The organism is Chryseobacterium piscicola, assembly GCF_900156685.1.
GTDB lineage: Bacteria > Bacteroidota > Bacteroidia > Flavobacteriales > Weeksellaceae > Chryseobacterium > Chryseobacterium piscicola.
The window spans coordinates 346030-576715 of record NZ_FTOJ01000001.1 but is presented as its reverse complement, the minus strand read 5'-3'; the positions used below and the strand labels follow the sequence as shown (position 1 = coordinate 576715).

The following is a 230686-nucleotide window of genomic DNA, read 5'->3' as shown; positions in this document are numbered from 1 at the left end:
AGAAGGTGGAGAAATGGCGAAAATAGGCGTCGTTGATAACTACATCATCATAGAAATTAACGGAAAACCTGTAAACTCTCAGGCTGACGTTGAAAAAATTCTCAACAAATACTCTGGAAACGTACAAGTGAAATTTGTAGACGACTATGGTAGGATTTATACAAAAGGATTTAAAATGCCTTAATCATTAGAATTTAAACAGAAAACCGCCGCAATAATTTGCGGCGGTTTTTTTATGATTTAAGTTTCTTCTTTTTCCTTTCGTAGATTACTTCTACTATTTTTCCGCCCATCCATGCAAAAGGGAAGAAGATAAGAAATATAGAAATCTTATAAAATGTAGGGTGGTAAGGAAGAATAATGACATCCAACATCGCTATAAAAAGCATGATGAAACCAATAAGAATTGCATAAGCTACTTTTGCGTATTTTACAATCATGGCAGTTACAACTCCTCCCACGGTAGTTCCTAATCCTGAAATAAAGAGTAAAAAACCAAAAAATGCATCATTGTTTTTCATGCTCTCCAAAAATCTATGCCAATGCTCAAACGGAGCAAAAGCTTCAAAGGTAACCCACTGAGGAAAAACTCTTATACCAAGAGTGATGATAAGACCTGCAATCACCAGACCTACTAAAACAGCAAATGTATTTCTTATAAAACTCATTAATATTGATGTGCAATCATAGAAATTTCGATATCCACATTTTTTGGCAAACAAGAAACCTGTACAGTCTCTCTCGCTGGATAGCTTTCTGCATCTAGATAAGATGCATAAATATCATTCATCACTGCAAAATCATCCATACTTTTCAAGAAAATGGATGCTTTCACTACATTTTTAAAAGTCATACCTGCCTCAATTAAAATAGCTTCAAGATTTTTCATAACCTGATGCGTTTCTTTTTCAATTCCTTCCACAAGCTTTCCTGTAGAAGGATCTACCGGAATCTGACCAGAGATATACAAAACACCATTAGCCAAATTAGCCTGAGAATAAGGTCCAATTGCTGCGGGAGCATTTTCTGTATTGATAATTTTTTTCATTTATAGATTATTATTAATTTTTGATATGTAAAAATAATTAATGTTTAATTACCCTCATTTCTCCAGATGCAAATATAAAATTTCTAATTCAAATAAAATATGATCTTAGAACGGAGCATTTGGCTGTGTGAAACTTCTATCTTTATATTTCAGAGCATCGCTTAAGATATTCGCTTTAATACCGATGAAGAAATCATACACTTTGTATTGCCCGAAGGGAACCCAATTAAAATTGATGGTAAAACTACGCTGATCTCTTGCAAAACCAATTCTTGTGTATGCTAATTTACCCGTAATCATATCGTAGTGCGTACTACCAGTAACGTTCCAATAAGGTGTGAGCTTCATGTTTCCGTCTAAACCTACGGATGCAATTCTGGTACCTTCCCTCAACAAACCTTTTGTATATTGGTAACTGGCATTTACATTTAAACTCCAACTTTGGTCGAAATGAGCATAATTATCATTATCAAAATAATAATTTTCATTTCGAATTTCTCCTTTTTTATCGTAGAGTTTTTTATAATCTTTCTTTTCTCCTTTTTTTGCAAAAATTTCGCTGCTCAATGGATAAGACATCTGCACATTAAAACCCTGCACGCTAAAAGATCCAAAATCTTCAGTTCTGATACCATCGTTTTGGCCAGGTATAAATAAAATCTTATACGGTTCAATAGCTAAACTTGTGTTTATACTCAATTTACTATCAAAAAGTGAAGTCTGCCCATTTACTGTAATTATTGAAAAAGGATGAGATTTTGCTAAAAAATTGTAGTTACCGTTAATATTGAGAGATTCAAAAATTTTAATTTTTTTCACTCCGGTAGAATCGCTTTTAGATTTAATTTTCATTTCGATATTATTCGCAATACTATAACCTAAAGCACCAACTTCTCCTGCACTTGGACTTCCTACAATTCCGTTATCAAAAATAGAGTAAGGCATGAGAGCTCCTGCAGCATCATAATAATTTCTAAAATATCCAAAACCTGGCGAGCCAAAATCTGGGGCATAAGAAAAACTTAAACTTGGCATTACCATGTGACGAATAGCCTCTACAGCACCCCCTTTTTTAAAATTCAGCATTCCGTACAAAGTAGTTTGCAAAGAAGCACTCGTATTAAATGTAGAATAAGCTGCCACTTTTTTATTAACCTTGTCTACCACTACATTTTCTACAGGATCATAAAATCTGGTAAGCGTTTTAGTAGTTAGGGCATTATCAAAATTGGCTCCTAAAGTAAATGTAAAATATTTTGCTATTGTGGTATTAGTTCCCAACGCAACATTATTTTTCACACCGGTCTGCAGTTTATCCCACATTGCTTTAGTGAATAATTCTCCTTCCCCTGTACTAACAGCGTTGGTAAGGTTAATACCTGTATTTACTGTAATATTTTCTAAAAGACCTTGTCTTACACCTGTTTTAGATTTGAATAAATAAAATTGGTTGATGGCTATATTCATCTGAGGAAGGCGAAGATCTGCCAAACCTGTGGCAAAATTTTGGTTGTAGGATCCTGTAGCAGTAATGGAAACCGGTAGCGTTAGGAATCTTTTTGTAAGTGTAAGTGTAGAATTCTGCTGTGTTCTAAGCACACTTTGATCCATAATATAGTTATTATTAACCGTATTGTTATAAAAAGTCTGGCTTGTTACATCTACAGAAGCCGAAAACGTTAAAAACGGATTAGCCTTGGTATCCTGACTATGTCTCCATGCTATTCTGTAGGTACCTGTTTTGCCGTAATTATCAAGACCTTTGATACCACGAACAGTAGTACCTATGTCTGCAGAGAAATTACCAGTATAGCGGTATTTTTTTACATAATTCATCTCCGGGCGGAGTGTCCAGCTTCCTTTGGTATAAATATCAGCTAAAACTTTCAGGTCAAAATGCTCCCCAATCGGTTGATAATACCCCAAACCATTCAAGAAAAACCCCACATCTTCCCTTTCCCCAAAACTCGGAATCAAAATTCCCGCAGAACGTTTATCAGAAAATGGCAATATTGCAAATGGCATTACCAAAGGCGTGGGAACATCTTCAATATACATTTGGGCAGGGCCAACAATCAGCGTTGAGCTGTTTTTTCCTTTTTGCATCTTGATGTGAGAGGCGAGAAGATGATAATCTGGTCTAGAATCTTTTTTATCAATGTAATATTTATCTGTAGTAAACTCTGCATTTCTCATTACAAAGACAGAATCATTATACTTTTTAGTTTTGATGGCAACAATTAAACCTTCGCTTTCCTCTGTTCTTGCGTTATAGGCAATTGCTTCTCTCGTTTTTGTATTGTAACTGAAACTTTCTACCTCATATTTTTTTCCGGCTTGATCTACTTTTGCTAATTCTGTTACTTTTCCTAGAGAATCTAGTTTTCCTCTTGCAAAAATGATGTTTTTCTCCTCATCAATAGAGATATAATCTGCATCAATTTGCATATCCTGATATTTTACCTGTGCATTTTGAACCAGATAAATCATTTTTTTCGGTACATCTCTTCTTTTAGAATCAGCTTTTGTACGCAAAACATCTTCCAAAGACTCTTTTGGAAGAACTATAGTATCCTTTTTTTTGATGGTATCATTGGCAGCTTTTGCTATCGTATCTTTTACCATCATACTTTTTTGCAATTTCTCTGGCACTTGTTGTGCTAAAAAATTGTTAAAAATTAGGATAATTAGAATTTGTAATATATTTTTGAAGACGGTTTTGTCCAATTTTTGTTTTGATATAATTTGGCTCAAAATTAGTATAATTTTTAAAACTTAAAGATGTACCAATCAAAATTTAAAATAATTTTAGCATTTCTGCTTGTCGTTTTCTCTAGTTTTGCATTTTCTCAGAAGAAATTCACCATAGTTTTGGATGCAGGACATGGCGGAAGCGACCACGGTGCGTATCGTTCTTACGAAGATATTGGCCGTATAGCAGAAAAAGATGTCACACTCGCAATTACTTTGAAAATTGGCGCTAAGCTCGAAAAAAATAAAGATTTCAAAATCATTTATACTAGAAAAATAGATGAATTCCCTTCGCTTTCTGATCGTACTAATCTTGCCAACAGAAGCAAAGCCGATCTTTTCGTGTCTATTCATTGTAATTCTGCAGCAAGGAATACGGCGTATGGTACAGAAACTTTCGTGCAAGGTCCCAACCAAAACGGAGAAAATCTTGAGGTAGCTAAGCGTGAAAATGATGTGATCTATTTGGATGAAAAAGACAAACAAATCTTCGGATCTTATAACCAAAGTTCTCCAGAATCTCTTATTGCACTAAAACTTCAACAAAGTAAATATCTAGAGGCAAGCTCACTTTTGGGAGGTTTGGTAGAAGGAAATTTTGTGAATAGAGATAAAAGATTTTCGCGTGGCGTTTTTCAAAAGAACCTTCACGTTTTGAGGATGAATGCAATGCCATCGGTACTTATAGAAACAGGATTCATCAATCACCCAGAAGAAAGCCATTATTTGGCATCCGAGAAAGGCCAAGAAGAAATTGCCGAAAGTATTTATTTGGCAATTGTCGATTATAAAAAAGCTTACGACAGAAAAACAGGAAATGTATCTTCTAATAAAAAACCAGAGCCAGAAAAGCCAGTTGAAGTTCCTCTAAAAAATGATTTCAGAATATTATTGATGACTACCTCTATTAAATATAACGAAGGTGATCCTGCATTTCATGGTTTAAATTATATATTATCTATGAAAGAAGGCGGCGTTTACAAATACTACTATAGCGTCACCAATATGGCATCTATAAAAGATCAAAACATCAAAACAGCTAAAGATGCAGGCTTCAAAAATGCGTATGCAGTAGGTTTCATGCCAAATCAAAAATTAAATACTGGCTATTATAACATAGAAGTTTATGTAGGAAAAGATAAGTTAAGTGCCAACTCTCACATTCTACAGACTTTAAAAGATGTTGAGAGAAATAAAATGAACGGAGTGTTCTACTATACTTACGGAAAAGTGTATTCTTTGGAAGACGCTGTAAAACTTCAGGCTGATCTTGAAGCAAAGGGTATTAAGAATACAATTATTCAGAAAATGTATAAATAAGAAATATAATTTTGAAGTGTAAATGTTAATCAATACTTTTGCATCCTCAAAATTTGGTCTATTCGTCTAGTGGTAAGGACTCAAGGTTTTCATCCTTGCAACAGGAGTTCGATTCTCCTATAGACTACACCATTAAAAGCAACAAAAGCCCTCCGTTTGGAGGGCTTTTGTTCTATTTTGTTTTTTTTAAATATGTTTTGATTTAAGAATAAAATAAAAAGTACTTCCTACACCAATCTCACTTTCAACCCCAATTGTTCCTCCTTGTGCTTCAATAAATTCTTTACTAATGCTCAATCCTAAGCCGTTACCTTCTGTATTGGTTCCGGGAACACGAAAATATCTCGTGAAAATCTCCTTTAAATACTGTTTTTCAATTCCCAATCCTTTGTCTACAACCGAAAACTTAACCTTATCAGAATCAAGTGTTTTTACTTGAATTTTAATATCAGATTTCTCATTGCTGTACCGAATTGCATTGGATACAAGATTATTAAGAACCCAAAGCGTTTTCTCTTCATCAGCTGAGAGTGTTTTTTGCAGAGAATCTACTTCAGTTATGATGGTTATTTGCTTTTTATCTGTTGCAGATTTATTGGCGCTAATTACCTCTTGAACGAGGGAATTTATATCAACCGGACGAATATGAAATTGCGACACACCTGTCTCTAGTTGGGCAATATTCAATAATTCTCCTGTAATCTTTAGTAATCTTAATGCATCATCATTAATGCCACTCAAAAGATTTTGCTGCTCTTCATTCAGGCTGCCTATCTTTTCATTGTTTAAGAGTTGTAACCCCATTTGAATGGAAGAAATTGGCGTTTTAAATTCATGTGAAACCGTGCCTATGAAACGTGTTTTAGCTAAATCCAATTCTTTAAAAGGAGTAATATTTCTTAACATAATTACCTGGCCTATAAAGCGACTTTCGGTTTCTCCTGTAGGAACTACATTGATATCAACAATATCTTTATCAAAATAATTTTCTTTGCCTTCTACAAATATTTTAAAAAAATCTGAAGCCTCGTTTTTTGATTCCGGATTGATGATTTCTTTAATTAAAGCTCTTACAAGATCGTTTGTAACGGCAACATCCTGAATCTGTTGCCCCACAAAATTGGTTCTTTTAAGACCAGAAATTTTTAATGCTTCATCATTTACGAAAAGAACTTTTCTGTTTTCGTCAATCCCAATTACGGCATCGTGCATATTGTCGATCAAGGTTTCAATTCTTTTTTTTCCTTTTAAAATTTTATCAATTCTGCTTTCAGAATATTCCTGAAGTTTTTCCGCCATGGTATTAAATGACCTTGCCAATTCGCCAAACTCACTATTACTTTCAAACTGTACCCGTTGTCTGTAATTTTGGTTGGCAATCTGATGAATGCTAGAAGTCAATTCACGAATCGGATTTGAAATATTGGCCGGCAAATTAACCATTAAAATAAACGCAATAAGAAAGCAAAAAGTGCCTGCGATGGAAATCACTGCAATTGCATTTTCTGCAGTGGTATTGGCAATTCCGCTTTTGATCTGGATGGCGTTCATATTCAGCTGCATTAGCTCAGCAATATCTTTCCGGATGGCTGAATGTAGGTTTAGATTTCCTGTGTCAATTTTTAAATCAGAAAAATGATCATTAATATTTTGAGTGGCTTCTTTTTCTCCACTTTCTGTAATATTCTTACGTTGAAGGTTAAGGTTTTTTTGAAATTCTGATAACGCAATCGGTTCTTTCCCTATTTCTTCGAGCGACAACAGCATATTTCGAGAGTATTGCAATGTATTGTAGTTGTCTGTAAGGATATTTTGGGTATCTTTTTTCAGCTGATAAATAAACCATCCTCCTAAAGTTGACAGTACAATTATCATAAAAAACAGCAGACCTACTCCTGCATTAAGCTTTGCTTTAATTTTCATTGCGACAAAATTACTAAATCTACGTTTTGTTTTGAAAGTCTTTTCAGTAAGGAATTAAAAGTGTCTGTTGCCAAAATAATCCTCCAAATATCCAAATGGGGTTTGCCGATGCATACCGTTGTAATTTTACGTTCTTCGCACTGCTCCATAATGGTCATTGCAATATTTTTACTTTGAATTTTTATGATTTCTGCGCCCAATTCGGTAGCCAGTTTAAAATTATTAATCAAGTGTCTTTGCTTGTTAAGCGCAATTCTATCAGCCGATTCACGAGGAACCTGAACGTAGAGTAAAAACCACTGGCTATTGTAATAACTTGCCAGTCTCGCCGTTTTTCTGATTACATTTTTAGCCGTCGTTTCATTTGAACTGATACAAGCAAGAAATTTTTCTTTCCTTAACGTTTTTCCGGTTATAATTTCGGTTTCTACTTTTCTGGTAACCTGTGATGCTACCTCTTTCAACGCCAGCTCACGAAGCTGAAGAATATTTTCATTCTTAAAAAAATTGCTCAACGCAGAAGGTATTTTACTTTGTTCGTAAATTTTCCCTTCTTTTAATCTTGTAATCAACTCGTCTGCAGTAAGATCAATATTCACCACCTCATCCGCCGAAGCCAAAACGGTATCAGGAATTCTTTCATTGACTTCAATTCCTGTCACAGCTTTCACCTCATCGTTTAAGCTTTCTAAATGCTGAATATTTACCGCCGTGATTACATTAATTCCGGCATCCAAAATTTCAAAAACATCCTGCCATCTTTTTTTATTTTTGCTTCCTTCTATATTGGTATGGGCAAGCTCATCAATAATCACAATCTCTGGGCGCAGAACAATAGTTGCCGGAACATCCAGCTCATCCAGCTCTTTTCCTTTGTAGAATAATTTTCTTCTCGGGATAATAGGAAGACCTTCAAGGAGTTCGTGGGTTTCTTTACGATTGTGTGTTTCTATATATCCTATTTTCACATCAATCCCGTTTTGAAGAAGCACATGAGCTTCCTGCAGCATTCTGTAAGTTTTCCCCACTCCAGCGCTCATCCCGATGTAAATTTTCAGTTTACCTCGTTTTGAACTGTTGATGAGATGCAGAAACTCTTCTGCGGATTTTCTTGATTCGTTCATTTTAAATAAAATGATTTAATTCTTTTCTAAGACATTTGTAAAATCTTTTAAACCAACGAGAGATTTTTAATTTCATTCAGACATAAATTTCAAGAGAATTTTTCTTTACCTCAGCCCTAAAGGGAGGAAAACTCTCTTGAAATTGACCAAAATCACTCCCTTCAGGGCCTGGGAAATAATTTTGGTCAATTTTATATAGGTAATAAATTTAAACAAAGATCCTATTCATTATTACTAAAATGAAATAGCCAATGCTGTAGTCGCCGTAAAACTTTGTTTATTAAAATCCTCCTCTCTGTTCATAAAAACAGCATCTTTATTGTTTAAATTTCTGATTTCAGTTCGCCAAACAAGGTTGGGTAAAATCTGATAATCTGCATTGAAAGAATACCCTAACGTTTTAAAGCCATTTTCTGTACCTGTAGAAATAATAACACCTTTTTCATCCTGATAATATTCTCCTCTTGCTGTAAAACTCAATTTATCTGTGGCGTTATATTTTGCAATTAAAACAGGTGTATACCAAATATTATACTGGTCGCTTCCTTTTGCTTTCTGTTCGGCTCCTATATCAAAACCTGCAGTAACGCCCAGCTTTTTATTGATTTGATACACCGCATACAGATTATGAAAATATCGCATCTGGCGAATACTGTCTGGTTTATCATTACCAATGAACGAACTGCTGTTTATGGTGAATTTTTCATTCGGTTTAAATGTCAACTGATGTCCGAATGCAGGTGTAGAATTGCCATCAACTCTCTGGATACGCTGCCAACCGTTGAGTACCAAACCGCTTACGAACCATTTACCACTTTCTGAAGTATAAGAAATTTTTGCACCGGTTTCAAAATAAGGCGAATTGTCAGCAAAAAGACTTCGCGTAAGTGTCCAATTGTCTTTTCCTATGGCACTTTCAAATCCTAAATGGGATGGAAAAACTCCGGCATCAATCCATAGATTATGTTTTTTGGAGATTTTCAAACCAGCGTTGGCTTCATAAACATTTTTCATTACGCCTTGTTCTGCTGCGTAATTGGCATTCATGTACGTTCCTACTGCCAAAGCAAGATTGGCCCGTACATTTGCTGTGTTGTAAGCCGCTTTAATGAAGGCCAAATTAACATTGATCTCATTATTTCGATTGTGACTGTAAACAAACGGAGGACGGCTGTTGTTTTTAGGATTATTAAAATCTGCAGTGTAATACACCTCAGCGTATCCGCTTATTGTAAGTGGTTTAACGATTGAATCGTTTTGAGCAGATGCACTGATACCGCATACTGCCAACAAAACAAATAGTATTTTTTTCATTTAATTTAAATTTAAGAAAAAGATGGGATTTTATTTAAAAAAATAAAACTCACGATGATAAATATTGATTTAAAATTTACTTTCCACTTAACTGGTCGAGTGCGATATTCAATTTTAGCACATTGATTTTTTCAGGACCAAACAATCCAATCAGAGGTTTTTCTGTCTGCTGAGCAATTAGATCATTGATTTTTACCTCATCCATATTTCTGATTTTGGCAATTCTTTTTACCTGAATTTTCGCGGCCTGTACAGAAAAATTCGGATCTAATCCGCTTCCGCTGGCCGTCACTAAATCTGCCGGAATATCTGACTTTTTGATTCCAGGATTTTTCAACAAAATCGTATCGACACGAGCCTGAATTTGTTTCAAATACTCTTCATTTGATGGAGCTTTGTTAGTTCCTCCAGAACCAGCCGCATTGTAATCAACCGCTGAAGGACGAGAATTGAAATATTGATCTGTAGTGAAAGACTGTCCTATATTAGAATAGTAGGTTTTATTATGATGTTCAATTAAATCTCCTTTTCCCTTATTAGGTGAAAGCTGAGCAATCGCCCAGATGGATATCGGATAAACAATAGCAAGAAGAACGATGCACAATGCAGTCAGTTTGATTGCTGGTAAAATATGATTTTTCATTTGATGATAATTTTAAAAAGGCAGTTAGCAGGAAGAATTGAGATAGTTAATGGACGAAAAGTTACATGATAAAAGTCTCTTCCTGCCTTGCCTTTGATATATTTAGAAAAATAAGGATACAATGATGTCAATGATTTTAATTCCGATAAAAGGAATAATAACTCCACCCAATCCGAAGATGAATAGATTACGTCTTAGCAAGGCTGATGCGCCGATTGGTTTATAAGCCACTCCTTTCAATGCCAGTGGAATTAATATCGGGATGATAATCGCGTTGAAAATAACTGCCGATAAAATTGCACTTTCCGGACTGTGAAGATTCATGATGTTTAAACCCTGCAGTGCTGGAATTGCGGTGATAAACAATGCCGGAATAATGGCAAAATACTTCGCAACATCATTGGCGATACTGAATGTTGTCAGCGTTCCTCTTGTCATCAGCAATTGTTTACCAATTTCTACAACTTCAATCAGTTTTGTGGGATCGTTATCCAAATCAACCATATTTCCGGCTTCTTTTGCAGCCTGAGTTCCACTGTTCATGGCAACGCCTACATCTGCCTGAGCCAATGCCGGAGCATCATTGGTACCGTCACCCATCATGGCAACCAGACGACCTTCCTGTTGTTCTTTTTTGATATAGTTCATTTTATCTTCCGGTTTTGCTTCGGCAATAAAATCGTCAACACCTGCTTTTTCAGCAATAAATTTTGCTGTAAGTGGATTATCTCCGGTCACCATTACCGTTTTTATCCCCATTTTTCGGAGACGTTCGAAACGTTCGCTGATTCCGGGTTTAATGATATCCTGAAGTTCAATCACTCCCAGAACTTTTTCATTTTCTGAAACTACGAGTGGCGTTCCTCCATTCTGAGAAATTTCTTTAACTTTTAAATCAATTTCTTGTGGAAAAATATTTCCAGCCGCTTCCGATATTTTTCTGATGGCGTCGGTTGCTCCTTTTCGGATGCGGTTTCCGTCATAATCAATCCCTGAACTTCTGGTTTCTGCGGTGAATTTGATAAACTGAGGATTACTGATTTCATAGCTTAAAGGATTGATACCCGCCAGCTCTATGATTGATTTCCCTTCGGGAGTTTCATCTGCCATTGAGCTCAAAACAGCTGCTTTAATCAGTTGTTTTTCATCAACTTGGCTAGCAGGATAAAAACTTGTAGCCTTACGGTTTCCGATGGTGATTGTTCCTGTTTTATCTAAAAGTAAAACATCGATATCTCCGGCTGTCTCCACTGCTCTACCGCTTTTTGTGATGACGTTGGCGCGCAATGCTCTATCCATCCCGGCAATACCAATCGCAGATAATAATCCCCCAATGGTTGTGGGTATCAGACATACAAAAAGTGAGATAAATGATGCAATGGTAATGGTGACATTAGAATAATCTGCGAATGGTTTTAAAGTTACACACACGATGATAAAAACCAATGTAAAACCTGCCAGTAAAATAGTTAATGCAATCTCGTTTGGCGTTTTTTGCCTTGAAGCACCTTCCACTAAAGCTATCATTTTATCTAAAAAGCTTTCGCCGGGTTGCGTTGTCACTTGTACAACAATTTTATCCGACAAAACTTTTGTTCCTCCTGTTACAGAACTTTTATCACCACCCGATTCACGAATTACGGGAGCAGATTCTCCGGTAATCGCACTTTCATCTATGGTAGCGAGTCCTTCAATTATTTCTCCGTCTGAAGGAATAATATCTCCGGCTTCACAAACAAAAACGTCCCCTTTCTGTAATTTAGATGAAGAGATAGTTTCACCATTTTGAAGTTTTGCAGGCGTTTCTTCTCTTGTTTTCCGAAGACTGTCTGCCTGAGCCTTTCCTCTGGCTTCGGCAATTGCTTCAGCAAAGTTTCCAAAAAGAACGGTGAGCAAAAGAATAATGAATACCGTAAAGTTGTAAGCAAAACTTCCCTGAGATTTTTCTCCTGTCAAAGTCCAGACGCTTACAAAAAACATCACCAATGTACCGAGCCATACAAGAAACATGACGGGGTTTTTAAACATTAGTTTCGGATTCAGTTTCACAAAAGACTGTTTCAATGCTTCCTGAACCAATTCTTTTTGAAACAAAGATTTATTTTGAGTCATTTTAATTTCTTTTATTTAAAATTTATTTAATATGTAGATACATATTGTTTTTCATTTGTCATATTGAATCGCGTCATCTTTATTTGTGTTTGGGTATCCAAATCATAGCGATTTCATTGAAAAATATTCTGCAATCGGGCCCAAAGCCAATGCCGGAAAGAATGATAATGCTGCAATAATTGCAATCACTGCAAAAGTCATCAGTCCGAATGTTGAAGTATCGGTTTTCAGCGTTCCTTCCCCTTCGGGAATGTATTTTTTCTTAGCCAATAATCCTGCAATTGCAACAGGGCCTATAATTGGTAAGAAACGACCGAGCAACAAGACAATTCCTGTAGAAATGTTCCAAAAAAGATTATTATCGCCTAACCCTTCGAAACCGCTTCCGTTATTGGCTGCTGAAGATGTATACTCGTACAATACTTCGCTGAAACCATGAAATCCCGGATTATTGAGCGTGGAAGTACCTAGATCAGGAAAATAAGTAGCTATTGCAGTTCCAGCAAGAATAAGAAAAGGATGAAAGAGTGCTACAATCATGGCAATTTTCATTTCACGGGCTTCAATTTTTTTACCCATAAATTCGGGAGTACGACCAACCATCAATCCACTGATGAATACTGCAAGAATAATGTAGATAAATATATTCAGGATACCTGCTCCATCACCTCCATAGAAAGCGTTTACCATCATTGCAAGCATTTGGGTCATTCCTGAAAGTGGCATTGCGCTGTCGTGCATAGAATTAACAGAACCTGTAGAAATTACAGTGGTCACAATACTCCAAAAACCTGAAGCAGCAGAACCGAATCGAACTTCTTTTCCTTCCATTGCGCCGAGTGACTGATCAATGCCCATTTGACTGATTGCGGGGTTACCATTCATTTCCATGATAACTGTTGGTACAGCCAGCAAAAGAAATCCTACCGTCATGACTCCAAAAATCATGTATCCAAATTTCTTTCTGCGTATAAAGTATCCAAATGCAAAAACCATCGCCATAGGAATAATAAGTTGCGCAAACATCTCCACCATATTGGTAAAATAATTCGGATTTTCAAGCGGATGTGATCCATTGGCGCCAAAAAAACCTCCACCATTGGTTCCCACGTGTTTTATGGGAACAAATGCTGCAACGGGGCCTGTAGAAACCTCTACATTTTCACCTTCAAGCGTAATCATTTTATCTTTGCCGTTGAAAGTCATCGGCATTCCCTGAAACACCATTACGGCACCCATCAGGAATGATAGCGGTAATAAAATTCTAGTCGTTGATTTAAGGAAATAGTCATAAAAATTCCCCAGTTTTTCTGTTGATTTTTCTCTGAAAGCTTTAAAAACAACAATTGAAGCGGCAATTCCTGTTGCTGCAGAAACAAATTGCAGAAACATTAACCAAATTTGTCCTAAGTAACTTATTCCGGTTTCGCCTGAGTAATGCTGTAAATTACAGTTGACTAAAAAAGAAATGGTTGTATTGAAAGCTAAATCCGGCGACATATCCGGATTTCCGTCTGGGTTGAGTGGCAGCCAGCTGATATTCATCAAAATCAGCATACTGATGAAAAACCATAAGAAATTGATAGTTAAAAGTGCTGTTAAATGCTGTTTCCAATTCATTTCATAATCAGGATTAATACCTGATATTTTGTAGAAAAATTTTTCTACGGGTTTGAAAACAGGATCAAGAAAGGTTTTTTCTCCTGTGTAAACTTTTGAAATATACTTTCCAAAAGGTATCGCCAATAGCAATGTTATTAAAAACATCGCTACAACGCCTAAGATTTCAGTGTTCATAGTTTGTTTAATGAATTAATGCAAATTCTTTTACGGAAATCACCAAGTACAAAAAAGCAATAACGAAGCTGATCCAAAAAACCAGAATTCCCCACTCTTTCATTTGATGTATTATCTTGCGGTTCATTTGCTTATTAAATTATTTTTAAAATTTTTCTGGTTTTACAAGCACATAGCAGATATAAATGAATATGGCTATTGACAATAAGAATAGTATGGTCATCTTTTTTAATTTAAATTGTGTCGAAATATTCAACGAGACTATAAAACAAAACAAATAACACAACTGCTGTTATTAATAGAATAATTGTTATCATTTTATTTAATTTTAATTAATCTGCAGAATTGCAGCAGCTACAAAAACACCAAGGATTACAGCAATATTGATGGTAATCACATCTAGATTATGCTTTTCACGGGTAGACTTCAGAAGTTTCCAATCTCCTATTTTTCTTATTTTAGATTTCATTATTTTTTTAATTTTAAATTCCAGATTTATAAACTTGGTGCAAGTAATTATTCTGCAGACTCACTGACATTTTATCGAAAATCATTTTTTTATAAGCAGGTTCACTACAAAACGTGAAACTGTCTATGGAATACACGAAAATATTTTCAATTGCTCCTTTCAGTTTGTGATCGCCTCTGTTGTATAATTTATTCATTTTCTGAATGCATTTTTTCAGCATCTTCTGATCATGATTTTTAATCAGCTTTTTAATTTGTTTAGTGAAAGCATTGATTACCATGTAAGGACTGGTTGTTTTGTAAGATTCATTAAATTCTTGTTGCATCTCAGGAATTACTTCTATAATTTCCTTGATTGCTTCTGTATGGTTCATGTAGATTTGTTTTGAATGTATAATGCCAATATTTATACCTTCACACACAAAAACATCGCAAAACACTGAAAACCAAGTTTTTATTGAAAATCAACGTATTTATAGAACATAAAAAACCCTATCAAAATGATAGGGTCGTTATCAAAACGGAAATATTTTTACGAAATTTTGTATTCTTCAACCTTTCGGTACAAGGTTGCAATACCTATTTCGAGCAAACGAGCAGCTTCTGCTTTATTGCCTTTGGTATGAATAAGAACTTTCTGGATTTGCATTTTTTCTGCAGTTGCCATTGAAAATGCAGACATCATTTTTGTTTGAGAAGAATCTATCTCGTTATTGTAAACCGAAATATCCAAAGGAAGACTATCTATTTCTAATTCAGATGAATCTGTAAGAATCACGCTTCGTTCAATTACATTTCTAAATTCGCGAATATTACCCTTCCAAGGATGATTTTTTAATGCTTTTAAATAATCTGAAGATACAGAAGTGATATTTTTACCACTTTTAAGCGAAAAACGTTTCAAGAAAAATTTAACTAACAATTCAATATCAGCTACTCTTTCTCTTAATGAAGGAAGTTTAATCTGGAAAATATTGATTCTGTAATACAAATCTTCACGAAAATTTCCATTCTCTATTTCTGTTTTTAAATTTCTGTTGGTTGCTGCAATAATTCGGACATCGGTTTTAGTTGGTTTGCTATCACCTACTTTCAAAAACTCTCCAGATTCTAACACTCGCAATAACTTTGCCTGTAAATCTAAAGGCATTTCACCAATTTCATCAAGGAAAACCGTTCCCTGATTGGCTTCTTCAAAAATACCCTTACTATCTTTTAGAGCACCGGTAAAAGCGCCTGCTTTATGACCAAACAGTTCATTTTCCAACAAATCTTTTCCAAAAGCTGAACAGTTTATGGCAATAAAATTCCTTTTACATCTTTTACTAGAATGATGGATGGCTTGAGCAAAAACCTCTTTTCCAGTACCCGTTTCTCCGGTAAGAAGAACGGTAGCATCGGTTCCAGATACTTTTTTAGCAGAATCAATGGCAGAAATTAAAACGTCTGATTTTCCTATAATGCTATCGAAAGACTGTTTGTTATTCAACTGTTTTTCAAGATGAATAACCCTCTTATTCAAAGCTACCTTATCAGAAGCTTTATAAATAAGTGGAAGAATTTTGGTGTTGTCATCACCTTTGGTAATATAATCGAAAGCTCCATTTTTTATAGCCATCACACCATCCGGAATATTCCCGAAGGCTGTTAACAGAATGATTTCCACGAAAGGAAATTTTTCTTTAACAATTTTCGAAAACTCCACTCCGTTGCCATCAGGAAGTTTAACATCGCAAATAACGATTTCAATATCCGATAGTTCAAGTCTTTTGAGACCTGCTTTTAGATTACTTGCTTCGAAAACCTGAAACCCTTCCAAGCTGATAATTCTTGAGAGCAGCGATCTTATCTTAGCCTCATCATCGATGATTAATATGGTGTTCAATTCTGTAGAAATATAATGTTCAAAATTAGAATTAAAATTCCATTGGTACTCAATTTGGCAGAAATTATTATTTGCACCAACTTAGAGCCTATTAAAAAAATAAAATTTCAAGACATTTTTCTTTTCTTCAAACCAAAAGACAAATCAATACTTTTTTACAAAATATACTTTTCACAAAGGAAACTACAGCAGTTAAAATTATTGAAATTGCAAAAAACACAACTGCTGTACAACTAAAACACCATTAATTAGGAAAAAAATTAAAAATAATAATTGATAAGCTATTTATTTCGAGCTGATAATTAGCATTTTAACAAAAATTTAGATTAATTTAATATCTCTATTTTGAAAAAAAGAAAAAAATATTACCTTTGCACCAATCTAAAAGGGAGATTAGGCGTTTTTTTACTTTGACGGATGAGGATATTGGTTTTTTAAATAATTTTGTTTTTACAAATCTTTAAGTCTCTAAATATCGTAAATCTAGAATGTATATAACTCTTAGATTACCAAATTTGATATCATGCCGGATTTAAAAATACAGGAAGCAAAATTGCTTTTTAATAAAATCCACTCGAACCCAAAAAGTTACGATTTAAAAATCAATGAAGAAGGGATTACAGGCAGAGATGATAAAATAAGTTTCAGACTCTACAGGAACGGTGAGAGAAGTGCCTTTGAGGTACTGATTGACGGAATAACGTTCACCAACAACACTGGGGAATGGAATAATGCACTGAGCATGCTAACGAGCATAATCAGAAAAATAGAAAAAGAACAACAGAATATAAAATTAGAACAAGCATTAGATAAACTAAAAAAATACCTCTCAGAATAAAGTTTATTTTTTTTTAAAATAAATTTGGCTGGTAAAAAAAAAGTTTATAAATTTGCACTCACATTTGAACGATATGGCAAATCATAAATCAGCACTTAAAAGAATAAGACAAAACGAAGTTAGAAAAGTTCGTAACAGATACTACCACAAGACTGCTAGAACAGCAATCAAAGGGTTAAGAAATGAAGAGGATAAAACTGCAGCAACAGAACAATTGCCAAAAGTTATCGCTTTATTGGATAAATTAGCTAAGAAAAATATTATCCACAAGAACAAAGCGGCTAACTTGAAAAGTAAATTGACTAAGCACGTTAACAAGTTAGCGTAATTAATTATAGTAGGCCCGTTCGTCTATCGGTTAGGACCTCAGGTTTTCATCCTGGTAAGAGGGGTTCGACTCCCCTACGGGCTACTAAAAAGAATTGAAACTTTTAAAAATTCAAAATTACTAACCCGCTATTTATAGTGTGATGGTAGATGGCCCGTTCGTCTATCGGTTAGGACCTCAGGTTTTCATCCTGGTAAGAGGGGTTCGACTCCCCTACGGGCTACAAAAAGAGATTTCAGTTTTGAAATCTCTTTTTTTATTTTTGATAAATTTACAACTATTTTAAAAACAGTATAAAATCATGAAAAATAAATCAAATTTAGTCAATGGAATAATTGGAATGTTATTTATTCTTGGAATTTGTTGGTTAATATATAAATTAACCATATTTGCGTTCGAAAATTTCAGTAAAATTGATATCAATATTTTTATAACAATCATTGGTGGAACAATTACAATAAGTAGCTTTTACATAACGAGATATTTGGAAAGGAAAAAGGCTATCGAACTAGAGATTAGAAATAAAAAAATACCAATTTATGAGGAATTTTTCAATTTTTATTTTAGTGTAATGCTAAAAAATAACACTGATGAAGAAATAACAAATGACGAAATGGTAAAGTTTTTTCGCGAATTTAATCAAAAAGCTATAATATGGTTTCCTGATCATATATTGAAATCTTATATTGATTGGAAAAATAATTTAACGAAGTTTTCAGCAAACCAAGGAATTAGCTTGAGAGAAGTAATTCTTCATCAGGAACAATTCATGAATCAAATTAGAAAAGATATTGGACATAATAATAAAAATTTAATCGAAGGAAGTATAACTTCACTGTATATTAATGATTTTGACAAATTACAATAAACTTAAAAACCGCATGCGTAATAACATGCGGTTTCTTGTTTTAAATTCCAAAATTAAGGAATACATAAAATCTTGATTTCGCTTCAATATCTCCGCCTGCCAGATTGGTGTAAGTCGGAAGCATTAGTTCTGTTCCCAGACTGAATTTTTTGTAAGAAGCTTCAAAACCAAACTTACCGTACAAAGCACTTCCGGAAGTTTTCGGAAGCACTTCTTTATATTGGCGGTTTCGGTCATAGACTTCTCCCTGAAAACCAAATTTTGAAGAAAGAATGCTTTTTTCACTTCCAAAGATTTCATAAAAACCTGTGGCTGAATAATTCCACTGATTACCAAACTGATAGTGTTTTTTGTTTTCAGTTTTAATTGTGTAATCGGTATTGAGAAGCACTGCCAGTTTATTTTTTTGAAATCTGTAATTCAGAACTGCCTGATAATCCCAACTTCCGGTTCCCAACTGAAAACTCGGATTAACTCCGGAAATTCCTTTTTCATCAAACTTTCCGAGCGGAACTTTTACTCCTACTCCACCATTCAGCTGATGACTATTGTCTTTTGAATTGATCAACTGATAAATTCCCATTACATTAAAATCTCCGATTCCATTGATTTTGATGTTGCCCTGCAAAGTTTTCTTTTCATGAAAATGAAACGGTAAACTTGTATAAACACTCAATTTTTGAGTCAAAGGAATTTTTGCCCAAAGCTGAATGGTATTGAAATACTCATCTTGCGTTAAATCTTTAACAAATAAATTCTCTTTCGCTTTATAATGCTGAGCAAAATATTTAATTCCGATAAACTGTGGGTTTAAGAGAGACTCAAAACCAGAAGATCCGTTTCCTGCTGCGCAACCACAGGCATCGCATTCATTGAATAACATCTCATCTTGAAAATTATTTGAAATGTGTAAACTGTCATTCCCTGTTTTTGCCTGAAAACTGTTAAGTGAAATCAGACTTATGATAAAAACTATTTTCTTCATTTCTGTTAAATTATTCAGCGAATTTCGGATTAGAGATAAAATTTTTGTCTGATAATGTTTTCAGAAAAGCAATGATGAATTGTTTTTCCTGAGCATTCATCGCAATTCCGACATGGTTATTCTGTTTTAACTGCGGATCGAGATTAGGATTATCCTCAACATTATCAGAATAAAAATTGAGTACTGCTTCTAAAGTGTAATACCTTCCGTCATGCATGTAAGGCGCCGTATACTCTACATTCCTTAAGCTGGGAACACGGAATTTCATCCAGTCGTTTTGATCCAGCGTCACACGATATCGTCCTGCATCTTTAAATTGGGTATTGTAATACATTCCGGTGTTTTTGAAACTTTCGTCGGTAAACAATTCTCCTTTATGACAGGAAGCACATTTTTGTTGAAACAAAACCCTTCCTTGAGATTCTTGAGAGGATAAATTTACGTTTCCTTGTTTAAACTGATCATACTTAGAATCTGCTGAAATCAAAGTTGCCATAAACTGTGACAATGCTTTCAAGACTCGTTCTCCTGTAATACTTTCGTCTCCGTAAGTCTGCTTAAATAATTTTTTATAAAAATCCTCTTTACTGAGTTTGGCAACTACATCAGGCATCGAACTATCCATTTCCTTTGCATCTGTAATAGGAATAATGGGCTGTTGATTTAAATTATGAATTACGCCGTCCCACATATATCGTTTAAGAAAAATCATGTTTTGGATTGGCGGAGCATTTCTGATTCCTAATTGGTTGTCAATTCCATGACTCACCGTGTGACCGTGATGGGTAAAAGCATGTTCCTGAATATGACAGAAACCGCAGGAAATGGTATTATTTCTTGAAAGTTTGCCTTCATAAAATAATTTCCTGCCCAATTCTACTCCATTTTTTGTGATTGGATTTTCATCTTGATCAAAAGTCATTTCCGGAAAATAAGAGGGAAACTGAAGATTTACTGCTTCATCTTTTTCTAAAGGCTGAGTTACCTCATCGGAACAAGAAACAAAATTCATAAAAGCAAAGATTAATAATCCTGTTTTTAAAATAAGCTTAGTCATTGTGAACGTGATCTACTTTAAACATTTTCGTTAAATTATTCGTCACATTCACTAAATGCTGATTGGAGCCCATCGCCATATTATTAGCCGTTGAAAAGCTTAAAGCAGTTTCTCCACTTAAATATTGGTTGAAATCTGCCAAAATATGAATCGAAGGTTTTACTGTTGCCGAGACTCTTGCGGTTGTTGGAAGATCCAAAGTGACTTCACGATACAAATCTGGAGTATTATTGGCGGCTACATTTCCCATGTTTCCGGTGTGGTTCATAAATTCTGTGTTGGTAGAACTCGCTCCGTATTTCCCTTCGAGTTTTACGAAAATATATCCGGCAGCCCAAGACCAGGTGAGACTTTCTTTCTTGGCTTTTTCCCAAAACTCGGCCTGTCCGTTTTGTCCGAGTAAATAAGCATTCTGACTGATCCCTAATCCGAATTTTATTTTTTTATACTTGTTTTTCGGAATTTCATCTAAGTCTACATAAACAATTCCGGCAACGGCTTTCTCCTGATTGATGATAAAAGCACCTTTGTCGGGGTTATTTTCGTGGTATTTGAACTCATTTCCGTTTTCGTCGATTAGACTGATGTTGCTGATGACATATTTTAAGGTTGAAAACTGATGTTTTTGTCCGCTGGAAGACGTTTGAGTAGTTTGATTGAGCACAATATTTCCGAGATTATTGAATCCGTTTTCAAATTTGAGCTGGAGTTTTCCTTTTGCTTCTGGTGAAGAATCTTCTTCATCGTTGTTACGACACGATGTAAAGGTTAAAAAACTAATGGCAATAAAGAATAATGATAAAAATTTATAAATTTTCATATGTAATTTTCTTATTTTTTTTAATGGTCATATGTAATCACCTACACAAATAGTTATTGCTTTCGAACTTTAGTAAAGGCGATTTCATTCTGATTTTGATTTTTTAGTTGAAATGTTGTTTTATGCTCCATACGCGATAGGGATGGTAGCGGTTATCCTTTTTGTCTTTTCCGAATCGTTGTTTTTATAGACTCACTTGGCAAGACAAAAAGATATGAGCGGACAGCCCGACCCGAGCTAAGGCTTTAGCTTTGGAGAGGGAATCGCCCAAAAAATTGATATGATCAACTAAAAAATGGGTGGTCTGAAAATGTTTTTCAGAAAGAGGAATGTGTAACCTGTTTTGTAAGTAAAATTCAGGTTTGGGAATGAGAAATTGTTCTCGATTGACGTTTTGAAAACCTCTGTAGGAATGTAAAAATCCAGTACTTTTTGAACGGAATTTTTCCCTTTTGAAAGTGGTGAAGAATCGGTATCGGTAGTTTTAGATAACTTTTTAGCCAAATAACATTTCCCGTTACAATGGAGGTCAATATTTTTCTTGTTAACGCAGAGTTCTTCGCTGATGTATTGATAATTCACAGCATACTCCACCAACGGAATCAGAGGCCTGAATACCGTAAAAAAGGTGAGGAATATGCTGCAAATTAAATTCAAAATATTATTTTTTGCTTAAAGCTTCGTCGTATCTTCTGCTGATTTCTTTCCAGTTGGTTACGTTCCAGATGGCAGTTAAATAATCAGCTCTTTTGTTTTGATATTTCAGGTAGTAAGCGTGCTCCCAAACGTCGATTCCGAAGATTGGCGTTCCTTTTTCTTCTACAACATCCATTAACGGATTATCTTGATTTGGTGTTGAAGAAACAAATAATTTCCCACTTTTATCTACAGAAAGCCAAGCCCAACCAGAACCGAAACGGTCTGCTCCAGCTTTAGCCATTTTTTCTTTGAAAGCATCCATACTTCCGAAAGCATCGGTGATTGCTTTTATTAATTTTGCTGATGGCTTTGTGTCTTTTTGTGGTGTAAGAACCGTCCAGAATAACTCATGGTTGTAATGTCCACCAGCATTATTTCTTACCGCCATTGGCAAAGTTCCTGCTTTTGAAAGAATCTGAAACAAAGTTTGCTTTTCCTGTGGCGTTCCCGCAATTGCTTTATTCAAATTAGCAACGTAAGCAGCTGCATGTTTTGAATAGTGAATTTCCATTGTTTGGGCATCAATATTTCCTTCCAAGGCATTGTATGCATAAGGTAAAGCCGTCTGCTTAAACTGTGCAAGCGCAAACTGCGCGGCAAATACTGCAGTAAATGCAGCTACTTTAAAAATCTTCATAACGTTTTGTTTATATGGTTGAATATTTAGTTGGAAACAGTGTTTTTAATGATTGTTAATCAATCATTTAGCTTCCAGTATTTTATCTTATTTCAATAATTTTTTTATATCTTGTATTAGAATTTCTCGGTCTGGGTGAAACTTACCGTTCAATTTAGGGATTTTTCCTTCGGCATCTTCATAATTTAATCCTGAATAATAAAGAATCGGCATATTTTCTTTGTTGTATCTGCAACGAATAGTTCCTTCTTTATCTACTAAAGCAATCATTCCGCTGTGATTGAGGTTTTCGCTTTCATCTTCTTTATCTCCTACGTAAATATCAAACTGATCCGCCAGATGACCAATGTAGGCTCTGTCACCAGTAAGAAAATGCCAGTTTGGAGATTGTACACCTATTCTTTGAGCATGACTTTTCAAAAGCTCTGGTGTGTCATTTTCAGGATCTATGCTGATGGAGATAATTCCAAAATCCGGATTATTGATTTCATCTTCAATGGCTCTCATATTGGAGTTCATCACCGGGCAAATCGTTGGGCATTTACTGAAGAAAAATTCTACTAAATACACTTTTCCAAGCATGTCTTTGTTGGTCATTTTTTTATTATCCTGATTGGTTAGTTCAAAATCCGGAACTTTCATCACGCTATAAAGACTGCTTTTAAAGTAGCTCATTCCAAATCCTATTCCTAAAAACAGTAGAGCAATTATCGCAATAGGAACAACTATCTTCTTTTTTGCACTGTTTTCTGCCATTTTATTTTTGGACATATTTTTCAGGATCTTTATTAAACTCATCCTTGCAATAGCTACTGCAAAAACCGTACGTTTTATTTTTGTAGATTGCCGTATGCTTCATATCAGGTTCCGTTTTCATATCGCAAATTGGGTCAATAGAATTGGCGAATTTTACAGTTTTTGTTTTTGAATTTGAAGCTGTAGTTTTTGTTTTATGTTTTATTTTCGGACTTTCTTGAGCACAAGAAAATAAAGAGAAAGACATTAATACCGTGAAAATTATTTTGAATTTCATTGAATTTAAATTTAAAATGAATGATGATTTTTAATGAAAATAAAGATTGTTTTTTATTGTCCGTTATTAATGATGAAGCCAAGTTCACAAAGTTTTTTTTAGCTACTATCCGTTTTTAAGGCTCGCAGATGAAAATTCACCGATTCCATTACAATTTAAAAAAAAATATCGGTAAGGGCGTAAACTGTGCAAAGGGTTTTCAATGATGACGGAATGTGAACAATCAGTTTGTTATTAAACTAAATTTAATTTTGTTTATCTGAAATTTAAGCTAGTAAAAGATTTGAATGATTACGGTTTTTCTTAGTAAATCTAAAATATTTTTCAGCATATAAGACGCATTTCTAAACCTTAAATAAGTAAATAAATTTAAATGAACGAACAATTTAGTTTAAATAGAATTTATACTAAAGGGGGATGAAATATTTTAGAAAAATAGTCTGAAGTATAGAAATCTGTATTATACGGATTGTACTTTTCTAATTTAATATATGATTGTGAATGATCTGAAAAAGCAAAAACGTCAAGAGATAAAAAAATATCTAATCCTGGAATTTTTATATTCTGACTGTTATTAGATTGCTTTTCTGTTTTTGCTAATTCTTTTTTGACGAAACATTTTCCTTTACAGTCAGACTCCATCAATTTTCTATTCTCACAAAGATTTTTTACAATGTAATCATAATTAACTGCATAGTTAATTAATGGCAAAACCGGACGGATTGCAATGGTAAAAATGATAAAAAAGGATAAGAGAAATTTCAAGTATCAAATCTTTACTACAAATATAGTGTAGAATATTTGGTTTGATTGCATATCATGATGAATGTCATTTTTGCATGATTAGATGTAAACTCAACGCCATATTATTGCAAGCTTTCTAAACAGTTTTCTCAAATTCCTTTGGCAAAAAGCCTGATCTCGTTAATCCTTAAATTTCTTTTATGTGTGAGCAATTATTTTTCCTACTATTTAAAAAATTAATGTTCGTGTTCTCCGGAATTTGTCAGTTTAGCATTAATAAAAAACGCTCCTTTTGTAGCAATTTTCGCACTTTCCGGGATAGATTTTACAGGTGTAATTGCTGTGTAACCCATTTCTGAAGTCCCTTTCACTACTTCTATCCTCTCAAAATTAATCGTTTTTTCATTGTGTTTCTCCTCAGACTTTACATCTTTATGATTTTCTGCCTTTTTATCACTCACGAGAAAAATATAATCTTTTCCGTCAGCACTTGTGATAGCCGTGTTGGGAACTGCAGACATTAATTTATTATCTAGGCTTACCACTGCAGTGGCATTCATTCCATCAATCAGACCATTTTTATTTCCTTTTACTTTGCAATGAATCGGAATAGTTTTACTTTGATTTTCAAAAGCTGTTCCTATGCTGTAGACCTCAGCATCATATTCTACTACTGGATTATTGGTTAATGTAAAATGAATTTTCTGTCCCACTTTTATCAATGGCAAATCTTTTTCAAAAACCTGTAAATCGAGATGCAAAGAACTGTTGTCAACAATTTCTGCTACAGGTGATGAAACATCAATATAACTTCCGATCTGCAGTAAAATAGTACTTATTGTACCACTAATTGGTGCAGTAACGGCAAGTCCTGACCTTAAATTTTTATTGGAAACACTTCCGGGACTAATTCCCATCATCTGAATCTGTCTTTGTAAAGAAGCTCTTTTTGTTCTTAAAGTTTTCAACTCCGCATCGGCATTTTGTAGATTTTTTTTCGCTCCGGCATCGTTATCGAAAAGTTCTCTCTGCCTTTTGTATTCCTGTTCTGCAAAAATAATTCTACTTCCTATTGTTAAATAATCTTCTTGCAATTGAATAAACTCTGGATTGGCAATTGTAGCAATCACTTGTCCTTTTTTTACATAATCACCTACCTGAACATTTAATGTTTTAATTACTCCGCCGTATAGAGAAGTAGCACTGGCTTTGTTATTATTGGGAACACTCAGTGCTCCATTGGCTTTAACGATCGATGTGAGCTCTTTCATTTCAATTTGTCCCAAAGAAATTCCCACTGCATCCATTTGCTCTTGCGTGAGTTCTGCCAACTCAGAACTTTCATGTTCTGATTGTTCTTCAGTTTTTTCCATTGATCTTTCAGATTTTTCAGATTTTTCACAACTGGCAAGAAATAATGTCAGAAGAATAAGTATGATGATATTAAATTTCATTTTATTTGTTGATTAAAGAATTAATATTGATAACAGTTTGGTTTACCTGCTGAATGGATTGCAAATATTTCAGCTCTATATTGGTTGCTGTTTGAAGCGCAAACAAATATTCTACATAAGAGATTTCTCCTGTTTTATAACCCAACTGAGCGGCTTTTACAATACTTTTTGCATTAGGAATCGCTTGATTTAAATAATATTGATATTGCTGAACATCCTGCTGATATTGATTAAACGAATTTTCTAGTTGAGCATCCAATTGTTGCATCTGAAACTTCGCATTCTTTTCCTCCATCTGCTTTTGGTATTCCAGCGATTTCATTCTTGCTTTTGCAGCACCGAAAGTTAATGGAATAGCCACTCCAACGGTCACCGCATTGAATCTATTCTCAGACCCATAATATTTTTCCTGTCCATTTAAGGTGTGGAAACCTATCAAAGACTGATTGGTATATCCAATACTGAAATCTGGTAAACCTTGTGCTTTTTCAACATTTTTATTCTTTTCCAGCACTTCCATATTCTGCTTAAAAATCTGGATCGAAGGATGATTTTCAACTGTTGCACTGTCTAAAAGATATTCAACTTTCAAAGGCTCATATTTTTGAGAATCCGGAATAGAAATATCTTCATCTGTATTTAATAATGTCTTTAAATTTTTATAGGCATTATTCAGATGTACCTTATTTTGCTGAAACAAAAGACTGATCTCTCCTTTCTGAGTTTCCGCGGTGTTGATTTCTATTTTTTTTATATCACCTGCCCTAAATCTCACTGTTGCAATTCTGATGAAATCACCATACAAACTATCGAGATATTGCAATTTTGATTGATTGTACTGCAAATATTCAATTTGATAAAAATAAGACCTTACTTGTTTTATCAATTCATTTTCGGTAACTTGTTTTTCTATCTTTTTGGTTTTAATTTCTTCCTGAATTAATTCTTTTCTCGCTTTAAACAAAGTGGGAAACGGAATGGTTTGAGAAATAGCAAAAGACTGGTCAAATTTCGGGCTGTTGTATTGTCCGAGTTGTGCACTGAAATCCAATTTAGGAATTTCTTTTGCAGTTGGTATTAAAGCTTCAGAAGACTGAATATTGAGATCCTTTGCTTTCATGGAAGGGTTATTTTCCTGTAACAATTCTATCGCCTGATCCAAAGAAATTTCTCTTGAACTTTGGGCTTTCAAATTTTGACTTAAAAATAATGTTCCTATTAGAATGATTACTGTTAAAGGCTTTTTCAACAATTTATCTGTAAGATTTATTTTAGAATTAAAAATGATATACAACATCGGCAATACGAACAAAGTAAGGAAAGTCGCAGTGAGTAATCCTCCAATAACAACGGTTGCTAAAGGTTTCTGAACTTCTGCCCCCGCGCTTGTACTGATTGCCATCGGTAAAAATCCGAAAGAAGCAACGGTTGCTGTCATTAAAACTGGTCTTAATCTGGTTTTTGTTCCTTCAATCACTCTCTTAAATACATCGGTAACGCCATCTTTTTCTAATTGATTGAATGTTCCGATTAATACAATTCCGTTAAGAACTGCCACTCCGAACAATGCGATAAAACCAATTCCTGCACTGATACTGAAAGGCATTCCTCTCAACAAAAGCGCAAAAACACCTCCGATTGCACTCATCGGAATCGCTGTAAATATCAAAGTTGCTTGTTTGAAAGAATGAAATGTAAAATACAGCAACATAAATATCAGGAGAAGCGATACCGGAACGGCAATCATCAGTCGTTGACTGGCTTCTTTTAAATTTTCAAACTGGCCTCCGTAGGTAAAATAATATCCAGATGGAAGTTTTATCTCTTTTCCTAATTTTTGCTGAATATCTTTCACAACACTTTCTATATCTCTTCCTTTCACATTAAAACCAACCACAATTCTTCGTTTTCCCACTTCACGACTGATTTGGGAAGGTCCCAATTTATATTCAATATTCGCTACCTGAGATAATGGGACCTGAGTTCCGGTATTGGTTGGAACCATTAAATTACTCACATCATCAATATCTGTTCGATACAGGCTGTCTAATCTTACCACCAAATCAAAGCGTCTTTCATTTTCAAAGATCTGACCGGCAATTTTTCCTGCAAACGCCGTACTTAAAACATTGTTGACATCTTCTACATTTAATCCGTAATTGGCAATTCTCGTTCTGTCATACGTCACATTGATCTGCGGAAGTCCGCCCACTCTTTCAACCTGCGGAGAAGTTGCTCCCTCAACATTTTGAATAACTTTGCTCACTTTATCGGCATAAATGGAAAGTGTATCCATATTTTCACCGAAGATCTTTACCGCAACATCTTCTCGGATCCCTGTCATTAATTCATTAAAACGCATTTGAATTGGCTGATTCGCTTCAAAGAAAACCCCGGGAATTACCTTCAGCTTTTCTATAATTTCGTCTGATAATTCTGTATATGATTTTTTTGATTTCCATTCTTTTTGAGGTTTTAAAACAATGATTAAATCTGTAGCTTCAGGAGGCATAGGATCTGTAGGAACTTCGGCAGAACCCGTTTTACCGACTACCATTTTCACCTCATCCAATTGTTTAATAACTCTTGAAGCCTGCATCGAGGTTTCTATACTCTGGCTTAATGAACTTCCCTGTGGCAGAATACAATGGAAAGCAAAATCTCCCTCCTGCAACTGTGGAATAAACTCTCCACCCATTCTGCTAAAAATAAATGCTGAAATGGAGAACAACACAACAGTAAGCCCAACAATTATGTATTTAATTTTAATCGCTTTCTGTAATAAGGGTTGATAAATCTTTTGCAGACAAATCATCATTTTATCCGAAAAATTTATTTTGTGAATCGTTTTCTTCGAAAGGAAAAGCGCGCACATCATCGGAATATAAGTGAGTGAAAGAATCAATGCTCCCAAAATTGCAAAACCTACTGTTTTGGCCATTGGTGAGAACATTTTACCTTCAATTCCTACCAATGTAAGAATCGGGATGTAAACAATAAGGATGATAATTTCTCCGAAAGCTGCACTTCCACGGATTTTTGAGGCTGAAAGAAAGACTTCTTCATCCATTTCGCTTTGAGTTAATCTTTGAACCGATTTCCTTAATCCTAAATGGTGTAAAGTAGCTTCAACAATGATTACCGCTCCGTCTACAATTAATCCAAAATCTATTGCTCCAAGGCTCATTAAATTGGCACTTACCCCAAACACATTCATCATTCCCAAAGCAAATAATAAGGATAGAGGAATTGCAGATGCTACAATGAGTCCTGCTCTGAAATTACCCAGAAATACAACTAAAACAAAAATAACGATCAGCGCCCCTTCAATTAAATTCTTTTCAACTGTACTTATGGCTCGATCTACCAAATCGGTTCGGTCTAAAAATGGTTCAATGATAATATCTGCGGGTAACGATTTTTGAATAGTGGGAATTTTTTCTTTAATTTTATTCACAACATCATTGCTATTCGCATCTTTCAACATCATAACTACTCCGCCCACGGCATCTGTTTGGCCGTTGTACGTCATCGCTCCATAGCGTGTTGCATGACCAAAACGTACATCTGCCACATCTTTTACAAAAACAGGAATATTTCCAGAATTTTTAACGGAGATATTTTTTATATCTTCTAGAGAAGTTGCCAAACCAATTCCGCGAATAAAATAAGCGTTCGGCTTTTTATCAATATAAGCCCCACCTGTATTTTGATTGTTTTTTTCGAGCGCTATAAAAATATCGGAAACACTTATGCCCATCGCTTTCAGACGATTAGGATTCACCGCTACTTCATATTGTTTTAACTCTCCTCCGAAACCATTAATTTCTGCAACACCTTCTGTACCATACAATTGCCTAGAAACAATCCAATCTTGCATCGCACGAAGATCTTTTGCATTGTATTTTTTTTCGCTTCCTTTTTTGGGATGCAAAATATATTGGTACACTTCGCCCAAACCTGTACTTACAGGCGCTAGTTCCGGAGTTCCAATTCCTTTGGGGATATTTTCTTCGGCTTGCTTTAATCTTTCGTTGATTAATTGTCTAGCAAAATAGATATCTACTTTATCTTTAAAAACAACAGTAATTACCGACAATCCGAATCTTGAAATACTTCTGGTTTCTTCTATATCGGGAACCGTTGCAATACTTTGTTCAATTGGAAAAGTGACCAATTGCTCTACCTCCTGCCCTGCTAACGTAGGACAAACAGTAATAATCTGCACCTGATTATTGGTAATATCAGGTACAGCATCAATTGGTAATCTGGTGGCGCTCCAACTTCCCCAGATGATCAAAAGCAAAGTCATTATGCTAATAACAATCTTGTTTTGGATACTAAATTTTATGATTTTATCTAACACAAATTGAGATTTAATTTGTGATTGTCTGTATTTTTTAACGCAAAAATGCTTAGTTTTTTTTTGATTACTAAGTGTTTTCAAGATCGCAAGCGCGTTCTACTTAGCAAAGATGCAAAGACATACAATCTGTTAATTTTAATTGAAATGAACACTCCATCATTTAAAAAACGACAGGATGCGAAACTATCATGAATGCCTCTGCAACAATATTGCAAAGCTTCATGAGATACTTAAAATCAATAAATTAAATCTTAGGAGGTTGCCAAATATAGTCGTAAACCTGATAGGCAAAATTGTTTTTCTGAAATAGAATTTTCTTGGAAAAAAAGGTTTGTATCTGCTTAGGAATATTCATTGAAACATCCATTTTAAAAGCTGTAACCGTAATCTGACAGCAATTGCAAACACATAATGGTGAACAGATGTCGCCTTTGTCTTTTGAGTGAGATTCGTCGACATTAAAGGATAGTTCTGTTTTTTTTGAACCTGATTCTTGATGCACATCTTCGCACGGCATTACGGATAATACCACAAAATACATTGCTAAAATCAATCTGAATAGGTTCATTATAACAAAGGTAGAGATTTTTTTGATTATACTAAGTGGGTTTAAATAATTCTTTACTTATTGTCTTAAATTTTAATATTGCATCCCTTACCATTACTGAAAATGATTTAGATAGAAAGATCCGACTTATTGAAAAAACTTTTTAAATTTAACCTATGAAAATTTTAATTGTAAATGGCCCGAATTTAAATCTTTTAGGCAAAAGAGAGCCCGAAATCTACGGAAGAATTTCTATGGTTGATTATTTAGAAAAATTAAAATCTGAATTTCTTTCACATGAATTGAGTTATTACCAATCCAATATTGAAGGAGAATTGATAAACAGGCTTCAGGAAGATGATTTTGATGCGGTTATTATTAATCCCGGAGCTTTCACGCATTATTCTTATGCGATTGCAGACTGTTTAAAAAATATTCAGAAACCGAAAGTGGAAGTTCATATCAGTAATATTTACAAAAGAGAAGAATTTAGGCAGAAATCTGTAACGGCAGCTTGTACTGATGCAGTTTTGTCTGGTTTTGGGATAGAAGGCTATCGATTGGCGATATTGAGTTTGAAATAATCCCTCACCGATTGCACAGATTTTCACAGATGAATGTGTGAATTTTGCTCTCGCAGATCAAACTGATTATACTTATTTTTCTTTAAAATAAAAAAGCCTCATCAATTGATGAGGCTAATCACTATTTCTAAATGGTCTGTTCCTGTAATTGAGGACCAGAGGCAATCAGCTTTTTGGCTTCGTCATTACCGCAGTACTGCTCGAAGTTTTTGATATATTTTGCAGCAAGATCTTTTGCTTTTTCTTCCCATTCTGCCACATCATTGTATGTATCTCTTGGATCTAAAATCCCTTCAGAAACATTTGGCAATGAAGTTGGTATTTTAAGATTCATCACAGGAATAGTAATTTTATCCGCATTTTCAATTGACCCATCAATTATTGAATCAATGATAGCTCTTGTATCTTTTAAAGAAATTCTTTTTCCTGTTCCGTTCCAACCTGTGTTAACTAAATATGCTTTTGCACCATGTTCTTTCATCTTTCCAATCAGTGTTTTAGAGTACATTGTTGGGTGTAATGTTAAGAATGCCTCACCAAATGCAGGAGAAAATGATGGTTCTGGTTCTGTAATTCCTCTTTCTGTTCCTGCTAATTTTGAAGTATAACCGCATAGGAAATGGTATTGAGCCTGATCTTCATCTAAGATTGAAACTGGGGGCAAAACACCAAAAGCATCAGCAGAAAGATAAACAATCTTGCTTGCGTGACCTGCTTTAGATGGTAAAACGATTTTATTGATATGATATATTGGATAAGAAACTCTCGTATTTTCAGTGATTGAACCGTCTTTGTAATCAGCGACTCCGTTGTTGACTACAACGTTTTCTAAAAGAGCATCTCTTTTGATTGCTCTGAAAATATCCGGTTCTTTCTCTTCAGACAAATCGATTACTTTAGCATAACATCCGCCTTCATAATTGAAAACTCCGTTGTTATCCCAACCGTGCTCATCGTCACCAATTAAATATCTTTTAGGATCTGCAGATAAAGTAGTTTTACCTGTTCCAGAAAGACCGAAGAATAAAGCTACATCCCCTTTTTCACCAACGTTTGCAGAACAGTGCATTGATGCCATACCTTTCAATGGAAGATAATAATTCATCATCGCAAACATTCCTTTTTTCATTTCTCCGCCATACCAAGTTCCTCCAATGATCTGAAGCTTCTCTGTAAGGTTGAACATCACAAAGTTCTCAGAGTTTAATTCTTGCTCTTCCCAATTTGGATTAGTTGTTTTAGAACCGTTGATAACCGTAAAATCCGGCTCTCCGTAATTTTCTAGATCATAATGAGAAGGACGAATGAACATGTTTGTAACGAAATGCGCCTGCCAAGCCACTTCAACGATAAATCTTACTTTAAGTCTTGTATCATCATTGGTACCGCAAAATGTATCGACAACATAGATTTTTTTGGCATTAGAAAGTTGAGTTAAAACTAAATCTTTACAAGATTCGAAAATTTCGGGCGTTGTTGGCAAATTTACTTTACCATCCCAGAAAATAGTATCTTTCGTAACATCATCCTGAACAATATACCTGTCTTTAGGCGAGCGACCAGTGAAAATCCCTGTCTGTACAGATACTGCACCAGATCCTGTAAGTTCAGCTTTTTCAAATCCCTGATTTTCAGGTGACATTTCCGCTTGATATAACTCTTCGTACGAAGGATTATAAGTTAATTCATACTCTCCTTTAATCCCTAATTTTTGTAAATCTTGGATGATTTTAGCGTTTTTCATTTTACTTATATTTTCTTTTTGCTTTTTGTTTGTTTAACAATTGATATTAACTAAATGTTAAACTTCGATAAATATAAACATATAAGTGAAAATGACAAATAAAAAAAAAGACTTGTAAATATTTGATTAACAATCTACTAAACTACCCCATTCATAAATTGTTGTAAAACCTTTGCCCCAAAAATAGTCCTCAAAGCCTTCAAATTTCGTGCTCATCACAAAATCGCCACCCCAAGCACCTAAACTTTTAACAAATTTTGCACAATCTGCAAAAAAAATCGATTTAACTGTCGGAATTTCAATGAAATCAGAAATACATTGCTCATGCAACATCATTAACTCCGAAAATTTATCTAATTCATCACACAATAAAATATTTCTTGTGAGATTAGAAAATTCATCAACAAGGTTTTGAGACTTTATTTTGGATTTATAAAGATTAATTCCTTCTCTGCTATCTTGTTTTTGATTTAAATGAATGAAAATCAGTTCATTCTTAAATTTTGGATTAAAATTCACTTTTTCAAATTGTATTTCAGGTTTATTTTGAAATAAAACTGCAGACTTGGCTTTTGCCACGGCAATGTCGTAACCGCTGCCTCCCAAGCTAATAGAATTCAAATAGAAAGGATCAATTTCAGACCACTCCGCAAGATTGTTCATTAAAGTAGAACTACTTCCTAAACCATAATCTGCAGGGAACTGAAGATTAGTTTTTAATTTGTAAGAGTCAGTATTTTTAAATTTAATTTCAGATAGACTCTGAACATTTTTAAGAGTTTTAAGAATAAACTCTGTACTAGAAGTAATATTGGTTTGTAAAATTTGCCAATTTTTGTAATCGATTACCGCCTTTAGCCATAATCTGTTTTGATGGTATGCTTCCCAGAAAATAAGAGATTTTTCGTCTTGTATTTCTTCAAAAAAAAACTCTTGTCCTAGCTTGGTGGGTACCGCTAAGACAAGAGCTCCGTCTACAGCGAAATATTCTGAAGTCAGCATTAGCTTTCCTGGTGAATAAATTTCGCCCATTTTTATTCAAATTAAATTGCGGAAGCCGATGTAACTTCGCTATCAATTTTTTTAATTAATCCTTGTAAAGTTTTCCCAGGACCTACTTCTATAAAGTTTGTAGCACCGTCTTTGATCATATTTTGTACAGACTGCGTCCATTTTACAGGACCCGTTAGCTGAGCAATAAGATTTTGTTTAATCTGTTCGGGATCGGTGATGGCAGTGGTCGTAATATTTTGATAAACAGGAATGGTGGCTTTTCTGAATTTTGTTTTCTCTATTGCTGCAGCCAATCTCTCCTGAGCCGGTTGCATTAAAGGGGAATGGAAAGCTCCGTTCACAGGTAAAAGTAAAGCTCTTTTTGCTCCCGCTTCTTTTAATCTAGCACAAGCTTCTTCTACAGCTGAAGTTTCTCCAGAAATAACAAGCTGCCCAGGGCAATTGTAGTTTGCTGGAACCACTATACCATTGATGGTAGCGCAGATTTCTTCCACTTTAGTATCATCTAATCCTAAAATGGCAGCCATGGAACTTGGATTGGCATCACAAGCCGCCTGCATTGCTTTTGCTCTTTCAGAAACCAATTTTAAGCCGTCATCAAAAGATAAAACCCCATTGGCTACCAATGCTGAAAACTCTCCCAAAGAGTGACCGGCAACCATTTCAGCGCCAAGACCATTTACCGCTTTCAATGCTGCAACTGAATGGATGAAAATTGAAGGTTGTGTAACCTCAGTTTTTTTTAGATCTTCATCTTTACCATTAAACATAATGGAAACAATATCGAATCCTAAGATTTCGTTGGCATACTCCATCAGGTCTTTAATGTCTTTTCGGGAATCGTATAATTCTTTTCCCATCCCGACAAACTGTGAACCCTGCCCAGGAAATACAAGTGCTTTCATGTATTTAATTAAATATTATAAATAGTTTAGTTTCTAGTAATTATGGCATAAGTCTAATGACTCTGTAACCTTTGTTGATGTAGGCTCCATTTGCTTTCGCTCTTTCAAACTCAAATTTTGTCGCAAGCTGTGTCTGCACCTTATTCATCTGTTTAAAGATTTCTCCTTTTTTATTTTCTCTTGTAAGCATATCATTTACAACATCAAATCCTATCACGGCATATTTACCGGGAGATTTGCAGTATTTAGCTTTGTAAGCGGCAAGAATTTCCTTTTCAAAATTTCCGTCTGCGTCTATTTTTCTATCCATCAAATAAACCAAACTTGCCTGGCTCAAATCATCAACTTTCTTTTCGAAACTTGAAACAGAATACATACTAAAGGCTTTCAAGCCCTGCACTTCTTTAGAGAGCGTAATGATTTTATTTGAGAAAACTTCTCCTGCAGCATCGTTATCATTGGCTAAAACAGCGATTACTGGTGCATATTGCCCCGTCATCATGTTTTGATCTAATTGTACTTCTGCTGCAGAATTTACGATGATGATGTTGGGGTTTTTTAAAACTTTTTCAAAACCTGCTTTCAGGTAATTGGCATTTTCTTTTTTGGCATCAGCAACTATATAAATTTTCTGATTAGAATAAACTGCTTTTACTTCATCTACAATTTTATCGGCGTAAATATAATCGCTTGTTTCTAAAATAATCAAATTGCTATAATCGTGTAATTCTGGAGAGTTGGCAAAAGGAGAAACTACAGGGATTTTCTGTGTTTTTGTAAAATCTAAAAGATCGATGACGTTTGATTTGAAGAAAGGCCCAATAACCAAATCTGTATTGTTTGGGTTAATTTGTGTGAGAGAATTTCTAAATGAAGCTTCGTTGCCAGAATCTACAATTTTCACATCTAATTTTTGACCGTTACCCGCATTTCTTTCTATGGCTAATTTAGCACCTGTAAGAAAATCAAGAGCCATGGCTCTGTACTGAGAATCGTTTGAGCTGTACCCGAAAGGCAGCATTAAAACTACATTTAAAGCATCCCCAGTTTTCTTAATATAAGCGGGATCTAGTTTTTTGATTTTCAAAACCATTCCGGTCTTGAGACCTTTAGCCAGATCTGGGTTGATGGCAATAAGCTCATCAATGGTGATTCCGTATTTATTAACGATTGAGAAAACAGTGTCCCCAGACTCTACAGTATAAGTAACATACTCATCATTTTGGGATGAAAAAGCTGAGCTTCTATCGTTCCCAGAATCAATCTTTGTCTTATTATTTGAGGTGGGTGTAGAGGTAGGTTGCTCAGCAATTACAGCTTGTGAACCTCCATATTTTTTGATATTTTCTAAAGGAAGAGTTATCTCATCACCAATTTTTGTGTGCGTATCAAGATCAGGATTTAGTTTTCTGAGGTCTGTTTCAGAAATTTTGTACTGTTTTGTAATACCATAAATGGTTTGTTTCGGTTGTAAAACTATTTTCCCTAATTCTTTTGTTTTTGCCTCACCAGCTTTAGCTTTCGGCAGGGTTGCAGCAGATGAAGATTTCACCGTTAAAATCTGCCCAATTGCAAGAGAACCGTTTTTAGTTTTAGGGTTTAGCCTAAAAAACTCATCTACGCTAATATCGTATTTTTTTGAAATATTGTATGGATTATCGCCTTTTACAACTTTGTGAGTCTTCTGTGCAGAAAGCCCAAAAAATGTAATTAAACTGGATAAAACGAAAAGCTTTTTAATCATTTTGTGATCTTAAATAGTTTACAAAAATACTTCTTTAAAATTAAATGGCAACAATAATTAATTGTGATTGCTCCACATCCATCTCAATGAAACAAGTCTCAAGCCATTCATTGCCATAATCAGCAAAAAAAACGCTGAAATTATAAACCCTTTCCTGCCATGTTTTTGCAGGATTAATTTCCGTGAAAATTGTTTCAAGTCTTTCTAAGAGCTCACCTTGTTTGGTCTTTTCCGCTTTTAATAATCTCTTTTTGAGCCTATTAAAAGATTTCATCTGTCTTACTTCTTCCCCTTTTACCATATTTCCGAAAGACTTTTCGGTTTTTTCGGCAAGCAGTTTAAGGTTCTCGAAATGAGATTTTAAAAGATTTTCTTTTTCTTCTAAATTTTTTAAAATCTCATTATTATCTAAAATTTTATTGTTGGTAACCTTCGTGAAATTTCCAAAAAAATCTTCAATATTTAAATTTAAATTATGCATTTTCTTCAACACTTTTTCTTCAACGAAAAGCATAGAATTTCTCGGAATAAGAATGGGAAACGGTATTTGCAATGATTCAAAATAATCTTTAAGCTCCAGCCAATACATAATTTCAGCATTTCCGCCGATGTAAGCTAGATTGGGAAGTATTTTTTCCTGATAGACAGGTCTCATTAATGCATTTGGGCTAAATTTTTCTGGAAAATTTCTGAGTTCAGCGACGATTTCATCTTTGGAGAAAGAAATTTCGGTATCGTTTAGTAAAAATCTTTCTTGAAAAGCATCAATTCTGTTTCTTTTCTCTGAAAGATAAAAAAGATTAACTTCTCTTGGATTGACTTGTACTTTGCCGTACTTGCTTGTCAAAAATTCTACTCTGTTTTTAGATGCATTGAATAATGAAGAGTTTAAAATTTCGTCTTTGAAAATTTCAGTCATTTGAGCTTTTAATGACGCAGCATCACCATCTATGATAAGCAAGCCATATTCTGAAAAAAGCCTATTGACCAAAATCCTGATAGATTCTGTAAGAGATTTCCCAAACTGATAAGATTCTTTAAGCATTAATATCAGTTCGGTACCAAAAATATTGTCTTTAAATTCTTTTTCAAATTCTGAAATAAAATGAGTGTCTGTTAATTTAATTTTACCAACTGCTCCTCCATTTTTCTCGTTGATTTCGTAATAACCATTTTTCGTTTTAAAATGATTGATTTCTGCAAAATCATGATCTTCTGAAGCCATCCAATAGATGGGTACAAAGTTCTGATTGGGAAATTGCTGTTTCAAATAGAGGCATGTTTTTACTGTTTGTAAAATTTTATAGATAAAAAACGCCGGCCCCGTAAAAAGGTTCAACTGATGCCCAGTTGTTATCGTAAATGTTTGAGAATTTTTAAGATTTTCAAGATTTTCCCGCTGAAGATCTGAAAGTTTTAATTCTGAAAGTTGTGTATTTATTTCATCAAATAAAATTTTTCTTTGCTCATCCGAGAAACATTTTTTCTTTTGAATCTGTTTTTGAAAATTTTCTTTCGAAAAGGTAAACTCTTCAAAACCCTCATTTTTTTTACCAACAAAATCTTTGATGAGTTGAGGAATATTTTCTATGTTTTTGAAATCTATTGTTTTTAAAGTTCTCAACTTTTAAGTTTTTAGTTGAACAAATACCATACGACCCCAAGATTTAACCTGAAATCATACACTGGATAATGTGGAAACGCGTAAGCTGTGTTGGGTGCAACGAGATTGCCAATTTGCTGACCCTCTATGAAGAAAAACATTTTTTTAACTTTCATATTAAAATACACATCGGCAATTGGTTTTCCTCCGATTGAAAAAGAGTTATTCCCTGGAAGAATATATTCATTTACTATTGGGAAATATTCTCTAGATGCAAATTTGGTGAAATAATACACTTTAATGCCTGCCTGAATTTCTGCCGCATTTTTAAATGCTCTCGACTGAAAGTAAAGGTTTCCACGACCTATAAAACTTGGTAATGGCAAAAGATTTCCGTTTGACAAAACATCTTGAAATTGTAATCTTGTATTGAAATGAAATTTACCATAACTGAATGTTGCATCACCACCAATCTGCGAAATATTCACCGAACCTTCACTCTGCATGGGCTGTCCGTCTGAATTAAAGTAAGTGTAGTTGTCTATTCTGTAATAATTGGCGAAGATCTGTGTTTTGAACCATTTCAGATTTACACTTCCTCCAATATCCATCACTGCCTGACTTTTGGCATCCTGAAGATAATAATTGTATTTTCTGTAGATTGAAGTATTTGCCAAATAATTGAAAGAAGGTGTGGAAGTCTGAAAATTAACATGAGCATCCACGAAATAATCTTGCACAGGCTCGAATTTCAATGCGTTTGCTGTTCTGAGGTAACTCCCAAACTGACTTCCGTTGGAGAATTCTAAGAATGATTTTAAAGCAATTTTATCAAAAAGATTGACCTGCAAATTCCCCACTGCTCCGATTCTGCTTTCCTTCATTTCTGCTGGAACAGATAAAGTGGACAGCGCAATTTCGTTTAAACCAAATTTCAACGTTTGGTATTTTACACCTGCATCTAATTTAAATTTAGCATTATCAAAAACCAAACTTACAGTATTACTGAAGTTATCGGAATATTTTTTGGTAGAAGCAGGAAAATCATTGACTATTTGTGCAGGAAGGTCGTACCAATAAGCATCGGCGCCCCCTTGTGTGTAATAATATTTGTTCCCTTGGTGAGACAGCGTATGTCTTATTCTAAATGGAAACTTTTCTGAATTAAAAGGTGAAAACTGATGACTGAGATAATATCTTCGGTAAGAAAACTGTGAACTTGAATTTTCAAGATTAACCTGTGCATTCCATTTATTGCTATAATCTGAATCTCCTGCCTGGAAAAGATCGTCATCTACGATGCCCCCGTTTTCCTGATTGTTGACATTTTGATGTAGGTAGTGTGCAAATAATTCGTAATTACCGCTTTTGGAAACATAGTGACCCGAGAAAATAGTGTTATTATTGGATGCCAAATAGTTTCTGTAAATCCCCTGAGAGCGAAGACCGGCGTATTCTAGAGCAAAATTAAATCTTTTCCCGATGTTCTGAGTGTAGGTAGAACGTAGAGCGGCTCCGTTTCGCATTGCATTGTGATAAATGAAAGATGCGGTTGGGGTTTTGACGTCATAATAAAGTACATCTTCTGCTGCTAAAAGATTGTAACCTTTATTCGATGGAAGCAATGCTAAATTTTGTTCAGCCATCACTTCATAAGATAACGGATTAAAGCCTGCACCTATATTTGAAAATTGTACTTTTCCAAAATTATCTTTGTTGTTGTATTGTGAAAAGATGTAGGTTTTATCAGCAGTCATCACCGTATCAAAGATTTTTTTCTCAGCCCACTGTTTTTGTATGAGGTAATCGTTGATGGTAGGTTTAAAGATCTGCATAGAATCTTTCTTACCAGAGTCTACGATAATGGTATCTGCATCTTTCGCGCTCGTTAATGTATCTTTCACAATTTGTGCGTGTAGATTTGAGCAAAATAATATAATTAAGAGAAATATGTATTTCATTGAATTTAAAATCAAATCTTTTCTGATAAGATTGACGAGACAAAAATAAGAAATAAAGCGCAATAAAAAACCCTGCAAAAATATTGCAGGGCGGTATAAAAAATAATTCAAAAATATGATTCGTTTAGTAACCAGGGTTTTGTTGCGCATTAGGATTTGCTGTTATTTCAGCAAGAGGAATTGGCAACGTATACTTATGGCTTCCATTTGCTAAATTTGAAACCGTAACGATATCATCTGTCTGATTTCTATCCATCGTCACCCCTGCTTTGCTAGCAAGACGTTTTAAATCTATATATCTATGACCTTCTAATGCCAATTCTATTCTTCTTTCTTTCAAAATATCCGCATAAGCAACTTGTGGGCTTGTGTACACTGGAGTTGTAGCTGTTCCAGAATAATTTCTAGCGGCTCTTACTGATTGAACATATCCTGCTGCAGCTGTAAGATCTGAAGGCACTGAGCTTTCTGCCAAGATAAAGTACATTTCAGAAAGTCTAAATAACTTAAGATCATTTCTTGTTGTTGTACTTGTTTTACCTGGATACTTATCTACAACTAAAACGTCAGTATTTCTAGGATCAGCACTAGTCATATAGTTTGGATCTACAACAGAAGTTGGATCTACATAAGCAAATTTTCTTACATCTCCATCAACGTTAAATAAGTTAAAAAGATTTCTACCCCAGTTCCACATATTTACACCGCTAAAATTAGATGCATTTGTATTATAATATGTTCCTACAGAGACACCCACACCATTAGCAAGTCTATTTAAAGAAAAAATTGACTCACCTCTAGCATTATCTGTCCACATATTTCTGTAAGGATTAAATGAAGATGCAGTAGCATAAAAAGCAGAGTTCCATGTTGCCGTACCAATTGCACCGCTAGAACCTGTAGTAATTGGCGTTGCTAATGAAAGACCATATCCACAATTGGTAATTACATCTTGGGCATATTGTTTAGCTAAAACTGTATTTCCTCTATACAAATTAAATCTCGCTGATACAGCATTAACAAATCCTTTATCTACATAATATCTGTCTGTAGTGTAAGTAAGAATACTTCTTGCGTAATCCAAGTCACTATTTATAAGATCATAAATCTGCTGATTGGTAGATCTTGGCTTTTTATCAGTTGACTCTGCTACAGATGTTGATAAAATCACTCCTAAAGCAGAAGGATTAGTCATATCTGTAGAAAAATACGTTTCTAATTGCAAGTAGCTATATGCTCTTATAGCTCTTGCTTGTGCTATAACCCTATTATATAAAGCTGCATCAGCCGCAGGAGGAGTAAAATTTTCAGCTCCTTCTAAAAGTCTGTTTACTCTGTTAATTACTCTATAATTTTGATACCAGATTGATCTTGTGTAAGAATCTGTGTTATCTAAAAAAAATCTGTGAAGCTGAAACTCTTGTCCGCCACTTCCTCTTCCTGGTTTAACCTCGTCACTAATAACTGCTGAAACATACATCTCATAACTTGGTTCCATACTAGCATATACAGCCCCTATCAAATAAGAGTTTAGATTGGAAGCACTTGTAAATACAACCTCATCTGTTATAATACCTGGCTGTTCAACGTCTATAGCATCCTGACAACTGTTAAGCAAAGAAGACGTAGATAATAAACTTAATCCAAGTATTGAACTTAATATTATTCTTTTCATTTTTTTTTAATTTTTAAAATTCAACATTAGCACCTACGGAAATTGTTTTTGAATTTGGATAGATACCCAATGAGTATGTTCTTACAGGTTCTGGATCAAACCCTTTCCAATTCGTCCAAGTGTAGAGATTTTCTGCTTGTGCAAAAATTTTCAATCCTTTTATTGGTAAGTTTTGTAATTGCTGTTTTGTGAAAGCATAACCCACTGATACATTCTTTAATCTTATAAAATCTGTTTTATACAAGAATCTATCAGAAGAACCTGAGCTTCCAATGTTAACCGCTTTCAAATTTGGTATATCTGTATTTGTATTAGTTGGAGTCCAAGAGTTTAATAAATCACTTGAAACATTCAAACCATTAGCTGCATAGTTAGGATTCATCATCCAAGAATACAAGTTGTCATAAGACCAAGCTCCAGCCTGAAATGTAAACATTACATCAGCAAAGAAACCACTATAATTAGCATTTAAACCAAATCCACCTGTATATGGAGCGTAAATAGATTTACCGGTAAGCTTTCTATCGTTTGAAGTAGGCGCCTCAGTAATGTTTCCGTTTACATCTAGGAATTGTTGCTCACCCGTTGCTGAGTTTACTCCCACATAATGATATAAATTCCATTGTGCTGCAACTTGTCCTATCGCATTTACGTTATCTCCACTTAGATCTTGGTTAGACATGTCTATAATCTTATTTCTATTATATGATCCATTTACATATACAGAAAGCTTATAGTCGGGTTTGTTAAATATATTAGCTTTAATTAAAGCTTCAACACCTCTATTTTTCATTTTACCAAAGTTACCTAGCAGTGTTTGCTGACCAGTGGTTCCAGATAGATTTATATTAGTATACATATCAGATGTACTCTTTTCATACAAATCTACAGTACCTTCAATAATATTTTTATAATTATAATCTAAACCGACGTTTGTCTGAGTGATCTGCTCCCATCTAAGACCTGCATTTCCAAGTGCTGAAAGCGTATAACCCGGTAAATTTTGATAACCAGTGTTAGAAGCATCAATCGTTAAAGCCAACGTAGGATTTAAAAATAGTAAATTGGTATTATTGGCTGCTTGTCCTACATTCTGATTTCCTTGCGTACCTCGAGAAACTCTTAATTTTAATAATTTAAAGTTAGAATCTGTCATAAAATCTTCTTGGTCAATATTCCATCTGGCAGCAACTGCGTAGAAATTATCCCATCTATTTTCCGGAGAGAAACGATAAGAGCCATCTCTCCTCAAAGTACCAGTTACCCCATATTTACCATCATAATCATAATCTAAAGTAGCAACATAAGCAAGAGTACCTGCATTAATTTTTAAAGCACCAACTGATGGATTATAAATTGTAGGAGTGGCTTGGTTGAAAGGTATATAACCTGTGCCTGCTCCGAATGACCAGTTGAGTGGATTTAAACCATTTTGTGTAAATGATTTAGACATGTAATGAGCCTTTAAATAATCAAAGAATACAGAAGCAGTAACTGAATGCTTACCAAAGGCTTTGTTAAATGTTAAATCTGTAACTGAGTTAAAAGTAAAATCTTTTATATTACTTTGTGTTTCTGAACCACCGAATTGTATTCCTGCATTAGCGGCAACTACTACTGAAAGATACCCGCGAGGATCTCTCGCAAAAATCCTGTCATTTTCTTTGAATTCAAGACCCGTTCTGTTACCTACAGACAACCATGGTGTTAATTTATACTTTCCATTAATGTTAGAAGTAACACTTGTTTGTGTATATCTATTTCGAACACCTCCTTTTACGTTATCATAAAGTACATAAGGTCTAAATGCAGCACTGTTCCCACCTAATTGATTATACATATCTTGCCCATTACTGAAATAATATGGCTTCATAGAAGGGTCACTCAAAATACCTCCAAATAATACATTTTGTAATGAATTACTACTTATATTTGCTGAGTTTTCTTCTTCATCTAGCTGATTTCTTTTAGAATACCCTAAACCTAAATTAACACCATATTCGAATTTTCCATCTTTGGATTTTCCATTAAGATTATTTCTAAATGTAAATCTTTGAAAATCTGTAGATTTTATAGCCCCCTCGCTATTGAGATATCCTAATGAAGAAAAGAATCTGGAATTTTCACCTCCTACAGTAATACCTACATTATGCTGTTGAGTAACACCCACTCTGAAAAACTCTCTATTCCAATCAGTATCAATTGCATAATTATTAATCTGATCCTGCGTAAGCGTAGTACCTAGACCTCCCGCTCCAAAATTTTTCTGTACCTGTAAAAATTGTTTTGCATTTGCCGGATTATACTTACTATCTGGATAGCTCGAAAATGAAGTTTGAGCATCATAAGAAAATTTTAGTGGGCTTTTATACCTACCAGACTTAGTAGTAATAATAATAACTCCACCCGCAGCTCTACTACCATAAACAGAGGTAGCTGCCGCATCTCTTAGAACACTCGCAGATTCAATATCATTTGCATTCAAGTTTCTAAATTCCGACCCTGATGTTGCTAGACCATCAATAATGTATAATGGATCACTAGAAGCTGATAACGACGATAAACCTCGGATTAGCACAGTTGTTCTACCAGAACCTGGCGAACCTGAAGATTGGTTAATTTGTACACCTGGTGCTGCTCCTTGTAATGAGCTTAAAAATGAAATATTGGGACGATTCTCAAAATTCTCAGCACTTACCGTTGTAGAAGCTACAGTAGCTTTCGCTTTCGTTGTAGTTTTACTGTAACCCAAAATAACCACTTCCTCAATCTTTTGCTCGCTAGACAGAGTATCTCTTTTTCTTTGAGCTTGTAAAGAGTTGGCTATAAAAAAAATTACACCAACACTTAACACTTTTAATTTCACATTCATATTAACAAATTTTAATATTTAACTTTTGCAAATATGTTAAAAATTGCCAACTTACCAAACTTTAGTTATCAACAATATGTGAATAAAATCATTATTTAAACAAACATTTAGTTAATATATTGTTTATAATTTAATATAGATTAAGTATTTGAGTGACTCTTTTAATAATACATTCAATATCATTAACATTAACATAAATTAACTAATATTAAAATTTTTGTTTAGACTTGTTCTAAATTAGAAATATTTACTAAAAAACCCACTTCCGTTGAGAAAGTGGGGTTCAATTATTTATGCATTAAATAGCTTATTTAAGCTTTTTCTTCACTGCTACTTCTTCGTATACTTCTAGAATATCATTCTCTTCAATATCGTTATAACCTTTAAGGTTTAAACCACATTCGTATCCTTTTGTAACTTCTCTTACGTCATCTTTGAAACGTTTCAAACTTTCAAGTTCGCCTTCAAACTTCACAATACCATCTCTCAATAAACGGATCTTAGATTGTCTGGTTACTTTTCCGGTAAGAACCATACAACCTGCAATGGTACCTACTTTTGAAATTTTGAATACCTCACGGATTTCTACGTTACCAATTACCTGCTCCTGAATTTCCGGAGAAAGCATTCCCTCCATCGCTTCTTTTACTTCATCAATTGCTTTGTAGATAATAGAGTAAGTTCTGATCTCGATTTCTTCACGGTCTGCCAATTCTTTTGCATTAGCACCAGCTCTTACATTAAAGCCGATAATAATTGCATCTGAAGCTGCAGCTAAGTTGATATCAGATTCAGTAATCTGTCCTACACCTGAGTGAAGAATGTTGACACTGATTTCTTCTGTTGATAACCTTTGTAATTGATCAGAAAGTGCTTCTACTGAACCATCCACGTCACCTTTCAAGATGATGTTCAATTCTTTGAATTCTCCTAAAGCAATACGTCTACCCAGTTCTTCAAGTGTCGTATGTTTCTTGGTTCTGATAGAAAGTTCTCTTTGTAACTGCTCTCTCTTGTTAGCGATTGCTTTACCTTCACTTTCATCTGCGTAAACTCTGAATTTATCCCCTGCTGTAGGTGCTCCGTCTAATCCTAAGATTGTTGCCGGAATAGAAGGACCTGCTTCTTCAAGATTTTTACCTCTTTCGTCTAGCAAAGCTTTTACTTTACCATGGTTTTTTCCTGCTACTACATAATCTCCAACTTTTAAAGTTCCAGACTGTACCAACATTGTTGCCACATAACCTCTACCTTTATCTAAAGATGCTTCAATTACAACTCCATTGGCAGCACGTTCAGGATTAGCTTTCAATTCTAGCATTTCTGCCTGTAACAATACTTTTTCTAAAAGAAGATCCATATTGTTACCCATTTTAGCTGAAATTTCCTGAGCTTGAACATTTCCACCCCATTCTTCAACAAGAATATTCATTCCCGAAAGTTGTTGACGGATGTTATCTGGGTTTGCATTCGGCTTATCAACCTTATTGATTGCAATAATCATTGGTACACCCGCAGCCTGTGCATGAGAGATTGCTTCTTTTGTTTGAGGCATCACGTCATCATCGGCAGCGATTACGATAATTGCAATATCTGTAACCTGTGCACCTCTCGCTCTCATTGCTGTAAATGCTTCGTGACCAGGTGTATCTAAGAATGTAATTCTTTGACCATTTTCTAGTTTCACATTGTATGCCCCGATGTGCTGGGTAATTCCTCCAGATTCACCAGCGATAACGTTGGTTTTTCTTACGTAATCCAACAATGAAGTTTTACCGTGGTCTACGTGCCCCATTACCGTTACTATTGGTGCTCTTGAAACAAGAGTATCTTCTGTATCTATTTCATCATCAGCTTCTGTATCTTCAAGATCAGCATCTGAGAATTCTATTTTATAACCAAACTCGTCTGTTACTAATAATAAGGTATCAGCTTCTAGTCTTTGGTTCATGGTAACCATTACTCCTAGAGAAAAACAAGCTGAAATAACTTCTGTAGGAGAAACGTTCATTAAACTTGCCAATTCACCAACTGTGATGAACTCGGTTACTTTTAATGTTCTGTCTGCTGCGTCAATTTCTTGCTGACGTTCGTCTTGCTCTCTACGGTAACTTCTCTTATCTTTTCTATGTTTAGCAGATTTAGATTTACCTCCTTTATTGGTTAATTTCTCAAGGGTTTCCTTGATCTGATTTTTAACTTGCTCATCTGTGAGCTCTACAGGCATAGTTCTTTGCCCAGGTCTGTTGTTGTTTCCGAAACGGTTTCCGCCGCCTTGTCCACCCGGACGGTTTTGTCCGCCTTGTCCTGGAGGTCTGTTTCCACCTGGACCACCTGGACGGTTTTGGCCGCCTTGTCCCGGAGGTCTATTTCCTTGAGGACCACCTTGTCCTGGAGGACGGTTTCCTCCTGGGCCATTCTGACCCTGAGGACGGTTTTGTCCACCCTGATTATTTCCACCTTGTTGGTTGTTTCCTGTATTTTGATTAGGGCCACCAGGTTTTTCAATTCTTTTTCTCTTTTTCTTAGCCGCAGCACTTTGCTTCGGAGCAAACTGAGTTAAGTCAATTTTCTCACCTACAATTTTCGGCCCGTCTAATTTTTGATAAACCGTCTCAATTTTTTGAGATTCAGGTTCAGCAGGAGTTTCGGGTTTTGGCTCTTCTACCTTCACTTCAACCGGTTTTGTTTCAACTGGTTTCACTTCTGCTTTCACTTCTGCTTTTACTTCAATTGGTTTTGGAGTTTCTTTTACAGGCTCTGCCGGTTTCTCAGCTACTTTCTTTTCTTCTTGTTTAGGTTGTTCTTTTTTTACGGGTCTGCTTTTAGACTCGATTAGTGAAAGATCAATTTTATCAAGAACTTTAAATTCCTGTTTTTCCGGGGTTGTTTTTTGCACCGGAATTTCTTTAGGCTGCTCTACCTCAACTGGTTTTGGTGCCTCAGGAACTACAGTCTCTGGCTCAGGTTTTTTACCTTCCAGATCTATTTTACCTAAAATTTTAGTTTCAGGTCTGTTTGATTTAGCTCTTATTACTTCAGGGGTTTTCTTTTCCTCTATTTCCAGTTTTTCTTCTGGTACTTTGGTAATCACCACCTCATGGGAAGCTTTTCTCTGCTCGCCATCTTTGGCAAACTCAGCTTCCAATGCAGAATATGCCGCTTCTTCTAATTGAGCGTTAGGATTGGCTTCAACTTCAATACCCTTCGACTGTAAAAACTCTACTAATCTGGATGTTGAAATATTGAATTCCTTTACCGCTTTATTTAATCTAATTTTTGGCATCTAATATTTTTACTGTTTTCTAATTTTTAAAATTAAAGTAATTTCTACTTTTTATAAAGATTTATAAACTATTGTTTAGTCTTCAAATTCTTCCTTAAGAACTTTCTTCACTTCTTCAATTGTTTCTTCTTCAAGATCCACCATATTCAGTAAAGTCTGTGTATCTTTATCTAATACAGATTTCGCTGTGGTAAGACCCACCTTTCTGAATTCTTCCAATACCCATGCTTCGATATCGTCGTCAAATTCTCTCAATTCTACGTCATCATCTTCACTAGCCTCTCTGTAAACATCAATTTCGAAGCCACTCAGCCAAGAAGCCAGCCTGATGTTTTGTCCTTGCTTACCAATCACTTTAGAAATTTCTTCAACTGGAGTATAAACCAATGCATAATTGGTTTCTTCGTTGATGTCTATTTTATTAATGATTACGTTACCTAAAGCTCTTTTTACCAAAAGTTCAGGATTCTTCGCCCATTGGATTACGTCGATATTTTCGTTTCTCAATTCTCTTACAACTCCGTGAATTCTAGAACCTTTCACACCTACACAAGCTCCCACTGGATCTATTCTGTCGTCGTAGGCATCTACGGCGATTTTTGCTTTTTCTCCAGGAATTCTCACTACTTTTTTAAGAATGATTGTTCCATCTTGGATTTCAGGAATTTCAAGCTCAAGCAATTTTTCTAAAAATTTAGGCGCTGTTCTTGAAATAATAATTTGCGGTTTAGAACCTTTAAAATCTACACTTTCTACAATTGCTCTGATGTTTTCTCCTTTTTTAAAGAAGTCGGCAGGGATTTGATTTTCTTTTGGAAGTATGAATTCATTTCCTTCATCATCCAAAAGAATAACGTGTTTGTGACGAATGTGATGAATTTCTCCGATTACTATTTCGCCAATACGATCTCTAAACTGGTCATAAAGCATTGCGTTGTTGTGTTCTTGTAATTTTGTCGCCAAAATTTGCTTTAGGGTAAGAATATTTCTTCTTCCCAATTGCGCAACAGGAATTTCCATTGTAAAATCTTCACCTACTTCAAATGTAGGATCAATCTTTTTTGCTTCAGAAATTTCAATTTCAAGATCATCATCTTCAGACATTTCGTCTTCCACGATTGTTTTATTCAAAAAAATCTGAAAATCTCCTTTATCAGGATTTACAATCACATCAAAATGGTCATCAGAATCAAATCTTTTTCTCAAAAGAGTTTTCAGAGCATCTTCAATAATTGCCATCAGATCAATTTTACTGATCCCTTTTTCGTCTTTAAAATCACCAAATGATTCAATCAACGCTATATTATCCATCTATATTATTTTTATAAAATGTAAAAATGTAAAGCAAATCTTTTAAGTTTTATACAAACCTTTTTCGTTTTGATTTCACTCTTACTTTAGTTAAAATTTAATTACCACCAATGCTTTTTTGATCTCGCTGTACGAAATATCTTTTTCTTCTATAGCATCTACTTTGCCTTTACCAACCTCTTTGGGTTTCCTGTAGCGAAGAACCAATGTTATTTTTTCTTCATCTACTTTAGCCAGCTCGCCCTCAATTTTATCTGAATTCTCAAACATCACTTCAATTTCTCTCCCAATGTTTTTTTGAAACTGTCGCGGTGTAGACAAAGGCTCACTCAATCCTGCAGACATTACCTGAAGGCTAAAATCATGCTCTTCACGATCCATGTTGAATTCTATTGCACGGCTTGCATCAAGGCAATCCTGCACAGACACTCCATTATCGCCATCAAGAATTACCGTGATATCGTCTCCGGCTGAAAATTTTAAATCAATTAAAAAAAGGTCTTCTCTGGTTGAGAGAAACTCGTTTAATAAGTCTTCAATTTTTTTTCTAAACTCCATACGTTATACTAATGGTTTACAGTACGAAAAAAGGCTTTCTTCTCGAAGCCTTCTCATTTTTCCCGTAAATCTTTGGCAAATATAAGACAATTTTTGAGAAAATGCAAATAAGACTCATAATCAGATTGATATGATGTTGATTTTTTACCAACTCCTGTTTTAAGCTCACAAACCTTCAGTTTAAATTGTTTTAAAGATTACAAATTACTGATAATACTACTAAAATAACAATTGCATTATCAGTAATTTATACTTATTTTTACTAAAACTAATACCTCACAAAATGGCACTTAATGCGTATTTAAAACTCAAAGGTCAAAAACAGGGCGAAATTAAAGGCTCTGTAACACATAAAGGTAGAGAAAACAAAATTCTAGTGATTGCCGCAAACCACGACATTACTTCTCCGCGAGACACCACAACCGGATTGGCTACTGGAAAGCGAATACACAAATCTTTAATAATAACGAAAGAACTAGACAAAGCAACCCCTCTTTTGTACAATTCCCTAGTCAACAACGAACTGATTACCGAGTTTGAACTTCAATTTTGGACTCCCCAAAAATCTGCCAATACCGGAATTGATAAAGAAAGACAACATTATACGATAAAATTAACCAATGCCTGTGTAGTAGACATTAAATTCAGGATGCCAAATAATAAAAACCCTGATCTTGTGAACCTTGCAGAATACGAAGAAATAGCGTTCAACTATCAAAAAATTGAATGGTTGTGGACGGATGGCGGAATTACGACAACTGATAATTGGTAGTATAAGACACCTGTTTTATTTACATCTCTCGCCTAAACTATTGAAGCTAAAAGTGATTTTTTTTGTGCTAATGCTTTTTTTTTTACTTTCTGAGCAAAAAGGTGTGAAATTAAATGCAGCTAAATCCAACTTCAAGATAAATTGTGCAACGAAATATAATTGTTAAAATACCATCATTCTATTTTTCATTTCATCAACTTATCATTAATTTAAAAGACAGTGTGAGTATTTTTAGTATTTTTGTCGAAAATTTATTAAAAACATATAATTTTGAATATTACTATTGTAGGAACAGGATACGTAGGCTTGGTTACAGGAACCACACTTGCTGAGCTGGGAAATTCGGTCTATTGTGTGGATATCGACCAAAAAAAGGTAGAAGGCATGAAACAAGGAATTGTTCCTATCTACGAACCCAATCTTGAAGAAATGTTCCTTAGAAATATACAGTCTGAAAGACTTTTTTTCACTACCAATCTTAAGGAAGCTTTAGACAAAAGTGAAGTTATCTATCTTGCACTGCCCACGCCTCCGGGTGAAGACGGCTCTGCAGACCTTTCCTATGTATTAAAAGTAGCCAATGACATTGGCGAAATGATGACAGATTACAAAGTTGTCGTTAATAAAAGCACCGTACCTGTGGGAACGGCAGACAAAGTTTCGGAAGTAATTGCTTCCAAAACTCAAATTCCCTTCGATGTTGTTTCTAATCCTGAATTTTTAAGAGAAGGTTTTGCCGTGGAAGATTCTATGAATCCTGCCAGAGTGGTTGTAGGATCAAGTTCTGATAGAGCAAAAGACATCATGGCGCAAATCTACCAGCCTTTCACTAATACAGGAATTCCTATTATATTTATGGATGAGAAATCATCTGAATTAACGAAATATGCCTCCAACTCATTCTTAGCGGTAAAAATTACCTTCATGAATGAAATCGCCAACTATTGTGAAAAAGTAGGTGCAGATGTAGATAAAGTACGCCTTGGAATGGGAAGTGACGACAGAATAGGACACCGTTTCTTGTTTCCTGGAATAGGATATGGCGGAAGCTGTTTCCCGAAAGACGTGAAAGCTCTAATTAAATCTGGGAAAGATGAAAATTTTAATTTTCAAATTCTTGAAGCTACCGAAAATGTCAACAGTTCTCAAAAAGTAATTTTAGTTTCAGAAATTGAAAAATACTTTGGCGGAAGCTTAGAGGGAAAAACAATTGCCTTTTGGGGCCTTGCCTTCAAAGCTAATACAGACGACATCAGAGAAGCTTCTTCTTTAGATAATATAGAATTACTTCTTCAAAAAGGAGCTAAAGTAGTAGCATACGATCTTATTGCTGAAGCTAATGTAAGAAAAATTCTGGGCGACAAAATCACTTACGCCAAAACGATGTATGATGCAGCAGAAAATGCAGACGCCCTTTTCATTGCTACTGAATGGCCAGAATTTAAAAATCCTAACTTTAAAATTTTAGGTGAAAAACTCAAAAACAAAGCGATTTTTGACGGCAGAAATATGTTCCCTCTGGAAACTCCTGAGCAGAACGGGTTTTTCTATAAGTCGATAGGAAGAAAAACGGTTCTACAATAGCCCAACACAAAGAGCCGGAGTAAAAACTGAAATGCAGAAACCTGTTTATTCTTCAATGTAGACAGTCTCATGCAAAACTTTGGTAAAAAAAACGATTAAACAATCCACAATGTGGTTCAACACAAAGAAGATTTGTGAAAAAGCATAGCAATATGAAAAATATTATCATTACCGGAGGTGCCGGTTTCATTGGTTCACACGTAGTTCGTGAATTTGTAAAAAACAATCCAGGTTCGAAGATCATCAATCTTGATGCTTTAACCTATGCCGGAAATTTAGAAAACCTAAAAGATATCGAAAACGAACCCAATTATGTTTTCGAAAAAGCAGACATTACAAAACCCGAAGAATTAAGAAAAGTTTTTGAAAAATACAATCCGGATGCTGTGGTACATTTAGCCGCAGAAAGCCATGTAGACAGAAGCATTACAGACCCCAATGCTTTCATTAACACCAATGTGAACGGTACTGCCAATCTTTTGAATCTTTGTATTGAATTTTGGACTTTAAACCCCGATCACACTCACGGAAGATTTCCCAATGAGCCGAGACAAAATTTATTTTATCACGTTTCTACAGACGAAGTTTACGGAAGCTTAGGCGAAACAGGATTCTTCTTAGAAACAACGCCATACGATCCGCAATCGCCTTATTCGGCTTCAAAAGCGGCTTCAGACCACTTGGTAAGAGCTTACGGTAATACCTACGGAATGCCGTTCATTCTTTCCAACTGTTCAAACAATTACGGACCTAATCATTTTCCAGAAAAATTAATTCCGCTTTGTATTTCAAACATTATTAATGAAAAGCCCTTACCAATATATGGCGACGGAAAATATACCAGAGACTGGTTATTCGTAATTGATCATGCTAAAGCAATTCACCAAATTTTTAATGAATCAAAAACTGGTGAAACTTATAATATTGGTGGTTTCAACGAATGGCAAAACATTGATTTGGTGAAAGAACTCATCAAACAAATGGATGAAAAACTTGGAAATCCTGCAGGTCATTCAGAAAAACTCATCACTTATGTGAAAGACAGACCGGGCCACGACAAACGCTACGCCATTGATGCTTCCAAACTCAACAAAGATCTGGGCTGGAAACCATCAGTAACTTTCGAACAAGGTTTAGGAAAAACTATTGACTGGTTTTTGGAGAATAAAGACTGGCTGGAGAACGTAACTTCTGGTGATTACCAAAAATACTATGCTTCCCAGTACACCAATGATTTGAATTAAAAACAAATTGCACACAAAAACAAATTTCATGGAGGCAACTCATGAAAAATAAGGCTTACTCATCAATTTTGTTGAAAAAGCTTTAAAACACAAAAGAATAATTAATTTATAACCAAGACGAAAATTCATGTAATTACATAAAATTCGTCTAATTGATAACAAAATGAAGGGCATAATACTAGCTGGAGGATCCGGAACAAGACTTTTCCCTCTTACGATTGCTGTAAGCAAGCAACTAATGCCGGTTTACGACAAACCGATGATTTATTACCCATTGTCTACTTTATTGTTGGCGGGTATAAAAGATATTTTAATCATCACTACACCCCACGATCAAGCAGGATTTATTAAGCTTTTAGGCGACGGTTCACAGATAGGTTGCAATATAGAATATGTGGTTCAGCCCAGCCCAGACGGATTGGCGCAGGCATTTATTCTTGGCAAACAATTTATCGGAAACGATGCTGCGGCACTGGTTTTGGGAGACAACATTTTTTACGGTTCCGAAATGGGAACTCTGCTAAAAAATAAAACCAATCCTGATGGAGGGGTTGTTTTCGCCTATCATGTTGCCGATCCGGAAAGATATGGTGTGGTAGAGTTTGATGACCATCTGAAAGCCGTTTCTATTGAAGAAAAGCCCACCCATCCTAAATCTAATTACGCAGTTCCCGGATTGTATTTTTACGACAATGAAGTGGTAGAAATTGCCAAAAACATTCAGCCTTCCCCTAGAGGAGAACTGGAGATTACCGACATCAACAATGTGTACCTCAGCAAAGGAAAATTAGAAGTAGGTGTACTAGATAGAGGCACTGCATGGCTGGATACCGGAACTTTTGATTCTCTCAATGACGCTTCCGAGTTTGTAAGAGTGATTGAGAAAAGACAAGATTTCAAAATAGGATGTATTGAAGAAATCGCTTTCAGAAACGGATTCATCAACGAAGAAAAACTCCTCGAAACTGCTCTGAAATATGGAAAAAGCGGATATGGTGAGTATCTGAAAAAGCTGATTCGATAAAAAACACAATGCTAATGCCGTATTGCTACAATAGGGCATTAGCACATGATTATCAATTATTTATTTTAAATTTATAACAAAAATTCCCTCTTGAAAACCGTAGTATATACATCTGATAAAAAAACCCATTTTTTCCAAGAGCTGAAAGCTATTTACCAAGACACCAAATCTTCCAATTTTTTGGCGTATCAAATGGCTAAACGAGATTTACAGTCTCAATACCGACAATCGTTTTTAGGATTTTTTTGGGCATTTATGCCAATCATCACCAATTCTTTGGTGTGGATATTTCTAAGCAGCTCAGGAACGGTAAATGTGAATGCTGACCAAAGCATTCCGTACATTGCCTTTGTAGTGATAGGAACAACACTTTGGAGTATTTTTAATGAAACGCTTTTCATACCCATTACTTCTGTAAACGGTGCGAGAGGTTTGCTTTCTAAAATCAATTTCCCTAAAGAAGCTCTTATCATGTCTGGCATTTACAAAATGACCTTCAATCTTATCCTGAAGCTTATTTTGATTGCCGGAATCCTTGTGATTTATGGCATTAATCCCGGAACAGGAATTCTCTACTTTCCCATAATTTTAGCAGTAATTATGATGTTCTCATTAAGCTTAGGCTTACTGTTTACACCCATCGGACTTATTTATACAGACATCAACAAGATTGTTTCTACTGGTGTTTCATTTATGATGTACATTACGCCTGTAGTTTATGCAGTACCGAAGCAAGGGCTTTTTAAAAATCTTTTTGAACTCAACCCGTTGACTTTTCTTTTTAACGACGCCAGAAGCAGCCTTACCAATATGCAGCTTGAAAACATTACCTTTTCATTGGTTTTGGCAGGCATCAGTTTTATCGTGATGCTCGTAGGAATGGTTATTTTCAGAAAATCAATGCCTATTATAATTGAAAAAATCGGAGGATAAGATGAAGAACGAAGAAAAAGAAGTTTTAGTTTCTGTACAGAATGTATCCAAGAAGTTTTCTATGGATTTGAGATCGTCTTTAAAATACGGAGCATTAGATATCATCAAAAGTACACTGGGGATAAAGATCAATAAAGACCTGCGTCCTAAAGAATTTTGGGCAGTAAAAGACATCAGTTTTAAGCTTCGAAGAGGCGAATGTATCGGACTGATTGGTCACAATGGTGCAGGAAAAAGTACGTTGCTAAAAGTATTAAACGGTCTTTATGCTCCTGATAAGGGTCAGATCGTTATGAAAGGAAAGATTGGCGCTCTTATTGAGTTGGGGGCTGGTTTCAACCCTATTCTTACAGGCAGGGAAAACATTTACAACAATGCCTCGATTCTGGGTTTTACTAGGAAAGAAATTGAGGACAAACTAGATTCTATTGTGGAGTTTTCAGAGATTGGGGAGTTCATAGATATGCCCATACAAAATTACTCTTCCGGGATGAAAGTAAGGCTTGGCTTTGCCATTGCCGCACATCTTGAACCGGATGTCTTAATTATTGATGAAGTTTTGGCAGTGGGTGATTTGGGGTTTGTTTTGAAATGCTTCAAAAAAATTGATGAATTACTGCCGAACACAGCCTTAATATTTGTTTCTCACAGTATGCCTATGGTTTCAAGAATTTGTAATGAGATTATATTGATGGATCATGGCGCTGTTACCTATCAAGGACAAGATATAGGGAAAGGCATCGACATGTATTATAACATGTTTAAAACTGATGAGAAAAGCGAAATTGTTTTTGATACTGGTGAAGTTAAACTCCTCAGCTCAAGAATTGTAAGCAAGAACACAGAGGATAACTTTTATACACTTGATTGGAATTCAGATTTTGTAATTGAACTTGAGATAGAAAACGTAAAACTGAAAAAGATACCCTACACATCATTTGCAGTGTATGATAAAGAGCAACGAGGTATAGCTGAGTTATTTCCTGAAAACCAAAATCTTGATGAGGATTTTGGTATTGGAGAAATAAAAAAGCTCTGTTTCGAGATTAAAAATTTTAATTTTTCAAAAGGACTTTACTCCATTACTGCAAGCTTTTCAGAGACTCGACACACTGATATATACTACAAAGAGCATCGAGTTATAAATATTAGAGTAACCAATACTGAACAAATCTGGACACCTATCCTATTAAATTCAAAACTATTATCAAACTATGAAAACACTACTAAGTAACTTAGCAAAAATGATGGGTTACAGAATTATAAAAAATTCAACTCTCATTCAACAATCAACTCAAAATGTTACTGTTGTTGAAAATAAAGCAGATCTACTAACTACTTTCTACAGCAATTTAAAGACAGCTGGCTTTTTTCCCTCTTTTGTTGTTGATATAGGAGCCAACACGGGTACATGGACGAGAGAATTATTAAAAAATTTCCCCGACTCCAAAGTGTTAATGATTGAACCTCAGCAACGATTACAAAGTCATTTTCAAGATCTCTTGAATGAAAACGTTTCTTATCTGCCAGTAGGAGTGGGTAATAAAAACGACATTCTTAAATTTACTATTCATGACAGAGACGACAGTTGCTCATTTATATACTCGGAAGAAGAAGCCAAAGAATTGGGTTATGAACAAGTAAGCATTCCTATAAAGACTTTGAATACCATCATTAAAGAAAATAATTGCCCTACACCGGATCTTATTAAAATTGATGCAGAAGGTCTTGATTTAGAAGTGATAGAAGGAGCATCTGATTTTTATGGCAAAACAGAAGTCTTTTTGGTTGAAGCTACAGTGTGTAATAAAACTTACAACAACACTGTATTTGAAGTAGTTAAACTAATGGACAAATGTGGTTATCAAATGTTTGAAATTACTGACTTAAATAGACCATTTCCGGACAATCAAATTCTATGGTTAATAGAAATAGTTTTTGTGCAAAAAAATGGACAATTACTGAGAAATTCTAATTTGACAGTATGATACCCGTAACCCAACCCTTTCTTCCTCCAAAAGAAGAATACGAAAAATATTTAACCGGTATCTGGAAAAGAAACTGGCTGACCAACATGGGACCATTAGCGAGCCAGCTGGAAATGGAACTTAAAGAACATTTGAAGGTTAATCACCTCTTATTTGTTACGAATGGTACGGTTGCTTTACAAATGGCAATTAAAGCGCTTGATTTAAAAGGAGAAATCATTACTACTCCATTTTCTTTCGTAGCTACCACCAGTAGTGTAGTTTGGGAAGGTTGCAACCCCGTATTTGTAGATATTGATGAACATTCTTTAAATATTGATGCTACAAAAATAGAAGCTGCGATCACCGAAAAAACCTCAGCAATATTGGCAACACATGTTTATGGAAACCCGTGTGATGTAGACGCCATAGAAAAAATCGCAAAAAAGCATAATCTTAAAGTCATTTACGATGCCGCTCACGCATTTGGTGTGGAAGTATACGGAAAATCTATTTTAGAATATGGTGACATTTCTACATGCTCTCTTCATGCCACTAAACTATATCATTCAGTAGAAGGAGGACTTCTTACCACAACAAATTCTGAAGTATTAAAAAAATTAGCGTCAATTAGAAACTTTGGCATATCCGGCTTTGATACATTCTCAGACTTAGGAATTAATGGTAAAAATTCCGAGTTTCATGCTGCTATGGGACTGGCAAATTTAAAATACCTAACCCAAATACATGAAAAAAGAAAAGCACTTGCTAAACTTTATGATGAGAAATTAAAAAATCTTAAAGCAATAAAACCGATTTGGCACAACTCATCACATGAAAATTATTCATACTATCCTGTTGTTCTTGAAAGTGAAGATTTGTTACTTAAACTTAAAAGTGAACTTGATAAAAATGAAATATTTACTAGGAGATACTTTTACCCCAGTTTAGCATCTGCCCTTCCATATCTTCCAAAGCTCGAATTACCAATTACAGAGGACATAGCGAGAAGAGTATTATGTCTCCCATTTTTTTACGATTTAACATTTGAAGAAGTGGAATTGATTGCAAGAACAATGTTGAGAATCCAAAATAATTAGAATATGTATAAAAATGTATTGGTCATCTCTGACAATTTATATCTATGCAAAAGGATTGAAGAAGTTTTAAAACTAAAATTAATTACAGAGTCAGAATTCTCGTTTGCAATAAGCCCATTTTCGAATCTAACTGAATTTGAAGAAAAGATTTCAAATTCAATTTTCGTAGTTAATCTAAAGGATGAAACAGATGTTGCAAAAATAACTAGTCAATACGATTTAGTATTATCAATACACTGCAAACAATTATTTCCTGCTTCAATGGTTAATAAAGTAAAATGTATAAATATACACCCTGGATACAACCCATATAATAGAGGATGGTATCCGCAGGTTTTTTCAATATTGAACGATGAAATTATTGGAGCAACTATTCACGAAATTGATGAAGAAATTGATCATGGAGCAATCATCGATAGAACAATTGTAGAAAAAGATAATATAGATACATCCGGAACCCTTTATGATAAAATATTGGAAGCAGAAATATCACTTTTCACCAAGAACATTTCGTCAATTTTACAGAATACCTATAACACACAAGCACCAGAAACTGAAGGAAAACTACACTTAAAAAAGGATTTCAATGTAATTTGCAAAATTGATCTGAAAGAAGTGAATTCTTTTGAGAATTTTATTAAAAAGATGCGTGCACTAACTCATCACGATTTTAAGAATGCACATTATATAGATCCATTAACTAATGAAAAAATTTACATATCTCTAAATATCAGTAAATGAATGTAATCCCCAAAGTAAGTGTAGTCACTGTTACCTACGGACAGGAAGATTTCATCATAGAAACAATAAAAGGAGTGCTTGGTCAAAGATTCGAAGGTTCAATTGAGTACATAATTGTCAATGATAATTCTCTCGACAATACTGATGAAATTATAAAAAATTATTTATCAAGAACAGCTATTCCATTAAATATAAACGTTAGGTACATTCGGCATGAAAAAAATAAGGGTGCTATTCCTAATTTTTTTTGGGGAATACAACAAGCTAGAGGGAAATACGTTGCATTATGCGAAGGCGACGACTACTGGACAGATCCCCACAAACTCCAAAAACAAGTAGATTTTTTAGAAAACAATCCTGACTATGTTTTATGTTTTCATGATATAAAGATTCTTAAGAGTGACGGAGAAATGGCTGATGATTTTATCACAACATTACCGGAACAGTACGAGGAAAGATTAACACTTGCAAAAAAGCTGAATTATATCCATACTCCTTCGGTAGTATTTAGAAACATTCTTAAGGACGAGCTCAATACAATTGAATTTTACAAAAGCCCGATAGGTGATTACTTTCTTTACATGACACTTACGAAATATGGGAAAATGGGTCATATCCCTGAGACAATGGCTGTCTATCGATATGGAGTTGGTGTTTTTAGCTCTCTCAGTGCTTTAAAAAGTACTAAGGCAAATTTATTGTTATTTACGAATCTTTACTCTTTTGAAAAAGATGCAGAAATTAAAGAAATATTCTTTGAGCATATTCAATCATGTATAGCACAGATTGATAATGAATTTGGAAAATTACAATTTGAAAACTCAAAATTTAATGAAATCCTTTCTTCCAAAAGATATAGGTTTTTAAAAACAACATTATCCTATTTTGGTATTACTATATAAAATCTATTACTCGTTCCTTTCGAATAACAATATATTGCGAAAATGAATTCTTCAAAAATGCTGCTTACTAAATACAAAAATATAATACACTAAAGATGAGTAAACTCGCCATCATTATCCCGTATTACAAAAAAGATTTTTTCGAGAAGACCATTCGGTCTGTGGCAATGCAGACCAACAAAAATTTTGTGCTTTATATTGGTAACGATAAGAGTCCTGCAGATCCGCTTCCCACTATTAAAAAATATTTTTCAGACTCAGATTTTCAATATTTTAATTATCAAGATAATGTTGGTGGAAAAAATCTCGCTTTACAATGGGAAAGAATTTTGGAAAATGTAAAAGAAGACTGGTTTCAGATTTTAGGCGATGATGATGTGATCTCAGAAAACTTTGTTGAACAATGCTACCAGGCGATTGCCTACTGTGAAGAAAAAAACATTAAAGTCATTAAATTTATACATGATTGGATTGATGAAAACGACAATCTGATACAATCTCATAATTATAATGCCGAGAATATTTCCTCTGTTGATTTGATTCTCAATAAACATCAGGGTCTTGTATACAGTAGCCTTTCAGAAAACATTTTTAAAACCAAGCAATTTGAAAAATATAAATTTGAAAAAATTCCGTTAGCTTGGGGAAGTGATGATTTGGCACTACTTAGATTTTCAGACTATGGCACCATTCATTATAATAAAAATGCCAAAGTTTTAGTCAGAGTGTTTTCTGGTAGCATATCCGGATCCGAAAACATGAAGTCTGAAAAAGAACTGGCCTACAACAAATATCTTGAGAAATTAATTATCAATCATTCAAGTCATTTTCCGAAATCCTTTATCAATAGTATTATTGAGAAGTATCTGATGTTTTGCCATCTCAATAAACAATCAGCAAATTACGGTGTCGCTAAAACAGTATTGAAAAATCAGGGTTTTAGCAATTATCTTAAAACACTTCGGAAAATATACTATCTCAATCAATTGAGTACAGACAAAAGACTCTAGATTGTGGGTTCGCAAAATCTTTTCAAAAAAAAATTCGCTTGCGAAAAATGAAAAATAATCTGCATATTTTTTTCAATCTTTAAATCATAATTTAATTACGTAAAAAACGAATCAACATATACACTTTATGCATCCGTAAACACCAACAGCAGTGATACTTAACATAAAATAATACTACCTAAAACATGATGCAAATCATGTTTTTTTTATTAGCTTCGAGGTACAATTAACAACAAAAAAATTAGTGTATGGCACTCAACAATTTATTAAGCGTAACTTTTACACAAGCAGAGCTTACGCAAATCGACGATGCATTAACTGCAATTGAAAACGTTTTACAAGGCAAAACCATTCATCTTACTCCCGAGCAGAGACAAACCTATGGAAGAATTGCCGAGCAAAACAAACTCTTCGTAAACAAAGCCAAAGGCTATATGGAGCAGTACCCACAATACGTCCCCAACTTCATAGACAAAGCAGAGTTTGACAGAGATTACACCACGCGCGGACAGCTGGAAACCCGTTTCCAAAGATTATCTTCGGTAAACGAACAGCTTTCTGATACCAAAATATTGCTAGACCATGATAACTACCACAACTCAATTACCTTCTACCGAAACATCAAATATCTTTCGGGAGAAAATGTTCCCGGAACTACTTTTCTACATCAAGACATGCAGCAATTTTTTATTAATCCTACAACAGGAACTATTACAGAACCCACCAACAAGACAGATGAGAATAAAGATGAAAACCAAAATTAATCTGTTGTAAAACCAAAATTTATTTTCCTACTGCCTCAATACACTGAGGCAGTTTTTTTTGTTAAAAACATCATTTTACACTTACACAAGTCCCTTTACCCAGTTTACAACGGTACCCACCCCATTACTTAAGAGCCCACACCCCCTTGAAGAACTGCCTACCCCCCCTTCCGAAGGGGGGTATCCCTGGTTCAGAACTGCCCTCAACCCCTTATCCAATGGGGTGTTACCCCTTACGAACCCGCTGAAGGCAGTTCCGAACCATCTTACCTCAAACCAGAGCAACTTTTACAGCCTACACTATATTAAAACCTCGTAATAGTCTCTCATAATACCCCTATTTTTAATATATTTGCCTTTGAAAAACACGACATGTCCCAACCTCTTATCTCCATCATCGTTCCCTGCTACAATCAGGCACAGTATCTCGACGAATGTCTGCAGTCTGTACTAGATCAAACCTATGAAAACTGGGAATGCATTATTGTAGATGATGGCTCTTCAGACAACACACAGGCGTTAGTCCATAAATGGATAGCAGAAGATTTAAGATTCTCCTATTATAAAAAAGAAAACGGTGGTGTAGCAACTGCAAGAAACCTTGGTCTTAAAATATCTAAAGGAGATTGGATTCTCCCTTTGGATGGAGATGATAAAATTGAAAATACATATCTTCAGCTTGCTGCAGAAAAAATAGATGAAGGCTATGACCTCGTTTATTGTAGAGCAAAATATTTTGAAGCAGAAACTGAAGAATTTATTTTGCCTGATTATTCGTTTGAAAAACTTTTAAAATCTAACATCATTTTTTGTTCGGCAATTTTTAATAAAAAAAAACTGGGAGTGGTACGATACGATGAGGAGATGAAAGATGGTCTTGAAGATTGGGATTTTTGGATTTCTTATCTATCAAACGATAACATAAATGTAATTAAGCTAAATGAAATTCTCTTTCACTACAGAATAAAATCTTCATCAAGGAATTATATAATTAATAATGATGAAAAAAAGATGAATAAAACCAAAATGTACGTTTTGAATAAACATTATGCTGTATACTTTAAAACTTTCGGTGATCTTTTAGAATTACTTACAAAGCTATCTACTTTAAAAAAAGAAAATGCTCACTATAAAAGGATCGTTTCAAGCAAAAAATATATAATGATTAATAAGATCATGATGTTCCTAAACAAATTCAAACGCTAATAAAATTATTGCTATGAATTTTTCAGTTTCTATCTGCATCCCCACTTACAACGGAGCAAAATATTTACAGGAAACTTTAGAATCTGTAAAATCACAGACCTACAAAAATATTGAGGTCATTATATCTGATGACCAATCAACGGATGAAACTCTGAAAATTTGTGAAGCTTTTAAAGGCGACGTTGATTTTCCGGTATTTATATATTCGCACATCCCAAAGGGAATCGGTGCGAATTGGAATCACTCTATCGAAAAAGCAAACGGAGATTATATTAAAATTTTATTTCAGGATGATATATTAGACCCAGCCTGTATTGAGAAGATGATGATGTATCTTCAAAAAAATCAATTGGATATTGTTATCTCAAAACGAAAAATAATTGATGATGCCTCACAAATAATTTCTAACGGAGGTTGGTATGAAAAATATGGTGATCTTCAGAATCTCGCTAAAATAGAAATGAAAGATTTTTTTATTCTGAAAAAGAAGATGCTGAGACAATTAGATTACTCCATTTATTCCTCAGAAAACATCATCGGAGAACCATGCGTAAGTCTTTTCACGAAAAAGCTTTACTATAAAACAGGGGTATTCAATCCTAAACTGAAACAGATTTTAGATTATGAATATTGGCTTAGAGTTCTGAAAAATTATGACATTGGCATCATCTCTGAAAAACTGGTGAGCTTCAGATATCATGAAAATCAGACATCAACCTCTAATTATAATGATAATGTAAATGAAGCACCCCTCATCAGAGAACTCCTTTTTAAAAAGTTTCTCTTTTATATAGACCGGGAAAAAGCAAAATATTATATAAAACAAAAATATCCTCTTCTGAAAAAACTAATTGCCCTGAGATATAAAATTTTCCCATGAATAAACTCGCCATTGTCATCCCCTACTACAAAATAGATTTCTTTGAAGAAACACTGCAATCTGTTGCTGCACAAAGCAATAGAGATTTTGTGCTGTATATTGGCAATGATGCAAGCCCCGACAATCCGTTACCTCTTATTCAGAAATATCTTAATTCAGATGAATATCAATATTTTGAATACAAAGACAACCTGGGTGGTAAAAACCTGGCTTTGCAATGGGAAAGAATTCTTGAAAACGTAAAAGAGGAATGGTTTCAAATATTAGGTGATGATGATGTTATTTCTGAAAACTTCGTAGCAGAATTTTATAAGAATCTACCCAAAATACAATCTGAAAACATCTCTGCCATTAAGTTTTCGCACAATATTGTAGACGAAAACAAAACCATTTTACATACCATAACAACCGATGAAACTATAATTCCTGCACCAGAATTATTTAAAAGAAAATACAAAGGTTTAATGCCAAGCAGTTTGTCTGAAAACATATTTGCGCTTTCGGCTTATAAAAAACATCATTTTCTAAAAATCCCTTTTGCATGGGGAGCCGATGATTATGCTATTCTTACTTTTTCAGGATTAGACAGCGTCTTTTACCTATCAGATGCAAAAGTTACGGTAAGAATGTCAACATCAAGTATATCAGGTGATTTATCCCTGCAAAGTAAAAAAGATTTAGGTTACCATATCATGCGTGAAAATGTGCTGAATAAGCATTCACAATATTTTGACAAAAGCTTCGTGATCAGAATGCTGAATGACCACCTTAGATTCTGCGAGAAAAACATGCTAAAACCCCATCTCAGACTTTTTAGCATTCTTATGAAAAGAGGCTATCCGAAAAGATTTTTAGACATGACCAAAGCTGTTTGGTCAATCAACAAAAAAATAAAACATTCTAAAGGATGATTACAAAACGTAGACTCATGCTGCATTTAGATACGCTCTATCTCAAATTTCTGATGAAGTTTGATGGTACAGTACGTCACCAGATGCAGGATCACAAAAGTATTCCGGTTATCATCATCAATTTTAATCAGCTTTTTTACCTGAAACAACTTATTGATTTTCTGATTAAAAGAGAATTTAAAAATATCGTGATTATTGATAACGCATCTACCTATCAACCGCTGTTAGATTATTATACAGAAATACAAGACGTGGTAACCGTTGAAAAAATGAACACAAATTCTGGGCATGATGTATTTTTTAAAAACAAAGACCTCCAGCGGAAATACGGAAAAGGATTTTATTTTCTTACCGACTCAGATATTGTTCCCAATGATAATTTGCCGAAAGATTTCGAGACTATTATGCTCAATTATCTGTTTAAATATTATAAGAAAATTAATAAGATAGGATTTGCGATCGATACTCAGGATATTCCTGATTATTATCCGTTAAAAGAAAAAGTGCAGGCTTGGGAAAAACGTTTTTGGCAGGACGAACTTGAAAAAAACGTTTATTTCGCATTCATAGACACTACTTTCGCACTGTATAAACCCAAATATCCTAAAACCATTTTTAATTTATTTAAATTTATGACGGCAATCAGAATGGCGGGAAATTTCACATGTAAACATGGAGGCTGGTATCTCAATCCCAACGCGCTTACAGAAGAAAATCTTTTTTATATAAAAACGGCCAATCAATCTTCTTCATGGAAAATTGATGAAAAAGGCAACCACACATCTGACGAATATGATCACTTGCTAAAATAACAGTATGCTCTCAATCATTATCTCATCCTATCAACCTCACTATTACAATCAGTTGGTGAAAAATATCGCCGAGACTATTGGTGACGGCTTTTCTTATGAGATTATCCAGATATGGAATCCCAATCTCATGAGCATCACCAAAGCATATAACGACGGAGCAGAAAAAGCACAGTTTGATTACCTTTTGTTTTTGCACGAAGATGTGCTTTTTCATACCCAAAATTGGGGGAATGTTTTAGCACAACATCTTTCTGACGATAAAACAGGAATCATCGGTGTGGCAGGATCATCGTATGTACCTCACGCACCGAGCAGCTGGACCGTATCTGAAAAATATAATTTTATTCATCTTTTGCAGGGCAACAAAAACAATAATGAATATGTAAGTGAGTTTAAAACGCTACAAAAAAGAAATACTGTCTTTGCATTAGATGGAGTTTTTCTGGCCATTAAAAAAGAAAATTACACTCCATTTAAATTTAATCAAAATCTCACAGGTTTTCATGGCTATGATTTAGATTTCAGCTTGAGAGTCTCAGAGAAATTTCAAAATTTTGTTGTTGACGATATTCTTATTCAACACTTCTCAAAAGGAAATCAAGATCAAAATTGGCTGGATGCTACCATTAAAGTAAGAGAAAACCTGAAGATCAAATTTAATCAGACCATCGATTCTGAAACAGAAACCAGTGTGTTTGACGGCTTTTTATATCAATATTTCAAATTTCATCCGATTAATTTAGAGAATATTTTATTTTCACTTCAATTTTATCCTTTTAAACATCTTAAATTTGCGCAACACCTATTTTTGATGAAAAAATATTATCAATTGATAAGGTATTCAAAAGACATTAATAAAAAACACAAATGATCATAGGCAACGGACTTATCGCAAAATCCCTGCAGGAAATAGATTCTGAAAATGTATTGTTTTTTGCATCGGGCGTCTCCAATTCACTGGAGACAAGAGATTCTGAATTCGAGAGGGAATATTTTCTGTTAAAAGAAACTATTGAAAATAATCCCCGCAAAACATTTATCTATTTCTCCACCTGCAGTATTTACGATTCTTCTAAGAACAACAGTCACTATGTTCTCCACAAGCTTAAAATGGAACAGATCATCGCAGATTCCTGTGATCAATATTATATTTTAAGGGTTAGTAATGCCGTAGGAAAAGGGGGAAACCCTAATCTTTTGGTGAACTATCTTGTACGGGCTATAGAAAGTGATACAAAAATCACGGTTCATACCAAAGCCACCAGAAACCTCATTGATGTGAGTGATGTGAGTGCGATAACAAAAGATATTATAGAAAATTTCCGTCCCAATCAAATTATTAATCTGGCCTATCTTCAGAATTTCTCTATAATAGAGATAACAGAGACCATTTCTGACGTTTTACAGAATGAACCTATTTTGCATCTGCAGAATGAAGGCTCAGGATATGAAATAGAAGTTTCGAAGATTGAAAATTATTTTAAGAGAAACAACCTCAACGATAAAGAACAATACCTAAGAAACTTAATATCAAAATATTACCAAAAATAAAATATGCCGAAAACCACCGTCATCATCGTTACTTACAATGCCATGAAATGGGCAGAAAGATGTTTCAACAGCTTGAGAGGGTCTTCTGTTCCGCTAGATTGTATAGTAATTGACAATGGCTCTACAGACGGCACCCGAGATTTTATTAAAAACAAGTTTCCCGAAGTAGATTACATCCAGTCGACGAAAAACTTAGGTTTCGGGAAAGCCAACAATATCGGGATTGAAAAAGCATATAAAAACGGCGCCGATTTCTTTTATCTAATGAACCAGGATGCATGGTTGTATGAAGACAGTATTGAGAAACTTTTAGATGTATTTGAGAGCCATGCTAAAAAAGACGAGATGGGTATTCTAAGCCCAATGCACATTGATGGAAGCGAGAAACTGCTGGATATTTTCCTTGATAAATATATCGCCACCAATTTTGAAAAAACAAGATTGATTTCTGATTTGTATTTTCAAAATTTGAAACCCTATTACGAACTTAGCTTCATCAATGCAGCACACTGGCTTTTACCGAGAAATACCATAGAAACCATAGGTGGCTTTAACCCTTATTTTTTTCATTATGGAGAAGATGTAGAGTATGTAAATAGGGTACAATTTCATCAGAAAAAAGTAGTACTGGTTCCATCAAGTAAAGTAGTGCATGACGGCAAACAGATTTTGGGTAAAGTAGACTACACAAAATATGCAGATTTGGGTATTGAAACCAAAATAATGAATCCTAACCTTCCCAATGCCCTGCTTCTAGAGAAAAAATCGCTGAGACAAAGTATGGTAAAAAACATGTTCACCGGGAACCGCAGCCGCTACAAAACACTTCAAGAAAAGTACCGCAAAATTGTGAAAGAAGAAAAAACACTCACCGAATTGCGAAACCAAGTAAAAGAAGTTGGATTAACCTTTTTGAATGTGTAAATTTGGATCTGTAAAAAGTCCCTAAAAAAAATAAAACTCAATATGTCAATAATGAAAAATCGAAATAGCACAATGCGACAATCTCAGGCTGGAACTCAGCATCCTTATACTTCTGGAAGATGATATTCAGAAAGTCCAAAAAAAGACAATTTCTTTTGTAAAAAGTCATCTCTTTACTATTTTTCAATTATTAAAAATTAAACTCCAATGATTAGTATTGTAAGTCCTATATACAGAGCTGAAAAAATTCTGCCAAAATTAGTGGAAGAAATAAGCACTGTGATGCGAAAGCTAAACACAGATTATGAAATTATTCTTGTTGATGACAGAAGCCCGGATAATTCGTGGCAGGTAATGAAGAACTTAGCTGAAGATAATTCCAATTTAAAAATATACCGTCTGAGCAGAAATTTCGGACAGCATCCTACCATAATGGCAGGGCTTTCAAAATCAATTGGTGAATGGGTCGTTGTGATGGATTGCGATCTTCAGGATCAACCCAAAGAAATAGAAAAGTTATACAAAAAAGCTCTTGAAGGATACGAAGTCGTTCAGGCAAGCAGAGTACAAAGAAAGGATGGTAGGTTAAAAAAACTGAGTTCGAGAATGTTTTATAAAATCTTTAATTATCTTGCAGGTATTAAGATTAATAATGAAGTGGCTAATTTCGGGATTTATCACAAAAAGGTTATCAATCAGGTTTTGAACGTGAATGATTACATAAAATTTTTCCCGCTTTTTATCAATTGGGTAGGTTACAGAGCCACAACTGTTGCTGTGGAGCATCAGGAAAGAAGTGAAGGCGAATCTTCCTATAGTTTAGGAAAACTTATATCACTTGCTTTTAATGTGATTGTATCCTTTTCAGATAAACCTTTGAAGTTGTTTGTAAGTTTAGGCGCCATAATATCTGCAACGTCATTTTTAGGAGGAGCCTGGGTATTTATAAAAACTTTAATGGGTAGAATAAGTGAACCAGGATACAGCTCACTCATTTTATCGATATGGTTCCTATTTGGAGTTACTTTTATGTGCCTTGGCGTATTAGGAATATATCTCGGAAAAACTTTTAACCAGACGAAAAACAGACCTGTTTACATTATCGATGAAGAATAATTTAACTAAACTTGAATGGGACAGCAATTTTTTCTCTAAAAATATTGCAGAATTACACATCATGAATGATGATGATTTGAAAAATCCGGAACTTAATAACAATCAATATGATTTGATTGTTTCTAAACAGAATCAAGATTCACACGTCGAAATAGAAGGCCTTGAAGAAACATTCAGAGAGACAAAAGTGGTTTTTTCGAAACATTTAAGTGAAAACATTTGTGAAAATGCTCAGGAAATTTTTGACACTGATTATCTTCCCAAAGAAGATGAATATTTTTTTCAGCTTGCCTATGAAAGTGGAAAACACAGCAGATTTTTGCTTGATCCACGTTTTGGAGAAAAGAAATTCAAAGAACTGTATAAACTTTGGGTAATTAACAGCCTCAACAAAACTTTTGCTGTCAAAATTTTTTATACAAAAGACGAGAATTTGGGAGCAACTGGTTTTGTAACAGTACAGCAAAGCGGAAATACGGCAAAAATAGGGCTTATTGCAACCCACCCTTTATTGCAAGGCAAAGGCATCGGCAGATGTTTGCTACAGAAAGCTGAAAATTACTGTCTGGAAAATGAAATAATCACAATGGATATTCCAACACAGGAACAAAATGTAGGTGCTTGTAATTTTTATCAAAAAATGGGTTATGCTGTGAAGGAGCGTGTCATTTTAAAACATTTCTGGAAAAAATAACATGAGAAACAAGCTGATTTTCGGAGGTGGAATGGTACTCATTCTTATTCTGTATATTCCTTTTTTTATTTTCGGTGAAAACTCCTATTTAGGTTCTCCGGCAGACTATCTGGATTCTAATACGGTTTGGCTAAAAATTCTTTCAGAAAGCGGAATGTCATTTTCATCCAACGGAACACCCCTGCCCAATATAGAAAATCAATACAGAGTCAGCTACGGAAATGAGCTTGATTTTATTTATCTACTGTTTAAAATTCTCACTCCTTTTTATGCTCTGGTTATTAACAGTTTGATAATCTGTATCACTGGATATTTTTCTCTTTTTACATTAGGGAAATATATTGCTCCAAAAATCGACACCTTATTTTTGGTATTAATATCTATTACCTTTTCGGTTCTTAATTTCTGGCAATTTGGAGGTATCAGTACAGCAGGAGCACCTTTAATTGTACTAATATTTTTAAAACTATTATGCAGACAGCGGGTTCATTTTTTATATTATGCATTCGCTACATTTTATATTTTGTACTCCAGTTTTATAGTTTACGGGATGTTTCTCATTTTCCTTTTAGTAATCTGCGCTTTATACAGCAGCATTATTAAAAAGAAGATAGAAGTTTCCGCTTTTGTTTTTGTTTTTCTTTTGGGAGCAGGTTACCTGATGACAAACTACCGGTTTATCCTTGAAACCCTGCATCCAAGTTTCGTGTCCAACAGAAATATTGGCATTGCAGGAGAAATGATTTGGGATACCGGGGTGAAAACAGTTTTTGAAAGATTCTGGACAGAGAATGGATCTCATGCTCCGTCGAGACATCAGTTTATGATTATTTCATTTTTCATTTATTGTCTAGTCTCATTTTTTTTACCTTTAAAAAATATTCGAAAAGTTATTCTTCTTTTTTGTTTGATATTGTTCACATGCATTTTTTCGTATTTTAATATCAATATGATTCCGGAAATCATAAAGGCTCTGAAACTTGATTTTTTATACGGTCTAACGCTTTACAGATTTTACTTTTTCAACGGTTTGCTTTGGTATATCATCATGATTTTTATTCTGGAAGATTTTAGCAAAATGGATAAAAAACCGATTACTATTGTAGCGGCACTTATTATTTTTGCCAATCTTTATACTGTGTTAAGAATCAACATACCTTATCAGAATATAAGACATTCTTTTAGAGAACATTATTTTTCATTTAAGGACTATTACATGAATGAAGAATTTGAGAAAATTTCTAAATTGTTGCCAAAGGACAAGTCTAAATACAGAATAATCAGCTACGGTTTCGATCCTGCTGCTGCCCAATACCATGGGTTTTATACGGCTGATGGTTACTTTCCGTACTATGAAAAATCCTACAAGAAAAAATTCAGAAGTTTAATCTCACCTATCCTATCAAAAAACCCTGATTTAATGGGTAAATACGATGGTTATATGAGCCAAAACTTTGTTTTTGTCGACAATTTTGTTATTGGTCAACAGATTCTTCAAAAATATTCAAAGCAACCAAAGGAATTAATGATTGATAAAAATGCTGCAGAAGAACTCAGTGTAGATTATATTATTTCAAGCATACCTTTAACTAATGATTATTTAGTTCTGGAAAATAGCATAAGCTCAAAGTATTGGGTAAATATTTATGTCTACAAAATAAATACCAAATGAAAAAAAATATAATAATTTTCCTGTTATTGCTACTGTTTTATTTTTTAGCATTACAATATTTTAATGTTATATTTCTTGCTGGTGATGATGGATATATGATGAGAATTGCAAACGGAAGTTTTTTTGGTGTAAATGATTATCATCTTGTATTTATCAATTCTATTTTAGGTAAGTTTTTTGTTTTTCTTTATTCTCACCTACCTTACTACGAGTGGTATTTTGTAATATTCATCTTTCTTCAATTTATTAGCAGTTTTATTATAATTTGTGAGCTTTCAAAAAGAATGGAGTTTTTTAAATTATTCATTTTTTTATTGCCCTTATTTTACTACTTGTGTTTTCTGAATTTTACAACTTTAACTTTTTTATTAACATTTTCAGGTTTCTTACTATTAGATTCTTACATAAACAATAAAAAAAATATATTTCTTATTGGGTCAGCTCTCTCTTTATTTATTGGTTTACTCTATCGTTTAGAAATGGTTCTCCTTTGCGCTGCTCTATTTTTTATTTATCTTTTATTAAAAGAACATCGCAAAAGCTATAAAATTCTGCTGGTCTATTTTTTATTTTTTTGTGCTACTACAATAAGTTTAAATACTTATAATAAAAAGACTTACGCTGAAAGTAAAGATTGGCAATTTTATTTTGATTATAATAAAGAAAGAGGTTCTATTAATGACAATTTTGGTGTTGGTTATTTATTAGGTGAGCTGAAAGAGGAAAATGATCCTCTAGAAAATGACTTAAAACTAGCCGCTAGAAATTTCATTTTTACAGACCAAATGTCTTTAGAAAAATTAAAGGAGATTAATCACAACCTGACGTCAGACAAATCAATTTCATACTATAATATTTTAAAAAACATTAGATTTACTTCATTTTTCTTATTAATATTAATTTGTTTTTTTTCAGTCATCTTATTCATTATCTACAAAAAACAAAAAACAATAGCCGTTGTAGTCGTTTTAATGCTGATGATGTTCTATCTTACATTACATCATACTTTGAAAGATCGAATTATCTTCCCGATGATTTTTTTGACGATTTATTTTATTCTTGATACTGTAAAATTTAAAATTTCTAAAAAGAATAAAATACAATCATCCATTATCTTTGTGCTTTTAGCAATAATGGTGGAAGCTTATTGGTTTTATCCGGAAAAGAAGAAACAATTTGAGAAACTGGATTTGAGTTCTAAAACCATCATGTTAGATGGCAGCAATTATTTTGCGCAAACATCATTCATTAAAATGAATGAAACTACAAATATAATTCCTGGAGGATGGTTTACCAATTTTCCTTTAGTAAAAGAAAAAACAAAAAATAATTATCTCGGATCACATTTGTCATTAATAGATGATAAATATTTGAATGAGAATTTTATGTATTTCATATTTGACAAAAATACTCACAAACTTATTGATACACATCTCAAAAAGAGCAACAGAAAACTAATAACAGTAAAAAATAATTTATACAAAATACAATGATACCTTTTAATAAACCTCACCTTACCGGAAAAGAAACCCAATATATTGAAGAAGCCGTAAAATCCGGAAAGATTTCAGGCAATGGAATTTTTACGCAGAAATGCCAGTCTTTCTTTGAAGAAAAATATAAATTCAAAAAAGCACTTTTGACAACCTCTTGTACTGATGCACTTGAGATGGCGGCTATGCTTGCCAATATTGGGACTGCCGATGAGGTGATTATTCCAAGTTACACTTTCGTATCTACTGCTTTGGCATTTGTAAGGCAGGGAGCTAAAATAATATTTGCCGATTCTTACAAAGATAATCCCAATATTGACGCTGCTAAAATTGAAGGTTTAATTACACCGAAAACAAAAGCCATTGTAGTTGTTCATTATGCAGGAATAGCCTGTGATATGGAAAAAATAATGGACATTGCAGAGCGTCACCAGCTTATTGTAATTGAAGATGCTGCACAGGCAATTGACAGCTTTTACACATTTTCAGATGGTAGAAAAAAAGCATTGGGAAGCATCGGGCATTTTGGAGCATTTTCCTTTCACGAAACCAAAAACATTATTTCAGGTGAAGGTGGTATGTTGACCATCAATGATGAACAGTATATTGACCGCGCAGAAGTAATTTGGGAAAAAGGAACCAATAGAAGTCAGTTCTTCAGAGGAGAAATCAACAAGTACGGATGGGTAGATACCGGATCGTCATTTTTACCAAGCGAAATAATTTCTGCATTTCTTTGGGCGCAGCTGGAAAATTTAGAGAAAATTCAAAAAAGAAGACTGCAAATCTGGAATCAGTATTCTGAGAATCTGAAAAATATTCCATCTGTTAAAACACCTCAAATTTCAGACTACGCAACCAATAATGCGCACATGTTCTATCTGATTTTTGAAAACATTGATGATAGATCCAACATGATAAAATATTTAAAAGATAACGGTGTGTTGTCTGTATTTCATTATCTTTCTCTCCACAAAAGCGATTACTATAGTGACAAACATGACGGAAGAAATTTACAAAATTCAGACAATTTTGAAAATACTTTGTTAAGACTTCCTATGTATTATGATCTGTCAGAATCAGAAATCGACAGGATTGTAAGTTTGATTAAGAATTATTTTAACTAAAGTCTATGTGCGGAATAGCAGGAATTATTACTAAAAACGCCCGAAACTACAACCATGAAATTCAGAACATGACCGATGCTATAGCGCACCGTGGTCCAGATTCTGCTCATCATGAGTTTTACGAAAATGCAGCTTTGGGCCATCGCCGCCTATCCATCATCGACCTGTCGGAAAATGGAAAACAGCCAATGTTCTCGAATACCCAAAAAGAGTGTATTGTTTTGAATGGGGAAATCTACGGCTACCAATCCATCAAAAAACAACATGCCGAATATCCTTACCGTGGAGGTTCTGATACGGAAGTGATTCTGGCAATGTACCAACGCAAAAAGGAAAACCTGATTCACGATCTTCCCGGTATGTTTGCCTTTGCCCTCTGGGACGAAAATAAGCAACAGCTTTTTTGTGCCAGAGACCGTTTTGGCGAAAAACCATTGTACTATACCACCGGAAAAAATGGTGAATTTATTTTTGCAAGCGAAATAAAAGCAATTCTGGCAAGTGGGCTCGCCAATACAGAAATCAATCATGATGCGCTTTCCCATTACCTGCAATATGGCTATGTGAGCACTTATCAAAGTATTTATAAGAACATTCATTCTCTTCCTCCTGCGCATCAGCTGATCTGGAAAGATGGTACAATTGAAGTTTCAAGATATTACAGTCTCCCAAAAAAAGACAGACAAATAAGCCTCTCAGACGCAAAAGAAGAATTTGTTTATCTCTTGAAAAATGCTGTTGAAAAACAACTGATCGCCGATGTGGAAGTAGGAAGCTTTTTAAGTGGTGGTTTAGATTCTTCTTCTATTGTTGCAATGGTGAATGAATTTTTGCCCAACCAAACTACAATAAGTTTTGGCTATGACCACGAAGACAGCGAACTGAAATATGCCAGAGAAATAGCCGAAAAATACCGCACAAAACATGTAGAAATTCATGAAAAGAAGGAAGATCTTGTTTCAGGAATTCTGAAAATTACTCCTTTTTTGGATGAGCCTTTTGCCGACACTTCTACTCTTCCTCAGTTTGAAATCTGTAAAGCAGCAAGAAAAAACCTAACCGTTGTGCTATCGGGTGATGTAGGCGACGAGCTTTTTGGGGGTTACAATTTTTATAAAGTTGAAAATGAGCTTAAAAAACATTTCAGCTATCAGAATATAATCGCCCAGTTTGGGTTAAAACTTTATCAGAATCTAAAGCAGACTTCTTACATCTCACAGAAAAATATTCAGTATAGTTCGATTTTAGATTTTCATCAAAATGACGTACGAAATTTCTTTAATGAAAATGAAAGAAGGCAATTAGGTATTAATGAAAACTATTCTCAACCTTATAGTTTTACTGCAGATGAAAATTCATTGAACGATATTATGCGTACAGATCTTGAGAAATATGTTCCGGGAAATATGCTCGTAAAATCTGATAGAATGGCGATGGCGAATTCTTTGGAAGTGCGAACACCTTTTTTAGATATAGATTTTGCAGAATTTTGTATTCAGCTTCCGGATCAGCTTAAGATCAATTCTGAACAGGACAAAATCATCCTCAGAGAATCTATGAATTCTTACTGGACGGAAACCATCCGCAACCGCTGTAAACAGGGTTTCGGATTAGGAATTGAAAATTGGTTTGAAGAAAAAAACCTAATGAAATTCTCTGACGATCATCTTAAAAATAAAGACCAAAAGATTTTTAAATATATTGATTTTCACGAAACCCAAAAATTTTTAAATAAGGATCGGAAACATTGGAATCTTCTGCAACTTGCGTTGTGGGCTGAAAAAATATAAATTAATGCTGAATATTTCCGTTATCATTCCTGTGTACAATGCGGCCGCCTTCCTCAGAAAAGCGGTGGAGTCTGCGTTACAGTTTACAGAAGTTTCAGAGGTAATATTGGCTGAAGACGCTTCTACTGATGCTTCTTTAGTGCTCTGCAAACAACTTGTACAGGAAAACGAGCGTGTCGTATTATTTCAACATCAAGACAAAGGAAATCATGGCGCTTCAGAAACCCGAAATCTGGGAATTCAAAAAGCTACCTCAGATTTTATTGCCTTTCTGGATGCTGATGATTATTACCTTCCCAACCGTTTTGATGCTGAAAAGACTTCATTCCATAATGAAAAGATTGAAGGTATTTTCGGTGCCTTAGGAACAGAATTTATTACGGAAAAAGGAAAAACCGAGTTTCAGGAAAAATTTAAGAATAACGAATTAACTACTGTGCGGTATGAGGCTGAAGGCAAAGAAGTTTTCGAAGGACTTCTAGGTGTTTCAACTAAAACTTTCGGCTCATTTTTTCATTTGAATACACTTACAGTAAGGCGGTCTTCGCTCATCAAATACAATTTATTTTTCAATAAAGATCTTCGGGTACATCAGGATTCTGATTTTATTATAAAATTGGCTTACCATTGTCATCTGAAAACCGGAATTATTGATAAAGCAATTGCTATACGTGGCGTACATGATGACAACCGCATTACAAAAATTAAGCTGTATTCTAAAAAATACAATGAAAGACAGTTTCTCCTTTGGAAATCACTGTTTGAATGGTCTAAAAATCAAAAACTGGATTCTGATGTGAAGGAAAGAATCTATCTTCAGTATAAAGCTTTTGACCTTTCCTTAAAAAGTAAATTTTACAAAATTATCGCTCTGTTGATTGAGATTTTAAAAAACCCCTCAATTTTAAAAACAAAATATCGTTTCACCTATTTGAATAAGTATGAAGCTTCATAAGCTCCAGATTTTACGTGGAATTTCCGCACTATTAGTTTGCTGCTTTCATTTACGTGAAGGACTTATTTTGGGTGATGTTAAATATGGGGAAATTCTTTTCGGAAGAGGAAGTATCGGAGTTCCTATATTCTTTGTCATAAGTGGATTCATCATGGTTTTTACGACTAAAAAAATCAAATTTGATGAAAATATATCCAAAGAAGTAATTTCATTTTTCAAAAAAAGAATCATCAGAATTGTTCCATTATATTACCTGCTCACATTTGCCTGGATTATCTTGGGAGGAAGTATTTTATACTATTCTGAAGGACTTGGATTAAAAAGACTGATTTATTCTTTACTTTTTTTGCCGCTTGAGGATCAATTCCCAGTACTGTATTTGGGATGGTCTCTCAACTACGAAATTTTTTTCTATCTGATTTTCGGGCTTTCATTCTTATTTAAAACTAAAAGATATTTTTTCATCATTGGTTTTTTTGTAATCTCTTACATCTTAGGAGTGATTTTTAAATTTGAAACCGCCTATCTTAGGATGATTACGAGCGAACTCAACCTGTATTTCATCTCAGGAATTCTTTTAGGACTTTATTTTAATCAATTCTCAGTGTCTAAACAAGTTGCTCTCCCTATTTCTGTTTTTGGCATCTTTTTATTTATTTTAATGTTTTTTAATATTATTCAAATAAAAAATGAGATGATTTTGCTTGTGATTGTTTCTCTATTTGTTTTAGCTTTTTTACTCTTCGATTATACATTTAAAAGTAAAGGAAATAAAATTCTTATTTTTTTGGGAGACATTTCCTACTCATTATATCTATCCCACTCATTTGTTGAAGTTTTTTCAAAAAGAATTATCCCAAATGAAGCCTTTATCGTCCCTTATTTTATTTTAAAGATTATACTTGTTATTGTTTTATCATCAGTTCTTTACCTTTTTATAGAAAAGAAGCTAACAGAGTATTTAAAATTAAAAATCAAAGCTTAAAATCACATCATGAAAATCTCTGTCATTACCCCAGTTTACAACGCCGAAAAGTACATCACGCAATCCGTAGAATCTGCTCTTCAGTTTGAAGAAGTGTATGAAATAATCTTAGTTGAAGATCAATCACCAGACAACGCTCTCGAAGTCTGCAAAAAATTGGCAGAGCAATATGAAAAAGTAAAATTGTATCAACATCCCGATAAAAAAAACCACGGTGCCGGAGCAAGCAGAAACTTGGGTATCGAAAAATCTACGGGAGACTTCATTGCTTTTCTGGATGCCGATGACTACTATCTTCCCAACCGTTTTGATGCTGAAAGAGAATTGTTTAAGGATGATGAAGTTGATGCTGTTTACGGTGCATTGGGTGTGCATTATTATTCCGAAAAAGCCAAAGAACAATATTATTCTTTGTTTGGCGACAGACTAACGACCGTGTATAAAAAACATGCTCCTAAAGATGTATTCGCAGGACAGCTCAATATGCTCGGAAGTTTTGGTCTTTTCAGCATTGATGCCTTAACTATAAGAAAAAATCCACTGATTGAAAAGGTAAAGCCGTTATTTAAAACTCATTTAAGACTGCATCAGGATACTGAGCTTTTGTTCAGAAGTTCATATTACCTCAATTTTTATCCAGGAATCTTAGACCAAGCCGTTGCAATGAGAGGCGTACACGAGAGCAACAGAATTACCCAAGTAGATTCTAATAAAGTAAAGCCTTCCAACACCAGAGTACTATTGTGGAGGGCAGTAAATGAGTGGGCTCAAAGCGAGAAAACGATGTCTGAAGACATACAACTTCACATCAAAAGAACCCACAGAAGCTGGGAAATTGCCCAAGCTCCTCTTTTGAAAAAATGGGGAATGATTGCCAAGTATTTACTTACAGATTTTAAAAGTATAAGATCAGGCCTTTACAATATAAATTTCAGGAATGAGTTATTTTAATTTTTTAATCAAAACAAAGTTTAAATTCTTTTTTTTAGAAATCTGAAGTAAAAAATATAAAAATTATCGGATCGAGACTATCAAGATTATCATTTAACTGAATCAAAGATAGGTGTAGCATCACTACAATTTTTTTCCCTTGTTGTGCTTGCCAATAGGTGAAGAGGTTTTGAGATTTAATTTCACCAATATTTAAAATTGTGTGAAAATCAATTTCATTTTTATTAGAATTAAAATATTTTAGGAGGAATAGTTTGATAATATTAGAAAAACGTGCTGTTATAAGATTGTACTTAAAATATCAGTACTTGCTTGCGAGGAGAATTTCTTTGTTGATACCTCTAGACCATCATAAATTATCTGCATTTGTAATGAGCATGTTATTCAATTTACTTATGAGAAAGGGTTTTTAAATTAAAATGCAAGATAATATTTTTTTCTTCAGCTGTTTTATTTTTCACTTCCTTATCAACATATTCATTTCCACTTTCTAGCAAAACTTTTCTATTGAATGTAGGGAAGTTTTGGTCGAAATAGTTTAATTCTTCATCCAAAATAACATCTTTTGAGATTTTAGCTTTTTGTGAAATCTCATTATAAAAATTATTATAAATCTCATTTGCATTGTAGCATACTATAGTACTAAAAACGAAATAGACCAGCAACCAAACAGAGGACGAGATTTTTAAAACATTTTTATTGAAATCGATACATTTGATCAAATTTTTGAATAAGAAACACACCAGAATAATCAACATTGTCGTTGAGAAAAACATAAGTCTTGTGCCAATAAGTGGTGAATATGATATCACCAATATTGCCAATCCTGCCAACGAAATATAACTAGCGATTAAAATTTTATTTTCTCTATCCAAAACCCTTCTACTCAGCAGGTACAAAGCGATCAAAAAAGAAACAATAACAACGATAATCAATATCAAATTGTAATGATAAAAATACTTAAATATCATTACAAAGGTAGAAGAATAATCTTCCCAACTAAAACCATACTGAGTCTTACCAGCAGTTTTATATTTCACCGCATTCGCCGGAGCAAAAAACAATGCCAAATAACCCGTTGCTACTGAGATATTAATTGCTATAATGTTGAAATCAGGAAGCTTCTTGTTTTTAAAGATAAATACAACACCGCAAACCCCTGAAAAAAGCAAAAGAATAGGTGGTACATGCTCATTGCCCATTCCTGTTACAAATGCTACAAAACAGAGTAAAACAATCTTCAAAGCAGATTTCGGCAATACATTCCGTTGAAAAATAAAGTATTCTGTCATCACAAACAAATACAGCAAATACAGCACATGTGTAAAAGTATAGTTGGTCGCAAACGGGCTGTAATAAAACAATTCCCCAAAATAATTTATTAAAAAAATAAAAGCTGCAGTTAGAATCAAAAATTTCCATGCATCTTCTTTATGAGAAATTTTTGGAAATCGTCTGAAAACATTGGCAAATAAAGCCCACAAAAATCCGTTGAAAAGTAGCAATCCAAATATAACTTTCAATATTTTGCTCCGAGCGACAATATTTAGAAAAAACTGTCCGATTCTTGGGTTTACGTAATTGTAGCTCGTCCAATATTCAGAAAAGACATAAGGCAATTGAGATTTATCAAGATAATAAAATTCATCTCGGGTAACCGGAAACCAATACAGACTTAGTAGAAATCCTATATTGATAAGAACAATTAAAAATAAAGGTAAAAATTTAGTCTTCATTTTTAATAATTTCATTAAAATACAGCGGTCTGTTTTTTACTTCTATATGAATTCTTCCAATATACTCTCCTAAAATTCCTAAAAAAAGCATAATCAAAGAACAGAAAAATATCATTACCGAAAGCAAAGTAAGAAAACCAGTCTTGGGTTCATTATTTACATGGCTTGTATAAATAGAAAATGCCAAAAACAAAACAGATCCAAAACACCCGAAAAATCCCAAAAGAGTTGCTAGCCTCAAAGGTTTTACAGAAAATTGAATCACGCTGTCTATTGCCAACTTATATAGTTTTAAGAAATTATATTTTGAAGTCCCGGCAAATCTTTTGGGAGCTGTAAACTCTAAAATCAAAGCATCCTGAAGACCCACCAAAGAAAGCATTCCTCGGAACATTCTGTCTGTCTCATTCAGCTGGTTGATCCAGATTACATATTTTTTATCTAAAAGCCTGAAATCCGGCATGTTGCGGGGGATTTTAACATCCGAAAGAAAGTTGAGAATTTTATAATATGAATTTCCCAAAATTCTGTATTTCAAACCTTTATCTTCATTATCTGTTCGCTGTGTAAGCACCAACTTGTAGCCTTCGAGCCATTTTTGAATCATTTCTGCGGCCATTGCTGGTGGGTGCTGCAAATCGGCATCCATAAAAAGTATTGCAAATTCTTTTTCTTTATTATGCTGGGCTACATAGTTCAATCCTGCCGTCATTGCCATTTCGTGACCGAAATTTTTAGATTGGTTGATGATGGTAATATGCGAATCACTTTTCTGTAAATTTTTTAAAACCTGAAGGGTCTGGTCTCTAGAACCGTCATTCACAAAAACCAATTCGTAGTCTTCAAAAGAAATTTTATTCAATTCTTCATGAAGACCAGCGTGCAGCACAGCTAGATTTTCTTCTTCATTATAAGCAGATATAATCAGATAAACTTTCTTCATACTAAACAATTTCTTTTTCTAAAATACTTTAAAATATTGGTTTTAAATAAACAAGCAAAGTTTTACTTTACAAAAACCCCCACAAATTTTCCTTCAAATTCCACCACCGTGGGAACTATTTTCTCTTGTTCACAAAAATCCTGAAAAGCAGAATTGTCATTAATGTCGTCAGAAATAAAAACGCCGCCTTTTCTTAATCTGGGATAAAGCGTTTCATAAGCCCACTTCATTCCTTCATAAGATTTGTCTGAATCATAATGTACTACATCTATATCACCACTTTCTTTTAGAATTTTTGGCAAAGATTCACGATCTGCATGACGGAAAAGTTTCCAATAAGACCTTAAATCTTCCGGAACTACACATCCCACATACTGATCACCATTTTGGCCTAAATAAGGCATATCTGAACTGTATAAAGTGCCATTTCTTTTTTGTAAAGAAGTAAGCGTTGCCAAGGAACTCCAACCGTAAGCAACACCGGTTTCTATAACGACCTTTGCTTGGGTAAATTCGCAAGCGTTATATAAAAGCTCCAAAGCTCCTGCTCCACCCATTTTTATAGGGCAAGCATTTTGGGTATCCAGTGCCTTTTTAAATTCTTTAGGATATAGTTCAGAAAATTCCTTAAAATCAATATGAAACAATTTTTTCAAAGCATTTTTCTGGCTAATCGCAATTTCCGAAGCCCAAAGATTGGTTTTCTCTTTTCCCTTAAAGGCGCTATTTCTGTTGAAAATATTTTTGATGATTTTTCTACCTAATTCAGGATATAGATCCGGACGTTTTAGATAGCCTATAAAAGTTTTGAGAATTCGGGTTATTTCGCTCACAGTGTTATTATTAATCCTGCAAAAATAAAGATTTTTATCAGATTGAGCAGAATATTTATCTTTGTGAAAATTTATTAATACAAAGACGCCTCCCTCATCATGAAGTTTTCGATCCTGATTGCCAATTATAACAACGGAAAATTCTTTAAAGATTGTTACCATTCTATTATAGCTCAGTCTTTTACAGAATGGGAAGCCGTAATTTTAGACGATGCTTCAACAGACAATTCTTTAGAGGTAATTTCGGCCTTAATAAAGGATGATATCCGTTTTAAAATTTACAAAAATGATAAAAACTCGGGTGTAGGCATTACAAAAAGCAAACTTATTGAGCTAGCCAATGGTAATATCTGCGGTTTTGTAGATCCCGATGACGCCATTACACCGAATGCGTTGCAATCTGCTATGGATGTTTTTATTAAAGATCAACAGACCGTTCTTACCTATTCAAGCTTTATGAAATGTGATGAATATTTAAAGCCCGTTGAGCAATTCAAATCGGGAATGCAGGTCATCAATAACGACCCCTTTTTCTTCAATTGCCCTGTGCATATCGTTCACTTTGTATGTTTCAGAAAAAACATTTACGAGCAAACCGAAAAGATGAATTCTGAAATGAGAATCGCCGAAGACCAAGACCTTTACCTCAAAATGTATGAAAAAGGGAAAGTAAAATATATTAATGAGCCAAACTATCTTTATAGAGCACATTCCGGAGGGATTTCACAGAATGAAAACCTTCCAAAATCAAGAGAATATTTCGCAAGAGTGATTTTTAACACGATGAAAAGACGGGGCTTAAAAACCATTAACGGTAAAAAAATTCCTTCAGAATACAATAACCCGAAAGAAATCTATTCTCTTTTGGAATATCAAAACTCAATATCATACCGAATTTTGAAGAAACTGAAAATCTTGATGCAATAATTTTTAACATGATGAAAGAAAATAAAAAATTAAAAGTACTTTTCAGACAGCGTTCCATGGAAATGGGTGGTGTAGAAAAAGTGATACTCAGTATGCTGAATGGCCTCGACAGAGAAAAATTTGATATGACGATTTGCCTTAATATCAATCAAGGGGATTTGCGAAATGAGATTCCGCCTCATGTAAAAAAAGTAAGTATTGCAAGTGGGAAAGAAGATTTTTCAAAAAATTCCCTTATTCAAAAATTGCAACTTGCGAAAAGAAAACTTAAACTAGATAAAGCACAAAAAAACCCAAAAATTGCAGATGCTGTCTTAAAAGACCAATTTGATGTAGAGATTGCTCCCACTTACGCCACATTTTCTTCAGTTTTAAATTCATCTAACAAAAATTCTAAGAAAATAGGCTGGTTTCATTCAGATATTACTTTGCCAAAACTTCAGCCACTCGTTCCAGAGATATTGAAGCAAATTCCGCAGTTTGATTATTTCATTTTCGGATCTCAGCAAACGAAAGATATTCTCATTGAAACATATCCCACTATTAAAATTCCTGAAAATCAAGTTATCAGAAATGCTATTCCCATTGAAGAATTAAAGAAAAAATCCAAAGAATTCGTCCCGCAATTTCCAGAAAAACCGATTTTTGTTTCCGTAGGAAGGCTTCACAGCAGAAAAGGCTTTCATAAATTAATGGAAGCCCATGCCCAACTTTTAAAAGCTGGTTTTGATCATCAAATTATCATCATTGGAGATGGCGAAGAAAAAACAAACCTTAAAAAACAAGCTCAAGAATTGGGCGTAACAGATAGTTTTCAGCTTTTAGGATCCTTACTAAACCCCTATCCTTATGTGAAGAATGCAGATTTTTTTATCCTACCATCCGAATCTGAAAGCTGGCCTTTAATCATCGCCGATTCTTTGATTTTACAAAAACCTATTATCTCAACCAACGTTGGAGGAATTCCCGAAATGATTACCCATGACAAAACAGGCTTCCTCGTGAATTATGAGGTTGAAGAAATGTATGATGCGATGAAAAAATTCATGACGGAACCCAAATATGTAGAGAAAATAAAAGAAAATTTAACTGATATTGAAAAACAATTCGACAATCAGAAAATTTTTGATGCCGTTGAAAATATCATTCTTAAATTAGCACAAAAATAACCTTTGATGAATTTATTTTACCGAATTATCCTCAAAATCCATACATTTTGGCAACACCTTTACAGCAAATCCTACATTGAAATTTGTAAAGCCAGAGGCATGAAGGTGGGTAAAAACGTTATATTTATTGAAGCTCCCGCTTTCGGATCTGAACCTTATTTAATAGAAATCGGGGATCGTACGAAAATTACTGCTGGCTGCACATTCATCAACCATGACGGGGCAATGTACGTCATCAGAAACTTAGAAAAATATGAAGACGCACGAAATTTTGGCAGAATTAAATTGGGCGAAAACTGTTTTGTAGGAAATAATTGTACGTTTTTACCGGGTTCTAGTATGGGAAACAATTGTATTCTGGGCGCAGGATCCGTTTTAAATTCATCTATGCCAGACAATTCCGTGTATGCAGGCGTTCCCGCAAAATTCATTTGCACCATTGAAGAATACGGAGACAAAGCCCTGGAAAACAACATAATGTATCCTAGAGAACTAGAACCAACAAGACATAAACTAGACGATTACATCAAAAAAAACTTGCCTCACATTTACAAACCTGTTAAAAAATAAATGGCAAAAAAGAAAAAAATACTCATCAGAATTGGCTCATTGCGACATGGCGGTGCGGAAAAAGTATTGGTAACGTTTCTCAAAAATATTCCACCCGATAGATATGAGATTGACTTGCTTTTAAATTTATATTCCGGTAAATATTTGGCTGAAGTACCTCAATGGATCAACATCATTTATCTAAACAAGGGAGAAATGATTACTACCAACAGAATTCAGGATATTCCCAAAAAGGCTTATAGAGTCGTTTATCAAAACCTTTTATATAAATTCCCAAAATTACTTTATAAAGGAAAACTTCAAAATAAAAAATATGATATTGAGTTTGCCGCAATTCACGGAATGCGAGACGAAATATTAAATTCTCCCTTACAATCATCTAAAAAAATAGTCTGGATCCACAATGACCTTTCCCAAGTAAAAGGTTATTCTGATGAGGAAATTAAAAAGTTTTTTGGTTTCGATAAGATTTTGGTTATTTCAGAAAAAATTGAGAAACTTTTTAAGAGTTTAGCTAAAAACGATAGTCAAAAAAATAAAATAATCCGAATTTATAATCCTTTAGACACGGAAGAAATTTTAACCAAAGCAGAAAAGCCAGTTGAAAGATATGTTTTTGAGGCAAAAATCCCCACTTTTGTTTCTGTAGGAACCGTTTTTCCGCAAAAAGGATTTGATAGACTTTTGAAAGTTCACAAAAAACTGCTGGATGAAGGTTTTCAGCATAAAATTTTAATCGTTGGCGATGGATATGATTTTGAAAACATTAAAAACTTGAAAACCGAATTGGGAGTCGATGAAACAGCGACAATGCTGGGTTTCACAGACAATCCTTATCCTTATTTTAAAAATGCAGATTTTTATATTTTAAGTTCTAGATATGAAGGTTTCCCCACGGTTTTGTTTGAAGCAATTACTTTAAAGAAAAAAATCATCGCTACTGATGTTTCTGGCGTTCGGGAAATGTTAAAAGACGGTGATTTTGGCTTAATTGTAGAAAATTCAGAAGAAGGAATTTACAACGGAATAAAAAAAGCAATTACAGATCAAACTTTTTTCCAGCCTTATAGTTCACAACTTGAAAACGCTGAAATGCCTTTCAGTTTAGAAAAATCAGTAGAAAAAATAATGGCAGTGCTTGATGATCTTTAAAAAATTCTTAAATTTAGAATATAACAGAACTTTTATTTTTGTGTATGGCAGAACGTTATTCTACAATACAGAAAGACTTTTACCGTGAGAGCGGAAAGTGGCTTTCGGTAATCAATATTTGGATGAAATGTGTAAATCCTAATCTTCATTTTATTTATATTTTGAGGAAAACACAACAATATAGAAAAACCCCAATTTTAGGACTTTGGTGGCGTATTGTTTTGAGGCATTTTCAAATTAAATATGGCTTTCAAATTTATCCTGAAACAGAAATTGGCGAAGGTTTATACTTGGGACACTGGGGAAGCTTGGTCATCAACCCAAAAGCAAAAATTGGTAAAAACTGCAATATTGCACAAGGTGTAACCATTGGTCAGCAAAACAGAGGCAAGAACGAAGGCTATCCGGAAATTGGAGATCAAGTTTGGATTGGTCCCAACGCTGTTTTGGTAGGGAATATTAAAATTGGAAACAATGTTTTGGTAGCACCCAATGCTTATGTAAATTTTGATATCCCAGAAAACTCTTTGGTAGTTGGCAATCCTGCAAAAATTTACCCTAATGAAGAGGCAACCTTTGGGTACATTAATAATCTTGTATAATTTAACGAAACGTTTATAATAATTAACCGTTTTTAAGATATACAATGGCGTAAACTTCACCAAGAAATTCAAAATTTCTGCACCGGATTACTCATTGCTACCAGGAAGATAAATATTAAACAATGTTAAAAAAAATTTAGAATTCATCAAAAATTATATTTTTGCATAATTATTGATATAGACTATTGAAATAGAAAATAATTTAAACGAGAAACAATAATTATAACCTTTAAATATTATTTTTATGTCAAATTCGTACGAAGTTATTTTCGAAAACAACAGAAAGTGGGTAGAGTCTAAATTAGGAGACAACCCAGATTTTTTCAGTGAATTAGCAAAAAGTCAGACACCGGAGTATCTTTACATCGGATGTTCAGACAGTAGAGCAACAGCTGAAGAATTGATGGGTGCTAAACCAGGGGAAGTTTTTGTACACAGAAACATTGCCAATGTAGTGAACGCGCTAGATATGAGTGCAGCTTCTGTAGTAGAATACGCTGTATCTCATTTGAAAGTAAAGCACATTGTTGTATGCGGGCATTACAATTGTGGCGGTGTGAAAGCAGCTATGACTCCTCAGGATTTAGGAATCCTTAATCCATGGTTAAGAAACATTCGTGATGTATACAGAATACATCAAGCAGAGCTTGACGGTATCGAGGATGCAGACAAGCGTTATGACAGATTGGTAGAATTGAATGTACTTGAGCAGTGCATTAATGTTATCAAAATGGCATGCGTACAAGAAAGATACATCGCAGAAGAGTATCCTATTGTACATGGATGGGTTTTCGACATGAGAAGCGGAAAAATTATTGATCTTGAAATCGATTTCGAAAAAGAATTGAAAGACATCCAAAAGATTTATAATCTTAGCGAAGACAAATGGACCATGACTAGAAGATAGTCTAAAAGAGATTTGGAAAAATGAAAATCTGGAGCATTATTACTTTATTATTCGTCCTCAACTTTACAGCATTACCTAGTATTGCTACAGTGTTGGGATGGGAATTGGTAAAGACCAATATAGTGCTGAACGAAGAAGAAAATCATTCTCCTTATTCCTCTTTCTTATCTGTTGTAGAAAAGACACTTCCAAAAACTTTGAATGTGTATGACTATTTAAAGTTTTTTGAGCCTGACGTGGAAGCAAGCTCTTTTGTACAGACTGATGACCGTTGTCATCTGTCGCCTTACCTGAACCTATTTTCTCCCCCTCCGGAAGCCTAGATAAATTTGCAGTGTATTATTAAATTAACACACTGCTTTTCCTTTTATACTGCCGTTTTATACTAAATCGGCATTCAACATTTATCAGCATTTTCAAAAAAAATAATTTTTTCGGTCATGAAAAAAAGTAAAACTTTAATGGGAGGGATCAAAGAAAACCTGCCTTCAGGTTTAGTAGTATTCCTCGTTGCTTTGCCTTTATGTTTGGGCATTGCATCAGCATCTGGAGCTCCAGCCCTTTCCGGAGTGATTGCAGGTATCGTAGGCGGTATTGTAATCGGTTTAATGAGTAATTCAAACATATCCGTTTCCGGACCCGCAGCCGGGCTCACCACCATTGTCCTTAATGCAATAACCGATCTTGGCGCTTTTGACCTTTTTCTCTGCGCAGGTATTATTGCAGGTTTAATTCAGCTTGTTTTAGGATTTATAAAAGCTGGAAGTATCTCCAATTATTTCCCCAATAACGTCATTGAAGGAATGCTAGCTGCCATAGGAATTATCATTATACTAAAACAAATTCCTCACGCCGTAGGTTTTGATAAAGATTTTGAAGGAAATGAAACCCTTTTTGATAATGGAATTAATTTTAACTATTTTGTAGAAGCTTTTTCAGCAATACATCTTGGTGCGGTTATCATTACACTTGTTTCAGTAGGACTTTTAATTTTATGGGATAAAATCCCAATGTTGAAAAGATTAAAAATACTTCCCGGTGCATTAGTAGCTGTTACCGTAGGAATTGTTTTGAACGAAATATTTAAAATGACCGGAAGTAATCTTGCAATTCAAAAGCACCATCTGGTTTCTTTGCCAGTTCCGAAAAATATTGACGATTTTAAAAACCTGATTACGTTTCCAAATTTTTCTGGATTCACCAATTATAATGTTTGGCTTGCAGGAGCAACGATTGCCATTGTAGCATCAATAGAAACACTATTATGCATAGAAGCGTCTGATCGTTTGGATAAGCAGAAAAGAATTACCGATACTAATCTGGAGCTAAAAGCACAAGGAATAGGAAATCTTGTAAGCTCATTCATTGGAGGGCTTCCGATGACCTCGGTAGTAGTAAGAAGTTCTGCTAATGCCAATTCTGGAGCTACTTCTAAAATTTCTACCATCATTCATGGTGTTCTTCTTTTGATTTGCGTTTTGTCTATACCTATGATTTTAAACAAAATTCCGTTAGCGACACTTGCGGCAGTGCTTATTATCGTTGGATATCGTTTGGCAAAGCCAGCAACCTTCAAGCATTTCTGGGCATTGGGTAAATTCCAGTTCGTCCCTTTTCTTGCAACCGTTGTAGCTATTGTTTTCACCGATTTATTGAAAGGAGTTGGAATAGGCTTAGCCATATCAATTTTCTATATTCTACAGGGAAATATGAAACGTGCTTATTATTTAAGCAAAGAAAAACTGCATAATGCTGACGAAATTACGATGAAATTGGCAGAAGAAGTATCTTTTTTGAATAAAGCAGCGATTAAAAAGACTTTAAAGAATATTAAACCCAATTCTAAAATCATATTTGACGCAAGGAAAACAGCTTACATTGCAACAGATGTTCTGGAAATGATACAAGAATTTGCTAATGTGAGAGCCATTGAAGAAGATATTGAAGTAGAATTGTTAGGCTTTAAAACCTCTTACAAAGATTATGAAACTGATGAAAATTCGCATATCGTCATTACGCACATGAGAGCGATGTAGGGAAGTTAAATAATTGAGAATAGCCTTACTTAATTAAAATTTAAAAAAAAAGACCGTTTTCGTTAATGAAAATGGTCTTTTTTTTATTTACCATTGAATGCAGACATTGTATTTCCTAATCCAGCAAAAACAAAGGATAGTGATGCTTTCGTAAACTTATCAATTCTTTCGCTAATTTTTTCAGATTCTTCAGTATTCCATATCCCCAACACGTAATCTACCTGTCTACCTTCAGAAAATTCTGCAGAGATCCCGAATCTTAATCTCGCATAGTTCTGCGTTTGAAGAACTTCAATAATGTTTTTTAAACCATTATGACCAGCATCTGAGCCTTTTCCTTTTAATCTCAAAGTTCCAAAAGGAAGAGCAAGGTCGTCTGTTACAACCAATAAATTTTCTAAAGGAATATTTTCTTTTTGCATCCAATATTTTACAGCATTCCCAGAAAGATTCATATAAGTGTCTGGTTTTAAGACAAAAACCTTTCTGCCTTTATGCTTCCCTTCAGCCATCCAGCCAAAATTAGTGGTATTGAAAGTTGATCCTAACGTTTCTGCAATTTTATCTGCAACTTTAAAACCTACATTATGACGTGTATTTTCGTATTCTGCACCTTTATTTCCTAATCCTACGATGAGGTATTTCATTTTAAACTTTTTTGCAAAATTAAATTTTTAAAAATAAAAAAGCCCAATCTTTCTAAAGATTGAGCTGTATCTGTTTGAAACAATATTCTTATTGTGGCTTGTAAATGTAATTGATACCAAATCCTCTCGTCATGTAAGTCTGGAGATCGTATGCATAATTGGTAGTAAATACAATTGGTGTAGGAATAGGAACCATCATGTCTGTAACTGTCAATCTTCTCGGATTATTGATAGAGAGACTTTGGCTCTTCTCATCGTTTACTCTTGTTGCCAGCAAAGAAGAAACTTTGTAAGCAAAAGGCAATAATGTATGAGGATTAATTTGAGAATCAAACGTAAAGTATTCATACTTATACTTTTCCGTAGCTGTACCCATAGTACCTCCAGTCATTGGTCCGTAATTTCTTTCTACTTTAGAGATATTGTCACCTGTATACGTATAATTAGATACCGAATAAGTTGTGTAATCAAAATTTACTCCTGTTATTTCTTCACCATTTTTCATGGTAATTTTGCTCAATTTATCCGTTCCTGTTGCGTATTCAAGATTGTATAATTTCTTATACTTTTTGCTTACAACCCATGGTAAAACAGGAATAGTACTTCCTGGAGGAACAGTTTTCACATAGCTGATTCTGTTTTCTGCGATAATGGTTAATCTACCGCCAGCGCCGTAAGTCAATAATTGGGTATATGCAACACTATCGTTATCTAGAGTACCATTTTTATCTTCATCCAAAAATCCGTAGAAAGTAATTTTACTTATTTTATCACCACTCCACATCAAGTCTGTAACAGATTTTGTTCTTTTTCCTTTTGTAAGTGCTTTTGAGAGTAAAAGACCATTGTAACGGTATTCAGCAATGGTGTCAGAGTTTGTAATTTCTCTAAATAAAGATCTTGGTCCTATAAGACCTGTGTTATCATTGAGATCAAGAAGCGGATTTCCTTCTTCGTCTACCAAATCTTTACAAGAATGTATAGAAGACAAACCTGCAACCAGTAAAATAAAATAGAAAAGTTTTTTCATATTTAAAGAGATTACTTATTTTTTCACAAATATAATTTTTTTTTACATAAGAAACACTTTCTTATTCAGATTGTAACAAAATAATATCAAAAATTTAAAGAATTTTGGATATATGTGTAATAAGTGCTTCAAACCATCCGTAAAAATTCATCTTACCAAAAAAGAGACTGGTTTTTACACAGTCTCTCCAATAATCAATTTATATAAAAGGTTTTTAGTAAGCAGGATTCTGCGGAAAGTTTTTATTTTGATTTAAATCTAATACCGTTTGCGGAATTGGTCTTAGAATTTTCTGATTCCCCCCGTTTCCGTTAAACTGGGACGCATTGGTGATTTTATAATTGTATTGTACCGCTCTTGTAACCAAAGTTCCTGTACGTTTCAAATCAAACCATCTGTTGTATTCGCCAAGCATTTCTCTTCCTCTTTCATCAAGAATATAATTAATATTAAATTCTGCTGAGGTAGCACTAGGAACTCCGGCTCTTGTTCTCACGGTGTTTAATCTTGCAAGACCCACTCCCGGATTTCCTGCTTTCAGATAAGCCTCAGCTGCAATAAGGTAAGTATCTGCCAATCTAGAAACTATGATGTCTCTAGTGCTTACGGGGCCTGTGCTTGATGGTGTAGTTAACGCAGGATCATCAAATTTTTTCACCGGAATCGTTTGATAATCTAAATTTTTCACCAAGGTATAAGCTGCATCATAAGTTCCTTTATCATGATAAATAAAACCTGTTGCTAATTTTGAAGCGTTAGCAGTCATCCAAGCAGTTTTGTCCGCAGCCGTGTACCACGTTGGCTCGTAATAATGTTTAATTTTGAGTGTAGATTTATCTGCTACTCTGAAAAAATCGTAATATCTCTCATAAACAACATTCATAAAAGTAGCTTCCCACCTCAAGTCCCCTTGTTTAAATAATTCAATTGCATATTTTGTAGGACAAAGATTATAACTTCTCAAAGGGGCGTTTCCTTGAGTTTCTGCTCCTCCAAGGTAAGAACTAAAAAAGTAAAATTGTTTGTTTCCTAAAGTCGTAGGAGATGTACTTGTGGACTGTAAATCATACTGCACTGAGAAAATTGTTTCCGGACCTAGTTCATTTGCTGTTCCCGGTGAGGATAGCTGTGCCGGAGTCATGGTAAGTGGCTGACCTGCAATTGCTGCGTCTGCATACGTAGCAGCGGTTGCAAAATCTGTTGATAACCCGAAAGTTTCATATCCTCTTGTAAGATATACTTTGGCTAAAAGATCATTTACCGCTTTTTTATTTACTCTTCCACTGGAAGCATAAGCGCTTGTGTTTACTGCGGCTAAAGAAGCTTCTAATTCCTTTATAATATAGGCATAAACTTCCTGCGCTGTGTTTCTGTTAAACTGTAAAACTGGTATTGTAAAATTTTCTTCTACAATAGGAACTCCACCGTAGGTCTGCACCATTAGAAAATAAGCATTGGCTCTCAAAAATCTCGCCTCACCCACCATTACAGGTACAGAAGGAGTCTGCTCAGTAAGTGTAGAATAATAAACGGTTTTATTAACAGATTGAATTAATTGATAACAAGACATATACAACTGATCTACACCTTCAGAAGCGGGAATAAGTTGTGTGTATTGGCTCAAACCTGCTGGTTCCGGAGTTCTGCCCTCTGCGTACATATCTGTACCAGATACAAAAAGCCACGGGTCACCTCCATAAATTCCTTTCAGCCATGCGTAATTGGAATTTACAAGCAACTGATATCCAGCCGCTGTTTTGAAAGCTTCGTCTGCTGGTGAAAATGCCAAACTTTCTTCTTCAATAAAATCACTGCAAGAATTGAAAAGTGAAGTAGCAAAAACTAAAGTTAATATTATTTTTTTCATGATTTTTTAATTAAAATTTAGCACTTAATCCCAATTGAGTTGTTATAGCAGCAGGTCTGTTGATCCCCATATTGGCAGCTGCCCATTCCGGATCATACCCATCGAATTTTGTAAATACAAACGGATCTAATACGTTAACATAAACTCTCAAGCTGCTCATTTTTATTCTTTTAAGAAATTCTGTATCAAAAGTATATCCTAGTGAGATATTTTTCACTTTTGTAAAAGACACCTCTCTGTAATACCCGAAATTGGTTGTCCAAAATGCACCAGCGCCTGTTGCCACGGGTCCTGGTCTTGGGTTGCTGTTGTTGGCATTTGATGCAACACCTGCACTGTTGGTTGGTACAAAATATTCCATTGCCATTTTTTGGCGACCTCTGTCTGATACGTCAGCAAAGTTTTGGTGAAATGTACTCAGCACTGTTTGTCCTTGGCTTGTAATGATGGAAAAATTAAAATCAAATTTACCAACGGTAAGTCTCGAATAAAAACTTCCCTGCCATTTCGGAACCGAGCTGCCAATTACCGTTCTGTCGTTAGCATTAAATTTCCCGTCACCATTGAGGTCTTTTGGTCTTGCTTGTCCTGGTGCCATTCCGTAAGCAGCTGCTTGAGTCGCTTCACTTTCCTGCCAAACTCCATCATAAACATAGTTGTAATTTGGGTTTAAACTTGATCCTAAAATCAAATTATTACCAATATCACTTACTCTATCCTGATTATAAATTGATTCTAATCTGTTGACGTTTTTAGTGTAGGTAAATGTTGTTTCCCAATTTACAAGGCTACTTTTGATGTTTTTTGTAACTACCAATACTTCAACTCCCTTATTGCTTACAGATCCCACATTGGCATAGGTAATCTTATATCCCATTTCTGCGGGAGGTTGCTGTCTGTAAATCAGATTTTCTGAAAGCCTGTCATACACATCTACAGTACCTGTAATTCTGTTTTTTAGAAATCCGAAATCAATCCCAAAATTTAATTCTCTGGTTTTTTCCCAAGTTAAATTAGGATTAGAAAGACTTGAAGTTTGTAACCCGGGAACCAATGTATTGTTGTTTGCATAAAATGTCTGCTGATCCAGAAGAGCTAATGATTGGTAAGGAGCAACATTATCATTCCCTGTATAACCGATACTTGCTCTTAATTTTAAATCTGAAATGGCACCAATATTTTCCAGGAAAGATTCTTTTTTAATTTTCCAGCCTAATGCTAATGAAGGGAAAACGGTCCATTTATTACCCGTAGATAATACTGACGATCCATCCCATCTTGAAGAAGCCGTTAGCAAATATTTATCTCTGAACCCATAATTTACTCTTACCGCATAAGAATTCAAGGTTCTTTTCATGTACGGAGGAGTAAGTGCAGGATCTCTTAGCTGGAAACTCGTTGGTGTGCCAAATACACCACCATAAATACCCATATCGAAAGGCATTCCGTTTGATGAAGAATAGAAATACTCATCGGTATTAGAGTATAAACTCTGCAATAGTAATACACTTAGGTCATGAGTTTCATTAAATGTATGTTTTACATCGATTTGATTGTCCCAAGTATAATTAAAATTCTCGCTTTTCGCTACAGATGCAGAATTCTTGTAATTGAGAGCTATTCCGGCATTTGTTTGTGCTGAATTGGATATTCCAAAGGTGTTATTTGCAAAACCTCCGGAGAATGTGGTCTTAAATGACAACCATTTTTTTGGCTGATATTGGAAAAATACATTTCCTAAAGCCTGCCATATTCTTTCTGTTTGTCTTGAATTAGCAATTTCAAAAAGTGGGTTTATCGTACTTGTTTTATTGATCGCCCAGCTTCCGTCTGGATAGGTCAGTTTACCTGGAAGTAGAAACAATTGCCCTTCAATATCATTTCCCTGTGCATCAACTGCATAAGGAGAGATCAGCGGACTGAAACTGAATGCAGACCTCATCGCCAGATCACTTCCGTATTCTGTTATCGTTCTTGCAAGCGTAATATTTGCTCCGGTAGAAAATTGGCTGTTGATTTTGTGATTTAAACCTAACTTGAATGTGTATTTATCGTTTGAATCATTATCGATAATTCCATCGTTTCCTTGTGCACCGAAAGAGAGATTGTACCCTAATCCTCCTTCTGATCTTCCAGAGATATTAATGTAATGATTCTGCATTGCACCAGGTTGTAAAACGGCATCGTACCAATCAAAATTATAGCCGTTATTGGCTCTCTGCACCAAAAGCGGACTTTGATTTCCTGCTAAAGTAGCCAATGCTGCGGGAGTCTGAGTATTGGGATTGGCACTCAGGTAAGCTGCCTGATGAAAATTCCACCATTCGGCTCCACTCATCATTTTTGGTAAACGGGCTGCCGCTCTCACACCGTAAGAAGTTTCTAGTGATACATTGATTCCTCCTTTTGCGGTTGCTCCGTTTTTGGTAGTTACCAACACCACACCACTCGCCCCTCTGGAACCGTAAATTGCTGCAGATGAAGCATCTTTCAATACATCCATTCTAGAGATATCCTGTGGATTCAAAAAGTCTATATTATCTGTAGGAACTCCATCTACCACGTAAAGAGGGTTGCCTGATGAAATCAAAGAATTGCTGCCTCTAATTGTCATTTTAAATCCATCTCCTACTCTTCCTGAGTTTGAAGTAATCTGTACACCCGGCATACTTCCTTGGATGGCTTCTAACGGACTTGTTGTATTTCTTTCTACTATTTTATCTGCACTCAGGGTGTTTACCGAGCCGGTAAGATCGGTCTTTTTTACACTACCATATCCTACAATCACTACTTGCTCTATTGTTTTTGTTTTGTCTTCCCTTAGCGGAATTGCAATAAAACTACGGTTATCAACTGGAATAGTTTGAGATTGAAATCCATCGTTGATTACAGAAAGTGATGATTGATCTTTGAGGAGGGTAATGATGAAATTACCTTCTGCGTCTGTAGTTACAGTGTTTTCAGTTCCTTCTTCCTTTACTGTCACATTGGGCATGGCCGCTTGTTTGTCGTTCGTTATTTTTCCGCTTATCTCTTTGCCTTGCTGCGCAAATACTACCGCAGAAGAAAAAAGAAACAAAACAGCAAGCTTTTTGCGAACAAGAAAGCCGGATTCTGTAAGTTTTTCAAATGACATAATTGATTAGAGTTTTTTGTGAGTTAAAATTTGCTATTCCGACAAGTAATTTGAGATTAGCTACTTCACAAATTTCTTATCTAAAAAAGTACTTTAAAATCATTGCGTAATCGATTGCACGTTTGGCTAGATTTTTCGGTTTTCTATATTAACCTTTTTTTAATATAAACTTAATATTTTTTAACGTTAGAGCTGAATTATTTTATAATTTATTGAATTTCAAGTATTTATTTTATAACAAAAACTCTTCTAAAACATGACTTTTGTCAGTTTTTAAATAAAATTATGGTTGAAAATTCCCCGAAATTAATAGTCACTGTTGCATTTCCACAACAATTCTTAAAAATATCTTTTAAAATTTTTGCTCCATTTTTTAAAAAGTAATTAAGAATTACTAGAGAAAAAACCGCAAAATAACCCAGCAAAAAACCGCACAATATAATGCGGTTTTTTTCAATTACAAAGAAGTTATTTTACATTTAAGCTAAAATAGATTTCAATAAAATATTTACCTCATCTACATTTTTCACTTTATCCTTTCGCATCATAAGATTACTTCCCTCTTTACTAGCCTTCTCCTTCAATTGCGCCTGTGAGGGATTTTGGGTTAAATAAGATATAATATTCCTGAATTTCTCGGTTTGATAAAATTTATCTTGCGGATTAGATGGAAAGTAGCCTAAGAAAACCCCATTTTTCATGACTATTTTTTCGAAGCCAATTTCTGCTGCGAGCCATTTCAAAGCAACACTTTTTAATAAATTAACAACTTCATGAGGTAACGTACCAAATCTATCTACCAACTCTGCTTCAAATTTTTGCAAATCATTTTCGTTATCTATTTCTGCTAATTTTTGATAGAGCAAAAGCCGTTCTTCGGTACTAGACACATAAAAATCTGGCAACATCAATTCTAGATCCGTTTCTATATTTACTTCTTTTACAGATTTAAACAATTTCTGGCGGTCTTCTTCATTGTGAAACAAAGTTGCAAATTCATCATCATCTTTCAGTTCCTCCAAAGCTTCCTGCATCATTTTCTGATAGGTTTCGAAGCCCATTTCGTTAATAAAACCACTCTGCTCGCCTCCTAAAAGATCTCCTGCACCACGAATTTCCAAATCTTTCATCGCAATCTGAAAACCACTTCCCAAATCAGAAAATTGCTCAATGGCTTCTAATCTTTTCTTGGCATCAGAAGTAATCATGTCTAAAGGAGGCGTTATTAAATAACAAAATGCTTTTCTATTACTACGTCCTACTCTTCCTCTCATTTGATGCACATCTGCCATCCCAAATCTCTGCGCGTCATTAATGAAGATAGTATTGGCATTCGGTACATCCACTCCACTTTCTATGATGGTGGTAGAAACCAAAACATCATATTTTCCATCCATAAAATCGAGAATATTCTGCTCGAGCTGTTTACCTTCCATTTGCCCATGTCCCGTAATTACTTTTGCATCCGGAACAAGCCTTTGAATTAAACCGGCGATATCTTTCAAATTTTCTATCCTATTGTTGATAAAATAAACCTGCCCATCACGTTGCAGCTCATAAGAAATAGCATCTCGCAAGAGTTCCTCATCAAAACCAACCATGTGTGTTTCTACAGGTTGCCTGTTGGGCGGTGGTGTTTTTATCACAGAAAGATCTCTCGCTGCCATCAGCGAAAACTGCAGTGTTCTCGGGATAGGCGTTGCCGTAAGGGTTAAAGTATCTACATTGGATTTAAAAGTTTTAAGTTTATCTTTTACAGCAACCCCAAATTTATGTTCTTCATCAATAATTAAAAGGCCCAAATCCTTAAATTTCACTTTATCTGAAACCAATTGATGCGTTCCGATAACGATATCTAGTTTTCCTTCTTTAAGGCCAGCTAAAGTTTCAGATTTTTGTTTTGCCGTTCTGAAACGATTCAAATAAGAAACATTAACTGGGAAATCTTTCAATCTTTCTTTGAAACTTCTGTAATGCTGAAATGCCAAAATAGTAGTAGGAACTAAAATAGCAACTTGTTTCCCATCAGTGGCAGCTTTGAAGGCAGCCCGAATGGCAACCTCTGTTTTACCGAAACCTACATCACCACAAATCAAACGATCCATCACAGTTTCAGCTTCCATGTCTTTTTTCACATCGATAGTGGCTTTTTCCTGATCTGGTGTATCTTCATAAACGAAACTAGCTTCCAGCTCATTTTGAAGGTAAGAATCTGGTGAGTAAGAGAAACCTTTGGCCGTTTTCCTTTGAGCGTATAATTTTATTAAATCAAAAGCAATTTGCTTTACCTTCGCTTTTGTTTTTTGTTTTAATGATTTCCAAGCTGGTGAACCGAGTTTACTCAAGACCACTTCTTTACCGTCGGGACCGTTGTATTTTGAAATTTTGTGTAGTGAATGAATACTTACATAAAGAAGATCTCCGTTTTTGTAGGTCAGTTTAAAGCATTCTTGTACTTTTCCGTCGTTATTTACTTTTACAAGCCCCATAAATTTCCCGATGCCATGGTCTATGTGGGCAATATAATCCCCTACTTTTAAAGACATTAAATCCTTTAGAGTCAACTGCTCAGATTTGGCAAAAGAATTTTTTGTTTTGTAGCGCTGATATCGATCAAAAATCTGATGATCTGTATAGATCAAAATTTTGTTGTCGGGATCTACGAAACCTTCGTGAAGTTCAGATTTAAAACTTTTGAATTTAATTTCACGTTTTTCAGATTCGTTTCGTCCGATGTCTTCAAAAATAGATTCTAATCTTTCTTTTTGCTTATCTCCGGAAAAAGAAATCCACATTTCGTAGCCAGCCGCTTCTTTTTCTTCTAAATCTTCAACAAGAAGTTCAAAATTTTTGTGGAAAGAAGGTTGCGAGGTTTGGTTAAATTCTAAAAGTGAGGTTTTCATTCCGCTCAAGATAACAGAAGAAAAATCTATCGTGCGGAACTTTTTATATTCAAAAAAGAAATCTTCATTTGAAATAAATAAATCTTGTGGGGTGCGATGAGAAATATCTTTGCTTAAAGTTTCATATTTCTCTAATGCTTTTTCGTAAAAAGTTTTCAGTTTTAGCTTTGAAGTCTCTAGATTTTTAGAAATAATTAAAGTTTCCTGCGGTAAAATTTCCAGTAAAGACACTTTAGTTCCCGAGGCAGAAAAATTCATATTAGAAACCAACTGAAAACTTTCTACTTTAGAGATAGAAAGCTGAGTTTCTATATCGAAAGTTTTAATGTTTTCTACTTCATTTCCAAAAAAAGTAATTCTATAAGGTCTTTCATTAGAATAGGAGAAAACGTCAACAATTCCTCCACGAACGGAAAATTCGCCTGGTTCTGAGACAAAATCAGTCTGATTAAACTGATAATGATTCAACAATTCATCTACAAAATCAAAATCTAGCTGATCTCCCACTTTAATGTGGTGAGAAATAGCTTTGAAATCTTCTTTTCTCAAAACTTTTTCAGACAAAGCTCCGGCGTAAGCAACAATTACTTTGGGATATTTTCCTGCATTAATTTTATTTAATACCTCTGTACGGAGAACGAGGTTGGCGTTTTGGGTTTTCTCAACCTGATACGGCTCAAGATGTGTTGCCGGAAAATAAAGCACTTTTTCTTTACCCAAAAGGTCTTCCATCTCAGTATTTACATAGAGCGCATCTTCTTTTTCATCAATAATATAAAGAATAGTTTTTTTCTGAACCAAGAAAAGCTCTGCTGTAAATATAGACGTTGCAGAGCCCGCAAAGCCTTTTACAGAAATGTGATTTTCTTTTTCTAAAATCGTAAAAACGTCTTTCCCGAATTCACTTTTTAATAGAGCCGGGAGGAGTACTTGATCTATATTTTTTAGCTGCATAAGTAATTTTAGTATCAACGACAAAAGCGATTTCGGGAGTTTTCCGAAACCGCAGGGTCATTTGCAAAGATAAGATTTATTTGACATCAATGTTTTTCATGAAAACCAAATTACAGACCAAAAAAGCATGAAGAGACAACACTCTAATAAAAAGATGATTTAATAGGGTGATTTATCTAAGAATAGACAACAATACATTAAATCTAGAAAATCTTATAAAGCTAATTGCACAAGATAAATCCACAGATTTATTTAAAAATTAAACTGTCTCCATAGAAAGGTAAGTTTATTTTAAGATTTAATAAGTTTTAGTTAAATTTTAATTTGGAATAAAATATATCTGGTTTTTGATTACATTTGATTATCATTAAAACATATCAACAATGAGAAAATTCATCACCGCACTATCTATAATCATTGGATTAGGATTTGCACAAGCACAGCAAGTAGCACCAGCTACGAAAGCATCCCAAAAAACCACAAAAGTGGTAAAGACTATGGAAGCTAAACCGGCTGCAAAACCAGCTGCAAAAATGAAAAAAGACGGTACTCCGGATAAAAGGTACAAGGAAAACCAAAAATTAAAAAAAGACGGTACGCCCGACAAAAGATTCAAGCAAAACAAATAATATCAACCATAGGTTGTAATTTGATAATCAAATTCTATAGAGCCGGAGAAAAATCTTCGGCTTTTTGTTGAAATAAAATATTCAAAAATTATTGCATTATTTATAAATTTGAGGCATGCTAAATTTCTTGAAGAAAAATATTGCTTTGGCTTGGGCAAAACGTCACGTTTTACAAACTAAAAATTTTAAAAACAAGGCCGAAAGATTGCAGGAAGAATTATTATTAACCCTTGTAAAAACTGCCGAAAAGACGCTTTTCGGGCGCAGCCACGACTTTGAAAACATAAAAACCGTTAAAGATTTTCAGGAAAAAGTAAAGATTAATGATTATGAAGATCTAAAATTTTATATTGAAAAAGTAAAAAAAGGGCAACGAGACATTCTTTGGATAGGCACACCGGAGTATTTTGCTAAAACATCTGGTACTACTTCCGGCTCAAAATACATTCCTATTTCAAAAGAAGCAATGCCTTTTCAGGTAAAAGGTGCGCAGAGTGCTTTATTCCATTATATTGCTAAAAAATATAATGCCGATTTCGTCACTGGTAAAATGATTTTCCTACAGGGAAGCCCAGAATTAGAAGAAGTTTATGGTATTAAAACAGGGCGACTTTCAGGAATTGTTGCTCATCACATCCCCAAATATCTTCAAAAAAACAGATTACCTAGCTGGGAAACGAATTTGATTGACGACTGGGAAACCAAAGTAGATAAAATAGTAAAAGAAACAGAGCATGAAAATATGACTTTGATTTCCGGAATTCCACCGTGGCTAATTATGTATTTCGAAAAACTGACTGAAAAACACGGCAAAAAAATCAAACAACTGTTTCCTAATCTTCAACTCATTGTGACAGGTGGAGTAAACTACGAACCTTATAAAGATAAAATGGAATATCTTCTTGGTGAAAAAGTAGATATCGTGCAGACTTTTCCCGCTTCTGAAGGTTTTTTTGCTTTTCAAGACGACTATACAAAAGAAGGTCTTCTGCTTTTAACCAACCATGGTATTTTCTATGAATTTATTCCATTAGAACAATTTGGAAAGCCAGACGCCGAAAGACTTACTTTAAAAGATGTGGAATTAAATAAAGATTATGCTTTAATTTTAACCACCAACTCTGGCCTTTGGGCTTACTCTATTGGTGATGTAGTGAGGTTTATAGATAAAAATCCTTATCGAGTTTTGGTAAGCGGAAGAACAAAGCATTTCACATCAGCTTTTGGTGAGCACGTTATTGCTTTTGAAGTAGAAGAAGCAATGAAAGCTACGGTTGAGAAATTTCCTGCAAAAATCACCGAATTTCATCTTGCGCCTCAGGTGAATGCGGAAGAAGAACTACCTTATCATGAATGGTTTATAGAATTTGAACAAGAACCACAAGATTTAAATCAATTTAAAGAAGAACTCGATATTCAACTGAGAAATAGAAACACCTATTATGATGATTTAATTTCTGGAAACATTCTTCAAAAATTAAAAATTTCGAGATTGAAAAAAAATGCCTTCAATGAATATGCAAAATCTCAAGGGAAATTGGGAGGCCAAAACAAAACACCAAGACTTGCTAATGACAGAAAATTGGCAGATTTAATTGAAATTTACAAAGTATAGACACATTTTTTTAAATTCCCAAAAGATATATTCAAAAAAAATTATAAATTTGAAAAACTAAAAAATTATAATGAGAGCATCTGTACTATTAAAATCTTCCTTACTGACTTCGTTATTCGTGATTTCGTCTTGCGCTACAACAAATTATTCGGAAGATATTTCTCAAAACAATTACTCAAATCTTCAAGCCGGGAAAATTTATACCGTAAATAAAAAAGATGGTTCTGCAAAAGAAACCATCCTATTCAAGAATATCGTTGGCGAAAATATCATCGGAATGAAAGGTAAAAAAGACAGTACAGAAATTAAAATCCCAAAAAGCAATATAGAATCTGTAAAAGACCGCTCTAAAGCCAGAGTAAGTACGGGCGCAATCGTAATAGGCGCTGCTGCTACTGCCGCAATTGTACTCAGCTCAATGAGAGCAGACAAAAACTAAATTCAAGCTTAATTTTAGCTTAAAATAAAATATAAATAGCTCTAAATAAATTTTTAGAGCTATTTTTGTACATGATTTCACTTTCTCCGCTACAAACCTTGAAAAATGGCGAATTTAGAAATCTTCTTACAGGAAGATTTTTTATCATTTTAGCATTCAGAATGCTTGCAACATTACTAGGATGGTGGGTTTATCAGCTCACAAAAGACCCTTTCTCAATCGGGCTTATCGGACTTTCTGAAGTGATTCCTGCTGTAAGCTGTGCATTGTACGCAGGACATGTAATTGACACCAGAGAGAAGAAAAAACTACTACTTATCTGTACTTACGCCTATGTTTTTTTGATTGGGCTTTTGCTGATTCCTGCATTTTACAATATTGAACTAGATTTTAGCGGTAATCAGATTACCTATTTTATATATGCTGTTATTTTTTTTACGGGTATTGCTAGAGCCTTTATTGGGCCGATTGTTCCATCAATGATCCCAAAAATTGTAAATCAAATTAACCTCCCAAGTGCAATTACGCTTAACCAAGCTACATTCTTGATATCGTCTGTTTGCGGACATGCTGCAGGTGGATTTTTAATAGAATTTTACGGAATAAAATGGACTGTGATGGTAGTGGTTATACTTATTATCATCTCTTCTCTATTTTTTTGGCAACTCAACAAACAGTTTCCTGAGCCTAAAAAAGGAGATATAAAGGTAATAGAAAGTATAAAGGAGGGAGTTTCTTTCATTTATAAAACCAAAGAAATACTGGGTGCTTTATATCTAGATATGTTTGCGGTACTTTTTGGAGGAGCGGTAGCTATGATCCCTGTATTCGCTACAGATATTTTGAAATCTGGTGCTGACGGTTTAGGACTACTTAATGCTGCATCGGATATTGGCTCAATGATTATTATAACAACATTGGCATTGTTTCCTTTAAGAAAAAATCAAGGCAAAATATTATTGGTTGCAGTAGCAGGATTCGGAATTTGTATAATTGGCTTCGGTCTTTCAAATTATTATTGGCTTTCATTCTTGTTTTTAGTCATGAGTGGAATGTTGGATGGCATTTCAGTAGTTATTCGAGGAACTATTGTACAATTGAAAACTCCAGATCACATCAGAGGACGAGTTTTAAGTGTAAACTCTATATTCATCATGTCTAGCAACGAAATGGGGCAGTTTGAGAGCGGAGTTGCTGCAAAATTTCTCGGTGCAGTACGGTCTGTAGTAATTGGCGGAAGTCTTACTGTATTAATTGCCTTAATGGTAGGAAGTACCAATTTTAAGTTGAGAAAAATGCAATATTAATTGTTTTTTCTCGTTTTTAATTAATTATCATCAAATAATCAGTTTCTATTTAATAATTTATTATATTTGTTATAAATTTTTTAGTATGAAAAAAACTCTACTCATTCTCTTCATATTTCTGTCGCATCTGTTTTTTGCGCAATCAGACTGCCCTACAGCAATTGCTTTATGCGGAAATTCAAATATTTCGTACACGCCATCTGGTCCTGGTGATATACTAGAAGATCTTGGTGGCTGTCTTTCTACTGACGAGCACTATTCTGTTTGGTACAGTTTTACCATTGGCACAGCAGGAACTTTAGGATTTACTATAACATCGAATAACTTACCAGATGACTATGATTTTGGAGTTTACGGGCCTAATAAAACATGTGCTAACTTTGGTGCGCCTATTAGATGTAATTACGCAGGATCAAACCCTGCGGGAGTTACCGGTCTGGCGCTCACGCCTCCCTACACTGGTTATTGGAGTCAATATCTAGATGTATTACCAGGTGAAACTTATTATTTAGTAGTAGATAACTTTAGTAAATCTGCTAACGGTTTTAGTTTAACATGGAGTGGAACAGCAACGCTTGCATCGCCTTTTAACTCTACTCTAGTACCCAATCCTTTCATTGCACCTGGACTTACAAGCCCGAATGGTGGACCAAACGAAGTAGTTGTTTGTACAAACCCTGCAGTTTTTAATTTCAGTACATTATCTACAGGAATCATTAATGGCAACCCCAATTTTGCAGTAAAATATTATAAGAATACGAATGATATGCTTAGCAATCAAAATGCTATCACAGCTCCTATTCCTGTAAATACTACAGACACCTATTATTACAGTATACAATACACCAATCCGACTAATCCGAATGACCCAGTCAACAAATGTGCGATAACTGGCAATTTTAAGTTTAAAAACGGTGCTTTTACTCTTACAGATCAAACACTCACACAATGTAATAATAACAATACTGGCACAGCCATATTTAATCTTACAGATGCTGTTGTAACCACAGACACAACTATTACATTGAAATATTATCCTTCAATGTTTGACCTTAACAATAATACAAACCAGATTACAAATATATATCAATACCTATCTGGTGGAGGTTCTGTTTTTGTACTTGGAACTTCGCCTTTTGGATGTACTGATATAGCAGAAATCAAACTCACCTTCTTTCCTGTTGTGGTTGTAAACCAAGCTTCTCTAAGGTCTTGCTTTATCGAAGGAAACTCATCTATGGCAAGTTTTAATCTTACTGCAGCCTTAGTTACTTCCCAAACAGGTGTTACTAAAAAATACTACCCTTCTGAAACTGATGCTATTAACCAGACTAATGAAATTTTAAATACAAACCCTTATATCGCACCAACAGGAGTAGTGTATGTGAGAGTAATGAACGGAAACAATTGCTATGCGGTAGCAAAAGTAACTCTCGAGGTAATTCCTCCCGTATATTCTACAGTATTGGTTGATAAAGTAATCTGTATGGAAGACCGTACTACTCTAGATGCAGGACCAGGATTTAGTGGTTATGAATGGAGTACTGGAGCAACTACACAAACTGTATCTAATATTTCTGTAGGAACGTATTGGGTAAAATTAAAAACTGGAGATTGTTGGGCAAAACAAACCGTAAAAGTTTTCCCTTCAGAACAGCCTGTTGTTTCTAATATTGAAATATCAAACAATACTGTAACAGTTTTCGCAATCGGAGGAACGCCTGCATATAGCTATTCTCTAGATAATATCAACTGGCAAGATTCAAATATATTCTTAAACTTAAATAGAGGTGACCATACCGTTTATGTAAAAGATGCTTATGACTGTGATCCTATTGTTGTGGATATCGTAGTTCCAAACATTATCAACGTGATTACTCCAAACGGAGACGGTGTAAATGATGTAATAGATTATTCTGCTCTTTCTAATAAAAAGAATTTAGTTTTGAATATATTTGATAGATACGGAACGAAAATACATCAGGCTGATAAAAACAACCAGTATAAATGGGACGGAACCATTGCTGGCAAAAAAGTTTCTACAGGCACCTATTGGTATTCCGTAACATGGAACGAAAACAATAAAAACAGTACCCCAATTAAATTCTCCGGGTGGGTAATGGTAAAAAACAGAGAATAATTATATATTCTACTAATAAAAGCTGCATATTTTGTGCAGCTTTTGTTTTATACAATCAATGATATAAATTGACAATTATTTTATTTAACTTTGTTTAAATTAATTTAAAATGAAAAAAATACTACTCCTTTTTATTTTAATATCTTCACAATTACTTTACTCCCAGTCTGATTGTAGTTCTGCAATACCCGTTTGTGGAAATTCAACTCTATCTTATACACCAAGTGGACCAGGCTCAACCCTAGAAGATCTTGGAGGATGCTTAATTAATGACGAACATTTTTCTACTTGGTATAGCTTTACCGCTTCTACAAGTGGAACTTTAGCTTTTACTATTGATGCTGTGAATAACAGTACAGATTACGATTTTGCTGTTTACGCTGCCAATGCGACATGTGCCAATTTGGGAGCTCCTATCAGATGTAACTATGCGGGTGCAAGTCCAACAGGAAATACCGGATTGGAATTATCAGATTCGGGATCAAATTATTTTGAAGCTAATCTCGATGTAATTGCCGGTGAAACATATTATTTAATTGTAGATAATTTTAGCAGTACTGCAAATAGCGGATTCTCTTTAATCTGGGAAGGCACAGCACAGCTTTCATCTCCATTTAACAATCCTGCATTAACTCCTTTTCCATTTATTACTCCTGGAGTGCCAAATGCAACAGACCCTACATTACCAAACGAAATCTTGAAATGTGCATTGCCTATGCAGTTTGATTTCACTACTTTGAGCGCAGGTATTCTAAATGGAAATCAAAATTTTAATGTAACCTATCACAACACCGTAAATGATGCAATTACTGGAGACAACCCACTTACTACAACTTTAGTAAATGGTACAACAATCTATTATTATAGACTAAAATACCAAGATCCCGCAAACCCGAATAACCCTATCAACAGTTGCTTTGTTACGGGTAGATTTAAATTTAAGCAGGGAAATATTGTAGCTTCAGATGCTACTTTAACGGCATGTAATAATAATGGCGCAGGTACAGCAACATTCAATCTTACACTTGCAACAGTATTTAATGATCCTGGATCTATAAAAAAATACTACCCATCTTTGGCAGATATGAATGCCAATACAAACCAAATAATGAATCCTACAGCTTACGTGTCTGCACCAAAAACAGTTTATGTAAAAGTAACTTCTTTTGAAGGCTGTACAGATGATGCTACCATTGCATTGAGTTTCTATCCTGTTGTTATAGTAAACCCAGCTACATTAGAATCTTGCTACATAGAACTTGCACCTACCACTGCTGCTTTTGATTTAACAACAGCTACAGTAACATCACAAACAGGAATCACAAAACTTTTCTACACCACTCTAGCTAATGCTACAGCACAAACAAGTCCGATTCCAAACCCTACAAACTATATCACGACAAGCAGAGAGGTATATGTAAGAGTAACCAACACAAATGAATGTTGGGCAATTGCAAAAATCACTTTAATTGTTCTTCCTCCAGTAAAATCTACTGTCCTTAAAGACAAAACAATTTGCATGGAAGACAGAACTACTTTAGATGCCGGAGCAGGCTTCCTAAGCTATGAATGGAGTACCGGTGCAAAAACACAAATCATCACAGGAGTAGCAGTTGGTACTTATTGGGTAAAACTTCAGACAGGTAAATGTTTTACTATTCAGAATGTAAATGTTTATCCTAGCAATCAGCCTATAATTTCAACCGTTGATATTACTAATAATTCTGTTACCATAACTGCTAACGGTGGAACACCAGGATACCAATACTCCATTAATGGGATCAATTGGCAGGCTTCTAATGTTTTCTCAGGATTACCTAGGGGCGAAAATACAGTTTACGTAAATGACTCTTATGATTGTGATCCTGTACAAGTTACTGTAACGGTACCTAATCTAGTAAATGCCATCACTCCAAATGGTGATAATATGAATGATGCCGTAGACTATTCTGCACTATCATACAAAAAGAATTTAGTCTTTACAGTTTACAATAGATATGGAAATAAAATTTATGTAGGAGACAAAATCCGAAACTATTCATGGGACGGAACTTCAGGAGGTAAAAAAATTCAGACTGGTACATATTGGTACACTATCACATGGACCGAAGACGACAAAAATAAAACCGAGATGAAATACAGCGGTTGGATTCTTGTAAAAAACAGAGAATAAGCTCTATCAAATAAATTCACAAAACACCTTCAAAAAATTGAAGGTGTTTTTTTATTAACAACAAAAACACAGCAACTATCGGCGTTTTCAAAATTATCCCAACAAATTGTTAGTTAGTATTTATTATTTCTTTTTTAAAAAATTTATCTTTGCACTATGGCGCAGAAAGAAACATTATCATCACTTACCCAAGGCAACTTTGCCAGAGAGCTTTCCATTTCAGATGGAAAAATGCCTCCCAATGCAGTAGAATTTGAGCGATTGGTAATCGGTACTTTTCTAATCGATAAAAAAGGTTTAGATCATTCTATTGACCTTTTAACGCCCGAAGTTTTTTACGACCCGAGACATCAAGTCATTTTTAGAATAATACTTAAACTGTATGAAGCTAACCATCCGGTTGATATTATGACCATTATTCAGGAACTTAAAAAAGAAGAAAAACTGAATCTTGCAGGTGGTGATCATTATATTATTGAACTTACGATGGGTGTAAGCTCTAGTGCACATATTGAATATCACGTAAGGGTAATTCTCGAAAAATATATTTTGAGAAGCCTCATCAACGTATCTGCCAATGTAATCGACTCTTCGTACAAAGAATCAACAGACGTTTTTGAACTTTTAGATAAAGCAGAACAGTCATTCTTTGAGATTACCAACGGAACCATAAAAAAAGGTTTCGACACTGCAAACTCTTTGGTAAAACAAGCCATTGAAACCATAAAATCTTTAAAAGATAAAGAGGGGCTTTCTGGTGTGCCGTCGGGCTTCAGAGATATTGATAAAGAAACTGGAGGCTGGCAAAATTCTGACCTCATTATAATTGCTGCTCGTCCAGCAATGGGTAAAACAGCATTCCTTTTATCAATGGCAAGAAATATTGCAGTAGGTCACAAAATCCCAATGGTTCTATTCTCTCTGGAAATGGCATCCGTACAGCTCATCACAAGAATGATTGCCTCGGAAACCAAAATTTCATCTGAAAAATTACGAAAAGGAACTTTAGAAGACGACGAATGGCAAAGACTGTTTTCTAATGTTTCTGAGCTTGAAAATGCACCACTTTTTATTGATGAAACACCTTCACTTTCAATATTCGATTTTCGTGCAAAATGCAGAAGACTGGTAATGCAGCATGGTGTAAGATTAATCATGGTGGATTACCTTCAGTTGATGACTGCTGGCGGTGGAAGCGGAAAAGGTTCTGGAAATCGCGAACAGGAAATCTCCATGATTTCTAGATCTCTAAAAGCAATTGCTAAAGAATTAAACGTTCCGGTAATAGCTCTTTCCCAGCTTTCAAGAAGTGTGGAAACCCGCCCCGGTAAAAGGCCCCAACTCTCGGATCTTAGGGAATCTGGAGCGATTGAGCAAGATGCAGATATCGTTTCCTTTATTTTCAGACCAGAATATTATAAAATTACAACTTGGGATAATGACGAAGAAGGCGCAGAAACATCAACCGAAAATCAGGCAGAGCTTATCATTGCAAAACACAGAAATGGTGCAACTGCCGATGTAAGATTGTCATTCTTAAAGCATTTTGCGAAGTTTGACAATGTGGAAGCTGCATTCGACAACAATTTTGGTGGAGGATTCAAGAGTGAACCAAGTGGTTTTGAAAAAATTAAAACAACCATTCAACCAGGAGCCGCATTTGATTTACCAAACAGTTCTAAACTTTCTGGATCGTCTATGAATGATTTGGATGACGAGGAAGATTTTCCTTTTTAATATCTACGACAGAAATAAAAACTAAGTTTTTTAAAATTCGTAAAAATATAGTCTTGAAAATTAATTTATGTATTTTGATAAATCTTCAGGGTTTCTTTTAACTACACCTTATCATTAACCTTAACTAAAAATGAGAATTGAAATATATACTGACGGTGCATGCAGCGGAAACCCGGGCAAAGGAGGCTATGGAATTCTAATGCGTGTACCTGAGAAGAATTTTCAGAAAACTTTTTCTAAAGGATTCAAAAAAACCACCAACAACAGAATGGAACTTTTGGCAGTAATCGTTGCTTTAGAAAAACTAAAATCTGACCAAAATGATATTCATGTTTTTACAGACAGCAAATATGTATCTGATGCTGTAAACCAAAATTGGATTGCAGGCTGGGTAAAAAGAAGCTGGAAAAACGTGAAAAATCCCGATTTATGGAAAAGATTCATTCCTCTTTTTCAACTTCATAATCCTAAATTCCATTGGATAAAAGGACATGCAGGGCATTTCGAAAATGAACTTTGCGACAAACTCGCTGTAGCAGCTGCAGCTAGTGAAAATCTTGAAGCGGATGGCTATTTTGAGAGCATTCAGAATAATTCTTTGTTTTAAATTTAAACACATTCTTATCATAAAATATGCAGGTAAAAATCTAAATATTCTTATTTCTAATTATTTCAAAACAATCTTAAAATCTTTATTCAATTCGCTATCATTCACACTTTTTATTGAAATATAATCAGTTATTTTTACAATATTAATATAATATTTCCATTACATATCGTTTTTATTTATACCTTTGCCACTTAAATCTAAAGTTCTCTGGTAAATGAATAAAAATCTATTATCTTGTATTGCGCTTTTTCTTTTTTGTTTTAGTGCTTTATTAAAATCCCAGACATATCAGCTAGTTGGAAACCCCGTAGTAACTACAGGCTGGGATATTGTGCCTTCTGCATCTGTAAGTGGAGATTTCATACAGCTAACAGCCAATCAAACAGGTCAAGTAGGAGGAATTAAACTAAACGCTCCCATTAATTTAAAATATTGCGATAAATGGAGAGTTGAATTCGATTTTCGTATTGACGGCACAGGTACTCCTGCTTATGGCAATGGAGACGGCTTTGCTTTTTGGTATTTAAATAATCCTCCAGCTTCTTACACAAGTGGTGGTGGATTGGGAATCCCAGCCAACTCGAATGGTTTGATGGTTGGTTTTGATATCTTCAACAATAGTACAGAAGGTCAAATGAGTAAAATTCACGTTTTATACGGAACAAACAATACCGCGGGAAGCAATATTGAGTTCAATAACACGCCTGGAAGCACATATCACACCCCTGATCTTATTGCTACACAACCTTTTGTAGGTGCTACTTACAAGCATGTAGAGGTGCTGGGCGAAGTAAGTGCAACCAACCCCAACAACTGGGTCATTCAGATCAAACTAGATAATGTAACAGTTGTTAACCAAACTTTCGCACCTTCTGGTGGAGCAATGGGTATGACAACCGGATATTTCGGGTTTTCAGCTTCTACAGGAGCTGCAAGCGCAAGACATTCTATAAAAAATGTGAAAATCTATACTGAAAAAATTCCTATTTTACAGAGCACAATTAATCAATCAACCTGCCCAAATCCATCTACAGGATTAGGCACAGTAAACCTTACCTCTTTCAATAACCAATTTGTAGCAAATCCTGCAAATTATACATTTACATATTACGTACAAGGTAACCCTACCCCAATAGCAAATCCTACCAATTTTCAATATAACGCAAATACAACTATTAATGTATTTGTTAAAGATAATTCTGGACTTCTTTGTGATAATCCGGACGGAAAAATTCAACTTACACTTGGTGCTTTTACAGCCACCAATGTCACGCTTTCTACATGTAATGACAATTATGCCACCACAGCTACATTTAACCTTACTCTAGCAGCGGTGTCTTCAACTCCTGGAGCAACTAAGAAATATTACAAAACCTTAGCAGATCTTACCGCAGGTACAAACGAAATTACTAATCCTACAGCTTATGTTTCAGCCCCAGGAAAGGTTTATGTAAAGGTGACTACACCACAAGGCTGTACCGGTAATGCAGAAATCACATTAAGCTTTTCACCTCTTCCTACAGCTACAGATGCATCTTTGCAATCTTGTTTTATAGAAGAAATAGGAATGACAGGATCATTTAACCTCACCTCAGCAAATGTTTCAAACGATTTAGGAATTACAAAGATTTATTATTCTACATTAGACAATGCTCTTAATAACACAAACCCCATTGCAAACCCTGCAGTTTATGTGTCTCCAAGTGCCATTGTTTATGTGAAAATTACAGGTACAAACGCTTGTTATGTTATTAGAAAAATTACCCTTTCTGTAATACCACCAACAAGATCTTCTGTTTTAAAAGACAAAATTATTTGTATTGAAGATAGAACGACATTAGATGCAGGACCTGGATTTGCAAGCTACGAATGGAGCACAGGCGCAACAACGCAATCTATCACAGGTGTATCCGTAGGCACCTATTGGGTAAGATTAAAAACAGGAAATTGCTTTACTTTACAAACCGTAAGGGTAAGGGCAGCCGGAAACCCGGTTATCTCAAGCTTAGATATTAAAAACAATACAATTACCGTAAATGTATCTGGCGGAACTCCCGCTTATCAATATTCCTTAAATGGGACGACTTGGCAAAACTCTAATGTTTTCACAGGCTTACCAAGGGGCGAAAACAAAATTTATGTAAAAGATTCTTATAACTGCCTGCCAATAGAAGTGCAGGTTACAGTACCAAATATCCTTAACGCAATCACGCCAAACGGAGACAATGTAAATGATGTGATTGACTATACAGCTCTTGCTTACAAGAAAAACTTGATTTTCATTGTTTATGACAGATACGGAAACAAAAAATTTGAGGCAGACAAAATCAGAAACTACAAATGGGACGGAACCTCAGGCAATAAAAAACTCCCTACAGGAACCTATTGGTACACTATCTCTTGGAACGAAAACGATAAAAACAATACAAAAACAGTTTACAACGGCTGGGTATTATTAAAGAATAGAGAATAACCTCTTCATGCAAATCACTCCTTACAGTAAGGAGTGATTTTTATTGGTAGGAAAAACATAAATTAAACAATTAAGATACACATTTGATACTTTAAAGCTATTTTACACACTGCAACACACCTTAAAACTAATACATTTACCTAATCAAAAAATTAATAATTACATGAAAAAAAATCTATTATTATTTTTTAGTATCGCTTTAAGTCTCTTGTTTAATCATTCAAAAGCTCAAACCTATCAACTTACAGGAAACCCTGTAGTTACTACTGGCTGGGATCTTGTATCTGCTGCAACTGTTAGTGGAGATTTCATAAGACTTACACCCGACCAAACGAGCCAATTTGGAGCTATAAAACTTTCAAATGCTATCAATCTAAAATATTGTGACAAATGGAAAGTTGAATTTGATTTTAGAATAGACGGAAACGGAACTACCGCATACGGACGTGGGGATGGTTTAACCTTTTGGTACCTTTCAAACCCTCCAGCCGGATTTACCGCTGGTGGAGGTCTTGGTATTCCCGCTAACGCAAACGGACTTATGGTAGCTTTTGATATTTTTAATAACTCTACAGAAGGACAAATGAGTAAAGTACATGTATTGTACGGAACAAACAATCTTCCTGCAGGAAATCCAAATATAGAATACAACACCACCGCCAACAGCACATTTCATTCTAATGACCTCAACCCCACACTGCCATTTGTAGGCACAAATTACAAACATGTAGTGGTCAATGGCGAGACAGATCCAAGCAATGTAAACAATTGGATAATTCAGATAAGAATTGATGGCGTTTTAATCACCAATCAATCTTTCACTCCTTCTGGAGGTGCAATAGGAATGACAACAGGTTATTTTGGCTTTTCATCTGCCACTGGCGCCGCAAGCGCAAGACAATCTATCAAAGACGTAAAAATTTTTGTGGATAAAGTTCCCATTTTCACAAATACCATCACTCCCTTTGTTTGCTTAAATCCAAGTACAGGAAATGGATCTGTAAATTTAACTGCTTACGCCAACCAATTCGTAAACAACCCAGCAAATTATACAATTACCTATTACATCACAGGAAGTGGTACTCCGATTGCCAATCCTACCAGCTTCCAATATACAGGACCTACAAATATTTCAGTAGTTGTAAGCGATCCGTCGTCTACATTATGTGATAATGGTGATGCTAGAATTATTTTAAATCCGCAACCTTTTGATGCTACAGATGTTACCCTCACAGAGTGCAATAACAATAATGCTGGGGTAGGAATTTTTAATCTAGGAAATGCTGCGGTAACAAACATAGTGGGTGTAACAAAAAATTACTATCCCACATTAGCTGCTTTAAATGCCGGAACCAATGAAATCATGAATTGGCCCGCTTACCCTGCAGCCAACGGTGCTTCCGTTTACGTAAAAGTAACAACACCACAAGGATGTGTAGACGACGCCAAAATAACACTAAATCATCATCCTACAGTAACAGTAACTGATGCATTATTGAGGTCATGCTTTATTCAAACCAATATTTCTACTGGTTTATTTAATTTGACAAACGCAAATGTTACCCAACAAACAAATAGCACCAAAAAATATTATCCATCGTTAACCGATGCCATTAACGGAACCAACGAAATCACTAATCCCACAGCCTATACAGCACCAACGGGAGTAATTTTTATTAAAGTAACAAATTCTAATGGATGCTACAGTATTGCCAAAGTAACTCTAGAAGTTATTCAACCAGTCTATTCAAGCGTTTTACAAGATAAAATAATATGTTTCGGAGACACCACAACTCTAAATGCCGGACCTGGCTTTAACGGATACGAATGGAGCAATGGCCAAACCACCCAATCTATAAGCGGCATAGGAGTAGGAAATTATTGGGTAAAATTAAAAACAGGAGATTGCTGGGCAACTCAAACCGTGAAAATTTTCCCATCAGAGCAGCCAGTGGTAAATTATGTTGAAATTTCAAATTCTTCCATCATCGTAAATATTGTTGGCGGCACTCCTCCATATCAATATTCTTTAGACAATGTAAACTGGCAAAATTCTAACGAATTTAAAAATATTACACGAGGAGAATACACAATTTATGTGAAAGATGCTTATCAGTGCGAGCCAATTCAAATCGTCGTTACCGTTCCGAATCTCATAAACGTGATTACTCCAAACGCAGATGGAATGAATGACTATATAGATTATTCGGCTTTAGGAAACAAGCTAAACCTTATCTTTAATGTATATGACAGATATGGTGCAAAAATTCATCAAGGCGATAAAACCAACCAGTACAAATGGGACGGAACTGCGAACGGAAGAAAAGTTCCTACCGGAAACTATTGGTATTCTGTAACCTGGACAGAAAATAACAAAAACAAAACACCCGTGAAATTCTCAGGATGGATTGTGGTGAAAAACAGAGAATAATTTTTTTTCATACTTAATTAGTGAAGTCGTTCCCTTGAAAAGGAGCGGCTTTTTTGTTTAGATAATTTCTAAATAGATAATTCGTTTAAAAGACAGTTTATTCGCATTCTATTCTTAAATTTGTTTTATGAATTATTTGGAAGCTTTAAGCAGAAGATATTCTGTGAAAAAATTCAATCCAGAATTGCGCATTCCTCAGGATGTGCTTTTAAATATACTTGAAGCAGGAAAACTTGCAGCAAGTTCTCTGGGACTTCAGCCCTACAAAATTTGGGTAGTTGAAAGCGCAGAAATGAAAGAAAAACTTATTCCGGCTTTCTACAACCCTTCCCAAATTTCCACTTGCTCACACTTAATCGTCTTAGTTTCAAAAAAAGCAATGGAAGAAACTTACCTCGATGGATATTTCAACCATATCTCTCGGGTAAGAGAACAACCTGTAGAAGATTTAAGCTTATTTAAAAAAAGCATAACTGCACATTTCGGTAGACTAGAGCATGATGATATTTTGAATTGGGCAGAAAAACAAGCTTACATCGTTTTAGCCAATTTGATGTACGCCGCTGCTATTGAAAATATCGACACCTGCCCAATGGAAGGCTTCAAACAAGAACTTATTGAAAACATTCTAAATATCGATTCTGAAAAAGAAAAAGCAACAGTAACCTTAGCATTAGGCTACAGATCAAATGATGACCAATTTCAAAACATGAAAAAGGTAAGAAAACCAAATGAAAAATTGTTTAAATTTATTTAATTATTTTAGACGATTGTCTTAAAGCAAAAATATGATAAAAGCGGATGTACTAGTAATTGGCTCGGGAATTTCCGGACTTTCTTATGCTATAAAAGTTTCAGAACAATTTCCCGATGCCAAAATAATCATCGTAACTAAATCTGATGAAGACGAAAGCAACACAAAATACGCTCAGGGTGGCTTGGCTGTTGTTACTGATTCTAAAAACGATAATTTCGAAAAACATATAGAAGACACCATGCGTGCCGGAGATGGCGAAAACAAACGTGATGTGGTAGAGATGGTGGTAAGAGAAGCACCTGCAAGATTTAATGAAATCGTGGAATGGGGAGCCAATTTTGATATGAAAAATGGTGAATTTACCTTAGGCAGAGAAGGCGGTCATACCGAAAACAGAATTGTACATCACAAAGACATTACAGGTTTTGAAATTGAAAGAGCCTTGCTGCAAACAGCTAAAAGCAGCTCTAACATAGAAATACTTGACCATCACTATGTTATAGACATCATTACCCAACACCATGTTCCCGGGAAAGAATTAAACGAGGGTGAAATCAATTGTTATGGCGCATATATATTAGATGAAAAATCGAAATCTATTAAAAAAATCACCTCAAAAATCACTTTAGTTGCCACCGGCGGAGCGGGTCATGTTTACAAAAACACCACAAACCCCGTTATTGCAACTGGAGACGGAATCGCTTTCGTTGCCCGTGCAAAAGGAAAAGTGAGCAATATGCAGTACTATCAGTTTCATCCAACTGCGCTATTCAGCAAACTAGACGGAATGTTGTTTTTAATTTCCGAAGCTGTACGTGGAGATGGTGCAAAACTGAGAACAAAAAAAGGTGAAAAATTCATGCACAAATATGATGAGCGTGAAGAATTAGCCTCCAGAGACATCGTTGCAAGAGCAATTGATGCTGAAATGAAAGTTACCGGAGACGAATTCGTAGGTCTTGATTGCAGACAAATGAACCAGAAAAAATTCTTAGAACATTTCCCTAATATCTACAAAAAGTGCAAAGACGAAGGCATTGATCCTTTTACTCAATTAATACCCGTAGTTCCAGCTTGCCATTATCTAATGGGCGGAATTGATATTGATAAAGACGGACAATCTTCCTTAAACAATCTATTTGCAGTTGGAGAATGTACTAATTCTGGACTTCATGGCGCAAACAGATTGGCTTCTAATTCTTTGTTGGAAGGATTGGTTTTCGGTCACAACGCAGCTATCAAAACGATAGAACTATTGAAAGAAAATAATTTTGAATTTGATGATTTAAAAGCCATTCCCGAATGGAACGAGGAAGGCATGAAGATTATCGACGAAATGGTAATCGTATCGTATCTCAGAAAACAGCTTCAGGAAATGATGAGTAACCTTGTAGGAATTGTAAGAAGCAACAGCAGATTAAAAATGGCTCTCCAAAAACATCAGGAAATTGCCGCTGCCGTTGACGAAATTTACCACTACTCTATTTTGTCGCCTCAGCTTTCTGAATTAAGAAATTTAACGACAGTTGCCCATTTAATTATCACTCAGTCGATGGAAATGACGCAAAACAAAGGCGCATTTTACAATAAAGATTTAGTGCAGGCATAATTGATTATTATTTAAAATTCTCAAATTGAAATTTATAATTTTCATCAAATTTTAATTATGCTGCAGAAAAGCAATGAAAAATATCTGCTGGATTTTAGATTTACACACAATTCCCAGAAAATTTCAATTCTCATCTTCCATCAATTGGAAGAGATAGAAAATGAACTAAAAAAATTACAATAATGAAAAGACCAAACTACGCGACCGACAAAGTTTTAAAACAATTCATCAAAAATGCTTTAGAAGAAGACATTCAGGATGGAGACCACTCTACTTTGGCTACAATTCCTAAAGACCTTCATCAAAGTGCCAAACTTTTGGTGAAAGAAAACTGTATTTTGGCAGGTGTTGAGCTGGCCGAAATTATTTTTAAAACTTTTGATAAGAATCTTAAAATAGAAAACTACATCAAAGACGGCGAGTTGGCAAAAGTGGGTGACATTGCATTTATTGTCACAGGAAGTGCAAGATCAATTCTTTCAACAGAAAGACTGGTTCTCAATTGCATGCAAAGAATGAGTGGCATTGCAACATTAGCTCAAGATTGGGATTCAAGGCTTGTAGGGTCAAAAACAAAGCTTTTAGACACAAGAAAAACAACTCCCAATTTCAGAGTATGTGAAAAATGGGCCGTTGCTATCGGTGGAGGAACCAACCACAGATATGGTTTATACGACATGATTATGCTGAAAGATAACCATATCGATTACAACGGAAGCATCACCAACGCCGTGAAAATGGCAAAAGACTATGTGAAAAAATCCAAGAAAAAACTAAAGATTGAAGTAGAAACCAGAAATTTAGACGAAGTACAGGAAGCCATTAACGCAAAAGTGGATAGAATAATGCTTGATAATATGGATGTTATCACAATGAAAAAAGCCGTGAAACTGATCAACGGAGTTTGCGAAAGTGAGGCTTCTGGTGGAATTACAAGAGAACAATTAAAAGAAATTGCATCAACCGGAGTGACTTACATCTCTGCGGGTGCCCTCACACACTCGGCTGCCAATATAGATTTAAGTTTAAAAGCAATTAAATAAAATATTACATTTTTATCAAAAACAATCCTATTTTGTTAAATACTAAATAATATGATTTTTTTCACGTTAAAATCCAAAAAGAGTACACAACATTGAAAAACAATGTTTTACATAGTATTTGGACTGATTAAAAATTAACATTGCGTTAACAATGGTTAGGAATTATTTTATGAATTTTGCATCAAATTAATTCTAACTATTACTACGATTATGAAATTAATCAACAAATCAGCATTAACCGTCCTGATCACGTTATCTACGGCTAGTGTTTATTATGCACAACAGGTACAGGATACCGTAAAAAACGAAAGCTCGAGAGATATCGACGCTGTTGTTATTACTGGTGTTGCCGATCTTGCTAAAGACAGAAAAACTCCGGTTGCTGTTTCAAACATAAAAGCAGCGCAAATAATCGAAAGATTAGGAAATCAAGAGTTACCGGAAATATTAAACACGACGCCTTCAGTATATGTAACCAAAGGTGGTGGTGGTTTCGGAGATGCTAACATTAGAGTTAGAGGTTTTGGTAATTCTAATACCGCTGTAATGATCAATGGTATGCCTGTAAACGACATGGAAAATGGTGCCGTTTATTGGTCAAACTGGGCTGGTCTTGCAGATGTTACTTCAGACATCCAGATTCAGAGAGGTCTTGGATCTTCTAAATTAGCTATTGCGTCAGTAGGAGGTACTCAAAACTTCATTACTAAAGCTGCTGATAAAAAAAGAGAAGGAATCGTGACTTTAGGAATTGCAAACGACGGATACTTAAAAACATCTTTTGCATATAATACAGGAAAATCAAAAAAAGGATGGTCTTCATCTTTCTTATTAGGAAGAACTGCCGGAGCAATGTATATTGATGGTTCAGATTTCGAATCTTACAACTATTATTTTGCATTAGGATATCAGCCCAATGAAAAACACGATTTACAGTTTACATTTACAGGAGCTCCTCAATGGCATAACCAAAACTTTACAAACACTATTGCAACCTATTTAGATATGGGTGATGGTTTACTAAATGGTGTAAAAGCAAACGACCCAAACAGAAAATACAACTCTAACTGGGGAACTTTGAATGGCCAGCAGTTTTCAACCAACACCAATTACTATTCAAAACCAATTGCGTCAATCAACTGGGATTGGAAAATTTCTGAAAAATCGAAATTATCTACCGTAGGTTATGGTTCTTTTGGTAGAGGAGGTGGAACAGGTTTCTTAGGAAGCATTAACGGGAAAACTGTTTTCAACGTAGCAAAAACAGCTGACGGTCAAATGAGATGGGACGATATCGTAAGATGGAATCAAGGCCAAGTAGTTTCAGACTTTACCGTGGGGAATACTACAAATGCTCCAGTAAATGCCACACCTGGTATTGCTACAAGATCTAATGGTCTTGTACAAAGAGCACACGTAAACTCTCATGACTGGTATGGGATTTTATCTAATTTCCAACATAAAATCAACGATAACTTGAATTTCTCTGTAGGAATTGACGGTAGATATTACTTCGGTTACCACCCGGGCGTAATTACAAATTTCTTAGGCAATAAAGAATATCGTGAAAATCAAAACCTAAACCAACAACCGTTCTACACTGTTAATCAATCATACAGCACAGTTCCATCTGCAAATCCTTTTGTAAAGGCAATTAAAGATAATTCTCAGATTGCAAGTAGAAATTACAATGGTGAAGTTTTATGGTACGGAGGTTTCGGACAAGTAGAATATTCGAATGACAAGATATCCGCATTTGCACAAGGTTCTATATCTAATCAATCTTTCCAAAGAATTGAAAACTGGGTTGTAGATGGTGTTACAAAACAACCAAGCGCAACAACAGGACAAATTGTTAATACAAAAACAGGCTTTAAAGATTTAATAGGTTATAATGCAAAAGGAGGTATTAACTATAATATTAATGATCACCATAATGTATTTGGTAATATCGGTTATTATTCAAGACAACCTTTCTTCACTTCAGTTTATCCAAATAACCAACAAGTTGTAAACCCGAACTTGACTAACGAGAAAATCTTCTCAGCAGAATTGGGATATGGTTTCAGAGCTAAAAACCTTAGAGTTAATGTAAACTTATATAGAACTTCTTGGGCAGACAGATTTCAAAGAAGAACTGGTTTAACGATTATAGATGCAAATGGAGTTTCAAATCCTTTTTCATATGCTGAAGTTAACGGTATAACTGAAGTTCATTCAGGAGTTGAATTTGAAGCATCATACAAATTAGGTCAATTCGTAGAGCTAGAAGGTATGGCATCAATTGGAAATTGGGAATATGAAGGTAATGCAAGCAGTACTTCTTATGACCAGAACAACAACCCAATCAATTTGGCTGCAGGTAGTAACATTGCTACGTTAGCTTTAGACGGTGTAAAAGTAGGTGATGCTGCACAAACTACAACTTCATTAACGGTAATTTTAAAACCTGTAAAAGGATTAAGATTTTATGCTAACTGGAGATATGCAGATAGAAACTATGCTGGTTTCAACGTAAATGATTTTGATAACTCAAGAAATACAGCAACTTATACCGCACCAGCTACTCAGTTTGGAGCACTTCGTTTGCCTGATTATCATTTATTTGATTTAGGAGCCAACTATAGATTCAATCTAAAAGGAGGACAAAGTTTAACAATTAGTGCAAATGTGTACAATTTGTTTGATACTACCTACATTACTGAATCTACTACAAATAACCACACAGGTCTTTCTGCAAACAACTTCACTGGAACACCTGCGCAGCAGGCAACAGCGTTAGCTAATTACAATGCAGTAGGAACTTACCAAGGTATTCATCAATCTAACCAAGTATATTTTGGTTTTGGTAGAACATGGTCTACAAGTTTAACTTTCAGATTCTAATAAATTCACTTTTATTACATACAAAACCCAGCCTCACAGCTGGGTTTTTTTGTTATCTTTGTGCTTGAAAAATTAAAAATAAATATACTATGGACTTTTACAAAATTTTACTCAGCGCACACAAAGGTTTTGCCTATCTGGAACTGCTTTTGGTGGCTCTTTTCATTATCGCACTTTTAGCGACTATGTTTGGCTTCAGCGGAAAAGTAAACAAGTTTTTAAAGAAAACGACTTTGTTCACAATGATATTCTTCCACGTTCAGTTTTTGATCGGAATCATTATGCTCGTTATCAATTTCTCTAAAGGCTTAGACATGGGAGGTGTTATGAAAAATGCCGACTTGAGATTCCAATATGTAGAACACCCATTCTCTATGTTGGTAGCAGCAGTTTTGATGACTATCGTCAATAAAAAAGTAAAATCTAGCGACAGAATCACTGTACCGGTTGTGGTAATGGGATTAATAGCTGTAGCACTATTCGGATACGCGTTTCCTTGGGCAAGAGTCTTCGGAGCGTAGAATTCAAAATTTAAGGTTTAAAATTTAAAATTACTTCAGCATGGTAATTAAAAAATTTGAAGATTTAGAAATCTGGCAACTTGCACGAATTTTATGCAATGACATTTATCAAATTTCGCAGGAAACTCTCTTGGGGAAAAATTATCGCCTTAACAATCAAATAGACGGATCTTCAGGATCTATTATGGATAATATCGCAGAAGGATTTGAAAGAAATGGCAATAAAGAATTTGTGCAATTTCTCTCTATAGCTAAAGCTTCATGCGGTGAAACGAGATCTCAGCTTTACAGAGTTTTAGACAGAAAATTCATCGATGATATTACGTTTGAAAAACTGAAAGACCAAACCGAAATTTTAAGCAGACAAATCAGCGGATTTATCACTTATCTTCAAAACAGTGATATCAAAGGGAGTAAATATAAATATTAAATCGAATCTTGAATATTAAATCTTGAATATTAAATTTTAAATTTTTGAATATCATATTATGAAAGTAGCTGTAGTAGGTTCAACAGGAATGGTTGGACAAGTGATGCTTAAAGTTCTCGAAGAGAGAAATTTCCCTGTAACTGAATTAATTCCGGTCGCTTCGGAAAGATCTATTGGTAAACAGGTGAAATATAAACAGGTAGATTACACTATCGTAAGCATCGACGACGCTATAGCTGCCAAACCTGATATCGCCATCTTCTCCGCGGGAGGTTCTACTTCTTTGGAGTACGCTCCAAAATTTGCCGAAGCCGGAATTACCGTAATCGACAATTCTTCAGCCTGGAGAATGGATCCCACTAAGAAATTAGTCGTTCCAGAAATCAATGCTGATGTATTGACAAAAGAAGATAAGATTATTGCCAACCCAAACTGCTCTACCATTCAGTTGGTAATGGTTTTAGGGCCATTGAATAAAAAATATGATTTAAAAAGAGTAATCGTTTCTACCTATCAGTCTGTAACAGGAACAGGGAAAGCTGCCGTAGATCAATTGAATGCAGAGATTGCAGGAGATGATTCTGTTGCCAAAGTGTATCCTTATCAAATCTTCAAAAATGCATTGCCTCATTGTGATGTATTTTCGGATGATGATTACACGAAAGAGGAGATTAAACTGATGAAGGAACCTAAGAAAATTTTAGGCGACGACACATTCAATTTAACAGCCACTGCGGTAAGAGTTCCGGTACAAGGAGGTCATTCTGAAAGCGTCAACATCGAATTTGAAAACGAATTTGAACTAGATGAGGTAAGAAAGATTTTATCTGAAACACCAGGTGTTATCGTAATGGATAACGTAAAAAACAACGAATATCCAATGCCTCTTTATTCCGAAGGAAAAGATGAAGTTTTTGTTGGAAGAATCCGAAGAGATCTCTCGCAACCGAAAACACTGAACCTCTGGATTGTAGCAGACAATCTGAGGAAAGGCGCTGCAACCAACGCAGTACAAATTGCTGAATATCTGGTTGAAAACAACTTAGTATAAGCTAACAAAATAAAAAAGAGTCTCCAAAAGAGATTCTTTTTTTTATCGAAAAAAACTTTTAGCAATAGGCTTATAATTATAGTATGCCTAAATCTTGTTTACCTCAGTCCGAAAGAAAGCACAATTTCTTTGAAAAAACTATCAAAAATTACACTCCTTACGGTAGGGGCAATTAATTTTGAAGAGGTTACAATAATATTATAAGACAAAAAAAATGACAACAATAAACAATATCAAAGACAAAATAGGCTTCCAAAAACTTATAGCTATTTTCGGAATTGTTCTTTTTGTAGGTAAAATAATAGCTTGGAAGCTTACAGACTCAGATTCCGTATTTTCGGACGCCATGGAGAGCATCGTTAATGTCATTAGTGCTTTCATGGGTCTTTATTCTTTGTATTTAGCTTCAAAACCAAAAGACGAAGACCATCCTTATGGCCATGGGAAAGTAGAATTTGTAACATCAGGAATTGAAGGCGCACTCATTGCTATTGCCGGGATTATGATCATCTACGAAGGCATCAACAGTTTAGTGGTTGGAAGAGTACTGAAAGGGCTCGATTGGGGAATTGCCATCATCACCCTTACAGCAATTATAAATTATTTTTTAGGCTACATCTCCATCAAAAAAGGGAAAAAAGAAAATTCATTGGTTCTCATTTCATCTGGAAAACATTTACAGTCTGATACCATCACTACGTTGGGCGTTGTAATCAGTTTAATCATTGTATACTTCACCAAAATTTATTGGATAGACTCTGTGTTTGCACTTATTTTTGGCTTCTACATTATTTTTGTGGGCTACAAGATTGTCCGAAAATCTTTAAGCGGAATTATGGATGAGCAAAATCCTGAGCTTTTGAAAAACATCATAGACCTTCTAGAAGAAAACAGACATACCGAGTGGATTGATATTCACAACATGAAAATTCAGCAGTTTGGCTCCTCACTTCACATCGATGCACACATTACACTACCCTATTATTACAGTCTTCGTGAGGCACATCAGAAAATGGAAAATGTGGTTATTTTATTAGCCAACAATACCGATAGAACGGTGGAATTCAATTTTCACATGGATGATTGCAAAACAATTTCCTGCCCCATTTGCCAGATCATGCATTGCCCTGTGAGAGAAAGAGATTTTGTAAAAAAAGTAATATGGACACCCGAAAACGTAACGAGTGTAGAGAAACATACAATATAGAAAGACACTTTATTCAATTTTTAAAAAAAAATACTTCTTCACACTACCCAATTTTGCTTGCAATTCTTCTACACTGTATCTATAATTATCAATCTCAATATAATCAATAGTAGAATGCCAATTATAATTAGAACCTTGTTCTATTCTACTGGTGGATCGGGCTGGTAAAGTGATAACAATCATAGAATCATAAACTTTTTGCTCAAGCACTTTAAGTTTTTTTTCATTTTTATAATTGAAAAATTTAACAGGCTCTAGGCTGTCTATATATTTTAATTGGTAATGAGAACTTTTGATTCTACTAATTTGCCGAATATATTTTATGGTTACCATCTTCGTTTCATTAGTAAGATTCTGCATATATATATTCGTTTCAATACTGCATCCGAATAAGAGAAACAGCGTCCACAGACCGAAGAATAATTTAATTTTTGAACTGAAATTTTTCATCATTTCTAATAAAAGCTTTACAAATATCTTGTTATTTTTATAAAAAATTCAATAGGTTTAAAACTATATGATTGTCCGCAATCTGCTATCATTGAAAATACTATGTATTTCGTAGCTAAATTTACGCCTTTGTATAACTTAAAAACAATCAGTATTTAAAATCCTTTTTTTACTGTTGCATTAAATAAAGCATTATGATGAACAGCGGAGATACAATAAAATCTATTATTAGACGTTTTATAAAACACTAGAACAAGTATTAAACGCAGAAAAACACTGTTATTACAAATCTTTATGGCCTAAACTGTTCTGTCAAGCATTTGTTTTCTGTAATAAAACAGAGGAATTATCAAAAGTAAAATCAAAGGCTGTATCACAAACCTTCTCATGTAGAAAGAAAAAAGGTAACCTATTTCAAACCTGTCTGAAATGCAATAGAGATAAATGGGCAATGTAATAGCGAAAATTATAATCATCAGCAGAGCGCCCTGGGCTGTCCATTCTTTATTTTTAAATATAAAATGAATGATGATGCAGGAAAAAATAAGGTTTAAAACAAATCTTAAAAAATGGCTGATGATTAATTTTACCCAATCAAACTCAGGAAAACTTGCATTTTTGGTTGCTTCATGAAAGAAATTCAGAAATGGATCGTAGAAGAGTTGATCCTCAAAAATCCTTACAGAAACAATTCCTGCAATTCCTATCACTATATAAAAATGAATTAAAAACCTCATTTCTTCAAAGCAAAAAACTTGATCCAAACTAGCCAAAGCACCACAACAGTGCCGTATATAATTGCCGGAAAAACGTAATCATGCCCTATCTTACTGTATTGCGGATGGTCTCTCACAACGATATTGAGACCTATTATTCTGAGAACATTTATTAAGTAAAGAATAAAAAAACCAATGAATGCAAATACAAAAGTTTTTGCACCTTTGTAAAAAGCAAACACGAATGCTATAAAAAGGATGATAATAGAAATTGCGTTACAACCTTCAACCATTCGGGTAATGTACTTTTGTTTTACATAAAACCAAACTTGCTGATTGGGCACATCGTTGTAAAGTAAAGTAGGATAACCTAATTTGTTTTGCGCCCAAGTTGCCTGATTGGCAATCAGCCTAGAATAAGGATCTAAGCCCGATGTCTCAAAACTGTTCAGGAAAAATTGGTACGCCAAAATAAACACCACATAAATGATGATGAAACGCAGCAAAATCGCAAGTATAGGTTTAAAGTCCTTTAGCATAGCACAAAGATAAAATATTCGGTGGTAAATCATTATATTTGTTACCGTATTATGACTCAGGAACAAGCAATATTTTTTTTCGAAAAACATTTCGGTCAGCCTGCTGACGAATGCATCATTTTAGCTCAAAGTGGCTCATCTAGAGTCAACTTTAAGGCTTCAAACGCTACGTGTGATTACATCATTACTTTCAACGAAAATCTTAGAGAAAACGAATCGTTTCTTTATTTTTCTGAAGTATTTGGGAGTTTAAAACTCAATACACCAAATATTTATGTGGTTTCTGAGGACAGAAAACTATACATTCAGGAGTTTTTAGGAACAAAAACGTTATCAGACGTTATTTCCGAAGAAGGTGTTTCTAAAAGGGTAAAAACTTTGGTAATGCAGACTCTTGAAAAGCTTTTCGCCCTTCAAACCAAAACCGCAGACCGTATAGATTACCATAAAACTTTTGAATACGAAAGTTATGATGAGCTTCCCGTAATGCACGATTTGTATTATTTCAAAAGCTTCATCGCAGATGTTCTCGACTTAGAATATCACAAATCAACTTTGCTGAAAGAATTTAAAGAAATTACAAAACTCATCGAAAGCTTAGTGCCAAAAGGACTAATGCTGCGCGATTTTCAGGCAAGAAACATTATGGTTAATGATGTAGATAAAGTTTCATTTATAGATTACCAATCTGCAATGAAGGGTCCTTTGATGTATGATGTTATTTCTTTTTTGTTTCAGGCAAAAGCCAATTTCACCGAACAATTCAAAACCGAAATGCTCGAATTCTATATTAATTTATTTGAAGATGAGGAAACTAAAGTTCAACTAAAAAACTCGGTACAACCCATTCAGCTGATGAGATTTTTACAGGTTTTAGGCGCTTATGGCTTACGGGGCTTGGTTCAGAGGAAAAAACATTTTATTGCAAGCATAGGAAAAGGCATTGAAAACATTACAGCATTCACAGAAAAATGGGATGAGATGAAAAATTATCCTGAACTGCTGAATGTTATCAGACAATTAAATTCTGATAAGACAAAGATAAAAATTGAAGAAATTTTGAACCACTAAGTTTTATTTTAAGAATGCAACAAAGACCGTTTCTGTCATTTCGGAAGAATCTAATCCAAAAAAAGGAAATTATTAAATTGAGATTCTTATTAAATGATGAACGGAGAACAAATATCAAAGTAACGAATGCTGATTTTTTTTAAATCAATAATCATTCATCAAACATAAATTATAAAATATATGCTACACATAGACATTCACAGTTTTTCTTACAAGAAAGGAGGAATTCCCAAAGACGAAAGCGGTAACGGCGGTGGCTTTACCTTTGATTGTAGAGGAATTCTAAACCCCGGAAGAGTAGAAGAATATAAAATCCAGACAGGAAACGACATCGGCGTACAAGAATATCTCGAATCAAAAACCGAAATGCCACAATTTTTAGAATTAATAAAAAGCATGGTTTCCATCAACATAGATAATTATTTGGGAAGAGGCTTTGAAAATCTTCAAATCAATTTCGGATGTACTGGCGGACAGCACAGATCTGTATATTCTGCGATAAAAATAGCACATTTCATCGAAGAAAAGTATGGCCCACAAGTGGAAATCAGCCTGCATCACGATGAGCAGCACCATCTTAATAATAAATGATGATTGATTATTTATAAATGATTATTTAAAAACAGTTTATTTCTATCAATTATTATTCATCTATTATCAACAATAAAAATGAAGGCACTTATTTTTGCGGCAGGGAAAGGAACCCGTTTGAAACCTTTTACAGATCACCATCCAAAAGCATTGGCAAAGGTAAATGATGTGCCGCTTTTGGAGAGAAACATCAAATACCTTCAAAGCTTTGGCATCAATGATTTTGTGATTAATGTACATCATTTTGGAAGTCAGATTACAGAATTTTTAAAAGCAAATAATAATTTCAATGCTAAAATTGAAATTTCAGACGAATCTGAAGAACTTCTGGAAACAGGAGGTGGTTTGGTTTTTGCGAAAAGATTTTTAGATCATGGCGAAGATTTTATCATTATGAATGCAGATATTCTTACGGAGATTAATATTAATGATCTGGTAGAATATCACAAAAAGATGAAAGATTTTGCTACTTTAGCGGTATCAGACAGAGAAAGCTCCCGAAAACTGCTCTTTAATGATGATTTGATACTCCGCGGTTGGCTTAATATACAAAGCGGAGAGCAAAGACTCGCAGAATTTAATAAAGGTTTTAAAGCATTTGCATTTAGTGGTGTACACTGCATTAATCCTCTAATTTTTAATAAAATAAAAAGAACAGGAAAATTTTCTGTAATGGAAGAATATCTAGATTTGATGCAGACAGAGCACATTCGCGGATTTCTGCACCAAAGCATTTTAATTGATGTGGGCAGACCAGAATCTATACTAGAGGCAGAAAAACATTTTAAATAAACCTCTTTTTTCAACGAATACAAAGTATAGTCTTTTTTAAATAAAAAACATTTGTGGATTCTTTGAAAATAAATTTATTAGCCAATAAAGCTAAATTATCTTAACTATAATTTGAGACCAATAAAAAAAGAATGGGAACTGAAGGAACTAGGGATGAAAGTTTAAAAAATCCGGAATTAAATATCACCGAATCTATATTACACAACAGTTTCAGGCAAAAAACCTGGGACGAAATAGTAACCAAAGACAGCTGGATGGTTTTCAAAATCATGGCAGAATTTGTGGATGGATACGAAAAGATGGCTAAAATAGGGCCCTGTGTTTCTATTTTCGGATCTGCAAGATTAAAGCCTGAAAGTAAATATTACGAAATGGCAGTGGAAATCGCCGAGAAAATCACTAAAATTGGCTTCGGAATCATTACTGGTGGTGGCCCCGGAATAATGGAAGCAGGCAACAAAGGCGCTTTTAATACTAACGGAAAATCTATTGGTTTAAATATTGATTTGCCTTTTGAGCAACACTTCAATCCTTACATCAACAAATTATATTCGTTGAATTTCGATTATTTCTTCGTGAGAAAAGTGATGTTTGTAAAATACTCTCAGGGCTTCATCGTAATGCCAGGAGGTTTCGGTACTTTGGATGAGCTCACAGAAGCAATTACATTAATTCAAACCAATAAAATAGGAAGATTCCCAATAGTTTTGGTAGGATCTGAATTTTGGGGCGGATTATTAGGCTGGTTTAAAGAAACTTTACTTAAAGAAGGTATGATTTCTACCGATGATCTGGATCTTTATCGCATTGTGGATACTGCCGACGAAGCCGTTGAGCATATTAAGGCATTTTATGAAAAATATGCAGTAAATGTGAATTTTTAATTGGCATATTATTTGAGATTTTAAATAGACAAAAAAAATGATTGAAAAATCAACAATTTAAAATGAAAAAATTTTTATACATAACAGGAATATTTGCCTTGCTCTCTATGATGAGTTTTGAAGCCTTCGACTTCTATTCTTCTATGACCAAAGTAGACTACGCAGAAGCTAGTAAAACATTGAAATTTACTTCTAAAATTAATACGGCACACATTTCTGATGCCATCAAGATCAACAGAAATACCGCAGGATTTGAAGCCGAAGTAAAAAAATATATAAATAATAATTTTGATGTTTATGTAAACGATGTACCAAAAACACTTACTTTCACTGGAAGCCAGGTAAGCGGAGAAACGGTTTGGGTATATTTTGAAGCCAATGGTGTTTCAGATATTAACTCGTTAAAAATAAAAAACACGATTTTGCTTGGGGCATTTCCTAAACAAATCAATCTGGTAAACATTGCCTATAAGGGAAGTCAGAAAACAATGAATTTCCAGCGTGGTAAAGAAGTAAACGAAGTTGAATTTTAGAGATTCAGATTCTTTTTAATAGTATAAAAACCATTGATTTATCAGTGGTTTTTTTGTGGATTGATGCGAAACTTCTTATTGAAGTGATTGTAATAATTTGTATATACCCTTTTATTCTTTAATAGATTTCAATTTTTCACAAGATTTTAATAATATAGAAATTTTATAATTATAGATTCTCTGTTAAAATGCATATTATGATTTCCTTAGCAACAATACTCTAATGAGATTAAAAAAAGACCCAGCAGTTCAACTGTAAAAAAAAGGAGCTACTCTTACGAATAACTCCTTAGTGTGTTTATATTAAGCCTTTAATTATAAAGCCTGAATATTATCTAACTGAATAGTAGTAGAAGCAGATGTTGCATTACCTGTATATTCGAAGATGATGAATCCGTTTCCTGTAAGCGCTGCAGGAATATCATACGTTCCGGCAGGTGCCAAAGTACCATAAGAGCCAGAAGGAGCCTGTGGAATTGTGAAACTTGATGTAATATCTGTTTTTGTAGCCGCAGTAATATCACCCAGCGGAGTGTAATTTGTGCTCGTGTAGACTTTCAAAACATTCGCATTCCAGAAACCTACATTTACGTTAAATTTAAACTGGTTTGCCGCAGTAAAATCGATAGGAACAGCAAAATACGTGATATAATTACCAGATCCTCCGTTTGCTCCCAATTGAATATACTTGTTATTGCTGAAAGTTTTTAACTGCCAGTATCTATTTCCTTTCGTAGCATCGTTTACATATTTAGGGTACACTTCTAAGTTGGAAGGAGTAAGCGAGTAGCTTTCAAAATTTTCAAGGAAAGCACCAGAATACGTAATTGTTGTACCTCCTTTTGGTGGCGCAGGATCTACTCTTGTCCCTACAAAATTAAGATCAGCAGTGTTTCTGATCAGCATTTGCCATGTAGAATTGTACTTGCTTACCACGAAAGTAGCAGAACCACTTCCTGTAGGCAACTTTTTAGAACCTTCAGAAAAGAAACCAGAATTTCTGATGGCTACTGTATTCCCGAAAGCATCCTCAATCGTTCTGTCTGTATCTACACCAGCACCGGCTACATAATCGATGAAAGTTTTTACGGTAGGTTCTAGTTCACCGTCAGCAAACTGTGATCCCGGAACTTTTACCAACATATTGATGTACTGATCATTTTTCGCAGCCGCAAGATTTGGCAATTCAAGAGGTTTAAGTGTTGCCACTTCAAGACCGTTTCCGCCACATACTCCTGCAATATATCTGCTTAAAAGTGATGCCGGGATTCTTCCTACTGTGAAACTTGGATCTACAGAACCTATCTTCACGGTTCCTCTGTCCAGAGCAAGTCTAAGGCCTTTGGCATTAATTCTTACATGAGCACCAACAGGAAAATCTGCGTAGTTGCTAGATCTGTCTACCTCCATCTGAATGGCAGCAGTAGGATTCTCGGGTTTATCTTGAATAGAAATAGTTTTGTAGAAATTTCCATTTTCGTCGGAAGAAACTACGTATCCGTCAAAGATTTTATCGTCTGTGATAAGCAAAAATCCTGAAGAAGGAGTTAAAGCTTTAAAGCTTGCTAAAGTAGTATTGGTGGTTGGGAATTTATTTTCACAATTAATTGGTGGCGTTTCCCACTCGTCTTTCTGTGTACAAGAAGTAATAGCGATTGCAGATAATGCAACTCCTGTTACCAGACTTAAGTATTTTTTTATATTCATTGTCGTAATTTTTAAGATAATTTATGTTAGAATCTAAACTGTAAATTTACAAAATATGATCTTCCCTGTGTGTACCAATATTTTGGGGCAAACAAAGTATATTCTCTGCTATAATCTTCCACAAAAGTGTTGTAGCGTGCATTTCTTACTTGTTCAAAACCTCCAGTAATGTATTTTGTATTATCAAATACGTTATTCATAGAGGCAGATATAAGAACATAATATTTACCTATCAACCAAGATTTTCCTGCATTTAAATTAAAGAAATGTGCAGAAGGTAATTTATTGGGTTGTAGTACGTTTCTTACTTGCTCATTTGTTAAACCATAAAAAGGAGTTCCACTAGTACTATTTTGTACGAACGCCTCTGTACGCACCAAAGCCGCAGGGTCAAGATAATTATCATCAAGATAATTCCAGTTGGCACCTACCCACCAATATTTTGGAGAATTATACCTAAACCCTAATGAATATGCCTGCTGAGGAGTTCCTCCTTGTTTATAATTTTTGATATATGCCTTTCCAAGATTGGTATAAGACAATCCGTTTCCGAATGCGCCTACTGCGTCTGAAGAGAAGTAAACTGTAGGATTATTTTGATAGGTATAATCTCCGTAGCTCGCTACCCCTTGTAATGATAGAGTAGGTAAAATCTTAACATCCAAACCAAGTTCCGCACCCATATTTCTTCTTTTTACATCGGTCATTACTTGCGTTACAAATGCACTTTGCACATTGGTTGCTAAACCATCTGCATCTACGCTTGACAATGGAATGCCATCTGCAAAAAATCTTTGTACCGTAGTTTCGTTTTCAGTATTCACCAAGAACCCTGTAAGTCTCATTTTAACGAAAGGCGTTGCAACTACGTAGCTTAAATCATTAGCATTTACTACAGTACTCTTGATATTCGGAGCCACAGAACCATTTACTCTTGGGTTGAAGAATAAATCTTCTAAGAAAGGAGCTTGATTGTACATTGCACCGTTGTATACAAAGAAGTTTCTTCCGTTCATTCTGTAGACTGCCTGAGCCTTTAAACCGAAATTCAAGAAGTTGTAGTTTTTTCCTTTTCCGTATGAATCGTTGTATAAATAATGCTTGAAAAGACCTTCTCTGTTTGAAGAAGAATATCCCGCCAAAGCTGATACAAATACATCAAACTTACCTGTTGAAAATTTAAATCCTGGATTAACTTTAAATTCTTGTCTTCTGAAAATATAATCATAGGTCATTTTATCACCTACTTTTTTCGCAATATTATCATCCAGCTCATTGAATAAACCTGATTTTCCTGGTTGATTAGTTGCCGCAAACGGATCTCTGTTTAAAACAAAATCTGCACCCAATAAATCATTTACCTCTCTGTATTGCTGAGTACGGTAATTTTGATAAGACACATTTAAAATGAGTTTAGATGTATCATTAAAATTATGCGTTAAGTGAGTAGAAGCGTTAAAGATTTTATCATCACTCACATCATTTACCATATAGTATAAAGCTCTCTTACCAACTTGTCCGTAATAGTTTCCTGGAGCCTGAGCCATATTTCTTCTGTAAAGTCTATCCCAGTTAATTTGCGTGATATTAGCGTCTCCATTTTGCCAAGCTGCAAGAGCTGTTTGAAATGCCTGTTGCGCCGTAGTCTGGCTACCATCGGGGTTTACCACTGAAGCATCAGGATTCAAAGAATCATAATAACTTGGAAGATTTCTATAGTACGTTGGTGATGGATTCTGAACATTTTGCCAGTCTAAACGTGAACCTTTGTCTTTTCCGAACTGATAAGATACTGAAGTCCACAAGTTGGTTTTAGGATTAATTTTCCAGAAATCCTGCATCTGAAAAATAGGCTGAAAACCTCTTCTCACTCTTTCACTTCTCTGCTCACCGTTCTGATATCCCCAGTAAGAATTGTAATGAACTCCTCTGTAGTCATAAACTTCCTGAGTGCTTGGGCTAGCTGTAGATCTTCTGTAAGGTGCAGCGATGAAGTTGAAAGTCATTGTATGCTTATCATTAAACTTCTTCTCAATTCCTAGATAAGCTCCGTAAGCATCATAGAAAGTGCCTTCCTGAATTCCTTCTTCTGCCCATCTTCTTGCTCCCATGACAGTAAATGCCCAACCTTTTTTGCTCATTCCAGATGTATATCTTAATGAGAAACGGTTTCTGTAATTTCTGTTGGTAATAGAGTACGTTCCTTGGAAGCCTTTTCTATATTCGCTGGCTTTAGTATTTTTATAAATTACCGAAGAATTTCCACCAAAAGCATATTCTGAAGGTGCGTGATTTTGAGAAATTTCAGGATATCTGGTAATCTCATTAAGACCACCCCAGTTTCCGAAATCTACATTTCCGTTATCAGACTTTACCATAGAAACACCATTCAGCATATTTTCTCCCATCCTACCATCAATTCCTCTTGGTCTAAACCAATAAAAACCTAGATCGAAAGAAGCAATTCTGCTGAAAACATCTTGTGAAGACTGCAAGAGCCCTACGGTAGATGCTTGATTGCTCGAATCTTCATCATCATCACTATCGATGATTGCCAGTCCTTGGTCCGCACCTGTAAGTGCAGAGCCTAAAACCATGACACCTAGGTCTTTCCTTTTTTCGTCGCTGGTAACATCAAAATCCACAACTTTAGTTTCATAGTTGGGTTTTGTGATTACCATCTGATAATGCCCTGGCTTCAAATCTACAAATTGAAAATATCCAATTTTATCTGCCGTTACATCATTTTCGCTCCCTTTAAGATCTACCTCTGCTTTTTCCAATGGCTTACCATCATTATCTTTCAAGTATGCATAGACCGTGGTCTGCGCAAAATAGAAAGATGCAGGAAGTAATGTAAATAAAGAGACTAATGATAGCTTTTTAAACATATATACTTTTTTAATACTTTATAGCTTTACCCTCAACAAGTTAAAAACTTTTGGGACGCAAATTTAATTAAATTATTTATTTAAAAAATATTTTAACGTTACTTTTTCTTAATATTGTTAAATTTTATTAATTTTAGATACCTTTTTATAAATACTGGTGATAAATTTACAAATATTTAAAACAGAGTAATTTAAAATAATTTAAATTTGCACATTAATTAAACGTAATACTCTGAAATGAAAAAATCATTGAGCATACTCTTGCTTATAATTACCACAATCAGTTTTGCACAGCAAGGCAAGCTTAGAAAAGTTGCTACTGTAGGCTTTCTTAATGTAGAAAACCTTTGGGACACCATAAAGTCTGCAGATTATATTGATGGAACAATGGATATAAAAAACCCTGCCTTCCATAGAAGCATCCCGTTAGACAGTGTTAAATTTCTTGAGGCAGAAAAATATGAAGGTGTTTGGAATGACGAATCTCTGAAAGGAAAAAAAGCAGTAAGATACCAAAGCGGATCTGATGAATTCACCCCTTCAAGCGGAAAAAATTACAACACAAAAATTTATAAACAAAAACTAGCAAACGAGGCAAAAGTAATCTCTGAAATGGGAGCTCAATACACCAAAACGGCACCAGCAATTGTAGGGTTGATTGAAGTAGAAAACCGCCAGGTAATAGAAGACCTTATACAACAACCCGCTTTAGCAAAATACAACTACGGTATTGTGCACTATAATTCTTATGACTACAGAGGAATTGATGTAGCGCTAATCTATCAGAAAAAAAGATTTACAGTAACCAATTCAGAAAAAAAGGAACTTAAAGTTTACAACGAAGAAGGAAGAAGAGAATACACCAGAGATATTCTAGTAGTAAGCGGTTTACTAGACAACGAAAAAGTAACTATTTTCATGAATCACTGGCCATCAAGACGAGGAGGGGAAGCGGCATCACTACCAAAAAGAAATGCAGCAGCACAATTACTAAAAAAACAGATGGACAGTGTAAGGACAGCAGATCCCACCGTTAAACTTTTTGCAATGGGCGACTTTAATGATGACCCAGTGAGCTCAAGTTTAAAAAACCATCTAAAAGCACAAGCTAATCCTAAAGATTTAAGCGATACCAATCCTTATCTCAATCTCATGTATCCACTGTACAAAAAAGGTGTTGCTTCATTGGCATATCAAGATGCACCCAACTTATTTGATCAAATTATCGTATCTCAAAACCTTACATCAAAAGAGGTTACCAAAGAATATTCTATTTACAAAACAGAAGTTTTCGCTCCTCCCTACTTAGTAAATAAAGAAGGAAACTATCGCGGTTACCCATTCCGCTCTTGGAACGGCGACCAATTTACTGGCGGCTACAGTGATCACTTCCCTGCCTTTGTAGTACTACAAAAAGAGCCATAAACAGCAAATTAAAATATAGAAAGCACTCCGAGAAGAGTGCTTTTTTCGTTTCAAAAATGAGAATATTGAACCTCATTACATTCTTTCAGAAAAAAGCCAACAAGTACAATCTTCATCTATAAACATATTTTTTCTTAGGAGCTATTTCCTGCTATCCGCTCATACTCCTCGCCCCACATTTCCCACCCCAATTCCCCCAACCCTCCTACGCATACTCCGGGGTAACCGCTACTATCAGGGCTATGACATTCTGTATAAAAGAAAATTTGAAAACAATATAACTTTTTGTAACCTTCATCTTAGCACAACACAAAATCAGGAAAGCATTAAAAATCAAATTTTGAAAAAAGATTAAAAAGACGACTGTTTAAAAAATTCTATATATCGGCCTAAAAGCCAAACACAGAATATTGAGTAAAAAAAATCAATTATACCCAATCAAATTCAAAATCGGAATAGTTTTTTTTCTCAGTTGCATCAAAAGTATTGCTTAGGATTTTCATAACAATTGTTCGTCTAAATAGTTGTAACAAATCCCAAATTCCTGCGTCTAACTCAGTAAATAAAACTTTCAAATGAAGAGAATCGTACTCAGTCTATCAATTTTAGCCTCTACAACTGCTTTTGCACAAGAAAACCCCAAAGAAACTCCCAAAGAAAAGCAAATAGAAGGGGTAACAATTACAAAAACAAAAAAGGCAATTGAGCAGAAAGCCGATCGTACGATTTTTGATTTCTCCGAACAAGCACACCTCAATAACGGCTCTGTAATGGAGGGCGTGAAAAAACTCCCCGGTCTTGTAGCCTCAGAAATGGTAGGAATGATGTACCAAGGAAAACCTTTGGACGTTTATATGGATGGTAGACCTCTGAATATCTCAAGCAACGAACTTACCGCATTTCTTGAAGGAATGCCCGCTAATTCTGTAGACAGAATTGAGGTAATTACACAGCCCGGAGCAGAATTTCCGGCAACATCTGGTGGTGCAATTATGAATATTATTACCAGCAAATCTGCAAAAAATTACTTAACAGCAGTTTACAATGGTGGTTACCGTTTTTCCAATTACGACAAATTCAGAAGCAGATTTAATAATTCTATCGCACTAAACTCAAGAAATAAATGGTTTGGGTGGCAGATCAACTTAGGGCAATATTACCGTGAAAGTCTTTCAGATTCTGAGTTTGATGTGCTTACAAAAAATCACTCTAGTTCCGTGGGACGCACTTATTACATAAATTCTGCCTTCACTTTTGAACTTGGAAAAGACAGATTATTAGTAAATTACGACGTGAGTCACAACAATAACAATTCAGACGTTACTACTGATGTTTTCTTAAATGGGAAAAATACTACAGATTACTTAAGCAACTCTGAAGGTGTAAGACAAGAAGTATCTGCTACATATCAGAAAAAATTTGATGATAAAAACAAAAAACTCGATTTTAAACTTACGTTCAACGACAGCAATTCTAAATTCAGCCAGAAAAACGCAAGTAATTTATCGTTTTTTGATATTGAAAACTCATCTCAGTTTAATCTTTATAATTTTAAAGTAGATTATTCGCAACCTCTCAAAATTTTAGATGACGGAAAAGTGAGCTTTGGAGGGCTTTACGACCAGCAAAATTTTGAAACCCAAAACAGAAACATTGTCAACCTCGATTATACAAGACAAACACTTGCGGGATATTTAGAATTCCAGGCAACGTTGAAAAAATTTGACTTCATCGCCGGCACAAGAGCAGAAAACTACGACATTACGGGACTTACAAAAGCTTCAGACAGCCAAGGAACTTTGGTTCAAAAAGATTTGATTCCTTTCAAAAAATTTAAGATCTTTCCTAATGCAAGCATTCAGTACAACCTGATGAAGCAACTCTTCGTAAATTTGAATTACAACAAAAAAATAACACTACCCAGTATTTCTGTCTTAAATCCAAACAATACAACTCTGGGAACAAGTGTTGTAACATCAAACGGTAACCCAGATTTGAGACCCACAATTTACGATAATGCAGAATTCAAAATCAGCGCATTCGACTATGCATTCGTAAGCTACAACACAAGTTGGGTGAAAAATCAAATCGTACAAAGAATTACCAGAAACAACAATCTAATAAGCAACGAACAAGTACAGGTCAATAATTTGAGAACGCACAATTTCAATTTCGGGTTACCTATTCCGTTTATGCTTTTCAATACTCCATTCAGCGAGTTGATGAAATTTAATATAAATCCTGATAAAATGAATTTACTTTATCTTTATGCAGGATATCAACTTCAAGAAATGCCCGACATTAAGTCTAAAGGTTTCTGGGTTTACAGCATTATGGGACAATTTATCCTTCCGAAAGACATCAGACTCCAAGCAAACTACAACATTCTAACTCCAAATGGTAACTATTATTATTTTGAAATTGAAAAACCATTGAATAATGCCTTAGACATTACGGTTTCTAAGAAATTTATGAGCGACCGCTTCAACCTTTCGTTGTATGCTCGGGATATTTTCAATCAGAATAAAAGCGTCATTCTTGCCCGATCGGTAGGAGGAACTGTTCTTACTTCAAACAAATTTGACAGCAGAAGTTTCGGCATTACAATTAATTATAAAATCCCTACCAAAAATAAACTGGCAAAAGAAGACCCGAATATGATTAAAAACGCTACACCTACCGAAAGCAATGGTGGAGTTATGAATCAAGGACAATAATTTAAACCTAAGCAATAGACACTTTTGCTCTTGGTAATCATTAAAAAAACGGTTTTGAAGATCAAAACCGTTTTTTTTATAAGAGACTGTTCAAATTTCTTAAAATTTATTCACAAGCCCTCCAAATCGAATCATTTTGTGGTACGGGAGCGGTAATTTCTACAGAATCCTTCGTTACCGGATGTATAAATTCTAGTTTCCTTGCATGAAGATTAATACCACCATCTGGATTAGAACGCGGCGCCCCATATTTCAAATCACCTTTAATAGGAACGCCAGTTTTTGATAACTGAGCTCTAATCTGATGATGCCTACCTGTTTCAAGATCTATTTCTAAAAGAAGATAATTATCTAAAGTTTTGATGATGTTATAAGTAAGAATTGCTTCTTTTGCACCCTCTGTAGCCTTTGGAAATACAATTGCCTTATTACTTTTCTCATTTTTTTGCAAATAATGAACCAGTCTTTGGCTTTGAGGAATCACCTCTTTAGCAACAACCGCCCAATATGTTTTCTTAATCTCACGGTTTTTAACCATTTGAGTTAATCTAGACAAAGCTTTTGAGGTTTTAGCATAAATAACCAAACCCGAAGTAGGACGGTCTATACGATGAACCAAACCCAGAAAAACATTCCCTGGTTTATTATCTCTTTTTTTGATAAAGTTTTTAATAGAATCCAGCAATGGTTCGTCGCCTGTTTTGTCGCCTTGAACGAGTTGACCTACTTTCTTATTGATGACTAAAAGATGGTTATCTTCGTAAACAATCTGCTCTTCCATAAATTATCTTCCCTGATAAGACCTGTTTGAAAAACTAATGATAATGCCTGCCAGCAAACCAATTGTTTTAATATAATTATAGAGGGAATCATAAGGCAAAAATGCACCTATTATACACAATGCCGCTGCTGCATACATAGGATAAATAAAGTTTTTGTTGCCTACAAAAGGTGCCTGAAGAATAAAACTAATCCCCACCAAAACGTAAAAAATTCTTTTGGAAAGAAATTGATTTATATTTTCGGGGAAAATATGAAACCAGCCCGCAACAATACATAGCAATGCCACAATAGATAAAACCCCCTGTGCTGCTTGAAGATTATTTTTCATTAATAACTTTCATTTTGGTTAGGAAACTCTGCAGATTTCACGTCTTTCACATACTGCGAAACAGCACCCGTAATTTCTGTATACAGATCTAAATATCTTCTTAAGAATTTCGGTGAAAAATCTTTGTTCATACCCACCATATCATGATAAACCAAAACTTGGCCATCACAATGAGGCCCAGCTCCAATTCCGATGGTTGGGATTGTAATACTTTCTGAAACTCTTTTAGCCAAATCTGCCGGGATTTTTTCAAGCACAACCCCAAAACAACCTAATTCTTCAAGTAATTTCGCATCACTTATTAACTTCTCAGCTTCAGCCTCTTCTTTAGCTCTCACTTTATAGGTTCCGAATTGATAAATTGACTGTGGCGTCAATCCCAAATGTCCCATAATAGGAATTCCTGCATTGATGATTTTTTTAATCGATTTTGAAATCTCTTTTCCACCTTCTATCTTAATAGCGTGTGCACCACCCTCTTTCATCATTCTTACAGCAGATTCCAAAGCCAAATCAGGATTGCTTTGATAAGTTCCGAATGGTAAATCTGCAATAACCAAAGCTCTTGCTACTCCTCTTACAACACTTTGAGTATGATAAATCATATGGTCTAAAGTAATAGGCAGTGTAGTTTCAAAACCCGCCATGACGTTCGCCGCGGAATCTCCGATAAGAATTGTATCTACTCCGCCTGCGTCTACCATTTTTGCGGTGGTAAAATCATAAGCGGTAAGCATTGTAATTTTCTCCTTATCGAATTTCATTTTTCGCAAGGTTTCCGTCGTAACTCTTTTAATTTCAGAATGAACAGACATAATTGATGTGGTTGTTTAAAGTTAAAAAGTCGGCTTAAGCCGACTTGTATATGGTATATTATAAAACTACGTGACCGAGTTTCATGAGTTTATCGTGGTTGAGAATCTTAATGTTTCTGCCGTCTACTTCTATTAGCTGATCTCCTTTAAATTCTGAAATTAATCTAATGGCACTTTCTGTTGCCGTACCGATGATATTCGCGATTTCTTCTCTCGTTAAGGAGATTTTAATAAAACCTTCAGGATCGGTACCCAATTTCTGCTCCAGAAGAATTAAAATTTCCGCCAATCTTTCTCTTACCGTTTTTTGAGCAAGAAACGTGATGGTATTGGATGATTCTCCCAATTCGTAAGAGATTTTTTGCAACATTACGAATGACAATTGTGAATCTACCTCTAATAGATGCATGAAAACTTCAGACGGAAGAAATGTACATTCTATATCAGTCATCGCTTCAGCTTTTGCCTGAAAATTTTCTCCACAAAGCAAAGCCCGATACCCAATGATATCGCCTTCTTTTATAAATCTTAAAATTTGATCTTTACCGAAAGCTCCAGATTTTGAAAGTTTTGCGGCCCCTTTCTCTAAAACAAAAACACCTTTCGGAATTTCTCCATCTTCGAAAATAATTTCATGCTTTTGAAAAGAAAACTTCTTTTTTGCGTTGAAATATTTTTCATAATCCCCCTCAGAGAGCCTTTCTTTGAAAGACTGATCGTTAAAAACTTTTGCAAACTTTTCTTCAATGGCAACTTGTTGTTCCTGCGACATTATAATATGACATTTATCACAAAAATAGAACATTTTAAATCGATAAACAAAAAAAAATGTTATAATTTTGTAAGCCAATATTTTACGAAGTGAGCGAGAACTGTTTTCATTGTGGTCAGGTTATAGAAAAGGAGCGTATTTTATTTGACGAAAAACTCTTTTGCTGTGCAGGATGCAGGTCTGTTTTCGAAATCTTGAATACCAATAATCTCGGTAATTTTTACGAACTCAACAAAAGAGCGGGAATACGACCAGATGAAAACTCGTCACAGTTTGATTATCTAGACACGCCAGAAATCTTCAACAAGATTACAGATTTCTCAGAAGGAAACACCAGTTTAGTTACATTCAGGATTCCGGTAATCCACTGTTCTTCTTGTATTTGGCTACTAGAAAGCTTACACACGCTCCACAAAGACATCCATTATTCTCAGGTCAACTTCACAAGAAAAACCTTACAAGTTTCATTCAATCACAACAATCTAAAACTAAGTGATCTAGCCAAATTCCTAACAAATTTAGGCTACAAACCAGCGATCAATCTCGAAACTGCTGATAAAAACGAAGATCATTTAGACAAATCTTTATTAGTAAAGCTTGCGATAGCAGGATTCGCCTTCGGAAACGGAATGTTCCTGGCCTTTCCTGAATATTATGGTGGTGAAGATTATTGGATGAAGCATTACAAAGGATTATTCAGGGTCTTAATGTTTTTACTGTCAATTCCTGTAGTTTTTTATTCAGCATCAGATTACTACAAATCGGCTTGGTATGGTTTGAAAAACAAAATAGTTAACATTGACGTTCCTATTGTTTTAGGGATTTTCGTTTTGTTTGGACGAAGTATTTACGAAATCACAACAGATTACGGACCGGGTTATTTTGACACACTTTGCGGATTGTTGTTTTTCATGCTTTTGGGTAAAATCTTTCAGAAAAGAACATACAGCTCGCTTTCTTATGACAGAGATTACAAATCCTTTTACCCGATTGCTGTAACTAAGGTTGATTTCAATGGTAAACAAGAGAATATTTTACTTTCAGAAATCAAAATTGGTGATAGAATTCTAGTACGAAATCAAGAAATAATCCCTGTTGATGCCATTTTAATTAGCGGAAACGGAAATATTGACAACAGTTTTATCACAGGAGAAAGTGAAAGTATTTCTAAAATACCAGGAGATAAAATTTTCGCTGGCGGAAAACAAATAGGCTCATCCTTGGAGCTTGAAGTAATTAAAAACGTAGATCAAAGTTACCTTACCCAACTTTGGAACAAAGAAGCGTTCAAAAAACATGAAACCGGACTAGATACTTTAATTAATAATATCAGCAAATATTTCACATTCATCATTTTAGGAATTGCGTTAATTGCGGGCGTGTATTGGTATTTTATCGATTTAGAAACCATGTTTCAGGTAATTTCCGCAGTCTTGATTATTGCTTGCCCTTGTGCTTTGGCTTTATCGTCCCCATTTACTTTTGGTCATATAATGAGGATTTTAGGTAGAAATAAATTCTACGTAAAAGACACATTGACAATTGAAAAAATCGCAAAAGTAAACGCATTGGTTTTTGATAAAACTGGAACAATTACACATAGAAAAAAAACAAACATCAAATACGAAGGCTCTGAAATTTTGGATTTTGATTTATCAAATATTAAAAGTTTAGTTAAAAACTCAAACCATCCACTTTCAAAATCTTTATATGAATACTTAGAAGTTCAGGATAACTATTTTCCGGTTGAAGAATTTGAAGAAATTTCAGGGAAAGGATACGAAGCATCTGTACGTGGAAATAATTACAAAATTGGTTCTGCAAAATACAACAATAAAGAATCTAAAAATCTTGAAACAGCAGTTTATATAAGTAAAAACAACGAGTTTATTGGGAAATTTATTTTCAAAAATGAATACCGTGAAAACCTTCGCACTCTCTTCAAAAAGCTAATCAACTATAAGATTTTCATTCTGAGTGGCGACAACTCTTCAGAAGAAAACCAGCTCAAAGAGATCATTCCAAATTACAGCTCAATGGCGTTTAACCAAAACCCTGAAGACAAACTAAATTATATTAAAAATCTTCAGGACCAAGGCTTAAAAGTAATCATGCTGGGAGACGGACTAAACGACGCGGGAGCATTAAAACAAAGCAATGTGGGAATTGCTATTTCAGACGATAGCAACAGCTTTACACCATCTTCCGATGTCATTATGAACGGAGAAAAAGTATCTCAACTTGATCATTATTTGAATGTTTGCAAAGGCTCGATTACAATTGTGAAAATAACTTTCATAATCAGTTTTCTTTACAATGTAGTTGGTTTATCTTTTGCTGTTACCGGAAATATGAGTCCGCTTTTTGCAGCTTTGATAATGCCAGCCAGTTCAATCACAGTTATTTCATTTACTACAATTTCTACTTGGATTTTAGGCAGGAAACATTTCAAAAACCAGCCTTAAATACGCTTATTTAGATTTGTTTTAAATTAGCCAAACCCTGTATTTCGTGATTAATCTCATTATTTTTCATTAATTTTACACGCCGAAAAAGGGTTAAATTTGTCGCATAATGGATATTCTATATTTAATGATCCTATGCAGTGTTTCTTTGGCTGCTGTTTTCCTGGTAGTTTTTATAATTTTTGCCAGAAAAGGACAATTTGAAGATGATGAATCTCCGGCTGTACGAATACTTTTTGACTCAGATGAAATCAAGGAAAAGAAGGATGAGCAGGGAGATCACCAAAATGAAATAGAGAAAGATAATATTAAAGAAAAAAGTGAATAGTTAAGATATGGAGACACAAAAGTTTAGTTATGACAACGGTATTGTCCGGGCATTCCTGTATGCGACCATAGTTTTCGGAATTATTGGTTTCGTATTTGGATTGACGGCAGCATTGATGCTTTTCTATCCTGAGCTTCCTGAGTTTTTGTTCGGAACTGATGATAAAACCATCAACAGTCTGGCATCAGGAAATTTACAAGGTTTGATTAATAGCCACGGTGCACTAGGATTTGGAAGAATACGAATGCTACACACCACAACGGTAATCTTTGCATTTGTTTGTAACATCGTTTACGTAGGGGTTTATTACTCTACACAAAGACTACTAAAAACAAGAATGTACAGTGATACACTATCATGGATTCATTTCTGGACATGGCAGTTTATGATTGTTGCTACATTTATTACCTTCTTTATGGGGATCAATACCTCAAAAGAATATGCAGAGCACGAGTGGCCAATTGACATCTTGATTGCAATTTCGTGGATTATTTTCGGGGTTAATATGATTTTAACGATCAGAAAAAGAAGAGTAAGACACCTTTATGTAGCAATCTGGTTCTATCTTGGAACTTGGGTTGCGGTAGCAATGCTTCACATTTTCAACAACCTTGAAGTGCCTTTAACTTTCTCTGGTTGGAAATCTTACTCTGCTTACGCAGGAGCAAAAGACGCTATAGTACAATGGTGGTATGGTCACAATGCAGTAGCATTTGTATTGACGACTCCTGTTTTAGGTTTAATGTATTATTTCTTACCTAAAGCAGCAGACAGACCTGTATTCTCATACAAACTGTCAATTATTCATTTCTGGTCATTGATTTTTGTTTATATATGGGCCGGCCCACACCACCTTCAATATACAGCATTACCAGCTTGGGCACAAGCAGTGGGAACTGGTTTCTCTATAATGCTTATTGCACCATCATGGGGAGGAATGCTGAATGGTCTTCTTACACTAAGAGGAGCATGGGATAAAGTAAGAGAAAATCCTATTTTGAAATTCTTCGTCGTTGCTGTTACTTGTTATGGTATGGCTACTTTTGAAGGACCTCTTTTGGCTACAAAAAACATCAATAAAATTGGTCACTTTACAGACTGGGTAATTGGTCACGTTCATTTAGGAGCATTAGGATGGAATGGTTTCATGGCATTCGGTGTTATCTATTATTTGGTACCGATTATGTGGAGAACCAAAATGTGGTCTGTAAAATTAGCTAACTGGCATTTCTGGTTAGGTACTTTAGGAATCATTTTCTATGCAGTACCAATGTATATCGCAGGATTTACACAAGGTCTAATGTGGAAACAATTCAATCCGGACGGAACTTTAGTTTGGAAAAACTGGTTGGATACTGTAACTGCAATTATTCCTTACTTTAAATTGAGATTCTTAGGAGGATTATTCTATTTATCAGGAGGACTTCTAATGGTAGTGAATGTTTACATGACTGTAAGAAAAGGTTCTTTCCAGAAAGAAGTTCCTGCAGAAGCACCACCATTGGCAAACATCAGCAACAAACGTAAAGAAGGAGAAGGTTTCCACCTATGGTTGGAAAGAATGCCTTTGCTTTTAACAATATTATCATTGTGTACAATCTCTATAGGAAGTATGGTAGAAATTATTCCTACCCTATCTCTAAAGAAAAGTGTACCTACGATTTCGGCAGTAAAACCTTATTCACCATTAGAATTAGAAGGTAGAGATTTATACATTCGTGAAGGATGTAACGCTTGTCACTCTCAGATGGTAAGACCTTTTAGAGATGAGATTACTAGATTTAATGGTAAAAACGGACAGTACTCTAAAGCGGGAGAATTTGTTTACGACAGACCTTTCCTTTGGGGATCTAAAAGAACAGGACCAGATTTACATAGAGAAGGAGGTAAAAACCCAAGCTCTTGGCATTACAAACACATGTATAACCCAAGATCTACTTCTGCAGGTTCTATCATGCCACGTTACCCTTGGTTGATTGCTAATAATCTTGATAGATCTCAGATGATTGATAAAATCAAGTTTATGAAGAATACTTATGATGTTCCTTATACAAAAGCGCAAATTGATTCTGCTGATAAATGGGCAGACAACCAAGCTGCAAAAATTGTAAAAGACATCTTCTCTGAAGCACCAGACTTGAAAACAGAATATGCTAAGAGACCAGACGTGAAGCTTGAAAAGAAAGAAATCGTAGCTTTGATTTCTTATCTGCAAAGATTGGGTACAGACATCAAAACGACGGAAGTAAAAACAGCAAGTACAAACTAAAAATTAAATATTAAATGATTCCTCAGAATTTTAAAGACATCTTATCCAATTCGGAAAACGCAGGTTTCTATCAGACCCTTGCCTTGATTATCTTTATTCTGTTTTTCATTGTTCTCGTAATCTATGTTTTCAGCAAACCGAAAAAATTTTACAGAGAAGAAGAGAACGCGCCACTTCAGGATGATGAGGATGATTTTAACTTAAAAAACTAAATAATTTATTATGAAACAAAGAACGCCAGTTTTTGTAAATATTTTTATAATAATCGGACTGCTTACTATTTTTTATTATCTGTTCGTTCAAAGTTATTCTTTCCTTACCTCACCTTACTTTTGGGGTACAGTGATAATTGGAGCGATCATGGCGTATATTCATAGTGCGCTTGGTGATTTAATAGAAAATAATAAGTTTAAAAAACTTTCAGACGAAGAGAAAGCATTATATCTTACAGAAAAAAAAGTTCCTTATTTTCAAAGATTATATGCGGCAGCTTTCAAAAAGCAATCTGATACTCACGAAAAAGACATCTTAATTGATCACGGTTTTGATGGAATCATGGAGCTGGATAACCAACTTCCGAAATGGTGGGTAGGTTTATTCTGGTTTGGCACAGCATTTTGTGTATTGTATATCTCAGCTTATGCTTTCACAGATTTTGCAAGCCCAATTAAAGAGTATGAGAAAGAATATAAAGAACAAGAAGCCAGTATCGCAATCTATATGAAAGAGCAGCCTCCTGTAACTATTGAAACTGCAGAATTTTCTGAAGACAATATTGCTACAGGTGAAGAGGTTTTCAAAACCAATTGTGTATCTTGTCACTCAGACGGAGGTCGTGGTGGAATTGGTCCTAACCTTACCGATAATTTCTGGAACAATCAGCCAGAGAAAACATTATTCAAAAACGTATTCCACGTTGTAGAAAATGGTGTTACAGGTTCTGCAATGCAGGCTTGGGGTAAAAACGGAGTTCTTACAGGTAACGACATCCAAAATGTTGCAGCTTACGTTTATTCTATTAACCAAATGAAAAAGCCAATCACTCCGGCTGAAGGCGGCGCACCACCTTATGGAGATGAAGCTAAATGGGAAAAGAAATAGTATTAATCAACTGAAAAATATAAAATGAAACATAATTTGTTATTAATTTAAAAAGCTTAAATCAAATAACAAATTATGTTTTTTCTTTTTAAAACAACAATAAAATGTCAGATATAGAAGATAATGAACTGCGAGGCGGACAAGGGCAAGTACTCGATCCTGAAAGCTATAGAGATTCTATTGGTACAATGGAACAATCTGGAAAGAGAAAATGGGTATTTCCACGAAAACCAAAAGGCAAATACACCAATTATAGAAATCTTGTAAGCTATACTTTATTACTTATCTACTTTGCAGTTCCGTTTCTAAAAATCAATGGGAATCCTTTTTTTCTTTTTAATGTAATAGACAGAGAATTCTATATTGCCGGTCAACCATTTTTTCCGCAAGATTTCTTTATTCTCACTCTTGGAGCAATTGCTTCACTTATTTTCATTATCATTTTTACAATAGCGTTCGGAAGAATTTTCTGCGGGTGGATTTGCCCTCAGACAATTTTTATGGAATCTGTTTTTCGTAAAATAGAATATTGGATTGAGGGAGACCGAAATAAACAAATGAAGCTTGACAGACAAGAATGGAACAGCGAAAAAATAACAAAAAGAGCTTTAAAATGGTCTGTTTATGTCATTATTTCTTTGATTATTACTCACATTATGTTTATGTACATCGTGGGTTACGAAGAAGTTCTTAACATCATTTCGCAAGGGCCTTTCGAAAATCTAACCAATTTCGTGGTCATGATTTTATTCACAGGAGCTTTCTATTTTGTCTTTGCTTGGTTTAGAGAGCAGGTTTGCACATTGGTTTGCCCTTACGGCAGACTTCAGGGGGTTTTGATTGATAAAGATACCATTAATGTTTTTTACGACTTCAAAAGAGGCGAAAACCGTTCAAAATGGAGAAAAGGCGAAGATAGAAAAGCCGCTGGGAAAGGCGACTGTATAGATTGTCATCAGTGCGTAGTTGTTTGCCCTACAGGAATAGACATTCGTGATGGCCAACAACTTGAATGCGTAAACTGTACAGCATGCATCGATGCATGTGATGAAGTAATGGAAAAAGTAGGACTTCCGAAAGGATTGGTAAGATATGCTTCTGAAAACGAAATTGAAAACCAAATACCATACAAGTTTACTGGAAGAATGAAAGGTTTTGCCTTTGTTTTGATACTTTTGGTAGGATTTTTAGGTTTCTTATTATACAACCGTGGCGAAATGGAGGCAAAATTCATTAAACCCGCTGGAAGTACATTCTTCGTAAGAGATGGTAAAATCAGCAATACTTACAACTATACATTCCTTAATAAAACCAACGATAAAAAAATAGTAACCGTAAAGGTAATTGAGCCAGCTCATTCTGAGATTACGTACAGCATCTCGCACAAAATTACAGTTGATAGAGACAAAATTTCTAAGGGAACCATTAATATCAGTTTCCCAGAAAATGAAATTAAACTTTCTAAACAAAACATTACCATCGGTGTCTACGATATGAAAGGTAAATTGATTGATTCTTACCAAACCTATTTCGAAGGACCTTTTAAATTACAGTTTTAAAAAATTAAAATGAAAAATATAAGTTGGGGACATGGCGTCATAATCGCACTTTTTACATTTATTGTTTTTATACTTTCGATGTTATTTCTATTTCCAAACGGGCAAAAAAACTCTGAAATGGTAACCGAAAATTATTATGAAGAAGAACTGCAATACCAAGACGTAATTGATTCTAAAAAAAGAGCTGATGAACTTGTAAACAAACCGGTTTACAGCCAAAGTACAAAGGGAATCACCATTCAATTTCCTGCTGATTACAATAACGGAAATGCTAAAGTAAAATTTGTTCTTAATCGTACAGATGATGAAAAACTTGACATCAAAAAAGATGTTGGCTTGGATGCTGAAAAATCATTTACAATCCCAGCAAATGTTCTTGTAAAAGGAAATTATACTTTGAGACTAAGTTGGTTAAAAAACAATACCAATTATAGAATTGATTATGATGTAGTATGGAAATAGCATTAATCATATCGGCTTTGGGACTCGGCTTTGCGTCGGGTTTTCACTGCATTGGTATGTGTGGCCCCATTGCGCTATCTATGGGATTAACCAAAAAACAGGCGACTAATTATTATCTTCAAAACCTCACCTATCAGTTCGGTAGAATATTTACTTACTCATTATTGGGTGCAATTTTGGGTGTTGTAGGACAGGGTTTTGAATTGGCAGGTTTTCAGCAATATCTTACCATTGCAGTAGGTATTTTACTTATCATCATGGCATTATTTTCCTTTGGTGGAAAAGATTTTGCCTCAAAAATTCCTTTTATATCTAAATTTTTATTTAAAGTTAAATACAATTTAGGAAAACTTCTACAAAAAGCAGATTACAAATCAAGATTTTCAACAGGTTTACTGAATGGGTTTTTACCTTGCGGGATGGTCTACATGGCACTTACAGCAAGTCTCGCTAGCGGAGGAATTTGGCAAAGCGCCACATTTATGGCTCTTTTCGGTCTTGGCACGCTTCCTTTTATGTTTACAGTAGTATTGGTAGGAAACCTAATGAATCAAGGCTTTAGAATAAAAATTTTAAAATTTATACCTGTCATCATGATTGTTTTGGGCGGATTATTTATTCTAAGAGGGTTAGAGTTGGGTATTCCCTACATATCTCCTCCTTCTGAGGCAATGAAAGTTTCTCCGGATCATGACATTAACTGCCACGATACAGACCCTAATCACAAACATAATCCTGCAACTTGTCATTAAACAAAAACGTCCTCAGAGATTGAATCTGAGGACGTTTTTTAATAATATAAAATTACTTGAATTTCTTAAAAACCAATGTCGCATTGTGCCCTCCAAAACCAAAGGCATTGCTCAGTGCAAAATTAATATCCTTCTCCTTTGCTTCTCCAAAGACAATATTCACATCTGTAGGAATGTTTTCATCTATCTTGTGAAGATTAATAGTCGGTGGAATAATTCCGTTCTCGATTGCTTTAATAGAAAGAATAGCTTCTGCTGCCCCTGCTGCACCCAGCAAATGACCCGTCATAGATTTTGTAGCACTTACATCAAGATTTTTACTTCCTTTAAACAATTTGCTTATTGCTTTTAGTTCCAATAAATCTCCCAACGGAGTTGATGTAGCGTGAGGATTTAAATAATCAATATCTTCAGCATTTGCTCCGGCTTCTTTCAATGCCAATTGCATGGCTTTTATTGCTCCAACACCCTCGGGATGCGGCGCAGTCATGTGATAAGCATCAGCCGTCATTGCAGCTCCTACTAGTTCTGCATAGATTTTAGCGCCTCTGGCTTTTGCGTGTTCGTATTCTTCCAACACCAAAGTACCGGCACCTTCTCCCATCACAAAACCATCTCTATCTGCATCATAAGGTCGGCTAGCGGTTGCAAAATCTTCGTTTCTAGTAGACATTGCTTTCATAATAGAAAAGCCACCCACGGATGCCGGAGTAATTGCTGCTTCGGAACCACCGCTGATGATCACTTTTGCTTTTCCTAAACGGATGTAATTAAAAGCATCCATTATGGCTGTATTTCCGGTAGCACAAGCGGAGATAGTTGTGTAATTAATTCCTTGGAGGCCAAATTTCATAGAAATCATTCCTGAAGCCATGTTTGCAATAAATTTAGGCACGAAAAAAGGGTTGAAGCGGGGTGTTCCGTCACCTTTTGTGAATTCCATCACTTCGCTTTCGAAGGTCCACATTCCTCCTTGTCCGGTTCCCCAAATAACACCGGTATCGAAAGGATCCATTGTTTCCAATAATAAACCAGAATCTTTGATGGCTTCTGCTGAAGAGTACATTGCGTATTGCGAAAACAGATCACTTCTCTTTATTTCGTTGTGATTCAAATAAACTTTTGGATCAAAATTCTTTACTTCGCAAGCAAAATCTAGTTTAAATTTTGTGGTATCAAAATGAGTGATTTTATTAGCACCGCTCACTCCATTGATGCTGTTTTGCCAGAATTCTTCCACATTATTTCCCAAGGGCGTCACCGCGCCCAATCCTGTAATAACAACTCGTTTCATATATGAATGGTAATTTTTATCGTTTTTAGATATTATTTTAATGCTGATATTATAATAACCTATTTTAGTTATTAATTTTAAATAAATTGGAGGTTCCTCTTGCAATTAATTTTGTTTTGTCTACATTCCAAACTTCGCATTGGGCATTTACAAATTGTTTTCCTCTTTTAATAATTTTTGTTTCGGCTACAATAATATCATTTTCTTTTGCTGTTGAAAAATAATCGATACTATTATTTATAGTTACAATAAACGTTTTTTCATTAAGGGAAAACATGGTTGCTCCTATTATATCATCAATAATTGCTGCTGTAATTCCGCCATGCATATTTCCCATGGGATTCAGCCATTCTTCTCTCACTGTATATTGAAATTCTAGCAGACCTTCTTTGGCAGCTACCACTTTAGGGTTTAGCCACCGCATGAAGGGTGAAGGGGATGCTGTAAATTCTTTTCCGATAAATGATTGTAGTACGCCTAGTTTATCCATAATATTTGTAATTTATAAAGGATTTTGTTTAATTTCTTTATTAATGAGTATAAAAATTCTATCAAGAGCTAGATTTAAATGTTTTTCTTCTCCGGTTGTTTTAGATAACAAAATTCCGCCTTCAATAAGAATAATGAAGAGCGATGCGTAATCATCTGGAATAATTTCTTGGTTAAATTCTTTGTTATCTTGTCCGCATTTAATGATTTCAGAGATGGTTTTCGACCAATCCATGAAAGACAGTTGTACTCTTTCTTTTAGTTCGGGAAAAGTATCATCAGATTCTGTTGCAGCATTCATCAAAGGGCATCCACCACTTTCAAAAACAAAACGCCAATTTTTCCTGTAGAAAGATACAAATGCACACAATTTGTCAGAAATAGTAGGATATTCGTTACCAAAAGATTTCAATAAATGATTTTTCTGAATTCCTGAATTGTATTTATAGACTTCAATCGCTACTTCATCTCTATTAGCAAAATTACCATAAACACTTCCTTTAGTAAGACCCGTTGCTTCAGTAATATCAGATAAAGACGTAGAAAGATAACCTTTTGTATTAAATAAAGTTGCTGTTTTCTCGATGATAAACTGTCGGGTTTTGTCTGCTTTTGACATGTTGTAATCAAATTATCAAACAAAAGTAATAAAAAAATACCGATTGGTATATTTTTGCTGGAACTAAAGTTTGAGTTTAGATTTAGTTTACAGGAATTCTTATTTTATTCTGTGAAAAAAGGATGCACTATAACAAAATGTATCATAAAAGAATAAAAAACGCCGAGCAAAACACTACAACAACAGCGAAAAATAAAATAGAAATAATAAGCAGTAATAAAAAGCTTATGATTTGCAAAAAAAATCTAGTGTGCAATAGTAAAAATGTAGTGTGCAATAGCAAAACTTAATAGAATTAAAAGAAAAATATATTGAGTAGCAGTAAAAACTGACTGCCCAAAGGAGACTTTATTCTTTGAAACCTTACAATGTATATGTCTTACTATTACAATGCAGATAAGTGTGAGATAAAACGCGTCTGATGAATCATCAATACTGTAGACAAATATCTACAGTGACTGCGATAAATATCTACAATAAAGCGCTGGTTAGGTACTATTTATAATTTTAACTTCACTATACTAATCGAAAAAAATAAAACATGATGGCAATTCAAAATGAAGAATATGTGCCGATAGCCGACACATTACTAAGAAGTCTTACGAGAGACCTTACGATTTTCGAAGCTGAAAATCATTTATTTAATTCTGATTATCTCGCTGCAATGCAAAGTAAAACGGACGAGGTAAGAATGAAAGAAACTGGAGATATTGCTTTAATACGGCAAAAACAAAGCACACAAGAACTTTATGAAATTGGGAACAATCTAAACAAACCACTTAAACTTGTGAATCTTGTTTTTAGTAAGGCAAAGGTAGAAACTTCGCTGGCAAGTGATGTCTTAAAGAAAATAAGAAACAGAAATTTTGAGGGTGCCTTGCTTTGTCTCAGCTCCCTTCAGCAAATTGTTTCTGCAAACAGTGCTTTGCTTGTCGCCAATGGCATGAAAGAAGATTTTCCGGATACTCTGGAAAATATTTTTAATACAATGACACTTAAAAGCAACGAGCAAACCAGCTTACAGCAACAGAGAAAAGCATTTACCGCTACAAACAAAAACCTTTATAAAGAATTGTATGTCTATATAAGTGAGGTTGCTAAACTGGGCAAAATTATTTTCCAAGGAGAGCAGAAAGCGACAGAATATACATTAGATCATCTTTTAGCTTTTGTACACTCGTCCCGAGGAAACAAAGGAGGTTCTTTGCCTAAAACCAATACTCAATAACAAAACTTAAAAATATTTAGCTTACAGCCTGCAACAATTGAGTATGCAGGCTTTTTAATTTTACACTTCGGATTTTCATACTAAAATTCTCAAAAAAACTACCGTATTTTTACGGTTGTTTTGCAGTTGATTTTTCTTTAAGTTCGCAACATTATTCAGAAAAATAAATATGAAAAAAAATTATGTTGCAGCACTCTTCCTCTGTGCTGTTTTGGGCATTTCTGCACAGGAAGTTCTATGGCAGAAAGACATTAAGTCCTCCACACAGGATTTTCTATCTCAGGTAACCATGACAATCGACCAACAATATCTCATTACAGGAAGTTCCATTCAAGCTCCCAAACCTTCTACTGAAAACAAACAGAATAACGGATACGACTTCCATGTTGTTAAGCTTGACCAGCAGGGAAATGAGGTGTGGGAAAAGTATTTCTCAGGACAGAATCACGATTATTTATCTGCGGCAGTAAATACACAGGAAGGAGGATTTCTTCTTGCCGGAACTTCGTATTCGGGCAAAAGCCATGATAAAAAAGATGCTTCAAAAGGCGGTTCTGATATCTGGCTTATAAGACTGAACGAGTCTGGCGAGGAACTGTGGCAGAAAACCATTGGTACTGCAAGTGATGATGAAGCAAGATCTGTGATCCAAACTACAGACTTTGGGTTTTTCGTTGCGGGCAACGTCCAAAACAACAGCAGTGGCTTCGGATCTAAAGATGTTTTGGTGAGCAGAATGGATAAGGAGGGAAAAGTTTTATCAGAAATCATTTTTGGTGGAAAAGGTCTAGATGAAGTTGAAAAAATTATGCCTACAAAAGACGGCGGAGCAATTATGGCTGTTTACTCTAGGAGCTCAGAGTTCAGGACATCAGGTTCTTCGAAACAAAACACCCAAAACACTCCTACCGATGCTACATCCCGGCTCCCGAAACTTACTGAAAATTATGGCGAGGGAGATTACTGGATTATTAAACTCAGTAAAGAAGGAAAAGTAGAATGGGAGAAGAATTATGGTGGAAAAGCTGATGACCATGTGAAAACCATAGCTTTGACTTCTGCAGGATATATCATCGGAGGAAGTTCAAGATCCGAGAGATCGGGTAACAAGAAGTCAGGTGTTGAAGAAGGTACAGATGTCTGGATACTTTCCCTAAATGAAAGAGGAGAAGATATCTGGCAAAAATCTTATAATTTTAAAAATAGGGATGTACTGATGTCGATGCAGGCAATAAACTCCGGGGACGACAAATCATCGAAAGGTATCTTACTAGGTGGATATACTCAGGCTGAAGGCAGAATAGAGAAAGATGATGAGACCTTTTGGATGCTTTACCTTGATATGAACGGAAATGAACAGTGGAGAAAACATATTAAGGGAGAATCCCGAAAAAAGGAAGAAAGATTATCTGACCTAAAACTCAACAGAGATGGCTCTATCATACTTGCTGGCACAAGTGCAGAGGAATTAGGAAAGGAAAACTGGAAGATTGTAAAACTTGGCGATCAGCAGATTGATCAATTAATTGAAAAGCAGAATATCAAGATTTACCCGAATCCGGTTTCGGATTATGCTTATGTAGAAATAGGTTATGACTTTACAGATGCTGCCCCATTTATTTTAGCTTATGGAGTTTTAGATTATACATTTGATATTGGAGATAAAATAGATGAACAAATTGGTGAAGTAAATACTCATATTTATGATTAGATCAATAATTAAACAATGGATATTTATTAATTATTGCGGGCAAAAAATTGGGCAATTTGAACACACCAGAATGAAAAGTTATATGCTAAATATATTTAATGCTCAAATAGGACATTTTTTAAACATAATTATTCTAAATTTCTATTTATTTTTAGGTTTTAGAAGTATTATAGGATTTATAATTTTACTAATAGTAGATAACATTCTAATAAGAAAAATTATTAAAAAACTTATAATGCCAAATGTTATAATAAATCAATTAGAGCAAGAATATAATAAAACTCATAAATGGAAAAGAGTCTTAAATTTTACTTATTCAATAATTCTTGTGATAATATGTTTTTTATTATTTGTATTCTCATTTTTAATTCAAGGAGTTTTTTAAATGATTAAATCAATTATAAAGCAATGGTTATTTATTAATTACTGTGGACAAAAAATTGGACAATTTAAAGGAGCTGATTTAAAAGAAACTCTACTCAATGTTACTACTTCAAATATTTCATACATAGTTTATGGAATTATCTTTAACATATACCTTCAATTAGGTTTTAGAAGTTTATTACTATTTTTAATAATAGCCGTTCCAATTGAGTTTTTTTTACTAGAAAACTTTTAAAGAAATATATTATGACAATAATTTCTATTGAAGAATTGAATGATATATACAAAAAAACACCTCGATGGAAAAGAATTATGTTTTTTATATTAGCTCTTATAATAATTATTTTGCAGTGTTATACTTTTTTTTATGATAATAATTAGTATAAAGCTCTTCAAATGATTAGATCAATTCTAAAACAATGGTTATTTGTTAATTTTTGCGGGCAATGTTTCAGATGTATTGGTTTTGTTTATTTTATAAAATTCATTCATAAAAACTAAATCTTTTGATGTATCAAAATCGGTAATAAAAAATCACTTCAGGATACGGGAATGTCAGCTACGGGTGGAGAGAATACATGCCGGATTTGGGTAGATGGAACGGTATTGATCAGCTTGCTGAGAATTATCTTTCTACCAGTACCTATGCATACGTTGCCAATAACCCGATTTCTTTAACCGATCCTGACGGAAGGTGGATTCATCAGGACGGTAGCATTGGGCAGGGCCCTTCTACCACCTCATTATTGGGACCAACCCATCATGCTTATATGTCTTTCAGTATGTCGGACGGGATGAGTTATAATAGTGGAGCCGGCGGTGGAGGCGGTGGCAATGCATATAATTTTACAGGAAATGCCGCATTTTCTATTTTTAAACACTTTGCTACTGGCGGAAATATGAATAATATTTCTTTTGATAATGGATATGCAAGTTGGTGGACAACCAGTGGTAGTTTGTACAGTTCCAGCGGAGACTTAGATTATAATTGGAATGTCCTTCATAAACTGAAATTAGATAAAGGGGAAGAAGAAAGTACATGGGAAAAAATTTGGAATAGTGATTTTGTTAGGGGATTCACAGGAGATTTTGTTAATGTAGGGGTTGGCTTTTCTGGTATTGCAGGTACAGGGGGAGGAACTAGTTTTGAATTAAATTGGGTTATTCATGGTCCTGAAGCAAGTATTTTACCAGCATTTACAACAACACCTTCAATAGGTGGTGGTTATAATGTTGACTTAACATTTAATGTCGGAAATGTAAATTATACAGGAATGGCATCCCAAATTACTAGAAGTATGCTTATTACCAATACAAGAAATGGTGATATTCCCACAGTTTGGGGAGCAGGTTCAATATCAGCTGGAGGAAATTTAGGTCTAACAGGAACTGTTACAAGATTGAATGGAGGTGAATTTTTAGTAGGCGGACAGGTAAATGTGGGTTTAGGTCTTCCAGCAGGCCCTGTTCCTTTCAATGGATCAGGAGGTGTTTCAAATACATATTTAATAAATGATTTTTATAGAAAAAGATGAAAAAAGGAATTTTACTTTTAATAGGGTTTATTTTTGTTATAATGCTATATTTTTATTACGGTGGAAAATACATGGACAATAAGGAAGAAAAAAATTATATTCAATTTAATAAAAAAGAGATAAATGGCAACATTTTAGATTTAAAAGAATATGCCAGAGGTGCTAAATTACGTTTTAAAGAAGGAGAAGTTATTTTTTACCCTTTAACAAGTCAGCTTAATGAAAATAATATTTTTCTATATACAGCAAAAAAAGGGGATAAAGTTTTAAAAAGGCCTTATCAAGATACTCTCACACTTGTAAAAGAAAATGGGGTAATTTTAAAATATACTTTCATGAAACCTAAATAGAAATTATTCGGTAGTGTTTCAGAAGTGTTAGCTTACCCCCGCTGCGCAAAGTCTCCCGACTTTGATCAAGCTAAATAAACACAAAACCAATCGTAATGCGATGGGTTTTGTGTTATAAAAGCGTTCTATTTTGTATTAGAAAACAAAACTAAAACGCAGCAACATTTTTCTGTAAATATCTAAATCTTGAAATTCTGGCTCAGAATGAAATAAAACGAACTGTGCCCGATAGCGCGGATTTGCAATCCGTGACTTATAAATAAAGAGAAACGCTAACTTTTTAAGGTTTATCCTGGTGTTGGTACAATTATCGGATTTATAGTTGGCGGAGTAGCTGGCTACTTTGCTAGCGATTATGTCGGGGAGCTTGTTGAAAATTCTTATAAATAAATAAAAAATTATGTCAGATATTATCTTTAAAAAAAATAAACGTAAATATTTTTTCATTATCATACTTTTAGTGATATTAATATTCTTTACACTTTATTTTAGTATTTTATTTTTGTTGAATCCATCAAAATATGTATATGCTCTTATGCCAAATAAGACAATAGTACTCTTAATAGGAATATTAGGGCTTTTAGGTTGTTTAATACTTGTATATATCACTACTAAAAGCGTTTTTAATAAAGAGTTTTCTATAATAATAAACAAAGATGGATTATTTATAGGCATAATTCAATATTCAAACAAAAATATTATGTGGGAGGATATCAAGAGTATTGAAACTATAAGTATTAATAATATTAAACATATAATAATTTATATTAATCACGTTGAAAAGTATGAAAATTACGAAAAAGGAATTCAGAATTTTTTTTTAAAAAATAGAGTACAAAGATATGGTACTCCCTTTGTAATTAATACATCTGCTCTACAAGATAATGTTGAAGATATAGCTAAATTAATGAATGAATACTTAATAAAATTCCGTAGAAATAAGGGGTAATGTATCAAAGTTAATGATGCAACATTTTTAAATGCAAATCATTAATTTTCAAAACAAATTTTAAATTTAATAATCAAAACAAGAGTAGACATTTCCCTACTCTTGTTTATTTTAGTAGAAAAAATATACATAAATGACTGATAATTAATCCTTGAGCATCAGAGTTAGTGATAATAAAATTTTAAAAATTAATATATTTACCAGCACAAAGACCATTTGGGAAATGTAAGGCTTTCTTACGGAAGAAACAGCACAGGCGCTCTTGAGATCACTGATAACAATGATTACTACCCTTTGGGGATGAATCACTTTAAAACAGGAACCGCATTTTTTGGACAGGGAAGCTATAAAAATTACAAGTACAGTAACAAAGAGCTTCAGGAAACAGGAATGTACAGCTATGGCTGGAGAGAATACATGCCGGATTTGGGTAGATGGAACGGTATTGATCAGCTGGCTGAGAATTATCTTTCTACCAGTACCTATGCATACGTTGCCAATAACCCGATTTCTTTAACTGATCCTGACGGAAGATGGATCTATGAGGACGGAAGTATTGGGCAGGGTCCTTCCCCCACATCATTATTGGGGCCAAAATACCAATCGTACTTATCTTTCAGCATGTCTGACGGGATGAGTTATAACAGTGGAGCTGGCGGCGGCGGCGCATATAATTTTACAGGAAATGCAGCAGCATCAGTATTCAATTATTTTGCACATGGGGGAAAAATGGACAATATTTCTTTTGAGACTGGTTGGATAAAATTTTGGACGGATGCAGTAGATGCAAGATATGGACAATTTAATATATGGAAAACAATAGATAATGGGTTGATGGAAACTTACAATAGTATTGAGTCCTTGGCAAAAGATATTAATCGTTTTCCCGCTGCGCAAAGTCTCCCGACTTTGACCCCGCTGCGCAAAGTCTCCCGACTTTGAGCAAGCTAAATAAACACAAAACCCATCGTAATGCGATGGGTTTTTTATTATAAAGCTGCTGCATTTTTAGCAAAAAAACCCAGATATGTACAATTCAACGATTATATTGAGAGAAAAGGAAAACAGTATGTAAACATAACCTACAAATACCGGTCTGACGGCACTAAAGTTTCAAAATTATACCAGTACAAAGATTTAATAATTGCCAATGCCTTTACGACTAAAATAACTGAATATCTGGATGGTTTTCAATATGAGTCTGCCATTGGAGGAAGCGGTAATTTTCCGCCAACATTAAATTTTGTACCAACCGCAGAAGGCTATTACAATTTTGAAAATAATAAGTATATTTACAATTACACAGACCATTTGGGAAATGTAAGATTGAGTTACTTTAATAATGGTAACGGCGCAGAAGTTCTTGAAGAAAACAATTACTACCCATTTGGCTTGAAGCATGAGGGATATAATCCTACGGCGGGGAATGTGAGTTATCGGTATAAGTACAACGGTAAGGAACTCCAAGAGACCGGAATGTATGACTATGGAGCAAGATTTTACATGCCGGATATCGGAAGATGGGGCGTGGTAGATCCGTTGGCGGAGAAGATGACCCGTCATAGTACTTATATTTATGCGTTTAACAATCCAATTAGGTTTATTGATCCTGATGGAAGGGCTCCCGATGATTTTGTCCGTAGAAAAGACGGTTCTATTTATTGGGATAATAAAGCCAATGATCAGTATACTACTAAACAAGGCGAAGGTTACCTTGGCAAAGAATTATACTTTACTTTCAACAGTTACATAGATTCAAAAAGTTGGGACGGTCCCGTTCCACCTTTTACAGATCCAACAGGCAATAAATTAAATAGCACAATAACTTTAAACGCTTCTGAAAATTCGCAGGGAGAATTGACAGGATTATCTGCGTCTAAATCTATAGAAATTGGACCTACGCCCGTAGGAAAAGGAAGAGATTTTTATCCTGGAGAAGGTGGAAGTAACAATGTGTTAGGCATAACAAGTAATTCTAAAGGAATTAATGTAAATTTTGAACAACACGCAAGTGTTTCTCCTATTGAAGAAATTGGGTTAAATTTTATGGGATATAAAATTGTGGACGTAGCACAAAAACTAAATATTAATTTTGATAAAAGTTCAGGTAATCTATCTGTTAATGCTTATACAAACGTTTTCCCTTCAGCAACATTATATATTCACGGAGTTGTAGGAATGCAGTATAATCAGCCTTCATTTGTCAAGACACATAGTGGATTTAAAGCTAATATTCGTCCAACCTTAACAGACTTTGGAGGAAAATCTCCATATTATCCCTCAAAATTCTATAAAAGATAAAATAATGAAATCTAAATTACAATTTGTCATTATATTTTTGGGCATTTTGTCTTCGTGTTTTGGTATTTGGAAAATGCTAAAAACTGAGACAATGATATTATCCCCTTGGTTTTTGGTTTTACTTTTTTTGCCTATTTTACTTTTTATATCGTTTTTATTAGGATACTTTCTGAAAATTATATTAAAATCAGAATGGAATACATTAACTTTTACTTCTGTATTTGTTATTATTATTTGTTCAATATTCTATGCTAGTCAATATAGACCAACTAATAAAGTAGTTATCCCAAAGAATTTTTCAGGGGAAGTGAAATTATTTGTTTCTAATGAAAAAGGAAATGATTTTAAAATAAATAATTTTGGCGTTGGTTATATTGATAAAGAAACTTTTGATAAAGGATTTTATCCAAAAATAATTAAAGAAAATAATGATATAACTGACCAAGTGAAATTGTATAGTAAAGGTTCTTGGGTAACAACAGAAAAAACAGATTACTCTTTTGAATATTTGACTTTTATAATACCACCAAAAAAAGAACACAACAAAGACGTTGGGGAATTATTAAAAGTTAATGCAATAGACATAACGAGATTACCCAAAAAATAAAAACTCCCCGGCTGGTGCGAGCGTCTCGCTCGTTCCTTTGAATAACAAAACCCATAGAAATTGCGATGGGTTTTGTGTGGTAATGTATCAGAGTTAGTGATACAATATTTCCAAAATGTAAATTATTGGTTTATTCAGTTTTGGCTATAACAAAGATAGCACTCCTAAGGAGTGCCATCAATTATCATTATATTTTTTGTACATACATAGTGCTCCTGGGCAGCAAATGTTTGGTAAAATATTAATTTGCCAAAGTCGCAGTCAAACTAATTTCAAAGCTAAAAGCCTGACTTACAGGACAACCTTCTTCAGCAATTTTTGCATACTTTTGGAAATCTTCTTCTGAAATACCCGGTATTTTGGCGGTTAAAGTTAATTCAGATTTTGTAATTTTTCCAGCAGCAGGATCTAAAGTAATGACTGATTTTGTGGTCAATTCTTCCGGAGTGAAACCTGCCTGAGTTAATTCAGCACTCAGTTTCATTGTAAAACATCCTGCGTGAGCGGCTGCTAAAAGTTCTTCTGGGTTGGTGCCTACACCTTCCTCAAAACGGCTTCCAAAAGAATATTGAGTTTGATTTAAAGTGGTACTTTGCGTTGTGATATGGCCCTTCCCTTCTTTTACTGTACCGTTCCAAACGGCTGTTGCGTTACGTTTCATAAAAATATTTGATGTTTAAATTTGATTTTTAAAGATACAAAATTGAAACCATCAATTGATTTTGAACCTCATTTTTTAAAATAAATCATTTATATTTTACTAACAATTATTCTAATTTTAAATAAAACAAACCGAGAAAATATTTTCAAGATTTGTTTTATTTGGAAATTTTAGATTTAAACAAAAATAACTTTGTACTAAAAGAAGAGCTGCCTTATAGAAAACAACCGTCTTTTATGCTATAAAAAGATAAAAAACATTTTGATGAAAATATTAAAAAGTAACATCAAAACCCACATAGAAATTGGCTTTCATGATTGGAGCATACACCATTCCGCCATCAAAGTAATTTCCGAAAGGATTTCTGAAATCTACAATCGCATTTTTCTGATGATAAGATGTTAAGTTTTCTCCACCAGCATAAGCTCTTAGTTTTTTGTTGAAATTTCTAGAAATTTGTGCATTAACAATTGCATACGATTCGGAATAAACAGGAATTTGAAATTCTATAGGATTTGTTGATGTGCCTGGAAGCCTCTGTTTTCCAACTATATTTAATGTAGTATCAAAACTCCAGAAACCTTCATTTTTATTTTTGTTGGTTGCGTACGCCAGATTCACAAAACCTCTGTGCTTTGCCATAAAAGGAACCTCACGTCTCCCATTAATGTAGTCTGCCTGTACATCATAATATTTGTAAGCCAATCTCACATCAAAATTTTTGAAAGGAGAGAAATCAAACTGCGTCTGAAATGAATTGGCAAATGATTTTCCATTCAGATTATAAAACGTTAACTGCTGTGGCGACCGGTCTAGATCAACCAAGACTTGATCTTGAAAATCTGTTCTGAAAAAATCAACCATTAAAGTAGATTTCCTTCCGAAAATTTTGAATTCCTGTTGTAAACTAGCACCATAATTCCATGCTATTTCAGGTTTTAAACCATATATATTTCCTCCATTTTCTACAATTTGAACATTTCTATTAGAAGCGAAAAACTGTTGGTTTTCTGCAAAAACATTCGCCGTTCTGAAACCTTTTCCTGCCGACAATCTTACAATAGTTTTTGGGGTAAAATCATATTTAAAATTAATTCTTGGTGTGAACTGTGTACCTGCCAGATTGTGAAAATCTACTCTTGCTCCAGCAACCAATGTATATTTTAAACCTGTTAAAGTATATTCAGCAAAAACTCCAGGAACAACTTCATTTCTTTTAAAATCGTTAATTAGATAATTTTCTTTGTAGCTATCATACAGAAAACTTGCTCCTGTTTTGTATTTGTGATTGGTGTTTCCGATGATGCTTTCAAAAATTAAATTTGAATAGTACGTTTGTTGCTGGCCAGAATAATTTCTAAGACCAAAAAAACTGTCTTGCTGGTGATAAACATACTGATTCATCCATCCTAAACTTTGATAAGGCTTTCCTTTAAAAACGTATCCTGTTTTGTTCCAAACCTGAAATCTTGATATATCAATACCCACTCCGTAAAGTGATTGCTGGCTTTGTGGCAATTTTTTATCGAATCCTGTTTGTCCCGCAGTTCTTTCATCTTTTACAAAATTTATCCCGAAATGCGAACCAAATCCGGAACGTTCTAAATCATTGTAATTCAACAAATAGGCTGTGTTTATCTGTGTACCTTTAGGACGGTCCAAAAACATATCTTCATTCATATCTGTATCTCCAAAAGTTCCGTTTCCGTGAAGAAGCAAAGTTTGCGTCCAGTGATCATTAATGGGCTCTACATGAGTAATATTCGCTTCTGCTCTTCCATTGAAATCGGCAAATAGATTTAAGGAAGTTTCAGATTTTTCCGCACTTTTGATTAATTCTGTATTAATTTGTCCTGTGATACTCTCGTAACCGTTGGTAACCGTGCTTCCGCCTTTTGTTAACTGAATACTTTCAATCCATCTTCCAGGAATAAGACTAAGACCGTAAGCGGAAGCAATACCGCGAATTTCGGGTAATAGTTCTTTCGTTAAACTCGTATATTTTTGATCCAAACCCAACATCTTAAGCTGTTTTGTTCCTGTTACAGCATTACTGAACGAAACATCAACTGTAGCATTAGTTTCAAAGCTTTCGGATAAATTACAACATGCTGCTTTTAAAAGTTCTTTTTTATCAATATTAAAGACAAGACCTGTTTCTTTTTTGTTCAACGAAGTCGCGGCTTTTGTTGCAGTAAGTGTAACACCAGCAATTGAATTTTCTTTTGCTGTACTGCTCTCTTGATTGAGCTCAGTATCACTATTTTTAATTGCAGGAACGTTTTCTATATGGTCAGAATGTATGTTTTCGTTTTTCTCACCCAATTCAGTTTCTCTGTTGTAGAGACAGCATGCGGGTAGTTTTTTGTAGACCTCATCTGTACTTTTATATTTTTCATTATCATGGCCTACTTCAGCAATTTTCTTAAGAATTTGATTTGCAGAAGTAGTTGAAGAATCGAAATCTAAAAGTACAGTTTGTTTCTCTGCGCTCCATACTGCAGATTTTGCTCCGGCAGATTTTGCGGCCTTCTCTATTCTTGCTTTACAAGATTCACAATTTCCTTTTACAAAAAACTCATTTTCATTTTTTAAATGATTGTGATTGTCTGTGGCTGAAGGTTTTTCAGCCAGAGTTTCTCTTTCGTAATGGCAACAACTTGGAAGTTTTTGGTAAGTTTCATTTGACGTTTTAAACTTTTCATTATCATGCCCGGCTTCTGCTATTTTCTTTAAAATATCTTCTGCTAAAATATTTGCAGAAGTCTCTAGAGTAAGTGTTTGTTTATCAATAGAATATATTGCTTTTTTCGCTCCTGCTTTCAGAGCGGTAGATTCTATTCTTTCTTTACACATCTCGCAGTTACCTTTTACAAGATACTTGTTTTCTGAAATATTTTGAGCAGGAATAAGTGTGGTAAGTAAAAAGAATGTCCCAAGAATGATCTTGGTGATATATAATTTCATTTGTTTAAAATTTAGATTAATTGAATTAAAGTAATAATCAAGCAATATAAAAGCAAAACAATCATTTATAGAGTGTTAAACTGATACATAGCTGCATTTTTTCTAATTAACCTAATTTAGGCGGCTGCCAAATTTCTTCTAAACTGTTTGAAATAAAAGGATCAGCGTACTGAAACTGACTTTTTTGAATGGTTGAAAAAACGGGAATGTCCCAAGAATTGCTTTTTGTAAAAATAGTTTGCGCAAAGGTAGTAGATGTACCGCAAAACGAGCAACAATCATCTTTACATGATTGATGGTCTTTCTTACTGTCATTAGAACTGTGCTCATTGTGTTTTTTTTCACAACAAGCCATTGTTTTAGATTCTTTTTTGCAACAATTTTCGTGTGAAGCCTGAGCATAAAAATTATCTTTAGGAATCAAAAAAATTCCTAAGCAAAAGATAATTAATAAAATCTGTATTGGTTTCACAGGGCAAAGTTACAAAAATTATTATAAGGGCGCACCCACTTGCTTTGCACAATCATGCCAAGGCTGTCCGTGAGCGGGATTGGTTGCCGGCTTTGGACCTGTGTTTGCCACTGCAGGTTGAGCTGTTGTTACTGGCTGTGGTGCTTGTACCTGAACGTTGTTTTGCGCAACAGCTTGAGGCGCTGGTTTGCTATTCAATGGCTTCCCTACAGGAATATCGCATCTATGACCTGGTTCTCCGTGTGGAGGATTCATGCCTGAAGCAGTTTTCGCAGCTTTTCCTTTACTATCGACGATTATTTTCCCTGGAGTTACAGAATTGGGATCTATAGTAATGGTTTGCCCTGCACTTACATTTTGAGCTGTGGCGGTGGTAGTTTGCGGTTGTGATGGTTGTGATGGCTGCCCATTTAAAGGCTGTCCTACTGCTATATCACAGCGATGCCCTGGTTGGCCGTGAGCGGGATTCAGCATTCCTGGAGGCGCAGAAATTTGCTGCATACCTTGGGGAACCGTGGGATTATTAGCTACGCCTGCCTGATTTATCAACGACGCTTTTGGGCTGTTGTTAAGTAGTGCAGTTGGTTGTTGAACTCCATTTTCATCTTTTATGTAGGTTGGCTTTTCATCTTTTTTACAAGATACCGCCAAAAATGTTGCTGAAAACAGAGCTAAAAATATATTTTTCATAATGAATCAAATCCTTTGGAAACAAAATTAGCAAAACATTTTTAAATGCTTTGCTAATTTGGATTTTAAATTGTTTAAAAAACTATTTTAATTTTTAACTAAAAGCCTAAATCCTTCGCCGTGAACGTTGATGATTTCTAAACCGTCATCATCTTTAAGCAATTTTCGCAATTTAGCAATATAAACATCCATGCTTCTTGCGGTAAAATAATTTTCTTTTTTCCAGATTTTTCTTAATGCCAAATCTCTTGGCATAAAATCGTTTCTGTGGAGACACAGCAATTTCAAAAGTTCATTTTCTTTTGGAGAAAGTTTATATTCGTTGTCGCCAACTCTTAGCTGTCTCAACATAGAATCGAAGAAAATATTACTTATTTTAAATTGCTCTTGCTCTTCGTTCTCTAGAGTAGAACTTCTTTGTAAAATTGCTTTTATTTTGTATAGAAGTAATTCTGTATCAAATGGTTTGGTAATATAATCATCAGCACCCAATTGGTATCCTCTCAAAATATCTTCACGCATATTTCTTGCAGTAAGGAAAATGATTGGTGTATTTTTATCGATTTTCTTTACATCTTCTGCTAGAGAAAAACCGTCTTTTTTTGGCATCATGACATCGAATATACAGATATCGAATTCGTTTTCTGTAAATTCTTTCAAACCTTGTTCTCCATCAACGGCTAATGTTACCTCAAAATTGTTGATGGTAAGATAATCTTTTAGTACTGCCCCGAAACTTTGGTCGTCTTCTACTAATAATATTCTGTTGCTCATATTTTTATTTATTTAATTTAAAGTTGGTTTACAAATTATTTAATATTGATCACTCATCATTTATAATTATGCCATTGGCAGTTTGATGATAAAAGAACTTCCTTCACCTTTGTTAGAATCTACAATCACTTGTCCTTTGTGCAATTCTACAATTTTTTTCACATAAGAAAGACCAAGACCCTGCCCTTTCACATTATGAATGTTTCCAGTTTCTTCACGGAAGAACTTCTCAAAAATCTTAGTTTTATTTTGAGTTTCCATGCCCATTCCTTTGTCTGAAATTTCAATCACATACCAATTACCTTCGTTTTTTGTGGTAACTAATATTTCCGGAGTTTCGGGAGAATATTTATTGGCATTATCTAAGAGATTCACCAGCATATTTGAAATATGAAACTCATCAATTTTAAAAATATATTTGGTGGCATTAAATTCTTGCTTCAAACTACCGTTTCGTTGTCCTACGATAAGATTAAAAGATTCTGTAGTGGCCTTTATAAGCTCTCTTACATTGGTTTCCTTCAAGAAGAGCTTCACTTCATTACGTTCAAGTTTAGACATATTGAGAACATTTTCCACTTGCTTTTTCATACGAATATTTTCCTGCTTAATTAAAGCGGAATAATACCTTACTTTTTCCGGATTGGTTGCAATTTTATCATTCGCTAAAGAATCTGTAGCAACGGAAATGGTAGCCAAAGGTGTTTTAAATTCATGCGACATATTGTTGATGAAATCTGTTTTCACTTCTGCCAATTTTTTCTGCCTCATCATATAATTAATTGATATAATATAGATTCCCAAAATCGTAAGAAGTGATAAAAACGTACCTAAAAGCATAGGCCAGTTGTTCATTGCCAAAGAATATTCTTTTTTAGGAAAAACAAGTGCCAATGTGTAAAGTGTACGGTCGTCTGTATCTGTAAACAAAGGATATGAATAACTGTTGCTCTCTTTTTTATCTTTAAATATTTTAGATTCAAGTATGGTAGGTTTGCTGTTTTTATCCATCACTCCAAAACCATATTCTGCAGTAATCCCTTTCATTCTCAACTCTTTTGAGATGACAGAATCCAGCGTTTTTTTATCTACTCTTTTATTTATAGGGAGATTGTTACCATTCACTTTTACAAACTCTTTCATGGTATAATCACCATTTTGAATATCTTGATTAATTTCCGAAGTGAGGGCTTCCCGTTTTGTAGTATCTTTTTTTACTTTGTAAGCGGCATCGTCACTGTATAATTTGGTAAGGTTTAAGGTATCTCCCCTTTGGGAAAGTGGCAATTGCACTCTTTCAATCAAATTTTTAGAATAAATAATTTGTCTTTGACTGCCAGAATCTTCTACTTGTTGAATCGTCGTTAAAGTAGGTTGATTTTTATTGGCTAAAATATTATCTCTGAAATTTTTATAATCTTCATTAAGATATTTTTTAACTTCAAGATCTGAAACTGTCTTGGCAGAATTTTCTAAAACCGAATATACTTTATTTGAAAAATCTTGTTCCAACGCAGTATAATAACGCTTCAACCAATAAAACTGAAGGGTTACAAAAACGATAAGAGAAATGGTCATAAAGACCGAAATTATAGGAATAAACTTATTATTCATTACATAGCAGCGTTAAGAATGTTAAAAGTAAACATTTTAAGATTTTATAAACAAAATACACGCCAATTAATTATATAATTTATCTTAAAATTATAGGTTTTAACATTTAATTATAAATATAGGATTAAAATTTAATTAAAAAATGGTAAGAAAATTGGTAATTAAACCTCAATAAAAGAAGAAACAATGAGTACAGATATTATTTTCAATAAAGATTTTGATGAGAAAACAGTCTATGTATCTAAGATTTATGATGCTGAAGTTAAAAAAGTGTGGGATTATTTCACGAAAGCTGAATTTTTAGATCTTTGGTGGGCACCAAAACCTTGGAAATGCGACACAAAAAATCAAAACTTTAGTAAAGGAGGAATTTGGTATTATTCCATGGTTGATACAGACGGCCAAAGGCATTATTCTCAAATGAAATATGGTGAAATTACAGAAAATAGAAGTTTTGACGGCCTCGCTTGTTTTTGTGATGAAAAAGGAAATTTAAATTCAGATTTCAACGAGTCTAAATGGCTATTTGGTTTTACTGGCGTAAAAGAAGGCACGAAAATGACCATAAATATTCATTTTCACTCAGAAGACGATATGAAAAAACAGATTGAAATGGGTTTTGAGGAAGGCTTTAAAACAGGATTAAATCAGCTCGAAGAAATTCTTTCAATTTAAAAATTTGAAAATGAGATAATTTGAAAATAAAAAAAATGGAGAGTCGTGTTACTTTCCATTTTTTTTAGAGCAATTTTAATTTTCAAATTGGTACATTATCAAATTCTCAAACCAATTCTTCATCCTGAAAATACTGAATAATGGCTTTTTTCATCAAAAGTTGCTGCTCATTTGCCCTCAGTTCCGGGAGTGGTTCTAATTCTTCCCAATGCGGATACCCATCATCATCATAATGAGAAAATTTGTAGTACCCAAATGGTTCTAAAAGTCTACAAACTGCAATATGAATAAGGTTTACCTTATCATCTTTGGTGTATTTTTGCTGTCCGCTTCCCAACTCTTGAAGACCAATGAGAAAAAGATAAGTTTCCACGGGCGCATTTTTTTCCGTATCAAAATTTTCTGTAAAAAACTGTTGAATTTTCTCCCAAGATTCTTTTTCGTTGATCATCTTATTTATTTTCTAATTTTAGAAGAAACGCATATTCCATAGCGTCTTCTTTTAACGATTCAAATCTACCACTTGCACCGCCGTGTCCTGCACTCATATCGGTTTTGAAAATGAGAATATTTTCGTCTGTTTTAAATTCTCTCAATTTGGCTGTCCATTTCGCAGGTTCCCAATATTGCACTTGAGAATCGTGAAAACCAGTAGTAATCAACATATTCGGATAAGATTTAGCTTCCACATTATCATAAGGTGAATAGTCTTTCATATAATGATAGTATTCTTCATCGTTGGGATTCCCCCATTCGTCATACTCACCTGTTGTTAAAGGAATCGTCTCATCAAGCATTGTTGTAATAACGTCTACGAAAGGCACCTGCGCCACAATTCCGTTAAACAAAGATGGCTCGTAATTGATTACTGCTCCCATCAATAAACCTCCGGCGCTTCCGCCCATGGCATATAAATGTTTTGATGAAGTATAATTTTCTTTTACTAAATGTTTTCCTGCATCTATAAAATCAAAAAAAGTATTTTTCTTCTCCAGCATTTTACCCTCTTCATACCATTCTCTTCCTAGATATTCTCCTCCACGAATGTGAGCAATTGCATAAATAAACCCACGATCCAAAATTGATAATCTTACATTAGAAAAACTAGCATCTACTGTGTGACCGTAGCTTCCGTAGCCATACAAAAGAACAGGTGTTTCTGCACACTTTTTTGTCTCTTTATGATAAACCAAAGAAATAGGAACCTTCGCTTCTCCATCTCTAGAGTCTGCCCAAATTCTCTCAGAAATATAGTTTTCGGGATCAAATTTTCCGCCTAAAACATCTTGTTGCTTTAGAAGAACTGTAGTTTGATCTTTCATATTAAATTCATACGTAGAGCTTGGCTGTGTAAGAGAAGTGTAACCATAACGTAAAACCTCGGTGTCAAATTCAAGATTTGTACCAATATAAGCTGTATAAGTAGGATCTGAAAAAGGCAAATAATATGAATCTTGCGTTTTTTCAGCTATAATTTTTATTTGTAGAAGTCCTTCTTCTCTTTCTTCAATGACAAGATAGTTTTTAAATATTTCAAAACCTTCCAGTAAAACTTCCGGACGATGCGGAATCACATCTACCCAGTTTTCCATACCGCAATTATCTATTTTCGTTTTTACGATTTTGAAATTAGTAGCATCGTCTGCGTTGGTAATGATGTAAAATTCGTCTTCATAATGCTCTACAGAATACTCCAAATCATCAATCCTAGGTTGAATAATGATCCAATCTGCAAAAACGTCACTTGATGGTATAAACCTATGCTCATCTGAAATGGTACTTGAACTTGCAATGAAAATATATTCTAAAGATTTAGTTTTAAAAACATTTACATCAAAAGTTTCGTCTTTTTCATGAAAAATAAGAATATCCTGTGAAGAATCTGTTCCCAGCTGATGTCTGTACACCTGAAAAGCCCTTAAACTATCATCTTTTCTTATGTAAAATACATGTTGATTATCATTTGCCCAAACCGCCTTTCCAGTTGTATTTTCAATTTTATCAGGAAGAATCTCTCCTGTTTTCAAATTTTTGAAATTAATGGTATAAATTCTTCGGCTTACGTTATCACTAGAAAAAGAGGCCAACTCGTTGTTGGGAGAAACCGCCACACTTCCCACTTCAAAATAATCTTGTCCTTCTGCTAAAACATTTACATCAAGAAGAATTTCTTCCGTATTGTCTAGACTTTGGTATTTTCTGCAAAAAATGGGATATTCTTTTCCTTCTTCATAACGTACGATGTACCAATATTCATTGAAAAGATACGGCAAAGATTCGTCATCTTTTTTATAACGGGCCTTCATTTCTTCAAAAAGCTCATTCTGAAAAGACTCTGTATCTTTCATAACAAAATCCGCAAAGGCATTTTCTTCTTCAAGATATTTTACAACTTCAGGATTTTCTCTTTCGTTCATCCAAAAATAATTGTCGATTCTTTTATCGCCATGTATTTCTAGAATTTTTTCTATTTTTTTTGCCTGTGGTGCTTTCATTTTGATCTTTTAAAGTTCGTTTAATCTCAAAATCATTTTCAATATTAAATTCTGTTCAAATTTAATTAAAAAAGCCATCTTTCTATTTCTTGAAAGACGGCTTTACTATTTTGTAAGACTTCTTTTTTTATTTATGAAGTGCTTTTATGTACTTTTCTAAAGCCATCGTCATTGATGGATTTTCTTTGGTAGGCGCCATGAGGTCAACTTTCAAACCTGCTTCTTCTGCAGCCGCTGAAGTAGTAGGACCGAAAACACCAATTTTCGTGTTTTCTTGTTTGAAATCCGGAAAATTCTGCTGTAAAGACTTTATACCTTGTGGACTAAAGAAAATCAACATATCATAATTCGCAATATTAATATCAGTAAGATCACTGCACACAGTTCGGTACATTATCGCTCTCGTCCATTCTATATTGGCAGCATCTAAAGTTTTAGGAATTTCTGGCCCCAAAACATCGGATGAAGGCAAGAGATATTTCTCTGAAGGAAATTTTTTGAAAAGCGGTGCAAGATCAGCAAAGTTCTTTTCCCCAAAGCTGATTTTTCTTTTTCTATACACAATGTGCTTTTGCAAATAGTTTGCGATAGCTTCAGATTGACAGATATAGCGCATGGTATCTGGTACGCTGAACCTTAGCTCTTCGGCCAATCTAAAATAATGATCTACTGCATTTTTACTCGTGAAAATGATCCCTGTATATTGAGTAAGATCAATTTTCTGAGTTCTTAATTCTTTGTTATCTACTCCTGCGACGTGGATAAAGGGACGAAAATCAATCTTAATCTTTTCCTTTTTCGCAATTTCCAAATACGGAGAAGACTCGCTGGGCGCTGGTTGAGAAACCAAAATAGACTTTATTCTCATCTTGTAGTTTTATTAGAAAAATAAAAGTTTCCATAGCATCAAAAGAGGTGCTATTTGAAGGGTGCAAATATACAAAAATTTATAATACCATTCTTGAGGCAGTATATTATTTTTATGAAACATATAAAACAACACCTTGAAAATGAATACAAAACAAAAAGATACCACATACACTTCAAACACCTTATTCTTCTCCACAGGGAAATAGTAATGCCCTACGCAAAGCAACATCAAGAGTATACTAAGCACAAACTGCATTTTTGTGGATGTAAAATAAAAAACATTCCACTTTTTGCCATCGCCTATACTATGGTAAAAAAGAAAACTCAAACTCGTTCTCGCAAAATAAAAAAGTGAAACTACTGCCAAAGTATATCCCAATTTATTTAAATGATATCCGAAAATCTGATTTTCTACAATAAACTGCGGAATAATAGGTACATATTGAGAGATTAAAGCCGACATCACAAAAACAAAAACAACAGAAGTAATAATCCAATTGGGAAGATTATTGCTAGAGTCAAAATATTTTTGGAAAAGAAAATCTTTTAGATTAGCCTCTCTCTCAATAACATTCATCATGAAAATGTATAGAAAAATGCTTCCTATTAATATAAAAACCACCCAATCATTATTTTCGGGGAATCTTACAGGGTCAATAAAAGTCTTTGATAGTAGCAAAGGAATTTTTTTGCAAAATTATAGATTATTTTGTATAAAATAGAAAGTCTAAAAAAACTATCTTTGCAAATTGAAATGAAAAAACTCGTTATCATCCCTACATACAACGAAAAGGAAAATATTGAAAAGATAATTTCCGCTGTTTTTGCATTGGAAGATGAGTTTCACGTTTTGGTGGTAGACGACTCTTCTCCCGATGGAACAGCAAATATCGTGAAAGATGTACAGAAAAAATACCCACACACGCTCCACATTTCTGTGAGAAAAGTGAAAGACGGATTAGGAAAAGCCTACATCCATGGTTTTAAATGGGCAATTCAGAATCAATATGACTACATTTTTGAGATGGATGCAGATTTTTCTCACAACCCTGCAGATTTACCCAAACTTTTTGAGGCCTGCAAGAATGCAGATATGGCGATTGGATCTCGTTATTCTAAAGGAGTAAATGTGGTGAATTGGCCAATGGGAAGAGTACTTCTTTCCTATTTTGCTTCAAAATATGTGCGCTTTGTTCTCGGTCTTCCCATCCATGACACTACAGCAGGTTTTGTTTGCTTCTCACGCAAAGTTTTAGAAGAAATTGGTTTAGACAATATAAAATTAAAAGGATACGGCTTTCAAATTGAAATGAAATTCAGAACTTTGAAAAAAGGTTTTAAAATCGTTGAAGTTCCTATTATATTTACCAATAGAATTTTAGGAGAAAGCAAAATGAACGGTGGAATAATTCACGAAGCTGTTTTTGGAGTTTTAAATTTAAAATGGAAATCTATAATCGGCAGGTTATGAAAAAGATATTTTGTTTTTTTATTTTTTTGTTGCTATTTTCTTGTAAAGAATATATTGACAAACCAAAAAATCTTCTTACCCAAGACACAATGGCAGAATTGATGGCAGAAATGGCAATCAACGACCAGGTAAGCTTTTTATATCAAGGGAAAAACCTCGAAAGCGGAACAAGATTTATCCTTAAAAACCACAAGGTAAAAGCCAATGATTTTGTTGAAAGCTACAGGTATTACGTGGTGAACCAAAAAATGAAATCAATCGTAGAACAGGCACAAAAAATTCTTCTTGAAAAAGATCCAAAAGCTGAAAAGCACGTAAAAGAAAAATTGAAAGCCAATCAAAACATTCCTTCTTTCGCAAGATAATTTTACGAATTATAAACTTCATCTCTCACAATTATTTAGATTTAAAAAATATAAATGAATTTCTTTACTATAGAAAAAACCTCTCAAGGAAAAGCAAGAGCCGGAGAACTGAATACCGCTCACGGAAAAGTTCAAACTCCTATTTTCATGCCTGTAGGAACTGTTGCCAGTGTAAAAACAGTACATCAAAGAGAGCTAAAAGACGATATAAAAGCGCAAATTATTCTCGGAAACACCTATCACCTCTACCTACGCCCAGGAATGGATGTGATGCAGGCTGCAGGTGGTCTTCATCAATTTATGAATTGGGATTTACCCATCCTTACAGACTCTGGAGGCTTTCAGGTTTTTTCGCTTTCAGGAACCAGAAAAATGTCTGAGGAAGGAGTGAAATTCAAATCTCATATTGATGGAAGCGTTCACTTGTTCACTCCAGAAAAATCAATGGAAATCCAGAGACAAATTGGCGCAGACATCTTCATGGCTTTTGATGAATGCGTTGCTTATCCCGCACATTACAATCAAGTGAAAAAATCTATGGACATGACTCACCGCTGGCTAAAAAGATGCATGGATTGGAACGAAAAAAATCCTGAATTATACGGTTACAAACAAACATTTTTCCCTATCGTTCAAGGTTCTACGTTTTCTGATTTAAGAAAAATTTCGGCAGAAGTTATAGCAGAGGCAGGTGCAGAAGGAAATGCAATTGGCGGACTATCTGTAGGCGAGCCCGAAGATGAACTGTACAGAATCACCGATGAAGTGACGGATATTTTACCAAAAGAAAAACCAAGATATTTGATGGGAGTTGGTACACCATGGAACATTTTGGAGTCAATAGGCTTGGGAATTGACATGATGGATTGTGTAATGCCCACCAGAAATGCCAGAAACGGAATGCTCTTCACATGGAACGGCGTTATGAACATGAAAAACGAAAGATGGAAGAATGATTTTTCTCAGCTAGATGAGTTTGGGACAAGTTTTGTTGATCGTGAATATTCTAAAGCTTATGTGAGACATTTATTTGTATCTAAAGAATATTTAGGAAAGCAAATCGCTTCTATTCATAACCTTGCATTTTACTTAGACTTGGTAAAAGTAGCAAGAGAACATATTTTGGCAGGAGATTTCTACGAATGGAAAAATTCTGTAGTGCCTATTTTAAGACAAAGACTTTAAAAAAAATCACCCATGCTGAAAATTATAGACAGATATATCGTTAGAAAATACCTTGGAACATTTAGTTTCATGCTTATTTTGCTTTCTATAGTTGTTTTGGTTATTGATGTTCAGCAAAAAATCCCAAGAATTGAAAATGCAACTGCCCTAGACCCCAAACTAAACCTCTCCTATTTTCTCATTCATTTTTATCCATTTTGGATCATCAATTTAGTGGTGACTTTTTTGTCGATATTAGTTTTCATTTCGGTAATTTATTTTACATCCAGAATGGCAAACAATACCGAAATTGTTGCTATCATAAGCAGTGGCGCGAGTTTTCATAGATTTGCAAGGCCTTATCTTATTACCTCATTATTTATCGCTCTTATTTCACTTACCGTAAACCACCTTGTTTTACCGTGGGCCAATATGAAGAAAAATGAGCTTGAAGCCTATACTTACAACGCCACAAAAAAAGATAAAATCCTCGGCACAGCACCAGTTTCAGCACAATTGAGCAAAAACGAATATATTTTCGTTAATTCTTGGAACAAAAAAGATGATCGAGGTTATGGTTTTGTCTATCAAAAATTTGATAAAAACAGAAAACTAACTTATGAATTAAAAGCCAACGATGCAGTTTGGGACACCAAGAAAAAACAGTTCGTACTGAGCAATTACATGGAGAAAACCATCAATAAAAACGATACAGAAAAACTTGGAAGCGGATCTGAAATAAGAAAAAACTACGGTCAAGCTCCAGAAGAGCTATTCCCCAATGAACTTTTAGGCCAAAACAAACCTACACCAGAATTACTCGATTTCATCCATAGAGAGAGACAAAAAGGAAACAGCAACCTCAATTCTCATCTCAACGAATTGCACCAGAGAACTTCAATGCCTGTTGCTATTGTTTTGCTTACATTTTTAGCGCTTTCGCTAGCTTCCCAGAAAAAAAGAGGAGGATTGGGTGTAAATCTTGCCATCGGTATTTCATTGGCTTTTGTCTTTGTTTTTTCTTTCGAAGCTTTAAAAGTAGTTTCAGAAAACAAGGCAATTTCCCCGGCATTAGCGATGTGGTTACCCAATATCACTTTCTTCCCTTTAACACTTTATTTATACTTAAAAAGAGCCAATCAGTAAAGAAGTTTTATTTCTTTGTGATAAAAACTTTGAACTCCATTTTCAAATTCAATATGAATTTCACCGTTTTCATCGGCAAAACGAATAATGCCATTTTGTCTTACTTCTTCTTTTTCAAAAACAGATATTTCATCTTTTTTGTATAAATTCTTATTAAATAAATTTAAAATTTCAGACTCAGAAGGGATCAACTTTAAATTTTGCGTCATGAAAATATGGAAATCTTCAGTAAACTCTTTAAGATCAAAACAACCCTTAGTCTGTGTATAAAGTGATCCAGCATTAGAAATATCATCAAATTCTTCTTGCAAAATATTAATTCCGATACCGATTATAAAATATTGATTTCCTTTAATTTTCTTTTTTTCCAAAAGAATACCGCATACTTTCTTGTTCTGAACAATGATATCATTCGGCCATTTTATTTTTACAGATTTATCAGTCACATTGGCAATAAACTTCTTTACCAACACTGCGGTATAATAATTGAATAAAAAATGAGAGACTTTTACAGACTCACATTTGATTGCTAAACTGTATGCTAAATTTTTACCAGCAACCGATTTCCAAAGATTTCCGTATTGACCTCGCCCTTTAGTTTGATTAAAAGTATGCGCTGCAATAAAATTTGAATTCGGATAAAGTAAAAATGAAACTACTTCGTCATTAGTAGAAGAGCAGTGATCAAGATAAAATAGGTCTTCCATTTAAGAAAAATTTATGACTAATTGGTCGGCTAAAGTAAGTCTAAAGTAAAAGAAAAACAATAAATTTGCAGATTATAGTATTTTTTAATGAGCAACACGACAGAAAAACAACAATTAATAGATAAAATAGTAGAAGCTATTCAAGATGTGAAAGGAGAAGATGTAATGATTTTCGATCTCACAAAAATCGAAAACTCGGTAGCAGAAACTTTTATTATATGCAGCGGAAATTCCAACACTCAAGTATCAGCATTAGCAGGATCTATTGAGAAGAAAGTACGTAACGACCTTCAAGACAGACCTTGGCATGTAGAAGGTACAGATAACGCCATGTGGGTTTTAGTAGACTACGTAACAGTAGTAGTACACATTTTCCAAAAAGAGACTCGTGAGTATTACGATATCGAAGAACTTTGGGGCGATGCCATCATCACCAAAGTAGAAAATTAATTCTAATTTTTTTAAAAGTATTAAATGAACAATAAAGGATTTAACTGGTTTTTTCCTATTGCCATCATCGTTTTATTATTGTTTTTTGTCTCCAATTTTTTATCGGAAGGCAGCAGTAAAACTATTGATGAAGATGCGTTCTTTAGAGACATGCAGGCAGGAAAGATTCAGAAAGTGTTAATAGATAAGCAAACTGAGAAAGCTGATGTATTTTTAACAAAAGAAGCAAAAACTAAAACTGTAGAGAAAAAGGACAACAATCCTTTTTCTAGCTCAATAGGAATGTCTGCAAAACCAGATTACATCTTAAAATATGGAGATTTGCAAATATTTCTTGGGAAATTTGAAACAGCAAAACAGCAAAACCCTGCACTTACAACCACAAAAGACTACGCTGAAGGAGAAAGCCCATTAATGAGTATTTTGATCCAAGCTTTGATATGGATTACCATTTTGGGATTGTTTTACTTCATACTTTTCAGAAAAATGGGAAGCGGTGGCGGTCCTGGAGGACAAATATTCTCTATCGGAAAGTCTAGAGCAAAGCTTTTTGACGAAAAAGAAAAAATCCAGACAACATTTAAAGATGTTGCCGGTCTTGAAGGAGCAAAAGAAGAAGTACAAGAAGTTGTAGATTTTCTGAAAAATTCTGAAAAATACACGAAATTAGGTGGTAAAATCCCTAAAGGTGTGCTTTTGGTAGGCCCTCCAGGAACTGGAAAAACTTTATTGGCAAAAGCGGTTGCAGGAGAAGCTAAAGTTCCTTTTTTCTCGCTTTCTGGTTCAGATTTCGTGGAAATGTTTGTAGGAGTAGGTGCATCTAGAGTGAGAGACCTTTTCGCTCAGGCTAAAGCTAAATCTCCAGCAATTATCTTTATTGATGAGATTGATGCGATTGGACGTGCAAGAGGAAAAAACAATTTCTCTGGTGGTAATGATGAAAGAGAAAACACATTAAACCAATTATTAACAGAGATGGACGGTTTCGGAACTGATGTTAACGTAATCGTAATGGCAGCAACCAATAGAGCTGACATTCTTGATAAAGCTTTAATGAGAGCTGGACGTTTTGACCGTTCAGTATATGTAGACTTACCAGAATTGCACGAGAGAAGAGAAATTTTTGATGTTCATTTAAAGAAAATTAAATTAGACGATACTGTTGACAGGGATTTTCTTGCAAAACAAACGCCTGGTTTCAGTGGAGCAGATATTGCTAACGTTTGTAACGAAGCAGCTTTAATTGCAGCGAGAAATAGCCACGAATCTGTAAACAAACAAGATTTCTTAGATGCCGTTGATAGAATCATCGGTGGACTTGAAAAGAAAAACATGGCCATAAAGCCATCTGAGAAAAAAAGAGTTGCTTATCATGAAGCTGGTCACGCTACAATCTCTTGGTTGGTAGAGCACGCCTCACCACTATTGAAAGTAACGATTGTACCAAGAGGAAAATCGTTGGGAGCAGCATGGTATTTACCTGAAGAAAGACAATTAACAACCACAGAACAGATGCTTGATGAAATGTGCGCCACCCTTGGAGGTAGAGCTGCAGAACAAGTAATCTTTAATAACATTTCTACAGGAGCACTTTCGGATCTGGAAACCGTTACCAAAAGAGCTCAAGCAATGGTTACCATATACGGATTGAGTCCCAATATAGGAAACATTTCTTATTATGACAGTTCTGGCCAGTCTGAATATAATTTCGGTAAACCATATTCTGAAGAAACAGCAAATAAAATTGATGTTGAGATTAAATCAATTATCGAAAATCAATATGACAGAGCAGTTCAGATTCTTACTGATAATAAAGATAAATTGGATGCTTTGGCAACTAAACTTCTGGAGAAAGAAGTCATTTTCAGAGAAGATTTAGAAGAAGTTTTCGGTGGAAGAGCATGGGATCCTGAATTAACAGAGAGACCAGTTGCCAATACAATCGCAGATGCTAAAGAACCTACAGAAGAGATTTTTATTAAAGAAAAACTGCAAGACAGTGAAATACAGGCACCTGAAAGCCAAACTCAACTGTAAAAGTCTTTTATTTTGATAAAACAAACCCGGCAGTTATATAATGTCGGGTTTTTTTAACATTTATACGTATATTTAATATATCTTATCCATTAATTTTTTACTTTTGTAAAAAGTTGACTAAAAATAAATTAAGTTGAGTTTATTCAAGAAAATTGTAAGTAAACTTACCAATAAGCCCGACAATGATGAAAAGCAAAGTTTGGAAAAATTAGGAGATTCGCTGAAAAATGCTGATCTCGACTATAAATTTGCCCAACTTTTCACCCACTCCGGAGGTTTTTTCAATTATTGTGCAGATGAAGCTGAAGCATTGCAAACCTTAAATCAAATCTTAAAGATTGAAGGTGCCAAAAATATATTCTGTTGTGATAAAGAACTTCAGAATTTCCTCTCTGTACTGAAAACAGATTATACTCCAGAATTACAGCATCAAAACGACGCTGCTTTTATTTCTTGCGAATATCTTATTGCGTATGATGGTAGAATTATGTTGTCTCATAATAACATTCTTCATTATCATTCATCAAAACTTCCCCAAAAGATTATCATCATGGCCAATGTATCTCAAATTGTAAATAATCTGAACGATGCTATGGGGAAAATAAAAAGAAATGGAAACATTAAAAATCTTACCTCCATCAGTGGTGGACAAAACAAACTAGATGCTACGGCACCCAACAACAAGCTTTTTTTACTTCTCTTAGAAGATTAAACGCACATCGTAAACTTTGAAAATCTTGGACAAAAATCTTATTCAGAGAACCCTTTCGGGAATAATTTATATCGCAATCATTATTTTGTGTACCACGCCTTTCGGTTCACAACTCATCAACAATATTTTTCCAGATTCTGTAAAACAGCAATATCTTTTTTACGGCTTAATTACGTTTCTTTTAACTGTTGGTACTTGGGAATGTATTAAGATAATGAAATTCGGAAACGGGTATGAAAAATGGGTTGTCTTCCCTATTGTTGCCCTTCTCTTTTATATGTTCTCTAAAAGATTTTTCAATCACGATTTTTATTTTAATTTCAGATTTGCAGAGATTCTTTCATTATCGCTAATCCTAATTGCGGCAATTACTTTATTCAAATTTACTAGTGAATTATATTTTGATAGCGGAAAACTAATATTTACTGTTATCTACGTTGCCTTGCCCTTTTGTTTTGCATTGGGACTTCCAAAATACTCATCGTACGATCAAACATTCTCACTAGAGGTAATCTTCCTTTTCATCCTTATCTGGAGTAGTGATACCTTTGCTTATATTACAGGTAAACTCTTTGGAAAACACAAAATGGCACCGAAGATTTCTCCTAAAAAAACATGGGAAGGATATTTTGGAGGTGTTGTATTAACATTAATTTTCTCCTATTTTATTGAACAATACCAACCTCAGCTTCGAGGTAACTGGATGGTTGTAGGGTTTTTAGTTGCTTGTTTTGCTCCTATTGGCGATTTGGTTGAAAGCCAACTCAAAAGAACCTTCGGTGTGAAAGATAGCGGAAACATTATCCCCGGACACGGTGGTGTTCTAGATAGGCTAGACAGTTTTTTAATCTGCGCACCTGTTGTATATTTGTACTTTATTATCGAAAAATTTATTTAGCCTCAGATCATCGCTCATCAAAATCTTATTTAACAGCAGCGATTTATTTAAACTTTAAAAAAGAAATATCTCTATATGAAATTACACAAGGAATCAAAAGGCACCATCACAGTCGCGAGCATTTTCTTTATACTCGTTGCCGCTGTTTCTATTTATTCTCTTGAAATGTTGTCTTTGCTGATCATCATTCCGCTACTGGTAATTTATGGCCTTGTATTTTGGTTCTTCAGAGTTCCAAATCGTGATATTAAGGATCATGTGGAAAATGTAATTGCACCTGTAGACGGGAAAGTAGTAATGATCAAAGAAGTAGACGAAACAGAATTCCTGAAAGAAAAAGCGATTCAGGTTTCTATATTTATGTCTCCTCTTAATGTTCATATTTGTCGCTATCCAGTTTCTGGAAATGTAATTTACAAAAAATACCATCCCGGTAAATACCTTGTGGCTTGGCACGAAAAATCTTCTACAGAAAACGAAAGAACTACTGTAGCTGTAGAAAGCTTAACGAAGCACAAAGTGGTTTTCAGGCAAATTGCAGGTTATGTAGCGAGAAGAATTGTTTTCTACTGTAATGAAGGCGATAATGCAAAAGCAGGGCACGAGTTTGGCTTCATCAAGTTTGGTTCCAGAATGGATATTTTCCTTCCACTTGATACTGAAATTATATGCAAAATTGGAGACAAAACAAAAGGCGGAATTGATGTGATTGCCAAAATGAAAGATTAGCACATTACATAATTATAGGTAATAGATACAACACATTAAAATTTAGATAAAACAAAAATCAGTCTCTCCGGATTCTGATTTTTTTTGATTTTAACATCATACCCTATCTATCTACTCTACCGTAATAACCAAGAAAACAGTTTTCTTTTTTAACAAAAACAACAGTATATTCAAAATAAAATATCATTTTAATACTCATCTAATACTTTACAATGCTAATACCATATTATAAAATGTATTTTTGATGCGAAATCAAAAACATAATCTTCCATGAAAAAACTTCTATTCTCTTTTTTTGCTATAACTGCATTATCCACAATCGAGGCACAAACAACAGTTAATATTTTTTCGCAAATAGTTTTCTATGATGGTTATGCAGCTAATGTTTCTACTCCGGTACCAGCCAATACTATTCGTCTTGCCAATTACAGATATGCCAGAAAACTTTCAGATACAGAACTGAATACTTTCCAAAATAAAATTCAGATGAATGTAAGTATTTCTGCACTATGCGACAACTATGACAGAATTGGAGGTGTACATATTGCATTGGTCCCAAAAAATCAAACAACGTATTCTTTGAGTGATACCGGAGTAAAACGCTTTGAGATTGGAAGATATATAACGCCCTTCATGAACAAAAACATTGCTCCTACTTCTGTTCCCTACACTTATGAGGTAGATAATCTCTACGCTGTGTTCAAAAACCTTACACTAAGAGCCGCATACGACATCTATGTTGAACTTGATGTTTTTGGTGTTCCTTATGCCGCCAATACACAAGTAGCAGGATGTGCAAATAGAAACGATGTTTTCGCTGGAACATTAGATTTTGTTACTTATAACAATTCCGCAGTAATCAATACTTACGACAATCTTTTACCCCTCTTAGATTCAAACGAATTAAATAACTACAACAATACAGATCAAGCAGGGCAAACAGTAAGGCTCGTTAATTTTAATATAAATCAAAATACAGACAATGCAAAGTTTTTCATCATATCTACACCACATGGCGCTAATAGTAATGGTGAAGAGTATGTGAGAAGGCAAAATTTGGTCTCGTTAGATAATGCGCAAGTACTCACCTTCACGCCTGGAGGAAAATCTTGTGAACCTTACAGACAATACAACACCCAAGGAAATGGCATCTACGGATCTAGCGCTCAGAGTATGTCTTGGTGGACTTCTTGGAACAATTGGTGCCCAGGTGACTCTGTACCCATCAGAAGCTTTACTACTTCTGCGCTCTCTGCAGGAAGCCATATTCTGAAATATGAAGTCCCTACTGCTGTTTTCTTTGGGCAAGACGGTAGAATTGTGCTTTCAATCTATATGCAAAGCACCAATCAGGCGTTATCCGTAAAAGAAGTTTCTACAGTGGATGTTTCTATTTATCCTAACCCAACGGTAGATTATGTGAATATTAAATCTGAAAAGAAAGTGAAAAATATTTCCGTTTACTCTTTAGACGGAAGAAAACTAGATGAAACAAGAGATTCTAAGGTAGATCTTACATCCTATTCTTCAGGAGCATATTTGCTGGATATTTCTTTGGAAGACGGAACTCAGTTTAAGCATAAAGTGATCAGAAAGTAGATGATGAATAATTGATTTTTGATGTTGATACAGTAGTTATTAGACATAGATTAAAGTAAAATATCAGAGCGAAATGCTCTGATATTTCGTTAAATACCGTTTTGCTTCTCATTGTCTGGAAGCTCTTCTGTTTCTGGTTTCCTGTTGACCAAAAGCTGATTATACTGATCTGTAAGTGCATTAAGCTGATTGATGACTGCAGAATGCGGTGAAGGAGAGATTTCTGAAAGCAGATGAAGCGCGTCTATTCTGTCTCGTAACGCATAAAAAGCGGAACTAGTCTCTTCCCTTTTGGTTCTGATTGTTTCAGGGTTGGCATCACCATACTCTTGTGTGCGCAAAAGATATTGCTCGTTGAAAGCATCATTGGCAGTTTTCAACTCTCTCACCCAAGCGGTTAAATTAAAACCCCCAACCGCTGCTGCAAGTTCTGTTTTATTTTCCCAATCCCGAAGAATATTGTTGATGGTAGCAGTCTCTGCCTGATAATTCATTCTGGCAATGCCACTGCCATAGAGACTCAGGTTAGTCAGCAGCAACTGTGCATTCTGTCTTTGCTGTTCATCATAATGGTAGCTGTAACCCAGCAAAAAGTAATACACCCCATTGATGGCATCGTCTCTCATTTGATCCAGCGCCATAATGTCTTTGGTTTTCTCACTTGCCAAAGCCTTTTTGTAAAGCGACTCAAGCTCAGCGATTTTAGTATTGAAAGCTGTAAATTTCGCATCAATATCCAGCGTGGCAGGATTGTTGAGATTAATGATAGCTGCAAAATCTTTTGTGTACTGCAGGTATTCTGCATTGCGAAGTTTTGTTAAATCAATTGTGTTCATTTGATTATTATTTAAATATTAAAAAACTGCCTCGCGCAGTATTATTTTTATGAAATTTTCCGCATGTGTATTGCTAGGGTCTTTTTACCTTTTGTGATTATCCGCAAGCTTCTTACTAGGGTGCGACAAGGTTTCGTGAAGCTCCGCAAATCTGTTGCTGGGGTGCAGGGGCCTTTCTGGAAAGGCCATTCAGGAATTACTGCCCTGTTTGGAGAATTTTGTGGTTTTTCATACGGTTTGTGTTTTTGTGTGTAAAGGTTTTTGCTAAAACCAATGATTCAAATGTAAAAAATATTTCAATAGGTTAAAGAAAAATTTTGAAGTTGCTCATTAAAAACTGAAAACTAAAAAGAAAAAGAAATAAAAGTAAGTGAAAAATAGTTCCCCACGCTGGCGCAAGTGTCTCGCTTGTGTCCGCTCAACGAATTAGTGATGGGTAGGAGCGTGACGCTCGCAACAGCAAATACAAAAAGAACAGAAATTTTTGCTTTTACATTTCCGTAGAAAACTTAGTTCACAAACTTCTTCACCTCATCAATCAGCTCCATAATCAATTCCACAGGAAGATCTTCCTCCATATCAATCAAAAGAATTTTAAACTTCTTTCTGCCCTCGCTCAAAAGTAGAACATGATTTAATCGGTCGCCGTGATAGAAGCTTACATAATATTGCTGATGCTTTTTGCTGAAATAAAAATAGCAGAGCATTTTCTTTTTAAACTTAAAGAAAGGCAACCCGAAGCTGAGGGTCAGCGTAATGTTTTCGGGATCAGATTCAAGAATCTTTTTGCGTAAAAAAAGAAGAGCACTTCGTTCAGGCTCTGGGATTCTGAAAAAGTACTCTTCTAATGGATTCATTTATAATTTATTTAAATCAAATCAATCAAAATTCTGTAGCTCTACAAGTTTATTGTACATTCCTTTTTTAGCAATCAAATCGTGATGATTACCTTGTTCTACAATTTTACCTTTTTCCATCACAACAATCCAATCGGCTTTCTGAATTGTAGATAGACGGTGGGCAATAACGAGTGAAGTACGGTTTTGCATCATCTTTTCTAATGCATCTTGTACAAATCTTTCAGACTCTGTATCCAGAGCAGATGTTGCTTCATCCAGAATCATGATTGGCGGGTTTTTGAGAACCGCTCTTGCAATGGATATTCTTTGTTTTTGGCCGCCAGAAAGCTTTCCTCCAGCTTCCCCAATGCTCGTATCATACTGCTTAGGGAGATCCATGATGAAGTCGTGTGCGTTGGCAATTTTTGCTGCTTCCTGAATTTCTTCTAAGCTTGCATCGGGCATTCCAAGGGAAATATTATTTCTTATTGAATCATTAAAGAGGATATTATCTTGAGTTACCAAGCCAAAAAGTTTTCTGTAATTGGAAAGTTTAATATTTTTAATATTTTCTCCATCCAGAAGAACCTCTCCATCATTTACATCGTAGAATCTTGTAATTAAGTTGGCAATTGTACTTTTTCCGCTACCACTTTGGCCCACCAAAGCAACTGTTTTCCCTTTAGGAATAGACAGTGAGAAATTTTTCAGTACATCTCTGTCTTCATATCCAAAAGTAATATTTTTGAATTCTACATTACCTTGAAAGCCTTTGATTTCTTTAGCATTTGGCATCTCTTTAATATGATAATCAGCATCTAAAATATCATAGATTCTTTTGGCAGAAACTTCACCTTTCTGCATGTTTGAAATAGCAGAAGAAAGTGACTTTAACGGTTGCAAAATTGTGTAAAATAAGGCGATATAAGTAATAAATTCGCTTCCAGAAAGCCCTTCTCCTTTTATAGCAAGACGCCCTCCGAAATAAACAATCATACCGATCGTAATGGCTCCCAAAAGCTCACTTACCGGTGATGCTAACGCTTTCTTTTTAAATAATCTTAAAGATAAAAAACGAATTCTGTTGAGTACCTCATCAAACCTCCCTTTAATTTGTGGTGAAGCGTCAAATATTTTGATAATCTTTAAACCCACCAAAGTTTCATCAACAAAAGAATACATTTTTCCTAATTCGTTTTGAGCCTCTCCTGTATCTTTTTTCAAACTCTTACCAATAATTGAGATTAATGTTCCCATAATTGGAAAAACAATTAACGTAAAAATCGTAAGTTGAAAATTGGAATAAAGTAAATATCCCATCGTAATAATAATTACAATAGGAGAACGAATCAAATCAATTAAGCTATTGAGGATATTAGCTTCTACCTCACCTACATCTGAAGTGATTCTTGCAAAAACATCTCCTTTTCTGGAATTAGTAAAGAATGAAACCGGTAGATCTAAGATTTTATCATGAAGTTTAATTCTGAAATCTCTAGAAACACCCGTTCTTGAAAATGTAAGATAAAATTCTGATAAATAGCTGAATATATTTCTCAGAAAAAACATAGTGATAAAAAGAACACAAGTGATAAGCAATATATATTCTGATCCTTTCTCTATCTGCAACTGCTGTATGAAATAATTGAAACTGTCTTTCAAGTAAGTACCTGCGGCAGAGATACCTTCGTAAACAGGTTTTGCTTCAATTTTTTCTGTTTTTTTATCAAAAAGAATGTTCAGTACCGGCATGAAAAAAAGCATGGCAACGATATTGAAGAGCGCATATAGAATATTAAAAAAAATACCTGCTGCAATAGTTTTTTTATAGGGTACTATATTTTCAATTGCACGTTTATAATAATTCATTAAATGTAAATTAATCTTGCAAAAATAAGGAATTTAAAAAGAAAGACGTATTTAGTCTAGTTTTACCTTATTATTGTATTTAGGGTTGAAGTTTTTGGGATTTAGTTTCTCAACAGTTTGGGCAAAACCATTGATAATATTGGTCATATTTTCTATATTTACAATAGTTAAATCATCATTTACTTGATGATAATGTTTAATTTTAGCCATATCTGCAGTGGAAAAAGAATGTGCAACAATTTTCTTTTTAGCAAAACTCACGTTATCGCTTCTATAAAATAGTTGTTGTGTAGCATAAGGATCGGGATGAATTTTTACTATTCCATCGGTGTGATCATTAAATTGTTCATCCAAATCAGAAAAGTTATCCCCAGTCATAAACATTCCGTTTTTACCGAACTCAGACTCAGTTGCTATCATTTCAAAATTGAATAACGCTACAATATTTTTATAAATTTTATCCATGTTTTTATCCTCAGAAATTGCTTTAGAACCAAGCAATCCGGCCTCTTCCCCATTGAAAGCCATAAAAACCATAGAAAATTCTGGTTTTTTATTTTTAAAGTATTCTGCAATTCCATTTAATGCAGTTATCCCGCTTGCATCATCGTCTGCTCCGTTATAGATATTGTCTCCTTTTTCTTTATTTGTACCTATATGATCAAAATGCCCAGAGAATGCTAATAGCTTATCAGATTGTCCTTTTTTTATTCCACAAACATTATATACAGTTGATCCTTTATATTGAAAAGGGATGAGGTAAGAAGTTCCCGCGCAATACTCTAATTTATTGTCTTTGAAAAGTTTAGATATATAGTGTGCAGCACTTTCATTTTCGGGCGTTCCAATTAGGCGACCTTTCATTTCGTCTGATGCCAGTATTGAAATAACTTTTTTTACACTTTCTTGTGTTATTTCTTGTGAAAAAGTAAAAATTGAAAATAGCGACAATGCTAAGAATGAAATTTTTTTCATAATACTATTTTAGATATATAGTCGCAAGATAAAATCTTTTGTTTCAATAATAATTACATTTTTTAAATAAAACCTAAATTTTATCACAAAAAAACAGCTTCCAATAAAGAAAGCTGTTCTTACTCAAAAAATCATTGTATGGTTATCGCAGTCTGTCTACAGATTTTACGAGCCTCTCGTCTCTTTTGATGTAAATATTGGCAAACACCAAAGAAATCACAGCAATCAACGGGAAAACCGGCTCAATACCCTTCTCAGGAAAATCTATTCCTCCGGATAAGTTTAGAAGCCAGTAGAGCAATATACCAATCAACAAAGCGTTTATAATGATGCTGATATTATTCAGCAATATTTGTTTTTTTCTGTTTTTAAAGCTGAAAACACTTAAAACTCCAATTACAACCAACACACAAGACGCAATATTAATTAATGGAAAATTCCCAAAAACTTCTGCATCCTGCCCTGTAATAAATAGAAATACGGCAGCTAAAACGGCCAGTAACATCCAAATAGTCTGAATTCTTTGTAGCATAAACTTTAAAATCATTGCAAAAATAACATAAATTTTGCACAATTCAAAAAATAGTGTAGATTTGCATCATACAATTACCCTTGAAAATAAAAGTCACCGGACTTACTTTTCTTACTTACAATAAATTACATTTTTTACATTAAATATGTTTAACATAGAAACGTTAAGGTCAAAATCCGTAACGGAGTTGGCTAAAATCCTAAGAGATTTGGGCGTTAAAGTTGCAAGAAACAGCACCGATAATGATAAAATCTTTGCAGTACTTGACTTTCAAGCTTCAAATCCTAAAGTGGCTAAAGATTATTTTAACACCACTGAAAACTCTAATAATACAGAAGAACCAACAGCAGAAGAACCTGCAAAAGCTCCTGTAAAAAAAGTTGCATCCAGAAAAGCACCTGCAAAACCAAAAGCTCCAGCTCCAGAAAAAAAGGAAACTGAAGAAATAAAAACTGAAGAGCAAACGGCCGATGTTACTCCAAAAGCTGAAGTTTCAGAACCAGAAACTACTCCAGAGAATGTTTCAGAAAATAATACCAACGCTCAGGCAAAGAAGAAGAGAAAAAGAGTAACTCCTCCAGAAAATCCTCAACCACAAAACGGAGGCGACACACCTGAAGAAACCCCTGAAAACATTGAGATAAAAGCACCTCAGCAAAACTCTTTACCCGAAGAAAGACCTCATAAAACCCCGCAACATCAGCAACACCAGAGAGGCCAAAACCAACAGAGGAATCAAAATCCCAATCAAAATCAAAACCAAAATAATAATCCGAACCAAAATCAGCATCAAAACAGAAATCAGGATAGAAATCTAGACAGAAATCAAGAAAAACCTGAGGAAGTAGAGCAGAAAAAAGATTTTAGTTTTGATGGTTTGGTAAGCATTGAAGGTGTACTCGAGATTTTACCAGACAATTACGGATTTTTGCGTTCTGCAGACTTCTCTTACATTTCTTCACCAGATGATGTGTATGTTTCTACAGCGCAAATAAGAAATTTCGGTCTTAAAACCGGAGATAATGTAAAAGGAATAGTAAGATTGCCAAAAGAAGGAGAAAAATATTTTTCTCTACTAAAACCTACAGAAGTTAACGGAAGAGACTTAGCATTCATTAAAGATCGTGTTGCTTTCGAATATCTTACCCCACTTTTCCCAGAAGAGAAGTTTAATCTTGCAGGAAAAGGCGCAACGATCTCCACAAGAATTGTTGATCTATTTGCCCCAATCGGGAAAGGACAGAGGGCGATGATTGTGGCTCAGCCAAAAACAGGTAAAACCATGCTTCTGAAAGACATTGCGAACTCTATCGCAAGCAATCACCCTGAAGTATACATGATGGTGCTTTTGATTGACGAGCGTCCGGAGGAAGTTACCGATATGGAAAGAAGTGTGAATGCAGAAGTAATCGCTTCTACATTTGACGAAGCTGCAGACAAACACGTGAAAGTAGCTAATTTGGTTTTAGCCAAAGCCCAGAGAATGGTAGAATGCGGTCATGATGTAGTTATCCTTTTAGATTCTATTACAAGATTGGCAAGAGCTTACAATACCGTAACACCAGCTTCTGGAAAAGTACTTTCTGGAGGTGTAGATGCCAATGCACTTCACAAACCAAAAAGATTCTTCGGAGCAGCAAGAAAAATTGAAGGTGGCGGATCTCTTACCATAATTGCTACAGCATTGATTGATACTGGCTCTAAAATGGATGAAGTGATCTTTGAAGAATTTAAGGGTACCGGAAACATGGAACTTCAGCTGGATAGAAAGATTGCCAACAGAAGGATTTATCCGGCAATCGATTTGGTGGCCTCAAGCACCCGTCGTGATGATCTTCTTTTAGATGAAAACACTTCGCAAAGAATGTGGATTTTCAGAAAATACCTTGCTGAAATGAATCCTGTAGAAGCAATGGATTTTGTTAATAAAAATATTAAAGGCACCCTCAGCAATGAAGAGTTTTTGATGTCTATGAACAGATAAATTCAAATTAAAAAAAATATATAAAGCACATACTCGAAAGGTTTGTGCTTTTTTATTGTAGCCAGTAAAACCATCAATGTTAAAGATTTATTAAAACAATCCGTATTTTTTGATAATGGCTCAAATATTGGCTATTTTTGGGTAATAACATTTAAAAATATAATTATGTCATTTGAATTACCACAATTAGGATATGCTTACGACGCACTTGAGCCTACTATTGATGCAAAAACAATGGAAATCCACCATTCTAAGCACCACCAAGCGTATATCGACAATCTAAATAAAGCTATAGAAGGAACCGAATTAGAGGGAAAATCTATTGAGGAAGTTTGCAAAACCGGAACTGACAAACCTGCTGTAAGAAATAACGGAGGTGGACATTTTAACCACAGTTTATTCTGGGAAATTTTAACTCCAGGTGGAAGTAAAGATCCTGTAGGAAACGTAAGAAATGCAATCGAAAACTATGGTGGATTAGAAAAATTCAAGACTGATTTTTCTGAAGCTGCTAAAACAAGATTCGGTTCTGGATGGGCATGGTTGGTAAAAAATGAAGACGGATCTGTATCTGTAACTTCTACTCCAAACCAAGACAACCCGTTGATGCCTGTTGCAGATGTGAAAGGAACTCCTGTTTTAGGATTGGATGTTTGGGAGCACGCATATTACTTAAACTACCAAAACAGAAGACCTGATTACGTTGCAGCGTTCTTTTCTGTAGTAAACTGGGATAAAGTAGAAGAATTATTCAATAAATAATCTTCAACTACTCATAAAAAAAGGTTCAGAATTAATTTTCTGAACCTTTTTTAAATACATCTTAGTATTTTCTACATTTCTACTTGTATTTTAAATCTTTTTATCTCTTCCTGCAACTGAAAAATCAGTTGATCTTTTTGAGAAATCAAATTGTTATATAAATCTTTAATTTCATTCAAGTTTTCTTTGCTTTCAGTATGCAGATTCTGTACATATCCATTACCACTTCCATTAGAAGCATAATCTCCACTAATATTGAAAACCGATGATTTATCAAGTTCCAAAAGCTCCAGAATTTCTTCTGGTTTAATTCCCAAAGCATCAGGTAAAAGTTTTAGCTTGTCTAATTCTAAATCCCTTTCTCCTTTTTCAACCCTTCCATAAGTTGTAATATCCATATTCAATCTATTGGCTACTTCTTGTTTAGATAATTTTTTTTCCACTCTCACTTTTAAAAGCTTATCTCCTAATTTAAAATTTGACATATTAATTTGTGTTTTTAAAATTGTTCAATTCTGATTACAATTTATTCAAATTTGAATTATTAAAAAAATATCTTTCTAATATTTTTGTTGAGATAAAATTTTATACTAAAATTACTGTCAGAAAAATAAGTTATGAAACTTAGATTGAGCATAAAAATTTTAGACGTAAGTATCTTTGGATAAATTATAAAATTAAAAGCCAAAAAAATTTAAAATGAAAAATAGTTTTACTATTCTTATTGTCATCAAGTCCATTATTTGTAAATGAATTATCTGCTGAATGCAAGGTCGGTGGTTATGTAGGTCCAGATGGTACAAGCTGTATTTATGAAGATTCTGAAGGCTGCATTAGGCAAGTTACAAGTCACACACTTTTCTGGGGTTTAATTAAATGGGAAACCGAAGAAGTAGTTTGGTGTTAAATTAACAAAAAATGAAGGCGTAAAGCCTTCAATTTGATATATAAAAATTATGAAGTATAAAATTTTAAGTCTTGCAATTTTGTTATTTTCTGCTAATTTAATTTCGCAGGTCATAAAAGAATCACATGATAGAGATTCTCTAAAAGAAACCCGCATAGAAGAAGTAATGATCAATGAAAAAGATTACGACAAAGTAGAGATTGACTATGGTACAAAACAAGAATTTAATGCACGTTTTATACCTTGGGTTGGAAGCGAAATGGCACTTAAATTTAAAAATAATTTCTCACAGAGAGGAATACTAAAAGACATTACTTTATACCTTCATAAAACTGATAAAGATGTCAATCTAACGGATCTGGAAATCAATTTTTACGAAATAGATTCTATTACAGGCAAGCCATCCCATAAAATTAACAAAGAACATATTATCTATTCTTCGAAAAATAAAAGCAGAGGGAGATATAAAATAGATATTAAAGATAAAAAAATACCTTTCCCTCCAGAAGGCTTTTTTATCGCTATCAAATGGGTTCCGAATGAGTTCAATGATAAGAAAACAGGCCCTTCTATAAGACTTACTACTTATACTTATGAAAATTTGACTTATGACCGAAGCAGAAGAGATGGTCACTGGTATTATCACGGTAATCCAAATGCATCACCACCTGCTGCCAACATTATGATAGGGATGAGTGTCTATTTCAAAAAGAAAAAACAATGAAAAAAATATACCTATACGTAATTATAGGAATATTAATCCTAACTATCATATCATTACTGACATACGAACGTAGCAACACCTATCTTTTCAAAGAAAAAAATTCAATTGCTCATGATTTTGGAACATTAAATAAAAAAAGTATTAAAGAATTTGAGCACGAATTTAAATATGTAAACACTTTGTATGATACACTAAAAATATATAAAGTTATTGATGGTTGTGATTGCACATCTAGCATAGTAAAAGCTGGAAATTATCTAAAAAACGATACCATCAACATCAAAACAATTTATAATCCACATAAGTACAATGATAATGGAAATATCAAAAAGAAAATGTATTTGGTAACAAATAAAACTTTGTCAACAAATGACACAATCTTACCATTAACTTTAAAGGGGTTTGTCAAATAAAACAAAGCAATTTTCACAAGCATAAAAAAAGGTTCAGAAAATTTTATTCTGAACCTTTTTTATTTAGTTTTAACCTTAAAAATTAAGACATCTTCAGCCATTCTGATTTTGAAAGATAATTCTGATCAGGATAATAAATAAAAAGAACATTTCTGCCTTTTATCGTATTGATGATCGGCTGAGTCAAATCTCTTGGAACTGCCGGGCAACCCCAGCTTCTTCCAATTCTTTTGTGCGTTGCAGCAAAATCTTCACTTACATAATCTGCTCCGTGCATCACGATAGCTCTTCGGTAAGCTGCATCATTAAAGCCTTTATCCATCCCGAGAAGTTTCAAAGAATATCCGTTTCCACCGTTGTAGGTGGCATCCGTGATAAAAAATCCCATGCTACTTTGCAAAGAACTGTCGGTATTTGAAAAATTGGTGGCAAATTCTTCGCCGGTGTTTTTTCCGTGGGCTACAAGAGAATTAAATAGCACTTTCTTATCGTTCAGATCAATCACCCAAAGTCTTTTGGTATTGGATGACATAGAGAAATCGCAAACAGTAAGCAAATGTGAATCTTCATCAAGTAGACCCGCTTTTTTCATATTTTCAAAACCGGTTAATGCTTTAGAGAACACTTCAAAATTAAGTTCGTGCTCCGGAGCAAAAGCAATAGATTTGTAAAGTTCTTCGGAAGTAGAAGCTGTACTTTTTTCAGTTGATTTTAAATTAATATTTTTTTTATTTTTTCCGTCACTCATTTTCAATTTCTCATTATTAGTGTCTGGAGAAAGATAAAATGAAGTGGTTAACAAATACACTACACTTAAAACGCTGTACAATAATTTCATTAAATATTATGTTAAATTACAATTGGTTACACAAAAGTATAAAAACATAATTATCAACCACTTATGATTGGAAAAGTTTAACTCAATTTAAGAAAGATTAACAACAAAAAAAGTGAATTACTACTCTGATTCTGAATCGCCTACAAACTCCAGACTCACAGAATTCATGCAGTATCGCGTACCTGTAGGAGCGGGACCGTCATTAAAAACATGACCCAAATGAGAATCACAACGTTTGCAAACAACCTCAATTCTTTCCATTCCGTGTGTAGAATCGCGATGGTAAGCTACTCCATTTTTGTCAGCTTCAAAAAAACTTGGCCATCCACAACTGCTCATAAATTTCTGGTTGGAACGGAAAAGATGATTTCCACAAACGGCACAAAAATATTCACCCAACTCATCAAACTCATTGTATTTTCCCGTAAAAGGCCTTTCTGTAGCTGCTTCACGAGAAATTGCATAAAGATCTGGTGCAAGAATTTTCCGCCATTCTTCGTTGGAAATATTCAATTTTGTAGCATCTGTTCTTGAATAATATGGATTGTTTTTTGCTTGGTCTTGCATAGGATATATTTTAAAAATTATTTAGGTAACGCAAAAATTCAACCACAAAGACACTTAAGTTTTAAAAAAATAATTAAAATTTTAATTATTTAAAAATAATAAGCTCACAAGATTTTTAATTCCGATTTGGTCTTTTTAAGGCACAAATTCAACCTTAAAAAAACCAAAAATCTTTTTGTGATTTTTAGGGTGAAAAAATTTAAATCAAATTTACTAAATTTGAGGATATGAATGATGAACTGAAGAGAAAACAGCTCAGAAAATACAAGGCTTTTGCCACAGGACTTTTTGTTTTGATGGTTATTATTTTTGTAATTACTACAATTTTACAAAAAAGCTATGCCTCTCACTGGATTGGTTATGTTCGTGCATTTTCTGAAGCGGCAATGGTAGGCGCTTTAGCAGACTGGTTTGCGGTGACCGCTCTTTTCCGTCATCCATTAGGACTTCCAATTCCGCATACCAATCTTATTGAAAACAGCAAAGAAAAACTCGGTGATAATCTGGGAAGTTTTGTGGTTTCCAATTTTTTGTCTCCGAAAACCATTCGTCCTTATATTCAAAAAATTAAGATTTCAAATTTCGTTGGGGAATGGTTGACAAAAGAAAGAAATCAGGAAGCTTTAATTAAAAATATTTCAGATATTATTTTGGATATTCTCCATAGATTGGATGATTCTGAAGTGAGCCATTTTATCAGCAAAAAAGTGAGCGAAATGACGGATGATATTCAGTTAAATAAAATTTTAGGCAACGGAATCATCTATCTTTTAGATAAAAATGATCATCAGAAAATCGTGACCAATCTTTCAAAACAAATCAAAGAATATCTGATTGAAAATGACGGAATGATCCAAGAAAGGGTGAAAAAAGGCAGTTATTCTTTTATACCTTCTTTTGTTGACAATAAAATTGCCGAGAAAATTGCTAGCGGACTTTCAGATTTCTTCCGTGAAGTAGAGATAGATCCCAATCACGAAATCAGAGGTTTAATTACAAAAAAAATCTACGAATTTTCTAATGATTTAAAAGAAGATCCAAAATGGAATGACGAATTTAAAAGCATTAAAAATGACTTTCTTAAAAATGACAAACTGGAGGAATACTCTAATGACATTTGGCTTTCTATTAAAAAAACATTGAGTACAGAATTGCAGGAAGAAGAATCTTCATTAAAAAAATACATCACAAAAAACCTAAACGAGTTTTCTGAAAATTTAAAAACAGACGAAAAACTTCAGAATAAAATCGACAATTGGGTAAGAGTAACTGCTTATAAATATATCCTTAAAAACACCCATCAAGCCGGAAACCTCATCAGCTCCACCGTCGGAAATTGGCAAGGGAAAGAGCTCAGCGAAAAGCTGGAACTGGAAGTTGGAAAAGACCTGCAATTCATCCGTGTAAACGGAACTTTAGTTGGTGGATTGGTTGGTTTGATTATTTATACGATTTCGCATTTTTTTATTTGATACGAAATTAAAAATAAAAAAAGCAAAGCCTCAATGACTTTGCTTTTCAATATATTTTAAATTAAATTTTACCTTGAAATTCTACCCGCTCTCGTCAAAAGTTCCTGATTAATATCGTTGATCAATTGTGGACCTTCATAGATAAATCCGGTGTATAACTGAACTAAACTCGCACCTGCATTCAGCTTTTCAATAGCATCTTTTGCAGAATGAATTCCGCCAACTCCAATAATTGGAAATGCACGGTTGCTTTTGTCTGAAAGATATTTAATCATTTTTGTACTTCTCTCACGAATCGGTTTTCCACTCAAACCACCGTTTCCGATTTGTTCTAAGGTTTCTTTTGATGTTTTCAAACCTTCTCTGTTGACTGAGGTATTGGAAACCACAATTCCGTCGATTTTTGTATCAGCAATCAATTCGATAATCTCATCCAATTGCTGGTTATTTAAATCCGGAGCAATTTTTAAAAGAATTGGTTTTTGAGTTGACTTTGTCTGATTGATTTTCTTTACTTCAGTAATCAACTCTCTCAGATATTCTACATCTTCCAGTTTTGCATGGCTTCCAACGTTGGGACAACTCACATTCAGAACAAAATAATCCACATAAGGATGCAGACCTTCGAAACAGTCGAGATAATCTTGTGTGTAATTTTCCGGTGTTGTATTGGTGTTTTTTCCGATGTTTCCACCGATGATGATTTTTCCTTTGTTACCTTTCAGCTTTTCGATAGCAGCCTCCAGTCCGTCATTATTGAAACCCATTCTGTTGATAATTCCGCCATCTTCAATTAAACGGAAAAGTCTTTTTTTAGGATTTCCTGCTTGTGCTTTTGGCGTTACGGTTCCTATTTCTACAAATCCGAAACCTAAATCTCCCAATTCGTTGAACAAAACAGCATTTTTATCAAAACCGGCAGCTAAACCGACAGGATTTTTGAATTTTAATCCGAAAACTTCTCTTTCAAGACGTTTATCTACAATAGGTTTTGGGAGGAATAATTTGGTTAAGAATCCAAAATTTTTGAGCATAGAAAAAGTAAAGTGGTGTACTTCTTCTGGATCAAATTTAAAAAGAATCGGGCGAATGAGCGATTTGTACATTGAAAAAAAGTTTTACAAAAATAATCATTTTAAATTGAATGAATTCTTGATGTGCGATATTTTATTTAATTGAGGATTATCGTTTTTTATTCTTGTACACAAATGTTTTCACCAATCAGTACAAATGAATGCTCTTTCTTGAAAATTGCGAGAGCTTTTATTACACAAACATTGATATTCTTGATATAGAATTTTAAGGAGCAAAGAGTAATCTACAAGTCGATTAATAAAGCTGATGTTAAAACTTTGCAAAGCAAATTTTATTTGCCTTTACTTCTTAAAATGAAGAGGTATGTTAAATAAATCTTTGCGTTTAAAAATTTAACTATATGCACTCAAATCAAAGTTCAAAATCCTTCCTACTCTTTTGAACTCATCATTCACGGTGGCGTTCAAAATTATTTTCTCTTTGGTAATGGGGTGATTAATAACCAACTGATGAGCATGAAGCATCAGTTTATTCATGTCAAAAGTTTCTAGCCACAATTTATTTTGTTTGTTGCAACCATAAGGGCGACAACCCAATATAGGATGCAAAATATGTTTAAAATGCTTTCTCAGCTGATGCATCCTGCCTGTTTCCGGAATGGCCTCTACCAGACAATAGCGGGAGGTTTGATGTTTTCCAAAAGCTAAATCTATTTCAGAAGTCTGTAAACGATGATAGTAGGTGATGGCATTTTGCTGGATTTCGTCTTCATTAATCAAATCATAATCAATCGTCTCTTCTTCTTTTGCCCAGCCACGAAGAATGGCTAAATATTTTTTCTCGACTTGTCGTGTCGCAAATTGATCGTTCATGATTCTAAGCGTATCTTTATCCAAAGTAAACAACAAGACACCCGAAGTTTTTCTGTCTAAACGATGTGCAGGATAAACATATTGCCCGATTTGATCTCTAAGCTCCTGAATAGCATAAGTATTGGCTTCTCCGGCATAAAAAGATTTGTGAACCAATAATCCGCTGGGTTTATTGATTGCAATAAGGTGTTCGTCGCGGTACAAAATTTCTAACATTTGGCAAAAGTAGAGAATTTCTTAGTTCTTTTTTATCTTAACATTTTTTCAGGTTTGTTGACTATTTTAATGAAGAAAGTTTTGAGATTGATGCCTTGTGATTATTGCTAAACCTCATAGGTTTTAGAAACCTATGAGGTTTGTTGCTCAAAATTTCTTTGTAAACATACTTTTCTTCCTAGCCCTGATTGCAGCGACATCCTTTTGTGATGAGGTACGAAGAGCAAAAGATACAGCGGAAAGCAGGTTCCCGGCTCCTAAAAATCTGCATTATAAAAACTTCCATCTTCTAGCTTCCATCTTCCTACTTTTTCACTATTTTTGCAGGTAAGACGAAAAATTTATGGCAAAGCAAGAAGATGTTTTCAAGAAAGTGATTTCTCACGCTAAAGAATACGGTTTTATTTTCCCTTCTAGTGAGATCTACGATGGTTTATCCGCTGTTTATGATTATGGACAGAATGGCGCAGAATTGAAAAATAATATCAAACAATACTGGTGGAAAGCGATGGTACAGCTGAACGAAAATATTGTGGGTATCGATTCAGCAATTCTGATGCACCCTACAACTTGGAAAGCTTCTGGTCACGTTGATGCATTTAATGATCCTTTGATTGACAATAAAGATTCTAAAAAACGTTTCAGAGCAGATGTTTTGGTGGAGGATTATTGCGCTAAAATTGAAGATAAAGAAAATAAAGAAATCGATAAAGCCGCCAAAAGATTCGGTGAATCTTTTGATAAAGATCAATTTGTTGCTACCAATCCTAAAATTTTAGAATACAGAGCCAAAAGAGAATCTATTCTTTCAAGATTGGCTAAATCTCTTGAAAATGAAGACCTTGCTGATGTAAAAGCATTAATTGAAGAATTGGAAATTGCTGATCCCGATACTGGTTCTAGAAACTGGACGGAAGTAAGACAATTCAACCTGATGTTCGGAACTAAATTGGGAGCTTCTGCAGATTCTGCGATGGATCTTTACTTAAGACCGGAAACTGCTCAAGGTATTTTCGTGAATTTCTTGAATGTGCAGAAAACTTCTCGTCACAGGCTTCCGTTTGGCATTGCTCAGATTGGTAAAGCATTTAGAAATGAAATCGTTGCGAGGCAGTTTATTTTCAGAATGCGTGAATTTGAACAGATGGAAATGCAGTTTTTCGTTGCTCCTGGAACTGAACTTGAATTCTACGAACAGTGGAAAACAAAACGTCTGAACTGGCACTTGGCTCTTGGTTTAGGAAACGACAATTACAGATTCCATGATCATGAGAAGTTGGCGCATTACGCAAATGCTGCAGCTGATATTGAGTTTAACTTCCCATTTGGATTTAAAGAGCTGGAAGGTATTCACTCTAGAACAGATTTCGACTTGAAAGCGCATGAGAAATTCTCAGGAAGAAAATTACAGTTTTTTGATCCTGAAAGAAATGAAAACTATGTTCCTTATGTAGTAGAAACTTCGGTTGGACTAGACCGATTATTCCTTTCAATATTCTCTCACTGTCTGAAAGACGAAGTGTTGGAAGACGGCTCAGAAAGAACGGTTTTATCTTTACCTCCAGCTTTGGCTCCGGTAAAAGCTGCGATTCTTCCGTTAATGAAAAAAGATGGATTAGCAGAATACGCAGAGAATATATTCAACGATTTGAAATACGATTTCAACTTATTCTATGAAGAAAAAGATGCCATCGGAAAACGTTACAGAAGACAAGACGCGATTGGAACACCTTACTGTATTACGATTGATCATGATTCTTTAACAGATCACACCGTGACGATAAGAGACAGAGACACGATGCAGCAGGAAAGAGTTCCTGTTTCTGAACTGAGAAGAATCATTGATGAGAAAACGAACTTCAGAAATTTACTTTCTAAAATATAAATTGAAAGCCTTGAGAAATCAAGGCTTTTTTTGATGTTTGGTTTCAAAATTATTTTAAATTTGTTGAAGACCAAACATTTATGATTCTTCTTTTTTATTTTGCCGCTTTTATAATTGCTGTTGCTACATTGATGTATCTTCTTGGATACGCCTATTTATTCAATGGGATTTCTAAAACCTACTTTAAAGGCAAAACCAGCGCCCATATTGATGATGGCAAATTTTTTACCCGAAATGTAATTACCACAAAATCTCCAAAGCCTTGGGGAAAAGCCAACAACTACAACAAAACAGACTTGCCTAAAAACATAGTTGATGATTTAATTCATTCTGACACCGCTTCTTTTTTAGTCATCAAAGACGGGAAATTATTACACGAACAATATTGGAAAGGCTACCACAAAAATTCACTCACCAATTCTTTTTCTATGGCAAAAGCGGTAACAGTGATGCTTTTAGGGAAAGCTCTTGAAGAAGGAAAAATAAAAAATATCAACGATAAGTTTTCTGATTATTTTGCTGAATTTAAAGCAAAACCTTTTGCTGAAAATTTAACTATAAAAAATCTTGCCCAAATGGAATCTGGCCTAGACTGGGACGAAGATTACAAAAACCCTTTCCGTCCTAATGCAAAAGCATATTATGGTAAAAGTCTTATTGATGCTACTTTTAAAAGAAGATTTAAAGAAAAACCTGGCGAAAAATTTGAGTACCAAAGTGGATCTACGCAACTTTTGGGTTTTGCTGTGAAAAAAGCTATTAATCAAACATTATCGAGCTATTTATCTGAAAAATTCTGGATACCACTTGGCATGGAGCAGAATGCCATCTGGAGTACGGACCAAAGCAGCATGGAGAAGACTTATTGTTGTATTCACGCTAGTTCCAGAGATTTTGCAAAACTTGGGCAATTATTTTTAAATGATGGAAAATATGATGGTCAGCAATTACTTTCCGTAGATTTCATTAATGAAATGCGAAATCCTACAAAAAAATCAAACGAAATATACGGCATGGGGTTTTGGATCAATAACGATAATCCTGTGAAACATTATTATTTCCTAGGACTTCAAGGCCAATACATCATCATGATACCAGAATATAAAATGACTATTGTGAGAACTGGAAGCTATAATAATTTACCTAAAACAGATCGTGGAAGACCAGATCAGGTGAAGTTTTTGGTAAATGAATCGGTGAAATTATTCGGATAATATTTGAGGTTGAGAAAAACACGTTTTTAGATATTGTATTTCATTTTTAAAACAAAAAGCTTCCAAAATTTTCGGAAGCTTTGCTTATATATTTTAAAGAAAATATTAATAATTATCTTCTTCTCCTTTCATTTTTTCGGCATTTTCTGCCATGATTACGGCATCAATCATATCGCCAATATCACCATTCATGTAGGCATCGAGGTTGTACATCGATTTGTTTATCCTATGATCTGTAACTCTTCCCTGAGGATAGTTATATGTTTTTATTTTTGCAGAACGGTCACCGGTAGAAACCATAGATTTACGTTGTGCAGCGATATCTCCTACAGATTTTTGAACTTCAATATCATATAATTTGGTACGAAGCATTTCCATCGCCAATTCTCTGTTTGCCAACTGAGAACGAGCCTGCTGACAAACAACCACCATTCCTGACGGTTTGTGTGTTAACTGTACTTTAGTTTCAACCTTGTTTACATTTTGCCCACCTGCACCACCAGAACGGGAAGTCTGCATTTCGATATCTGCAGGGTTTAATTCAAAATCAATTTCTTCTGCTTCTGGTAAAACGGCAACAGTAATTGCCGAAGTATGAACTCTGCCTTGAGATTCGGTTTCAGGAACACGCTGTACACGGTGAACTCCGGATTCAAATTTCATAATCCCGTAAACGCCGTCTCCTTCAATTTTAATAATTAATTCTTTATATCCTTTGGTTGATTCACTAGAATCTGTGATTTCGTGCTTCCAGCCTTTGGTCTTAAAATACATGGCATACGCTCTGTATACATCTTCCACAAAAATTGCAGCTTCATCTCCTCCAGTTCCCGCACGAAGTTCAACGATAACGTTTTTATCGTCGGTAGGATCTTTAGGAATTAAAAGAACTTTTAATTCTTCTTCCAAACCAGGAAGTTTACCCTGAGCTTCTACTTTTTCTTCTTTAGCCATATCTACCAAGTCTCTGTCTGAACCATCTGCAATGATTTCTTCAGATTCTGCGATATTATCTAAAGCCCCTTTATATTGATTGTAAACGTGTACTATTTTTCCTAAATCGCTGTATTCTTTGTTTAATGAAGAATATTTTTTCTGATCCGAAATTACGTCTGGCTGTATAATAAGGTCTGCTACCTCATTATATCTTTGTTTTATCGCTTCTAACTTTGGAATTAATGACTTAGACATATTAAAAATTTAGTATGCAAAGATAAGGAATTGAAAGGGAAGAAAAAAAGCCCATTTTTGAAGAGTGTTTTTAGCTAAGTTTTTAATGCTTTTTATAGAGTCTATTATTTTTTTTAACTTGATAATACATTATAATGCTGTAGAGACGTAACCAATGCAGCGGGGTTTACTTTATTGTATAAATTAGAAAAAAAATCAGTTTAACTTTAATTATTAAATATCTAAACCTCTACTCTCTTTCTTCTAGAGTAATATTCTTTGAAATTTTATATTTTCTCCTTTTTTTGTCTGGTTTCGTGTCTTCTCCGAGAAGATTACCCCATGCCTGTAGGTCTTCTACTCTTTCAAAAATAATTTTAATAATGGCAATGGCAGGTATACAAAGTAACATCCCAGAAATACCCCACAGATGCTCACCTATAATAATTCCGATAAAAGAAAATAAAGCATTAATTTTCACCTTAGAACCCACCACAAAAGGAAGCACAATATTTCCATCAATAGCATGCACAACGATATAACCTATTGCTGTATAAATACAGTCTGAAACCGTTCCGGTAGCAAATGCAATAAAGCAGGAAATCAATAAAGAAATGCATATTCCGATGTAGGGAATTACATTCAAAAGCCCGGTAAGTACACCCAAAAGCATAGCATATTTTACCCCTAAAATACTGAGCAAAATAGTGGTAAGAACAGAAACAATAATGATTTGAATAAAAAGCCCCATTATATAACGCTTCGTCATCACTCTTACTTCAGAAACTGCTTCTACAACGCTAGATTGGTGCTTTTCGTTAAAAACATTGATGATAAAACGATTCAGCAATCTTCTGTAATTTAAAACAAAGATAAAAAACAGAATAAAAAATGCTAAAAAACCCAGTCCACTGGAGAAAATACCAAAAGTAAAACCTAAAATTAAGCCTGATGAAGATAAAATTTTATTTAAACCTTGATCGAGATAAGTAAACTGTTCTTTAATTTTAACATTAAAAGTTTTAGAAACCCATTGTTGTAAATCCTCAAAAACTACCATAAACTGAGATCTCAATTTGGGAATATCGTTGGCAAAACCAGCAACTTGTGATGAAAAGAAATAAATTAATCCAGAAAGTATAACGAGCAAAACCATGAGCGAAGCCAAAGTAGAAAATGACCTTGGAAATTTTAATTTTCTTTCTAAAAAATTAGCAAATGGCAAAAAAAGCATTGCCATAAGGAATGCAAGAAAAAAGGGAGCCAAAATACTCTGCCCAAGGCTAATGAGATAACCTATCCCAATAATAGAAACTACTGCCAGCGCTAGTTTTTGCAAAAAAGGTAATTTTAGACGGTTCATAGTAATAATTTAATGGGATAAAATTAATCAGAAAGTTTCTTCTATTAAACAAAAAACACGCCTTTTGGCGTGTTTTATACAAACATGTATTAATTGCGATTATTTTTCTAAAGCAAGATCAATTACCTCTTCCATTCGGTTCACATAATGTACTTTCAAATTTTTCAGATAATCTTGCTTAATTTCTTCAACATCTTTCCTATTGGCTTCACACAAGATAACTTCTTTAATACCCGCTCTTGTTGCCGCAAGTAATTTCTCTTTAATTCCACCTACAGGAAGCACCTTACCGCGAAGAGTAATTTCTCCTGTCATAGCAAGATGCGGTCTCAGTTTCTTATTTCTAAATGAAGAAACCATCGACGAAAGCATAGCGATACCTGCAGAAGGACCATCTTTTGGTGTTGCTCCTTCCGGAACGTGTACGTGAATATTTTTCTTCTCCAAAGCATCTTCATCTATGCCAAGTTCTTCGTGCTTCGCTTTGATGTATTCTAAAGCTATTGTAGCAGATTCTTTCATTACTGTCCCAAGATTCCCCGTCATGGTAAGAGCACCTTTTCCGTTACTTAGTATACTCTCTATAAAAAGAATATCCCCACCTACGCTCGTCCAAGCCAAGCCGGTAACAACACCTGGAGCATCTGTAATTTCTGAAATACTTTTTGGTCTAGGAATACCCAAAATTTCATCTACTTTATCTAAAGAAATTTTGGTGTCATATACTTTTTCTAATGCAGTTTGCAAAGCTACCCAACGAGCAATGCCTGCAATTCTTTTTTCTAAAGTACGAACGCCACTTTCTGAAGTGTGAGCTTCAATAATATGTTTCAGTTCAATATTTCCGAGTTTGAATGATTTTGAATCTAGCCCATTCTCTTCTTGTTGCTTTTTAATTAAATGCCTTTTTGCAATTTCAATTTTTTCCTCTAAAGTATAGCCTGCAATTTGAATAATTTCAGTTCTATCTAAAAGCGGAGACTGAATAGTTGACAAAGAATTTGCTGTGGCAATAAACATCACTTTAGACAAATCATAGCCCAATTCAAGGAAATTATCATAGAAAGAATTATTTTGCTCTGGATCTAAAACTTCCAGCAAAGCCGAGCTTGGGTCTCCATGAAGACCTTGTGCAATTTTATCCATTTCATCTAAAACAATTACCGGATTTGAAGTTCCTGCCTTTTTTATCGACTGAATAACCCTCCCCGCCATTGCTCCGATGTAAGTTTTTCTATGCCCCCGAATTTCACTTTCATCATGCAAACCACCCAACGAAAGCCTTACATACTTTCTGCCTAAAGCATCCGCAATAGATTTCCCTAAAGAAGTTTTACCAACTCCGGGAGGACCTACCAACAGAAGAATAGGCGATTTCATATTGTTTTTAAGTTTCAGAACAGCGATGTGTTCTAAAATTCTTTTTTTAATATCGTCTAGCCCAAAATGCGCTTTATCTAAAATTTTCTCGGCTTTTGCAATATCAAATACATCTTTCGTGTAGCTGTCCCAAGGAAGATCAGTGAAAAAATCAAGATAATTTCTTTGAACATTATAATCTGGTGAGTTTGGGTTTTGCCTCTGAAGCCTAGACATTTCTTTTTGGAAATGCTCCTCTACTTCTTCATTCCATTTTTTAGTTTTAGCCTTTTTCAAAAGCTCTTCTACATCACTTTCTGGGCCACCACCCAACTCATCCTGAATGGTTCTTATCTGCTGATTAAGAAAATATTCTCTTTGCTGTTTATCTAAATCTTTGGATGTTTTCTGATGAATTTGATTTCTAAGTTCTAATTTACGAAAATCTTCATGCATCATTTCATAGCACTTGTTGGCACGCACCAAAAGACTCTTTTCTTCTAGAAGTTTTTGTTTTTCTCCCGAGCGAAAGCTTGCATTAGAACATATAAAATTGAGTAAATCATCATTACTGCTGATGTTTTTGATAGCAAAATTTGCAGCATTTGGAATATTGGGATCTAGGTCAATTATTTTTAAAGCCAAATCTTTAATATTCTCAAGAAGCGCTTCATACTCTTCCTTAGTCTTTGGTTTTGTGTCTTTCAGCTTTGTAATTTCGCCTTTTAGATAAGGTTGTTTATCTACAATTTTTTTTATTTTAAATCGATGGAAACCCTTTGTAATAGCGGTAATATTTCCTTCCGGAAGTTTAATAATCTTAATGATTTTGGCTAAAGTTCCCGTAGTGTAAAGGTCTTTTTCTTCTGGGTTTTCTATTTCAGAATTTTTTTGGCTTACAACACCGATGAATTCACCATTTGCCTGAGCTTCTTCTAATAACTGAATAGAGCTTTTCCTGCCTGCAGTGATGGGTATAACTACGTTCGGAAACATAACCATATTCCTTACCGGCAAGATAGGAAACACCTTCTGACCTGCATTTTTTTCGTTTTCTGTAAAGTCTGAGATATTTATTCCGTCTGTTACGATTTCAAAACCATTTCCTAAGATTTCTTCAAAATCAAGATCTTCAAATTCTGTCATAGTATTTTAAATGACAAATTGTCATTATAATTTATTTGTTATTCAAAAGAATCTGAGCAAAGCTTTTATTAAGCGCCGTCAGAATCCAAGGTGTAGAATTACTCAATAGATGTGCCATTTGAATTTTAGTAAAAAATACGGTCAAAATTTCCTTTTTACATTCATTAAAATTTAAAAAATTTAAAAAAGCCACTAAGATTATGCTAATTTCCTAAAAATGTGTATTTTCGCAGACTATATAAAACTATATTATAAAATGGCAATTTTAGGACAGATTAGGAGTAAACCTTGGTTATTAATGGGGATTATAGCATTAGCGCTTTTAGCGTTTTTGGTAAACCCTGAAAGTATTGAAAAGGTTTTTGGTAAAAATCCTGATGTTTTAGGAAAAGTAAATGGCGAAAAGATAACCCGTGAAGAGTTTAACGACCAGCTATTTGTATTGCAACAGCAAGCTCAACAGCAAAACCAACCACAAAGCGGTCTTGAAGAGCAAGCTTGGCAATTACTGGTACAGTCTAAACTCATCAAGCAAGAGTTTGAAAAAATGGGATTCGAAATGACGGACGATCTTTTCTGGAGCCAACTTCAGTACGATCAAATGTTTGCTCAAAACAAACAGCTTTTTGATGAAAAAGGAAACTTTAAACTTCAGGAGCTGAAAAAAGAGATTGAAACGCTTAAAAATACCAAACCTCAAGATTATCTTCAATGGATGAAAACTAGAAAATCTATTGAGTACAGAATTATGGCAAGACAAGTATTTGCCAATATTTCTACAGGTATCACCACAGGTAAAAAAGAAGCCGAAGAACTCATGAAAGAGAGAGATCAAATGGCGGATATAGACTTCGTAAAAATAGATTACGCTTCTTACCTTGCGAAAAATAAAATAAAAGCAACAACGGAAGACCTTCAGAACTACATCAACCAACATCCTGTAATGTTTAAAACTGAACCAAGCAGAAATTTGGGCGTAGTACTTTTCCCAGCTAAACCAAGTGCGGCAGACGAAGCGGCAACACAAAAAGAGATAACAAGGTTGTTCTCTGGAACAGACGCTGCTACTACAGAAAACTTTCAAAATACTAAAAATGACTCTCTATTTGTATTAGCAAATTCTGATGTCCCTTTTAACAACCAATACGTACAAGCCAACCAAGTGCCACAAGGTCTTCAGGGAAAAATTGAAACAGCCTCTATCGGACAAACTTTCGGGCCTTATAAAGAACAAGAGCTTTTTGTAGTTTCTAAACTTTTGGATAAAAAACCTTCAGACTCTACGCTTTCTAAACACATCCTGATTTCTTACAAAGGTGCAGAAAGATCTACAGCTACAAGAACTAAAGAAGCTGCGAAGAAAATTGCCGATAGCATACTAGCAACAATTAAAGGGAATCCTGCAAAATTTGCTGAAGGTTTAAAACTTTCTGACGAACCGAATGCTGTTGAGAGAAACGGAAGTGTTGGGTGGACGACTCCTCAAAGTCAATTTGCAACGGGTTACTTAAGCTTTCTTGCTACAAACGCAAAAGGCTCTACTGGTATTACTGAAACCGAATTTGGATACCACATCATCAACGTAGAAGATAAAAAAGCAGGAACAATGGGCTACAAAATTGCTCACTTGGTAAAAACTGTAAAACCATCTGAAGCTACTGAAAACTTAGTAGACAAAAACTCAAGAAGATTCATACAGCAAGTTGAAGGTAAATCTTTTAACGACTTTGTGAATATTGCTAAAAAATCAAACTACCAATACACCAATGCTTCCCAAGCAAAAAGATTTGATGGGCAGATACAAGGTCTCGGAACAGATAAAGATTCAGAAATTCTTACTTGGGCTTTTGATAAGAAAAGAGAAAAAGGAAATACAGAAATCTTCACTGTAGAAGGAACAGGAGATAAAATAGTAGTTTATCTTAACGGAAAACAAGAAAAAGGACTTGCAGATCCCGAATCTGTAAGATCACAAATAGAAACTATTGTTCTAAACAAATTGGCTGCTAAACAAATTTCTGAGAAAATTGGTAAAGCATCAAGCCTTGATCAAGTTGCTAAAACCTTTGCAACTACAAAACAATCTGCACAGGTAAACATGCTTCAGCCGTCTGTTGCTGGTGCAATGGAACCTAAAGTAGCAGGTGCTGCTTTCGGAATTCAAAAAGGCAAAATTTCAAATCCTATTGAAGGAGGAACAGGAGTGTATGTTTTGGTGAAAAAATCTGAAACAATAAATAAGCAACCTGGTGATTTGAAGCAGTTCACAGAATCAATCAATCAAAGAAATGCAGGAATGTTTGGGCAAGCTTGGATGAAGAGCTTACAAGACAATGCAGACATCGATGATTACAGAATCGAAATCTGGAATAAGCTTGGAAATCAGCAACAATAAAATTTAATTTCATTTTCATATACAAAGCGGCAAAGTTTTTGCCGCTTTGTTGGTACTTAACACCGAGCAATAGTTTAATACACTCAAAATGTATTATATTTGCTCATTAGAAAAAATTTAAAAAGTGAAATTCAGCAAAGAATTAAAAGCCGGTCTCATAGCTCTATTGGCGATTGTCGGTTTCGTGATCCTATTTCAGTTTATGAAAGGCAAAAGCCTCTTTACAACTGATAATATTTTTTATGCTAAATACGAAAATGTAGAAGGCCTCACGCAGTCTGCACCTGTTTCTATCAATGGTCTTAAAGTGGGACAGGTTGATAAAATCATTCCCATTACCGGAAAAGATGGCAAAATCAGTTTTGTAGTAAAAATAACGGTAGACGACGAATTTGAATTTTCGAAAAACTCAAACGTAGAGATTTTTGAACCTGGCCTAATGTCTGGTAAAGAAATGAAACTAAATCTAATGTACGGAGGTGCCACAGCAAAAGACGGAGATACATTGAAGGGTGCTTACAAATTGGGAATGCTAAACAGTCTTTCTTCTCAAGTGGGACCTGTAAAAGACCAACTGCAGACCGTACTTTACAGAGTAGATTCTTTAATGGCAAACGCCAATCAGGTGATGAATGCTCAAAACAGAGAAGAAATTAAGGTATTATTGCAAAATCTAAATAAAACGGTAGGAGCTTTGGAAAACACGGCTGGAAGCGTTAATAAATTGGTTGGAAACAATGACCCTAAACTTCAAAAAGTTTTAGATGAGGCTAGTGTTACCATGCAAAGTGGAAAAGTAACAATAGATAAATACGGAAATCTTGCAGAAAGTATAGACACTAAGAAATTGAATGCTACAATTGCCAATCTTGATGCAACAGTAGGACAACTAAATAAAGTAATTGGAGGAATAGACCGTGGCGAAGGAAGTTTAGGTAAAATAATGAAAGACGATCAGTTGTACAACAATCTAAATTCTGCATCTACTAATCTTAACGTTCTTCTAGAAGATTTTAAAGCCAACCCAAAAAGATACGTGAATTTTTCAGTGTTTGGCAAAAACGCAAATAAAGAATAACTTTTAACCATTTTGGTATGCATTATATCGACAATATCCTATTTGTAATTTTACTAATTGCAGGATTTGGTCTCTTCACTAAAAGTCTGCAAAAAATTTATCGAAACATTCGACTCGGACGAGAAATTAACCGAAGCGACAGAAAAAATGAGCGATGGGAAACCATGGCTCGTGTTGCTATGGGCCAAAGCCGCATGAGCGCAAGACCCGTTGCTGGCGTTTTACATCTCTTTGTGTATGTAGGTTTCGTAATTATTAATATTGAGCTGATCGAAATTATTATTGATGGAATTTTTGATACACACCGTTTTCTTTCAACAATTTTTGGTCCTACTTTTTATAATATTTTTACAGCAACTTTAGAGATTTTAGCTCTTTTGGTAATCATTGGAGTTGTACTCTTCTTCATCCGTAGAAATTTTTATGACGTAAAAAGATTAACGATGAAAGAACTTTTCGGGTGGCCAAAAAATGACGCCAATTGGATCTTAATTATCGAATTCGCCTTAATGATGGCATTCTTTACTATGAATTCCTCAGACTTCATATTGCAAACGAGGGGCTTTGATGGTTATCATCATCTTGGGGCATTTCCTATCAGTGAGATGACATTGGTTCCGTTTTTAGAAATTTTCAGTTTTGATAGTTCTTTTCTAGAAATAGTTGAAAGAGGAGCTTGGTGGTTTCACTTTGTGGGGATTTTATTCTTTATGAATTATCTTTATTATTCTAAACATTTACACATTATTTTAGCTTTTCCAAGTACTTGGTACGCCAATTTAGATTTGTATGGAAAGTTTAATAATTTAGATTCTGTTACTAAAGAAATCAAATTAATGATGGATCCAAACGCTGATCCTTATGCAGCTCCTGCTGAAGGTTCAGAAGAAGCACCCTCCAAATTTGGTGCAGAAGATGTTTTTGATTTAAATCAAGTTCAGCTTCTCAATGCTTATTCTTGCACAGAATGCGGAAGATGTACTTCGGTTTGTCCCGCAAATATTACTGGCAAAAAATTGTCTCCAAGATTAATTTTAATGAAAACCAGAGACCGTTTAGAAGAAGTAGGCAAAAACATTGATAAAAACGAAAAGTTTGAAGATGACGGCAAAAAGTTATTAAATGATTATATAACAAAAGAAGAACTCTGGGCTTGTACTACGTGTAATGCTTGTACGCAGGCTTGTCCTATACTTTTAGATCCGCTTTCTATTATTCTCGAAATGCGAAGATTCTTAGTAATGGAACAATCTGCAGCGCCTCAAGAGCTGAATCTAATGATGGCTAATGTGGAGAACAATGCTGCACCTTGGCAGTACAATCAAGCCGATCGTCTGAATTGGGCAAAAGACTAGAATTTGAAAATGAGATAATTTGAAAATTAAAATCAATTATAACCTATCAATCATTACTTATCATTAATACATCATGGATTTCACTATAAAAACAATGGCCGAATACGCAATGGAAGGCAAATCTCCGGAAGTTCTCTTCTGGGTAGGTTGTGCCGGAAGTTTTGATGACAGAGCCAAAAAAATAACCAAAGCTTTTTGTAAAATTTTAAACAAAATTGGCGTTGAATTTGCCGTTCTCGGACAAGAAGAAAGCTGTACGGGAGATCCCGCAAAACGTGCCGGAAACGAATTCGTTTTCCAAATGATGGCGCTTACCAATATTGAAATTTTGAACGCTTACGAGGTGAAAAAAATCGTAACGGCTTGCCCACACTGTTTTAATACTTTAAAAAATGAATACCCTTCATTAGGCGGAAAATACGAGGTTGTACACCACACCCAATTTCTGAAAACCCTTATGGAAGAAGGCCGACTGAAAATAGAGGGCGGACAATTTAAAGGCAAAAAAATCACTTTTCACGATCCTTGCTACCTTGGGAGGGCCAATGGCGAATATGAAGCACCAAGAATGCTCCTAGAGAAACTGGATGCCGAATTAGTTGAAATGAAACGTTGCAAAACCAACGGGCTTTGTTGTGGTGCAGGTGGTGCACAAATGTTTAAAGAACCTGAAAAAGGTAAAAAAGACATTAACGTTGAAAGAACAGAAGAAGCCCTTTCTAAAGAACCTAAAATAATTGCTACAGGTTGCCCTTTTTGCAATACCATGATGACTGATGGTGTAAAGCATTTCAACAAAAACACCGAAGTAGAAGTGAAAGATATTGTAGAACTTTTGGCAGAAGCTGAAGATCTTTAAGATTAAGTGTGTGGAGGAAATAAAATCGTTCAGCAAGCTGAAATCTCAGTGGAAATTTTCTTTCCTCATCACACTTATCCTGATGGTTCTTTTAAGTATTTGGAATTTTAAAAACAGAATGTACGACTGGGATATGCCAGGTTATATGGGCTGTTTTTACACTTTGATTGAACCAAACAACCCAAAAGAAATTCATCAGCGCATTTACCAAGAGATCAAAAAAGAAGCTCCGGAAAAAGAATACATAGACATCATTGGAATTAATCTCTATGACAGAACAAGGCAGTGGTTTACCAAAAGTGAACAATCATTTACAGAGCAGCTTCCTTATTTTCAGATTAAAATTGGTTACAATATTACGCTCTTAGCATTATACAAAATCGGGTTTACAGGCCCAATGTCTGTTACGATACTCAGTGTCATTTCTTATTTTATTTCAGGAATTCTGCTTTTTTTCGTTTTAAAAACTATTTTTCCGAACAAACCATGGCTTAGTTCTTTGTTGACTGTAGGTATTTGTTTGTTATCTCCCATGACGCACATGGCGCAAATTTCAACTCCGGATATGTTCATTTTTCAATTCATGATGCTATTTATGATCGCTTTATTAAGAAGATGGAATCAATGGGCAATGTTTATTATTCAATTTTTGATTGTATTTGTGAGACCAGATTACATTACATTTTCTCTCACTTTCTACATCACTCAAAGTATTCTTGAGTATCTGAATACGAAAAAAATAAATTATTTGGTCATCATACAATGTGCTATATTGGTTACAATGTATATCGCTATTTTGAAATACTACAACTATCCTGGATGGAAGGCACTTTTCTACGATACATTCATTTACAGAAGACCTTTTATCAGCAAAGAAAAAGCAGACTTTACAATTTCAAAATACCTGAATATTTTTTTCGGTAAGTTATTGTATTTCAAAAAGGTAACATTATCTTGTATATTAATGCTTACGGGTATTTTTTGTTTTTCTAAAGATAAATTTATAAGGTTTTTTGCCATCTGTTTTGTGGTTAATATTTACATTAAATTTGCACTTTTTCCACAATCGGCAGCTTTGAGATTCTTCTTTCCGTTTATTGCACTGCTATTGCTCATGTTTTTCTATAGCGTGAATAGAAAATATCCGAACTTGAAAATCGGGAAAATTGCTTAATTTTACACTTTAAAAATTTATTTAAATGGGATCACAATTGCTGATTTTATTACACAAATAAAAAAATAAGCTTATGAAAATTGAAGAATCTGATATTATAGAAGCCAATGACTACAGGGTCATTATATACCCTGCATCAAGACCACTTGTGACAGTTGAAGCAAAAAAAATCACCGAAAAACTGTACGATTTCTTAGCCAACTGGGCTGCTCATGGTAAACCACTTTCATCATCATTTAAAATCGAAAAAAACCAGTTCATTATTATTTGTGTAGATGAAGAAAAAGAAATGGCTTCCGGCTGCAGCATAGATGCACTAGGGAAAATAATGCGAGAGATTGATGAAGAATATCAATTAGGACTATTCGATAGGATGAAAGCCAGTTTTGTAGAAAATGGCGAAGTGAAAACTTTAAAACTGATCGATTTCAAATCTAAAATAAGAAACGGAGAGATTTCCAAAGACATTGAAGTTTTCGATTTTTCTAAAAACACCTACCTTGAGTTTTTAGGAAACTTCCTTTTGCCTTTCGAAAGAAGCTGGGCTTCAGTAATTAAATAATTTTTTCTTTAAATATTGTAAATTTCCTTTGCAGTTTCTCATTATTTTTGAAACTTCAAAGGAAATTTTCTTATTTTGAGCTAATCAATGCAAAAAGTACTTTTTTTAACCACAGCGCATCATCCTAAAGATGACCGCATCTATTATCATCAAGCAAAATCGCTTGTTGAAAATGGTTTTGAAGTTAAAATTACAAGCCTTTGCGAAAATTTAGAAGAAATTTCAGACCAAATTAAAATTGAATCTTTTTCAATTTTACATCATACATTTCAAGAGAAGATAGCAACTTTTCTTAAGGTCTGTACATCTTTTCAGCCCAATATAATTATTTGCTCAGAACCTCTCGCTATTTTTGCAGCTCACAAATTCCAAAAAACAAGAAAAACTTCGGTAATTTACGACATTACAGAATGGTATCCCGCCATGTCAATGCTTAAACATATTCCTTATCCTGCTAAAATTTTTCAGGCTTTAAAATTTTTCATCATTAATTTGTATGCAGGTTTTCTTAGCAGTGCCTTTATTTTTGGTGAGCAGACCAAAAAATTTCCGCTGGCCTATTTTTTTCCTTTTAAAAGAAATAGTACTCTACCCTACTATCCCGATCCGAAATTTATTTTTTCTAATATAAAAAAAATAGATTCAAATGAAATTACTCTTTGCTATACCGGCCAAATCTCTAAGGATAAAGGAATAGGAAACTTTTTTAAAGCAGTTGATTTGCTTAGACAAAAAAACACGACAATAAATATAAAAATACTCATTATTGGCTCTGCAAGAAATGAAAATGACCAATTTTATTTTGAAAATCTTCTAAAAAAATACTCATTTGAAAATATAGAAATTCGAAAACCATCTTCATTTGAAAACTTCACAAAAAATATTGCAGAAGCTGATGTATGTTTTGATTTGCGTGAATTGAATTTTGAAAACCACCATTCTCTTCCGATTAAACTTTTCTATTACATCGGAGCAGGAAAACCTGTAATCTATTCAAATTTAAAAGGGATTCGTCAACATTTGGATGTTTCAGAATTTGGCTTTTTAGTTGATCCTAAAGATGCAGAAAAAATATCAGATATTATATTAGATTATATTAAAAACCCTGAATTATACCAAAATCATGCTTTAAATGCAGATAAAGCCTTCAGAGAAAAGTACAATTGGCTTGCTATCAAAGATTTTTTCTTACAATGTATAAAAACCAACTACTAGTAAGATGCTTACGATTCTCAAAACATTTTTGTCTCGCTTTCTTATTCTCTTATTGAGTTTCGGACTGGTTATTTTTTCTACCCAATATTGGGGTAGTGATGGCAAGGGAACAATTTCTATCGTGATTGCCAATGCAGCAATGATAAGTTTTTTCAGTGGTATATTTACAGGAAGCAGTACTTCATATTTCGCTTCAAAATTCCAGACAGAGCAGATTTTGCTGTATTCCTATTTGTGGTCTATCGTAACGGGGATTACAATTCCATTGCTGTTTTCTTTTTCAGAAATACAGTCGGCTTATCTTTTTCATTTGATTGGGATTTCGATATTTTCAGCGCTTCTATCCGTAAACGTGAATCTTTTTATAGGAATGCGGAATATTAAAATGTTCAATATCTACACGTTTCTACAGCAACTTTTGCATGTCATTTTTTTATTCGGGTTTATATTTATCTTAAATTTAAAAGAGGTTTCAGCCTATTTTGTGGCGCAGATTTTTTGTCTTGCATTGCTGTTTTTAATCAGTTTTTTTCAAATAATTAAAAAATGCAAATCATCAAATTTCATATTTTCTTCTGATGTTTTAAAAAACATGTTCGATTATGGCTGGAAAAACCAACTTAGTGCACTCATTCAGTTTTTAAACTACAGACTTTCTTTTTATTTCCTAGAACATTACGAGGGAATTTCAGCTGTCGGGATTTTTTCTGTAGGAATTACCTTTGCAGAAGCCATCTGGACGATAACCCGAAGCATCGCTGTAGTATTGTATTCTGAAGTTATCAACAGTAAAAACAGAGCTGAATCTATTCTCAAAACGAAGCATTCACTAAAGATATCGTTTAGCTTAATGGTAATTTTTATATTAGGAATTATCATCATTCCAAGCTCGGTTTATGAATTGATTTTCGGTAGAGCTTTCCGAGCAACTAAAGAAATAATGGTGATTTTAGCACCGGGAATTATTGCAATTGCCATGAGTGATATGATTGGATATTATTTTTCAGGAATTAAAGAATTAAAAATCCTCAACATCAAATCGATTGCAGGATTATTTGTAACGATTGCATTTTCCGTAATTTTAATTCCAAAATATGGTATTTATGGTGCAGGGATTGCAACTGTTTCTTCATATTGTCTTTCAGCATTTATTTTGTTTTACCATTTTTATCGTTCTACAGACTTTAAATTAAAAGATTTTTTGATTTCCAAAAATGATTTAAAAGAAATTAAATTTAAATTTCTAAAAAAGTAAAACCTTTCATAAAACCCGGCACTTTTCTTATTTTTACATCACAAAATCAAAGTCATGTGCGGAATCTGCGGTTATTATTCATTCTACAAAGAAATTTCTACGAAGAATATTTTGGAGATGAATAAAGCCATCCAACATCGCGGTCCGGATGATGAAGGATATTGGGTAGTAAATCAAAACAAAGGAAAATCTTTTTCTGGAATACATTCTACGGAAAAAATACAAGAAAACTTTCCTCTTTTAAAAGATGAAAAATCTCATTTGGCTTTAGGGTTTAGAAGACTTTCAATTGTAGACCTCACGGAAAAAGGACATCAGCCGATGAGTTCTGAGGATGAAAAAATTACAATTACTTTCAACGGAGAAATTTATAATTTTAAAAAGCTAAGAGAAGAACTTTCTGCATTTAACTTTAAATTTAAAAGTGACTCAGACACAGAAGTTATACTAAAAGCTTACCAACACTGGGGCAAATCTATGTTTGAAAAACTCGACGGAATGTTTGCCATCTGCATTGTAGATTTGAATAAGAAAAATATAATTTTCGGTAGAGACAGGATGGGCCTGAAACCCCTATTTTACATAAAAAATAAGGATGGATTATTTTGGGCATCAGAAATAAAATCTATATTGAAAAACGAATTTGTAAAACCCGAAATCAATTGGAACGGTGTTTACACGAATTTTCTTTTTCAAACCACTCTTGCTCCAGAAACCTGTTTTAAAGATATTCTCTCCCTTGAACCTGGCGGTTTGATGGTTTTAAACATAGAAAACAATTCCTTTGAAAAAGAAAAATATTGGATTTTAAATTCAAAAATCGATTCTGAAATTTCAGAGGATTATGCTGCAAAAAAAATTGACGAACTGCTCTCAAAAAGCGTAAAAGAACAGCTTTACGCAGACGTTCCGGTTACAAGCATGATGAGCGGCGGAATTGATTCTACTTTAATTACTTCAAAGGCAAAACCTTTTAAAAGTGATGTGAATGCTTTCACAATACAGTACAAATTTTCGGAAGATGAAGTGAAAAACGCTTCTTTGGTTGCCTCTGAACTTAAAATTAAACACCACATAAAAACAGTAAGCGATGATGAAGTTTTGGCAGATTTAAAAGAAAATATTCAGCACTTTGAAGAGCCTTATTCAAGCCTTGAAGTTTTGATGAACGCCGCAGAATATGCAAAATCTTTAGGCTTCAAAGTTGTTTTAAGTGGAAACGGTGCCGACGAGCTTTTTGCTGGATACAGCCATACTTTAAAACTGAAAAAATGGCTTTTGTGGAAGAATTTTAATTTTATAAAGAATTTTATCTTTACAAAAGATCCGTTTTCTGAAAGGGTTAAAAATTATTTCTCACAAGATTCTATGTTTGACTTTTTTCGTCAAAGCCAAGTAGGGATGAAACCTTCTGAAGCTGCAAATGTTTTTAAATATGACATTTTCAAAACGGTGAATACTGATTTTACAAAATTTCAATTATCAGAAACCAAAAATTACTCCGCATATTTTGAGTACGACATGAAATATTCTCTATCGTCTCATCATGTATTCAGAGATGATCTAAGTGCCATGAAATATGGTGTAGAATTTCGTTATCCTTATTTAAGCAATGAATTGATTGATTTTGTATCTACTTTGCCAGAGAAATTTAGATTTAATGGCATACAAAACAAACCTCTATTGAGAAAAGTTGCTGAAAATTATCTCCCGAATGAAGTTTTGAAAATGCCGAAAAGAGGATTTTCTTTTCCTCTACATCATTTCATTAAGAATGAAGAGAAAGTTCAGAATTTCATCATCGGAAATCTAGAGAGTTTAAAGAAAAGAAATTTCTTTAAATCAGAAATCATTGATGCATGGTGGAAAAACCAAAATAATCCTTACGACTGCGTGAAAATCTGGCAGCTAGTAACATTTGAGCTTTGGTACCAAAAATATTTTGAAAATCTGTAACGGCTCTACAAATTAATATTTTAACTTTGTAAAATGAAGCAATCTATTTGGGGAATAACAATGTCTTTAATGGCACTTTTAAGTTGCAAAAGTGATGAAGAAGACATTCAAAAAATTGATCAAATCCTTAGTTTTTATATGAAAAATACTGCAGGAAAAGACCTTTTCAATCCTACAGCAGTAGGTTCATATTCGCAAATTAAAATGAATGATGTTTTTGGCGAAGCAGATAATTCTCCTGTTACATTTTCTGGTCCCACAATTCAAATAGATTCTACTTATAAAATTGAGTACACTGCCGGTGCAAAGAGAAGACTTCTTTCTTCTGATGCCAATGACAACAGACTTTACCAATCTAAAATAGCTTTAAATATGCGTCAAAAAATAAATGACACTTTATTCCAAACAATTTTAGATACCATGGAAATACAATACCGATGGTCGCCCACGCTGTTTGAAGTCTCGAAGGTTTTGTACAATAAAAATGAAGTTTTTAATAAAACGCCAACTTCTGGGAATACATTTACCATTACAAAATAATTTAATTTTCATAAATTGCAGGATGAATGATGTTTGATGATAGAATTTAAAACATTTTCTGCATCACAGTAAGCATCAGTCATTCATTTTCAAACACCCAACAACTCATTTATGTTACAGGTTCAATTTTTGCGCGACAATAAAGAACGCGTTTTAGAAGGTCTTAAAAAAAGACAATTCAAAAATCTTGAGTTGGTAGACGAAGCAATTTCTACCGACGACGAAAGAAAAAAAATTCAATTTGAATTGGATTCTCAACTTGCCGAAATGAATAAAATCGCCAAAGAAATCGGGATTTTAATGAAGGACGGCAAAAAAGAAGAGGCAGAATCTTCCAAATCTAAAACGGCACAATACAAAGAGTCGAGCAAAGAACTAGAAACAAAACTGAGCAATTTAGAATCGGATTTAACCAATATTCTGTATCAGATTCCGAATATTCCTAATGCATTGGTAAAAGCCGGAGCATCTGCGGAAGACAATGAAATCATCTATCAATCTCACGATGTAGAAGGTCTCGGAGAAGGGGCAATTCCGCATTGGGAACTGGCAAAAAAATACAATTTGATTGATTTTGAATTGGGGGTAAAAATTGCCGGAGCTGGTTTCCCTGTGTATCTAGGAAAAGGGGCAAGATTGCAGAGAGCTTTGGTGCAATATTTTTTAGATAAAAATGTGGATAAAGGCTACATGGAAGTAAATCCTCCTCACGTTGTGAACGAGGCTTCAGGTTTCGGAACTGGGCAATTACCAGACAAAGAAGGGCAAATGTATTATATTAATGAAGATAAATTGTTTTTGATTCCTACGGCTGAAGTTCCTGTAACCAATCTTTATCGTGATGTTTTGTTCCAGGAAAAAGATCTTCCCATTAAAAATACAGCTTTTTCTCAATGTTATAGAAGAGAAGCAGGAAGTTATGGCGCTCATGTAAGAGGCCTGAACCGTCTCCATCAGTTTGAAAAAGTAGAAATCGTAAGAATTGAAAAACCTGAAAATTCTTATGCTGTTTTGGAAGAAATGGTAGAACATATTAAGGAAATTCTGACTGATCTTGAGCTTCCGTACAGAGTTTTAAGACTTTGTGGTGGCGATACAGGATTTGCTTCTGCGATGACTTATGATTTTGAAGTCTGGAGTGCTGCTCAGGAAATGTGGCTTGAAGTAAGTTCGGTTTCCAATTTTGAAACTTTCCAGGCGAACAGATTGAAGTGTCGGTATAAAGCAGATGGAAAATCTCAACTGGTACATACTTTGAACGGTTCTGCAATGGCTTTGCCAAGAATTATGGCGGCTTTGCTTGAAAATAATCAGACTTCGGAAGGAATTAAACTTCCGAAAAAAGTTGCTGAATATGCTAAGTTTGATTTGATTAGTTAAGTGCTTAAATATTATTTAAACGCAAAGTGCGCAAAGATTTTCTTTTTTATAACTCGATGTATATTTTTAAGTTCGCAAAGGCGTAGACGTAGCAGAGAGCGCAAAGTATTTTCGTTAAAATTAATATAAAATAAATTTTAAACCACCTCAAAATTGAGGTGGTTTTTTTATGCGTTTTTGTCGATGATAATATTGTGATGAAGCAGTAAACCTGAAAGATTTGAAGCTGAGAACTTTGCTCCTTTCATTTTATTGTTTTCGGGATTAAAAGCAAAATTGTAAGCTGTTCTGAAGTCGGTCTGCTCAAGGTTGGTACGGTCAAAAGTGGCACCTGAAAGATCAGAATTCAGAAATGTAGCGTTTCGCAGATCGGTTTCAGAAAAATCTGCTTCGTGAAGGATGCAGTCTTTAAAAACTGTTTTTCTGAGCGATAATTTATAAAATATAGAATTGTTGAGAATACAGTTTTCGAATTTAAAGGAAAGACCGAAATCATTACAGGAATCGAAAGCAAGACCGAGCATTTTTGAGTCTTTAAAACTAACATCCCGAAACGCGGTAGAATTCAATTTAACCATGGTCAGATTACAGTCTGTAAACCCGCAGTCATTAAACTTAAAACCGGAAAGATCGGCGTACTCAAAATTGCAGTTTTTAAAGGTACAGTTTTCGTATTCGCCTGACTGTAAAGGAGATTCTGAGAAAGCAATGTGATTAAAATTCTGTTCTGAAATGTAAAGTGAATTCATTGAGATAGTAAAAACAATAATTGCTAAAAGTAAGATATATTAATCTTTTTCTGCGAACATTTTTAATTTTTCTTTCAAAGAATCGATCTCTAAACTCAGTTGATTATGCAAAGAAATTTGTCCGGCAAAAGGTTCGTAAATATCTTCTACAGATACTTGAAGCAATTTGGCAATACTGCTCCATTCTGTGTCTGTGATTTTCACTTGCCCTTTTTCTCTCTTAAAGTATTGAGGTTGGCTGATCTTAAGATAGATTGCGATATCCGCCTGCGTCATTTTTTTCGCCTTCCTTACAGAAATTAATTTCTTGTTCGTCATTTTGTGAAATATGTGTTTTGTAGAACGAATTTAATACAATTTTTCGTATTTCAAAATTATAGCCTATAAAAAGCTATAATTTTTGGTTTTTTGTGTGGTAGATGTTTTTTAGATTTGGAATATCAATAATGGCAAAAAATAATTTACAACATTTTCGATTATGAAAAAATTAAGCGAGAAAAAGATTAGAAAAACCGTACTTTCAAAAATTTTTGGGGGAAAAATTGAGCATACAAGTGGCTCAAGAACCGTTTTAGTAAACGGTCAGGAAGAAACAATGAAGATCACTGATTCTTTTGATGATAAAAATGGGGATGGAACTTGGCAAGGCAACGAAAGCGGGGTTTTATGTACCTCTTTTGAGTAAAATCTATTATTAACAATTAAAATCAAAAAAAATGAACAAAAAATTAGCAAAAAAAACAATCTTAACCACGAAACTTAGCAAAATTTATGGAGGAAGATCAAGAGCTACAACAGGTCCTACCAAAACAAATGAATATGGTTGTGTAATGTACACAAATGACGTTTATGAAGATGCTAATAATGATGGTGTGATGAATTCTGATGAATGGAGGTCATTAACAACTTGCGTTGCGACAGATTGTCCATAAATGAAGATATTAGAACGATAAACTTTAAATACTTCTAAAATAGAAGTTAAAGAAACAGAATTTCGATAAACCATTTTAAATTCACTCATCAAAGACCATTTGATTATTATCAAATATTAGATAAAAATCAATAAAATCTAAGTGATATAAAATACTTAATTTTTAAAGCAGTACATTTCCTTGTGCTGCTTATTCCTTTAATATTATTTCTTATTTATGAAAATTATGTTGTTCCTATTCTTGTTTAGCTGTCAACTTTTTTCTTCACAAAATATTTTGCCTGAAGAAAAATTTAGCGTAAGCCAAAATTATATTTATTTAGCAAAGTTTGAATTTTACAAAAAAAATTATAGAAAAGCTAACGGTTTATTTAAAAAAGCGTTTTATTATCATTCTCCTAAGGATTCGTATGATTTGCTTGATGCGGGGGCTGCAGCATTATATAGCGGAGAAAATGAATTATTCGAAAAATACATTATTGAATCTATTACTAAATATAAGGCACCTTTAGAATTTATAATAAACTATAAAAAATTCGAAAAATATAAAAACGATTCTTTTTTTACAGAATTACCTGCTAAATATGATGTTCTTTATAATAGCTTTTTCACAACACACCAAAACCTACAGGTTTATTTAGATTCAAACCTTCTGATGGAAAAAGATCAGATGATAAGAGATATTATTTCTGATCTTGAAAAAAACACTGAGGAGACAAATTTAAATAAAAAGTTTATTTATAACCAGTTAATCAAAATTGACGAAAAAAATGCTCAAGATTTAATCGATTTAACAAAAAAACATGGTTATCAGGAAAACACATGGTTATTGTTATGGCATCATAGGCTTCAATTTAATGATGAGAACAATTTCTTTTGGCAGTTTTTCAAACCATATATTAATAAAGAAATAGAACAAGGGAAACTACACAAAAGTTTTTTTGCTATGTTTGAAGATTTTAGTGAAATGGAATCGAAACAAACGCAAAAATATGGAATGTTTCCACAGTCTTATATGATAAATCCAATTAAAGACATTAAGAATGTAGATTGGCTGCGTAATGAAGTTGGATTGCCACCCTTGTTGTATGACAAAATTGTAAATGGTTATCCGATAATTGATGATAAGTATCAATTATCCGAGTCTGATTTGCAGAATCTACTAGAGAAAAGAATCTCAAAATATGAAATTATAAAAGCTAATGATAATTAATGTTATTTCTGAAGAGAATGATAAGTCCACAGATAATATTGTAAAGTGGTTGGTCTGTTTAGACCAACCTTATCAACGATTTAATGTCGAACAGTATACAAAATTCTCGTTCCTTTTGGGAGGTAAGGTTAAACGCAACCGGACAAATATTATTCATAGAAGGGCAAAATTACGAACATATTTAAATAGTGGTTTTGCAGCTTTAGATACTTATGTAAAAGAGGAAACAAATACATTGATAAAATCTTGGGAAAAAATCGTTAAATCGGATTGCACGTCAAATTACATGGGTGGTTTTAATGAGGAAGATCAGCATGATAAATTATTCGATCTTTTTATAGCAGAATCTATCGGTCTGAAAATTCCCGAAACTTTAATAACAAATTCTAAAAAAGAACTAATTGATTTTGCTAAAAAACATATCGTAATCACAAAAGCAATAAATAAGCCTATCCAAATAAATTTAGAAAAAGTTTCTATGCGTGATAAAGGAACTCTCCAATTGGATGAAGATACTATTGGCGAGTTAAATGATGATTTTTCTCTGAGTATTTTTCAAGAGTATATAGAAAAAGAATGTGAAATTAGAGCATTAGTGTACGACCAAAAAATATTTTCTATGGCAATTTTCTCTCAGAGAGACAAAAAAACAAGAACAGATTACAGGAATTATAATTATGAAAATCCTAATAGGTGTGTTCCATTTAAATTACCTAATGTAATAGAACGTAAGATTCTGAAATTCTTCAAACTAAAAAATATTAATATGGGTTCGATTGATTTAATTTTAAATGAAAATGGTTTTTATTTTTTAGAAAATAATCCACAAGGGCAATATGAATGGGTATCTGAAAATTGTAATTATTACATTGATAGATATATAGCAAAGCAACTAATTAATTTTCAAAATGAATAAAAACGAATATCATTCAATTTATATAAAAAAATCAGTAACAGAATTACAGAACAAAAAAAATATTAAGATTGAAAAAATATCTGTAAAAAAACTTCTTAACAAAAATGTTACACGTCAAATTTTTCACAAGCCTATTACAAAAATTATAAATTTTTAGTAAATGTATCTTAAAATATTTTCAAATTGTCGCCTAGTTAAAGGTTTTAAAAATTATCTCATTCATGATATCCAAAGAGGAAGCATGACAAACATTCCTGAAGAATTATACCTTACTTTATTAAAGTATAATAATAAAAGATATAACTCTAAATTAAAATTTGAGCTAAGAGATTATATAGATTTCTTAGTCGAAGAAGAGTTTGTTTTTTTTACTAAAACTCCTCAGTACTTTCCAGAAATAAACGATGAATTTGCTTTGCCTTCCAAGATAAGTAATATCGTTATTGACATCAAGGATAATAATTCATATGATTTGAATGAAATTTTTTTACAAGTAGATGATTTTAATTGTGAAAATATTGAATTGCGATTTTTTAAGAAAACGACTGAGACTGAAATAAGAAACATAAGTAATTTTATCAGTGAAAATGAATTATATTTAACTAACATAGGCATAGTTTTACCTTATGAAGAAAATGTCAACTACAATCAAATATTAGAAATAAGTAGAATTGTATATTTACATCTATACAATTGCAAGTCAGATGATACTGTTATACTATCTGAAGAAAAGCATATTGTATATAGTTCTCTACCAGTTTTTTCTGACAAAAACTGCGGACTCATAAATCCAAATGACTTTACATTAAATAAATACTTATTTTTTGAATCGCACCACCATAACTCCTGTCTCCACAAAAAAATCTCAATTGACACAGAAGGCAATATAAGGAATTGCCCTTCCATGCCCCAAAGTTTTGGGAACATAAAAGACACCACCCTACAAGAAGCTTTCAATCACAAAGATTTTAAAAAATATTGGAATCTTACAAAAGACAATATAGAAGTTTGCAAAGATTGTGAGTTTCGTTATATATGTACAGATTGCAGAGCATACACAGAGCGCACTCATGCCAACGCCGAGGGTTTAGATACTTCAAAACCCTTAAAATGTGGCTATGATCCTTATACAGGAGAATGGGAAGAATGGAGCACTAATCCACTTAAAGAAAAGGCCATCAACTATTATGGAATGCAGGATTTGATAAAGAAAAAATAAAACACAATCATTGAAAAAAACATTCCCATTCTATAAACAACCCGACACTAAAGATTGCGGCCCTACCTGCCTAAGAATCATCAGCAAACATTATAAGAAAAGCATTTCTCTACAACAGATCCGGAATCTCTCAGAAACAACTCGGGAAGGAAGTAGCTTACTCGGTTTAAGCGATGCAGCAGAAGATTTGGGATTCCGGTCTCTGGGAGTTCAGATTGATTTTAATACACTTGCAGATGAAGTTCCTTTGCCATGCATTGTGCACTGGAATAAGCAACATTTTGTTGTTGTTTATAAAATTGAGACCCTTCGACAGGCTCAGGGTGACAGCCGTTACAAGATTTATATTTCAGATCCAAGTTATGGTTTAATTACTTACTCAAAAACTGATTTTATACGATTTTGGATTGGCGAAAATGCAGATGAAAATACAGAAGAAGGTATTGCTTTAATACTTGAAACAACACCTGCTTTTTTTCAAACTGAATTTGATGATGAAGAAAGCAAAGCCAGCTTTTCGTTTCTGTCAAAATATTTACTGAAATATAAATCGATGATTCTTCAGCTGGCAGTAGGTCTGCTTGCCGGAAGCTTATTATCACTGATTCTTCCGTTTCTAACCCAAAGTATTGTTGATGTAGGAATCCAAAATCAGGATTTGAATTTTATATATCTTGTCTTGATTGCTCAGGTAATGCTCTTCCTGGGCAGAATGGGAATTGAAATTATCCGAAGTTGGATATTACTGCATCTTTCGACAAGAATCAATATTTCTATTATTTCAGATTTCTTTATCAAACTCATGAAACTTCCCATAAGTTTCTTTGATACGAGAATGACAGGAGATGTTATGCAGCGTATTAACGATCATCACCGGATCGAACAGCTTTTAACAAGCTCGTCATTAAGTACACTGTTCTCATTAGTCAACCTTTTCATATACAGCATCATTCTGCTGTTTTATGATTACAGATTATTCATTGTTTATCTGGTTGGAGCAATTTTATACGTAGGTTGGATTACCTTCTTTCTAAATAAAAGAAAAGAACTCGATTACAAAAGATTTTCACAGGTTTCTCAGGAACAAAGCAAAGTTATTGAACTCATCAACGGCATGCAGGAAATCAAAATGCACAATGCCGAAAAACAAAAACGCTGGGACTGGGAGTTTCTGCAGGTTAAATTATTTAAATTAAGAATAAAATCACTGTCATTAGAACAGTGGCAATCTGTAGGAGGTAATTTCATTAATCAGATGAAAGATATTTTGGTGAGTTTTCTTTCTGCAAAATTAGTACTGGAAGGAAATCTTACTTTAGGGATGATGCTTTCTGTGCAATATATAATTGGTCAGCTAAACAGTCCGTTACTTCAGTTAATAGATTTTATCAAACAAACTCAGGATGCAAAAATTTCTTTGGAAAGGTTAGGCGAAATTCATGATAAAGAAGACGAAGAGAATAAAAACGAGCAATATGCTGTAGAAATTCCACAAAAAGACATTGAGATTGATAATATGTCTTTCAGGTATATTGGTTCAGAGATTCCTGTTTTTGAAAATTTAAGTTTAAATATTCCTTTCCAAAAAACAACTGCAATCGTCGGAGCCAGCGGAAGCGGAAAAACAACACTCTTAAAACTATTAATGAAATTTTACGAACCCAATGAAGGAGAAATAAAAATAGGGAGTACACTGATGAAAAATATCTCGCCCAGATTTTGGAGAGATCAGTGCGGCGTTGTAATGCAGGAAGGGTATGTTTTTAACGATACAATTGCCAATAATATCGCAGTTGGTGAAGATTATGTAGACAAAACAAAATTGAGGAGAGCCGTAGAAATAGCCAATATCAAAGACTTTATTGAAGATTTACCTCTCAGCTACAATACCAAAATCGGAAATGAAGGAGTTGGCGTGAGTGGCGGACAAAAACAGCGGCTCTTCATCGCAAGAGCAGTATATAAATCTCCTGAATATATTTTCTTTGATGAAGCTACCTCTGCTTTAGATGCTAATAATGAAAAAGTAATCATGGAAAATCTGGAGCAATTCTTTAAAGGTAAAACTGCAATCGTGATCGCACACAGACTTTCCACTGTAAAACACGCTGACAAAATTATTGTACTTGACAAAGGAAAAGTGGTTGAAGAAGGCAATCACTCTGAGCTTGTAGCTCAAAAAGGAGAATATTACAGACTCGTAAAAAATCAATTGGAACTTGGAAACTAAAGACATTTTAGATCATATAGAACTTCGCTCAGAAAGCGTTCAGGATATCCTTACAGAGCCACCTCATTGGATGTTCCGATGGGGTAATACAATAATATTTCTGACTCTCATTTTAATCCTCATAATGAGTTATATCATCAAATATCCCGAATTTGTTCCGGCTTCCATTGTGGTAACTTCGCAAAATCCACCAGAGAAAATTGAAGCGAGAAGCAGCTCAAAGATTGAAAAAATATTTATAAAAGACCATCAGAAAGTAAAAAAAGGAGATATTCTGTTTGTTCTGCAATCCACGGCAAATTATTCAGATGTACTGGAGCTTAAAAAATTAGTTGATTCTCTTTCTCCAAACGAACTGCTTTCCTTTCCCCTCAGCAAAGCATCACATTTTAAATTAGGTGAACTGCAGGGCGACTATAATAACTTTTCAAAAGCTTTTCAGGATGAAAGTTTATTTTCAAGATTGCAGCCGTATGCTCCTGAAAGCTTAGCTGCCAATCAAAGTCTCTCTGAATCCAGAGGTAGAATAGCCAACCTGCAACTTCAAAAAAAACTGGAGCTTACAAAATATGAGCTTACCAAAAAGAATTACCAGCGGTCACAGGATTTGTATAATCAGGGCGTAATTGCTGCGATGGAAATGGAGAATGAGAAAATAAAATATCTTCAGGCTCAGCAGAATTTAGAAAACATCAATATTTCCATTTCTCAGATGCAGGAAAACATCTCAAATTTGAATAAAACAAAAAGCGGAACTACCATAAATTCAGAAAAAGACAAAATCAATTATTCTTCCCAGACACTGCAGTTGTTTGAGCAGTTAAGAAAATCTCTCAAGCAATGGGAACAAAGCTATCTCATTACTTCTTCTACAAACGGAACAGCCAGTTTCCAGCAGTTTTTTGGTGAAAATCAGTTTGTAAAAGCAGGAGATCCTATAGTTTCAATTTTACCGGATCACACAGAGCAACTGGTAGGCAGAATGTCTGTACCTGCTGCAAATACAGGAAAAATTATTCCCGGTCAAAAAGTTTTAATTAAATTAGACAACTACCGGTTTCAGGAATACGGAATTATAGAAGGAAAAGTAAAGAATATATCAATGATTCCGGATGATAAAGGAAATTATTATGTAGATATCATTCTTCAAAAAGGCCTCAAAACTTCCTACA

General features: G+C 34.4%; 201 protein-coding genes and 3 tRNA genes (2 of these 204 running past the window's edge). 123 read left to right on the top strand and 81 right to left on the bottom strand.

Features of this window, described 5'->3' with window-relative positions; all coding sequences use genetic code 11:
- Positions 1 to 184, top strand: the 3' portion of a protein-coding gene (locus BW939_RS02690) for a trypsin-like peptidase domain-containing protein (protein ID WP_076449529.1). 1340 nt of this gene lie to the left of the window's left edge; the window shows 184 of its 1524 coding nt (coding positions 1341-1524); the start codon falls outside the window, past its left edge; its stop codon occupies positions 182 to 184.
- 49 nt (positions 185 to 233) lie between these two features.
- On the opposite strand, the gene BW939_RS02685 is transcribed toward BW939_RS02690, so the two are convergent.
- The 3 genes from BW939_RS02685 to BW939_RS02675 all read right to left on the bottom strand — a co-directional run bounded on the left by BW939_RS02685 (position 234) and on the right by BW939_RS02675 (position 3775).
- Positions 234 to 668: a hypothetical protein gene (locus BW939_RS02685; protein ID WP_076449527.1), complete on the bottom strand. Its 435-nt coding sequence runs from the start codon at positions 666 to 668 to the stop codon at positions 234 to 236.
- The gene (locus BW939_RS02680) at positions 668 to 1048 is read right to left on the bottom strand and encodes a RidA family protein (RefSeq protein WP_076449525.1); all 381 of its coding nucleotides are present in this window, start codon (positions 1046 to 1048) and stop codon (positions 668 to 670) included. Before BW939_RS02680 ends, BW939_RS02685 begins: the two co-directional genes overlap by 1 nt.
- Before the next feature lie 105 nt (positions 1049 to 1153).
- Entirely contained in the window at positions 1154 to 3775 is a 2622-nt protein-coding gene (locus BW939_RS02675; RefSeq protein WP_076449522.1) for a putative LPS assembly protein LptD, read from the bottom strand.
- A 54-nt stretch (positions 3776 to 3829) separates the two neighbouring features.
- On the opposite strand from BW939_RS02675, the gene BW939_RS02670 reads away from it, so the two are divergent.
- Together BW939_RS02670 and BW939_RS02665 are read left to right on the top strand one after the other, a co-directional pair.
- Positions 3830 to 5119 carry an N-acetylmuramoyl-L-alanine amidase family protein gene (locus tag BW939_RS02670; protein WP_076449519.1) on the top strand — a complete coding sequence of 430 codons (1290 nt, stop codon included), beginning with the start codon at positions 3830 to 3832 and terminating at the stop codon, positions 5117 to 5119.
- A 55-nt stretch (positions 5120 to 5174) separates the two neighbouring features.
- A tRNA-Glu gene (locus tag BW939_RS02665) sits at positions 5175 to 5246 on the top strand.
- A gap of 59 nt (positions 5247 to 5305) precedes the next feature.
- On the opposite strand, the gene BW939_RS02660 is transcribed toward BW939_RS02665, so the two are convergent.
- The 10 genes from BW939_RS02660 to BW939_RS02625 all read right to left on the bottom strand — a co-directional run bounded on the left by BW939_RS02660 (position 5306) and on the right by BW939_RS02625 (position 16385).
- Positions 5306 to 7042 carry a HAMP domain-containing sensor histidine kinase gene (locus BW939_RS02660; protein WP_076449517.1) on the bottom strand — a complete coding sequence of 579 codons (1737 nt, stop codon included), beginning with the start codon at positions 7040 to 7042 and terminating at the stop codon, positions 5306 to 5308.
- Positions 7039 to 8166, bottom strand: a complete 1128-nt coding sequence (locus BW939_RS02655; RefSeq protein WP_076449514.1) for a histidine kinase — start codon at positions 8164 to 8166, stop codon at positions 7039 to 7041. The genes BW939_RS02660 and BW939_RS02655 overlap by 4 nt, the downstream gene beginning before the upstream one ends.
- A gap of 234 nt (positions 8167 to 8400) precedes the next feature.
- Positions 8401 to 9480 (bottom strand): porin, encoded by a 1080-nt coding sequence (locus tag BW939_RS02650; protein WP_076449511.1) that lies wholly within the window; start codon positions 9478 to 9480, stop codon positions 8401 to 8403.
- 76 nt (positions 9481 to 9556) lie between these two features.
- Positions 9557 to 10123, bottom strand: a complete 567-nt coding sequence (locus BW939_RS02645; protein ID WP_076449509.1) for a K(+)-transporting ATPase subunit C — start codon at positions 10121 to 10123, stop codon at positions 9557 to 9559.
- A gap of 102 nt (positions 10124 to 10225) precedes the next feature.
- Positions 10226 to 12235 carry a potassium-transporting ATPase subunit KdpB gene (gene kdpB, locus BW939_RS02640; protein ID WP_076449507.1) on the bottom strand — a complete coding sequence of 670 codons (2010 nt, stop codon included), beginning with the start codon at positions 12233 to 12235 and terminating at the stop codon, positions 10226 to 10228.
- A 102-nt stretch (positions 12236 to 12337) separates the two neighbouring features.
- Positions 12338 to 14032, bottom strand: a complete 1695-nt coding sequence (gene kdpA, locus BW939_RS02635) for a potassium-transporting ATPase subunit KdpA (RefSeq protein ID WP_076449505.1) — start codon at positions 14030 to 14032, stop codon at positions 12338 to 12340.
- A gap of 145 nt (positions 14033 to 14177) precedes the next feature.
- Positions 14178 to 14255, bottom strand: a complete 78-nt coding sequence (locus BW939_RS16130; protein WP_105170177.1) for a potassium-transporting ATPase subunit F — start codon at positions 14253 to 14255, stop codon at positions 14178 to 14180.
- 105 nt (positions 14256 to 14360) lie between these two features.
- Positions 14361 to 14501, bottom strand: a complete 141-nt coding sequence (locus BW939_RS15925) for a hypothetical protein (protein WP_165787319.1) — start codon at positions 14499 to 14501, stop codon at positions 14361 to 14363.
- A gap of 13 nt (positions 14502 to 14514) precedes the next feature.
- Positions 14515 to 14874: a DUF7674 family protein gene (locus tag BW939_RS02630; protein ID WP_076450123.1), complete on the bottom strand. Its 360-nt coding sequence runs from the start codon at positions 14872 to 14874 to the stop codon at positions 14515 to 14517.
- 158 nt (positions 14875 to 15032) lie between these two features.
- Positions 15033 to 16385 carry a sigma-54-dependent transcriptional regulator gene (locus BW939_RS02625; protein WP_076449503.1) on the bottom strand — a complete coding sequence of 451 codons (1353 nt, stop codon included), beginning with the start codon at positions 16383 to 16385 and terminating at the stop codon, positions 15033 to 15035.
- Between the two features lie 523 nt (positions 16386 to 16908).
- Between BW939_RS02625 and BW939_RS02615 the strand changes: the two genes are divergently transcribed.
- From BW939_RS02615 to BW939_RS02595, 5 genes are all read left to right on the top strand, one after another.
- Positions 16909 to 17223, top strand: a complete 315-nt coding sequence (locus tag BW939_RS02615) for a hypothetical protein (RefSeq protein WP_076449499.1) — start codon at positions 16909 to 16911, stop codon at positions 17221 to 17223.
- A 73-nt stretch (positions 17224 to 17296) separates the two neighbouring features.
- Positions 17297 to 17551 (top strand): 30S ribosomal protein S20, encoded by a 255-nt coding sequence (gene rpsT / locus BW939_RS02610; protein WP_047442289.1) that lies wholly within the window; start codon positions 17297 to 17299, stop codon positions 17549 to 17551.
- A gap of 12 nt (positions 17552 to 17563) precedes the next feature.
- Positions 17564 to 17635, top strand: a tRNA-Glu gene (locus BW939_RS02605).
- A gap of 67 nt (positions 17636 to 17702) precedes the next feature.
- Positions 17703 to 17774 (top strand) — tRNA-Glu (locus BW939_RS02600).
- A gap of 78 nt (positions 17775 to 17852) precedes the next feature.
- Entirely contained in the window at positions 17853 to 18419 is a 567-nt protein-coding gene (locus BW939_RS02595) for a hypothetical protein (protein WP_076449497.1), read from the top strand.
- A gap of 40 nt (positions 18420 to 18459) precedes the next feature.
- Here BW939_RS02595 and BW939_RS02590 read toward each other — a convergent pair whose 3' ends face one another.
- The 11 genes from BW939_RS02590 to BW939_RS02540 all read right to left on the bottom strand — a co-directional run bounded on the left by BW939_RS02590 (position 18460) and on the right by BW939_RS02540 (position 30782).
- Positions 18460 to 19404 carry a transporter gene (locus BW939_RS02590; protein WP_076449495.1) on the bottom strand — a complete coding sequence of 315 codons (945 nt, stop codon included), beginning with the start codon at positions 19402 to 19404 and terminating at the stop codon, positions 18460 to 18462.
- 10 nt (positions 19405 to 19414) lie between these two features.
- On the bottom strand, positions 19415 to 20461 hold the full coding sequence (locus tag BW939_RS02585) for a cytochrome-c peroxidase (protein WP_076449493.1): 1047 nt from the start codon (positions 20459 to 20461) through the stop codon (positions 19415 to 19417).
- Entirely contained in the window at positions 20454 to 21281 is an 828-nt protein-coding gene (locus tag BW939_RS02580) for an MbnP family protein (protein ID WP_084566573.1), read from the bottom strand. The genes BW939_RS02585 and BW939_RS02580 overlap by 8 nt, the downstream gene beginning before the upstream one ends.
- Before the next feature lie 288 nt (positions 21282 to 21569).
- Entirely contained in the window at positions 21570 to 21938 is a 369-nt protein-coding gene (locus tag BW939_RS02575) for a hypothetical protein (RefSeq protein ID WP_076449492.1), read from the bottom strand.
- 4 nt (positions 21939 to 21942) lie between these two features.
- Positions 21943 to 22617, bottom strand: coding sequence for a superoxide dismutase (locus BW939_RS02570; RefSeq protein WP_076449491.1), 675 nt, complete (start codon positions 22615 to 22617; stop codon positions 21943 to 21945).
- Between the two features lie 87 nt (positions 22618 to 22704).
- Entirely contained in the window at positions 22705 to 23388 is a 684-nt protein-coding gene (locus BW939_RS02565; protein ID WP_228417086.1) for an SCO family protein, read from the bottom strand.
- On the bottom strand, positions 23375 to 23650 hold the full coding sequence (locus BW939_RS02560) for a YHS domain-containing protein (RefSeq protein WP_076449490.1): 276 nt from the start codon (positions 23648 to 23650) through the stop codon (positions 23375 to 23377). The genes BW939_RS02565 and BW939_RS02560 overlap by 14 nt, the downstream gene beginning before the upstream one ends.
- Before the next feature lie 402 nt (positions 23651 to 24052).
- Positions 24053 to 24415, bottom strand: coding sequence for a hypothetical protein (locus tag BW939_RS02555; protein ID WP_076449489.1), 363 nt, complete (start codon positions 24413 to 24415; stop codon positions 24053 to 24055).
- Positions 24416 to 24630: 215 nt separating this feature from the next.
- A complete protein-coding gene (locus tag BW939_RS02550; protein WP_076449488.1) occupies positions 24631 to 25848 on the bottom strand; it encodes an efflux RND transporter periplasmic adaptor subunit in 1218 nt (405 codons plus the stop codon).
- Between the two features lies 1 nt (position 25849).
- Positions 25850 to 30214 (bottom strand): CusA/CzcA family heavy metal efflux RND transporter, encoded by a 4365-nt coding sequence (locus BW939_RS02545; protein ID WP_076450115.1) that lies wholly within the window; start codon positions 30212 to 30214, stop codon positions 25850 to 25852.
- A gap of 244 nt (positions 30215 to 30458) precedes the next feature.
- A complete protein-coding gene (locus BW939_RS02540) occupies positions 30459 to 30782 on the bottom strand; it encodes a DUF6660 family protein (RefSeq protein ID WP_076449487.1) in 324 nt (107 codons plus the stop codon).
- A gap of 155 nt (positions 30783 to 30937) precedes the next feature.
- On the opposite strand from BW939_RS02540, the gene BW939_RS02535 reads away from it, so the two are divergent.
- A complete protein-coding gene (locus BW939_RS02535) occupies positions 30938 to 31345 on the top strand; it encodes a type II 3-dehydroquinate dehydratase (protein ID WP_076449486.1) in 408 nt (135 codons plus the stop codon).
- Between the two features lie 127 nt (positions 31346 to 31472).
- On the opposite strand, the gene pckA is transcribed toward BW939_RS02535, so the two are convergent.
- From pckA to rimP, 11 genes are all read right to left on the bottom strand, one after another.
- On the bottom strand, positions 31473 to 33089 hold the full coding sequence (gene pckA / locus BW939_RS02530; RefSeq protein ID WP_076449484.1) for a phosphoenolpyruvate carboxykinase (ATP): 1617 nt from the start codon (positions 33087 to 33089) through the stop codon (positions 31473 to 31475).
- A 126-nt stretch (positions 33090 to 33215) separates the two neighbouring features.
- Positions 33216 to 34121 carry a GYDIA family GHMP kinase gene (locus BW939_RS02525; RefSeq protein WP_076449482.1) on the bottom strand — a complete coding sequence of 302 codons (906 nt, stop codon included), beginning with the start codon at positions 34119 to 34121 and terminating at the stop codon, positions 33216 to 33218.
- A gap of 11 nt (positions 34122 to 34132) precedes the next feature.
- Positions 34133 to 35008, bottom strand: a complete 876-nt coding sequence (fabD, locus tag BW939_RS02520; RefSeq protein ID WP_076449480.1) for an ACP S-malonyltransferase — start codon at positions 35006 to 35008, stop codon at positions 34133 to 34135.
- A 40-nt stretch (positions 35009 to 35048) separates the two neighbouring features.
- Positions 35049 to 36752: an amino acid ABC transporter substrate-binding protein gene (locus tag BW939_RS02515; protein WP_105170171.1), complete on the bottom strand. Its 1704-nt coding sequence runs from the start codon at positions 36750 to 36752 to the stop codon at positions 35049 to 35051.
- Between the two features lie 40 nt (positions 36753 to 36792).
- Positions 36793 to 38376, bottom strand: coding sequence for a bacillithiol biosynthesis cysteine-adding enzyme BshC (gene bshC / locus BW939_RS02510; protein ID WP_076449478.1), 1584 nt, complete (start codon positions 38374 to 38376; stop codon positions 36793 to 36795).
- An 11-nt stretch (positions 38377 to 38387) separates the two neighbouring features.
- On the bottom strand, positions 38388 to 40316 hold the full coding sequence (locus BW939_RS02505) for a putative porin (protein ID WP_076450111.1): 1929 nt from the start codon (positions 40314 to 40316) through the stop codon (positions 38388 to 38390).
- 124 nt (positions 40317 to 40440) lie between these two features.
- Positions 40441 to 41991, bottom strand: coding sequence for a RagB/SusD family nutrient uptake outer membrane protein (locus tag BW939_RS02500; RefSeq protein WP_076449476.1), 1551 nt, complete (start codon positions 41989 to 41991; stop codon positions 40441 to 40443).
- A 13-nt stretch (positions 41992 to 42004) separates the two neighbouring features.
- Positions 42005 to 44863 (bottom strand): SusC/RagA family TonB-linked outer membrane protein, encoded by a 2859-nt coding sequence (locus tag BW939_RS02495; RefSeq protein WP_076449474.1) that lies wholly within the window; start codon positions 44861 to 44863, stop codon positions 42005 to 42007.
- Positions 44864 to 45170: 307 nt separating this feature from the next.
- On the bottom strand, positions 45171 to 48149 hold the full coding sequence (gene infB / locus BW939_RS02490; RefSeq protein WP_076449472.1) for a translation initiation factor IF-2: 2979 nt from the start codon (positions 48147 to 48149) through the stop codon (positions 45171 to 45173).
- Positions 48150 to 48224: 75 nt separating this feature from the next.
- Positions 48225 to 49460: a transcription termination factor NusA gene (gene nusA, locus BW939_RS02485; RefSeq protein WP_076449460.1), complete on the bottom strand. Its 1236-nt coding sequence runs from the start codon at positions 49458 to 49460 to the stop codon at positions 48225 to 48227.
- Positions 49461 to 49550: 90 nt separating this feature from the next.
- Positions 49551 to 50018 carry a ribosome assembly cofactor RimP gene (gene rimP, locus BW939_RS02480; RefSeq protein WP_076449458.1) on the bottom strand — a complete coding sequence of 156 codons (468 nt, stop codon included), beginning with the start codon at positions 50016 to 50018 and terminating at the stop codon, positions 49551 to 49553.
- Between the two features lie 283 nt (positions 50019 to 50301).
- Between rimP and tssD the strand changes: the two genes are divergently transcribed.
- The 28 genes from tssD (at position 50302) to BW939_RS02335 (ending at position 79126) form a co-directional block, all read left to right on the top strand.
- A complete protein-coding gene (gene tssD, locus BW939_RS02475; protein WP_076449456.1) occupies positions 50302 to 50790 on the top strand; it encodes a type VI secretion system tube protein TssD in 489 nt (162 codons plus the stop codon).
- A gap of 270 nt (positions 50791 to 51060) precedes the next feature.
- A complete protein-coding gene (locus tag BW939_RS02470) occupies positions 51061 to 52374 on the top strand; it encodes a UDP-glucose dehydrogenase family protein (RefSeq protein ID WP_076449454.1) in 1314 nt (437 codons plus the stop codon).
- A gap of 152 nt (positions 52375 to 52526) precedes the next feature.
- A complete protein-coding gene (gene rfbB, locus BW939_RS02465) occupies positions 52527 to 53618 on the top strand; it encodes a dTDP-glucose 4,6-dehydratase (RefSeq protein ID WP_076449452.1) in 1092 nt (363 codons plus the stop codon).
- 163 nt (positions 53619 to 53781) lie between these two features.
- On the top strand, positions 53782 to 54642 hold the full coding sequence (gene rfbA, locus BW939_RS02460) for a glucose-1-phosphate thymidylyltransferase RfbA (protein WP_076449450.1): 861 nt from the start codon (positions 53782 to 53784) through the stop codon (positions 54640 to 54642).
- 90 nt (positions 54643 to 54732) lie between these two features.
- The gene (locus BW939_RS02455) at positions 54733 to 55575 is read left to right on the top strand and encodes an ABC transporter permease (protein ID WP_084566572.1); all 843 of its coding nucleotides are present in this window, start codon (positions 54733 to 54735) and stop codon (positions 55573 to 55575) included.
- A 1-nt stretch (position 55576) separates the two neighbouring features.
- Positions 55577 to 56809, top strand: coding sequence for an ABC transporter ATP-binding protein (locus BW939_RS02450; RefSeq protein WP_076450107.1), 1233 nt, complete (start codon positions 55577 to 55579; stop codon positions 56807 to 56809).
- Positions 56790 to 57563 carry an FkbM family methyltransferase gene (locus BW939_RS02445; RefSeq protein ID WP_076449448.1) on the top strand — a complete coding sequence of 258 codons (774 nt, stop codon included), beginning with the start codon at positions 56790 to 56792 and terminating at the stop codon, positions 57561 to 57563. The genes BW939_RS02450 and BW939_RS02445 overlap by 20 nt, the downstream gene beginning before the upstream one ends.
- Positions 57560 to 58642: a DegT/DnrJ/EryC1/StrS family aminotransferase gene (locus tag BW939_RS02440; protein ID WP_076449446.1), complete on the top strand. Its 1083-nt coding sequence runs from the start codon at positions 57560 to 57562 to the stop codon at positions 58640 to 58642. The genes BW939_RS02445 and BW939_RS02440 overlap by 4 nt, the downstream gene beginning before the upstream one ends.
- Before the next feature lie 3 nt (positions 58643 to 58645).
- Positions 58646 to 59383 (top strand): dTDP-4-amino-4,6-dideoxyglucose formyltransferase, encoded by a 738-nt coding sequence (locus BW939_RS02435; protein ID WP_076449444.1) that lies wholly within the window; start codon positions 58646 to 58648, stop codon positions 59381 to 59383.
- Positions 59380 to 60285, top strand: coding sequence for a glycosyltransferase family 2 protein (locus tag BW939_RS02430; protein WP_076449442.1), 906 nt, complete (start codon positions 59380 to 59382; stop codon positions 60283 to 60285). Before BW939_RS02435 ends, BW939_RS02430 begins: the two co-directional genes overlap by 4 nt.
- Positions 60286 to 60380: 95 nt before the next feature.
- The gene (locus BW939_RS02425; protein WP_076449440.1) at positions 60381 to 61295 is read left to right on the top strand and encodes a glycosyltransferase family A protein; all 915 of its coding nucleotides are present in this window, start codon (positions 60381 to 60383) and stop codon (positions 61293 to 61295) included.
- A gap of 248 nt (positions 61296 to 61543) precedes the next feature.
- Positions 61544 to 62059 carry a hypothetical protein gene (locus BW939_RS02420; RefSeq protein ID WP_076449438.1) on the top strand — a complete coding sequence of 172 codons (516 nt, stop codon included), beginning with the start codon at positions 61544 to 61546 and terminating at the stop codon, positions 62057 to 62059.
- Between the two features lie 372 nt (positions 62060 to 62431).
- Positions 62432 to 63265: a glycosyltransferase family 2 protein gene (locus tag BW939_RS02410; protein WP_076449434.1), complete on the top strand. Its 834-nt coding sequence runs from the start codon at positions 62432 to 62434 to the stop codon at positions 63263 to 63265.
- 13 nt (positions 63266 to 63278) lie between these two features.
- Complete coding sequence (locus BW939_RS02405) at positions 63279 to 64145, top strand: glycosyltransferase family 2 protein (protein WP_076449432.1); 867 nt, start codon at positions 63279 to 63281, stop codon at positions 64143 to 64145.
- Positions 64142 to 65056 (top strand): glycosyltransferase family 2 protein, encoded by a 915-nt coding sequence (locus BW939_RS02400; protein ID WP_076449430.1) that lies wholly within the window; start codon positions 64142 to 64144, stop codon positions 65054 to 65056. Before BW939_RS02405 ends, BW939_RS02400 begins: the two co-directional genes overlap by 4 nt.
- Positions 65057 to 65073: 17 nt before the next feature.
- On the top strand, positions 65074 to 65868 hold the full coding sequence (locus BW939_RS02395; protein WP_123891539.1) for a glycosyltransferase family 2 protein: 795 nt from the start codon (positions 65074 to 65076) through the stop codon (positions 65866 to 65868).
- Between the two features lie 4 nt (positions 65869 to 65872).
- The gene (locus BW939_RS02390; RefSeq protein ID WP_076449425.1) at positions 65873 to 66739 is read left to right on the top strand and encodes a glycosyltransferase; all 867 of its coding nucleotides are present in this window, start codon (positions 65873 to 65875) and stop codon (positions 66737 to 66739) included.
- On the top strand, positions 66736 to 67419 hold the full coding sequence (locus tag BW939_RS02385; RefSeq protein ID WP_076449423.1) for an NAD-dependent epimerase/dehydratase family protein: 684 nt from the start codon (positions 66736 to 66738) through the stop codon (positions 67417 to 67419). Before BW939_RS02390 ends, BW939_RS02385 begins: the two co-directional genes overlap by 4 nt.
- Before the next feature lie 3 nt (positions 67420 to 67422).
- On the top strand, positions 67423 to 68343 hold the full coding sequence (locus BW939_RS02380; RefSeq protein WP_076449421.1) for a glycosyltransferase family 2 protein: 921 nt from the start codon (positions 67423 to 67425) through the stop codon (positions 68341 to 68343).
- Positions 68344 to 68550: 207 nt separating this feature from the next.
- On the top strand, positions 68551 to 69459 hold the full coding sequence (locus tag BW939_RS02375; RefSeq protein ID WP_076449419.1) for a glycosyltransferase family 2 protein: 909 nt from the start codon (positions 68551 to 68553) through the stop codon (positions 69457 to 69459).
- Positions 69449 to 70153 carry a GNAT family N-acetyltransferase gene (locus BW939_RS02370; protein WP_076449416.1) on the top strand — a complete coding sequence of 235 codons (705 nt, stop codon included), beginning with the start codon at positions 69449 to 69451 and terminating at the stop codon, positions 70151 to 70153. Before BW939_RS02375 ends, BW939_RS02370 begins: the two co-directional genes overlap by 11 nt.
- Before the next feature lies 1 nt (position 70154).
- Positions 70155 to 71825, top strand: a complete 1671-nt coding sequence (locus BW939_RS02365) for a DUF6044 family protein (protein ID WP_076449414.1) — start codon at positions 70155 to 70157, stop codon at positions 71823 to 71825.
- Positions 71822 to 73318 carry a hypothetical protein gene (locus tag BW939_RS02360; RefSeq protein ID WP_076449411.1) on the top strand — a complete coding sequence of 499 codons (1497 nt, stop codon included), beginning with the start codon at positions 71822 to 71824 and terminating at the stop codon, positions 73316 to 73318. Before BW939_RS02365 ends, BW939_RS02360 begins: the two co-directional genes overlap by 4 nt.
- Positions 73315 to 74445, top strand: a complete 1131-nt coding sequence (gene rffA, locus BW939_RS02355) for a dTDP-4-amino-4,6-dideoxygalactose transaminase (protein ID WP_076449409.1) — start codon at positions 73315 to 73317, stop codon at positions 74443 to 74445. Before BW939_RS02360 ends, rffA begins: the two co-directional genes overlap by 4 nt.
- A 5-nt stretch (positions 74446 to 74450) precedes the next feature.
- Positions 74451 to 76235 carry an asparagine synthase (glutamine-hydrolyzing) gene (gene asnB / locus BW939_RS02350; RefSeq protein WP_076449407.1) on the top strand — a complete coding sequence of 595 codons (1785 nt, stop codon included), beginning with the start codon at positions 74451 to 74453 and terminating at the stop codon, positions 76233 to 76235.
- 4 nt (positions 76236 to 76239) lie between these two features.
- The gene (locus BW939_RS02345) at positions 76240 to 77190 is read left to right on the top strand and encodes a glycosyltransferase family 2 protein (protein ID WP_076449405.1); all 951 of its coding nucleotides are present in this window, start codon (positions 76240 to 76242) and stop codon (positions 77188 to 77190) included.
- Complete coding sequence (locus BW939_RS02340) at positions 77177 to 78175, top strand: acyltransferase family protein (RefSeq protein ID WP_076449403.1); 999 nt, start codon at positions 77177 to 77179, stop codon at positions 78173 to 78175. Before BW939_RS02345 ends, BW939_RS02340 begins: the two co-directional genes overlap by 14 nt.
- Before the next feature lie 9 nt (positions 78176 to 78184).
- Positions 78185 to 79126: a glycosyltransferase family 2 protein gene (locus BW939_RS02335; RefSeq protein ID WP_076449401.1), complete on the top strand. Its 942-nt coding sequence runs from the start codon at positions 78185 to 78187 to the stop codon at positions 79124 to 79126.
- A gap of 389 nt (positions 79127 to 79515) precedes the next feature.
- On the opposite strand, the gene BW939_RS02330 is transcribed toward BW939_RS02335, so the two are convergent.
- The 3 genes from BW939_RS02330 to BW939_RS02320 all read right to left on the bottom strand — a co-directional run bounded on the left by BW939_RS02330 (position 79516) and on the right by BW939_RS02320 (position 82638).
- Entirely contained in the window at positions 79516 to 80862 is a 1347-nt protein-coding gene (locus BW939_RS02330) for a DUF6056 family protein (RefSeq protein WP_123891540.1), read from the bottom strand.
- Positions 80852 to 81805: a glycosyltransferase family 2 protein gene (locus tag BW939_RS02325; protein WP_076449397.1), complete on the bottom strand. Its 954-nt coding sequence runs from the start codon at positions 81803 to 81805 to the stop codon at positions 80852 to 80854. Before BW939_RS02325 ends, BW939_RS02330 begins: the two co-directional genes overlap by 11 nt.
- 62 nt (positions 81806 to 81867) lie before the next feature.
- Positions 81868 to 82638, bottom strand: a complete 771-nt coding sequence (locus BW939_RS02320; RefSeq protein ID WP_076449395.1) for an O-methyltransferase — start codon at positions 82636 to 82638, stop codon at positions 81868 to 81870.
- Between the two features lie 99 nt (positions 82639 to 82737).
- On the opposite strand from BW939_RS02320, the gene BW939_RS02315 reads away from it, so the two are divergent.
- The 8 genes from BW939_RS02315 (at position 82738) to BW939_RS02280 (ending at position 90001) form a co-directional block, all read left to right on the top strand.
- Positions 82738 to 83565 (top strand): glycosyltransferase family 2 protein, encoded by an 828-nt coding sequence (locus BW939_RS02315; protein WP_076449393.1) that lies wholly within the window; start codon positions 82738 to 82740, stop codon positions 83563 to 83565.
- 8 nt (positions 83566 to 83573) lie between these two features.
- Complete coding sequence (locus BW939_RS02310) at positions 83574 to 84734, top strand: glycosyltransferase (RefSeq protein WP_228417084.1); 1161 nt, start codon at positions 83574 to 83576, stop codon at positions 84732 to 84734.
- 6 nt (positions 84735 to 84740) lie between these two features.
- Positions 84741 to 85304: an acyltransferase gene (locus BW939_RS02305; RefSeq protein ID WP_076449391.1), complete on the top strand. Its 564-nt coding sequence runs from the start codon at positions 84741 to 84743 to the stop codon at positions 85302 to 85304.
- On the top strand, positions 85305 to 86456 hold the full coding sequence (locus tag BW939_RS02300; RefSeq protein ID WP_076449388.1) for a glycosyltransferase: 1152 nt from the start codon (positions 85305 to 85307) through the stop codon (positions 86454 to 86456).
- Between the two features lie 44 nt (positions 86457 to 86500).
- Positions 86501 to 87058 carry a serine acetyltransferase gene (locus BW939_RS02295; protein WP_076449386.1) on the top strand — a complete coding sequence of 186 codons (558 nt, stop codon included), beginning with the start codon at positions 86501 to 86503 and terminating at the stop codon, positions 87056 to 87058.
- 244 nt (positions 87059 to 87302) lie between these two features.
- Positions 87303 to 87965, top strand: a complete 663-nt coding sequence (locus BW939_RS02290; RefSeq protein WP_076449383.1) for a carbonic anhydrase — start codon at positions 87303 to 87305, stop codon at positions 87963 to 87965.
- Between the two features lie 20 nt (positions 87966 to 87985).
- The gene (locus BW939_RS02285; RefSeq protein WP_076449381.1) at positions 87986 to 88288 is read left to right on the top strand and encodes a hypothetical protein; all 303 of its coding nucleotides are present in this window, start codon (positions 87986 to 87988) and stop codon (positions 88286 to 88288) included.
- A 117-nt stretch (positions 88289 to 88405) separates the two neighbouring features.
- The gene (locus BW939_RS02280) at positions 88406 to 90001 is read left to right on the top strand and encodes a SulP family inorganic anion transporter (protein WP_076449378.1); all 1596 of its coding nucleotides are present in this window, start codon (positions 88406 to 88408) and stop codon (positions 89999 to 90001) included.
- Between the two features lie 83 nt (positions 90002 to 90084).
- Here the strand turns inward: BW939_RS02280 and pth are convergent, their stop codons facing one another.
- The 5 genes from pth to mfd all read right to left on the bottom strand — a co-directional run bounded on the left by pth (position 90085) and on the right by mfd (position 100538).
- Positions 90085 to 90648, bottom strand: coding sequence for an aminoacyl-tRNA hydrolase (gene pth / locus BW939_RS02275; protein WP_076449376.1), 564 nt, complete (start codon positions 90646 to 90648; stop codon positions 90085 to 90087).
- 88 nt (positions 90649 to 90736) lie between these two features.
- Positions 90737 to 91678, bottom strand: coding sequence for a hypothetical protein (locus BW939_RS02270; RefSeq protein ID WP_076449374.1), 942 nt, complete (start codon positions 91676 to 91678; stop codon positions 90737 to 90739).
- Between the two features lie 214 nt (positions 91679 to 91892).
- A complete protein-coding gene (locus BW939_RS02265) occupies positions 91893 to 93545 on the bottom strand; it encodes a RagB/SusD family nutrient uptake outer membrane protein (protein ID WP_076449363.1) in 1653 nt (550 codons plus the stop codon).
- A 10-nt stretch (positions 93546 to 93555) separates the two neighbouring features.
- Positions 93556 to 96681, bottom strand: a complete 3126-nt coding sequence (locus BW939_RS02260) for a SusC/RagA family TonB-linked outer membrane protein (protein WP_076449362.1) — start codon at positions 96679 to 96681, stop codon at positions 93556 to 93558.
- 479 nt (positions 96682 to 97160) lie between these two features.
- The gene (mfd, locus tag BW939_RS02255) at positions 97161 to 100538 is read right to left on the bottom strand and encodes a transcription-repair coupling factor (RefSeq protein ID WP_076449361.1); all 3378 of its coding nucleotides are present in this window, start codon (positions 100536 to 100538) and stop codon (positions 97161 to 97163) included.
- 383 nt (positions 100539 to 100921) lie between these two features.
- Between mfd and BW939_RS02250 the strand changes: the two genes are divergently transcribed.
- The 18 genes from BW939_RS02250 to BW939_RS02165 all read left to right on the top strand — a co-directional run bounded on the left by BW939_RS02250 (position 100922) and on the right by BW939_RS02165 (position 125596).
- Complete coding sequence (locus tag BW939_RS02250; protein WP_076449360.1) at positions 100922 to 101167, top strand: hypothetical protein; 246 nt, start codon at positions 100922 to 100924, stop codon at positions 101165 to 101167.
- A gap of 115 nt (positions 101168 to 101282) precedes the next feature.
- A complete protein-coding gene (locus tag BW939_RS02245) occupies positions 101283 to 102782 on the top strand; it encodes a GH3 auxin-responsive promoter family protein (RefSeq protein ID WP_076449359.1) in 1500 nt (499 codons plus the stop codon).
- Positions 102783 to 102852: 70 nt separating this feature from the next.
- Entirely contained in the window at positions 102853 to 103221 is a 369-nt protein-coding gene (locus tag BW939_RS02240) for a hypothetical protein (RefSeq protein WP_076449358.1), read from the top strand.
- Between the two features lie 71 nt (positions 103222 to 103292).
- Positions 103293 to 104528, top strand: coding sequence for an MFS transporter (locus tag BW939_RS02235; protein ID WP_076449357.1), 1236 nt, complete (start codon positions 103293 to 103295; stop codon positions 104526 to 104528).
- An 85-nt stretch (positions 104529 to 104613) separates the two neighbouring features.
- Entirely contained in the window at positions 104614 to 106668 is a 2055-nt protein-coding gene (locus tag BW939_RS02230; protein WP_076449356.1) for a T9SS type B sorting domain-containing protein, read from the top strand.
- 109 nt (positions 106669 to 106777) lie between these two features.
- Positions 106778 to 108841, top strand: a complete 2064-nt coding sequence (locus BW939_RS02225; protein ID WP_076449355.1) for a T9SS type B sorting domain-containing protein — start codon at positions 106778 to 106780, stop codon at positions 108839 to 108841.
- 156 nt (positions 108842 to 108997) lie between these two features.
- Positions 108998 to 110578 carry a replicative DNA helicase gene (dnaB, locus tag BW939_RS02220; RefSeq protein ID WP_076449354.1) on the top strand — a complete coding sequence of 527 codons (1581 nt, stop codon included), beginning with the start codon at positions 108998 to 109000 and terminating at the stop codon, positions 110576 to 110578.
- Positions 110579 to 110708: 130 nt separating this feature from the next.
- Entirely contained in the window at positions 110709 to 111185 is a 477-nt protein-coding gene (rnhA, locus tag BW939_RS02215) for a ribonuclease HI (protein WP_076449352.1), read from the top strand.
- Between the two features lie 217 nt (positions 111186 to 111402).
- Positions 111403 to 113661: a T9SS type B sorting domain-containing protein gene (locus tag BW939_RS02210; protein WP_076449350.1), complete on the top strand. Its 2259-nt coding sequence runs from the start codon at positions 111403 to 111405 to the stop codon at positions 113659 to 113661.
- Positions 113662 to 113824: 163 nt separating this feature from the next.
- Positions 113825 to 116092 carry a T9SS type B sorting domain-containing protein gene (locus BW939_RS02205; RefSeq protein ID WP_076449348.1) on the top strand — a complete coding sequence of 756 codons (2268 nt, stop codon included), beginning with the start codon at positions 113825 to 113827 and terminating at the stop codon, positions 116090 to 116092.
- A gap of 127 nt (positions 116093 to 116219) precedes the next feature.
- Positions 116220 to 116849, top strand: coding sequence for an NAD(P)H-dependent oxidoreductase (locus tag BW939_RS02200; RefSeq protein ID WP_076449346.1), 630 nt, complete (start codon positions 116220 to 116222; stop codon positions 116847 to 116849).
- A 31-nt stretch (positions 116850 to 116880) separates the two neighbouring features.
- Complete coding sequence (gene nadB, locus BW939_RS02195) at positions 116881 to 118458, top strand: L-aspartate oxidase (protein WP_076449344.1); 1578 nt, start codon at positions 116881 to 116883, stop codon at positions 118456 to 118458.
- Positions 118459 to 118640: 182 nt separating this feature from the next.
- The gene (gene nadC, locus BW939_RS02190; protein WP_076449343.1) at positions 118641 to 119501 is read left to right on the top strand and encodes a carboxylating nicotinate-nucleotide diphosphorylase; all 861 of its coding nucleotides are present in this window, start codon (positions 118641 to 118643) and stop codon (positions 119499 to 119501) included.
- A gap of 210 nt (positions 119502 to 119711) precedes the next feature.
- Positions 119712 to 122387 carry a TonB-dependent receptor gene (locus BW939_RS02185; protein WP_076449341.1) on the top strand — a complete coding sequence of 892 codons (2676 nt, stop codon included), beginning with the start codon at positions 119712 to 119714 and terminating at the stop codon, positions 122385 to 122387.
- Positions 122388 to 122476: 89 nt separating this feature from the next.
- Positions 122477 to 122908 carry a hypothetical protein gene (locus BW939_RS02180; RefSeq protein WP_076449339.1) on the top strand — a complete coding sequence of 144 codons (432 nt, stop codon included), beginning with the start codon at positions 122477 to 122479 and terminating at the stop codon, positions 122906 to 122908.
- Positions 122909 to 122948: 40 nt separating this feature from the next.
- The gene (locus tag BW939_RS02175; RefSeq protein ID WP_076449337.1) at positions 122949 to 123338 is read left to right on the top strand and encodes a four helix bundle protein; all 390 of its coding nucleotides are present in this window, start codon (positions 122949 to 122951) and stop codon (positions 123336 to 123338) included.
- 58 nt (positions 123339 to 123396) lie between these two features.
- A complete protein-coding gene (locus tag BW939_RS02170) occupies positions 123397 to 124389 on the top strand; it encodes an aspartate-semialdehyde dehydrogenase (protein WP_076449336.1) in 993 nt (330 codons plus the stop codon).
- A gap of 214 nt (positions 124390 to 124603) precedes the next feature.
- Positions 124604 to 125596 (top strand): cation diffusion facilitator family transporter, encoded by a 993-nt coding sequence (locus BW939_RS02165; RefSeq protein WP_076449334.1) that lies wholly within the window; start codon positions 124604 to 124606, stop codon positions 125594 to 125596.
- 9 nt (positions 125597 to 125605) lie between these two features.
- Here BW939_RS02165 and BW939_RS02160 read toward each other — a convergent pair whose 3' ends face one another.
- The 3 genes from BW939_RS02160 to xrtF form a co-directional block, all read right to left on the bottom strand.
- A complete protein-coding gene (locus BW939_RS02160; RefSeq protein ID WP_105170172.1) occupies positions 125606 to 126049 on the bottom strand; it encodes a hypothetical protein in 444 nt (147 codons plus the stop codon).
- Between the two features lie 296 nt (positions 126050 to 126345).
- Complete coding sequence (locus tag BW939_RS02155) at positions 126346 to 126783, bottom strand: exosortase F system-associated membrane protein (RefSeq protein WP_076449331.1); 438 nt, start codon at positions 126781 to 126783, stop codon at positions 126346 to 126348.
- Positions 126780 to 127301 carry an exosortase family protein XrtF gene (xrtF, locus tag BW939_RS02150; RefSeq protein WP_076449329.1) on the bottom strand — a complete coding sequence of 174 codons (522 nt, stop codon included), beginning with the start codon at positions 127299 to 127301 and terminating at the stop codon, positions 126780 to 126782. The genes BW939_RS02155 and xrtF overlap by 4 nt, the downstream gene beginning before the upstream one ends.
- Before the next feature lie 51 nt (positions 127302 to 127352).
- Between xrtF and BW939_RS02145 the strand changes: the two genes are divergently transcribed.
- From BW939_RS02145 to BW939_RS02125, 5 genes are all read left to right on the top strand, one after another.
- Positions 127353 to 128372: an aminoglycoside phosphotransferase family protein gene (locus tag BW939_RS02145; RefSeq protein ID WP_076449327.1), complete on the top strand. Its 1020-nt coding sequence runs from the start codon at positions 127353 to 127355 to the stop codon at positions 128370 to 128372.
- A gap of 180 nt (positions 128373 to 128552) precedes the next feature.
- Complete coding sequence (locus tag BW939_RS02140; RefSeq protein WP_084566570.1) at positions 128553 to 128963, top strand: RapZ C-terminal domain-containing protein; 411 nt, start codon at positions 128553 to 128555, stop codon at positions 128961 to 128963.
- A 78-nt stretch (positions 128964 to 129041) separates the two neighbouring features.
- Positions 129042 to 129755 carry a nucleotidyltransferase family protein gene (locus BW939_RS02135; RefSeq protein WP_076449324.1) on the top strand — a complete coding sequence of 238 codons (714 nt, stop codon included), beginning with the start codon at positions 129042 to 129044 and terminating at the stop codon, positions 129753 to 129755.
- 131 nt (positions 129756 to 129886) lie between these two features.
- Positions 129887 to 130639: an LOG family protein gene (locus BW939_RS02130; RefSeq protein WP_084566569.1), complete on the top strand. Its 753-nt coding sequence runs from the start codon at positions 129887 to 129889 to the stop codon at positions 130637 to 130639.
- A 62-nt stretch (positions 130640 to 130701) separates the two neighbouring features.
- Positions 130702 to 131172, top strand: coding sequence for a DUF6702 family protein (locus BW939_RS02125; protein WP_076450102.1), 471 nt, complete (start codon positions 130702 to 130704; stop codon positions 131170 to 131172).
- A gap of 315 nt (positions 131173 to 131487) precedes the next feature.
- Here the strand turns inward: BW939_RS02125 and BW939_RS02120 are convergent, their stop codons facing one another.
- Together BW939_RS02120 and BW939_RS02115 are read right to left on the bottom strand one after the other, a co-directional pair.
- A complete protein-coding gene (locus BW939_RS02120; protein WP_076449322.1) occupies positions 131488 to 132879 on the bottom strand; it encodes a M949_1556 family lipoprotein in 1392 nt (463 codons plus the stop codon).
- 26 nt (positions 132880 to 132905) lie between these two features.
- Entirely contained in the window at positions 132906 to 135770 is a 2865-nt protein-coding gene (locus BW939_RS02115; RefSeq protein ID WP_076449320.1) for a TonB-dependent receptor, read from the bottom strand.
- Positions 135771 to 136007: 237 nt separating this feature from the next.
- On the opposite strand from BW939_RS02115, the gene BW939_RS02110 reads away from it, so the two are divergent.
- The gene (locus BW939_RS02110) at positions 136008 to 137195 is read left to right on the top strand and encodes an endonuclease/exonuclease/phosphatase family protein (protein WP_076449318.1); all 1188 of its coding nucleotides are present in this window, start codon (positions 136008 to 136010) and stop codon (positions 137193 to 137195) included.
- Between the two features lie 575 nt (positions 137196 to 137770).
- The gene (locus tag BW939_RS02105; protein WP_076449316.1) at positions 137771 to 139912 is read left to right on the top strand and encodes an outer membrane beta-barrel family protein; all 2142 of its coding nucleotides are present in this window, start codon (positions 137771 to 137773) and stop codon (positions 139910 to 139912) included.
- 106 nt (positions 139913 to 140018) lie between these two features.
- Here the strand turns inward: BW939_RS02105 and BW939_RS02100 are convergent, their stop codons facing one another.
- From BW939_RS02100 to BW939_RS02085, 4 genes are read right to left on the bottom strand one after another with little or no spacing between them, the layout of a single operon-like run.
- Positions 140019 to 140693, bottom strand: coding sequence for an RluA family pseudouridine synthase (locus tag BW939_RS02100; RefSeq protein WP_076449314.1), 675 nt, complete (start codon positions 140691 to 140693; stop codon positions 140019 to 140021).
- A 3-nt stretch (positions 140694 to 140696) separates the two neighbouring features.
- Positions 140697 to 141023 (bottom strand): hypothetical protein, encoded by a 327-nt coding sequence (locus tag BW939_RS02095; protein WP_076449312.1) that lies wholly within the window; start codon positions 141021 to 141023, stop codon positions 140697 to 140699.
- On the bottom strand, positions 141023 to 141838 hold the full coding sequence (gene panB / locus BW939_RS02090) for a 3-methyl-2-oxobutanoate hydroxymethyltransferase (RefSeq protein WP_076449310.1): 816 nt from the start codon (positions 141836 to 141838) through the stop codon (positions 141023 to 141025). Before panB ends, BW939_RS02095 begins: the two co-directional genes overlap by 1 nt.
- Positions 141839 to 141896: 58 nt before the next feature.
- Positions 141897 to 142610, bottom strand: a complete 714-nt coding sequence (locus tag BW939_RS02085; protein WP_076449309.1) for a Crp/Fnr family transcriptional regulator — start codon at positions 142608 to 142610, stop codon at positions 141897 to 141899.
- Positions 142611 to 142699: 89 nt separating this feature from the next.
- On the opposite strand from BW939_RS02085, the gene BW939_RS02080 reads away from it, so the two are divergent.
- From BW939_RS02080 to BW939_RS02045, 8 genes are all read left to right on the top strand, one after another.
- Positions 142700 to 145075, top strand: coding sequence for a heavy metal translocating P-type ATPase (locus BW939_RS02080; protein WP_076449307.1), 2376 nt, complete (start codon positions 142700 to 142702; stop codon positions 145073 to 145075).
- 109 nt (positions 145076 to 145184) lie between these two features.
- Positions 145185 to 145403 (top strand): cbb3-type cytochrome oxidase assembly protein CcoS, encoded by a 219-nt coding sequence (gene ccoS / locus BW939_RS02075; protein WP_076449306.1) that lies wholly within the window; start codon positions 145185 to 145187, stop codon positions 145401 to 145403.
- 7 nt (positions 145404 to 145410) lie between these two features.
- On the top strand, positions 145411 to 147672 hold the full coding sequence (ccoN, locus tag BW939_RS02070) for a cytochrome-c oxidase, cbb3-type subunit I (RefSeq protein WP_076449305.1): 2262 nt from the start codon (positions 145411 to 145413) through the stop codon (positions 147670 to 147672).
- Between the two features lie 14 nt (positions 147673 to 147686).
- Positions 147687 to 147884: a cbb3-type cytochrome oxidase subunit 3 gene (locus BW939_RS02065; protein ID WP_076449304.1), complete on the top strand. Its 198-nt coding sequence runs from the start codon at positions 147687 to 147689 to the stop codon at positions 147882 to 147884.
- A 10-nt stretch (positions 147885 to 147894) separates the two neighbouring features.
- Entirely contained in the window at positions 147895 to 148773 is an 879-nt protein-coding gene (locus BW939_RS02060) for a c-type cytochrome (RefSeq protein WP_076449303.1), read from the top strand.
- 104 nt (positions 148774 to 148877) lie between these two features.
- Positions 148878 to 150332 (top strand): cytochrome c oxidase accessory protein CcoG, encoded by a 1455-nt coding sequence (gene ccoG, locus BW939_RS02055; RefSeq protein ID WP_076449302.1) that lies wholly within the window; start codon positions 148878 to 148880, stop codon positions 150330 to 150332.
- Between the two features lie 9 nt (positions 150333 to 150341).
- Positions 150342 to 150794 (top strand): FixH family protein, encoded by a 453-nt coding sequence (locus BW939_RS02050; RefSeq protein ID WP_076449301.1) that lies wholly within the window; start codon positions 150342 to 150344, stop codon positions 150792 to 150794.
- Positions 150785 to 151546 (top strand): sulfite exporter TauE/SafE family protein, encoded by a 762-nt coding sequence (locus BW939_RS02045; protein ID WP_076449300.1) that lies wholly within the window; start codon positions 150785 to 150787, stop codon positions 151544 to 151546. The genes BW939_RS02050 and BW939_RS02045 overlap by 10 nt, the downstream gene beginning before the upstream one ends.
- A gap of 52 nt (positions 151547 to 151598) precedes the next feature.
- Here the strand turns inward: BW939_RS02045 and fabF are convergent, their stop codons facing one another.
- The 3 genes from fabF to BW939_RS02030 all read right to left on the bottom strand — a co-directional run bounded on the left by fabF (position 151599) and on the right by BW939_RS02030 (position 153948).
- Complete coding sequence (gene fabF / locus BW939_RS02040; RefSeq protein WP_076450099.1) at positions 151599 to 152840, bottom strand: beta-ketoacyl-ACP synthase II; 1242 nt, start codon at positions 152838 to 152840, stop codon at positions 151599 to 151601.
- Positions 152841 to 152904: 64 nt separating this feature from the next.
- Entirely contained in the window at positions 152905 to 153330 is a 426-nt protein-coding gene (locus tag BW939_RS02035) for a PaaI family thioesterase (protein ID WP_076449299.1), read from the bottom strand.
- Positions 153331 to 153342: 12 nt separating this feature from the next.
- The gene (locus tag BW939_RS02030; protein WP_076449297.1) at positions 153343 to 153948 is read right to left on the bottom strand and encodes a TetR/AcrR family transcriptional regulator; all 606 of its coding nucleotides are present in this window, start codon (positions 153946 to 153948) and stop codon (positions 153343 to 153345) included.
- 541 nt (positions 153949 to 154489) lie between these two features.
- Between BW939_RS02030 and BW939_RS02025 the strand changes: the two genes are divergently transcribed.
- From BW939_RS02025 to BW939_RS01980, 8 genes are all read left to right on the top strand, one after another.
- Complete coding sequence (locus BW939_RS02025; RefSeq protein WP_105170173.1) at positions 154490 to 155176, top strand: hypothetical protein; 687 nt, start codon at positions 154490 to 154492, stop codon at positions 155174 to 155176.
- Between the two features lie 169 nt (positions 155177 to 155345).
- Complete coding sequence (locus BW939_RS02020; RefSeq protein WP_228417081.1) at positions 155346 to 156887, top strand: T9SS C-terminal target domain-containing protein; 1542 nt, start codon at positions 155346 to 155348, stop codon at positions 156885 to 156887.
- Positions 156888 to 157804: 917 nt separating this feature from the next.
- Positions 157805 to 158806, top strand: coding sequence for an RHS repeat-associated core domain-containing protein (locus tag BW939_RS02005; RefSeq protein ID WP_228417109.1), 1002 nt, complete (start codon positions 157805 to 157807; stop codon positions 158804 to 158806).
- Entirely contained in the window at positions 158803 to 159156 is a 354-nt protein-coding gene (locus tag BW939_RS02000) for a hypothetical protein (protein WP_076449288.1), read from the top strand. Before BW939_RS02005 ends, BW939_RS02000 begins: the two co-directional genes overlap by 4 nt.
- Positions 159157 to 159556: 400 nt before the next feature.
- Complete coding sequence (locus BW939_RS01995; RefSeq protein WP_105170174.1) at positions 159557 to 160105, top strand: STM3941 family protein; 549 nt, start codon at positions 159557 to 159559, stop codon at positions 160103 to 160105.
- Positions 160106 to 160321: 216 nt separating this feature from the next.
- Positions 160322 to 161047 (top strand): RHS repeat-associated core domain-containing protein, encoded by a 726-nt coding sequence (locus BW939_RS01990; RefSeq protein WP_076449285.1) that lies wholly within the window; start codon positions 160322 to 160324, stop codon positions 161045 to 161047.
- 30 nt (positions 161048 to 161077) lie between these two features.
- Positions 161078 to 162406, top strand: a complete 1329-nt coding sequence (locus tag BW939_RS16125; protein ID WP_076449283.1) for an RHS repeat domain-containing protein — start codon at positions 161078 to 161080, stop codon at positions 162404 to 162406.
- A gap of 4 nt (positions 162407 to 162410) precedes the next feature.
- A complete protein-coding gene (locus BW939_RS01980) occupies positions 162411 to 163013 on the top strand; it encodes a hypothetical protein (RefSeq protein WP_123891541.1) in 603 nt (200 codons plus the stop codon).
- Between the two features lie 241 nt (positions 163014 to 163254).
- Here the strand turns inward: BW939_RS01980 and BW939_RS01975 are convergent, their stop codons facing one another.
- The 6 genes from BW939_RS01975 to BW939_RS01950 all read right to left on the bottom strand — a co-directional run bounded on the left by BW939_RS01975 (position 163255) and on the right by BW939_RS01950 (position 170191).
- Complete coding sequence (locus BW939_RS01975) at positions 163255 to 163674, bottom strand: OsmC family protein (protein WP_076449279.1); 420 nt, start codon at positions 163672 to 163674, stop codon at positions 163255 to 163257.
- Positions 163675 to 163947: 273 nt separating this feature from the next.
- Complete coding sequence (locus BW939_RS01970) at positions 163948 to 166641, bottom strand: TonB-dependent receptor domain-containing protein (RefSeq protein ID WP_076449277.1); 2694 nt, start codon at positions 166639 to 166641, stop codon at positions 163948 to 163950.
- Between the two features lie 106 nt (positions 166642 to 166747).
- Positions 166748 to 167113: a hypothetical protein gene (locus BW939_RS01965; RefSeq protein ID WP_076449275.1), complete on the bottom strand. Its 366-nt coding sequence runs from the start codon at positions 167111 to 167113 to the stop codon at positions 166748 to 166750.
- A gap of 21 nt (positions 167114 to 167134) precedes the next feature.
- Positions 167135 to 167803, bottom strand: a complete 669-nt coding sequence (locus BW939_RS01960) for a hypothetical protein (RefSeq protein ID WP_076449273.1) — start codon at positions 167801 to 167803, stop codon at positions 167135 to 167137.
- Positions 167804 to 167890: 87 nt separating this feature from the next.
- A complete protein-coding gene (locus BW939_RS01955; RefSeq protein WP_076449270.1) occupies positions 167891 to 168577 on the bottom strand; it encodes a response regulator transcription factor in 687 nt (228 codons plus the stop codon).
- A 66-nt stretch (positions 168578 to 168643) separates the two neighbouring features.
- Positions 168644 to 170191 carry a sensor histidine kinase gene (locus BW939_RS01950; protein ID WP_076449269.1) on the bottom strand — a complete coding sequence of 516 codons (1548 nt, stop codon included), beginning with the start codon at positions 170189 to 170191 and terminating at the stop codon, positions 168644 to 168646.
- A gap of 186 nt (positions 170192 to 170377) precedes the next feature.
- On the opposite strand from BW939_RS01950, the gene BW939_RS01945 reads away from it, so the two are divergent.
- Positions 170378 to 170866, top strand: a complete 489-nt coding sequence (locus BW939_RS01945; protein WP_076449267.1) for an SRPBCC family protein — start codon at positions 170378 to 170380, stop codon at positions 170864 to 170866.
- Positions 170867 to 170972: 106 nt separating this feature from the next.
- Here the strand turns inward: BW939_RS01945 and BW939_RS01940 are convergent, their stop codons facing one another.
- The 4 genes from BW939_RS01940 to BW939_RS01925 all read right to left on the bottom strand — a co-directional run bounded on the left by BW939_RS01940 (position 170973) and on the right by BW939_RS01925 (position 174910).
- Positions 170973 to 171317, bottom strand: coding sequence for a hypothetical protein (locus tag BW939_RS01940; RefSeq protein ID WP_076449265.1), 345 nt, complete (start codon positions 171315 to 171317; stop codon positions 170973 to 170975).
- A gap of 1 nt (position 171318) precedes the next feature.
- A complete protein-coding gene (locus BW939_RS01935) occupies positions 171319 to 173361 on the bottom strand; it encodes a S9 family peptidase (protein ID WP_076449263.1) in 2043 nt (680 codons plus the stop codon).
- A gap of 127 nt (positions 173362 to 173488) precedes the next feature.
- The gene (locus BW939_RS01930) at positions 173489 to 174229 is read right to left on the bottom strand and encodes a uroporphyrinogen-III synthase (RefSeq protein ID WP_076449261.1); all 741 of its coding nucleotides are present in this window, start codon (positions 174227 to 174229) and stop codon (positions 173489 to 173491) included.
- 12 nt (positions 174230 to 174241) lie between these two features.
- Entirely contained in the window at positions 174242 to 174910 is a 669-nt protein-coding gene (locus BW939_RS01925; protein ID WP_105170175.1) for a DUF4271 domain-containing protein, read from the bottom strand.
- A gap of 75 nt (positions 174911 to 174985) precedes the next feature.
- Between BW939_RS01925 and BW939_RS01920 the strand changes: the two genes are divergently transcribed.
- Genes BW939_RS01920 through BW939_RS01905 form a run of 4 tightly spaced genes read left to right on the top strand, consistent with a single transcriptional unit; the run spans position 174986 to position 178377 of the window.
- A complete protein-coding gene (locus BW939_RS01920) occupies positions 174986 to 175702 on the top strand; it encodes a polyprenol monophosphomannose synthase (RefSeq protein ID WP_076450094.1) in 717 nt (238 codons plus the stop codon).
- Positions 175699 to 176067: a DUF4296 domain-containing protein gene (locus tag BW939_RS01915; protein ID WP_084566566.1), complete on the top strand. Its 369-nt coding sequence runs from the start codon at positions 175699 to 175701 to the stop codon at positions 176065 to 176067. The genes BW939_RS01920 and BW939_RS01915 overlap by 4 nt, the downstream gene beginning before the upstream one ends.
- 54 nt (positions 176068 to 176121) lie before the next feature.
- Complete coding sequence (gene tgt / locus BW939_RS01910) at positions 176122 to 177252, top strand: tRNA guanosine(34) transglycosylase Tgt (RefSeq protein ID WP_076449257.1); 1131 nt, start codon at positions 176122 to 176124, stop codon at positions 177250 to 177252.
- A gap of 15 nt (positions 177253 to 177267) precedes the next feature.
- Entirely contained in the window at positions 177268 to 178377 is a 1110-nt protein-coding gene (locus BW939_RS01905; protein ID WP_076450091.1) for an LptF/LptG family permease, read from the top strand.
- On the opposite strand, the gene BW939_RS01900 is transcribed toward BW939_RS01905, so the two are convergent.
- On the bottom strand, positions 178371 to 179084 hold the full coding sequence (locus BW939_RS01900; RefSeq protein ID WP_076449256.1) for a biotin--[acetyl-CoA-carboxylase] ligase: 714 nt from the start codon (positions 179082 to 179084) through the stop codon (positions 178371 to 178373). The genes BW939_RS01905 and BW939_RS01900 overlap by 7 nt on opposite strands.
- An 87-nt stretch (positions 179085 to 179171) precedes the next feature.
- On the opposite strand from BW939_RS01900, the gene rsfS reads away from it, so the two are divergent.
- From rsfS to BW939_RS01870, 6 genes are all read left to right on the top strand, one after another.
- The gene (gene rsfS, locus BW939_RS01895; RefSeq protein ID WP_076449254.1) at positions 179172 to 179534 is read left to right on the top strand and encodes a ribosome silencing factor; all 363 of its coding nucleotides are present in this window, start codon (positions 179172 to 179174) and stop codon (positions 179532 to 179534) included.
- A 24-nt stretch (positions 179535 to 179558) separates the two neighbouring features.
- Positions 179559 to 181571: an ATP-dependent zinc metalloprotease FtsH gene (ftsH, locus tag BW939_RS01890; RefSeq protein WP_076449253.1), complete on the top strand. Its 2013-nt coding sequence runs from the start codon at positions 179559 to 179561 to the stop codon at positions 181569 to 181571.
- A gap of 133 nt (positions 181572 to 181704) precedes the next feature.
- Positions 181705 to 182283: an LUD domain-containing protein gene (locus BW939_RS01885; protein WP_076449252.1), complete on the top strand. Its 579-nt coding sequence runs from the start codon at positions 181705 to 181707 to the stop codon at positions 182281 to 182283.
- 25 nt (positions 182284 to 182308) lie between these two features.
- Positions 182309 to 183181 (top strand): phosphatidate cytidylyltransferase, encoded by an 873-nt coding sequence (locus tag BW939_RS01880; protein WP_076450089.1) that lies wholly within the window; start codon positions 182309 to 182311, stop codon positions 183179 to 183181.
- A 75-nt stretch (positions 183182 to 183256) separates the two neighbouring features.
- Positions 183257 to 183910 carry a phosphatidylserine decarboxylase family protein gene (locus BW939_RS01875; protein ID WP_076449251.1) on the top strand — a complete coding sequence of 218 codons (654 nt, stop codon included), beginning with the start codon at positions 183257 to 183259 and terminating at the stop codon, positions 183908 to 183910.
- Positions 183911 to 184180: 270 nt separating this feature from the next.
- On the top strand, positions 184181 to 185509 hold the full coding sequence (locus tag BW939_RS01870) for a peptide-N-glycosidase F-related protein (RefSeq protein WP_076449250.1): 1329 nt from the start codon (positions 184181 to 184183) through the stop codon (positions 185507 to 185509).
- A gap of 89 nt (positions 185510 to 185598) precedes the next feature.
- Here the strand turns inward: BW939_RS01870 and BW939_RS01865 are convergent, their stop codons facing one another.
- The 5 genes from BW939_RS01865 to BW939_RS01845 form a co-directional block, all read right to left on the bottom strand.
- Positions 185599 to 186345, bottom strand: coding sequence for a DUF6261 family protein (locus tag BW939_RS01865; protein WP_076449248.1), 747 nt, complete (start codon positions 186343 to 186345; stop codon positions 185599 to 185601).
- 509 nt (positions 186346 to 186854) lie between these two features.
- Positions 186855 to 187202, bottom strand: coding sequence for a DUF1801 domain-containing protein (locus tag BW939_RS01860; protein WP_076449246.1), 348 nt, complete (start codon positions 187200 to 187202; stop codon positions 186855 to 186857).
- A 21-nt stretch (positions 187203 to 187223) separates the two neighbouring features.
- Positions 187224 to 189053, bottom strand: a complete 1830-nt coding sequence (locus BW939_RS01855; protein ID WP_076449244.1) for an ABC transporter ATP-binding protein — start codon at positions 189051 to 189053, stop codon at positions 187224 to 187226.
- A 51-nt stretch (positions 189054 to 189104) separates the two neighbouring features.
- A complete protein-coding gene (locus BW939_RS01850; protein WP_076449242.1) occupies positions 189105 to 190028 on the bottom strand; it encodes a M28 family metallopeptidase in 924 nt (307 codons plus the stop codon).
- A gap of 142 nt (positions 190029 to 190170) precedes the next feature.
- Positions 190171 to 190560, bottom strand: coding sequence for a DUF4293 family protein (locus tag BW939_RS01845; protein ID WP_076449240.1), 390 nt, complete (start codon positions 190558 to 190560; stop codon positions 190171 to 190173).
- A 145-nt stretch (positions 190561 to 190705) separates the two neighbouring features.
- Here BW939_RS01845 and rho point away from each other — a divergent pair, with 145 nt between their 5' ends.
- The gene (rho, locus tag BW939_RS01840; protein WP_076449238.1) at positions 190706 to 192544 is read left to right on the top strand and encodes a transcription termination factor Rho; all 1839 of its coding nucleotides are present in this window, start codon (positions 190706 to 190708) and stop codon (positions 192542 to 192544) included.
- A gap of 165 nt (positions 192545 to 192709) precedes the next feature.
- Positions 192710 to 193306 carry a superoxide dismutase gene (locus BW939_RS01835; RefSeq protein ID WP_076449236.1) on the top strand — a complete coding sequence of 199 codons (597 nt, stop codon included), beginning with the start codon at positions 192710 to 192712 and terminating at the stop codon, positions 193304 to 193306.
- A 71-nt stretch (positions 193307 to 193377) separates the two neighbouring features.
- Here BW939_RS01835 and BW939_RS01830 read toward each other — a convergent pair whose 3' ends face one another.
- Positions 193378 to 193791: a helix-turn-helix domain-containing protein gene (locus BW939_RS01830; RefSeq protein ID WP_076449234.1), complete on the bottom strand. Its 414-nt coding sequence runs from the start codon at positions 193789 to 193791 to the stop codon at positions 193378 to 193380.
- A 239-nt stretch (positions 193792 to 194030) separates the two neighbouring features.
- On the opposite strand from BW939_RS01830, the gene BW939_RS15715 reads away from it, so the two are divergent.
- From BW939_RS15715 to BW939_RS01820, 3 genes are read left to right on the top strand one after another with little or no spacing between them, the layout of a single operon-like run.
- Positions 194031 to 194213, top strand: coding sequence for a hypothetical protein (locus BW939_RS15715; protein ID WP_123891542.1), 183 nt, complete (start codon positions 194031 to 194033; stop codon positions 194211 to 194213).
- A gap of 49 nt (positions 194214 to 194262) precedes the next feature.
- Positions 194263 to 194937, top strand: coding sequence for a hypothetical protein (locus BW939_RS01825; RefSeq protein ID WP_076449232.1), 675 nt, complete (start codon positions 194263 to 194265; stop codon positions 194935 to 194937).
- Positions 194934 to 195350: a DUF1573 domain-containing protein gene (locus BW939_RS01820; RefSeq protein ID WP_076449230.1), complete on the top strand. Its 417-nt coding sequence runs from the start codon at positions 194934 to 194936 to the stop codon at positions 195348 to 195350. The genes BW939_RS01825 and BW939_RS01820 overlap by 4 nt, the downstream gene beginning before the upstream one ends.
- Positions 195351 to 195432: 82 nt before the next feature.
- Here BW939_RS01820 and BW939_RS01815 read toward each other — a convergent pair whose 3' ends face one another.
- Together BW939_RS01815 and msrB are read right to left on the bottom strand one after the other, a co-directional pair.
- A complete protein-coding gene (locus tag BW939_RS01815) occupies positions 195433 to 196188 on the bottom strand; it encodes a murein L,D-transpeptidase catalytic domain family protein (protein ID WP_076449229.1) in 756 nt (251 codons plus the stop codon).
- A gap of 120 nt (positions 196189 to 196308) precedes the next feature.
- Positions 196309 to 196755, bottom strand: a complete 447-nt coding sequence (gene msrB, locus BW939_RS01810; protein WP_084566565.1) for a peptide-methionine (R)-S-oxide reductase MsrB — start codon at positions 196753 to 196755, stop codon at positions 196309 to 196311.
- Positions 196756 to 196982: 227 nt separating this feature from the next.
- Here msrB and BW939_RS01805 point away from each other — a divergent pair, with 227 nt between their 5' ends.
- Positions 196983 to 198227, top strand: a complete 1245-nt coding sequence (locus BW939_RS01805; protein ID WP_076449227.1) for a DUF445 domain-containing protein — start codon at positions 196983 to 196985, stop codon at positions 198225 to 198227.
- Between the two features lie 68 nt (positions 198228 to 198295).
- Here the strand turns inward: BW939_RS01805 and BW939_RS01800 are convergent, their stop codons facing one another.
- Together BW939_RS01800 and BW939_RS01795 are read right to left on the bottom strand one after the other, a co-directional pair.
- Complete coding sequence (locus tag BW939_RS01800; RefSeq protein ID WP_076449226.1) at positions 198296 to 199333, bottom strand: quinone-dependent dihydroorotate dehydrogenase; 1038 nt, start codon at positions 199331 to 199333, stop codon at positions 198296 to 198298.
- A gap of 321 nt (positions 199334 to 199654) precedes the next feature.
- Positions 199655 to 200350 carry a pseudouridine synthase gene (locus BW939_RS01795; protein WP_076449225.1) on the bottom strand — a complete coding sequence of 232 codons (696 nt, stop codon included), beginning with the start codon at positions 200348 to 200350 and terminating at the stop codon, positions 199655 to 199657.
- A gap of 343 nt (positions 200351 to 200693) precedes the next feature.
- Here BW939_RS01795 and BW939_RS01790 point away from each other — a divergent pair, with 343 nt between their 5' ends.
- Together BW939_RS01790 and BW939_RS01785 are read left to right on the top strand one after the other, a co-directional pair.
- Positions 200694 to 202235: a glycine--tRNA ligase gene (locus BW939_RS01790; protein ID WP_076449224.1), complete on the top strand. Its 1542-nt coding sequence runs from the start codon at positions 200694 to 200696 to the stop codon at positions 202233 to 202235.
- Positions 202236 to 202315: 80 nt separating this feature from the next.
- Positions 202316 to 203449, top strand: a complete 1134-nt coding sequence (locus BW939_RS01785; RefSeq protein ID WP_076449221.1) for a serine hydrolase domain-containing protein — start codon at positions 202316 to 202318, stop codon at positions 203447 to 203449.
- 105 nt (positions 203450 to 203554) lie between these two features.
- Here BW939_RS01785 and prfA read toward each other — a convergent pair whose 3' ends face one another.
- The 3 genes from prfA to lon form a co-directional block, all read right to left on the bottom strand.
- Positions 203555 to 204640, bottom strand: a complete 1086-nt coding sequence (gene prfA, locus BW939_RS01780) for a peptide chain release factor 1 (RefSeq protein WP_076449220.1) — start codon at positions 204638 to 204640, stop codon at positions 203555 to 203557.
- A 229-nt stretch (positions 204641 to 204869) separates the two neighbouring features.
- Positions 204870 to 205958: an AI-2E family transporter gene (locus tag BW939_RS01775; RefSeq protein WP_228417079.1), complete on the bottom strand. Its 1089-nt coding sequence runs from the start codon at positions 205956 to 205958 to the stop codon at positions 204870 to 204872.
- Positions 205959 to 206081: 123 nt separating this feature from the next.
- Positions 206082 to 208487, bottom strand: coding sequence for an endopeptidase La (gene lon / locus BW939_RS01770; RefSeq protein WP_076449216.1), 2406 nt, complete (start codon positions 208485 to 208487; stop codon positions 206082 to 206084).
- A gap of 256 nt (positions 208488 to 208743) precedes the next feature.
- On the opposite strand from lon, the gene BW939_RS01765 reads away from it, so the two are divergent.
- The 11 genes from BW939_RS01765 (at position 208744) to serS (ending at position 222256) form a co-directional block, all read left to right on the top strand.
- A complete protein-coding gene (locus BW939_RS01765; protein ID WP_076449215.1) occupies positions 208744 to 210882 on the top strand; it encodes a peptidylprolyl isomerase in 2139 nt (712 codons plus the stop codon).
- Positions 210883 to 211006: 124 nt separating this feature from the next.
- Complete coding sequence (locus BW939_RS01760; RefSeq protein ID WP_076449214.1) at positions 211007 to 211960, top strand: MlaD family protein; 954 nt, start codon at positions 211007 to 211009, stop codon at positions 211958 to 211960.
- A 17-nt stretch (positions 211961 to 211977) separates the two neighbouring features.
- Complete coding sequence (locus BW939_RS01755; protein WP_076449213.1) at positions 211978 to 213315, top strand: 4Fe-4S dicluster domain-containing protein; 1338 nt, start codon at positions 211978 to 211980, stop codon at positions 213313 to 213315.
- Positions 213316 to 213388: 73 nt separating this feature from the next.
- Positions 213389 to 214174, top strand: coding sequence for a (Fe-S)-binding protein (locus tag BW939_RS01750; protein WP_076449212.1), 786 nt, complete (start codon positions 213389 to 213391; stop codon positions 214172 to 214174).
- Positions 214175 to 214184: 10 nt separating this feature from the next.
- Positions 214185 to 215348, top strand: a complete 1164-nt coding sequence (locus tag BW939_RS01745) for a hypothetical protein (protein ID WP_123891543.1) — start codon at positions 214185 to 214187, stop codon at positions 215346 to 215348.
- A gap of 73 nt (positions 215349 to 215421) precedes the next feature.
- Complete coding sequence (locus BW939_RS01740) at positions 215422 to 215910, top strand: hypothetical protein (RefSeq protein ID WP_076449209.1); 489 nt, start codon at positions 215422 to 215424, stop codon at positions 215908 to 215910.
- A gap of 87 nt (positions 215911 to 215997) precedes the next feature.
- Entirely contained in the window at positions 215998 to 217125 is a 1128-nt protein-coding gene (locus BW939_RS01735; RefSeq protein WP_076449200.1) for a glycosyltransferase, read from the top strand.
- 4 nt (positions 217126 to 217129) lie between these two features.
- Positions 217130 to 218380, top strand: coding sequence for an MATE family efflux transporter (locus BW939_RS01730; protein WP_076449198.1), 1251 nt, complete (start codon positions 217130 to 217132; stop codon positions 218378 to 218380).
- A gap of 54 nt (positions 218381 to 218434) precedes the next feature.
- Complete coding sequence (asnB, locus tag BW939_RS01725; protein ID WP_076449196.1) at positions 218435 to 220336, top strand: asparagine synthase (glutamine-hydrolyzing); 1902 nt, start codon at positions 218435 to 218437, stop codon at positions 220334 to 220336.
- Positions 220337 to 220369: 33 nt separating this feature from the next.
- Positions 220370 to 220876 (top strand): hypothetical protein, encoded by a 507-nt coding sequence (locus BW939_RS01720; RefSeq protein ID WP_076449194.1) that lies wholly within the window; start codon positions 220370 to 220372, stop codon positions 220874 to 220876.
- A 111-nt stretch (positions 220877 to 220987) separates the two neighbouring features.
- Entirely contained in the window at positions 220988 to 222256 is a 1269-nt protein-coding gene (gene serS / locus BW939_RS01715) for a serine--tRNA ligase (RefSeq protein ID WP_076449192.1), read from the top strand.
- 167 nt (positions 222257 to 222423) lie between these two features.
- Here serS and BW939_RS01710 read toward each other — a convergent pair whose 3' ends face one another.
- Both BW939_RS01710 and BW939_RS01705 read right to left on the bottom strand, forming a co-directional pair.
- The gene (locus BW939_RS01710; protein WP_076449190.1) at positions 222424 to 223005 is read right to left on the bottom strand and encodes a pentapeptide repeat-containing protein; all 582 of its coding nucleotides are present in this window, start codon (positions 223003 to 223005) and stop codon (positions 222424 to 222426) included.
- Between the two features lie 39 nt (positions 223006 to 223044).
- Positions 223045 to 223323 carry a helix-turn-helix transcriptional regulator gene (locus tag BW939_RS01705; RefSeq protein WP_076449188.1) on the bottom strand — a complete coding sequence of 93 codons (279 nt, stop codon included), beginning with the start codon at positions 223321 to 223323 and terminating at the stop codon, positions 223045 to 223047.
- A gap of 160 nt (positions 223324 to 223483) precedes the next feature.
- Between BW939_RS01705 and BW939_RS01700 the strand changes: the two genes are divergently transcribed.
- The 7 genes from BW939_RS01700 to BW939_RS01670 all read left to right on the top strand — a co-directional run.
- Positions 223484 to 223690 (top strand): hypothetical protein, encoded by a 207-nt coding sequence (locus BW939_RS01700; protein WP_076449186.1) that lies wholly within the window; start codon positions 223484 to 223486, stop codon positions 223688 to 223690.
- 31 nt (positions 223691 to 223721) lie between these two features.
- Entirely contained in the window at positions 223722 to 223937 is a 216-nt protein-coding gene (locus tag BW939_RS01695; protein WP_076449184.1) for a hypothetical protein, read from the top strand.
- 276 nt (positions 223938 to 224213) lie between these two features.
- Positions 224214 to 225149, top strand: coding sequence for a hypothetical protein (locus tag BW939_RS01690; RefSeq protein WP_159439249.1), 936 nt, complete (start codon positions 224214 to 224216; stop codon positions 225147 to 225149).
- Positions 225139 to 226065: an ATP-grasp domain-containing protein gene (locus BW939_RS01685; protein WP_076449180.1), complete on the top strand. Its 927-nt coding sequence runs from the start codon at positions 225139 to 225141 to the stop codon at positions 226063 to 226065. The genes BW939_RS01690 and BW939_RS01685 overlap by 11 nt, the downstream gene beginning before the upstream one ends.
- A gap of 160 nt (positions 226066 to 226225) precedes the next feature.
- Positions 226226 to 227284, top strand: coding sequence for a grasp-with-spasm system SPASM domain peptide maturase (gene gwsS, locus BW939_RS01680; RefSeq protein WP_076449178.1), 1059 nt, complete (start codon positions 226226 to 226228; stop codon positions 227282 to 227284).
- Positions 227285 to 227294: 10 nt separating this feature from the next.
- Positions 227295 to 229514 (top strand): peptidase domain-containing ABC transporter, encoded by a 2220-nt coding sequence (locus BW939_RS01675; protein ID WP_076449176.1) that lies wholly within the window; start codon positions 227295 to 227297, stop codon positions 229512 to 229514.
- A protein-coding gene (locus tag BW939_RS01670; protein ID WP_076449174.1) for an HlyD family secretion protein crosses the window boundary here: on the top strand, positions 229504 to 230686 show its 5' portion. 119 nt of this gene lie beyond the right edge of the window; only the first 1183 of its 1302 coding nucleotides appear in the window; its start codon is at positions 229504 to 229506; its stop codon lies beyond the right edge, outside the window. Before BW939_RS01675 ends, BW939_RS01670 begins: the two co-directional genes overlap by 11 nt.

What these genes read in the sequence shown, in the direction of transcription:
- BW939_RS02250 (WP_076449360.1), top strand. Translation starts at nt 100,922, where the DNA reads ATGAGAAAATTCATCACCGCACTATCTATAATCATTGGATTAGGATTT.
- ccoG (WP_076449302.1), top strand. Translation starts at nt 148,878, where the DNA reads ATGTCAGATATAGAAGATAATGAACTGCGAGGCGGACAAGGGCAAGTA.
- BW939_RS01785 (WP_076449221.1), top strand. Translation starts at nt 202,316, where the DNA reads ATGATTCTTCTTTTTTATTTTGCCGCTTTTATAATTGCTGTTGCTACA.
- BW939_RS01700 (WP_076449186.1), top strand. Translation starts at nt 223,484, where the DNA reads ATGAAAAAATTAAGCGAGAAAAAGATTAGAAAAACCGTACTTTCAAAA.
- BW939_RS02360 (WP_076449411.1), top strand. Translation starts at nt 71,822, where the DNA reads ATGAAAAAAAATATAATAATTTTCCTGTTATTGCTACTGTTTTATTTT.
- BW939_RS02020 (WP_228417081.1), top strand. Translation starts at nt 155,346, where the DNA reads ATGAAAAAAAATTATGTTGCAGCACTCTTCCTCTGTGCTGTTTTGGGC.
- BW939_RS02590 (WP_076449495.1), bottom strand. Translation starts at nt 19,404, where the DNA reads ATGAAGAAAATAGTTTTTATCATAAGTCTGATTTCACTTAACAGTTTT.
- BW939_RS02000 (WP_076449288.1), top strand. Translation starts at nt 158,803, where the DNA reads ATGAAAAAAGGAATTTTACTTTTAATAGGGTTTATTTTTGTTATAATG.
- mfd (WP_076449361.1), bottom strand. Translation starts at nt 100,538, where the DNA reads ATGCAGCTAAAAAATATAGATCAAGTACTCCTCCCGGCTCTATTAAAA.
- BW939_RS01930 (WP_076449261.1), bottom strand. Translation starts at nt 174,229, where the DNA reads ATGAGAATAAAGTCTATTTTGGTTTCTCAACCAGCGCCCAGCGAGTCT.
- rffA (WP_076449409.1), top strand. Translation starts at nt 73,315, where the DNA reads ATGATACCTTTTAATAAACCTCACCTTACCGGAAAAGAAACCCAATAT.
- BW939_RS02085 (WP_076449309.1), bottom strand. Translation starts at nt 142,610, where the DNA reads ATGTCGCAGGAACAACAAGTTGCCATTGAAGAAAAGTTTGCAAAAGTT.
- BW939_RS02335 (WP_076449401.1), top strand. Translation starts at nt 78,185, where the DNA reads ATGAAAATCTCTGTCATTACCCCAGTTTACAACGCCGAAAAGTACATC.
- BW939_RS02030 (WP_076449297.1), bottom strand. Translation starts at nt 153,948, where the DNA reads ATGTCAAAAGCAGACAAAACCCGACAGTTTATCATCGAGAAAACAGCA.
- nusA (WP_076449460.1), bottom strand. Translation starts at nt 49,460, where the DNA reads ATGGATAATATAGCGTTGATTGAATCATTTGGTGATTTTAAAGACGAA.
- BW939_RS02645 (WP_076449509.1), bottom strand. Translation starts at nt 10,123, where the DNA reads ATGAAAAATCATATTTTACCAGCAATCAAACTGACTGCATTGTGCATC.
- BW939_RS02120 (WP_076449322.1), bottom strand. Translation starts at nt 132,879, where the DNA reads ATGAATATAAAAAAATACTTAAGTCTGGTAACAGGAGTTGCATTATCT.
- BW939_RS01900 (WP_076449256.1), bottom strand. Translation starts at nt 179,084, where the DNA reads ATGGAAGACCTATTTTATCTTGATCACTGCTCTTCTACTAATGACGAA.
- BW939_RS15925 (WP_165787319.1), bottom strand. Translation starts at nt 14,501, where the DNA reads ATGAAATCTAAAATAAGAAAAATAGGAGATTGGAAACTTCTGAAGTCT.
- BW939_RS02405 (WP_076449432.1), top strand. Translation starts at nt 63,279, where the DNA reads ATGAATTTTTCAGTTTCTATCTGCATCCCCACTTACAACGGAGCAAAA.
- BW939_RS01920 (WP_076450094.1), top strand. Translation starts at nt 174,986, where the DNA reads ATGAAAAAACTCGTTATCATCCCTACATACAACGAAAAGGAAAATATT.
- kdpB (WP_076449507.1), bottom strand. Translation starts at nt 12,235, where the DNA reads ATGACTCAAAATAAATCTTTGTTTCAAAAAGAATTGGTTCAGGAAGCA.
- BW939_RS01820 (WP_076449230.1), top strand. Translation starts at nt 194,934, where the DNA reads ATGAAAAAAATATACCTATACGTAATTATAGGAATATTAATCCTAACT.
- BW939_RS02245 (WP_076449359.1), top strand. Translation starts at nt 101,283, where the DNA reads ATGCTAAATTTCTTGAAGAAAAATATTGCTTTGGCTTGGGCAAAACGT.
- BW939_RS02235 (WP_076449357.1), top strand. Translation starts at nt 103,293, where the DNA reads ATGATTTCACTTTCTCCGCTACAAACCTTGAAAAATGGCGAATTTAGA.
- BW939_RS01945 (WP_076449267.1), top strand. Translation starts at nt 170,378, where the DNA reads ATGAGTACAGATATTATTTTCAATAAAGATTTTGATGAGAAAACAGTC.
- BW939_RS01735 (WP_076449200.1), top strand. Translation starts at nt 215,998, where the DNA reads ATGCAAAAAGTACTTTTTTTAACCACAGCGCATCATCCTAAAGATGAC.
- BW939_RS01940 (WP_076449265.1), bottom strand. Translation starts at nt 171,317, where the DNA reads ATGATCAACGAAAAAGAATCTTGGGAGAAAATTCAACAGTTTTTTACA.
- panB (WP_076449310.1), bottom strand. Translation starts at nt 141,838, where the DNA reads ATGTCTGTTCATTCTGAAATTAAAAGAGTTACGACGGAAACCTTGCGA.
- BW939_RS02185 (WP_076449341.1), top strand. Translation starts at nt 119,712, where the DNA reads ATGAAATTAATCAACAAATCAGCATTAACCGTCCTGATCACGTTATCT.
- BW939_RS02400 (WP_076449430.1), top strand. Translation starts at nt 64,142, where the DNA reads ATGAATAAACTCGCCATTGTCATCCCCTACTACAAAATAGATTTCTTT.
- BW939_RS02285 (WP_076449381.1), top strand. Translation starts at nt 87,986, where the DNA reads ATGAAAATCTGGAGCATTATTACTTTATTATTCGTCCTCAACTTTACA.
- BW939_RS02435 (WP_076449444.1), top strand. Translation starts at nt 58,646, where the DNA reads ATGTATAAAAATGTATTGGTCATCTCTGACAATTTATATCTATGCAAA.
- BW939_RS01765 (WP_076449215.1), top strand. Translation starts at nt 208,744, where the DNA reads ATGGCAATTTTAGGACAGATTAGGAGTAAACCTTGGTTATTAATGGGG.
- BW939_RS02595 (WP_076449497.1), top strand. Translation starts at nt 17,853, where the DNA reads ATGAAAAATAAATCAAATTTAGTCAATGGAATAATTGGAATGTTATTT.
- BW939_RS02390 (WP_076449425.1), top strand. Translation starts at nt 65,873, where the DNA reads ATGCTCTCAATCATTATCTCATCCTATCAACCTCACTATTACAATCAG.
- BW939_RS02230 (WP_076449356.1), top strand. Translation starts at nt 104,614, where the DNA reads ATGAAAAAAACTCTACTCATTCTCTTCATATTTCTGTCGCATCTGTTT.
- BW939_RS02110 (WP_076449318.1), top strand. Translation starts at nt 136,008, where the DNA reads ATGAAAAAATCATTGAGCATACTCTTGCTTATAATTACCACAATCAGT.
- BW939_RS02315 (WP_076449393.1), top strand. Translation starts at nt 82,738, where the DNA reads ATGAAGTTTTCGATCCTGATTGCCAATTATAACAACGGAAAATTCTTT.
- BW939_RS02180 (WP_076449339.1), top strand. Translation starts at nt 122,477, where the DNA reads ATGGACTTTTACAAAATTTTACTCAGCGCACACAAAGGTTTTGCCTAT.
- BW939_RS02410 (WP_076449434.1), top strand. Translation starts at nt 62,432, where the DNA reads ATGTCCCAACCTCTTATCTCCATCATCGTTCCCTGCTACAATCAGGCA.
- BW939_RS02165 (WP_076449334.1), top strand. Translation starts at nt 124,604, where the DNA reads ATGACAACAATAAACAATATCAAAGACAAAATAGGCTTCCAAAAACTT.
- BW939_RS02310 (WP_228417084.1), top strand. Translation starts at nt 83,574, where the DNA reads ATGATGAAAGAAAATAAAAAATTAAAAGTACTTTTCAGACAGCGTTCC.
- nadB (WP_076449344.1), top strand. Translation starts at nt 116,881, where the DNA reads ATGATAAAAGCGGATGTACTAGTAATTGGCTCGGGAATTTCCGGACTT.
- BW939_RS02685 (WP_076449527.1), bottom strand. Translation starts at nt 668, where the DNA reads ATGAGTTTTATAAGAAATACATTTGCTGTTTTAGTAGGTCTGGTGATT.
- BW939_RS01815 (WP_076449229.1), bottom strand. Translation starts at nt 196,188, where the DNA reads ATGAAATTATTGTACAGCGTTTTAAGTGTAGTGTATTTGTTAACCACT.
- BW939_RS02280 (WP_076449378.1), top strand. Translation starts at nt 88,406, where the DNA reads ATGAAAAAAAGTAAAACTTTAATGGGAGGGATCAAAGAAAACCTGCCT.
- BW939_RS02170 (WP_076449336.1), top strand. Translation starts at nt 123,397, where the DNA reads ATGAAAGTAGCTGTAGTAGGTTCAACAGGAATGGTTGGACAAGTGATG.
- BW939_RS02500 (WP_076449476.1), bottom strand. Translation starts at nt 41,991, where the DNA reads ATGAAAAGAATAATATTAAGTTCAATACTTGGATTAAGTTTATTATCT.
- BW939_RS01980 (WP_123891541.1), top strand. Translation starts at nt 162,411, where the DNA reads ATGAAATCTAAATTACAATTTGTCATTATATTTTTGGGCATTTTGTCT.
- serS (WP_076449192.1), top strand. Translation starts at nt 220,988, where the DNA reads ATGTTACAGGTTCAATTTTTGCGCGACAATAAAGAACGCGTTTTAGAA.
- BW939_RS01950 (WP_076449269.1), bottom strand. Translation starts at nt 170,191, where the DNA reads ATGAATAATAAGTTTATTCCTATAATTTCGGTCTTTATGACCATTTCT.
- kdpA (WP_076449505.1), bottom strand. Translation starts at nt 14,032, where the DNA reads ATGAACACTGAAATCTTAGGCGTTGTAGCGATGTTTTTAATAACATTG.
- BW939_RS02630 (WP_076450123.1), bottom strand. Translation starts at nt 14,874, where the DNA reads ATGAACCATACAGAAGCAATCAAGGAAATTATAGAAGTAATTCCTGAG.
- BW939_RS02440 (WP_076449446.1), top strand. Translation starts at nt 57,560, where the DNA reads ATGATACCCGTAACCCAACCCTTTCTTCCTCCAAAAGAAGAATACGAA.
- BW939_RS02240 (WP_076449358.1), top strand. Translation starts at nt 102,853, where the DNA reads ATGAGAGCATCTGTACTATTAAAATCTTCCTTACTGACTTCGTTATTC.
- BW939_RS02340 (WP_076449403.1), top strand. Translation starts at nt 77,177, where the DNA reads ATGAAGCTTCATAAGCTCCAGATTTTACGTGGAATTTCCGCACTATTA.
- BW939_RS01960 (WP_076449273.1), bottom strand. Translation starts at nt 167,803, where the DNA reads ATGAAAAATATATTTTTAGCTCTGTTTTCAGCAACATTTTTGGCGGTA.
- BW939_RS01710 (WP_076449190.1), bottom strand. Translation starts at nt 223,005, where the DNA reads ATGAATTCACTTTACATTTCAGAACAGAATTTTAATCACATTGCTTTC.
- prfA (WP_076449220.1), bottom strand. Translation starts at nt 204,640, where the DNA reads ATGTCTAAGTCATTAATTCCAAAGTTAGAAGCGATAAAACAAAGATAT.
- BW939_RS01750 (WP_076449212.1), top strand. Translation starts at nt 213,389, where the DNA reads ATGGATTTCACTATAAAAACAATGGCCGAATACGCAATGGAAGGCAAA.
- BW939_RS01795 (WP_076449225.1), bottom strand. Translation starts at nt 200,350, where the DNA reads ATGTTAGAAATTTTGTACCGCGACGAACACCTTATTGCAATCAATAAA.
- BW939_RS02570 (WP_076449491.1), bottom strand. Translation starts at nt 22,617, where the DNA reads ATGAAGATTTTTAAAGTAGCTGCATTTACTGCAGTATTTGCCGCGCAG.
- BW939_RS02395 (WP_123891539.1), top strand. Translation starts at nt 65,074, where the DNA reads ATGCTGCATTTAGATACGCTCTATCTCAAATTTCTGATGAAGTTTGAT.
- BW939_RS01995 (WP_105170174.1), top strand. Translation starts at nt 159,557, where the DNA reads ATGTCAGATATTATCTTTAAAAAAAATAAACGTAAATATTTTTTCATT.
- BW939_RS01805 (WP_076449227.1), top strand. Translation starts at nt 196,983, where the DNA reads ATGAATGATGAACTGAAGAGAAAACAGCTCAGAAAATACAAGGCTTTT.
- BW939_RS02380 (WP_076449421.1), top strand. Translation starts at nt 67,423, where the DNA reads ATGCCGAAAACCACCGTCATCATCGTTACTTACAATGCCATGAAATGG.
- BW939_RS02365 (WP_076449414.1), top strand. Translation starts at nt 70,155, where the DNA reads ATGAGAAACAAGCTGATTTTCGGAGGTGGAATGGTACTCATTCTTATT.
- BW939_RS02265 (WP_076449363.1), bottom strand. Translation starts at nt 93,545, where the DNA reads ATGAAAAAAATAATATTAACTTTAGTTTTTGCTACTTCACTTTTCAAT.
- BW939_RS02650 (WP_076449511.1), bottom strand. Translation starts at nt 9,480, where the DNA reads ATGAAAAAAATACTATTTGTTTTGTTGGCAGTATGCGGTATCAGTGCA.
- BW939_RS02585 (WP_076449493.1), bottom strand. Translation starts at nt 20,461, where the DNA reads ATGACTAAGCTTATTTTAAAAACAGGATTATTAATCTTTGCTTTTATG.
- BW939_RS01855 (WP_076449244.1), bottom strand. Translation starts at nt 189,053, where the DNA reads ATGAATTATTATAAACGTGCAATTGAAAATATAGTACCCTATAAAAAA.
- BW939_RS01705 (WP_076449188.1), bottom strand. Translation starts at nt 223,323, where the DNA reads ATGACGAACAAGAAATTAATTTCTGTAAGGAAGGCGAAAAAAATGACG.
- xrtF (WP_076449329.1), bottom strand. Translation starts at nt 127,301, where the DNA reads ATGCTAAAGGACTTTAAACCTATACTTGCGATTTTGCTGCGTTTCATC.
- BW939_RS01800 (WP_076449226.1), bottom strand. Translation starts at nt 199,333, where the DNA reads ATGTACAAATCGCTCATTCGCCCGATTCTTTTTAAATTTGATCCAGAA.
- pth (WP_076449376.1), bottom strand. Translation starts at nt 90,648, where the DNA reads ATGAAATACCTCATCGTAGGATTAGGAAATAAAGGTGCAGAATACGAA.
- BW939_RS01865 (WP_076449248.1), bottom strand. Translation starts at nt 186,345, where the DNA reads ATGAACACAATTGATTTAACAAAACTTCGCAATGCAGAATACCTGCAG.
- asnB (WP_076449407.1), top strand. Translation starts at nt 74,451, where the DNA reads ATGTGCGGAATAGCAGGAATTATTACTAAAAACGCCCGAAACTACAAC.
- BW939_RS01695 (WP_076449184.1), top strand. Translation starts at nt 223,722, where the DNA reads ATGAACAAAAAATTAGCAAAAAAAACAATCTTAACCACGAAACTTAGC.
- gwsS (WP_076449178.1), top strand. Translation starts at nt 226,226, where the DNA reads ATGTATCTTAAAATATTTTCAAATTGTCGCCTAGTTAAAGGTTTTAAA.
- BW939_RS02430 (WP_076449442.1), top strand. Translation starts at nt 59,380, where the DNA reads ATGAATGTAATCCCCAAAGTAAGTGTAGTCACTGTTACCTACGGACAG.
- BW939_RS02565 (WP_228417086.1), bottom strand. Translation starts at nt 23,388, where the DNA reads ATGTCCAAAAATAAAATGGCAGAAAACAGTGCAAAAAAGAAGATAGTT.
- BW939_RS01835 (WP_076449236.1), top strand. Translation starts at nt 192,710, where the DNA reads ATGTCATTTGAATTACCACAATTAGGATATGCTTACGACGCACTTGAG.
- BW939_RS02060 (WP_076449303.1), top strand. Translation starts at nt 147,895, where the DNA reads ATGAAACAAAGAACGCCAGTTTTTGTAAATATTTTTATAATAATCGGA.
- BW939_RS02370 (WP_076449416.1), top strand. Translation starts at nt 69,449, where the DNA reads ATGAAGAATAATTTAACTAAACTTGAATGGGACAGCAATTTTTTCTCT.
- BW939_RS02505 (WP_076450111.1), bottom strand. Translation starts at nt 40,316, where the DNA reads ATGAAATACATATTTCTCTTAATTATATTATTTTGCTCAAATCTACAC.
- rfbB (WP_076449452.1), top strand. Translation starts at nt 52,527, where the DNA reads ATGAAAAATATTATCATTACCGGAGGTGCCGGTTTCATTGGTTCACAC.
- BW939_RS01825 (WP_076449232.1), top strand. Translation starts at nt 194,263, where the DNA reads ATGAAGTATAAAATTTTAAGTCTTGCAATTTTGTTATTTTCTGCTAAT.
- rnhA (WP_076449352.1), top strand. Translation starts at nt 110,709, where the DNA reads ATGAGAATTGAAATATATACTGACGGTGCATGCAGCGGAAACCCGGGC.
- tssD (WP_076449456.1), top strand. Translation starts at nt 50,302, where the DNA reads ATGGCACTTAATGCGTATTTAAAACTCAAAGGTCAAAAACAGGGCGAA.
- BW939_RS02535 (WP_076449486.1), top strand. Translation starts at nt 30,938, where the DNA reads ATGAAAATTTTAATTGTAAATGGCCCGAATTTAAATCTTTTAGGCAAA.
- BW939_RS02325 (WP_076449397.1), bottom strand. Translation starts at nt 81,805, where the DNA reads ATGAAGAAAGTTTATCTGATTATATCTGCTTATAATGAAGAAGAAAAT.
- BW939_RS02130 (WP_084566569.1), top strand. Translation starts at nt 129,887, where the DNA reads ATGGGAACTGAAGGAACTAGGGATGAAAGTTTAAAAAATCCGGAATTA.
- BW939_RS02175 (WP_076449337.1), top strand. Translation starts at nt 122,949, where the DNA reads ATGGTAATTAAAAAATTTGAAGATTTAGAAATCTGGCAACTTGCACGA.
- BW939_RS02655 (WP_076449514.1), bottom strand. Translation starts at nt 8,166, where the DNA reads ATGAACGAATCAAGAAAATCCGCAGAAGAGTTTCTGCATCTCATCAAC.
- BW939_RS02105 (WP_076449316.1), top strand. Translation starts at nt 137,771, where the DNA reads ATGAAGAGAATCGTACTCAGTCTATCAATTTTAGCCTCTACAACTGCT.
- BW939_RS02115 (WP_076449320.1), bottom strand. Translation starts at nt 135,770, where the DNA reads ATGTTTAAAAAGCTATCATTAGTCTCTTTATTTACATTACTTCCTGCA.
- BW939_RS02385 (WP_076449423.1), top strand. Translation starts at nt 66,736, where the DNA reads ATGATCATAGGCAACGGACTTATCGCAAAATCCCTGCAGGAAATAGAT.
- rimP (WP_076449458.1), bottom strand. Translation starts at nt 50,018, where the DNA reads ATGGAGTTTAGAAAAAAAATTGAAGACTTATTAAACGAGTTTCTCTCA.
- BW939_RS01730 (WP_076449198.1), top strand. Translation starts at nt 217,130, where the DNA reads ATGCTTACGATTCTCAAAACATTTTTGTCTCGCTTTCTTATTCTCTTA.
- BW939_RS01955 (WP_076449270.1), bottom strand. Translation starts at nt 168,577, where the DNA reads ATGAGCAACAGAATATTATTAGTAGAAGACGACCAAAGTTTCGGGGCA.
- BW939_RS02140 (WP_084566570.1), top strand. Translation starts at nt 128,553, where the DNA reads ATGCTACACATAGACATTCACAGTTTTTCTTACAAGAAAGGAGGAATT.
- BW939_RS02495 (WP_076449474.1), bottom strand. Translation starts at nt 44,863, where the DNA reads ATGAATGTGAAATTAAAAGTGTTAAGTGTTGGTGTAATTTTTTTTATA.
- BW939_RS02065 (WP_076449304.1), top strand. Translation starts at nt 147,687, where the DNA reads ATGATTCCTCAGAATTTTAAAGACATCTTATCCAATTCGGAAAACGCA.
- BW939_RS02615 (WP_076449499.1), top strand. Translation starts at nt 16,909, where the DNA reads ATGCCGGATTTAAAAATACAGGAAGCAAAATTGCTTTTTAATAAAATC.
- BW939_RS02155 (WP_076449331.1), bottom strand. Translation starts at nt 126,783, where the DNA reads ATGAGGTTTTTAATTCATTTTTATATAGTGATAGGAATTGCAGGAATT.
- BW939_RS02525 (WP_076449482.1), bottom strand. Translation starts at nt 34,121, where the DNA reads ATGGGCGAAATTTATTCACCAGGAAAGCTAATGCTGACTTCAGAATAT.
- BW939_RS02560 (WP_076449490.1), bottom strand. Translation starts at nt 23,650, where the DNA reads ATGAAATTCAAAATAATTTTCACGGTATTAATGTCTTTCTCTTTATTT.
- BW939_RS02100 (WP_076449314.1), bottom strand. Translation starts at nt 140,693, where the DNA reads ATGGAAGAGCAGATTGTTTACGAAGATAACCATCTTTTAGTCATCAAT.
- BW939_RS01875 (WP_076449251.1), top strand. Translation starts at nt 183,257, where the DNA reads ATGAAATTACACAAGGAATCAAAAGGCACCATCACAGTCGCGAGCATT.
- BW939_RS02515 (WP_105170171.1), bottom strand. Translation starts at nt 36,752, where the DNA reads ATGATTAAAAAGCTTTTCGTTTTATCCAGTTTAATTACATTTTTTGGG.
- BW939_RS01850 (WP_076449242.1), bottom strand. Translation starts at nt 190,028, where the DNA reads ATGAAAAAAATTTCATTCTTAGCATTGTCGCTATTTTCAATTTTTACT.
- BW939_RS01975 (WP_076449279.1), bottom strand. Translation starts at nt 163,674, where the DNA reads ATGAAACGTAACGCAACAGCCGTTTGGAACGGTACAGTAAAAGAAGGG.
- BW939_RS16125 (WP_076449283.1), top strand. Translation starts at nt 161,078, where the DNA reads ATGCGATGGGTTTTTTATTATAAAGCTGCTGCATTTTTAGCAAAAAAA.
- BW939_RS02050 (WP_076449301.1), top strand. Translation starts at nt 150,342, where the DNA reads ATGAAAAATATAAGTTGGGGACATGGCGTCATAATCGCACTTTTTACA.
- BW939_RS02200 (WP_076449346.1), top strand. Translation starts at nt 116,220, where the DNA reads ATGAATTATTTGGAAGCTTTAAGCAGAAGATATTCTGTGAAAAAATTC.
- BW939_RS01915 (WP_084566566.1), top strand. Translation starts at nt 175,699, where the DNA reads ATGAAAAAGATATTTTGTTTTTTTATTTTTTTGTTGCTATTTTCTTGT.
- ftsH (WP_076449253.1), top strand. Translation starts at nt 179,559, where the DNA reads ATGAACAATAAAGGATTTAACTGGTTTTTTCCTATTGCCATCATCGTT.
- BW939_RS02145 (WP_076449327.1), top strand. Translation starts at nt 127,353, where the DNA reads ATGACTCAGGAACAAGCAATATTTTTTTTCGAAAAACATTTCGGTCAG.
- BW939_RS02295 (WP_076449386.1), top strand. Translation starts at nt 86,501, where the DNA reads ATGGCAGAACGTTATTCTACAATACAGAAAGACTTTTACCGTGAGAGC.
- BW939_RS01755 (WP_076449213.1), top strand. Translation starts at nt 211,978, where the DNA reads ATGCATTATATCGACAATATCCTATTTGTAATTTTACTAATTGCAGGA.
- asnB (WP_076449196.1), top strand. Translation starts at nt 218,435, where the DNA reads ATGTGCGGAATCTGCGGTTATTATTCATTCTACAAAGAAATTTCTACG.
- pckA (WP_076449484.1), bottom strand. Translation starts at nt 33,089, where the DNA reads ATGAAAAACGCTAAAATCATCCAAGATTTACAAAAATTAGGGATTAAA.
- BW939_RS01860 (WP_076449246.1), bottom strand. Translation starts at nt 187,202, where the DNA reads ATGAATCCATTAGAAGAGTACTTTTTCAGAATCCCAGAGCCTGAACGA.
- nadC (WP_076449343.1), top strand. Translation starts at nt 118,641, where the DNA reads ATGAAAAGACCAAACTACGCGACCGACAAAGTTTTAAAACAATTCATC.
- ccoN (WP_076449305.1), top strand. Translation starts at nt 145,411, where the DNA reads ATGGAGACACAAAAGTTTAGTTATGACAACGGTATTGTCCGGGCATTC.
- BW939_RS01830 (WP_076449234.1), bottom strand. Translation starts at nt 193,791, where the DNA reads ATGTCAAATTTTAAATTAGGAGATAAGCTTTTAAAAGTGAGAGTGGAA.
- BW939_RS02045 (WP_076449300.1), top strand. Translation starts at nt 150,785, where the DNA reads ATGGAAATAGCATTAATCATATCGGCTTTGGGACTCGGCTTTGCGTCG.
- rsfS (WP_076449254.1), top strand. Translation starts at nt 179,172, where the DNA reads ATGAGCAACACGACAGAAAAACAACAATTAATAGATAAAATAGTAGAA.
- BW939_RS02290 (WP_076449383.1), top strand. Translation starts at nt 87,303, where the DNA reads ATGTCAAATTCGTACGAAGTTATTTTCGAAAACAACAGAAAGTGGGTA.
- ccoS (WP_076449306.1), top strand. Translation starts at nt 145,185, where the DNA reads ATGGATATTCTATATTTAATGATCCTATGCAGTGTTTCTTTGGCTGCT.
- infB (WP_076449472.1), bottom strand. Translation starts at nt 48,149, where the DNA reads ATGCCAAAAATTAGATTAAATAAAGCGGTAAAGGAATTCAATATTTCA.
- BW939_RS01740 (WP_076449209.1), top strand. Translation starts at nt 215,422, where the DNA reads ATGAAAATTGAAGAATCTGATATTATAGAAGCCAATGACTACAGGGTC.
- BW939_RS02160 (WP_105170172.1), bottom strand. Translation starts at nt 126,049, where the DNA reads ATGATGAAAAATTTCAGTTCAAAAATTAAATTATTCTTCGGTCTGTGG.
- BW939_RS01720 (WP_076449194.1), top strand. Translation starts at nt 220,370, where the DNA reads ATGAAGCAATCTATTTGGGGAATAACAATGTCTTTAATGGCACTTTTA.
- BW939_RS02305 (WP_076449391.1), top strand. Translation starts at nt 84,741, where the DNA reads ATGAATTTATTTTACCGAATTATCCTCAAAATCCATACATTTTGGCAA.
- BW939_RS02450 (WP_076450107.1), top strand. Translation starts at nt 55,577, where the DNA reads ATGAAGAACGAAGAAAAAGAAGTTTTAGTTTCTGTACAGAATGTATCC.
- rho (WP_076449238.1), top strand. Translation starts at nt 190,706, where the DNA reads ATGTTTAACATAGAAACGTTAAGGTCAAAATCCGTAACGGAGTTGGCT.
- lon (WP_076449216.1), bottom strand. Translation starts at nt 208,487, where the DNA reads ATGACAGAATTTGAAGATCTTGATTTTGAAGAAATCTTAGGAAATGGT.
- dnaB (WP_076449354.1), top strand. Translation starts at nt 108,998, where the DNA reads ATGGCGCAGAAAGAAACATTATCATCACTTACCCAAGGCAACTTTGCC.
- BW939_RS01685 (WP_076449180.1), top strand. Translation starts at nt 225,139, where the DNA reads ATGATAATTAATGTTATTTCTGAAGAGAATGATAAGTCCACAGATAAT.
- msrB (WP_084566565.1), bottom strand. Translation starts at nt 196,755, where the DNA reads ATGCAAGACCAAGCAAAAAACAATCCATATTATTCAAGAACAGATGCT.
- BW939_RS02210 (WP_076449350.1), top strand. Translation starts at nt 111,403, where the DNA reads ATGAATAAAAATCTATTATCTTGTATTGCGCTTTTTCTTTTTTGTTTT.
- BW939_RS02680 (WP_076449525.1), bottom strand. Translation starts at nt 1,048, where the DNA reads ATGAAAAAAATTATCAATACAGAAAATGCTCCCGCAGCAATTGGACCT.
- BW939_RS02300 (WP_076449388.1), top strand. Translation starts at nt 85,305, where the DNA reads ATGGCAAAAAAGAAAAAAATACTCATCAGAATTGGCTCATTGCGACAT.
- BW939_RS01790 (WP_076449224.1), top strand. Translation starts at nt 200,694, where the DNA reads ATGGCAAAGCAAGAAGATGTTTTCAAGAAAGTGATTTCTCACGCTAAA.
- BW939_RS02420 (WP_076449438.1), top strand. Translation starts at nt 61,544, where the DNA reads ATGGCACTCAACAATTTATTAAGCGTAACTTTTACACAAGCAGAGCTT.
- fabD (WP_076449480.1), bottom strand. Translation starts at nt 35,008, where the DNA reads ATGAAAGCACTTGTATTTCCTGGGCAGGGTTCACAGTTTGTCGGGATG.
- BW939_RS02540 (WP_076449487.1), bottom strand. Translation starts at nt 30,782, where the DNA reads ATGAACCTATTCAGATTGATTTTAGCAATGTATTTTGTGGTATTATCC.
- BW939_RS02225 (WP_076449355.1), top strand. Translation starts at nt 106,778, where the DNA reads ATGAAAAAAATACTACTCCTTTTTATTTTAATATCTTCACAATTACTT.
- BW939_RS16130 (WP_105170177.1), bottom strand. Translation starts at nt 14,255, where the DNA reads ATGACCATACTATTCTTATTGTCAATAGCCATATTCATTTATATCTGC.
- BW939_RS02270 (WP_076449374.1), bottom strand. Translation starts at nt 91,678, where the DNA reads ATGAAAAAACTTTTCTATTTTATTTTACTGGTTGCAGGTTTGTCTTCT.
- BW939_RS02425 (WP_076449440.1), top strand. Translation starts at nt 60,381, where the DNA reads ATGAGTAAACTCGCCATCATTATCCCGTATTACAAAAAAGATTTTTTC.
- BW939_RS01845 (WP_076449240.1), bottom strand. Translation starts at nt 190,560, where the DNA reads ATGCTACAAAGAATTCAGACTATTTGGATGTTACTGGCCGTTTTAGCT.
- BW939_RS02025 (WP_105170173.1), top strand. Translation starts at nt 154,490, where the DNA reads ATGATGGCAATTCAAAATGAAGAATATGTGCCGATAGCCGACACATTA.
- BW939_RS02125 (WP_076450102.1), top strand. Translation starts at nt 130,702, where the DNA reads ATGAAAAAATTTTTATACATAACAGGAATATTTGCCTTGCTCTCTATG.
- BW939_RS02135 (WP_076449324.1), top strand. Translation starts at nt 129,042, where the DNA reads ATGAAGGCACTTATTTTTGCGGCAGGGAAAGGAACCCGTTTGAAACCT.
- BW939_RS02550 (WP_076449488.1), bottom strand. Translation starts at nt 25,848, where the DNA reads ATGAAATTTAATATCATCATACTTATTCTTCTGACATTATTTCTTGCC.
- rfbA (WP_076449450.1), top strand. Translation starts at nt 53,782, where the DNA reads ATGAAGGGCATAATACTAGCTGGAGGATCCGGAACAAGACTTTTCCCT.
- BW939_RS02345 (WP_076449405.1), top strand. Translation starts at nt 76,240, where the DNA reads ATGCTGAATATTTCCGTTATCATTCCTGTGTACAATGCGGCCGCCTTC.
- BW939_RS02580 (WP_084566573.1), bottom strand. Translation starts at nt 21,281, where the DNA reads ATGAAAATTTATAAATTTTTATCATTATTCTTTATTGCCATTAGTTTT.
- BW939_RS01970 (WP_076449277.1), bottom strand. Translation starts at nt 166,641, where the DNA reads ATGAAATTATATATCACCAAGATCATTCTTGGGACATTCTTTTTACTT.
- BW939_RS02670 (WP_076449519.1), top strand. Translation starts at nt 3,830, where the DNA reads ATGTACCAATCAAAATTTAAAATAATTTTAGCATTTCTGCTTGTCGTT.
- BW939_RS02035 (WP_076449299.1), bottom strand. Translation starts at nt 153,330, where the DNA reads ATGGATAAACTAGGCGTACTACAATCATTTATCGGAAAAGAATTTACA.
- fabF (WP_076450099.1), bottom strand. Translation starts at nt 152,840, where the DNA reads ATGAAACGAGTTGTTATTACAGGATTGGGCGCGGTGACGCCCTTGGGA.
- BW939_RS01870 (WP_076449250.1), top strand. Translation starts at nt 184,181, where the DNA reads ATGAAAAAACTTCTATTCTCTTTTTTTGCTATAACTGCATTATCCACA.
- BW939_RS02260 (WP_076449362.1), bottom strand. Translation starts at nt 96,681, where the DNA reads ATGTCATTTGAAAAACTTACAGAATCCGGCTTTCTTGTTCGCAAAAAG.
- BW939_RS02375 (WP_076449419.1), top strand. Translation starts at nt 68,551, where the DNA reads ATGATTAGTATTGTAAGTCCTATATACAGAGCTGAAAAAATTCTGCCA.
- BW939_RS01935 (WP_076449263.1), bottom strand. Translation starts at nt 173,361, where the DNA reads ATGAAAGCACCACAGGCAAAAAAAATAGAAAAAATTCTAGAAATACAT.
- BW939_RS02095 (WP_076449312.1), bottom strand. Translation starts at nt 141,023, where the DNA reads ATGAAAAATAATCTTCAAGCAGCACAGGGGGTTTTATCTATTGTGGCA.
- tgt (WP_076449257.1), top strand. Translation starts at nt 176,122, where the DNA reads ATGAATTTCTTTACTATAGAAAAAACCTCTCAAGGAAAAGCAAGAGCC.
- BW939_RS02660 (WP_076449517.1), bottom strand. Translation starts at nt 7,042, where the DNA reads ATGAAAATTAAAGCAAAGCTTAATGCAGGAGTAGGTCTGCTGTTTTTT.
- rpsT (WP_047442289.1), top strand. Translation starts at nt 17,297, where the DNA reads ATGGCAAATCATAAATCAGCACTTAAAAGAATAAGACAAAACGAAGTT.
- BW939_RS02445 (WP_076449448.1), top strand. Translation starts at nt 56,790, where the DNA reads ATGAAAACACTACTAAGTAACTTAGCAAAAATGATGGGTTACAGAATT.
- BW939_RS02330 (WP_123891540.1), bottom strand. Translation starts at nt 80,862, where the DNA reads ATGAAGACTAAATTTTTACCTTTATTTTTAATTGTTCTTATCAATATA.
- BW939_RS02205 (WP_076449348.1), top strand. Translation starts at nt 113,825, where the DNA reads ATGAAAAAAAATCTATTATTATTTTTTAGTATCGCTTTAAGTCTCTTG.